Consider the following 226052-nt stretch of genomic DNA (forward strand, 5'->3'; position numbering starts at 1 on the left):
TTCCACAGCGCGCACTTGCTTTCGGCCTTGGTGGTGAAGACCTCATCGCCGGGCAGCTTGGCGACAACCTTGTAGTAGTCCCAGGGCTCCTTGGACTCGGACTGGGCCTTCACCTGCATCAGGTACATGTCGTGCACGAAGCGGCCGTCGGCGCGGATCTGGCCCTTGGCGTAGAAGTCGTTGATCGGCGTGGACTTGAGCTTGGCCATGACCTTGTCGGCGTCGGTGGTGCCGGCGGCCTGCACGGCCTTGAGGTAGTTCATGGTGGCGGAGTAGTCGGCCGCGTGGATGTCGGTGGGCATGCGCTTGGTCTTGGCGAAGAATTTCTTGCCGAACGCGCGCGTCTGGTCGTTCAGGTTCCAGTCCCAGCTCGTGGTGAGCAGCAGGCCTTCGGTGTTGCGCAGGCCCAGGCTGTGGATGTCGGTCAGGAACACCAGCAGGCCGGCCATCTTCATGCTCTTGTTGATGCCGAATTCCTTCGCCGCCTTGATGGCGTTGATGGTGTCGCCGCCCGCGTTGGCCAGGCCCAGGATCTGCGCCTTGGAGTTCTGCGCCTGCAGCAGGAACGAGGAGAAGTCGGAGGCATTCAGCGGGTGCTTGACGCTGCCCAGCACCTTGCCGCCCGCGGCGGTGACGACCTTGGTGGTGTCGTCCTGCAGCGCCTGGCCGAAGGCATAGTCGGCCGTGAGGAAGAACCAGTCCTTGCCGCCCTGCTTGACCACCGCGCCGCCGGTACCCTTGGCCAGCGCCACGGTGTCGTAGGCGTAGTGCACGGTATAGGGCGTGCACTGCTCGTTGGTCAGCGCGGAGGAGCCTGCGCCGCTGTTGAAGTACACACGCTTCTTCTCCTCGGCGATCTTGGCCATGGCCAGGGCCGTGCCGGAGTTGGTGCCGCCGAACAGCATGGTCAGGCCCTGCGTGTCGATCCACTCGCGCGCCTTGCTGGCGGCGATGTCGGCCTTGTTCTGGTGGTCGGCCGATAGCAGCTCGATGGGCTTGCCCAGCACCTTGCCGCCGAAGTCGTCGATGGCCATCTGGATGGCGACAGCGCCGTTCTTGCCTTCCACGTCGGCATACAGGCTCGACATGTCGGTGATCAGGCCGATCTTGACCTTGTCCTGCGCGTGGGCAGCCGACATGGCCAAGCCCGCTGCGCCCATCAAGGCGGCCAGGGTTTTGAGGGTGGGATGCATAGCTGTCTCCTTGTCGTTTGAAAAAAAGCTGTCTTTTCAGACACCCAGCAATTGGTTGAGCACCGGCATCTTGGCCTGCAGCTCGCTGGCACCGAAGTGCTCCACCATGCGGCCGTGCTCCATGACGTAGAAGCGGTCCGCCAGCGGCGCGGCGAAGCGGAAGTTCTGCTCCACCATGACCACGGTGTAGCCCTGCTGGCGCAGCGTGGTGATCATGCGCGCCAGCGCCTGCACGATCACCGGCGCCAGTCCTTCGGAAATTTCATCGAGCAGCAGCAGCTTGGCGCCGGTGCGCAGGATGCGCGCCACCGCCAGCATCTGCTGCTCGCCGCCCGACAGGCGCGTGCCCTGGCTGTTCTTGCGCTCGGCCAGGTTGGGGAACATGGCGTAGATCTGCTCCAGCGTCATGCCGGCGTGGCCGGTCTTGAGCTGCGGCGGCAGGAGCAGGTTTTCCTCGCACGACAGGCTGGAGAAAATGCCGCGCTCCTCGGGGCAATAGCCCACGCCCAGGTGGGCGATGCGGTGCGTGGGCAACCCGATGGTTTCGCGCCCGTTGATGCGGATCGAGCCCTTGCGCGCGCCGGTCAGGCCCATGATGGCCCGCATGGTGGACGTGCGGCCCGCGCCATTGCGGCCCAGCAGCGTCACCACCTCGCCCGGCTGGACTACCAGGTCGACGCCGTGCAGCACATGCGATTCGCCGTACCAGGCCTGCAGGCCCTTGATTTCGAGTGCGGGTGCCGCCATGTCAGTGCGCTCCCTGCAGTTGACCGTCCGTCGTGCCCATGTAGGCTTCCATCACTTGGGGGTTGTTCGAGACTTCCTCGTAGGCGCCCTCGGCCAGCACGGCGCCGCGCTGCAGCACCGTGATGCGGTCGGCGATGGTCGAGATCACCTTCATGTTGTGTTCCACCATCAGGATGGTGCGGCCGGCCGACACCTTCTTGATGAGCTGCGTGACGCGGTCCACGTCCTCGTGGCCCATGCCCTGCGTCGGCTCGTCCAGCAGCATGAGCTCGGGCTCCATCGCCAGCGTGGTGGCGATCTCCAGCGCGCGCTTGCGGCCGTAGGGCAGGTTCACGGTGACTTCGTCGGCCAGCGACTCCAACCCGACCTCGGCCAGCAGTTGCATGGCGCGGCCATTGAGCTGGTCGAGCGACTTCTCGCTGCGCCAGAAATGGAACGAGGTGCCGAGCCTGCGCTGCAGGCCCAGGCGCACGTTCTCCATCAGCGTCAGGTGCGGGAAGACGGCGGAGATCTGGAACGAGCGGATCACGCCACGGCGCGCGATCTGCGCGGGCTGCTCACGGGTGATGTCCTGTCCGTTGAAACGGATGGTGCCCGAGGTGGGCTCCAGGAACTTGGTGAGCAGGTTGAAACAGGTGGTCTTGCCTGCGCCATTGGGCCCGATCAGCGCATGGATGGAGCCCCGGCGCACGCTCAGGTTCACATCGCTGACGGCGGTAAAGCCCTTGAATTCCTTGGTCAGGCGGGAGGTTTCGAGAATGACGTCACTCATTGCGCTGAAGGCTTTTCCTTGAATGCTGCACGGCGCACCCGCGCGCCAGAATGGCGCAGCCTTGGTGCTGTACGGCATCGTATGCGGCCCCGGGGGCGCGACAAATGGGAGAAATGCCTATGTATAAACGCCTATCGCGACAACCCGCAGAGGCGCAGGAATTCAGCAGGAAAAATGGCTAAAACCCTTGTGCAGCAAGCACAAGCAGCTCTCGATTGAATAGCAAACGAAACCGCGAAAGGTGCGCTTACTGCAGGGTTTCCTTGGCTGCGGCAGGAAGGGGCAAGGGAAGGACGGCAATGCCTTCGTCGAGCAACCGGGCCGTTTCCTGCAGGCTGGCCTGGCCCCGGATGGCGCGCTGCGCCGCTTCGCCGTAGTGCATGCGGCGCGCCTCGTCGGCGAAGCGCGCGCCCACGTCCTCGGTCTCGGCCATGATCCTGCGCGCAGCGTGCAGCCAGGCCGCTTGCAGCGCCGCGCCAGGAGCGCCCGGCGGCGCGGGGGCGTCTTCTGCAGAAGGGGGTGCCGCCGGCGCCCTGGCGCCCAGGTTCAGGCGGGGCGCGCTGAGGGCCTTGCGCACCTCATGGGTGCCGCACACGGGGCATTCAAGCAAGCCTTGCTGCAGCTGGGCCTGGAAATCTTCCTCGCCGGCGAACCAGCCCTCGAAGACATGCCCCTCGCCACAATGCAGGTTCAGCACCTTCATGGCGCTCAGCGGCGGCGGCGTACCAGGTAGCGGAAGACAAAGCCCGGGAAGGCGAAGGTCGCGAACAAGGTCGCGGTGACGGCATAGAACTCCCAGCCCTGGGGCGCGATCTGCCCGGCGCGCCGCTCCAGCAGCAAGGCCAGCGCACCCACGATGAAGTACAGCAGCACCAGCTCACCCAGGCGCGCCACCAGGGGCTTGGCTGGCTGGGCCAGGGGGCCGACCAGCAGCCAGCGCCGGCTGACGAAGGGAAGGTTGGCCGCCACGAAGGCAACCAGAATCACGAGCCAGACAGAGGCCGACTGCGACATGCCGATGCGTCAGGAAGCCAGCGCGCGCACGACGGCGTCCGCGCACAGGGCCATCAGGCCGCCGGGCAGCAGGCCCAGCACCAGGACCAGGGCGCCGTTGGCAACCAAGGTCAGGCGCACGTCGGCGGGCGCCGACACGCGCGAGGCCGTCAGGGGCTTGTCGAAGTACATGACCTTCACCACGCGCAGGTAGTAGAACGCGCCGATCAGGGACATGATCACGGCGAACACGGCCAGTGCGATATGGAAGCCGCTGCCGGAAGCGACCAGCGCCTGCAGGACCGCCAGCTTGGCGTAGAAGCCCACCAGCGGCGGAATGCCCGCCAGGGAGAACAGGCACACGGCCATGACGCCCGCGTACAGCGGACTGCGCTGGTTCAAGCCGGCGAAATCGGCGATTTCCTCGCTCTCGAAGCCTTCGCGGGCCAGCAGCACGATCACGCCGAAGGCAGGCAGCGCGGTCAGCACGTAGGTGACGACGTAGAACATGGCGGAGCTGTAGGCGTTCTCGGCCGCCGTGGCGTCCACCGTGCCGTTGACCACGCCCGACATCAGGCCCAGCAGCATGAAGCCCATATGGGAGATGGTCGAGTAGGCCAGCATGCGCTTGAGGTTGGTCTGCATCACGCCGATGATGTTGCCCACGAACAGCGAGCCGATGGCGAGCACGGCCAGCATCTGCTGCCAGTCGATCGCCAGGGGCAGCAAGCCGTCCACCAAGAGCCGCATGGCAATGGCGAACGCCGCCAGCTTGGGCGCGCCGCCGATGATCAGCGTCACCGCGGTCGGAGCGCCGTGGTACACGTCGGGAATCCACATGTGGAAGGGCACGGCACCCATCTTGAACGCCAGGCCGGCGACGATGAAGACCAGGCCGAACACCAGCACCTGGTGGCGGATCTGGCCCGCGTTGATGGCCTTGAACACTTCGCCGATGTCCAGCGAGCCGGTGGCGCCATACAGCATCGACATGCCATACAGCAGGAAGCCGCTGGCCATCGCGCCGAGCACGAAGTACTTCATCGCGGCTTCGACCGAGCCTTCGTGGTCGCGGCGCAGCGCCACCAGGGCGTAGCTCGACAGCGTGAGCAGTTCCAGGCCGAGGTAGATCACCAGGAAGTTGTTTGCCGAGATCATGACGAACATGCCCAGCAGCGCGAAGATGGACAGCGTGAACAGTTCGCCGCCGCGCTCCAGCATGCTGCGGTCGGCGGCGTAGGGGCGGCCATAGACCAGGGTGACCATCATGGCGACGGCCGCGAAGCACTTGAGCCAGTTGCCCATGGCATCGGACACGACCATGTTGCCCCAGCCATAGAAGGTATTGCCGCTGGCGGCGTACATGCCCTCCAGCACGGCCACCACGCCCATGGTCAGCAAGGTGAGCACATAGGTCGCGGTGCGGCGGGTGCTCGAAACACCCAGGTCCACCAGGGCGATCACGCAGCCCATGACCAGAAGAACGATCTCGGGGTAGACCGCCAGCCAGCTGATGTTGTCAATCATCTCGAATCTCTCAGTTCAGTCTGGTCAGTGGAGCTTGGTCTGGGCCACATGCTTGAGCAGTTCGGCCACGGACGCATCCATCACGTCGGTGAAGGGGCGCGGGTACAAGCCCATGTAGAGCACGGCGATGGCCAGCAGGGCCAGCACCAGGAATTCACGGTTGCAGATGTCCTTCAGCGCCTTGACGTCGTCGTTGGCCACGGCGCCCAGGTAGACGCGCTTGAACATCCAGAGGCTGTAGGCAGCGCCGAAGATGAGCGCGGTCGCGGCACCCAGGCCGATCCAGAAGTTGAACTTCACGGCGGCCAGGATCACCATCCATTCGCCCACGAAGCCTGCCGTGCCGGGGAGGCCGCAATTGGCCATGAAGAACAGCAGGGCGAACGCGGCGAACTTGGGCATGGTGTTGACCACGCCACCGTAGGCGGCGATCTCGCGCGAGTGCACGCGGTCGTAGAGCACGCCGATGGACAGGAACATGGCGCCCGACACGAAGCCGTGGGCAATCATCTGCACGATGCCGCCCGACACGCCGAGGTCGTTGAAGACGAAGAAGCCCAGCGTGACGAAGCCCATGTGCGCCACGGACGAATACGCCACCAGCTTCTTCATGTCCTTCTGCACCATGGCCACCAGGCCCACGTAGATCACGGCGATCAGCGACAGGGCGATGATGAGCCAGGCCCATTCCCGCGCGGCATCGGGCGCGATGGGCATGGAAAAGCGCAGGAAGCCGTAGGCCCCCAGCTTCAGCATGATGGCAGCCAGCACGGCGGAACCGCCGGTGGGCGCCTCGACGTGCACGTCGGGCAGCCAGGTGTGGACGGGCCACATCGGCACCTTCACCGCAAAGGCCGCGAAGAAGGCGAAGAACACCAGGGTCTGCGCGGTGCGCGACAGCGGCAACTGGTGCCAGGTGAGGATGTCGAAACTGCCGCCTGCCTGGTTGTACAGGTAGATGATGGCGACCAGCGTCAGCAGCGAGCCCAGCAGCGTGTACAGGAAGAACTTGAACGCCGCGTAGATCTTGTTGGGGCCGCCCCAGATGCCGATGATCAGGTACATCGGGATCAGCGTGGCCTCGAAGAACACGTAGAACAGCAGGCCGTCGAGCGCGCTGAACACGCCGATCATCAGCCCGGACAGGATCAGGAAGGCCCCCATGTACTGGTTGACCCGCTCCGTGATCGACTGCCACGAGGCGATGACCACGATCACCGTGATGAAGGCCGTCAGCGGCACGAACCAGAAGGACAGGCCGTCCACGCCGAGGTGGTAGTTGACGTTGAAGCGGCCGATCCAGGGCGCCTTCTCGACGAACTGCATCGCGGCGGTGCCGAGCTGGAACCCTTCGTACAGCGGAACCGTCACCGCCAGGCCGGCCAGCGCTCCGATCAGCGCAAGCCAGCGCACGGCGCCTGCCTGCTGCTCGCGCCCGAGCAGCAGAAGCAAGGTGCCGAAGGCGATCGGCGTCCAAATGGCAAGACTCAACAAACCCATTTTTATAGTGCTCCTACTTGTTGAGCCACACGAAGTACGTCATGAGCCCGAACACACCCAGAATCATGACCAGCGCGTAATGGAAGATATAGCCGGACTGCACCCAGCGGACGATGCCCGCGAACCAGCCCACCAGCTTCCAGGAACCGTTCACCACGGCGCCGTCGATGATCGCCTGGTCGCCGCCCTTCCACAGCCCCACGCCCAATGCACGGGCGCCGCGGGCGATGATGTTCTCGTTGATCCAGTCGAGGTAGTACTTGTTTTCCAGCAGCGTGTAGATGGGCTGGGCCGCGCGCTTGATGGCGGCCGGCAGAGCCGGATTCACCATGTACATGTAGTACGCGGCCACCACGCCCGCCAAGGCCAGCCAGAAAGGCGCCGTCTGCAGGCCGTGCAGCGCCATGGCCACCGGGCCATGGAAGGCCTGCGCCAGCTCCGCCATTGCGTGGTGCTTGGCGGCATCGACAAAAATCACGTCCTTGAAGAAGTCGCCAAACAGCATCGGCTGGATGAACAGGAAGCCGACGACCACCGAGGGAATGGCCAGCAGCACCAAGGGAACCGTCACCACCCATGGCGACTCGTGCGGCTTGTCGTCGTGGCCGTGGCCATGGTGGTCGTCATGCCCATGGTGGTGGGCGTCGGGATTCTGGTCGTAGCGTTCCTTGCCATGGAAGACCAGGAAATACATGCGGAACGAATAGAACGCCGTGATGAACACGCCAGCGAGCACCGCGAAGTGCGCGAAGCCTGCGGCCGGGAGGTGGCTTTCATGCACGGCTTCGATGATGCTGTCCTTGGAATAGAAACCGGAGAACAGCGGCGTACCGATCAGCGCCAGCGAACCCAGCAGCGAGGTGATCCAGGTGATGGGCATGTACTTGCGTACGGCGCCCATCCAGCGGATGTCCTGGTTGTGGTGCATGCCCATGATGACTGAGCCCGCGCCGAGGAACAGCAGCGCCTTGAAGAAGGCGTGCGTCATCAGGTGGAACACGGCCACCGAGTAGGCCGAGGCGCCCAGCGCCACGGTCATGTAGCCGAGCTGCGACAGCGTGGAATAGGCCACCACACGCTTGATGTCGTTCTGGATGATGCCCAGGAAGCCCATGAACAGCGCCGTGATGGCACCGATCACGAGGATGAAGTTCAGCGCGGTGTCGGACAGCTCGAACAGCGGCGACATGCGCGAGACCATGAAGATGCCCGCCGTCACCATGGTGGCGGCGTGGATCAGCGCGGAGATCGGCGTGGGGCCTTCCATCGAATCGGGCAGCCACACGTGCAGCGGGAACTGCGCCGACTTGCCCATGGCGCCGATGAACAGGCAGATGCAGATCACGGTGATCAACATCCAGTCGGTACCGGGGAAGCCCAGACCGCCCAGCTCGGCCGACTTGGCGAAGATTTCGCCGTAGTTCAGCGTGCCCGCGTAGGCCGCGATCAGGCCGATGCCCAGGATGAAGCCGAAGTCGCCGACGCGGTTGACCAGGAAGGCCTTCATGTTGGCGAAGATGGCCGTCGGCTTGTTGAACCAGAAGCCGATCAGCAGGTACGACACCAGGCCCACCGCCTCCCAGCCGAAGAACAGCTGCAGCAGGTTGTTGCTCATGACCAGCATGAGCATGGAGAACGTGAACAGCGAGATGTAGGAGAAGAAGCGGTTGTAGCCGTCATCCTCTTCCATGTAGCCGATGGTGTAGATGTGCACCATCAGCGACACGAAGGTCACCACGACCATCATCATGGCCGTCAGGCTGTCCACAAGGAAGCCCACCTCCATCTTCAGGCCGCCAACCACCATCCAGGTGTAGATGGTCTCGTTGAAGCGCGCGCCATGCACCGCCACGCTGTACAAGGTCAGCGCCGACAGGACGAATGCCACGAACACACCGAGAATGGTGAGCGTGTGCGACAAGCGGCGGCCGATCCAGTTGCCGCCGAACGCGGTGCCGAAGAGACCGGCCAAGGCAGAGCCCGCCAGCGGCGCCAAGGGCACCGCCAGCAGTGTCGAAGCAGAAAGGGTTTGACTCATTTCTTCAGAACCTTGCGATGAACCGGGGCTCAACCCTTAAGGGTGTTGAGGTCTTCGGCATTGATGCTGGTCTTGTTGCGGAACAACAGCACCAGGATGGCCAGGCCGATGGCGGACTCGGCCGCCGCCACGGTGAGGATGAAGAACACGAACACCTGGCCGTGCATGTCTCCGAGGTAGCTGGAGAAGGCGACGAAGTTCATGTTCACGGCCAGCAGCATCAGCTCAATGGCCATGAGCAGGACGATCAGGTTCTTGCGGTTGAGAAAGATACCCACGACGGCGATGGCGAACAGCATCGCGCCCAGCGTGAGGTAGTGGCCCAGGGTCAACGTCATGCTTTCTTCTCCTCTGCTTCGGCAGCCGCCACGGGCTCCGCCTTGCGGGTGACTGCCATCTTGACCAGCTCGACGCGGTCCTGTGCGCGTGCACGCAGCTGCATGGCCGCCTCGACGGTCTTGGTGTCCTTGCGCTTGCGCAGCGTCAGCGCGATGGCCGCGACCATGGCCACGAGCAGGATCACGGCGGCGATCTCTACCGGGTACAGGTACTGCGTGTAGAGCAGCTTGCCCAGCACCTTGGTGTTCGAATACGGCACGGCCTGGCCTGCGGCATCGACCAGGGCGGTCATGGCCTTGGGCTCATCGATGCCGCGGAAGCCGCCCATCAGCACCAGCGCCATTTCAAAGGCGATGATGGCGCCGACCAGGGCCGCCAGCGGGAAATGCTTCCAGAAGCCCTGGCGCACGGTGTCGATGCGGATGTCCAGCATCATCACCACGAACAGGAACAGCACCATCACCGCGCCCAGATAAACCAGCACCAGGGTGATACCGAGGAACTCCGCCTTCAGCAGCAGCCAGATGCCTGCCGCCTGCGAAAAGGCCAGGATGAGGTTGAGCACGGCGTGCACCGGGTTGCGCGCCGTGATGACACGGAAGGCGGCGAACAGCAGCACGACCGAGAAGAGATAGAAAAAACCAGTTTTGGCGTCCATGAATTTCTCGCAGTGGTTCAGGCGCCGCCTCAGCGGTACTTGGCGTCCGCGGCCTTGGCCGCGGCGATCTGAGGCTCGTAGCGGTCGCCAACGGCCAAGAGCATGTCCTTGGTGAAGTACAGGTCGCCGCGCTTTTCGCCGTGGTACTCGAAGATTTGCGTTTCCACGATCGAATCCACCGGGCAGCTTTCCTCGCAGAAACCGCAGAAGATGCACTTGGTCAGGTCGATGTCGTAGCGCGTGGTGCGGCGCGAGCCATCGGCGCGCACGTCGGATTCGATGGTGATGGCCATCGCCGGGCACACGGCCTCGCACAGCTTGCAGGCGATGCAGCGCTCCTCGCCGTTGTCATAGCGGCGCAGCGCGTGCAGCCCGCGAAAACGCGGCGACAGCGGCGTCTTCTCCTCGGGGTAGTACACGGTGACCTTGCGCGCGAAGGTATAGCGTCCCGTCAGGGCCATGCCCTTGGCGAGCTCCCAGAGCATGAAGCTCTTGAAAAAGTCCTTGATCGAGAAGGACGTTGCGACAGCAGCAGACATTCTCTTCCCCGCTTATTTCCAGATGTTCCACGGCGAGTGCAGCCAGGCACCGACGATGAGCAGCCACACCAGCGTGACCGGGATGAAGATCTTCCAGCCCAGGCGCATGATCTGGTCATAGCGGTAGCGCGGGAAGGTCGCACGGATCCAGATGAACATGGAGACCACCAGGAACGTCTTGGCTGCGAGCCAGATCCAGCCCGGGATGAAGGACAGGGCCTCGAACGGCGGCAGCCAGCCACCCAGGAACATCAGCACGGCCAGGATGGAGACCAGCCACATCGCGGCGTATTCCGCCAGGAAGAAGATGGCGAAGCCCATGCCCGAATACTCGACCATGTGGCCGGCCACGATCTCCGCCTCGCCTTCGACCACGTCGAACGGGTGGCGGTTGGTTTCGGCCACGCTGGAAATCAGGTACACCACGAAGATGGGCAGCAGCGGCAGCCAGTTCCATGCCACGAACGTGCCAGCGAACATGCCGCTGAACGCCGAACCCTTGGCTTGCGCCAGGACGATCTCGGTCAGGTTCATGCTGCCCGACACCATGATGACCACCAGGAAGCAGAAGCCCATGGCGATTTCATAGCTCACCATCTGTGCCGAAGCACGCAGCGCACCCAGGAAGGCGTACTTGGAGTTGGACGCCCAGCCCGCGATGATGACGCCATAGACCTCGATGGAGGTGATGGCGATGATGAGCAGCAGCCCGGCATTCACGTTCGCCAGCGCGACGTCGGGGCCGAAGGGAATGGCCACCCAGGCGGCCAGGGCCGGCATGATGGCCATCACCGGCCCGAGGAAGAACAGCCCTTTGCTGGCCGCCGTCGGCTCGATGATTTCCTTGGTCAGGAGCTTCAGGCCATCGGCAATCGGTTGCAGCAGGCCCAGCGGGCCGACGCGGTTCGGGCCCACGCGCACCTGCATGAAACCGAGCAGCTTGCGTTCCCACAACGTGAGATAGGCCACGGCACCCATGAGCGGCGCCAGGATGCAGACGATCTTGATCAGAATCCACAGCACGGGCCACGCCACGCCCATCCACCAGGGCTGGGCAATGAGGTTCAGGCCTCCGTTGTACAGCGCGTCGATCATGCAGCGGCCCCTTCACGTGCCTCGCGGGCGTCAGCGGTCAGTTGCAGCGCGGGCGCGCGGCGCACCAGGCTGTCCAGTTGATAAATGCTCGCCGCCACGGGCGCCTCTGCAGGGCCATGGGCCACGGCGATGGGTGCCTGGGTGGCATTGCTCAGTTGCTCGGCCGGCAGGCTGGCCAAGCCGCCAGCAGCCTGTGCCAGGACTTCCTGCGAGGACTCGAACGCCACACCCGGAACGCCCATCAGATTGGCCAGCACGCGCAGCACCTTCCACGCGGGGCGTGTTTCGCCCAGGGGCCTCACCACAGCATGGAAGCTCTGGATGAGACCCTGCGCGTTGACGAAGCTGCCGGACGTTTCGGTGAAGGGCGCGATCGGCAGCAGCACGTCGCTGAACGCCATATTGGTCTTGAACGGACTGAGCGTGACCACCATGTCGACCTCGGCCAAACCCTGGGCCGTGCGCGCACCAGCCGCGGAGTCGAACTCCGGCTCGGTATTGAGCAGCAGTGCTGCCTTGAGGCCGCCCGCCAGCATCTGCTGCGCGTTCAGGCCACCGTGGCGCGGCTGCGCTCCGGCGAACTGCGCGCCCACGGTATTGGCGGCCTCCGTCAGATAGCCGAACGCCGCGCCGGTTTGCACGGCGATCCACTGCACCAGCGCCAGCAGGCTGGACGCCTGGGCATGGTGGGCGGCTGCGTTGCCCAGGAGAACCGCCTTGCGCTCCCCGGAGAGCAGCGCACGGGCGATCGTCAATGCCTCGCCATCGGCCTGGCCCTGGGCCGGTGCATCCACACCTTTTTCCTGCGCCACGGCGGCGGCAACGTCGGCCAGCGCCTGGGTCCAGTCGGCCGGCGCGACCACCGAATGCACGGCGGGCATGGCCCAGTCGTAGGCCTGGCCATTGATCGCGAACACCTTGGCGCCCTTGCGTGCCGCCTGGCGGATGCGCTGCGCGAACAAGGGGTGGTCCTTGCGCAGATTCGAGCCCAGCACCAGCACCGACTGCAGTTCGGACAAGGCAGCGATCGGCAAGCCCAGCCAGCGCACACCCTCGAACGCTGGGAACTCGGCGTTGCGCAGGCGATAGTCGATGTTGTCGCTGCCCACACCGCGCACCAGGGCGCCCGCAAGGTACAGTTCCTCCAGCGTGCTGTGCGGGCTCACGAGTGCGCCGATGGCACCGGCGCCATGCTTGTCGCGCACGCACTTCAGGCCATTGGCCACGTATTCGAGCGCGGTCTGCCAATCGACTTCCTGCCACTGGCCGCCCTGCTTCAGCATGGGGCGCGTCAGGCGTTCGTCGCCGTTCAGCGCCTCGTAGGAGAAGCGGTCACGGTCGGCAATCCAGCACTCGTTCACGGCGTCGTTCTCGAACGGAACGACGCGCATGACCTTGTGGTTCTTCACCTGGACGATGAGGTTGGCCCCGGTCGAGTCGTGTGGCGACACCGACTTGCGGCGCGAAAGTTCCCAGGTGCGGGCGCTGTAGCGGAAAGGCTTGCTCGTCAGCGCGCCCACGGGGCACACGTCGATCATGTTGCCCGAGAGTTCGGAGTCGACCGTATCGCCCTTGACCGGGGTGATCTCGGAGTGCTCACCCCGGTTGACCATACCCAGCTCCATGACGCCGCCGATCTCCTGGCCGAAACGCACGCAACGCGTGCAGTGGATGCAGCGGGTCATCTCCTCGGTGGAAATCAGCGGGCCAATGTCCTTGGCCGGCACCACGCGCTTTTCCTCGCCATAGCGGGAAGACGATGCACCATAGCCCACGGCCAGATCCTGCAGCTGGCACTCGCCGCCCTGGTCGCAGATCGGGCAGTCCAGCGGGTGGTTGATGAGCAGGAACTCCATCACCGACTGCTGCGCCTTGATGGCTTTGTCGGTCTTGGTGCGCACGATCATGCCTTGCGTCACCGGCGTGGCGCAGGCCGGCATGGGCTTGGGCGCCTTCTCGACGTCGACCAGGCACATGCGGCAGCTGGCCGCGATCGACAGCTTCTTGTGGTAGCAGAAATGGGGAATGTAGACGTTGGCCTTTTCCGCCGCATGGATCACCATGCTGCCCTCGCCAACCTCCACCTTCTGACCGTCCAGTTCAATTTCAACCATATGCTTTCTCGCGATCAGGCAGCGGAGGCCTTGGTAGCCGCCTGAATCTTGGCTTCAAACTCGTGGCGGAAATGCTTGATCATGGCGCGCACGGGCATGGCGGCGGCATCGCCCAACGCACAGATGGTGCGGCCCATGATGTTGAAGGCCACGGAATCAAGCAACTCGATGTCTTCCGGGCGGCCCTGGCCATGCTGGATACGATCCACCACGCGCCACAGCCAGCCCGTGCCCTCGCGGCACGGCGTGCACTGGCCGCAGGATTCATGCTGGTAGAAATACGACAGGCGCAGCAGCGATTCCACCATATCGCGCGAGTCGTCCATCACGATGAGCGCACCCGAACCCAGCATGGAACCCGCCTTGGAGATGGAGTCGTAATCCATCGTGCAGTCCATCATGATGTGGGCGGGCAGCACCGGCGAAGACGACCCGCCAGGAATGACGGCCTTGAGCTGGCGGCCCTTGCGCACGCCACCCGCGAGTTCGAGCAGCTTGGCGAACGGCGTGCCCAGCGGGATTTCGTAGTTGCCCGGACGTTCCACATCCCCCGACACCGAGAAGATCTTGGTGCCGCCGTTGTTCGGCTTACCGCACTCCAGGTACGCCTGCCCGCCGTTGCGGATGATCCACGGCACGGCGGCAAAGGTTTCCGTGTTGTTGATCGTCGTGGGCTTGCCGTACAGGCCGAAGCTGGCCGGGAACGGTGGCTTGAAGCGCGGCTGGCCCTTCTTGCCTTCGAGCGATTCGAGCAAGGCGGTTTCTTCGCCACAAATGTAGGCGCCGAAACCGTGGTGGGCGTGGAGCTGGAAGCTGAAGCTGCTGCCCAGGATCTTGTCGCCCAGGTAGCCCGCGGCGCGCGCCTCTTCCAGAGCGGCCTCGAAGCGTTCGTAGACCTGGAAAATCTCGCCGTGAATGTAGTTGTAGCCCAGCGAAATGCCCATGGCGTAGGCACCGATGATCATCCCCTCGATCACGATGTGGGGGTTGTACATCAGGATGTCACGGTCCTTGCAGGTGCCCGGCTCGCCTTCGTCGGAGTTGCAGACCAGATGCTTCTGCCCGGGGAACTGGCGCGGCATGAAGCTCCACTTCAGCCCCGTGGGAAAGCCCGCGCCGCCGCGTCCGCGCAGGCCCGACTCCTTCACGGTGGCGATCACCTGGTCCTGGGTCATGCCCTCGCCGCCGTCGGCGCCGAGGATCTTGCGCAGTGCGGCATAGCCGCCGCGCGCCTCGTAGTCCTTGATGCTCCAGTTGCGGCCGTTCAGATCGGCATAGATCTGCGCGTTGATGTGGCGGTCGTGGAAACAGGTCTGTACGCCCGTGGCCTGAAATTGCGACAGGATTTGTGCAGCCGTGGTCATGCCTTGCCCTCCGTAGCCTTGAGACCGTCGACAAGCTGGTCGAGCTTCTCGCCGTCCATGAAGCTGCACATGTTGCGGTCGTTCACCAGCATCACCGGCGCGTCGGCGCAGGCGCCCAGGCACTCGCATTGCTGCAGCGTGAACAGGCCGTCGGCCGTGGTCTCGCCCATCTGGATGCCCAGCTTGGCTTCGAGGTGGTGCAGTGCCTCGTAGCCGCCGCGCAACTGGCACGGCAGGTTGGTGCAGACGTTGAGCTTGAACTTGCCCACCGGCTGCTGGTTGTACATGTTGTAGAAGGTGGTGACCTCATGCACCGCGATCTGCGGCATGCCGAGAACCTCGGCGATCACCGCCTCGCTCTCCTGGCTCACCCAGCCCTGCTCCTGCTGCACGATGGACAGGCAGGCCATCACGGCCGATTGTTTCTGCTCCGGCGGGTACTTGGCCACTTCGCGGGCGAAACGCTGCTTGGTCGCTTCGGTAATCATCGATCAATCTCCCCGAACACGATATCCATGGTGCCGATGATGGCCACTGCGTCGGCGATCATGTGGCCGCGCGTCAGCTCGTTGTACGCCGACAGGTGGGCGAACCCCGGCGCCCGGATCTTCAGGCGGTAAGGCTTGTTGGCGCCATCGCTGACGATGTAGATGCCGAACTCGCCCTTGGGATGCTCCACCGCGGCGTAGGCCTCGCCCTCGGGCACGCGGAAGCCCTCGGAGAACAGCTTGAAATGGTGGATCAAATCCTCCATGCCGGCCTTCATGCGCTCACGCGGGGGGGGCGCCACCTTGTGGTTGTCGGTGATGACGGGGCCCGGATTGGCGCGCAGCCAATCGACGCATTGCTTGATGATGCGGTTGGACTGGCGCATCTCGGCCACGCGCACCAGATAGCGGTCGTAGCAGTCGCCGTTCTTGCCCACGGGAATGTCGAAGTCCACGCGGTCGTAGGCGTCGTAGGGCTGCTTCTTGCGCAGGTCCCAGGCAATGCCCGAGCCGCGCAGCATCACGCCGCTCATGCCCAGGTTCAGCGCCCGCTCGGGCGAAACCACGCCGATGCCCACTGTGCGCTGCTTCCAGATGCGGTTGTCGGTCAGCAGCGTCTCGTATTCATCGACGAAGCGCGGGAAGCGCGCGCAGAAGTCGTCGATGTAGTCCAGCAGCGAACCCTGGCGGTTGCGGTTCAGCTCCTCCATCGCCTTGGCGTTGCGGATTTTGCTGGCCTTGAACTGCGCCATGCTGTCGGGCAGGTCGCGGTACACGCCGCCCGGACGGAAATAGGCCGCGTGCATGCGCGCGCCAGAGGCGGCCTCGTACATGTCGAACAGCGACTCGCGCTCGCGGAAGGTGAACATCAGCACCGTCGAGGCGCCCAGGTCCATGCCGTTCGAGCCCAGCCACATCAGGTGGTTGAGCAGGCGCGTGATCTCGCCGAACATGGTGCGGATGTACTGCGCACGCAGCGGCACCTCGATGCCCAGCAGCTTCTCGATCGCCAGGCAGTAGGCCTGCTCGTTGCACATCATCGACACGTAGTCGAGACGGTCCATGTAGGGCAGCGACTGGATGAAGGTCTTGCTCTCGGCCAGCTTCTCGGTGGCGCGGTGCAGCAGGCCCACGTGGGGGTCGGCACGCTGCACGACCTCGCCGTCGAGCTCCAGCACCAGGCGCAGCACGCCGTGCGCGGCCGGGTGCTGCGGACCAAAGTTCAGGGTGTAGTTCTTGATTTCAGCCATGGTGGTTCACGAAGGCAGCCTTGCGGCGCCTCAGTGCAGGCCTCCGTAGTTGTCTTCGCGGATGATGCGCGGGGTGATTTCGCGCGGCTCGATGCTCACGGGCTCGTACACCACGCGGCGGCGCTCGGCGTCGTAGCGCATTTCCACATGGCCCGACACCGGGAAATCCTTGCGGAACGGATGGCCGATGAAGCCGTAGTCGGTCAGGATGCGGCGCAGGTCGTCGTGCCCTTCGAAGACGATGCCGAACAGGTCGAACGCCTCGCGCTCGAACCAGTTGGCGCCGCTCCACACGGCGGTCACCGAATCGATCACCGGCAGGTCGTCGTCGGCGCAGAACACCTTCACGCGCAGGCGCTGGTTCAGGCCGACCGAGAGCAGGTGCGAGACTACGGCGAAGCGCGGGCCATCGGTGCCGATATCGCGGTAGGCCGAGTAATCGACGCCGCACAGGTCCACCAGCTGCTCGAAACGGCAACCGGGCGCGTCGCGCAACTGGCGCATGGCCTCCAGGTAGTCAGTGGCGGACACGACCAGCGTGACCTCATCGAGGGCGATCGTCAGCGCACGCACCTTGCCGCCAAGGGCGGCGGCCACGGCGTCGCGGGTTTCTTCGGGGCGAATGGCAACAGCAGTCATGGGACCCTCAGACGCGCGCGATGGTGTTGGTACGGCGGATCTTCTGCTGCAACTGCAGAATGCCGTAGATCAGGGCCTCCGCCGTGGGCGGGCAGCCGGGCACGTAGACATCCACCGGCACCACGCGGTCGCAGCCACGCACCACCGAGTAGCTGTAGTGGTAGTAGCCACCACCATTGGCGCACGAGCCCATGGACAGGACCCAGCGCGGCTCGGACATCTGGTCGTACACCTTGCGCAGGGCCGGCGCCATCTTGTTGCACAGGGTGCCGGCCACGATCATCAGGTCGGACTGGCGCGGACTGGCGCGGAACACCTCGGCGCCGAAACGCGCCAGGTCATAACGCGCCGAGGCCGCATGCATCATCTCCACCGCGCAGCAGGCCAGACCAAAGGTCATGGGCCAGATGGAGCCGGTCTTGGCCCAGTTCACCACCGCGTCGTAGCTGGTGGTGACGAAGCCTTCCTTCATCACGCCTTCAATCATCGTGTCAGTCCTTGTTGGAGCCGTTTATTCCCAGTCCAGCGCGCCTTTTTTCCATTCATAGGCGAAGCCCACGACCAGAATGGCGAGAAAGATGGCAACGGCGGCGAAACCCGCCAAGCCCACATCCTGCAAGGCCACAGCCCAGGGGAAGAGGAAGGCGATTTCCAGGTCAAACAGGATGAAGAGGATGGCTACCAGGTAGTAGCGCACATCGAACTTCATGCGCGCGTCTTCGAAGGCCTCGAAGCCGCATTCGTAGGGGGAATTTTTCTGGGGATCGGGCCGGTTGGGGCCGAGCACATACCCCAGGACCAGCGGAACGACGCCAACCGCAGCGCCGACCAGGATGAACAAGAGAACGGGGAGGTACTGATCGAGGTTCATCTGGGGTTGTGCTCATCGCTTCCCCCGCCCCGCTGGCGACCACTGCCTGGCCGGCTGGGCAGAGGTTTTGTATTGGTGCCGTCGGCGAGACTCGAACTCGCACAGCTTTCGCCACTACCCCCTCAAGATAGCGTGTCTACCAATTTCACCACGACGGCTGATTTATGCATCTGGATGGCATGAGGAACCTTTGCAGGCTTTGGCTTTCCAGACAATCCAGGATTCTACCCGGTAAAAACCCTGGACAGCCTCTCATGCACCCAAATTGTGACATTTTTTATTTCGAGGGAATCTGCGCCGCGCCCGATGCCGCTTCGGCCGGCACGACGGGTGCGGAAGCCTCTACGGCAGGTGCCGTCACGGCGGGCACGGCGGCGCCCGGCCCTTCGAGCACGCTGCCCACACCGGCCGGGCGGCTGTTGCCCAGGTAGGCCAGCGCCAGGGTGGCGATGAAGAACACCGTGGCCAGCCCGGCCGTGCTGCGCGAGAGGAAGTTCGCGCTGCCGGAGGCGCCGAACAGGCTGCCGGCGCTGCCGCTGCCAAAGGCCGCCCCCATGTCGGCACCCTTGCCGTGCTGGATCAGGATCAGTCCGATCATGCCCAGTGCGGACAGCATCTGCACTGCCAGGATCACGTTCGTCAACATGTTCATTGCTTCTCTTCTTTCCTATGGTTTGACCGTTGGCGCCCAGCCTTCAGCGGGCTGCCGCGATGATTTGCAAAAAGTCCGCCGCCTTGAGCGACGCGCCGCCCACCAGGCCGCCGTCGATGTCGGGCTGCGCCAGCAGTTGCGCCGCATTCGCGGCATTCATGCTGCCGCCGTAGAGCAGCCGGATGCGGTCGGCCTGGGTGCTGGCGGCCGCCAGTTGCCCGCGCAGCACGGCATGCACCTGCTGCGCCTGCTCGGGCGTGGCCGTGCGGCCCGTGCCGATGGCCCAGACGGGCTCGTAGGCCACGACGATCTCGCTGATGCAGTGGCCGTTGAGGTGGATGACCGCCGCCAGCTGGCGCTTGACCACGGCCTCGGTTTCGCCCGCCTCGCGCTGCGCCAGCGTCTCGCCCACGCACACGATGGGCGTGATGCCCGCCGCCAGCGCGCGCTGGGCCTTCGCCGCCACGTCGGCGTCGGTCTCGCCGTGGTACTGGCGGCGCTCGGAATGCCCGACCAGCGCGTAGCGCGCGCCGAAATCGCGCAGCATGCCGGCCGAGACCTCGCCGGTATAGGCGCCCGCCTCGTGTTGCGACACGTCCTGCGCTCCGAAGCCGATAGCTGTTCCCGCAGTCAGCGCCTGGCTTTGCGCCAGATAAGGCGCAGGAACGGCAACCGCCACGTCGCAGGCTGGCGCCTGCTGCGCCAGCCCTTCGCGCAAGGCGCGCAGCAGCGCCTCGTTGGCGGCCAGGCCGCCATTCATCTTCCAATTGCCAGCGATGAGTTTCTTTTTCATGGTGTTCAGGAATTCCATGTCAAAACGATCTTGCCAATATGCTGGTTCGACTCCATCAGCGCGTGGGCCTGGGCCGCGTCGGCGGCCGCGAAGCAGCGGTGCACCACCGGCTTGATGGCGCCCGCGTCCAGCAGGGGCCACACGCGCGCGCGCAGCGCCTGGGCGATGGCGGCCTTGAACGCCACCGTCTGCGGGCGCAGCGTGGAGCCGGTGATCACCAGGCGCTTGCGTAGCACCAGGGCGACATTGAATTCCGCCTTGACGCCGCCCTGCACCGCGATGATGACCAGGCGCCCATCGTCCGCCAGGCTTTCCACCTCGCGCGCCACGTAGCTGCCGGCGACCATGTCCAGCACGACGTCCACGCCCCGCCCGCCGGTGATGCGCCGCACCTCCTCCACGAAGTCCTGCGACGGATAGTGGATGGCATGGTGCGCGCCGAGCTGCACGCAGGCCGCGCATTTCTCCGCGCTGCCCGCCGTGGCGATCACCGTGGCGCCCAGGGCGCGCGCAAGCTGGATGGCCGTGACGCCGATGCCGCTGCTGCCGCCCTGGACCAGCAAGGCCTCGCCGGGCTGCAGGCGCGCACGGTCGAAGACGTTGCTCCACACGGTGAAAAAGGTCTCGGGCAGCGAGGCCGCCTCGGTGTCGCTCAGGCCCTGCGGCACCGGCAGGCACTGGGCCACCGGGGCCACGCAGTACTCGGCGTAGCCGCCGCCCGCCACGAGCGCGCACACGCGGTCGCCAAGCCGCAGCCCGGCCTGCGCCAGGGCCTCGGCGTCGCCTTCGTCGATGACGCCAGCCACCTCCAGCCCGGGCACGTCAGAAGCTCCGGGCGGCGGCGCGTAATGCCCCTTGCGCTGCAGCACGTCGGGCCGGTTCACCCCCGAGGCGGCGACGCGGATGCGCAGCTCGCCCGCGCCTGGTACCGGCTGGGGCCGCTGCCCCAGGCGCAGCACCTCGGGCGCACCGAACGATGTGATTTCTACAACGCGCATGGTTGGGAAGGAAATGCCAAGTCGATCCAGCGAAAAAGCCGCCAACGCCCGTACAGCTAAGCGCCAGCAGCTCCTTTTTACATAGCAGCCCCGCCACGCGGGGCTGCCTGCCGCCAGGCCCTTATTCCTGGGCCGGCTGCTCCTGCTCGCCGCCGCGCTCGGCGCGATTTTCGCGCGGCTCGCGCGGCTCGCGCGGCTCGCGGTATTCGCGCGGCTGGCGCGGCGCACGCGGTTCGCGGTATTCGCGCGGCTCGCGCTCGGGCAGGCCGGCGGGGCGCTCGGTCAGCGCCTTCATCGACAGCTTGATGCGGCCCTTTTCGTCGGTCTCGAGCACCTTGACCTTGACGATCTGGCCCTCCTGCAGATAGTCGGTGACCTTTTCCACGCGCTCGTGGGCGATCTGGCTGATGTGCAGCAGGCCGTCCTTGCCGGGCAGCAGGTTCACCAGGGCGCCGAAGTCCAGGATCTTGGTGACCGGGCCTTCGTACACCTTGCCGATTTCAACCTCGGCGGTGATTTCCTCGATGCGGCGCTTGGCCTCGTCGGCCTTGGCGGCGTCGCTGGAGGCGATGGTGATCGTGCCGTCTTCCTCGATGTTGATCTGGCAGCCGGTTTCGTCGCACAGCGCGCGGATGGTGGCACCACCCTTGCCGATCACGTCGCGGATCTTCTCGGGGTTGATCTTCATGGTGAAGAGCTTGGGCGCGAAGGACGAAATCTCGGCCTTGGCCTCGCCCATGGCTTCCTGCATCTTGCCCAGGATGTGCATGCGCGCTTCCTTGGCCTGGGCCAGGGCGACCTGCATGATTTCCTTGGTGATGCCCTGGATCTTGATGTCCATCTGCAGCGCGGTGATGCCGTTGGTGGTGCCGGCCACCTTGAAGTCCATGTCGCCCAGATGATCTTCATCACCCAGGATGTCGGTCAGCACGGCGAAGCGGTTGTCTTCCTTGATCAGGCCCATGGCGATGCCGGCCACGTGCGCCTTCATGGGCACGCCGGCGTCCATCATCGACAGGCAGCCGCCGCAGACGGAGGCCATGGAAGAGGAGCCGTTGGACTCGGTGATCTCGGACACCACGCGGATGGTGTACGGGAACTCTTCCTTGCTCGGCAGGCAGGCCACCAGGGCGCGCTTGGCCAGGCGGCCGTGGCCGACTTCGCGGCGCTTGGTCGAGCCCATGCGGCCCACTTCGCCGGTGGCGAAGGGAGGCATGTTGTAGTGGAACAGGAAGCGGTCCTCAAACTCGCCGGCCAGCGCGTCGATGCGCTGCGCGTCGCGCTCGGTGCCCAGCGTGGAGACCACCAGCGCCTGCGTCTCGCCGCGCGTGAACAGCGCCGAGCCGTGGGTACGCGGCAGCACGCTGTTGCGGATCTCGATCGGGCGCACGGTGCGCGTGTCGCGGCCGTCGATGCGCGGCTCGCCGGCCAGGATCTGGCCGCGCACGATGCGCGCTTCGATGTCGAACAGCATGTTGTCCACCTTGACGGCGTCGAACGCCACGCCCTGCTCCGCCAGGCCGGCCTTCACGGCGGCGTAGGCCTCGCGGCAGGCCTGCGTGCGCAGTTGCTTGTTGCGGTTCTGGTAGGCGGCTCGCAGCGGGCCTTCGGCCAACTCGGCCACCTTGGCGATCAGGGCGTCGTCCTTGGCCTCGGGCTGCCAGTCCCACACCGGCTTGCCGGCGTCGCGCACCAGCTCATGGATGGCGTTGATGGCGACCTGGCCCTGTTCGTGGCCGAACACCACGGCGCCCAGCATCACGTCTTCGGGCAGTTGCAGCGCCTCGGATTCGACCATCAGCACGGCGGCCTCGGTGCCGGCGACGACCAGGTCCATCTGGCTGTTCTTGCGCGCCGTCTGACCCGGGTTGAGCACGTACTCACCGTTGATGTAGCCCACGCGCGCGGCGCCGATGGGGCCGTTGAACGGGATGCCGGAGACCGACAGCGCGGCGGACACGGCAATCATCGCGGCGATGTCGGCGTCCACCTCAGGGTTCAGCGAGACGGTGTGGATGACCACATGCACCTCGTTGTAGAAGCCTTCGGGGAACAGCGGGCGGATCGGGCGGTCGATCAGGCGGCTGGTCAGCGTCTCCAGCTCGGAGGGCTTGGCCTCGCGCTTGAAGAAGCTGCCGGGGATCTTGCCGGCGGCGTAGGTCTTCTCGATGTAGTCCACCGTCAGCGGGAAGAAGTCCTGGCCCGGCTTGGCCGTCTTGGACGCCACCACGGTGGCCAGCACCACGGTGTCGTCGATGTTGACCAGCACGGCGCCGCTGGCCTGGCGGGCGATTTCGCCCGTTTCCATGGTGACCGTGTGCTGGCCCCACTGGAAGGTCTTGGTGACTTTGTTGAACATCGTCATATGGTTTGCTCCTGAAAAATGAGCTGCTGGCGCGCCAGCAGCCTGGGTTTGGAGACCAAACAGACCGCGATGCCATTCCAGACAAGCGCTGGCAGCTATCGGTTCGGTAGTGAACGACAACCAACGCGGGTGTGGAATGACACAGCTTCGCTCTGCCTGGGGTTTCTCCGTGAAAGCAAAAAACGCCTGAGCTAGCGTGCTAACTCAGGCGTTGCGTGCATGCAGCCGGCTTACTTGCGCAGGCCCAGCTTGGCGATCAGCGCGGTGTAGCGGTCGGCGTCCTTGGCCTTCAGGTAGTCCAGCAGCTTGCGGCGGCGGCTCACCATGCGCAGCAGGCCGCGGCGGCCGTGATGGTCCTTGGCGTGTTGCTTGAAGTGGGGCGTCAGCTCGTTGATGCGGGCCGTCAGCAGGGCCACTTGCACTTCCGGGCTGCCGGTGTCGTTTTGCGAGCGGGCGTTGGCTTTGACGACTTCGGCCTTGATGGAGGCAGCGATCATGATGTTTTCCTTGGGTATTGGATGGCCCAGATGCCGCAGGGCGCGGCGGGCCATGGTTTTTACTTGCGCCCCGCGCTGGAACGGCGTGGAGCGTGCGTCTTGCACCATGCAAAACCCAAGGATTATAACCCGCGCCGTTTTCCGGGGCCCGGGCGCGCTCCGGGCGCGGCGCGCAATCCCATGGCACAGGTGCGGACTCAGCGGGCAAGGATGCGCTGGAATTAAAAGATTCATACCATATGAATATTAAAACCACACCCCACGGCCATGCCCCAGACCGCCCCTTCCGCGCCCCGCGCGCAACCGCCGCAGGATACCGCACTGGCGCAGGCGCTGCAGCGCCCGTACCAGCATGGCTTCGTCACCGACATCGAGACCGACAGCCTGCCGCCCGGGCTCGATGAGGACACCATCCGCGCCATCTCGCGCAAGAAGCGCGAGCCAGCCTTCCTGCTGCAGTGGCGCCTGGCGGCCTTCGCGCGCTGGCGCGGCATGGCGCCGCCGCACTGGGCGCACCTGCGCATCGCGCCCATCGACCTGCAGGCGCTGTCGTACTACGCCGCGCCGAAGTCGATGCAGAACGCGCCCAAGAGCCTGGACGAAGTCGATCCCAAGCTGCTGGAGACCTACGAGAAGCTCAACGTGCCGCTGCACGAGCGCGCGCGCCTGGCCGGCGTGGCGGTGGACGCGGTGTTCGACTCGGTCTCGGTCGGCACCACCTTCCGCGAGCAACTGGCCGAGGTGGGCGTGATCTTCTGCTCGTTCGCGCACGCCGTGCAGCACCACCCGGAGCTGGTCGAGCGCTACCTGGGCAGCGTGGTGCCGGTAGGCGACAACTACTACGCGGCGCTGAACTCGGCCGTGTTCTCCGACGGCTCCTTCGTCTACGTGCCGCGCGGGGTGAAGTGCCCCATGGAGCTGTCGTCGTACTTCCGCATCAACGCGCGCAACACCGGGCAGTTCGAGCGCACGCTGATCATTGCCGAGGAAGGCAGCTCCGTGAGCTACCTCGAAGGCTGCACCGCGCCGCAGCGCGATGAGAACCAGCTGCACGCCGCCGTGGTGGAGCTGGTGGCGCACGACGACGCCTTCATCAAGTACTCCACCGTGCAGAACTGGTACCCCGGCGACGAAAACGGCGTGGGCGGCATCTACAACTTCGTCACCAAGCGCGGCCTGGCGGCGGGCCGGCGCTCGCGCATCGCCTGGACGCAGATCGAGACCGGCTCGGCCATCACCTGGAAGTACCCCAGCGTGGTGCTGCGCGGCGACGGGTCGAGCGGCGAGTTCCACTCCATCGCCGTATCCAACCACCGCCAGCAGGCGGACACCGGCACCAAGATGATCCACCTGGGCCAGAACACCACCAGCCGCATCGTCTCCAAGGGCATCAGCGCGGGCCGCGCGCACAACAGCTACCGCGGCCTGGTGCGCGTGAACGCGGGTGCCGCGGGCGCGCGCAACCACACGCAGTGCGACTCGCTGCTCATCGGCCCGCACTGCGGCGCCCACACCTTCCCCTACGTGGACACGGCGCGCGCCGACGCCGTGGTGGAGCACGAGGCCACGACCACGCGCATCTCCGAGGAGCGGCTGTTCTATTGCCAGCAGCGCGGCATCGACCCGCAGGAGGCCACGGCGCTCATCGTCGGCGGCTTCTGCCAGGCGGTGCTGGAGGAACTGCCCATGGAATTCGCGCTGGAAGCCAAGGCGCTGCTCGCGGTATCGCTCGAGGGCGCCGTGGGCTGACGCCGGTATTTGCATGAAAACAGCCTCAAACCCTTTCCCAGCAAGCGCTGGCAGCTATCGAAACAGGAACAAAGGACACCCCATGACCACCCCCTCCCCCCTGCTGCAGGTGCGCGATCTGCACGTCGCCGTGGGCGAGCGCACCGTGCTGCGCGGCGTCTCGTGCGACGTGCAGCCCGGCAGCCTGGCCGTGCTGATGGGCGCCAACGGCAGCGGCAAGAGCACGCTGGGCATGGCCCTGGCCGGCCACCCGCGCTACCGCGTCACCAGCGGGCAAGCGCTGCTCGCGGGCCAGGACCTGCTGGCACTGCCGGCCCACGAGCGCGCCCGCGCCGGGCTGTTCGTCTCCTTCCAGGCCCCGCCAGACGTGCCGGGCGTGAAGAACAACCTGTTCATCCGCACCGCGCTCAATGCCGTGCACGAGGCGCGCGGCCAGCCGCCGCTCGACGCCTTCGACTTCCTCGCCAGCGCCAAGCAGGCCGCCGGCACCCTGGGCCTGCCCGAGACGCTGCTCGCCCGCCCGGTGAACGAAGGCTTCTCCGGCGGCGAGCGCAAGCGCAACGAGCTGCTGCAGCTGGCCCTGCTGCAGCCGCGCCTGGCGCTGCTCGACGAAATCGACTCCGGCCTGGACGTGGACGGCGTGCGCGCCGTGGTCGGCCTGGTGCAGCGCCTGCGCGCGCAGGGCACGGCGTTCGTCGTGGTCTCGCACTACCTCACGCTGATCGAGCAGTTGCAGCCCGACGCCGTGCTGCGCCTGGACCAGGGCCGCATCGCCGAAACCGGCGGCCTGGAGCTGGCACGCACCATTGCCCGCACCGGCTTCGCGCGCCCGGCCGCGGTGGCGGAGGCCCAGCCATGAACACCACCGTGGCCGCGCCTTCGGCGGACCGCCTCGCGGCACGCGCGCACCTGCAGCAACAGGGCTGGATCACGCGGCGCAGCGAAGCCTTCCAGCACCTGCCGCCGCCCGCGCTGGAGCACTGGCTGGGCAGCGCAGATGCCACGGCCGGCCTGCCGTCCAGCGGCTGGACGCTGCACCCGCTGGACGGCGACGCCGCCGCCCGCGTGCAGGCGCGCTGGCTCGACGCGCACGACCCGGCGCAGCGCGCCGAACTCCTGGCCGGGCTGCCCGCGCCCGGCGCCGACACCGGCGACGCCGCCCCCTTCGCCTGGGCGCACCGCGCGCTGTGCCGCCAGGGCCTGCGCCTGCATGTGGGCACGCCAGAGGGCGCTGTGCAGCGCACCGTCCACCTGGCGCTGCACCACCAGCCGCAAGACGCCGCCGAAGCGCCGCTGCTGGTGCTCGACGTGGCGCCCGGCACGCACTGCCTGCTGCTGGAAACGCACGAACGCACCGCCCCCGATGCGCCCGCCACCGCGCAGAACCTGCACATCCACATCCACCTGGGCGCAGGCGCACACCTGCAGCACCTGCGCGTGGTGGCGCCGCTGGCGCACGACCTGGTGGCGCACCACGTGCACGCCACGCTGGCGCCGCAGGCCCGCTACGCCCAGGCGCTCGCCGCCACGGGCAGCGCCTACCACCTGCAGCGCAGCCACTTCGCGCTGCAGGGCGCGGGCGCCCGCGCGCGGCAGGCGGCGCTGCTGCTGGCCGGCGCGCAGCAGCTCGACCACCAGGCGCGCACCGACCTGCAGGCCGCGCAGGCCGCGAGCCAGGTCGAATCCCTGGCGCTGGCGCAGGGCGGCGCGCGCGCCGTGAGCAACGCCTACACCCGCATCGCCCCGGGCGCCGACGGCGCCGACGTGCGCCAGCGCCTGACGGGCATTCCCCTGGCCGGCCACCCGCGCCTGGTGCTGCGCCCGCACCTGGAAATCCTGCACGACAACGTGCAGGCCGCCCACGGCGCCACCTGGGGCGCGCTGCCCGAGGAGGCGCTGTTCTACGCCGCCCAGCGCGGCCTGGACGACGCCCGTGCCCGCGCCCTCATCACCGAAGGCATGGCGCGCGCCGTGCTGAAACGCGCGCTGGACGACAGCCCGCTGCTGGCCGAGTGGCTGGAGGGCGGCTGGCTGGCCCGGCAGCTGGAGCGCCAGGCCCGGACGTCCCTGGGAGACGCCACATGAAAACTCTATTTTTGATAGCTGCCAGCGCTTGCCCAGCAAGGGCTGGAGGCCAATTTGGCTTGAAACTCCAACAGGAGGCGCAGCATGGCAGATAACCCCCCCGCGCCCCTGCCCGCCGAGGCCCTGCGCGCGCAGTTCCCGGTGCTGGCGCAGTCCATCCACGGCCAGCCCCTGGCCTACCTGGACAACGCCGCCACCACGCAGATGCCGCTGCCCGTGCTGGCGGCGCTGCAGCAGTTCGAGACCACGCAGCGCGCCAACATCCACCGTGGCGTGCACGCGCTGAGCCAGCGCGCCACCGACGCCTTCGAGCAGGCCCGCGCCACGCTCAAGCAGTTCATCGGCGCGCAGGCCGAGCACGAACTCGTCTTCACCTCGGGCACCACCGAGGCGCTCAACCTCGTGGCCCAGGGCCTGTGGGCCGCCGGGCAGGGCCGGGCCTGGCTGCGCCCGGGCGACCGCATCATCGTCAGCGGGCTGGAGCACCACGCCAACCTGCTGCCCTGGCAGCAGGCCGCGCGCCTGAGCGGCGCCGAGCTGGCCATCCTGCAACCCGACGGTGCGGGCCGCCTGCACGCCAGCGACCTGGCGGCCCTGCTCACGCCGCGCACGCGCGTGTTCGCGCTCACCGCCTGCGCCAACGCCAGCGGCGAGCGCCCGCCCTACGAGGCGCTGCTGGCCCAGGCCGCGCAGGCGGGCGCACTCACCGTGCTAGACGCGGCGCAGGCTGTGGCGCATGACACACCGGTGCTGGCAAGGCTTGACTGCGACTTTCTGGCCTTCTCGGGCCACAAGATGTACGGCCCCATGGGCACCGGCGTGCTGGCAGGGCGGCGCAGCGCGCTGGCACGCCTGCACCCGCTGCGCCTGGGTGGCGACATGGTGGAGTCGGTGCAGTGGCACACGGCGCGCTTTGCCGGCCTGCCCGCGCGCCTGGAAGGCGGCACCCCCAACGTGGCAGGCGCCGTGGGACTGGCTGCGGCGGCCCGGTTCATCGACGCCACCGGGCGCGCCGCCATCGACGCGCATGTCCGCGGGCTGCGCGCGCTGGCATTGCAGGGCCTGCAAGGTATTCCCGGCATCACCGTGCTGGCGCCGCACGCCACGCAAGCGGGGCTGGTGTCGTTCGTGGCCCGGGGCGTGCACCCGCACGACATTGGCACCCTGCTGGACGAGCGCGGCATCGCCGTGCGCACCGGCCACCATTGCGCCCAGCCGCTGCTGGCGCACCTGGGCCTGGGGCCCACCACGCGCGCCTCGTTCGCGCTCTACAACACGGAAGACGAAGTGCGGCGGCTGGTGCAGGCCGTCGCCCACGCCATGGAGGTGCTGCAATGAGCCAGGCGGAACAGGACCTGTACCAGGAAGTGGTGCTGGAACACAAGCGCGCGCCGCGCAACTACGGCCACCTGGCGCACCCCACGCACCAGGCCGAGGGCACCAACCCGTCGTGCGGCGACCGCATCGCCGTCGAGCTGGCGCTGGAGCACGGCACGGTGCGCGACATCGCCTTCACCGGCCAGGGCTGCGCCATCTGCATGGCGTCCACTTCAATGATGACCGAGGCCGTGAAAGGCCGCGAGGTGGCCGCCGCCCAGGCGCTGCAGCAGCACTTTCGCGCCGTGCTCACGGGCGAGGAAGCACCCGAGGTCGCGCCACTGGGCAAGCTCGTGAGTCTGGCGGGCGTGCGCCAGTACCCCAGCCGCATCAAGTGCGCGCTGCTGGGCTGGCATGCGCTGATGCACGCCATCGCCACCCCGCAAGGCGCCACGCCAGCGCCCACGCCCCCGGAGGAGCGGCCATGACGCACCGCCACACGCGCGAGGATGTGCTGGTGCGCCGCGGCGTGACGGTGGAGGCCATTCCGAGTGGCGAACCCCTCACGCTTCAGGCGGGCCAGCTGGCGCAGATCACCCAGGCACTCGGCGGCTCGTTCACCCTCGCGGTGGAAGGCCAGTTGGTGCGCCTGAAAGGCCAGGATGCCGATGCCATCGGCAAGCAGCCGCCCGCCGCCCTGGACATTCCGGCGGACCTGCACATCGACGCGCTGGAGCCGCTGGTGTGGGAACAGCTACGCACCTGCTACGACCCGGAGATCCCGGTCAACATCGTTGACCTGGGCTTGGTGTACCGCGTGGCCTTCGAGCCCATGGACGACGGCAGCGCGGACAAGGTGCGCGCCGTGATCGACATGACGCTTACCGCCCCCGGCTGCGGCATGGGCGAATCCATCGCCAACGAGGTATGCGACAAGGTGCTGGCGCTGCCGCGCGTGGGCGAAATCACCGTAAACCTGGTCTTCACGCCGCCCTGGGACCGCTCCAGGATGTCTGAGGCCGCGCTGCTGGCGCTGGGGCTGTAGCCACCCGGTCCAGGACGTGAAAAAGCCCCGACGTGCCACGGCACGCCGGGGCCCAAACTTTCAGCCGCCGCAGGAGCCGCAGCACGTGCCGGCGGCATGCGCCTTGTTACCCGCCGCGGCCTGCTTGCCAATTTCCACGCGCCACAGGTCTGGCCCCGCTTGCAGGTAGCTCCACTTGACCTGGCCGGGGGTGCGGCCCTCCAGCTGCATGTGCAGGGGCACCGGATTGTGGTCGTTGACGATGACGAAGGCCTCGCCCACGTTCAAGGCGTCGAAGCGCGCGAAGATCTGCGCGTGACGCTCGTAGGGGGCGATGGTGCGCACGTCGATTTCAGCCAGGGTAGCGTTCATGGAAACAACCTTTCAACAGAGGGAAACAACCAGGAGTAAGGGAAAAAAACTCAACCGTCCTTGCCGTCGAGCCGCGTGCGCGTCAGCCAGGGGGTGTAGATGAAGAGATAGATGGCAAAAGCCAGCGCCCACAGGCAGGCAGCTGCCTCCAGCGCATAGGCATACCAGCCAGGCTGCAGCGCCGGCACCAGCACGCGCAACACGGCCGCTGCGAGCACCAAGGCATACGCCGCCACCTCGCCCCGCCCCGCCTGCAGCGGTCGTCCGGTATGGCCGCGCGCCGTGCGCGTCACCATGCCGATGATCAGCCCGCCGATCACGCCAACGCCGAAGGCATGCACCGCCAGGGACAGCGGCACCCAGCCCCCCTGCGCCAGCGCCAGCAGCGCGAAGCCCAGCGGCAACCAGGCATAGGAGGCATGCAACACCCACAGGATGGGGCGGCCCAGCGTCACCTGCGGGCGCCACATCCACAAGCGCACTGCATGAAGCGCCGCGGCTACGGCGCTTGCCACGGCCACCAGCGCCGCCGGGGCAGCAAACACCCACAGCGCCAAGGCAACCGCCGTCACGCCCAGCACAGACAGTTCGAGCGAACGCGGCATCTGGATGACCAGCCCCGGCGTGACGTTCTTGGTGAACATGGGCACCACGCGCCCGGCCATCACGCACACCACCATCAGGATCAGCCCCAGTTCGGCATACAGCGCCGACACCGGCGGCACAGACACCCACTGCAACACCGAGAGATGGAACACCCCATTCGCCAGGGCCATCAGCAGCAGCAGCGAAATCAAGGGCATGTTGCGCTTGTTGCCAGCCTGCACGAGCACCCGCAGCAGCGCCATCGCAACGGCGGGAAGCAGCAGCACATCAATCGCCGCAAACACCGGATAGGGTGCAACGAACAGCGCCACCCGCGCCGCCAGCCAAAGCAGCGCCAGACCGGCAAGCAGCGGCCCCCGGGGCGTAGGCAGGCCGGTCCAGGCCTTGACCGCAGTCAACAAAAAACCGGCCACCACGCCAGCGGCAAAGCCAAACAGCATCTCATGCCCATGCCACAGCACGCCCGGCATAGGCAAGGCAAAACGTACATGGCCGAGGAACATGGCGACCCAAAGCGGCACCGACAGACATGCCAGCAACGCCGTGCCCAGATAGAAGGGACGAAACCCCAGACGGAACACGGGCCAGCCCTGCAGCGCGAAAGGGGACGGTGTTTTGTCGAGGATCTGCATGAAGCGGCCCGGGATAGGTGAGAAACCAGATGGCAAGCTGCAGGCACGAACCTGCAGTTTAATGTTCATTTTATATGAATGTTAAAAACCGCGATAGCTACGGGATTGCGCTGCCCCTGCAACGGCCGTGCGCGTGGCAGCATGGCGCACCACCACACGACATCGTTGCTGCCATGCCCACCTTGACCTACCGATACGCACTGTGCCTACTTCTGGTTTGCAGCTTGGCCACGCCGCACGCGGCGCTCGCCAAGAAGAAGCACCGCGGCGGCGGTAGCACGCAAACGCAGCGCAGCAGTTCGGAGGAAACCAAAGCCGAACGCGAGCGCCGACTCACCCGGGAATGCAAGGGCATGCCAAATGCGGGCGCTTGCCTGGGGTATGTCCACCGCTGATCGGGTCAGCCAAACCACTCATCCGGCACGAGGGGCACGGAGCGACACGCCGCCTAGCATGAAGGCATGTGTTCTCCTCGCCTCCATCCCCGTGAACGTTCAAGTGGTTTCACTACCATCGAATTGATGGTGACTATTGCCATCATCGCCATCCTGGCAGCCATCGCCGCACCCAGTTTCACACCGCTGATCGAACGCTGGCGTGTGCGTCAGGCAACGGAAGCGCTGCAATCGACCATTTACCTTGCCCGCTCCGAGGCCCTTAAACGCAGCGGCGGCATCACCATCGTCCCTGACACAAGCGCATGGGAGGGTTGGAAAGTCAAAGACAGCTCTGGCAACACCTTGCAAGTGGTGCCACCCACAGCAAAAGTCACCATTTCTCTAGACAAGGGGGCGGGTTCGATCACCGTCGATCGCTGGGGCATGCTTTTGTTTGGCAGCACTACCACAGCCACCACCTTGGATTTCACCATCGCCCCAGACAGCGGCAACACCGCCAACACCCAGCACCTGTGCGTAGGAGCAGGCGGGCGCGTCGCGCAGAAATCCACCTGCTGAACGTCACCGAAAGGTCATTGCCATGCGCACTCTCACAGTGATCCACGCCAGCCCCAGTCTGCTAACCGCAGGCGGATTCACCACTGTGGAACTGCTGGTATCGATCGCGGTGCTGGGCGTGCTCACTGCCATTGCGGTGCCCAATCTCATACCGCTGGTGGAGAGCTGGCGTGTGATGCAAACCACCAATCACCTTCAAGACACTCTGAGCTTCGCTCGCTCCGAGGCCATCAAACGTGGTGGACAGGTCGTTATTCAAAAGATCAGTGCGTCCAACTGCCCCACTGGTACGCGCGACTGGGACTGCGGTTGGATCGTCTGCCACGACGCCAACGGCAATGGCTCCTGCAACACGACGGATCCCGTATTGCAGCGAATCGATGCACCGGCGAAAGTGCAAGTCACACGTACCGGCGGGGGCGCCAGCATCAAGTTCAACCGCTGGGGTTTGGTTGACGGCACCTGGCTCGGTTTCAGTCTCATTCCCCTCGACAAAAGCACCAACCATCCCGGAGCGCGTGGCCTTTGCATGAGCTCGGGTGGTCGCATCCGCATTCTTCCTCCCCAGGACATTCCATGCACCGGCTAACCCCTATGCACACCCCAAACCCACAGAACCAGCGCGGTATCACGCTGATCGAATCGCTCATCGCAATCGTCATTGCGGGCCTAGGTATCCTGGGTATCGTCGGTGTACAAATGCGCACCTTGTCCGATACGCAAACTACCGTGCGGCGTGCACAGGCCATACGCCTGATTGAAGATTTGAGCGAACGCATGAAGGTCAACCCGAATGCACAGGCCGTCCTGAGCAGTTATGTCTCCGACTTCAGCGACGAACCCACACCAGGCAACTGTGCTAGCTCTGCTACAGGCTGCACGCAAGCCCAGCAAGCCGCCTACGACTTGGCTGTTTGGAAGAAAAACGTCAAAACCCTTCCCCTGGGCCAGGCCAAGATATTCGTTCCCCCGGCGGAAAGCGCGGTGGACGCCACGGGCCGCCGCCAGATCGGCGTGATGATTGCTTGGCGCGAAAACGAGCGCGACAGCGGCGCAAACTACAAAAACGATATCGACGCCACCAAAGTACGTAACACCAGCGGTGCCCTCCAAGATGGCGCCGGCAGCGCCAACGCCTGCCCCGCGGACCGCACCTGCCACCTGCAATACATCGCCGTTTCTGCCCGCTGCGCGCCCTACAAGCCGGGCACCGGTGCAGCCCAGTATTTCTGCCCAGGGGCTTGAAATGACTATAAAAGCCACAGCTTCTCCCGCCCGCACCTCCAGGGCGCATCGCACTGAAAAGCCAAATAGCCGAGAAATCGGTGTGCATCCACCGCAAGCGCAACGCGGATTCTCGCTACTGGAGCTCATGATAGGGCTCACCATCGGGCTGATCGTTATTGGCGTGGCCATGGGGGCGCTCCTCATCTCACGTGGCGTATCCGGCACCGTGAGCGACGCCAGCGGCATCCAGCAGCAGGCAAGCTATGCCATGCGCGTCATCGGTACGCAGCTGCGCCAGGCAGGCTCACTGCGCCTCAACCTGAGCCCCAACACCTCAGCCTCTGCCGCTGCAGCCGCTGCGTCCGGTGTGGGCGGCGATGCATACCTGACAGAGGTGGCCTTTGAAACCCTCGCCCCATCAACTGGTGGTACTGCATTCGACCCCGCATCCGACACCATTACCGGTACGAACACCTCTCTGACCACAGGCTACCGTCGGTACAAAGAGCCCGTCTATAGCGCGTCCGCCGAAGAATCGCTGGTGCGCAACTGCCTGGGGGGCCCTGCCGAAGCCAACAAGGATCAGAAAGTGGAGAGTGTTTTCACCTTCAACGCCAGCACCAACGAACTGCGCTGTAGCGGCAACGGTATGGCAGCGCAGCCGATTCTTCAGAACGTAGCCAACTTCCAGGTGCGTTACCTGGTGCAAAACAACACAACCATGACCTCCACCGGCAGCCTAATGCGAAACGTGGTTGCGGCCGATGTCAGCAACTGGAGCCAAGTGCAGGCTGTCGAAGTCTGCCTGGTGCTCTACGGCAACGAACCCATCAATATGACGGGCCTCGACGCGAGCGCCACCACTTACACAGACTGCGACGGAACCACCTCAGTGAACATGGCCACTCTCACTGGCGAACGTGCGCGGCGCATGCACCTTCTGTTCCGCAACGTCTTCCAGCTGCGCAGCCAGGGGCTCACTTGACAGATCACGCCATGACCCAAGCTCATCTCCCCCCCTCCCGGACATCACACCACCAGCACGGTGTCGCGTTGTTTGTCGTCATAGTGGTCGTGCTGCTCTCCTCCCTGCTGGTCATGTGGGGGGCGCGCACCTCGCTATTTAACGAACTCGTCGTAGGCAACGACGCAGACTACCAGCGTGCCTTCGCAGCCGCTCAATCCCTGATACAGGATGCCGAACTCGATATCCGTAGTGCCGAGCCCGACACGAACAATAAAACCGCCGACGGCGTGGATTGCAGCCCAGGCGGAGATATTTGCCGCATGGGGCTCAGCGATTACCAAATCCCGGCCTCGCGAGAAAACGAGAAGGTCGGCATTCTGCTGGCCAAACTTGCCACCAGTCACTCCAACACCGAAGGCTGTCAGAAAGGCCTGTGCATCAAACGCACGGGCAAACAGGACTTCTGGAACGACACCGCCACCCTGGCCAAAATGACCAACAGTGCCGTGGGCGCGCGCTACGGCCAATTCACCGGCGCTGCCAAAGGTAGCTCCAGCGCACCCGCCAACCCCATCCTGGCGGACACCAGTGCCGCAAACAAGGGAGGCTGGTACTGGATTGAGATCATGCCGTACATCAAGCCCGCCACGGGAGGTAACGGTCTCATCGTCAACGCTAGCGCCACCAGCAGTAACGAGCCAGAGCTGCTGCGCCCCAATTTAGACCCCAACGTTGCCTACCGCATCACCGCTTTGGCCTATGGACTCAAAGGTTCAATGGTAGTAGTGCAAGAAACCTACGCCCAGCAAAGGCGCAAGGATTGAACGCCCTCCCAGGCAAAAACAATAGCTGCTAACGCAAGCCCAGTGGCACTTGGAGCCCTTTTTTATGCAAAACCGACCACAGGAGCGCATCATGCCCCGCCCCACACCTGTACGCCGCCTCCCCCGCTTTCGCAAACACCTGCTGGCTTTGGCCGCTGGCGCCGCGCTGGCGCCAAACGGTGTCTGGGCGGTGGATCTGTTGCAAGCGCCGCCGGGCACGGTACAGCCCTATGTAACACCGAACGTCATCATTTCCGTCGACGATTCGGGGAGTATGGATTACTGCCTAACCAAGGAGGGCACCAGCAGCTGTCCCATCGCCTGGGATGCCAATGGCAATCCAACGCAGTCTGCCTCCGTCAGTAATACCCTGGTCCCCGACGCGAACGGCAGTTGGCCAGGCAATGCCAGACGGATCAACGTTTTGAAATATTCGCTCAAGCAGGCCTTCAATGACACGGCCTTGCTGCCGGATAAGAAGATCCGCATTGCTTGGCAAGCAATGTGGAATAACGGGGGATCGCCAGGCATTGGCCCCCAAAAAACCAGCGGGTCTACAACAAGCAAAGCAGGAGCGAACAGCGTATACAACGGCACAGATACGCCCACCGCAGGCACGAACTCGATGAAAGTGCTTGACAACACCCATCGCACGAACTTCATCAGTTTTATCGACAAGCTGGATGCTGGCAACGGTACGCCATCCCACTGGATGTTCAGCCAGGCCGATGCCTACATGCGCAGTAACGTGAACTCCAATGGCCCCTGGTCTGGCAACCCGGGGGGCAGCGATACCGCCAGCACGACTTACCTGGGTTGCCGCCGTAACTATCACATCATGATGACTGACGGGCGCTGGAATACCCTGTCTACAGATATCGGCGACACCAATCGCCGCGATAACGCCACAAACATTGCTCTGCCCAACGGCACTATTTATGGCGGTACCACGGCCGCCGAAAGAAGCAAGACCGCGCTCTATCGCGACACTTACAGCAAAACCCTGGCGGACTGGGCTTTCTACAGTTGGGCCACGCCACTGCGCACCAGCGGACTTACAGGCAACCCCCAGCCTACGGCCGACTACGATAAGGCCACTCAGACGGAAAACTTCGGCAAAGACTCTGCTGGTAACGATGCGATCCTGGAGCGCTTCTGGAACCCGCGCTACAACCCCGCGACCTGGCCGCACATGGTCACCTACGCCATCGGTTTCAGCAACATGGCCGTTACGTGGCCGGGCGCACCAACCATACAGGCGCCCACCAGCAAAGTGCCCTTTGGCTACGACGGTAGCTTTCCCGACCTAGTCACCGGGACAAAAAAGTGGCCTGATATGGGTACGGGCGAAAGCGTTAGATCTCTCGACCTGTGGCACGCAGCATTGAATGGACGGGGCCGCTTCTACGCGGTGGAAAAAGGGGAAGACCTGGAAAAGGCTTTTCGCGAGATCTTCGGGCAAATCAACACCCAGACTGACCCCGACATGACCTCCACGGCCACCAGTGGATCCAACACTTCGCGCAACGACGTGGGCAAATACACCGGAAACTACGAGCCCAAGAACGCCTGGAAAGGCTACGTGACAGCAGAAACGGTGAAAAAGGACGGTACAACCGAAGCCACCGCAGGCTGGGGCGGCCAGAACACGGCGCAAAAAATTGATGCCATGAACCCAGGCGACCGCCGGATTTTCACCTGGAACGACAAATGGGCTACCAGCAAATATACAGGCGGCACCCCCTTCAAATGGACGACCACTGAAAACAACCTGAGCACCTCTCAAAAGCTTTGGTTGCAAAAAAATCTCGATGGCACCGACGAGGGTGCCACCGCAGGCCAGAACAGGCTCGATTACATCCGTGGCGACCGCAGCAAGGAGGGATCCGACTCCTCAGGCTACCCCACGTCCAAGCCCTACCGCCAACGCCAGTCTGCCCAAGGCGACATCATCAATTCGGTGGTCTGGTACGTCGGCGCACCCGCCAGTAACTACGCGCTCAAGGGCTACAGCACCTTCACCAGCGACAACAAGACACGCACGCCCATGATTTATGTGGGAGGCAATGACGGCATGCTGCACGGTTTCTCTGCGGCTGACGGTAGCGAAAAGATTGCCTACGTGCCACAGGGCGTTATCCCCAGCCTCACGCGCCTGACCAACCCCACATACAACCAAAAGCACCGATTCTTCGTGGACGGGTCACCCATGACGGGCGATGTTGATATGGGCGCTGGTGTGCAAGACCCCGACGCTCCCAACTACGACCCCACCTACTCACCGACCTGGCGCACCCTGCTGGTCGGTACGCTGGGCGCCGGTGGCAAAGGCTATTTCGTGCTGGACGTCACTGACCCCAACGCCTTCCTAGAGGCCAATGCCTCCACCTTGGTCAAGCTCGACCGTACCCGTAGCACAGAAGCAGGTACAACGCCTAACTGTGCGCTAACCACCATGAGCAGTGCTGAAAAAGCAGCGTGCAATAAGGCAACGACCGAGGACAAGGACATTGGCAACATCACGGCCCGCCCGGTGCTGGATGACACCAACCCCATGCGCACCACACAGATCACGCGCATGAACAACAACCGCTGGGCTGTAGTGATGGGTAATGGCTACAACAGCGCCAACCAGCGGCCTGTGCTGCTCGTCCAGTATCTGGACAATGACCCGGGCGGCGATGCGACGAAGAACATGAAACTCTTGCGCCTGCCCGCCACCACCGAATTTCCGGGCCAGGGCAAGGCCGCCGACAACGGACTGGCTGCCCCACGCCTGGTGGACATTAACGGCGATGGCCGCCCCGACATAGCTTATGCGGGCGACAACCTTGGCAACATGTGGAAATTCGATCTGACCAGCGTCGATGACACCCAGTGGGGGGTTGCGCCTTTTGGCACCTCCATCACTCCCCCTATTGCGCCAGATACGGCTCCTAGCACAACGTCTGGCGGAGGTGTCGCTGGCACCCCCCTGTTCACCGCCAAGGGACCAGGATCGCTGGGCAGTGCTCGCACAATCATTCAGCCCATCACGGTAGCGCCCACAGCGCGGCCCAATGATCGCAAGAAAACAGTCGGCACCGGCCCCACTGCCAAGACGGTGGACGTTGGCGGCATGATGGTGGTGTTCGGCACGGGTCGCAACGTTACCAAAGCCGATGAAAGCGATCGCAACGTGCAAACGCTGTACTCGGTACTGGACAACACACGGTACAAGACGGTCAGCACCACCCTTGGCAGCCGCCTGCAGGTTCACCCTGGCGGTGGAACCTGCACCCCCGTGCCCGCAGCAGACTGTGCCCCCGTGCCCGCAGCGCTGGGCGAAGGCGTGGCCACGGCCAAACTGGTGCAACGCACCATCACCGATCTTTCTGGCGGAGATTTTGGCCAAGTGGAAGACGCCACCACCCTGGACTGGGCCGTTAACAACGGCTGGTACATGGACTTCCCAGCTGTTGGCGAACGCTTGCTCAAGCCGATCGATCTCTACGATGGCAGCAACATTCTGGCCGTGTATTCGCAAGTGCCAGCGAAAGGCTCGGATGTAGACCCGAACGTCGAAAGCTGCGAATCCAGCACAGTGGATGAAGAGCGCCAGTACCGCACCTTCATCAACATGATGGATGGCAAGAGCCCCTCCGTGCAATTGGTAGACGTCAACGGCGATGGCGCCTTTGATGCGGCAGATGGCGGTGGTTCCGGCAAGCGCCCGTCACGCCGAAAAGTCACCAAGGGCTCCCACAATCTCATCAACAGCGGCAACAAAGTCGAAGACATTGACGTGAAAAACAACCGCGAAAAGCTCGCCCGCATGCCCGAGCAATCGCTGCGCTCAATCTGGCGCCAACTGAAGTAAGGAGAACACGCCCATGCGCCTACGCACAAGCCTTTCACAACACGGCTTTACCTTGATCGAACTCATGATCGTGGTAGCCGTCATCGCCATCCTGGCCGCGATTGCCTTGCCGAGCTACAACGAGCATGTACGCAAAGCCCACCGTGCGGACGCGCGTGCGGGATTGCTTCAAGCACAGCAGTGGTTGGAGCGCGCATCCACTGCAACAGGGGTGTACCCCACAACGCTGCCCTCAATGCTCACGTGGTCTGGGGATAGCTCCAAGCGTTACGAGATTGCCTTCGCTGCGGGTAACACCAACGCGGCCTACACGCTGGAAGCGACGCTCAAATCGAGTTATACCGACCCAAAGTGCGGCAAGTTGACTTTAAGAAATACCGGGGAACGCGGCTCCAATGGCACGGATTCGGTCGCTAATTGCTGGAAGTAACGGGCCCATACACGCAAGGCATCTGAACCTTGGTCTCCTGGGCGCGCTACCATCCCAGCCGCCATGACAGACCCCACCCCCTTCATCCACCAAGCGCTTGGGCTCGCCGCCCAGGCGCTTTTTCTTTCCAACCCGAACCCGCGCGTGGGCTGCGTCATCACGGCGGCCGATGGGCAGCTGCTGGGGCAAGGCTTTACCCAGCAGGCGGGCGGGCCACACGCTGAAATCATGGCACTGCGCGATGCCGCGGCACGGGGCCACGACGTACGCGGTGCCACGGCCTATGTGACGCTGGAGCCCTGCGCCCACCAGGGCCGCACGGGCCCGTGCTGCGATGCGCTGATCGGCGCGGGCATCGGCAAGGTGGTGGCGTCGCTGGCCGACCCGAATCCGCTGGTGGCAGGCCAGGGGTTCGCGCGGCTGCGCGCGGCCGGGGTGGCGGTGGAAGTGGGACCGGGGGCAGAGGCGTCACGCGCCTTGAACGTGGGTTTTTTCAGCCGCATGGAGCGCGGCACGCCCTGGGTGCGCATGAAGGTGGCGGCCTCACTTGACGGCTTCACCGCGCTGCCTAACGGTACCAGCCAATGGATCACCTCGCCGGAAGCACGCGCCGACGGCCACGCTTGGCGCGCGCGCGCCTGTACGGTGCTGACCGGCATCGGCACCGTGCTCGCCGACAACCCGCGCCTGGACGTGCGTGAAGTCGCCACGCCGCGCCAGCCCCAGGTGGCCGTGGTGGACAGCCACTTGCGCACCCCCGTGAATGCTGCGCTTTTCATAACTGGCCGCGCTTGCACCATCTACTGCGGAGCCGAAATGGATGCGGCGATGCAGGCACGCCGCAGCGCGCTGCAGGCCCAAGGTGCCCGTGTGGTGCACTTGCCCGCCCCCGATGGCCGCGTGGACCTGCGAGCCATGCTGCACGACCTGGGCGCACAGGCCGTGAATGAACTGCACGTGGAGGCAGGCCAGCAGCTCAACGGCGCGCTGGCGCAGGCAGGGCTGGTGGATGAGTGGCTGCTCTACCTGGCACCGCAACTGCTTGGCAGCGGGCGTGGCATGGCGCTCCTGCCACCGTTCAGCACGCTGGCGCAGGCACTGCCGCTGGCGTTCGAATCCGTGCAGCAGGTGGGGCCGGATTTGCGCATCCTGGCGCGCAGCCGCACCGCGGCGGAGCTTCGCGCATGAGCGCCCGGCACCCGGTGCGGGTGGAGGACCGCCTGCGCTTCGACAGCATCATCGACGCCCGCTCGCCCGCCGAATACGCGCTCGACCACATCCCCGGCGCCATCAACTGCCCGGTGCTCAACGACGAGGAGCGTGCCATCGTCGGCACCCTGTACAAGCAGGTTGGCGCCTTCGAGGCCCGGCGCGTCGGCGGTGCCATGGTGGCGGCCAACCTGGCGCAGCACCTGCGCACGCATTTTGCCGACCGGCCGGAGCGCTGGCGGCCACTGGTGTACTGCTGGCGCGGAGGCATGCGCAGCGGCGCCATGGTGAACTGGATGCGCCTGGTGGGTTGGGACGCACAGCAGCTCGCCGGCGGCTACAAATCCTGGCGCCGCCACGTCATCGCCCGCCTGACCGAACATGCGCCGCAGCTACAGCTGCGCGTGCTGTGCGGCGCCACCGGCAGTGCCAAGACGCGCGTGCTGCAGGCCCTGGCGGCGCAAGGGCAACAGGTGCTGGACCTGGAGGGCTTCGCGCGCCACCGGGGCTCGGTGCTGGGCGCCTGGCCGGGCGTGGCCCAACCGTCGCAAACCGGCTTTGAGACGCAGATCGTCGATGCGCTGGACCGCCTGGACACGCAGCGCCCCATCTATATCGAGGCCGAGAGCGCGCGCATTGGCCGCCTGAACGTGCCACAGCCGCTGGTGCAGCGCCTGCGTGCCAGCCCCTGCATCGAAATTTGCGCCAGCACCGATACCCGACTGGCCTACCTGCTGCGCGACTACGCCAACCTGGCCGACGACCCGGCGCTCCTGGCACAGCAACTGGGCACGCTCAAGGAGCTGCACGGCCGCCAGGTGATCGCGCAATGGCAGGCCTGGGCGCAGGCGCGCGAGCTGGCGCCGCTGTTCGCCCAGCTGATGGCGCTGCACTACGACCCGCTGTACGAGCGTTCGCAAAGCCGCAACCTCTACCGCTGGGCGCAGCGCCAGAGCGTGCTGGCGCCGGATTTGTCGGACGCGGCTATTGCCGCCCTGGCGCGGGCGATTGCGGCGCTGCCTGCGCCTCCAGACGCCCCACCCAGTCCGTGACCGCCCGGCAGTCGTTGAGGGTGCGCAGTTGGTCGAAGGCCTGCTGCGCCTCGGGGTAGCGCCGGCGCAGCAGGTTCAGCCATTGCTTGAGCCGCCCGGCGCGGTGGCGCGGCGTGACGCGCTGGCCCACCATCTGCCAGAACTGCACCAGATGCGGCACGAGCGCCGGCCAGGGCAGCCCCTCGGCCTGCGCCGCAGCGCCATCCGCCGCGCGGATGGCCAGCGCCAGGCCCGGGTCGGCCACCGCGCCGCGCCCCAGCATGAGCGCGTCGCAGCCCGAGAGCGCGCGGCAGCGCTGCGCATCCTGCACCGTCCAGATCTCGCCGTTGGCCACCACGGGAATGGGCACCGCCGCGCGGATGGCCGGGATGCGCTCCCAGTACGCCGGCGGGCGGTAGCCGTCGGCCTTGGTGCGCGCGTGCACCACCAGTTCGCCCGCGCCGCCGGAGGCCATGGCCTGGGCGCATTCGCGCGCCAGCGCGTCGTCGTCGTAGCCCAGCCGCATCTTGGCCGACACGGGCACCCGTGCGGGCACGGCGCGGCGCACGGCGGCCACCACGGCCTCGATCTGCGCGGGGTCGCGCAGCAGTGCCGCGCCGCCGCCGTGGCGGTTCACGACCTTGGCCGGGCAGCCAAAGTTCAGATCCACCCCTTCGGCGCCCAGCGCGGCCAGGCGCGCGGCGTTCTCGGCCATGCTCACCGGATCGGAGCCGAGCAGCTGTGCGCGCACCGGCACACCCGCCAGGGTGCGGCTGCCATGGCGCAGCTCGGGCATGGTGCGCAGGAACACGCGCTCGGGCAGCAGCGTGCCGGTGACGCGGATGAACTCCGACACGCAGCGGTCCACCCCGCCCACGCGCGTGAGCAGGTCGCGCAGCACGCAGTCCAGCAGGCCCTCCATCGGGGCGAGCAAGAGTTTCATGGTCAAAACGGCTTCCAGCGCTTACCCATCAAGCGCTAGCAGCTATTGAATTCATAGTGCGCCAAGCCGCCACAGCGACGTAACCTCGGCTGCGCGTGCGGCGTGCAGCGGGTCGTCGGCATCCTGCGCCTTGCCGTGGCGCGGGCGGGTGTCGTGGCGCGCCAGCACGCGCAGGCCCGCGGCCTCGATCCAGCCCAGCAGCTCCGCGCGCGTGCGCAGGCCCAGGTGCTCGGCGAGGTCGGACAGGATGAGCCAGCCCTCGCCCCCCGGCGCCAGGTGCGCGCGCAGGCCGTCGAGGTAGCCGCGCAGCATGCGGCTGCCTTCGTCGTACACGGCGCGCTCCAGCGGGCTGCTGGCGCGCGCGGGCAGCCAGGGCGGGTTGCATACCACCAGGGCGGCCTGCCCGGGCGGGAACAGGTCGGCCTGCAGCAGTTCCACCCGCGGCAGCAAGCCCAGGCGCTGCAGGTTGTCCTGCGCGCAGGCCAGGGCGCGCGGGTCCTGGTCGGTGGCCACCACGCGCGCCACGCCCCGGCGCGCCAGCACGGCCGAGAGCACGCCGGTGCCGACGCCGATGTCGAACGCCAGCGCGCAGCCACCCGGCAACGGCGGCAGGGGCACCTGGGCCACCAGATCGACGTATTCGCCACGCACGGGCGAGAACACGCCGTAGTGCGGATGGATGCGGTTGCCCGGCGGCGCGCCCAGGGCGGGAATCTCCACGCCCTTCTTGCGCCACTCGTGCGCGCCCACGATGCCCAGCAGCTGGCGCAAGGGCGCCACCAGCGGCGCGCCGGGGGCGGGGCCCCAGGCTTCGGCGCAGGCGGCGCGCCAGTCGGGCGCGCGGCGCAGCGCAATGGCGTAGTCGCCCTCCAGCACGATCAGCAGCATGGCCAGCACGCGCGCGCGCTGGCCCTGGGCCTGGCGGTGCAGGTGGAATGCCTGGGCCGGAGTGGCGGGCGCCGCCGCCCTGGCCGCCTTGCGTGGCTTGCGCTCCATGCGCCGGGCCATGGCCTGCAGCAGCTGGCGCGCGTTGTGGAAGTCGCCGCGCCACAGCAGCGCCGTGCCTTCGCAGGCCAGGCGGTAGGCGGTGTCGGCGGGCATGGTGTCGTCGGCGCACACCACGCGGCGCGGCAACGGCTGGCCGCCCTCGGAGCGCCACAGCGCGCAGCGCGCCTGGCCCTGCTCGCTCCAGTGGAGGGCGCCGTCGCCGAGGCTCAACTCAGCGGCCTTTGCAGGCGCACTTCCTCGATCTTGACGCTGCCCAGGACCGAGGTCTTGGCCGTCGTCATCTCGCGCTTGAAGCCGGCCATTTCATGGAAGCGCAGCGCACGCTCGTTGCGCAGCGGCACCCAGGCGGTGACGGTGGTGCAGCCTTCTTCCTGCAGGCCGTCGCGCGCGGCGTCCCACAGGGCCAGGCCCACACCCTGGTTCCAGTGCGTGGGCGCGGCGTAGATGGCCCAGATCTCGCCGGTGGTGGGGCGGGTCTTGGGATCGCGCGAGCGGTCGAAGCCGACGAAGCCGACGATCTTGTCGCCATCGACGGCCACTTGCACCTGGGGTTCGCAAAACTCGATGGCTTCGCGCCAGTAGGCCTGGCGCTTCTCCAACGAGGACATGGATTTCAATTGATCGTCAGGCACCAGGCCACGATAGGCTTCGATCGCGGAAGTGGTATGGACCTGGGCAATGGCCTTGGCGTCACGCAGGGTGGCCGGACGAACCTGGATACTGGACATGGGAGAACGCAACGGGAGGAAAACGAAAAACCCGGTATTTTCGCCATTTGCCCCGGGAAGTGCCAGCCCCCCTGGTGAACCGCCCCGTGTGCAGCCCGGCTAACCGGCCCTTCTTGACAGTAGGGAAATCTGCCTTGCGCCCTTACGCAGCAAGCGCTGGCAGCTATCAAAAAAGATTTTTTCAGGCCCGCCGCATCATGCCGCCGCCAGGGCCTGCTGCGCGAGGCGCTGCGCCGCCAGCGCCCGCTTGTTGCGCGGGCGCGGCACCGCCGGCGCGGGCGGCTTGCCGTTGATGGCCGCGAGCCCCAGCACCAGGGTAACGCTGTGCGCGCCCTCGTCGCGGTCGTCCGGGGGGTAGAGGCAGTAGCTGCCGCTGCAGCCGTCCAGCGCCCGCTGGGCCGCATGCAGCACCACGCGCACGCCCTTGCGCCCGCCGTCGGCAAACGGCAGCACGCGCAGCCGGGCCGCGCCATCGAGCGCCAGGCCGAGGTGGCCGGGGCGGTTGACCAGGTCGGTGCGGATGCCGCGCCAGCTCGCCCCGCCATCGGGCGAGTACTGCCAGACGCCCGCCTGGGCGTCGAGGTGTTCCACGATCACGCCCAGCGGCGCATGCAGGCCCGGGCAGTGCGCGCCGACCAGGGCGGCCACGCTGCTGCCGCCCAGGCCCGGCGGGGCCACGGACGGGTGGTGAGGGACATGGATCGGCAAGACGGCGGCGGGCATGAACCACTCCTTTTTTCGCGAGGCCGGTGATCGGTGCGAAAAAGTCTAGGAAGCGCGCCCGGCGGCGTCCATCGCACAAATGGACTAGGCTGTGCGGGCCGCTGGTGCGCAATACTCGGCCCATGCCTGCCCACCTGCTGCTCGTGGACGACCACACCCTTTTTCGTACCGGCCTGCGCCTGATCGTGCAAGACCACCCCGGCGTGGGCGCGATTGCCGAGGCCGGCTCGGTGGCCGAGGCCTGCACCCTGGCCCCCTGCGCGGTGGACCTGGTGCTGCTCGACATCCAGATGCCCGGCATGAACGGACTCGACGGCCTGCGCCCGCTGCGCGAGGCGTTTCCCCAGGCGCGCGTGGTGCTGGTGTCCGCCAGCGTGGCGCCCGACGCGGTGCGCGAGGCGCGTGCCCGCGGCGCCGACGGGTTCCTGCCCAAATCGGCCAGCGGCGCGGACATCCTGGACGCCATCACGCTCGCGCTGTCGGGCCTGCCCTGCTTTCCGGCCGCCAGCACGCCCGTTCCGCCGCCAGCCGGGCACCCCGCCCCGGCCCTGACGACGCGCCAGTCCGACGTGCTGCAGCTGCTGTGCGCTGGCAAGCCCAACAAGGTGATCGCGCGCGAGCTGGGCCTGAGCGAAAACACCGTGCGCGTGCACGTCGCCGCCATCTTCGGCCAGTTGGGCGTGAACAGCCGCAGCGCCGCGCTGCTGGCGGCGCAGCGCCTGGGCCTGGTGCAGTGGAGCGAGGCCTAGTGCACCTGGCCCGCGCCGCCCGCAACTGGCGCAGCGCATGGCATGAGGCGCTGCGCTGGGAGCGCGACGCCGTGCTGGCCGAGCAGGTGCTGCTGCTGCGGCGCAATTTCCCGGTCACGCTCTGGGCCTCGCTCATCACCTCGGTGGGCACGGTGTGGGTCATGTCGCTGGGCATGCCCATGGCGCCCATGCTGTGGTGGCTGGCCTCGCACGTGGCGGTGGTCACGCTGGTGTACCTGACCCTGCGCCCGCTGCCGCGCCCGGGCCACGGCCCGCGCAGCGACGCGCGGCGGCTGCTGGCCTGCATGACGGGCATGGGCCTGACCTGGGGCTCGCTCGGCGGCGTGGCGCTGTGGCAGGGCCAGGGCAGCGACGCCGTGGTCTACGCCATCGGCATCCTCAGCACCGTCTCGGCCGGCGCGCTGGGCCTGGGCGCGCCGCTGCTGCGCGGCTACATGATCTACCTGACCTGCACCATCAGCAGCGTGCTCGTCGCCCTGGCCGTGGTGGGCGGGCCCATCGCCCTGCCCGGCTGCGTAATGGTGGCCGTGTACTACCTGCTCACGGCGCTGCACGCGCGCAACCTGGCGCGCGCGGCGCGCGACAGCATCGAGCTGCGCTTCGACAACGAGCGCCTGGTAACGCAGCTGCGCGCCCAGACCGACCGCGCCGTGCAGGCCCTGGCGGCGGCCGAGCAGGCCAACCAGGACAAGTCGCGCTTCCTCGCCGCGGCGAGCCACGACCTGCGCCAGCCGCTGCACGCCATGGGCCTGTTCCTCGACACCCTGGCGCGCAGCCCGCTGACGGCGCAGCAGGCCAGCGTGCTGGGCCACGCGCGCACGGCCTCGGGCGCGGCGTCGGAAATGCTCACCACGCTGCTGGACTATTCACGCCTGGAGGCGGGCGTGGTGCAGGCGCACGACGCGCCATTCGCCGTGCAGCCGCTGCTGGGCGCGCTGGAGCAGGAATTCGGCCCCCAGGCCGACGCTGCCGCGCTGGTCTACCGCACGCGCGAGACCACGGCGGCAGCGCTGGCCGACAAGGCGCTGGTCGATCTGGTGATGCGCAACTTCATCTCCAACGCGCTGCGCTACACGCGCACGGGCGGCCTGCTGATCGCCTGCCGCGCGCGCGGCGGCCGGCTGGCGCTGGAGGTGTGGGACACCGGCTGCGGCATCGCGCCCGCGCACCAGCAGGAGGTCTTCAAGGAATTCCACCAGCTCGGCAACCCCGAGCGCGACCGCCGCAAGGGCCTGGGGCTGGGCCTGGCCATCGTGCAGCGCCTGGCGCAGGCCATGCACACGCAGGTGGAGGTGCGCTCGCGCCTTGGGCGCGGCTCGGTCTTCCGGCTCTGGCTCACGCCCTGGCGCGGCGCGCTGGTCGATGAGGCCGTGGCCAGCACGCACGACGGCGCCAGCCTGGCAGGCCGCCGCGTGCTGGTGGTGGACGACGACGAGCCGGTGCGCCTGGGCATGCAGTCGCTGCTGGCAAGCTGGGGCTGCCACTGCCTGTGCGCGGAGTCGGCGGCCGATGCACTGGCCCGCCTGCACCAGATGCCGCAGCCCGACGTGGTGGTGACCGACTTCCGCCTGCGGCACGAGGAAACCGGCCGGCAGGTGCTAGACACCCTGCGCGCGCACCTGCAGCGCAGCGTGCCGGCCATCATCATGACGGGCGACACCTCGCCCCAGCGCCTGCGCGACGCGCAGTCCACCGGCGCGCTGCTGCTGCACAAGCCGGTCTCAGCCGCACAGTTGCGCGAGGCGCTGCTGGAACTGGTGCAATGACTCCGTTTTTGATAGCTGCCAGCGCTTTACTGGCAAGGGCTTGAGGCTGATTTTTCTTAAAAAACCAGAAAGCGCTGCGGCTACAGCCAGCGCCGCAGCGCCTGCATCACGCGGTCGAAGCGCGCGCCGTAGGGCGGGTAGAACAGCCAGCCCATGGCCCAGGGCGACTGCACCAGCACCGACTTCTGGTGCGAGAAGCGCAGGAAGCCCTGCTCGCCGTGGTACGCGCCCCAGCCGCTGTCGCCCACACCGCCAAAAGGCAGGTTGTCGTGCGCGATGTGCATGAGCGTGTCGTTCACCGTGACACCGCCGCTCACGGTGCGCGCCAGCACGTCGTCGCGCACGCGTGCATCGTTGCCGAACCAGTACAGCGCCAGCGGGCGCGGGTTGGCGTTGATGTGGGTGATGGCGTCGTCGAGCCGCTCATAGGTGATGACGGGCAGCACCGGGCCGAAGATTTCCTCCTGCATCAGCTGCATGGACGACGTAGCGCCAAACACCAGCACGGGCGCCATCTGGCGGCTGATGCCATCGCCCAGGCTGGCCTGGTGGTTAGGTGCGGGCGCCACGGGCGCGGGCTGCACGCTCACCACCTCGGCGCCCTGGGTCTGCGCCTGCTGCAGCATGGTGCGCAGACGCGCCAGGTGGCGCGCGGAAATGATGGAGGCATAGTCCGGGTTGCCCTCGATCTGCGGGAAAAGCCGCGCCACGGCGGCGCGGTAGGCCTCGGTAAACGCAGCCTCGCTGCCCTGGGGCAACAGCACGTAGTCGGGCGCAATACAGGTCTGGCCTGCGTTCAGCAGCTTGCCGTGGGCGATCTTCAGCGCGGCTTCTTGCAGGTTGCAGTTGGCATCGATGATGCACGGCGACTTGCCGCCCAGCTCAAGCGTGGTCGGCGTGAGGTTGGCGGCTGCGGCCTGCGCCACCTTGCGGCCCACGGCGGTAGAGCCGGTGAACACCAGGTGGTCGAACGGCAGCGAGGCCACCAGCGCCGCCACCGAGGCATCGCCCTGCACCACGCACAGCTCGTCGGGCGCAAAGAACTGGCCCACCACCTCGGCCAGCTTGGCCGAGAGGTGCGGCGTCAGTTCGCTGGGCTTGACCATGACCCGGTTGCCCGCCGCCAGCGCCGTGATGGCCGGCGCCAGCGCGAGCTGGATGGGGTAGTTCCACGGCGCGATCACGCCCACCACACCCAGCGGCTGGCGCTGGATCCAGGCACGCGCAGGCTGCAGGTGCAGCGGCGTGCGCACCTTCTGCGGACGGCTCCAGCGTGCCAGGTGCGAAAGCGTGTGCGACAGCAGCGCGCGCAGCACGAAGAAGTCCGCCACCTCGGTCAGCCGGTGCGAGCGCATGCCGAAGTCGGCCTGCACAGCGGCGGCCAGTTCGGGTCCGCGCTCGTCGATGAGCTTGCGCATGCGCAGCAGGCGCTCACGGCGCAAAAGCAGCGGCACGTCGGGCTGGGCACGGCTGGCCTGGTACTGGACCTCGAAAAGGGCGCGAATGTCGTCGGTGGTCATGCCGGGCATGATAGGGCCAGGCATGCCATTCCGATTAGGGGTTCGCACTTCGCGTGCTAGCGAAGCGGTAACAGAATCCACAGCGCGGCGTTGGACGCGGCGGCCTTTGCCAGGCCGACTCCTGCCGTTAACCTTGCACCGATGAATACCTTTACCACCATGCAGCTGCCTGCTGCGCCCACCACCGTGGCACCCGACGGCTCCGACGTTCGTGTGCTCCTCGGCCTGCCCAGAGGCAGCATGGCCCATTTCGAGCTCGGCGCGGGGAAAGTCTCGCAAGCGGTCGTACACCGCACCGTCGAAGAGGTCTGGTTTGTCGTGTCAGGCCTTGGCGAGATGTGGCGGCGGCAAGGAGACCATGAGGAAACCGTGGTGCTGCAGCCTGGCGTGTGCCTCACCATCCCGGTAGGTACGCACTTCCAGTTCCGCGCTTCCAGTTCAGCGGCCATCGCCGCGGTCGGTGTCACCATGCCGCCCTGGCCGGGTGAGGGCGAAGCCGTGCCCGTTGCGGGCCCCTGGCCAGCTTCATGCGGGCAGGCAGCTTCGCAAACGTAATTCGCAGTATTTTTTAGCTCCAACCCTTACACGGCAAGCGCTGGCAGCTATTCATTTAGAAGCAGAAGTGCCATCCCCAGGCTCAGCGGATTTCGCGCGCAACCACATCGGTCACGTCGGTGCTACCTTGCCCGGCGCGTGCGGCGGGGCGCGGGGCGGTCCAGCGCGCCGTGCTGCGGTGCACGGTGCTCCAGCCCTGGCGCGGGCTCATGCGCATGGCCCAGGGCATGACCGGGCGGCCGGTGAGGCGGGCCCACAGGGCGCGCACGCCCCAGACGAGCGCCAGCACGGCGGCGGCGGCCAGCAGGCTGAGGAAAAAGACCACGCCGGCGGCAACCACCACGAGGCGCAACGTCCACCGGATCGCGCCGGCCACTATGTCGTTCAAACCATGTCCCTTTCTGGCTGGTGAAGCGGCGCAAGCGGGCCACACGGCCCGCTTGCGGCTTCGATGGTAGGGCTCAGCCCGCTGGGCGGGCTTCGCCGAATTGGAATACCCCCGGGTTCTTCACCGGATCGACGCCCACGGGAACCACGCTCTTGGGCTGGTAGCGCCCTTCCAGGAGCAGCTTGGACAGCGGGTTCTCGATGCGTTGCTGGATCGCGCGCTTGAGCGGGCGTGCGCCGAACACCGGGTCGAATCCGACCTTGGCCAGCTCTTCCAGCGCGGCGTCGGAGACATCGAGCGTCAGCTCCATGCGGGCCAGGCGCGCTTGCAGCATTTGCAGCTGGATGCGCGCGATGGCGGCAATGTGCCGGGCATCGAGGCCATGGAACACCACGGTTTCATCGATACGGTTGAGGAATTCGGGTCGGAAATGCTGCTTGAGTTCCCCCCACACCGCTTCCTTGATGTCGTCGCTGTCCTGCCCCACCATGGCCTGGATGAGGTGCGAGCCGATATTGCTCGTCATCACGATCACGGTGTTCTTGAAGTCCACGGTGCGGCCCTGGCCATCGGTCAGGCGGCCGTCGTCCAGCACCTGCAGCAGCACGTTGAATACGTCGGGGTGGGCTTTTTCCACCTCGTCGAGCAGCAGCACGCTGTAGGGTTTGCGACGCACGGCCTCGGTCAGGTAGCCGCCCTCTTCATAGCCCACATAGCCGGGCGGCGCGCCGATCAGGCGGGCCACGGAGTGTTTCTCCATGAACTCGCTCATGTCGATGCGCACCAGGTGCTCTTCGCTGTCGAACAGGAAGCCCGCCAGTGCCTTGCACAGCTCGGTCTTGCCCACGCCCGTGGGGCCGAGGAACAGGAACGAGCCCGTGGGGCGGTTCGGGTCCGACAGGCCCGAACGCGAGCGCCGGATCGCGTTGGCAACGGCGTTAATGGCTTCGTCCTGGCCCACCACGCGCTCGTGCAGCTTGTCTTCCATGTGCAGCAGCTTGTCTTTTTCGCCCTGCATCATCTTGCTGACCGGAATGCCGGTGGCGCGCGAGACGACCTCGGCGATTTCCTCTGCGCCCACCTGGGTGCGCAGCAGCCGGTTGGCATGCACCGCGCCGCCCTGGCCTTCTTCCTGGGCCTGGGCTTCCTTGAGGCGCTTTTCCAGCTCGGGCAGCTTGCCGTATTGCAGCTCGGCGACCTTGTTGAAGTCGCCCTTGCGCTTGAGTTCCTCAATCTGCAGCTTGACCTTCTCGACTTGCTCGCGCACCTGCTGGCTGCCCTGGGCCTGGGCTTTTTCGCTCTTCCAGATGTCTTCCAGGTCGGCAATCTCGCGCTGCAGCTTGGTGATTTCTTCCTCGATCAGCTGCAGGCGCTTTTGCGAGGCTTCGTCTTTTTCCTTCTTCACGGCTTCGCGCTCGATCTGCAGCTGGATCAGGCGGCGGTCCAGCTTGTCGATGGCCTCGGGCTTGGAGTCGATCTCGATCTTGATCTTGGCCGCGGCCTCGTCGATCAGGTCGATGGCCTTGTCGGGCAGGAAGCGGTCGGTGATGTAGCGGTTCGACAGCTCGGCCGCGGCGACGATGGCCGGGTCGGTGATCTCCACGCCGTGGTGCACCTCGTACTTCTCCTGCAGGCCGCGCAGGATGGCGATGGTGGCCTCCACGCTGGGTTCGTCCACCAGGATCTTCTGGAAGCGCCGCTCCAGCGCCGCGTCCTTCTCGATGTACTTGCGGTATTCGTCCAGCGTGGTCGCGCCCACGCAGTGCAGCTCGCCGCGCGCCAGGGCGGGCTTGAGCATGTTGCCCGCGTCCATCGCGCCCTCGGCCTTGCCGGCGCCCACCATGGTGTGCAGCTCGTCAATGAAAACGATGGTTTGCCCCTCATCCTTGGCCAGCTCGTTGAGCACGGTCTTCAGCCGCTCCTCGAACTCGCCACGGTACTTGGCGCCCGCGAGCAGCGCCGCCATGTCGAGCGAGAGCACGCGCTTGTTCTTCAGCGACTCGGGCACCTCGCCGGCCACGATGCGCTGCGCCAGCCCCTCGACGATGGCGGTCTTGCCCACGCCGGGCTCGCCGATCAGCACCGGGTTGTTCTTGCTGCGCCGCTGCAGCACCTGGATGGCGCGGCGGATCTCGTCGTCGCGGCCAATCACCGGGTCGAGCTTGCCCACGCGGGCGCGCTCGGTCAGGTCCAGGCAGTATTTCTTCAGCGCCTCGCGCTGGCCTTCGGCCTCGGGGCTGTCCATCTTCTGGCCGCCGCGCACGGCGTCGATGGCGGATTCCAGGCTCTTGCGCGTGAGGCCGTTGTCCTTGGCGATGCGCGCGGCCTCGCCCTTGCCGTCGGCCAGCGCGAGCAGGAACAGCTCGCTGGCGATGAACGGGTCGCCGCGCTTGATGGCTTCCTTCTCGGTGGCCTGCAGCAGCCGCGCCAGGTCGGGGCCGACCTGCACCTGCTCCTGGCCTTCGACCTGGGGCAGGCGCTTGACGGCATTTTCCACCGCCGTCTGCATGGCCCCCACGTTGGCCCCGGCGCGCTGCAGCAGCGCGCGCGGGCCGTCCTCCTGGCGCAGCATGGCGGCCAGCAGGTGCAGCGGGTCGATGTAGGCGTGGTCGTTGCCCAGCGCCAGGGATTGGGCGTCGGCCAGGGCTTCCTGGAACTTGGTGGTGAGCTTGTCGATTCGCATGGTGTAAAAAACCTCCAACTGCTGAATAGATAGGCCACCCGCGCGGTTTTTCAACCCGCCATCGGCGGCAATTGCAGGCCCCAGCGCGCCAGGGCCGCGTCGTCGCTCACGCGCGCGTCGACCCAGCGCGCGCCCTGCGGCGTCTGTTCCTTCTTCCAGAACGGTGCCTGGGTCTTGAGGTAGTCCATGAGAAATTCGCAGGCCTGGAAGCTCTCGCCGCGGTGCGCGCTGGTGACGGCCACGAGCACAATCTGCTCCAGCGGCTGCAGCAGCCCCACGCGGTGGATGACACGCACGCCGTAGAGGGCAAAGCGCGCCAGCGCCGCGTCGATCATGGCCTCGATGGACTTCTCGGTCATGCCGGGGTAGTGCTCCAGCTCCATGCTGGCGACGGCGTCGCCCTCATTGCGGTCGCGCACGGTGCCGACGAAGCAGCACACGGCGCCCACGCGCGCGTCCTGCGCGCGCAGCGCGGCCAATTCGGCGGACACGTCGAAGTCCTGGGTCTGGATGGAAACGCGGGGCTGGGTCATGGCGGTTATTCTCGGCCATTCCACCGCTGCGCCACGCCATGCAAGACGACCACCAGATTTTCCTGCCGCCCTCGTTCACCGCGCTCTACAGCGACGCGCGCGGCCGCCTGCGGGCCACGGCGGCGCAACTGTGCGCGCGCTACGAGCTGTGCGAGGACCTGGCGAACCACCTGGTCGAGCAGGCGCAGCAGCTCTACCACGGCGCCGTGCCGTCGGAGGAAGAGGTCTTGCGCCGCATCCACGCGGGGCTGGCGGGCGCAGAGTCGGGCGTGACGCCGCCCGAGGCGCGCTGGATCACGCTGCGGCTGGCCGAGCTGCTGCAGTGGCGCAGCCCGGAACTGCCAGGCGGGGTGGACTGAGCCCGGGAGCCGTTCCTGCCGGCGGCATGGTTTTCAAGAAAACGCAGCAAACTGGTATGGTATTTTCCGCTCCCTCTGCTCCTTACGCGGCAGACGTGGTAGCGGCATAGTCACCGGCACCGTCCGTGAACCGCTGGCATCGCGCACCCGCAATCAGCCGCTCCCTCTCCCCGCACAGAACACATACCCCGATGACGACCTGCACGCTTTCACCGGATGGGCTGGCCGCGCCGCCCACGCCGCTCGCCCCGCCCGGGCAGGAGACCACCTACGCCCCCCTGCGCGACATGCAGCGCCCGGGCTACAAGGCGATGTGGATCGGCATCTGCCTCGAATGCCTGGAGTTCACGGTGTTCTTCGCCGTCTACTTCACCGCGCGCTGGCACTACCCGCAGGCGTTCCAGGAGGGGCCGACGCGCCTGTCCACGCTCAGCGGCCTGTGCATCACCCTGGCCATGGTCAGCAGCGGCTTCATGCTCACGCGCGTGGTGCACCACCTGGAAGCCGGGCGGCGCCAGCGCGCCACCGCCTGGATGGCTGCGGCCCTGGCCACGGGGCTGCTCTACCCGGTGCTGAAGATTTTCGAGTGGCAGTGGAACCTGGCGCAGGGGCTGGACGCGAGCGCCGGCATCTTCGTGGTGGTGTACTACTACCTGACCATCAACCACTTCATCCACGCCTGCTGGGGCCTGATGGGCATGGCCTGGGTCCTGGTCGGCCTGTGCGCTGGCGGCTACGGCGCCGACGACTGCCGGGGCCCGCAGGCGCTGGCCATCTACTGGCACGCCACCGACCTGGTGTGGCTCATGATTTTTGCCCTGTTCTACGCCTTCGTATGAAAACCCTGCTCACACGCCTGCCCATCGGCACGACCACGCTCGCCTGGCTGCTGCTGTGCGCCCTGTCGGTGCTGAGCGTGGCGCTGGCGGCGGGGCCGCACAGCGGACTGCCGCGCCTGGCGCTGGCGCTGCTCGTCGCCGCCGTCGCCTGGGTCAAGGCGCGCATTCTGCTGCGCCACTACCTGGAGGCGCAGCGCGCCGGTCCGGTCTTTGCACGCCTGCTGCAAGGCTTTGCCTGCCTGGCCCCGCTGGGGCTGGCGGTGTCGGCCTGGCACGAGTTCCTGCGGGCGGCCTAGCCCTAACCTCCGGTTACGGGCGGGAAAAACGCCACTTCGGCGCCTTCGGGCAGCGGCACCGCCTCCTCGCTCAGTTCCTGGTTCAGCGCCATGCGCACCGCGCGCCCGGGCGCCAGCACCTCGGCGTAGGCACCGCCGCGCGCCAGCAGCTCCTGGCGCAGCGCGCCCAGGGTGGCGGCCGGGGTGTCCAGGGTTTCGCCGCCCTGGCCCAGGGCCTCGCGGATGGAGGCGAAGTAGCGCACCGTGACGCGCTTGCACAGGTTCTGGTCGGTCATGCCAGCAGCCCTCCAAAGGGGATGAAGCGCACGCTGTCGCCGCGCGCGATGGCCTGGCCGGGCGGGTTGTCCACCACGCCATCGCCCCAGACGGTGGACGTGAGCACACCCGAACTCTGGTTGGCGAAGCGTTCCAGGCACCCGTCGGCATTCAGGCGCACGCGCAGGAATTCGCGGCGTTTATCGGCCCGGGGCCAATCGAAGTCTGCGCGGGCAGCTATGGTTTTTGGAGCAACGTCGTGCACGCCCTGCAGCCGCAGCAGGAAGGGCCGCACCAGCACGGCGAAGGTCATGAAGCACGACACGGGGTTGCCCGGCAGCCCCATGAAGTGCGCCGCGCCCGCGGCGCTTTCCACGCGGCCGTAGGCGAAGGGCTTGCCGGGCTTGATGGCGATCTGCCACAGGTCGAGCCGCCCCAGCGCCTGCACGGCGGGCTTGACGTGGTCTTCCTCGCCCACCGAGACGCCGCCGCTGGTCAGGATCAGGTCGTGCCCCTGCGCGGCGGCGCGCAGCGCGGCGACGGTGGCGTCGAGCCGGTCGGGCACGATGCCCAGGTCGGTCACCTCGCAGCCCAGGCGCTGCAGCAAGGCGCGCAGGAAGAAGCGGTTGCTGTTGTAGATGGCGCCGGGCGGCATGCGCTCGGGCGGCACCTCGCCGGGCATGGCCAGTTCGTCGCCGGTGGAGAACAGCGCCACGCGCGGGCGCCGCGCCACCTCCAGTTGCGCCAGGCCGATGCTGGCGGCCAGCCCGAGCGCGGCGGGCGTGAGGCGCGTGCCCGCGGCCAGCACCGTGGCGCCGCGCGCGATGTCCTCGCCCGCGCGGCGGATGTGCTGGCCGGGCCGGTGCGCGCCGTGCACACGCACGCGGCCGTCCTCCAGCACCTCGCAGTCTTCCTGCATCACCACGGCATCGGCCCCCGCGGGCACGGGTGCGCCAGTGAAGATGCGCGCCACCGTGCCCGGCTGCAGCGGCGCGCCCACGCTGCCCGCCGGAATGCGCTGGGACACCGGCAGCACGGCGCCGGGCGCCGCCACGTCGGCGCAGCGCAGCGCGTAGCCGTCCATGGCGCTGTTGTCCAGCGGCGGCACCTGCAGCGGCGAGACGGCATCGCGCAGCAGCACGCGGCCATCGGCGTCGAAGGTGGCGACGGTGTCGCCCTGCGCCAGCGGCGCGGCCTGCGCGAGCAGCTGGGCCAGGGCGTCGTCGAGGGACTGCAGCGGAGGGCGTGTCATGGCGATTCCTTGGGATAATCGAAGCACGCGCCATGGGCGATGAGCCAGTCGGCCAGCGGCGCGGGCGCGTTCAGGTCGAGCACGGGCTGGCGCGGCGGCTGCGGCAGGCGCGCGGGCGCGTCGGTGGCCACGGCGGCGACGAAGGGGTCGTGCGGGTACAGCACGGGCCACGGCGGCTGGCCGGGCGCGGGAGCGCGCCAGACCTCGATCTTGGGCAGGGGCGCGTCCTTGAAGCCTTCGACCAGCACCCAGTCGGCGCGCGCGTCGAGCCGGGCCAGCAGGGCGTGCACGTCGGGCTCGTGCGGCTGGTCGTATTCGCGCAGCAGGGCCAGGCGCATGTCGGAGGCCAGCAGCACCTCGTTGGCGCCGGCCTGGCGGTGGCGCCAACTGTCCTTGCCGGGGTGGTCGATGTCGAAGCGGTGGTGCGCATGCTTGATGACCGACACGCGCAGCCCGCGCCCGCGCAGGCAGGCGATGAGCTGCTCCACCAGCGTGGTCTTGCCGGAGCCGGAGAACCCGGCAAAGCCGGCGACCTTCATCCTGCGCTCCTCGAATGAGAGCTGCTTGCGCTTTCCCAGCAAGGGCTGGAGGCCGATTTGACCATTAATCCCATCATCCGCTGCAATGCGCGGCGATGTAGGCCTTGACCTGCTGCGCGTCGGCCGGCAGGACCTGCACGCGCTTGGGCAGCGCCTCGATGCCCTCGAACCTGGCCGGGCGCTCGGGCGCGCGGCCCAGCGCCTCCTCGATGGTGGCGGCGAACTTGATGGGCAGGGCCGTTTCGAGCACCACCATCGGCTCGGCCCCACGGTGTTCGCGCGCCACCTTCACGCCGTCGGCGGTGTGGGTGTCGATCATCTGGCCGAAGCGCTCCCAGGTGTCGCGGATGGTGGCCAGGCGGTCGGCATGCTGGCTCTTGCCGCTCTCGAAACCGTAGCGCGCGGCGGCCTGGGCGAAGCGCGGGTCGGCGCCGAGGTCGAAGCGCCCGTCGCGCGCCAGCGCATCGCCGAACAGCGCGCGCGTGGCCTCGGCGTCGCGGCCCAGCAGGTCGAACACGAAGCGCTCGAAGTTGCTGGCCTTGCTAATGTCCATCGACGGGCTTGACGTTTCGTGCGTGTCGCTGCTGGCGCGCACGCGGTACACGCCGGTGCGGAAGAATTCGTCGAGCACGTCGTTCTCGTTCGTCGCCACCACCAGCCTGGCGATCGGCAGGCCCATCATGCGCGCCACGTGGCCCGCGCAGATGTTGCCGAAGTTGCCGCTGGGCACGGTGAAGCTGACCTGCTGGGCATTCGACTGGGTTGCCTGGAAGTAACCGGCGAAGTAGTACACCACCTGCGCCAGCAGGCGCGCCCAGTTGATGGAGTTGACGGTGCCGATCTTGTAGCGGCGCTTGAACTCCAGGTCGTTGCTGACGGCCTTGACGATGTCCTGGCAGTCGTCGAACACGCCCTCGACGGCGATGTTGTGGATGTTCTCGTCCTGCAGGCTGAACATCTGCGCCTGCTGGAACGGGCTCATGCGGCCGTGCGGGCTGGTCATGAACACGCGCACGCCCTGCTTGCCGCGCATGGCGTACTCGGCCGCGCTGCCGGTGTCACCGCTGGTGGCGCCGAGGATGTTGAGCTGCGCGCCACGGCGGGCCAGCTCGTACTCGAACAGGTTGCCCAGCAGTTGCATGGCCATGTCCTTGAAGGCCAGCGTGGGGCCGTTGGACAGGGCTTCGAGCCACAGGCCGTCTTCGAGCGGGCGCAGCGGCACGATGGCCGCCGTGCCGAACACCTCGGCGGTGTAGGTCTTGGCACACAGGGCGCGCAGGTCCTCGGCCGGAATGTCGTCGATGTAGAGCGACAGGATCTGGAACGCCAGTTCCGCGTAGCCCTGGGTCTGGTAGACCGTGCGCAGCGCACCCAGGCGTTCACTGCTGATCTGCGGGTAGTGCTCCGGCAGGTACAGGCCGCCGTCGGGCGCCAGGCCTTCGAGCAGGATGTCGCAAAAGCGCTTGCGTTCGGGGTGGCCGCGCGTGGAAAGGTATTGCATCAGTTCAGCTCCTCCTTGCGGATGCGCGTGATCGGCGCCAGCACCGTGGGCAGCGCCTGCATCTGGGCGATCACGGCGTCCATGGTGCCCTCGCGCGTGTCGTGCGTGAGGATGATGAGGTCGGTCTGCGTCGAGCCCTCGCCGCCCACTTCGTCGGCCTCGCGCTGCAGCACGGCGTCGATGCTCACGCCGGCCTCGGCCAGCAGGCCCGTGACCTTGGCCAGCACGCCGGCCTGGTCGGCCACGCGCAGGCGCAGGTAGTAGCTGGTCACCACCTCGCTCATGGGCAGCACGGGCAGCTGGTCCATGGCCTGGTCCAGCGTGTGCGGCTGGAAGGCCAGGTGCGGCACGCGGTGCTCGGGGTCGGCAGTGTGCAGGCGCGTGATGTCCACCAGGTCGGCGATCACGGCGCTGGCCGTGGGCTCGCTGCCCGCGCCCTTGCCGTAGTACAGCGTGCTGCCCACGGCGTCGCCCTGCACCACCACGGCGTTCATGGCGCCTTCCACGTTGGCGATCAGGCGTTTGGCCGGCACCAGGCTGGGGTGCACGCGCAGCTCCACGCCCTTGTCGGTGCGCTTGGAGATGCCCAGCAGCTTGATGCGGTAGCCGAGTTGCTCGGCGTAGCGGATGTCGGCGGCGGCGAGCTTGGTGATGCCTTCCACGTAGGCCTTGTCGAACTGCACCGGAATGCCGAAGGCGATGGCGCTCATGATGGTGGCCTTGTGCGCGGCGTCCACGCCCTCGATGTCGAAGGTCGGGTCGGCCTCGGCGTAGCCCAGGCGCTGGGCTTCCTTGAGCACCACGTCGAAGTCCAGGCCCTTGTCGCGCATCTCGGACAGGATGAAGTTCGTCGTGCCGTTGATGATGCCGGCCAGCCACTGGATGCGGTTGGCCGTCAGGCCCTCGCGCAGCGCCTTGATGATCGGGATGCCCCCGGCCACGGCGGCCTCGAAGGCCACCATCACGCCCTTGGCCGAGGCGGCGGCGAAGATCTCGGTGCCATGCACCGCCAGCAGCGCCTTGTTGGCGGTGACCACGTGCTTGCCGGCGGCAATGGCTTCGAGCACCAGCGCCTTGGCCACGCCGTAGCCGCCGATGAGCTCGATGACGATGTCGATCTCGGGGTTGGCGATCACTTCGCGCGCATCGCCCACCACGCGGATCTTGTCGCCCACGATGGAGCGCGCGCGCCCGGTGTCCAGGTCGGCCACCATGGCGATCTCGATGCCGCGGCCCGCGCGGCGGCGGATCTCTTCCTGGTTGCGCTGCAGCACGTTGAACACGCCGCTGCCCACGGTGCCAATGCCCAGCAGGCCGACTTGGATGGGTTTCATATCAGTTTTACCAGTCAAAAATGGCTGAAACGCTTGCCAGTCAAGCGCTAGCAGCTATAAAAAAATGAGTTTTGGAGGCCGTTAACGCAGCCTGGGCGTGGCGCTGCCGGTAGGTGGCGAGGAAGCCCGCCAGGCGCCCGATGGCCTCGCGCAGGTCGTCCTCGTGCGGCAGGAAGACGATGCGGAAATGCTGGTTGTCCGGGTAGTTGAAGCCCGAGCCCTGCACCAGCATCACGCGCGTGGCGCGCAGCACTTCCATGAAGAACTGCCGGTCGTCGGCAATGGGGTACATGGCCGGGTCGAGGCGCGGGAACATGTACAGCGCCGCCTGCGGCTTGACGCAGGTGACGCCGGGAATCTGCGTGATGAGCTCGTAGGCCAGGTCGCGCTGGCGGCGCAAGCGCCCGCCGGGCTTGACCAGGTCGTGGATGCTCTGGTAGCCGCCCAGCGCGGTCTGGATGGCCCACTGGCCCGGCACGTTGGAGCCGAGCTTGAGGTTGGCCAGCATGTTCAGGCCCTCGATGTAGTCGCGCGCGTCCGCCTTGGGGCCGGAGAGCACCATCCAGCCCGCACGGTAGCCGCACGAGCGGTAGGCCTTGGAGAGCGAATTGAACGTGAGCGTGAGCACGTCGGTGGAGAGGCTGGCCATCGAGGTGAACTGCACGCCGTCGTACAGCACCTTGTCGTACACCTCGTCCACCAGCAGCACCAGGCCATGCTCGCGCGCGATCTGGAGGATGCCCTTGAGCAGCTCCACGGGGTAGAGCACGCCGGTCGGGTTGTTCGGATTGATGACGACGATGCCGCGCGTGCGCGGCGTGATCTTGGCGCGCATGTCGTCCAGGTCGGGCAGCCAGCCCGCGTCCTCGTCGCAGCGGTAGTGCACCGGCGAGCCGCCCGAGAGCGACACGGCCGCCGTCCACAGCGGGTAGTCGGGCATGGGCACGAGCAGTTCGTCGCCGTCGTCGAGCAGCGCATTGGTCGCCATCACGATCAGCTCGCTGGCGCCGTTGCCCAGGTAGATGTCGTCCAGCGTCACGCCCGCGATGCCGAGCTGCTGGGTGTAGTGCATCACCGCCTTGCGCGCGGCGAAGATGCCCTTGCTGTCGGAATAGCCCGCCGAGTTGGGCAGGTTGCGGATCATGTCCTGCTGCACTTCCTCGGGCGCATCGAAGCCGAACGGCGCCATGTTGCCGATGTTCAGCTTGATGATCTTCTGGCCTTCGTCCTCCATCTGCTTGGCCGCGTCCACGATGGGGCCGCGGACATCGTAGAGGACATTGTTGAGCTTGGCGGATTTGCGGACGGTCTTCATGCGCGTATCGATGAGAACAAGGGCACTGCCCAGCGGGCAGCATGCGGCGGTGAAACTTATAATTTGACCACATTTCACCCGCGCACCCGGGCGGCGCCCGCCCGCCGGGCCGCGCCACCGCCCGCCGCACCATGAAGCTCCAGCCCGACCCGTCCAGCGCCCACTCCATCAGCGGCTACGGCCCCGGCTGGGTGGCCGTGGGACCCGAGAAGATCCACCACAGCATCGTCCTCGGCCCGGACGGCCTGCGCCAGCCGTGGGATTGCGAACGCTTCGAGGATCTCACGCCCGCGCACTTCGCCCGGCTGGCCGAAATCGACGCGGAAATGGTGCTCTTCGGCAGCGGCCCGCGCATCCGCTTCGTGCCGCCCGCCTGGCTGGCGCCGCTGATGCAGCGGCGCATGGGCCTGGAAACCATGGACACGGCCGCCGCCTGCCGCACCTACAACTTCCTGCTGGGCGAAGGCCGCCGGGTGGCGGTGGCCCTGCTGCTGCCGTCGCCCTGAGCCCGAGGTGGGCACTACCACGCCTTTTCCCTGCGCACGGCGCCGGCACGATCTGCCCAATGCGAGCCTTCCGTGGGTTTCGGGGTAAAATCACGGATTGCGGCCGGGGCAACCTAAAACAATAACACACCCACTTCCCCGGTTTTTTCTACGACATTTCCAGCAGAGATTCGGACCCTATGGCGATCGTTGTCAACAAACCCCTCCCAGAATTTGAAGCCAACGCGACCGGCGGAATCAAGGTCTCCAACACCTCCCACCAGGGCCAGATTCTGGTGCTGTACTTCTACCCCAAGGACAACACCCCGGGTTGCACCACCGAGGCCATGCAGTTCCGCGACAAGTACAAGGACTTCGTGAAGGCCGGCGCGGCGGTGTTCGGCGTCTCGCGCGACAATATGAAGTCGCACGACGACTTCAAGGAAAAGCTCGAACTGCCCTTCGAGCTGATCGCCGACACCGAGGAAAAGATGTGCCACATGTTCGGCGTGGTCAAGAACAAGATCATGTACGGCAAGAAGGTCAAGGGCATCGAGCGCAGCACCTTCCTGGTCGGCCCCGACGGCCTGCTGGTGCAGGAATGGCGCGGCCTGAAGGTGCCCGGCCACGTGGACGAGGTGCTCAAGGCCGTGAAATCGCTCAAGGCGCTGAAGAAAGCTGCCTGACGGGCGTCACGGGGGCTGTGCATAATGGCACGCTGATGCAGCACCAGAACAAGCCGCTCCCCTCCCGCACACGACAAGCCGCCCGGTTCGCCCGGCGGCTTTTTGTTTTCTGAACCGCCTCTGGAAGCCTCCCCGACCATGCCCCTGCCCCCCGCCCCGACCCAGCGCGCCGCCCGCCTGCCCGAGCAAGCCTTCGCCGCCGCCCCGTCCACGGCCCGCAAGGCCACGGCGCGCACGGCACAAACGCCCCGCGCCAAGCCCGCGCCCGCCACGGCCCGCCCCGTGAGCGCCGCGCCCGTAGTTGCCAAGGCCACGCCCCAGCCCGCCACCCGGCCCGCAGCCAAGACCGCCGCAGCGCCCCAAGCCGCCGCCGCCCGCCCGCGCAAGGCCCGCGCCAGCGGCCCCGCCAAGCTCTTCGTGCTCGACACCAACGTGCTGCTGCACGACCCGACCAGCCTGTTCCGTTTCGAGGAGCACGACATCTTTCTGCCGATGATCGTGCTGGAGGAGCTCGACGCACACAAGAAAGGCATGACCGAGGTGGCGCGCAACGGCCGCCAGGTCAGCCGCTCGCTCGACGCGCTGGTGGCCACCCAGGGCGCCGACATGGGCAAGGGCATCGCGCTCGACGCCACGGGCCAGCGCGCCGCCACCGGCAAGCTGTACTTCCAGACCGCGCCGCTGGACTACCAGCTGCCCACCAGCCTGCCGCAAGGCAAGGCGGACAACCAGATCCTCGGCGTGGTCGAGGCGCTGCGCGCCCAGTACGCGCCGCGCGAAGTGGTGCTGGTGTCCAAGGACATCAACATGCGCGTCAAGGCGCGCGCCCTGGGCCTGCCCGCCGAGGACTACCAGAACGACAAGGCGCTGGAAGACGACGACCTGCTGTACGCGGGCGCGCTCGCCCTGCCGCCGGACTTCTGGAACAAGGCCGGCAAGAACGTGGAGAGCTGGCAAAGCGGCGCGCACACCTACTACCGCATCAGCGGCCCGCTGGTGGCCGGGCTGATGATCAACCAGTTCGTCTACTTCGAGGCGCCGGGCGAGCCCAGCCTGTACGCGCGCGTAACCGAGATCCGCGACAAGACCGCCGTGCTGCAGACCCTCAAGGACTACGGCCACGCCAAGAACGCCGTCTGGGGCGTGACCACGCGCAACCGCGAGCAGAACTTCGCCATGAACCTGCTCATGGACCCGGACGTGGACTTCGTCACCCTCACCGGCACCGCCGGCACGGGCAAGACGCTGCTGACCCTGGCCGCAGGCCTGACGCAGGTGCTGGACGAGCGCCGCTACAGCGAGATCATCATGACCCGCGCCACGGTGAGCGTGGGCGAGGACATCGGCTTCCTGCCCGGCACCGAGGAGGAGAAGATGGGCCCGTGGATGGGCGCGCTCGACGACAACCTCGAGTTCCTCGCCAAGGGAGACGGCGGCAACCCCGGCGAATGGGGGCGCGCCGCCACCAACGACCTGATCCGCAGCCGCATCAAGATCAAGAGCATGAACTTCATGCGCGGGCGCACCTTCATGGACAAGTTCGTCATCATCGACGAAGCGCAGAACCTGACCCCGAAGCAGATGAAGACCCTGATCACGCGCGCCGGCCCAGGCACGAAGATCGTCTGCATGGGCAACCTGGCGCAGATCGACACGCCCTACCTGACCGAAGGCTCGTCGGGCCTGACCTTCGCGGTGGACCGCTTCAAGGGCTGGCCGCACAGCGGCCACATCACGCTGGCGCGCGGCGAACGCTCGCGCCTGGCGGATTTCGCCAGCGAAGTGCTGTAACGGTGACGGACAAGGCAAAGGCAGGCAAGCCGCCCACGCTCGCCCTGCCTGCGGGCATCCGAGGCATTGCACTGTCCGAGGAGCAGCCTGCGCCGTTCTATGTGCAGTTGCAGCGCCAGCTCCAGGCCTTGATCGTCAGCGGTGCCCTCAGTGAAGGCAGCCACCTGCCCTCCGAGCGCGACCTGGCCGATGCGCTCAAGGTCAGCCGCACCACCGTCAAACGCGCCTACGACGCGCTGCGCGAAGCTGACGTGATTGCCAGCGGCCACGGGCGCGGCGGCACTGTGGTCAAGCGCACACCGCGCGTCAGCCCGGTCATGTCGCGCCTCAAGGGCTTCACCGAGGAAATGCAGGAGCTGGGCATGGAGCCATCGACCCGCCTGCTGGGACTGCAGGTGGTGCACGAGCGCACCATCGCCAGCATCTTCGCCCGCCCCTCGCACGCACCGCTGCTGCACGTGCGCCGCCTGCGCCTGGGCAACGGCGCGCCCATGTCGCGCGAACTGGCGTGGTACGACCTCACCCTGGCCCCCCAGCTCGAAGACTGGAACGGCGAAGGCTCCATCTACGCCTGGCTGCGCGAGCGTTGCGGCATCCACATGGCCGGCGCCGAGCAAAGCATCGAGGCCGTCATGAGCAGCACGGATGAGATGGAAGCCTTCGGCTTCGACGCCCCCATGCCCTGCCTGCTCATCAAGCGCAAAAGCCTGGATGCCGAGGGGCGTATGGTCGAGTACGTGGAAGGCAGCTTTCGCGGGGACGCCTATGCCTACCGGGTCAACCTGACGACATAGCGCCCCGAAACATTCATGATGAAAATAGCCTCTAGCGCTTATACAAAAAGCGCAAGAAGCTATTGTTTAAATAGCAAACCTCACTCCGCCACCAGCCGGTAGCGGTATTCAAACAAGCGCCCGTTCCATGGCACCTGCACATACCAGGGCTTGCCCGCGCCGCCTGCGGCGATCACGTCGTTGATATAGACCTTGTCGGCGGGCTGCGGGTTTTGCTTGCCATTGGTGCTGCCGCCCGCCTTGGTGCGGTACATGGCGATGTAGGCGGTATGGATGTTCACGTGGTCGCTCTCGCGCACCTGGCTGGCCTTGATGGGGAAGGCGCGCTCGGTGTCGGCTTTGTTGACGTCGACCTGGCCGTTGAACTCGCGCGCCGGGCCGCAGTCGGCATTGCCCTGGTCCCACCAGCAAATGCTGTGGTGCGGGCGGCCGCGCAGATCAAAAATCTCCCGCCCACCCACCACGGCGTTGACCGTCTGGCGAGTGCCAAACTTGACCACCTCGTTGCGGTTGCCGCCGCTGACGGATTTGCCTGCATCGGGCATGGACTGGTGCTCGCGCGCGTTGACGTTGCGGATTTGCTCCAGCGTCACCTTGAGCGTCATGTCGTCCTGCACGCAATTGTTCACGGGCACGTTGTCGGTAGCGCTTTCGGAGCGCACCAATTCATTGTTCATGTTGACGAACTGGTAGCGGATGGGCTGCGCGTTCTCCATGTTGGCGCTGGCAAAGTACGCCTTGAGCCAGCCATCCACCTGCTCGATGCTGGTAGGTGCTGCCTTGGATATGTTGCCCACGTCGTACATGCGGATGCTGCTGCTGCCGCTGAAGGTGCGGCTGCCCGCCTTGGCACTGGCCTCGGCCTTGGCCACGAAGTTGCTGTACGAGGCGGTAGCCGATGCAAACTCCGACTCGCTGCGCGTCTGGGTCTTGATTGCCAGCAGCACGCGGTGGCCGTAGGTCACGTTGCCCAGCATGATCTTGTCGCCCTTTCGGGCGTCTTCGGGGTTGACGAAGATGCCCTCGCTGGACGGCATGGCGCTAATGGTGAACATCTCCTGCGTCGCGTCGACCAGTATCTGGCGCTCCTCCCTGGCGCTGTTGCTCTCGTAGGCGGCGCTCACCTTCACGCCATAGGCGGCGGCACTGCCTGACAGCGCCAGCAGCGCCTCCGCACCGCTGTGCAGTTCCTGAATGTCCATGCTGGCGGACTGCTTGTTGCCGCTTTTCGGGGGCAGGCGGTTGCGCAACTGCAGCGCCGCCTCGTTTAGCGTGGACATGTCGGGCTGGTCCACGTCGATGTAGGACGCGGGGCCGCCACCGCCCGCACGCGCCAGCCCGCCGCCGGGCGCAGCCATGCCGGTCACGTTGGGCAGCGACAGCCGCACTGGATGGCGCGGCGCAGCGGATGGGGCCATGCGCCCGCTGAAAAAGCTGTCGAAGTCATACACCAGCCCCGGCAGCAAGCGTGTGGCCTGCCCGCTTTGCGAGACGGATTTGAACGAGTCGTCGTCCAGCGACACCCGCACCGTGGCGTTGCGGCACACCAAGCCGTCTTTGTAGGTAGGCGGCTCCTCCTTGCGCTGCACGCCGCCTTTGCTGCCAGCGCCCTGGCGCATGGCGTTGTGCAGCGGACTGAGCATCAGTGTCGTCTTGACCTTGTGGCCGTCCACCGTCTTCTCATACGACGGATTGCGCGGAATGGGCACCTTGGTGCGCAAAGGCGCAGAAGAAAACGTGCCGGCCCGCTGCAAGTTGGCCACCTGCCCGGACGAAAGCGTTTTCTTGTCCGGCTCGGCGGGCTTTATCTCCACCCGCTTTTGCAATTGAACCTGGGTTTGCCCCTGCGCCGCACAGCACAGGGCCAGCAGGGCTACTGCTGCCACCGCGCCAGACTGTGTCAGGCGGGCGATGCCGTATTGCCGAACTTTCATGGAAACCTCATTTGGTTGATTTTTCATTCGCTTGGTTTCGGCATCTCTGCACGCATCCGTCCCGCATATTCCTTGCCGGGATGGACCCACAGAATGCGCACAATCCGCACCCGCCGGTCAAACTCCCGCTGCGGCAGCGACAAGACCACCTTGCAATGCGCATCCAGCGCGGCCACATCGGGCATGCGCACAAAACGCAGCCGCGACAGATCCTTTTCCAGCCGGTACAGCCGTTGACCATCCAGTTCAAGCTCGTAAATTGCCACCGGCGGCGTATGTGCATCCATTTTTTCCGGTGCAATCGCGGCCTGGAGGCAGGGCGGAATGTCGCCAGTGGAGCTGTCGCTGGCATTGGCCATCGTCACGCACCCCATCAAAAGCGCGGACAAGGCCGCTGCAAAAACACAGGCAGAGCGCAAGCGCCGCATCGCCATCGCCTTGCCCTCAACGCCCCACGCCCGGGATGGCGCCGCACATCGGGCTACACAGCCAACGAATACACCCCATCACCGGGTGCACCGACAAACCCCGGATCGGGCATCCAGTCGGCCTGCGCCCGCGCCAGACCCGGCCCAGCGTGCGCATCCAGGGCCAGAACTTCAAGCCCAATTGGCCTCCAGCCTTTATGCAGAAAGCGCAAGAAGCTATCATTTTGATACTCTCTTGCCGGCACGCCGCCAGCCCGCCGCACCCAGCGCCGCCGCCAGCAGGCCCAGCGCCCAGGGCGCATCCACGGGCACGGGCTGCACGCTGCCCGCGACCGCAGGCGCCACCCAGGTCAGCGTCACGGAGCCGTTTCCACCTGCACTGCCACTCCCCGCCACCACACCGCCATTGGTATAGGGGGTACAGGCACCAGCAGGGAAAGAACTGCCGCCGCCGCCACCGCCATCCAACTGGGCGTAGCTGGAGCCTCCACCTCCACCGCCTGCGTACCCGCTGCCGCCGCCACCGCCACCGCCCGTATCGGCAGTGTTGAGGGCGCCGCGGCCGCCCATGCCATAGGCCGCGACGGCACTACTGCTGGCGAACGAGCCGCCGTTGTTGGCCCAGGCAATACCCCTGCCGCCGTCGCCCCCCGGCCCGCCGCTGAAGGCGGAGCCGCTGGCACCAGCCGTTCCGCTGGCGCCGCCCGTGCTGGCCGCGCCGCCCGCCCCGCCGCCGGGCCGGCCGCCTTGCCCGCCTTGGCCGGAGAACACCGGGTTGGCTCCGCCGGCGGAACCATCGCCGCCGCACCCGTGGCCGCCCGCACCGTCGGCACCAGTCGCCCCGCCGCCACCGCCACCGCCCGCCACCGCCAGCCAGTCAGTCGGCGTGTGCACGAACGATGCCGCGCCTCCGCCACCGCCCCTGCGGGGAATGCCGCCCCCGCTGCCGCCGCCACCGCCCACGGTGATGTGCAAGGTGCTGCCCGGCGTGACCGCCACGGCTGCGGCCTGCACGCGCCCGCCTGGCCCGCCAGCACCGCCAGCCGTGAAGGGGCCTGTGGCTGCTGCGCTGGCGCCACCGCCGCCGCCCATCAGTTCCAAGTCGATCTGGGTAACGCCCGCTGGCACCACCCAGGTGTAGCCGCCCGGCGTGTTCCAAGTCTGCGTAGCCGCCAAGCCCGTGCCCGCGGTGGCAGCAGCCGCCAGAACCAGGCTGGCGCGCACCGGTGCGTGGGCCAGAAGATGGAATGGAGTTTTGCGCATGTGTTTTCTTCCAATGTTTTTGGATACTTTTAAGGATACCAAAAAACCCATAAAGCATCAAAACCATGCACAAACTTTCGAGAAAAAATCCCCTATTGGATTTTTTGGATATCTCAAGACGCCAGCAAAGCATCCACGGCGCCCTGATGCGGCAATGCATCCAGGATGCCGTTGCAACTGGCAGCCAGCGCGCCGCAGGCATTGGCGGCGCGCAGCGCCTGGGCCATGGGCTTGCCGAGTGCCAGCGCGGCGCACAGCCCTGCGGCGAAGGCATCGCCCGCGCCGATAGGCTGGCTGGCATTCACGCGGCGGCCCGCCTCGCACAGCACGGCGCCGCTGCGCGCATGGGCGACGCAGCCCTGTGCGCCCAGGGTAATGACGAGCCACTGCCCTGGCCACTGGCTCCACAGCAAGCGCGGCAGCGGGTTCAATAAGTCATTGGGAGCGTGACCGGGCGCACCGTGCTGCGAGCAGCCCAGGTGGCGCAGCAAAGCCGCCGCCTCCTTGCGGTTGACCACGAGGATGCTGGCCGCCGCCAGCAGTTCGTCGCAGCAGCCCTGCGGCCAGGGCGAGGGATTGAGCACGGTGGCGGCGCCGCCCGCCTGGGCCATGCGCAGCGCATCGGCCACCAACGGCAGGGGCGCTTCGCACTGTGCATAGGCCACGGCAGCCTGCTGAATGCAATGCGCGGCAAGGCGCAGTTCGCGCGCGCCCAGCAGGGCATTGGCGCCGGGATGGACGGTGACGGTGGTCTCGCCCTGCGCACCGGTCAGCCCGCAGCCCTGACCGGAATGCGGCCCCAAGCGGTGGACATGGGCGGCATCCAGCCCTTCGCGTGCGAGCCGTTGCAGCAGGGCATCGCCCGCCGCGTCGTGGCCCACGGCCATGAGCAAGTCCACCGCGGCGCCCAGCCGATGCGCCCCCAGCGCCACGGCGAGGCCCTTGCCCGCGCATTCGCGCACGTAGCTGCTCGCCTGCTGGCTCTCGTCACGGCCTGGCAGCCGGGCCACGGTCCAGCAATGGGCTTCGACGAAACTGCCGATGACGAACAACCGGCGCCGGGGCGCGTCAGGAAGATATGGCATGACAAAAGCATACCAATTCAAAACCAAGCACCCTGGTGGACGCGCGCACGACACCAGACGCTCTCGAAAAAGGAGCATTCAGTGCTTTCTGCATAAGGGCTGCAGGCCAAAAACTCATGTAACCAGCACACCCACCTTGGGCAGCGCGGCCACTGCACTGGCACGGGTGCGCGCAGCCCAGTGCGCCGGGGCCAGCCCGCGCAGCGCCGCCACTTCTGCGCCGATGCGCGGCAGCTCGGCCGGGCTGTTGCGCCCCTGGGGCAGGCCCGCCGCGCGCTCGGCGGCGGTGCGGTAGAGCCAGTGCGGCGGAATGTCGGGCGCGTCGGTTTCCATGACGATGGCGTCTTCCGGCAGCGCCTGCGCCAGGCGGCGCAGTTGCAGGGCGCGCTCGTAGGTCACGGCGCCGCCGAACCCGAGCTTGAAGCCCAGGGCGATGAACGCCTGCGCCTGCTGCACGCTGCCGTTGAAGGCATGGGCGATGCCGCCGCGCACCGGCACTTCGCGCAGGCCCTTGAGCAAGCGGTCGGCCGAGCGGCGCACGTGCAGGATCACCGGCAGGCCAAAGCGCCGCGCCAGCTGCAGCTGCGCGCGATAGAAGCGCCACTGGCGCGCGGGGTCGAGGCCGGGCACGAAGCCGTCGAGCCCGATCTCGCCCACCGCGACCAGACGCGGGTCGGCCTGGTGCCGCGCCAGCGCGGCGGCCAGCGCCTCCAGGTCTTCGTCGGCGGCCTGCGGCGTGTAGAGCGGGTGGATGCCCAGGGCGTAGCTGTCGCCATGGCGGTGCGCAAGCTGGCGCACCGCGTCCCACTGGGCTCGCTCCACGGCCGGGATGACGCAGTGCGCCACGCCCGCCGCGCGCGCCTGGGCGCGCACGGCGTCCACGTCGGGGGCGAACTCGGGCGCGTCGAGGTGGCAGTGGGTGTCGATCCAGCCGGGCATGGGCTGCGGGCCTACCCCAGCCGCCCTTCCACCAGCCGCAGCACGCGGTCGCAGCGCGCGGCCAGGGTTTCGTCGTGCGTCACCAGCACGAAGGCCGTGCCCTGCTCGCGCGCCAGGCGCAGCATGAGCTGGAACACGTTGTCGGCCGTGCTGCGGTCAAGGTTGCCGGTGGGCTCGTCGGCCAGCACGCAGGCCGGGCGCGAGACCAGCGCGCGCGCGATGGCCACGCGCTGGCGCTCGCCGCCCGAGAGCTCGGCGGGGCGGTGCTGCACGCGCTCGGCCAGGCCCACGGCGGCCAGCATCTGCTGGGCTTCGCGCAGGCAGTCCTCGTACGGCTGGCGCCGGATGCGCAGCGGCATGGCCACGTTGTCGATGGCGCTGAACTCGGGCAGCAGGTGGTGGAACTGGTAGATGAAGCCCAGGTGCGCATTGCGCAGCCGCCCCTGCTCGGCGGGCGCCAGCGCGTGCAGGTTGTGGCCCAGCAGCTGCACGCTGCCGCTGCTGGGCGCATCGAGCCCGCCCAGCAGGTGCAGCAGCGTGCTCTTGCCCGAGCCCGAGGCGCCGACGATGGCCAGCGTCTCGCCCCGGCGCACCTGCAAGTCCACGCCCTGCAGCACGCGCACGTCGAGCCGCCCTTCGGTGAAGCGCTTGGCCAGGCCCTGGGCCTGCAGCACCACGCCGGAATTCATGCCATTTTGGCCCTGGGCGCTTACTGGGTTTGCGTTGGAAGCTACGTTATTCATAGCGAAGGGCCTCCGCCGGGTTGACGCGGCTGGCGCGCCAGCTCGGATACAGGGTGGCCACGAAGGCCAGCACCAGCGAGATGACGGCGATCGGCACGATGTCGCTGCTTTGCGGGTCGCTGGGCATCTTGCTGATGAGGTAGATGTCCTTGGGCAGGAAGCTGGCGTTCAGCGCGCGCTCGATGGCCGGCACGATGACGTCGATGTTGAACGCGATGCCCAGCCCCAGCAGCAGCCCGGCCAGGGTGCCGATGACGCCCACCATGGCCCCCTGCACCACGAACACGCCCATGATGCTGCGCGGGCTCGCGCCCAGGGTGCGCAGGATGGCGATGTCGGCGCGCTTGTCGGTCACGGTCATGACCAGGGTGGAGACGAGGTTGAACGCCGCCACCGCCACGATGAGCGTGAGGATGATGAACATCATGCGTTTTTCCAGCTGCACGGCGGCGTACCAGGTGCGGTTCTGCTGCGTCCAGTCGCGGATCAGGAGGTGGCCGGTCAGCGTGTCGGCCAGTTCGCGCGCCACCATGGGGGCGTCGTGCAGGTTCTGCAGCTTCAGGCGCACGCCCGTCGGCCCTTCGAGCCGGAACAGGCGCTCGGCATCCTCGTGGTGCAGCAGCACCAGGGCGGCGTCGTATTCGTAGTGGCCGGAGTTGAAGGTGCCGGCCACCGTCATCTGCTTGAGGCGCGGCACCACGCCCGCGGGCGTGACCTGGCCGCCCGGGGCGATGAGCGTGACCAGGTCGCCCGTGCGCACGCCCAGCTGGCGCGCCAGCTCGATGCCCAGCACCACGCGGAAGGCGCCGGGCTCCAGTTGGCGCAGCACGTCGGCGTTGGCGGCGGCCAGGTCGGTCACCTCGCCCTCGCGCGCCGGGTCGATGCCACGCACCAGCGCGCCCTTCATGTCCTCGCCGCGCGCCAGCAGCGCCTGGGCGGCCACGAAGGGCGCCGCGCCCACCACCGCCGGGTTGCGCCGCGCCTCGGCCAGGGTCTGCGCCAGGTCGGGCAGCGCCGCCCCGCCGGGGGCGAAGATCTCGATGTGCGAAACCACGCTGAGCATGCGGTCGCGCACTTCTTTCTGGAAGCCGTTCATCACCGACAGCACGATGATGAGCGCAGCCACCCCGAGCGCGATGCCCAGCATGGACACGCCCGAGATGAACGAGATGAAGCCGTTGCGCCGCGTGGCGCGGCCCGCACGGGTGTAGCGCCAGCCCAGGGCCAGCTCGTAGGGAATTTGCATGGTGTGGATCTGATTCGCCCCCGCGAACGTACTGGCGATCCGGGGCGCGCCGATTGTGGCATCCCGGACAATACCGCCCATGCCCGATTCCCCCCATTTGCTGATCCCCTGGGCCATCGCCCAGGCCGAGGGATGCCAGCAGGCCCTGCCGGCCCTGGCCCTGCCCCAGCTCGACAGCCTGCTGGCGCGCCTGGCTCCCACCGGCGGCGAAGCCGGCGACGAACACGATTACGGCCCCCCGCACGAACGCGCGCTGGCGCAGGCGCTGGGCCTGCCCGCCGGCGCCACGCCCTGGGCCGCCTGGGAAGCCGCCGACACCACGCAGCCCTGCGCCTGGATCACCCCCTGCCACTGGAAGGCCGGCGCCGACCAGATCCACATGCTGCCGCCCGAGGCGCTGGCGCTGGCCGAGGCCGAATCGCGCGCCCTGCTGGCGCTGCTGGCGCCCTGGTTCGCCGAGGACGGCATCACCCTGCACTACGCGCAGCCGCTGCGCTGGCTGGCGCGCGGCAGCGCCTTCGCGGGCCTGGAAACCGCCGCGCTCGACCGCGTGCAGGGCCGCGACGTGCGCCACTGGATGCCCCGGGGCCCGCACGAGCGCCTGCTGCAGCGCCTGCACAGCGAGGTGCAGATGCTGCTCTACACCCACGCCTTCAACGACGCGCGCACGGCGCGCGGGCAATTGCCCGTCAACGCCATCTGGGTGCACGGCGCGGGCGCGCTGGTGCTGCCCCCCATCGCCGCCGCGCCCCCGCAGGTGGACCAGACCCTGCGCGACGCCGCGCTGCGCATGGACTGGACGGCCTGGGCGGCGGCCTGGCGGGCGCTCGACAGCGGCCCCGTGGCGCGGCTTGCCGCGCAGGCGGCGCGCGGCGCACCCGTGCAGCTGACGCTGTGCGGCGAGCGCGCCTTCCTGCAGTGGCGCAGCGCACCACGCTCCCTGGGCCAGAAGATTCAAAGCATTTTCCGGCCCCAACGCTTTACCAGCTTGCGCGAGCAGCTATGAAAATAATAGTCAGAGACACCCCGCCCCGCAGCACCTGGGCGCTGGAACAGGCCGGCATCCACCCGCTGCTGGCGCGCCTGTACGCCGCACGCGGCGTGTGCACGCCCGGCGAGCTGGACGACGCCCTGGCGCGCCTGCTGCCGCCCGCCACGCTGCACGGCACGCCGGAGGCGGCGCGGCTGCTGGCCGACGCCATCGCCAGCGGCCAGCGCATCGTCATCGTGGCCGACTACGACTGCGACGGCGCCACCGCCTGCGCCGTGGCCGTGCGCGGCCTGCGCCTGCTCGGCGCGCGCCACGTGGACTACCTGGTGCCGGACCGCGTGGTGGACGGCTACGGCCTGACCCCGCCGATCGCGCGCCGCGTGCACGCGCGCGGCGCCGACCTGCTCGTGACCGTGGACAACGGCATCGCCAGCGTGGAAGGCGTGCGCGAGGCCAAGGCGCTGGGCCTCGCGGTGCTGGTGACCGACCACCACCTGCCCGGCCCCGAACTGCCCGCGGCCGATGCCATCGTCAACCCCAACCAGCCCGGCTGCACCTTCGAGAGCAAGGCCCTGGCCGGCGTGGGCGTGGTGTTCTACGTGCTGCTGGCGCTGCGCGCCGAGCTGCGCGCGCGCGGCGCCTTCGACACGGCCAGCCAACCCCGGCTGGAGCCGCTGCTGCCGCTGGTGGCGCTGGGCACCGTGGCCGACGTGGTGCGGCTGGACGCGAACAACCGCCGTCTGGTGGCCCAGGGCCTCAAGCGCGTGCGCGCCGGTGCCCTGCCCGCAGGCATGGCGGCGCTGTTCACCGCCGCCGGGCGCAAGGCCGGGCAGGCCACCACCTTCGACTTCGGCTTCGCGCTGGGGCCACGCATCAACGCTGCCGGGCGCCTGGCCGACATGACGCTGGGCATTGAATGCCTGCTCACCGACGACCCGGCGCGCGCGCTGGAGCTGGCGCGCCAGCTCGACGCCATCAACCGCGAGCGCCGCGAGATCGAGGGCGGCATGCGCGAGCAGGCCATGCTGATGGCCGAGAGCCTGTTCGATGAAAGCGAAGCCCCTCCGCCCGCCGTGAGCGTGTTCGACCCCGACTTCCACGAGGGCGTGGTGGGCATCGTGGCCAGCCGCATCAAGGACAAGCTGCACCGCCCGACCTTCGTCTTCGCGGCCAGCAGCGCGCCGGGCAAGAAACACGAGCTCAAGGGCTCGGGCCGCTCCATCGCCGGCTTTCACCTGCGCGATGCGCTCGACCTCGTGGCCAAGCGCCACCCGGGCGTGGTGCTGAAATTCGGCGGCCACGCCATGGCGGCGGGCTGCACCGTGGCCGAGGCGCATTTCGACACCTTCGAGCGCGCCTTCGCCCAGGTGGCGCAGGAGTGGCTGGACGCCGCCACGCTGACGCGCCGCCTGGAAACCGACGGCCCGCTGGCGCCCGAGTACCTGCGCGCCGACCTGGTGGACCTGCTGGCGCGCGAGGTCTGGGGCCAGGGCTTCGCCCCGCCGACGTTCAGCGAGGAGCTGGAGGTGCTGAACCAGCGCCTGGTGGGCGAGGGCAAGAACCACCTCTCGCTCAAGCTGCTGCACCGGGGCCAGCCGGTGGACGGCATCTGGTTCGGCCACACCGAGCCGCTGCCGCGCCAGGCGCTGCTGGCCTTCCGGCTCGACGTGAACGAGTGGCGCGGCGAGCGGCGCGTGCAGTTGGTAGTCGAGGGCGTGGAGGTAAACACCCCCTGAGTCGCCTTCGGCGCCTTCCCCCTCTCTCTACGCGCTACACGCTATGGGAGGGGGACGCAGCCAGTGCGGCGGGGCGGCCCTTGCACGGCTGCCCGCGCATGGGGCCGCGCCGGTTTCATGCGCTGTGGGCGGGACGCGCAGCGCAGATGGTGTGGCTCAGTGCTCTTGCGCGCCGTGCGCGGCGCTCAGGAGGCGGTCGGTCAGTGCGATGGCGAGCGCGCTCAGCAGGAAGGTGATGTGGATGATCGACTGCCACATCAGCACCTTGGTGTCGTAGTTGCCGGCGTTGATGAAGGTCTTGAGCAGGTGGATCGAGCTGATGCCGATGATTGCCGTGGCCAGCTTGACCTTGAGCACCGAGGCATTGACGTGGCTGAGCCACTCGGGCTGGTCGGGGTGGTCTTCCAGGTTCATGCGGCTGACGAAGGTCTCGTAGCCGCCGACGATGACCATGATGAGCAGGTTGGAGATCATGACCACGTCGATCAGCGCCAGCACGACGAGCATGATCACGGTTTCGTTCAGGCTGGTAATGGGGGCGTCGGCCTTGTAGCCGATGCTCGTCACCAGCGCCTGCAAGGCCTTCTCGCTGCCGAACACGGCCTCCAGCAGGTGGACCAGTTCCACCCAGAAATGGAACACGTACACCGCCTGGGCGGCGATCAGCCCCAGGTAGAGGGGCAGTTGCAGCCAGCGGCTGGCGAAGATCAGCGAAGGCAGGGTGCTCAGGGCCGAGCCACGACGGATGTTTTCTTTCATGGATGTGTGCGGGAAAAAGCCGGGCGCGAATTCTAGAAGAGCGCCCGCGAAGGCGCCCGGCCGTGTGCAGGCCCGGGCACCCAAAAAAACAGCCAAAATGCCCTCTAGCCCTTTTCCAGAAAGCGCTAGCAGCTATTGGAAGAAGAGCAAAAAGAACCGCTGCCGGTCACAGTGAAGGAACAGCGGCAGCGCACGAGGCGGTCAGAAGCTTTCCCATTCGTCCTCCGCCGCGGCATTGGGGCGCGGCGGCGGGGCCTTGGCGGGTGCGGCGGCCAGCCGCGGCGCGGCTGCCTTGGCCGGCGGCTTGCTTGCTGCCACCTGGCGCGGGGCGGCTGGTGCCTTGGGCGCGGCCACAGCGGGAGCCGGGGCACGCGGCACAGCGGGCGCCCGCGCAGGCGCGCGTGCAGGCGCACGCGCAGGTGTACGCACCGGTGCCGCGGCGCGCACGGCGGCGCCTGCCCCGACGTTGAAGACCGACACCACCTCCGCCAGGCGCCGGGCCTGGTCGTGCATGGCGGTGGCGGCGGCGCTGGACTCTTCCACCAGCGCGGCGTTCTGCTGCGTCATCTGGTCCAGGTTGGTCACCGCCTGGTTCACCTGGCCGATGCCGTCGCGCTGCTCGCTGGTCGATGCCGTGATCTCGGCGATCAGGTCGCTCACGCGGCGCACGCCCTGCACGATCTCCTCCATGCTCTGGCCGGCCTGGCCGACCTGCTGCGAGCCGGACTCGACGCTCTCCACGCTGGCCGTGATCAGGCCCTTGATCTCCTTGGCCGCCTCGGCGCTGCGCTGCGCCAGCGAACGCACCTCGCCCGCCACCACGGCGAAGCCCCGGCCCTGCTCGCCGGCGCGCGCCGCTTCCACGGCGGCGTTGAGCGCGAGGATGTTGGTCTGGAAGGCAATCGAGTCGATCACGCCGATGATGTCGGCGATCTTGCGGCTCGAATCGGTGATGTGCTGCATGCTGGAGACCACCTGGCCCACCACCTCGCCGCCGCGCTGCGCCGCCTGGGCGGCCTGGCCCGCCAGCAGGTTGGCCTGGCGCGCGGTTTCGGCCGACTGCGTCACCGTGGCCGTGAGTTCCTCCATGCTGGCGGCCGTTTCCTCCAGGTTGGCGGCGGTCTGCTCGGTGCGTGCCGACAGGTCGTGGTTGCCGGTGGCGATCTGGCTCGACGCGGCCGACACCGACTCCACGCCCGTGCGCACCTCGCCCACCACGGCGCGCAGGCGCGCGGCCATGGCCGAGAGCGAGCGCAGCAGGTGGCCCAGTTCGTCCTTGCGGTCGTCGTGGATGTCGGCGGTCAGGTCGCCCGCAGCGATCTGGTCGGCCAGCCCGACGGCGCGCTCCAGCGGCACGGTGACGCTGCGCACCGTGAGCCAGGCCAGCACCAGGCCCACCGCCAGGACCAGCATCGAAACGCCCATGCCGGTCCATTGCGCCACGGCGCGGGCCTGTGCGCCCTGCGCCTTGGCCTGGTCGCGCGCCTGCTGCTGGATCTCCACGAAGGCATCCTGCGCCGCGATGTACGTGGCAATGGCCGGGTTCAGGCGTTCCTGCACCAGGCGCTGCGCGCCCGCGAGGTCGCCATCGGCGCGCAGCTTCTGCCCCTCGGCGGTGAGCTTCAGCACCGCTGCGCGCTCGGCAGCGATGCGCTCCAGCCCTTGCTTGCCCGCATCCGAAACCGTGAGCTGCGTCACCTGCTTCTGGATCTCGGAAATGGCGGCGATGCCGGCCTTGACCTGGGCCTGCAGGCTTTCGGTCAGGCTGTCGTCGGTAGTGACGAGCCCGCTGACCAGCCGGTTGGCGGTCAATTCCGTCCCGCCCTTCCAGCGCAGCGCCAAGGTGATGCGGTCCTCGTTGAACTGCACGGTGCGGGCCGTCTCGTCATCGACGGAGACCACATACGACTGCATCCCGTACACCAGCCCCATCATCACGGCCATCAGGCCGATGACGATGGCCCACAGCTTGCGGCCCACGGAAATATGGTTGAAATTCATGTTGTTACCCAAGGGATTCTGAAGGGCCGCTGCACAGCGGACAGGCGGCATGGCGGCTGCGAAGTACAGCACGCCGGATGATTTTCCGGGCGAGGACTTTACTTTTCCTTACATGCCTTGGTAGAACACTCAACAACGCGGCGCAACCGCCCCGAAGGCAGGAGTCCGCCCCATACCATGCACGGCCGGGGCTGCGTGCCCCACGAAAAAGGCAGCCCGCGCTGCCTTTTCCGTCGTTATGCCCCATGGTGCGTCAGGCCGCACCGTGCGCCCCGGTGGCCGCCGCCAGCCGCGCCATCGGCCGGGCGCCAGCAAGCGCCGCCCGGGACACCGCCACGGGCGCCGAGGCCGCCGCCCCCACGTTGAACACGGCCACCGCTTCGGCCAGGCGCCCCGCCTGCTCGCGCATGGCCGCTGCCGCCGCGCTGGACTGCTCCACCAGCGCTGCGTTCTGCTGCGTCATCTGGTCGAGCTGCGTCACGGCCTGGCTGACCTGGGCGATGCCGTCGCGCTGTTCGCCACTGGAAGCGGTGATCTCGCCGATCAGGTCGCTCACGCGGCGCACGCTGGCCACGATGTCCTGCATGCTCTGCCCGGCCTGGGCCACCTGCGCCGATCCGTTCTCCACGCTCTGCACCGACTGGCCGATGAGCTGCTTGATCTCCTTGGCTGCCTCGGCGCTGCGTTGCGCCAGCGAACGCACCTCGCCCGCCACCACGGCGAAGCCCCGGCCCTGCTCGCCGGCGCGTGCCGCCTCCACGGCAGCGTTCAGCGCCAGGATGTTGGTCTGGAACGCGATGCCGTCGATCACGCCGATGATGTCGCCGATCCTGCGCGAGCTTTCGGTGATGTGCTGCATGCTGCTCACCACCTGCTCCACCACCACGCCGCCGTGCTCGGCCGCCTGTGCGGCATGGGACGCAAGCTGGTTGGCCTGGCGTGCGGTATCGGCGGACTGCGTCACCGTAGCGGTGAGCTGCTCCATGCTCGCGGCTGCCTGCTGCAGGTTCGCGGCCGTTTGCTCGGTGCGCGCCGACAGGTCCTGGTTGCCCGAGGCGATCTCCCCGGATGCCGCCGACACCGACTCCACGCCCGAGCGCACGTTGCCAACCACACCGCGCAGGCGCGCAGCCATGGCCGAAAGCGCGCGCAGCATGTGGCCGAACTCGTCCTTGCGCTCGCTGCGCAGGTCCTGCGTGAGATCGCCAGCGGCAATCGCGTCGATCAACCGGCCGGCCTGCTGCAAGGGTGTGGTGATGGAGCGCACCAGCCGCCAGGCCATGAAGAGGAACAGCGCCATCAGCAAGGCCGAGGCCACCAGCCCCTCGGCCATGTACCGCATGCGGCGCTCGGCGGCGACGGTGACGACCGTCTCGCGGCTTTTTTCCAGCGTGGCGACGAAGGCGTCCTGCGCCTGCAGGAAGCGCGCCACCTGCGGCGCCAGCTGCTCGTCGGCGAAGCGCTGGGTCTCCACCACATCCCCCTCGCCCTTGAGATCCCACGTCTTGGCCGTGGCCGCCTGCACGGCGCGGTGCTGGACCAGGACCTGGTCGAGCACGGCCTTTTCCCCGGGCGCGCTGGTGCGTGCCACGATGGCCTCCTGCATCTTGCCGATGGCCGTGTTCAGTTCCTTGACCTTGGCGTCGTACTGCTGCGCCAGCACCGCATCGGAAGTGACCGCGGCGCCCATCAGCATGCTGACCGTGGTTTCCGAATCGCCGCGCCAGCGCACGGACTGGGTAATGCGCGATTCGATGTCCATGACATCGTGCATGGCCTGCGCCATGGAACTGTTGGCGCGGTACTGCTGGAATCCAGCCACCACGAGCATCGCCAGCATGAGCAGCAGGAACATGCCCCATAGCTTGCGAAACACCGGAATATTGTCTAACTGCATGGCATCGAGTCTGAGTGAATCACTGGGTCTTTGGCCCTACGCGAAAGATACATTCAATTACCCACAATCCGGCGGGTGGAGGGCTGCGATTAAAGGAATTCACCTACGCTGCACCCTCTAGGACAAACCCGTAGAATGGATCGGTGACCTTTCCCCTGAACGCCGACCTCCATTGCCATTCCGTGGTTTCCGACGGGACGCTCACGCCCGAGGCCCTGGCCGCGCGGGCCCACGCCAACGGCGTGGATCTCTGGGCGCTGACCGACCACGACGAGATCGGTGGCCAGCACCGCGCAGCCCAGGCGGCACACAGCCTGGGCCTGGCCTATCTCACGGGGGTCGAGATTTCCGTGACCTTCATCGGCACCACCGTGCACATCGTCGGCCTGGGCTTCGACGCCGACGATGCGCAGCTGGCGCAGGGCCTGCGCGCCACGCGCGGCGGCCGGGGCGAACGCGCGCAGGAGATCGCCCAGCAGCTCGCCGCAGCAGGCATTGCCGGCGCCTACGAGGGCGCGCTGCGCTACGTGGGCAACCCCGAGCTGATCTCGCGCACGCATTTCGCCCGCTATCTCGTGGAAATCGGGGTGTGCCACGACACGCCGGAAGTCTTTCGCCGTTTCCTCACCGAAGGCCGGCCCGGGTACGTGCCGCACCGCTGGGCGGCGCTGGGCGACGCCGTGCGCTGGATCCGCGAAGCGGGCGGCCTGGCCGTGATCGCCCACCCGGCGCGCTACGGCTTCAGCCCCAATGAGGAATACGCGCTGTTCACCGAGTTCAAGCACCACGGCGGCCAGGGCGTGGAAGTGGTCACCGGCAGCCACACGAGCGCCGAGTACCTGACCTACGCGGCCGTGGCGCAGGAGTTCGGCCTGGCTGCGTCGCGTGGCAGCGACTTCCACAGCCCGGAGGAGTCGCGCACGGACCTCGGGGCCCTCCCGCCGCTGCCGTCCAGCCTGCAGCCCGTGTGGGAATTGCTGGCCGGCCGCATACTGCCCGCTCCGGCCCCCCGCTCCTAGTCCCATGGCCCAGTACTTCGAAGTCCACCCCGACAACCCGCAGCCGCGCCTGCTCAAGCAGGCAGCAGCGCTGCTGGGCCGGGGCGGCGTGCTGGCGGTGCCCACGGATTCCAGCTACGCCCTGGTGTGCCAGCTCGACGACAAGGCCGCCGTGGACCGGCTGCGGCGCATCCGCCAGGTGGACGAAAAGCACCACCTCACCGTGCTGTGCCGCGACCTGTCGGAGCTAGCCAGCTACGCCATCGTGGACAACCGCCAGTACCGCCTGCTCAAGCTGGCCACGCCCGGCGCCTACACCTTCATCCTCGACGCGACCAAGGAAGTGCCACGGCGCGTCAGCCATCCGCAGCGCAAGACCATCGGGCTGCGCGTGCCCACGCACAAAAGCCTGCAGACGCTGCTGGAACTGGTCGGCGCCCCCCTGCTGGCCACGACACTGATCCCCGCCGGGGAGACGGAGCCCCTGAACGACCCGCAGGACATCCGCGAACGCTACGAAAAGCAGCTCGACGGCATCGTGGATGCCGGCGCCTGCCCGCAAGCGCCGACCACGGTGCTGGATCTCGTTCCCATGGCCACGGGCGGCGAGCCCGTGGTGGTGCGCGAAGGCCGGGGCAGCCTGCAGGCCCTGGGCCTGTGACCCGCGTGGGCAGTGGGCCTGCCCGCTGCGTCTGACACAATCGCGCCGTGGACATCAACAATCTCATCCAGACCGTTCTCATCTACGCGCTGCCGGTGCTGTTCTCCATCACCGTGCACGAAGCGGCCCATGGCTACGCGGCGCGCCACTTCGGCGACAACACCGCCTACATGCTGGGGCGCTGCACGCTCAACCCGCTCAAGCACATCGACCCGGTCGGCACCATCCTGATGCCGCTGCTGCTGTACTTCGCCACCTCGGGCGCATTTCTGTTCGGCTACGCCAAGCCGGTTCCGGTGCAGTTCGGGCGGCTGCGCAACCCCAAGCGCGACATGGTGTGGGTGGCCCTGGCCGGCCCGGCATCGAACTTCGTGCAGGCCATCTTCTGGGCCCTCCTGTGGGTGCTCCTGCCAGGCCTGGGCGTGGAAGAGCCTTTCTTCGTCGAGATGGCGCAAGCCGGCGTGCTCGTCAACCTGGTGATGTGGGCTTTCAACCTGTTCCCGCTGCCGCCCCTCGATGGCGGACGCATCCTCGTCGGCCTGCTGCCCTGGAAACAGGCCCAGCTCGTGGCACGCATCGAGCCCTGGGGGTTCTTCATTGTCATGGGCCTGGTCATCGCCGGGGTCGTGGGCACGCTGTGGCTGCGCCCGCTGATGAGCCTGGGCTACGGTGTCATCCATCTCCTGATCACGCCCCTGGCTGCGCTGCTGCGCTAGGGTTTTTGCATTTCCCGCACATGAGCACCACCCGTTTTCTCACAGGCATCACGCCCTCCGGCGCCCCCCACCTGGGCAACTACGCGGGGATGATGCGCCCGGCCATCGAAGCCACGCGCACCCCGGCGGTCGAAAACTTCTACTTCCTGGCCGACTACCACGCGCTCATCAAATGCCAGGACCCGGGGCGCGTGCACCGCTCGACCCTGGAAATCGCGGCAAGCTGGCTGGCGGCGGGCCTGGACCCCGAGCGGGTCACGTTCTACCGGCAGTCCGATATTCCCGAAATTCCGGAACTGCACTGGCTGCTGTCCTGCGTCACCGGCAAGGGCCTTCTCAACCGCGCGCACGCCTACAAGGCCGCCCAGGACAAGAACCAGGAAGCCGGCCGCGAGCAGGACGAAGGCGTGACCGCGGGCCTGTTCATGTACCCCGTGCTCATGGGCGCTGACATCCTGCTGTTCAACGCCCACAAGGTGCCCGTGGGGCGCGACCAGATCCAGCACATCGAGATGGCGCGCGACATGGCCGCAAGCTTCAACCACCTCTATGGCGAGCACTTCGTGCTGCCCGAGGCCGCGGTGGACGACCAGGTGGCCACCCTGCCCGGGCTCGACGGCCGCAAGATGAGCAAGAGCTACGACAACACGATCGCCCTGTTCACGCCGCGCGAGCAGTTGCGCAAGCTGATCGGCGGCATCCTGACCGACTCGCGCGCGCCCGGCGAGCCCAAGGACACCGAGGGCTCCGCGCTGTTCCAGATCTACCAGGCGTTCGCCAGCGAGGAAGAAACCGCCGCGCTGCGCCGCGCCTATGCCAATGGCATCGCATGGGGCGACGCCAAGCAGATGCTGTTCGACCGTATCGACCGGGAGATCGCGCCGCTGCGCGAGCGCTACGACGATTTGCTGGCCCACCCCGAGCACGTCGAACACATCCTGCAGGCTGGCGCGGAGCGTGCGCGCAAGATCGCCACGCCCTTCATGCGCGCGCTGCGCGCCGCCGTGGGCTTGCGCAGCCTGGCCCAGAGCGCTGGCAGCGGCAAGCCTGCCGCCAAGGCGGCCAAGGCTACGCTTCCCGGCTTCAAGCAATACCGCGAGGCCGACGGCAAGTTCTATTTCAAGCTCGTGGCGGCCGATGGCCGCATGCTGCTGCAAAGCAAGGGGTTCGACGTGCCGAAGGACGCGGGCCAGGCCATTGCACGCCTGCAGCAGCAAGGGCTCGACGCAGCCATCAATCTGCTGGAGCCGCTGGAGCAGGAGGCCCGCGCCGAGGCTGCCGCTGCGCTGCAGGCCCTGGCAACGGCCTGACCAAAGATCAACATTTGTCAAACCACCTTGAGCTGCGAATGGGCCTGCGCATAGGATCACCCCCCAGAAAGGAGCGAATCTATGCGCATTGCTGCATTGGATGACGATGCGCTGCAACTGGAGCTGATCCAGCGTGCCACCGCAGCCATGGGCCACATGTGCCACACCTACCAAAGTGGGGCCACTTTGCTCAAGGCATTGCGCCGCGAGACCTTCGACCTGCTGGTCGTTGACTGGGAGCTTCCCGACATCCCGGGGCCGGAGATCGTCCGCTGGGTGCGCGAGAACCTGGGGACCGAGCTGCCGATCCTGTTCGTCACCCACCGCCGGGAGGAGCGCGACATCGTCGAGGGGCTGGGCAGCGGTGCCGACGACTTCATGGTCAAACCCGTGCGCGTTGGCGAGCTCACTGCACGCGTGACGGCACTGCTGCGCCGGGCCTACCCGGCTGCCACGCAGAGCGTGCTGGAGTTCGGGCGCTACCGGTTCGTTCCCGATGCGCATGCGCTGGAGGTTGACGGGCAGCGTGTGGAGCTGAAGAACCGGGAGTACGATCTGGCGCTGTTCCTGTTCCAGAACATGGGGCGCCTGCTGTCGCGCGACCACTTGCGCGAAATCATCTGGGGGCAGAATTCCGACGTGATGTCCCGCTCCCTGGACACGCACATTTCCCGTCTGCGTACACTGTTGGATCTGCGCCCTGCCAATGGCTTCATCGTTTCCGCCGTCTACGGCGTGGGTTATCGTTTTGAAGCCGTGGCACCCCTTCCGTCCAGCCCTGCACCGAACTGAACCGCTTCTCCATGTTTTGTCCCTCGCAGCCAGCCGCCGCCCCGTTCCACACCGCAATCCGTCTGGCACTGTGGGGAACGCTGGCCTGCGCCGCGACGGCGCACGCAGCCCCGCCCCTGGGCCTGCAAAGCATTGCCCATACCGTGGTGCTTGGCGACACACTCGAACGCCTGGCCTTGCACTATCTGGGTGATGCCCGGCGCTGGCATCTGCTGCAGACCAGCAACCGCGTTGCCGACCCCCGCCGCCTGCAGCCCGGCTCCGTGCTGCGCATCCCCACACGGCTGCTGCCGACAAGCAGCGCTACCGTGGAGTTCGTACACGGTTCCGTCACGCGCAAAACGCCAGATGGCACCGCCCTCGTGCAGCCGGGACAGGTATTGGAAGAAGGTGCGGCACTCGAGTCCGGCCAGGACTCTTTCGTCGCCGTGCGTTTGGCCGATGGCTCCGTCGTGCGCGTGCAAGCCCAGTCCGAGGTGCAATTGCAGCAACTGCGGCGCCGAGGCAGGGCCGGCAGCCTTCAGTCGGTGCTCGAGATGCACCGGGGCAGTGTCGAGACTTCGGTCCCCAACCAGGACAAGACGCCACGCTATCTTGAAATTCGCACGCCCTCGGCATCGACCAGCGTCCGCGGCACGCGCTTCGACGTGCGCCTGACGCCAGAAGGCAAGACCGCCACGGCCGTGGTCGAGGGGACCGTAGCCGTGCAAGCACGCGACGCCGGTCAAAGCTCTGCGGGTGCATTGCTCAAGCCGGGCCAGGGTGTCGCCGTGAGTGCGGAGGGCCAAGTCGGCACCCCGCGTGCGCTGTTGCCCATGCCCGATCTATCCGGCGTGCCTGAGGCCCTGCATGACGCCGCCTTGCTGAATCTGCCGCTGCCTGCCTTGGGCGAGGCCACCAAGTGGCAGGTGGAGATTGCGCAAGATCCACAGTTCACCCAGGTGCTGCGCCAAGGCAGTTTCAGTGCCCCCATGGCGACCTGGCCTGTATTGGCCGATGGTCTCTACCAGCTCCGTGTGCGCGGGGTGGATGCCGAAGGGATTCCAGGCTACGCCACCCAGCGCCCCTTGCGCATCAAGACACGGCCCATCCCGCCGCTGGCGCAGTCTCCCGCGCCAGGCGCCATCCTGGCACAAGACCAGGCCGAATTGCGTTGCACCGAGGTGCCTGGCGTGCGTTGGTACCACCTGCAAGTGGCCCGGGAAGAAGGATTCCAGGACGTGCAGGCGTCTGCAGAACGCCAGGACGAGTGCCGCCTGCCCTTGGCCGGGCTTGCCCTGGGCCGCTATTACTGGCGCGCGGCCAGCGTGCAGCAACTCGCCGACGGCTCGGCCGACCACGGCCCATTTTCGCCAGTTCAACCCTTCGCCATAGAAGCGCGCCCTGCCGCAGTGGATGCTCTGGCAGAGCAGGGAGGGGGCGCAAACCTGGCACTGCACTGGACTGCGCTGCCCGGACAAACATTCCGGCTGCTGCTCACACGGGATCCGGAAGGCACGCAAGGCGTTGCCGACGAAATCCTGGAGCACCCAGCCTGGTCTGCCCAGGGGCTGCCCCCTGGTACTTATTACGTGCGCATCCAGGTCAAGTCCGCTTCCGGTCTGCAAAGCGAATTCTCGCCACCACGAAAAATCAGCGTGAACCATTCGGTGCTTGACGGTTCCGGCCTGCCGTTGCGCACCCTGTCGGGTACGGCCATCCAAAGCCCCTGAGACAGCCCGCCACCATGCAGGCGCAACCCGCCAGCCGCCCTGTACGCCGTCTCGAATGGGGTGCACTCGCGGCGGTGCTGCTGGGTTTCGTATTGTGGTTCAGCGGCCCGGAGCACATGCCGCGTGTCAACCATTTGGTCCAGGACACGGTTTCCTGGCTCTATCCACGCCGCGCCAGCCCTGACATCGTCATCGTGTCCATCGACGCCCGCAGCATCCAGGCGATTGGACGCTGGCCATGGCGCCGCGCGCTGCATGCAGAACTGATCCATCGGATTTCGGCACAAGCGCCACGCGCTATCGGCATGGACATCCTGTTTGGCGAGGAAGACCTCGACTACCCCGGAGACGACCTGCTGCTGGCCCAGGCCATGCACAGCAGCGGGCGTGTCGTTCTCCCAGTCATCCGGCGTGAAGCCACTCCCGGTGGACGCCCGGGTACCGAACGCCCCTTCGCGCCATTCGTACAAGCGGCGGCGGAACTCGGCCACGTGCATGTACACATGGACAGCGACGGCGTCATGCGCAGCATTTACCGGCAAGAAGGCCCTGCGTCTGCTCCGTGGCCGCACCTGAGCCTGGCAATGGCCTGCGTTGCCGGTGCCGCCCAGCCAGCGTGCCAGCAAGATACCGCCGTGCCCCGTCGCGGCGCCTGGGTACGCAAGGACCCGCAAATCATCGCCTTCGCCAATGGCTCAGCCCCGTTCACCAGTTACTCCTACATCGACGTACTGCGTGGCCAAGTGCCTGCTGCCGCCTTTCGGGACAAATACGTACTCGTAGGGGCAACGGCACCTGGGCTGGGCGACCTGCTGCCAGCGCCCGTCGGCCTTCAGGTTCGCCACATGCCCAATGTGGAACTCGTGGCCCACATACTGAACAACGAGCTGACCCACGTGCGCATCCAGCCGGCCTCGGGCCTGGCCAACAGCGCCTTCAATCTGCTTCCCGTCGGGCTGGCCCTTTGGGCTCTCGCGGCGCTAGGGCCTTCCGCCGCGCTCATGGGCTGTATCGCCCTTGCCATTGCCATGCTGGCATTCGCCGGGCTCGCCCCCGGGATATGGGAGGTCATGCTGTCCCCAGCGGCAGGGCTTGCCGGTATCGCCATGGCATACCCTCTGTGGAGTTGGCGCCGCTTGAGTGCAGCGACCCGCTTCCTTGAGCTGGAAATGCAAACCCTGCGGCGCGAAGGCCTGCCCATTTCCCCTGCTGGCGACGGCCCGCATCGCGGCGACTTCCTGGAGCGCCGGATCAGAGCCGTGGAGCATGCCTCCGAACATCTGCGCAACCTGCACCATTTCGTGAGCACCAGCCTGCAGCAATTGCCGTCACCCACCTTTGTGTGCGATGCCCAGGGCTATGTACTGCTCGCCAACGCCGCCGCGGCCCATCATCTCGGGATCAAAATCCAGGACATCCACCGTGCCTTTCTGCCAACACTGCTGCGAACATTGGTCGCGGACGATAGCGGACAGCCTCTGCTGCAAGGGCCGCAAATCCAGGCAGGCACGCTTCCCCCGCAATCCGAAGGGCGCGACGCCGAGGGCCGCAGCATGCTGCTGCTGGCCAAACCATTCTCTGCCTCCCCTGCGCAAGGGTGGCTCATCACCCTGGTCGATTTGACGGACATGCGCCAGGCGCAAAAGCAGCGCGACCAAGCCATGCACTTCATCTCGCACGACATCCGGGCTCCCATCGGGTCCATCCTGACATTGCTGGAAATGCAGCGCGAATATCCTGGCCAGATGCCGGCATCCGAACTGATGGCACGCATAGAGCGCTACGCCCAGGCCTCCCTGGCCCTGGCCGAGAACTTCGTGCATTTGGCCAGCGCCAAGTACCATGCATACCAGTTCGCGCCGGTAGACCTCGCTGTGCTGCTTGAGGAAGCGGTGGACGATGCCTGGGCTGCCCTGCGCGAACACCAGCTCTCCATTGATATCGTGCTGAAGGAAGACCCGGCTTACTGCATGGGGGATCGGGCATTGCTGAGCCGTGCCATCACGAACATTCTGGGCAACGCCATCAAATTCAGCCCCAAAGGCAGCGAACTGCACTGCACGCTCTCCCTGCGTACGCAAAACTGGGTCCTCGCCGTGCGGGACCAAGGCCCTGGGATCAGTGCCAATGACCAGCAACGGCTGTTCCTTCCGTTTGAACGCATGCACAGCCACAGCCACCCTTCAGTCGCCGGAGCAGGCCTGGGCCTTGCCTTCGTGCATACGGTACTGCTGCGCCACGGAGGCAGCGTCGAGGTGGAAAGCCAAGAAGGACAGGGGGCGGAATTCAGGCTGGTGCTACCGCGCGCCGAGGTGGCGCACCCCGAAGACCCCACCGACACCGCAGGCTGACGGCCGTGCGTTTGGTCAGGCTGTCCCAAAAATCTGTTACAACCCCCGACAAGCCAAGCGCACACTCGTGCTCCTGCCCTTTCCCATCACCACAGCAAACCCATGAGCGAGTATCAACCGCAGGTGGCCTACGGCACCGAAGACCTCTTGATCAGCCTGTGCAATTCGGTCACCCACGTGCTGGGGGTAGCCACGCACAGCCAAATCCACTACTCCGCCATGGTTCAGCGCATCACCAAGACCTGCCTGCGGCCGGATATCGGCTGTTTCGTACTCTTTGACGGCGGCTTTTCCGGGTTGGTGATCATCAACTTCACCGCACACGCGGCGATGGAACTGTACGAACGCTACCTGCTTAACATGGGCATGTCACGTGAGGACTTGGCCACGTCCTATACCTCGGATGAGGTTGCCAACGTGATGGGCGAACTGATGAACCAGGTCGCGGGCGACTTCACCAGCAAGGTGCGCCGCGAACTCCAGACACACATTACGCAGAACCAGCCCAAGATGCTGGTCCTGAACCGGCAGGTCATGCTCAGCGTGGATGCCAACCTGGACAAGCCGGAAGCACGCCGCGTCACGTTCTACACCAGCAACAACAATATTTTCTACTTGGAACTGGCCATAGACCGCACGGAGTTCGTGAAGCTCTACGATTTCGAGCCCCAAGAACGTCCGGACCCTGATGCGCTGATGGCACAGAACCATGAAACGCCTCCCAGCGCACCAAGCGCCACGGGCAACAGTGAGACGGAAGAGCTTCTGCGTTCCCTTGGCATGTAGTGCTCACACGCATCGTAAAATGCCGGGTTGTTCAATGGCTGAACCAACGGCCTTGGAAACAGTTGCAGGAGGTGTGGCAGAGTGGTCGATTGCACCGGTCTTGAAAACCGGCAACGGGCAACCGTTCGTGAGTTCGAATCTCACCGCCTCCGCCAGACAAGAACCCCAAGTGATTGATTCGCTTGGGGTTTTTTGTTTTCTCCTGCATTCTGGATGCCATCGGGCATGCCATGCCGGGCTTGAAGTCCCCTCGAATTCCTGAACCAGTCAGAAGTAGAGATTGGTGGACAGTTTGACACGGCACTTGGCCGGGGAGCCGCCCCGACAGCTATGCGCTCCGCAAAAGCAGCACTGCGCCCCACCACGTGGGCTGGGGCGCATAGCCCGTTGTGCGCCGCTATTCCTCTCAGGCAATACCGTGGGCCTTCTTCCACTTGCGCAGCCGGCCACGTGCATTGGTGTACGGAGAGGAAGTGTTGAACTGGATCATCCGCCCCTGTGTGTACTTCCCGTACCAAGGTACGCCGTACAGTGCGGCATCGTCGCTGGCCTCCACCAGCGCCACGATACGGGCATGCACCTGCGCGAATTGCCGCAGCAGGGCTGGATAGTCCTGATCCGCATGGTCCGCGTAGAACTTCTGCGCCAGGCGCCCCAACTCGTTCCACTTGAAACCCGTCTCGGGGAAATCGACCGGCTGCCCCTTGGCCCTCGCATCGCACCACTTGAGCACGAGCAGGTTCCAGCCGATCAGATAGGCGACCAGGTCAGAGACACTCATCTGCGTGCCCTGGGCGTGGCCTTCCAGCGTGGCCTCATGGGCACGCCCCGGGGGCACACTGGCCAGATCGGCCAATAGCCTCTGGTAGCTGGAGCGTACCGCGTCCAGCAGTTCCGCCTTGCTTTGTGGCACCGCCATGTCCAAGCCTCCTGAAGCTGCTGCCAAATCGTGTTCGATTGAATGGGCGCGCCGGGCACCACATCAGCGAGCCATCAGCGCGAACACCCCCCAGCCCAGGTATTCGCGCGTGTAGGTGGCATAGCGCACGGGCTCCGATGCCAGCTGGGTGCGAACCTCCTGCGCGAAGCCGTCGTCCGGGTTCGCCGCCAGCCAGCGGCGCATGGTCAGCCATTTGGCCGCCTCGTACCTGTCCCAGCCGTCCTGATCGGCCAGCACCATCTCCACCACGTCGTAGCCCAGGCGGGCGAACGACGCGAGCAGTTCGGGCAGCACAAGAAAATCCGCGGTCGCCGTGGCAAGACAGCCCTTGGCAATGTCGTCCGTGGGTGGCAACTGCCGCCAATAGGGCTCGCCGACGAGGATGATTCCCCCAGGTCGCAGGCTGCGGGCCAGCAACTCGATGGTGCCGGCGACGCCGCCGCCGATCCACGTGGCGCCGACGCAGGCAGCCACATCCACCTTCTGGCCGGCCACATGGCCGGCGGCATCGCCGTGGATGAACTCGACCCGATCGGCGACGCCGAGTTCTTTTGCGCGGTGTTGCGCCTGTTCGGTGAACAACGGACTCATGTCGATGCCGGTGCCAGTGACGCCGTGGTCGCGCGCCCAGGTACACAGCATCTCGCCCGAACCACTGCCGAGATCAAGTATCCGGCCCCCCGGGGCCAGGCGCAGCGCGGCCCCGAGCGTGGCGAGCTTGTCCGGTGTGATCGGGTTGTGGATGCGGTGTGCGCTCTCGGTGATGCTGAATATTCGGGGGATGTCCATTCCGGTAAATCGCAATGTGGGTGATCAGCTTCAGTTGCTGGTCGATGTTGAACCCGTATTGTCGCCGGGCAGGTACAACCGAGCTGCGCTCATGCGCAACCAGCGCCAGGTTGGTCCCGCCCGCAGGCGTCAAGCCTGGGACACGGCCCTGCGCGCCTTGACGGCGTGTGGGCGCGGGCTACAGTCGCGGTGAAGGAGATGGAGTCAGGGAAGATGGCTGGACAAGGCAACGGCCCTCCCAACACACCAATCGCACGGCAAGCAAAGCGCTCAAGCCCGATGCTGGAAGCCGGGCCGCACGCGTCAGCCGAGCGGAGGGAGGGGACGATGGAGCCCGGCAGGGGCGAGACTCGCGCAGCGAGGCGCGACAGCGCGACCGGCCACCTCCCTGGTAGCCGAGGATGCCCACATGACGGCGATGAAGTCCCCGTCGGCTTCTACCCGTCCAGCCATCGGCACAATGGCCGTACATGGACATACGAGCTCTACAAGACGATGAACTGATGGCCCTGGCCCGTGAATGGCGACTGCGGGCACTGCGCGGTGAGAAAGACGCACGCGGCATGGCCCACGAACTGGAACGCGAAGTGCGCCGGCGCTTCCCTAAAACCGGCACCCCCATAGCGTTGCCGCCAGCGCACCCGCTCGGCACCCTGCCACAAGCCCCCCGGCACCGCTGGAAGCCCTGGTGAACATCCTGGCCGTAGACGTCCCAGACTCGGATCGGGTGATGATCCGCCCCGCCGGCTGGCAAACTGGTGCGGACACGCAAGTCCGTACTGGTGATCGATGCCGGCGAGCGGGGCAACCGCTTCGCCAGCCATTCGCATGGTTTTCTCGGCCAGGATGGCGTGCCCCCGGGCGAGATCGCGGCGAATGCGCGCCGCCAGCCCGCAGCCTATCCAGCGCTGACCTGGCGCGAAGACCGTGTCGAAGCTGTTGCAGAACAGGTGGACGCATTCACGGCCACGACGTCCGACGGTGGGGTGCATCGAGGCCGCCGCCTCCTGCTGGCCACCTGCGTGTACCGACAGGGTTGATCAACTGAACCATTTGCTCGCTATCAACGCACCGACGGAAACCGTATGGAGCGAATCGTGCTTGCCGTTGAGGGCGGCTTTAGGCTGACAGCCGACGTTCACAGGTCTGTGGACGAACGACTCCATCGATCAGGTAGCGGACATGGGGTGTCTCCCGAAACCTGACGCAGCTGTCCTTGTCACTCGTGGACATCGTTATCAAGAGGGAGCTTGTGACATCTGTCATGCGGCCGCGATGTCGAGGCACTTAAATGGTAGTTGACGAAATTTGGAAATTGCACCAAACTCGAGTTGACGAATTTATGGAATTGCACAAATGAAGTCCCGGCCACCATCCTCGTTTAAGCCTCAGCTCACCGTTGATCGCCTTCAAGCAGTGTCGAGCTGGTTGCTGGAGGAACTCTACGCTACCGAAGATGATTTGAGTCGTCCGACGGACAGTGGCTACACACGGGGGTGCACCACGTTTGGTCGCCAGCGCAGTCGTCTCATGTCCGAGGCCGCTTCTGGTAAATATCCTTGGCTTGGTCTTTGCAATGGGGGCAATGACCTTGTTTTTACCATCGGTGACGTTCCCTGCCGGTTCAGCAACGACGACCCGTCCAATCCCTCCAAGGATGCCGTGCTAACCCCTAACCGGTATCAGCTCGACTTCATGGAGTTTGCAGTCCCTGGCGCGCCAGTCCGCTTTTGTTTCATCATTGATCGGGGCTACAACGGCGCTGCCGAGCCTCGTGTGGAGTTCCTGGGCTTTACTGCTAGCAATGAGGTGGCTTGTCGCTGGGTCTCGGACACCGTTCGTGTGTTGCGCGTGGAAGGGGCGCAGCCGTTGGCTCCGTCTGTACCCGTGGCTAAACCTCAGGTTGGGCCGAAGCGTCGCGACAGCGATGAAGGCGATGGCGCCGCCGAAGCTGTGCAATGAGCGAATTTATTGGTACCAATCTCCGACTCATCCGCCTCTTTCACGATCTGTCTCTCACAGACCTGGGAGAGCGGGTCGGTGTTTCTAAGCAGTTCCTGAGCCGCATCGAGACAGGCTCGGAAGTCGCGTCTGCCCAACTGGAAACATTGTTAGCGGAAACGTTGGATGTACTGCCTGAGTTCTTCTACCGAATCGATCCGAATCCCATCGTCGATGAGCAGTGCCACTTTAGGCGCCAGCTGACGACAAAGGTCGCGCTGCGCCAAGTGGTTCGAGCGCGCGGAGAGATGTTGAAGCGGTTGGTCGGTGTTTTGGATGAACACGTTGAGCTGCCGCAGTATCAAGTAGGTGAAGCCGACCCGGAGTCTTCCGAGAGCATTGAGTGCGCGGCCGAGAGGTTTCGATCGATGTTTGGCTTGGGTCTTGGGCCATTGAGTAGCGTCACGCGGATTGCTGAGAATGCTGGCGCCGTCGTTGTTCGGGTGCGTGGCCTTGCGCAGGAGATTGACGCGGTGTCCTTTGCCACGAAGCGGCCAGTGATCGCATTAAATGGAGACGGACGCTCGGCGTGCCGTGAGCGTTTCGGCATTGCCCATGAGCTTGGACACTTCTCTCTCCACATTGGTGTCCTGACGGGAGACCGGCTAACGGAAGCGCAGGCCAACCGTTTTGCGAGCGCCCTGTTGTTGCCAAGGACCACCTTCGCGACCGAAAGTCGAATAGCTATGCGAGGCAGTCGTCTCAATTGGCAGGGCCTTTCTGAGCTCAAGCTCCGGTGGGGCGTCTCAAAGGCCGCCATTCTTTTTAGAGGGCGTCAGCTTGGACTCTTTTCAGAAGACCAAGCTCGGGCAGGGTATGTGGGACTCAACCGGCATGGTGAGGCACTGAAGGAGTCGGAAGACCATCTGATTCCGAACGAAGAGCCGGAGGTGCTTGCAGAGGGATTGAAGGTCATGAGGGAACATTTTGGCGTTCCTCAGTCTGCTGTTGCTAGAGAGATGCGGGTGCAGCCACGGCTTCTTCAGGCTCTCATTGAGCATCCCCAGGCTGAGCCCACAGCGAACGTTGTTAGCATGCTCAACCCGCCAACACGCAGAGTTGGCACACCCTAAGTCCTGTCGCCGAGCATCTGTAGTTGTCGGGCAGGCTCATCGTTGGCCGGTTTCTAACGATCTACTCCCACTTCCAGCCTCACCCAATAGTGCTGGGGTAAGTTCTAATCTCAGGCGGGGCTCGCGGTGAATCGCAAGGGCCGTGATTCTCTGCTTCTATGACGTACGATCCAACCATGGCGGAAATTTCTTCAGCCCCTATGCTGTCGCTACTGGACTTGGCTACGAATCGGGCGTTGCCGCTTGGGCAGCCAGAAGTCGTTGTCGAAATCCCCGACACCTACTTGACAGATGAACGACTGGAACGCCCTGGAGTGGAAGGCATTGCCATTCAGCGTCTTTTCACGTTGGCGCAGCAGATTTCTTCCATCCGATTTTCTTGGGGTCAGGCCGCTGCACGTCGGGTGCTTGCTTCACCAGCAGTCCATCCCTTAGCGAGCGTAAGCCTGTGCCTAAACAACGCGACTCACGTTTGTGAGGGGGGCGAAACCATTGGCAAGGATGCGTTTGAGCGTGCTCGTCAGAGTTTGGTTTCTCACCGCCTCGGCGCAGACATGTTCTCTGAATGCCAAATGCTTGTGAGCCTGGATTACCACCGCCCAAGCCTTCCTTTCGACCTGTATGAGCCCTCGTCACGGCGTCTTCGTCGTGAGGAGGAGTTTGAATCTCTTGTCGACGATCTTCTTTTTGCGCAGCGTGGAGCAGGCTTCCGCGCTGAAATGCTCCCGAAGTTCCGACTCCCGATTGCCATTATCTTGCGCGAATTGATCGAGAACACTGACGATCACGCGCGGACTGATTTCAACGGTGGCACCCTGAAGCCAAATGCTGTGCGCTGCTTGCTCGTCAAACGTATCGAGCAGGAGCAGCTGTTTCCTGCGAAAAAGGAAAACAAATATCCTCCGGTGCCTTGTTTAGAGTTCACGATCATCGATAGCGGCATTGGGTACTACAACTCCTATCGCCGCCAGCTGCTGCGAGGTCAAGCCCGGGGGGTACCTGTGAAAGTAGGAGAAACTCAGGCAGACACCATTCGGCAGTATGAGCTCGGGTCAGATGTGCCCCTAGACATCGAACATGCGATCTTGCTCAAGTGCTTGGAGCGCCATTCAGACAACGTCATCCCCGACCCAAGGCCTGGGCATCGCGGAATGGGGCTGTACGAAGTGCTCCGTGCGCTAAAGATGATGCGTGGCCTGTTCGAGGTGCGTACAGGTCGTATCCATGGATATCGCAGCTTCCTCGAAGGCGAAGCACGTCTTCAGTTGGAATCCGACGAATCAAAGACACGGCCAGGCATGCCCAAGGCCAGTCTGCTTGACATGTCCAGCAGGTTCTGGAAAAAGCCGACTCCCCACGAATTGGTTCGTGGCTCTGTCGTACGCGTAGTGGTGCCTCTGGTATGAAATTTGGCAACGAAACGCGTGCCTTGTGGCTGCGCACGCGCTATAGAGAGCAGCAATTCGAAGGAGAGGCGTGCCTTCTTGTATACGACGATGAATCTTTCAGCGATTTTATGGTCAGCGGGGATATCAAGGAGGTTTTCGAACGACGCGCGAATACAGCCAATATATTTATCGCTGCCCCATTTCTAAGCCGCGACAAATGCCGCTCCGCATTGAAGTCAGGAACTTCGGTTCGGCGCGCGGCCTCCTATCTCTCGGGCAAGAGCGGGAACATCTATCTCGTTGAACTGAGTGAAGTGACTGACTCCGGTGGTCTTGCCGTGGTGGCTAGCCAAGTGACCTGGGATCCAGAATCCAAAGAGGCCGTTTTCAGCCATACAAAGGCATTGAGCGCTGCACTGCAGGAGGGTTGGCTGTTTGACCTTTTCGACCGCAATGAAGGCCTAGTTGTGGCGCCGGCGGGCGTCCACTTTCGCAAAAGCTCGCGCAAACACACCAGCACTTTTCTTCGGGCGGCAAACGCGCTGACTTGCTCGGCCGCATGTGGTCTGCTCGCACTCTTCTCTCTCCAGCAGTTGGGGCGCGTCCCGGCTAAACGCATATTTGTCGATACCGCCCCCCTGCTGTCATTGGCATTTGCACTCACGCGCGCTGCGAGGGTACACGGCATATGGACAGATGATGTTCCCGCCCGGTCTTTCAGCTCATACGGCGGGTTAAAGCGAATTGGGCGGTTGTCTACCAATGACATCGTCTTGGTCTCCGCTTCAACCTCAGGTTCGCTGGCCATAGAAGTCACAGAGCAAGGAGGGCGCCGGGAAGGTATCGTAACGCTCTATTTTCTGTCTAGCGACAGTGCGAAACGGCCTGACGGAGTTCTTTGCGACCTGACCATCAAGGCGGACAAGAACGTTGGGTATCAACCCATTGCGAATTTTCCTGCTGATGACTGCAGGCTCTGCAAATCTCACCATCTGCTTGCAGAACTTGAGGGCGATCAGTTCTTGTTGCAGCAGCGCCAACATCGACTCTTGAGAGTTCTAAAGAGCACGCAGTCCCATGAAGCTCGTACCGCTCTAGCCGACCTTCACCAGAGCCAGGCACTTGAGGTTGTGCTTCGAGCAGAGACCGGCAAAACGGTGCCAGTAACTGTCAATGAGACGCTGTTGCTTTCGAGTACCGCCGTTAGACCTGAACTGATTCGGCTAGTGCAGCGCTACACGCCTCAGCCACTCGCTCTAGTGGTTCGGGTGAACATTTCCGAGGGAGACGTTATGGCTCTCTTCGCGGACGCCACGATGTCTACGCTTCTACCCAACACGAAACTGATTGATTGGACCGAGGTGTCTGGATATCCCGTTTTGGCCAGAGGTGCCGGGGTTCTTGGGAACCTCTCAAAACCCATCCGATCTCTTCCTGACCCGAGAAGCCTGACCCGCCCCTTGCCATGATCACACCCCGCAGCGCGCTGAAGTTTGACCTGTTCGCCGAGGCCTCGCGCCAGCACAAGAGGGACGAGGTGGGCGATCCGCTGCAGGTGATCGCGCGGCACATCGACTTCGGAGCCCTGGCCGGGCTGGTGGATGCCTTGATCGAGCGTGGCGATGGCCGCCGGGGTGGCCGGCCGGCCTATCCCACCGAGGTGATGGTGCGCATCCTGGTCTTGAAGCGGCTGTACAACCTGTCCGATGAGCAGATGGAGTACCAGTTGCTGGATCGGGCGAGCTACCAGCGCTTTTGCCTGCTGCAGGATGCGATGAACGTGCCGGACCGCAACACGATCTGGCGCTTCGGCGAGCGGCTGGGCGTGGATGGGGCCACGGTGCTGTTCCAGGAGTGGATGCGCAACTGCACCGCCATGGCTACATGGCCCGGGGCGGACAAGCCATCGATGCGACGCTGGTGCCCGCGCCGCGCCAGCGCCTGGACAGGCCGGAGCGCGAGGCCCTGGCCGAAGGCAGAACGCCCGATTGGAGCGAGGCCGAGCGCCGGCAAAGGGATGTGGATGCCACGCACACGAAGAAGCACGGCAAGAGCTACTTCGGCTACAAGCTCAGCGTGAGCGTGGACCTCAAGCACGGCTTCATCCGCCGCATCGCCACGGGCACGGCCAGCGAGCACGACGGACACCACTTCGACGAGGTGCTGGACATGCACAACACCGGGCGCAGCGTGCACACGGACAAGGCCTACGCGAGCCGGCAGCGCCGGCAGATGCTGCAAGTGCTGGGCTTCGTGGACGCGATGCAGCGCCGGGCCCAGCCGGGCCAGCCCCTGAGCGAGTGCCAGAAGCGGCGCAACCAGCGCATTGCCAGCAAGCGTGCCCGGGTCGAACATGCGTTTGCCGGCATCCGGCACCTGGGCGGCAAGTTCGTACGCACGATCGGGCAGGCGCGGGCCACGGTGGCGATGACGATGATGGCTGCCTGCTACAACATGAAGCGCCTGGCCTCGTTCCTTGAGCGAGGCGTGGATGCGTTCTTCAAACCGGCGACCACCAAGGCACAGGTGCGCCTGCAAACGGCGAAAGCCTGAGCCATCGGGGCTGCAAGGCCCCTCAATGCACGAGGTGCAGACCGCCGTAAGGCCTCATCGCGCATTCAAAACGGCTGGCGTCCAATCGTGCCTATTCGGATCCGTCAATCATGGGGTTGTGAGAGGTTCCCTCTTGTGATCTTCGGATGTCTTACAAGCCAGACACAAGCTCGATCTATCAACGCATCACTAAGATCTGTGGTCAACGAAGGGAACGTAGCTTATTTGTCAGCCCTCACCCTGGCCAATAGCCCCGAGCAGTACAGAGATTTGAAGACATTTTTAGGATATGGCGAGCGGGGACCGGAGACATTCACATACCGTGAAGTCAAGAGACTTGCATTGCCCGACACGGTGAGCTTGGAAAACCCATGGGAGGTCGAACTTCAGTTGCTGGACACGATTGCTGGGTACACAAGCTTCCCTGAGCTGGACCAGCGTCGGCACTGCCTGTCCGTCAACGCGAGTGCAAGCGACGATATTTTCTTGGGCGGGAAGGATTTGCCACTGGCGATTCAACGCGATTTCGTCTATCTAGATACGAGCGATGGCACTGCCAACGTTTCGCAAGCTACCGTGTTCACGGTTGTCTCAAATTTGCTTTGCGTAGCGCGCTCAAACAACAGAGAGTTGGGAGCGAGACCAGGGTCGCCGGGGGAAGTCTTGAGTTTGGCGCAATCTGTGTATGGCCATGTGTTGGTGGATCCCATCACATTTCTAAACTACAACGACGCTATCCTGAAAGCTAGCGTTTTGCGTGCAGCCAAACCGAGTGAGCTTATGTACGAAGTGGACGAGATTTACAGCTCGCAGGTTACTGAAATCGTTCTCGCGGAGCTGGGAGGTTGGCATGTGGGTAGTGGTGACGCGCTACCCGAAATGCTCTTAGCGATGGCCACTGGAAGATTGAGACTGCGCGAGATTGACCGGATACATGTTCGCGATATGGCACTCAGATCGGACCTGCCTCCGCTGCTTCAATCTCTCGCGAGATCCATTCCATCCTGATCGCGGCTACTGCATGAGAGCGGGATTTAGCTGTGATATGAGTGCGGAGGCGCCGCAAATCATTCGGCGCAAATAAAGTCGTGAGTATATTCGCCGAGGCTTGCCTCCGGGAACCTCTGCGAATGGTTTCGAAAATCCTCGGCGTGGAGGGCACGGAATTAGACGTCTCTATCGCTTTTGGCTTGCTCCATGGAACGAGTCCCCGTTTCAGCGATGCCGGCAGAGAGGAATACGCCGACAGACCTTTCTATGCCCGTGGCACGCTAGCACTTACGTCTGAGGCGGCTCGAAGCCGTGGGAAGCGGGGTGAATGGGAGCCAACTGAGGCGCTAGCGGCTTGCTTATCCACTCGCGACTCTTGTTGACACTGAACCGCTGGACCTGCACGTCGAACGACCGCTTTAGTCCAGCACTACGCGTTCGAGGGGGAATTTTGGATGACAGCAACCGCTGCACAGCCGACATTGAGCGACGAAGCTCAAGCGGCTGCAACGGGTCGACACAAGCCTGTCGGGGAACGCTGCATCACCTGATCGAACTCTATGAGCACCTGATTCCTGGCAACCCGGCTACCGTTTTTGAATCGATTTACCAAGTGCTGCTGGGCCGCGGCCGCGAAGAAGGCTATCACTTTGAGTCGCTCGGCAACACGGCAGTGGTTCGCATCGTTCAGCGTTATGTCGCCGATCACAGGGTTATCTTTGAAGACGAAGGCCGACGCGCTCGACTCGTGGAAATCCTCTGCCTGTTTTCAGAAGGCGGCTGGGCTGAAGCTCTGAAACTGCTCTACGAGCTACCGGAACTGCTTCGATAGCTGCTATTCCAAGATCGCGTGCCCAGCTGGGCTCAGGCTTGAGGACCTGGCGCATCCTGTTAGCCTTAGGTATTCGCCCGCAAATGCCGTGCGCCCTGTCTGGCGCTGTGGAGGCAGTACGGGCTCGTCTACGCACGGATGGTGCAGGCAGGCTGGGGAGCTAGATGGCAGAGGCGGGAGGACCGGCCACACAGGCGGGTATCAGGTATCAGGATCAAGTCGCGGCGCTCTATCTGGGGCGCATGCTCGACCCGCGCGAGCGGGCGCGCCATGACCAGCCGGTTGAGGTCAGGCTTGAAGCGCCAGTGAGCGTTGACGACTTCGTCGTCCAATTCGCGGACGGATCGCGTCGGTTCTTTCAGGTCAAGCTCTCGCTGGAGGCGAAAGGGAAGCAGTGGAAGGAACTGTGGGTTGCGATTCGAAGCCAAGTCGCCGACGATTTCACGCTGGACGATCGTATCGAACTAGTCCTAGGGGAACCGTCGCGCCTGGCAACAAATCTTCGCGCACTAGCGGAACGCTGCACGGGGTCTGACGCCTCCGAATGGCAAGGCCGGCTGAACGCGAGTCAGCTTCAGGTTCTGCAGTCGATCCAAAAGGCCTTAGCCTGCACGATCCAGGACCTCTGGCAGATCTTCTGTCGCCTTGACCTGACCGTGTGCGTGGCCGATGAGGTTGAGCGCGACCAGGTGCCTCTGTGGATGCCACCGTCATCTGTGCCTGCGGCACGGGTCTTTCGCACACTTTCGGAGATTGCGCTCGAAGGCGCGGCAGCGCGCGCCCGTTTCGATGGGCCGACCCTCTACGAGCGCTTACGTTCTAATGCCGGGATCATGATTGCGGACCCGTCGAGCTGGGGAAGCGCTAAATATCGTGAAGCCATCTCCTCGCTCGCAACCATCGAGGTTCCGGGTACGAACTTCAAGCAGAAACAAGGCGCGCAGTTCTTGTGGCCGAGATGTCTTGAATACCGGACGGACAAAGCGCCCGATTTTGACGATGACTTCTCGAGTTGGCGCCATCTAGGTGGCGTGGCTGAAGTCGATCTACAACAGTTTCCCAGCACTGAGCTCAACGCGCTAGTTGTTGTCGCCGGGCCAGGTTTCGGTAAGTCCACCTTGGTCAATGCGTTGGCGCGCAAGACGGCAGAGGCAGGTTTCCTGCCTGCAATCATTTCGATCCCACGTCTTGCCGAATCGGAACTTCCGATAGCCGAGTACCTCGCTGAGCGCATCAATGGCGATTTTGGAGTCCGCATCGACTGGCGTGCCGCAGCCAGCACTGGAACACTGGTGCTCTTCCTCGATGGGTTGGATGAGGTCTCAAGCGACCGACGAGCCCTCGTACTGGAACGGCTCAATGTGTATCGGGTAAGCCATTCAGCCATCCCGTGGCTGATGACGGTCCGCGATGCCAGTGCACTGGTCCCTCCCGGAGACTGCAAGGTGGTTGAGCTGGCGGCACTGCGCGACTCTGATCTATCGAGGTATGTCGACTTCTACAGGCCCGGCGAGCCAGCCGTCGCGGCTGAGTTGCTGTCGCGGATCTTCGAGCGGCCCGACCTTGCGCACATGGTCCGCATCCCCATTTTTCTGGCGTTGATGCTGGTCTTGCGCCTTGAGAAACAAAACCTTCGGCGTAGCGACTTGCTTGAGAGCTACCTGGGGACGTTGTTTCGGCCCTCGGAGTACAAGGCTGCGCAGCGTGACTCTCTCGACACAGAGACGTTGCGAATCATCGCCGAGCGTGCGGCCTTCGCGGCGTTGGAGACGGACACCATCGGCGTTAGCGTTCGTCAGCTCGAACGGCACGTCAGGGAAGTCTCGCCGGCGCTGCGCACGGACGATGTTCGAGATGCGCTTATCCGCCGCGGCGTGCTCCGCAGAGACGGATTGGCAAGATTGACGTTCCCTTTCCCGATCGTTCAGGAATATCTGGCCTCGGCAGAATTGCTCCGAAATCACGAAGACCAGTTGGGGCGACGCCTGTCCATGATCGTAAGGCGCCCCTGGGCACAGGCGATCCAGTTTGCGCTCGAGCAGCATCCTGCACCGCACGCTGTCGTCGACGAGATCCTTGCGAAGCAAGATGACGCGTTCCACACCGGCTTGAGGCTGCTCGGCCGATGTCTCTCAAACGGCATGGCTGCGTCCGATGAGCAGTGGCAGCGAATTGGGGAACGCTTCGCTGGGCTGTGGGGATCGCTTGCTTGGCGAACCAACTATCTTGTGGACGGCATCATTGTCGATGCGTTCTCTAAGCCGCTGCATCCCCTAGTGCGAGCGAGGCTGGGCGAACGGCGTCTCGTCTATCACGGCTCGGGCAGGATCCTTTCAATAGCGAATGACACCTCGCTTTCGACCGAAGTCTTGGAGAGATTTCTCGCAGGAGATATCGAGAATTTCCTCACCCTAGTCGACGTTCAAGCTGAGGCGGACCGCCTTGGCGCGACAGCTTTTAGGATGTATGTGCATCGTGCGAGGCGTGAGCCGCGAGCGGACGCGGACAGTGGTGCGATCTGCTGTTTGCTCGGCCACCTCAGAAGAGGAAGCGTGAGCACGGAGGAGGCATTGGCTGTAGCGAACGACGCGACGCTGGCCCCCGAGGTGCGGTTGGCAGCAAGATTTCATGCCGATTCACCGCTAGACAATGGCGCCAAGGAGCTCATTAGCGGCGCGCTCTCCCGCCCAGGGTACTTTCCGTACCATTCGGCGGCGCTTGCTATGTCCAGCACCGCCGTGGATATGTCATCCGTTTTGGGATTGCTTCAAGCCCCGTCGGCGGATCGCGATAACGCTTCCAGAGCGCTATCAGATCTTTGTGCTCAATGGCCGGCATCCGCTCGAGAGAGCCGACTACTGGAGGTTCTGGCTAGCAACGACATTCAGGACTGGATGCGCATACTTGCCCTGCAGCATCTGGTGACCATGGGCCGAGTTGCGGCTTTCGACGAGCTACTTTCGAGAATGCCTTCAATGTCGCATGAGACTGTTGGCGAGACCATCGTTCTGATTGGGCATGTGCTCGATCGCTCGCGCGTTCAGCAATCTGTGTCAATGCTTTCGGCTAGGGAGTGGGCTCCTGACGAGAGAAGTCGTCTCGGCCACTCGCTCATGACTGGTCTGAAGTGGCGCGTTCATAAGCCCGGCGGAACGAGCACCATGGATCCTCTTGCAAGACATCCTGGATTGACGGCGTCGTTTCCACTGTTGGAATCTTGGGTATTGCGTACCGATTACGAGCCGTGGAAGCATCTCAGCTTGGTCGTAGAAGCTGTCCAGATTGGAGTGCCTAGCGCGATCACCCTTTTGCGTTCAGCTTTCGAAAGAGCTATGGCGACGCCTACCTCCCAGAGGCTTAACGACGAGGCGTCTGCCGGTCATGCGCTAGAGGCGCTTCATGCGCGTGGGATGGGCGTTTCCATTGACGAACTCGAGCGAATCGCCGCAACAGCTACGTACAACCTCTGCAACAGTGCTCTTCGGCTCCTCGCCAAAATCGGCACTTTGTCCGCAGTTGAGTCGCTAATGCGGCTTTTCATTGGACTTCCGGCTGACCTTCGGAAGTCTTTGCTTGAGGCTCTAGAACCATTGGCTGGTAGGTTGGGCCTGCGGATAACCAGAGTCGGTGACATGCTGTTGGCATCGGCGGTGTAGTCAGGTTTGGTGCCCAACGGTTTTGGCCGGCAAGCTGGTGCGTCTTTGACGAAGGCACGACACCGGTCGTTAAATCCGTCAGGCGGACAGGCGCGCAGGCGTCTGCTTCATACCAGAGAGCGTGAACTCGGCGGCTGATCGCCGATAGCGGCAACCGCTGCATTGCCGCCACCGGCGCAAATCGATACAGCAAGCCGGCGACCAGGCGCGGCGCCAAGGCCGGGCGGCCACGGCCGAGGTGACGTGGTTGGCGAAGTGCCGCTCAATCTGCCCCCAGTCCATCAACCCCGCCAGGCGTACCAGCGGGGGGCGCATGTTGATCTGCTCGTCTTGCAAAGACTGCGCCCTTCAAGCAGCAGAACTACGCGTCAGATCAACGGTTTGCAGGTTTTCGGGTCAGACTGAAGAATTTTTTGAGTAGTTTCAGGCGCTGTACCGTCAAGTACAGGTGAGCACATCTGCATCTCTTGACTGGAACCCGCCATGCCTTCCTCCCGCTTCATCTCTCCTATCCGCCCCATTGCGGCGGCCATGCTTTCGCTGGTGGCCGCATGGGCCCAGGCAGCGCCCCTGGTCATCGATCTGCCAGCCCAGCCGCTGAGCACCTCGATCCAGCAGCTTTCGCGCCAATCGGGGCTGTCCATCGGCGGCAACGCCGCGCTGCTCGAAAGCAAGACCGCGCCAGCCGTGCACGGCACGCTGGAGCCCGCCGATGCCTTGCGCAAGCTGCTGCAGGGCAGCGGCCTGAGCGTGGATTTCGACGGCAACAAGGCCGTCATCCGGAAGGCTGCATCCGTGCTGCTGAAGGAGGTGGTGGTCTCCAGCGACGCCGTGGCGATACCGCAGGAAGGGAGCGCGGAGGCCGGGTACAAGCCGGAAACAACAAAAACCACCGGACCATGGGGAGATAAACCGGTATTGGATACCCCGTATTCCATCCACTCAACGTCTTCGGAGTTAATGGAGAACATGATCTCCGGCTCTACCGATAACGTCATTAAATACAACCCCGTCGTACAACAAGCCGCCCCACCGACAAATGGATACACAGGCCACTATATAAGGGGCTATAGCTCAGGCGGTGCGGCAGCAAGAGATGGTATCCCGGTCTACTCGTCGTTGATATCAACCATCGAAGATGTCGAGCGTATTGAAGTTCTCAGCGGACTTTCGGGATTTTTGTATGGCGCAGGCAATGTGGGCGGCCTGGTGAATTTTGTAAGTAAACGTCCGACCGCCACGCCGATTCTGAACATTACCGCTGGAAATCATGGTGGCGAGCAATATTTCGCCCACGTCGATGCGGGAGGGCCGATGGACAAAGAAGGAAAATTCGGCTATCGACTGAATGCAGCGTTCACCGAAGGAGATACAGCCATAAATGACCAAAGCACCCGAAGAAAGCTACTAAGCGCTGCTTTTGATTGGCATATCACTGATAATTTATTGGTGCAACTGGATTTTTCTCACCAGGAATACCATATATCGGGCGTTTCCGGAGCGGTTGGTATGTGGGGATTGAAGCAGCTTCCTTCAGCAGAAAGTATGAATAATAGAAAAGCACTCAATCCCAAATGGACTTTCTGGGAAACTGAAAACGACAAAGTTGGTGCCGCGTTGCAATGGGCTGTAGACGAGTCGCTGAGTATACGCAGTAGCTATAATTATTTATCCAATAGTGAAAGACAGAGGCAGGGCACACCGTGGATTCAGGCTGATGGAAGTGTATACCAAGCGTATTGGGATAGAGCCCGATCAGGCGCTGAAAACCATTCAGCCTATGTCTACGCAGATAAGAAATTCTCTACCGCGAATGTAGCACACAAATTAACGTTTGGCGCAAACTACAACAGTTACGACTTATCTTACCATGAGGACTGGAACTCTTACAATGAAACGCTTTTTCCGAATTTAGAGGCAGCATTGAATGCCCCTGCTATCGACTGGCCAGCCATTGGCATCAAGCCATATTATATTGAAAAGAAATACACCAATCAGAATTGGCTGATTGGCGACGAGATCACATTCAACGACCAATGGATGATTCTGGCGGGACTGAATCACTCTAATATCAATACCCGGATGTACAATCCAGCAGGCGTTCAAATTTCGCAATACAACAAGTCAGCGAACACCCCATCGGCATCGATCATCTATAAGCCAAAATCAAACATCACGACCTATGTCTCTTATCTTGAATCACTTGAGGCAGGCCCCAGTGTTCCGAGCGACCCAAGATATACCAATGCTGGCCAGGTTCTTTCTCCCACCATCAGCAAACAACTGGAAGTAGGCGCAAAAGCAGACTTGGGGAAATTACTGCTTACGGCGGCTCTTTTCAAAATCAATAGAGCCAATAGCTATACCCAATACCATGACAATGGCAGTATGACAATTGATCAAAACGGGAGGCAAGAGCATAAGGGAATTGAGCTGACTGCGACAGGAAAAATCAGCAACCGTCTTACCGTGTATGGCGGCGGAACATTTGTTGATGCCACAGTGAAAAAAACAAATACCCCGCATGACCAAGGAAGAAGACCTGCCGCAGTGGCGAACCGCAAGTTATCAATGTATGCTGAATACAGGGTCAGAAAATTAAATGGAATTTATTTGACGGGTGGATTTTCTCATGTGGGCTCCATCAACCTGAAAGATACGGAAACGATCAGCGGCCACCGGATCGATGTTCCTTCCTACACAGTGGTTGATGCGGGCTTGAGATATGAAACGCGCTTTGACGGCTCTCCTTTGATTGCCCGCCTCAGCGTTTCTAATGTTACAAACAAGCATTATTGGATTGTCGGAGCCATTGGAAACTCGTTCATGCTTGGCGCACCAAGAACCGTTAGCTTTTCACTGACAAGAAAATTTTAAAAATCGTCGCACCGGTTGAGAAATTATTTTTTAAAAAACACGTTGATTTTCTTCAAAACCTGGCTTCGTTAGGTATCATCTTGCCTATAGAAATATCAATACGACGTTGGGTCGTAACTACGCTTAACGGGGGAGGCTTATGTCGAAATTTCAGCGAGGGATCGGCGCCAAGTTTGTGGAACGGCTGAATGCCGAATACAGCAAGGGAGGGTGGTGGCAGACCATTGCCGATGACCGTGATCTGTTCATCGCGGTCCGCAAGGACTACATCAATGTCTATCTGAACGGCTCCAGCTTACTCAAGTTGTGGCTGGAAGGCGATGAGTTGGTCGGCGAAACGCATTACAAGTACCTGCTTGCCCCGGAAGCCCTGCGCCCCTACGTCAAGGTCGTGGGCGGACAGGCGCTTATCGAATCGCACGCAGACCTGTTCCAGTCGAACCTCTCAAACTTGCAGGCACTGAAACGCGCTGCCGATGCCTATTCGGGCGGCGAGAAATCTGGGGTACACCAGATCGTGATGAGCAACCCCAACGTTATCGATGTAGAAATCGCCTTTGGTGCTGGAAACGAGAGGACAGGTAGCATCAAGGCAAACCGTATTGATTTCGCGGCGCTACGTCAAAAGCCTGCAGGGTTGGAGGTTGTCTTTTACGAGGCCAAACAGTTTTCCAATAAAGAGCTGAGGGCCTGGGGGACAGATGTTCCTGTCCTTGACCAACTACGCCGCTACGAATCCTTCTTGCGAAGCGAGCAGCTGGCGCTTATCGAGTCGTACCGGACGGTCTGCGAAAACCTTATTACCCTGGATGGGGTCAGGGAACGCTACGCACCAATGCAGACCGCGATGCGCGAACTGCCCAATTTTGGTATTCAGAGCGAAGTAAGACTTGTTGTCTTTGGCTTCGACAATGACCAGAAGAATGGTGCTAATTGGCGTGGGCATCGGGACAAACTGAAGGCCGCACTGGGCGACAAGCTGCTCCTCAAAGGCGAGGCCAAAGATTTCACGAACGGCATTGCGTCCCCGCTGTGAAAGGCCGAAGCCCTGAGAGTGCGTATATGGACTCCCCCACAGCAGCAAGAGCCTGATTGATTGGGGACCAAAGGGTAAAAAACCTGCAGTCGTATATCCGGCATCTGTAGTGGGATCTGGTGCTGGGGCTGGGGCAGGCGCAGGTGTCAGGTGAGCGCTGGTGCAATGCGTAGGCTTGGCATTTTGGTACCGCCTTCTCGGGACGAGGAAACCGCGAATGCCTCCGCCCCTCGCGCCAGAGCCCGCAGGCGCTGGTGTGCATTCCCCTCCCACTGCGGTGGCAACTGGCGTTTCGCCTGCAGGTAGTGGTGGCTGAACACGTCCAGATAGGCATCCAGCGTCAGCGCGGCATGGGAGTCACCCGCCAATTCCAGGCACAGTGCGGCCACCTCAGCGGTGCAGAAATGGTCGCCACGCCTGGAGTGGCGCAGCACATAGCGTGACACCTGCTCGGGCGCCAGACTCAAAACAGGCAAGTGGTTCAGATAGGGGCTTTTGCGGAACATCTTGCGGGCCTCGGGCCATGTGGCGTCCAGCAGCACCAACAAAGGGCGTTTGGCAGTGGCTAGGCCGCCCGGTGCGCAGGCGCTCACCGTCGTCACCACCCGCTCAGCCTGTGCGAACTCGCCCGGGAACACCACCAGCGGCTCCCACTGCGGGTCGGCCAGCAGCGCCAACAACCCGGGGGCCACCTCGGTACGCGCCCAGCCAAAGGCAAAGGTGTCGGGTACCACGTCAGCAATCAGCCAGCCGGTATTGCTTGGCTTGAGGGGCTCAATATCGGCCATCAACAAGCACACCCCCGCGCGCGTAGGAACCACAGGTCGGACACCGCACAGGCAGTGGCTAGGCACCAGGCGGCAGCCAGGGCAGCGATCACCTTTGGGGCCGCCCCGCGCCAAAAACGGCTTGCTGCTACGCGCCAGGCGCTCGGCGCGCAGGCGGGAGACGGCATGGGGGACGGCAAGGAAAGAGGTCGAGAGACTGTCGTGTGGGTTCATCGCGTCCGAGCGTACCCTTCTTCGGTTGAAGAACGGCACCGCCGGGCGTTCTTGCGCTTTGACGTTGCCCCGCCATGTGGGGGCAGTGCATGCTTTCGATTCCGGTATCCTGGCCGCAAATGAAGCGCGCCAGGTCGTAGCCAGTCAATGTGCCATGGCACACTGGTTGTGCATACTAAAACACGCAGAAAATAAAAAACCCCAAGTGAATCAACCACTTGGGGCTATTTATTGGCGGAGAGGGAGGGATTCGAACCCTCGGTAGGGTCACCCCTACGCCTGATTTCGAGTCAGGTACATTCGACCACTCTGCCACCTCTCCTGTGAGCCGAAGCTAGCATTATATCTGCAATTCTTGCGATCTGGCGGCAAGACCTTTACGCCTCAAGGCTTGAGCACTTCAAGCCCGCCCATGTAAGGCCGCAGCACCTGGGGCACCGCAATGCTGCCGTCCGCATTCTGATGATTCTCCAGAATCGCCACCAGCGTCCGCCCGACCGCCAGGCCCGATCCATTGAGCGTGTGCACGAGCTCGTTCTTGCCTTGCGCGTTCTTGAAGCGGGCCTGCATGCGCCGTGCCTGGAAAGCCTCGCAATTGCTCACCGAGCTGATTTCCCGGTAAGTTGCCTGGGCCGGCAGCCATACTTCCAGGTCGTAGGTCTTCGCAGCGCCAAAGCCCATGTCACCCGTGCACAGGCTCACCACCCGGTAGGGAAGCTCCAGCTTTTGCAGAATGGCCTCCGCATGGCCGGTCATTTCCTCCAGCGCGTCATAGCTCTTGTCCGGATGGACGATTTGCACCATCTCGACCTTGTCGAACTGGTGCTGGCGGATCATGCCGCGCGTATCGCGGCCATAGCTGCCGGCCTCGGAGCGAAAGCACGGGGTGTGTGCCGTGAGCTTGATGGGCAGTTCGGCTTCCTGCAGCACCACGTCGCGCACGAAGTTGGTCAGCGGGACTTCACTGGTGGGAATGAGGTACAGGGCCGCGTTGTCGGGCACCGGCTCGCCGTCCTGCCCCCCCTTCTTGGCGGCGAACAAATCCGCCTCGAACTTGGGCAACTGGCCCGTTCCCTTGAGCGAATCGGCATTGACCGCATAGGGTACGTAGCACTCGGTATAGCCATGCGCACCCGTCTGCGTATCAAGCATGAACTGCGCCAGAGCACGGTGCAGGCGCGCGATGGCGCCCTTCATCACGGTGAAGCGCGAGCCGGAAAGCTTCACGCCCATATCGAAATCCAGCCCCAGCGGCTCGCCCAGATCCACATGGTCCCTGGCGGCAAAATCGAACGTCTTCGGCGTACCCCAGCGGCGCACCTCCACATTGCCGGCCTCATCCGCGCCTACCGGCACGCTCCCGTGCGGCAGGTTGGGTACAGCCGCCAGCATGGCCTGTAGTTCGGCTTGAATCTGCTCCAGGCGCTCCGCCGATCCATCCAGTGCATCCTTGATCGCGCCCACCTGGGCCTTGGCTGCCTCGGCGGCTTCCTTGTCCCCCTTGCCCATGAGCATGCCGATCTGCTTGGACAGCTGATTGCGCTGGGATTGCAGCTCTTCCGTACGCGTCTGAATGGTCTTGCGCTCTGACTCAAGCGACTGGAAGACTTCCACATTCAGGAAGGACTGCGGCTTCTTGCGGGTTTCCAGCCGGGCGACGGTGGACGCAAGGTCTTTGCGAAGGAGGAGGATGTCTAGCATAGGCCGCAATTCTAGGGGTGGCACACCGTAGCCGGTAACATAGCCACGGCCTGCCACGCTGGGAGGCGCATCAAGGAGGGGGCATGTTCTTTGTGTTCGGCCCAGGCGGCCAGATGTTCCGGGGCAGCGCTGACCAGCTCGCCCAAGTCGGGCCCGTGCGGCGCCTGCAGCGCACACGCGCGGTGCAGATGCAAAGCACCAACATCGAGGAAAACGGCCCCGTGCCATTCTTCCCGCCGCCGCAAGCCCCTGCCCCCCGGCCACTGGTGCAGGACGCGGTGGCCGCATACACCCAGACGGCGCAAGGGCCACAGGAGCCGCGGCAGCCCCTGACCCACGTGCGCGACGTGATGAGCCGGAGCATGCTCACCATCCCTCCCGACATGTCCATCGGCGAAGCATGGCAGCGCCTGGCCGAACGCAACCTGGGCCAAGCCCCCGTGACATCTCCCGAAGGGCAGGTCGTCGGCCTGCTCTTGCGCGCCGACATGGCACCGCTGGAGCTTCTCCCCGCGCCCGACACGCAGCACCAGGCCCTGGCGCAGCGCACCGCCGCCGAGGTGATGGTCAGCCCGGTCCCCACGGTGGACAGCGGCACGGAGCTGCGCCGCGTTGCTCGCGTGCTGATCGATGCGGATTTGCCCGGACTGCCCGTGACCGATGCCGCAGGCCAGCTCGAAGGCTTCATTTCGCGCACCGATATCCTGCGCGCCGTGGCCGCGGACCCGCCACTCGATCTATGGAGCGGACCACGCCCCGCGCAAAGGATCTAGAGAACGTCAGCCGAAGGCAAGGGCAGCGTGATGGTGAACGTCGATCCCTTGCCCACCTGCGACTCCAGCGTCAACTGCCCGCCCACCAGCTCGGCCAATGCACGCGAAAGCGACAGGCCCAGCCCGGTTCCTCCATGCTCGTAGCTGATGTGCGCATGGCCCTGGCTGAATTTCTCGAAGATCCGGGCCTGCTGCTCCGCAGGAATGCCGGAGCCTGTGTCGCGGACATGGATCCGCACATGGCGCGCATCCGGCGCAAGCTCGGCCTCCAGGCTGATGCTGCCCTCGGTTGTGAACTTGATCGCGTTGGACAGCAGGTTGTTGATCATCTGCTTGAGCTTGAGCCGGTCGGTCACCAGCGTGGCGGGCAATTGCGCCGACACGCTCATGTGCAGCGCCAGGTTCTTGGAAACGGCGCTGACACGGAACAGGTCGGCCACCTCGCGCAGCAGTGGCCGCAGTGCCACGGGCTCCATGTGGGTCGGCATCGCCCCTGCCTCAATCTTGGCCAGGTCGAGAATTTCAGTCAGCAAGGCATTCAGGTGCTCGGCCGCCTGGCGGATCAAGCCCGATTGCTCACGCACCCGCACCTCGCTGCTGCGCAGCTCCATGAGTTCGGCAAAGCCCCGTATGCTGGTCAGCGGCGTGCGCAACTCGTGCGACATGGCCGCCAGGAATTCGCTCTTGGCCTGATTCGCGCGCTGCGCTTGCGCCTCGCTGCGCTGCAGCGCGGCATGGCTCCGTGCCAGCCGCTGGACGCTGTTCAGGAATACCGAAACAAAAGCCACCACGGCCACCGTCAACAATGCCGAGAGCAACAGCACGATGTTGCGGGTGGCACGCCATGAGGCAAACGCCTCCTCCTGCGAAGTGCCGCTCAGCACGGCCAAGGGATAGGCACCGATCCGGCTATAGCCGATGACGCGCTCCAGCCTGTCGGAAGACGCCGACAGGCTGGCCCCATGGTCCTGCGCCCGCAGTATCCGTACCAGGGACTCCGGCAGCCACATGCCAGTCTCGGTACTCGCGCCGCCAATGACGCGAGCCCGCACCGCGCCATCCAGCCCCGCAAGCACGACGCCCCCCTGGCTGCCCAGTTGCACGCCACGGTACACGTCGGTGAAATGGCTCTGGTTCAGCGACGCCACCACCACGCCCAGCGTCCGGCCGTCGGCGGAAACGACCTTGCGCGACATCTGGATGGCCCAGACTCCGGACACCTTGCCACGCAGCGCCTGGCTGAAGAACAAGCCGTCGTGCAGCATGCCCGGCGGCGGCAGCGAGGGGACGCTGGGTGCCAAATGCACACGGATGTGGTCACGCTCCATGAGGCTCACATGCTGGCTGCGCGTGCCATCGGGGTCAAGGTTGCTGCCGACGAACCGCCCATCGCTCCCCACGAACGACAGCTGCGTCAGGATGTGCGGCACCATGCCCGTTTCGTTGGCGATGCGCACGACCTCCCGGCTGTCGAACCCGGCCGCCTCCACCCCGCGCCCCAGCCGCAGCATGGCCTGGTCCACGGTGTCGAGGATGCGCAGCGTGTGCTCCTTCAGCGCCATGGCCGTGTTGGTGTTCTGCCGCATCTCCGCCTGCAGCGTCTCCTGCCACTGCCAGCGCAGCAGCCCGGCGATGGCCGCCCACCCGCCCAGGAGCACCAGGGCGCTGAACGCACAGGCGACGACCCAGTAGACGCTGCCCGGCCCACCCCGCCAGCGGCGCCAATACGTGACCGATTTCATTGCAGCGCCGCCGGCATGGTGTCGGTATAGCCCGCGGTGGGCAGGCTGATATGGAAAATCGCGCCGCCGTCGGGCGCATTCGCCGCGTGGATGTGGCCACCGTGCGCGGTGACGATCTTCTGGCAGATGGCCAGCCCGAGGCCCGTGCCGCCGGACCCGTCGCGGGTCTTGCTCGACTGCACGAAGGCCTGGAACACCGCCTCCAGCTCCGCCGGCGGAATGCCCGGCCCCTGGTCGCGTACCGCGATATGGATGGTGAAATCATCCGGCAAACCGGCACTGATCTGGATGGCCCGCCCCTCGGGCGAGAACTTCACGGCGTTCGCCAGCACGTTGCGGACCACCTGGGCAAAGCGCACCGGGTCGATCTTGGCCTCCAGGGGGATGCGGCCCAACTGCAGTTGCAGCGCCAATCGCTTGGCCTGCAGCTGGGACGCCAGTTCGGCCGCCACCGCCTCGATGATGTCGCGCACATCATGGGGCTCGAAATGGAAGGCGCCCACCGTGCTCTCGATCTTGGACATGTCAAGCAGGTCGTTGACCAGCTCCAGCATGCGCTGCCCGGCGGCATGGATGTCGCCGAACATCGCGGCCAGCTTCTCGTGCTGGCGGCCGCGCAGCATGCCCAGTTCCGAAAAGCCCAGGATGGACTGCAGCGGCGTGCGCAGCTCATGGCTGATGTTGGCCACGAACTCGCTCTGGGCGCGCGAAGCCTGCTCGGCCAGGTCGCGTGCCGCGAGATAGTCGGTGATGTCCATCTTCACGATCAGCAGGCCGATCGGCTCGCCCTGGTGGGACAGCAGGCGCACCTTGGTCACCTGCACGTCGCGCACACTGCCATCGGGGCGGTGCAGGCGCTCCTCGTAGCGCATCTGGCCGCCAACGCGCAGCAGCTCGTCGTTGTGCGCGTCATAGGCCTGCGCCTCCTGCGGCGGCAGAAACTCCCGGTTGTGCCGCCCCAGCACCTGGTCGCGCGGCAGCCCCATGAAGTGCTCCCAGGCCTGGTTGACCATGAGGAAATGGCCCTGCAGGTCGATCAGGCAAACCGGCAGCGGGTTCGACTCCAGCAACTGGCTGCTGAACGCCAACTGCTCCTGCAGGTGCATCTGCGTGGCCAGCAGCGTGGTGACGTCGGCGGCGCTGCCGGCAAATCCGCGCAGCCGCCCATCGCGCGCCAGCAGGGGCACCACCGAGATATCGAGCACCCGGATCTCGCCGCTGGCCCCCATGAGCCGGGCCTGCACGGTGCGCACGCCCGGGGGCTGCCCGGGGGCGAACAATGACTCGATCCTCTCGCGGCACTCGGGCAGCACCATGTCGCGCAAGTGCCGGCCTCTTGCCGATTCGGGACTCTGCTGCGTCATCGCGTGCCAGCGCGCATTGACGAAACGCAGGGTGCCCTGCGGGTCGGTGCGGAAGATCAGGTCCTGCACGCTCTTGAACAGCACCGACAGTTCCTGCTCGCGCCGCGCGATCTCCTGCAGCGCCTCGTCGCGCTCGCGCCGGGCCGCTTCGCGCGCGCGGGCATTGCGCCAGGCGCTGAAGGTCATCAGGCCGATGAGCGCCAGCGCCAGCGCCATGAAGGCCAGCGGCCCGCGCAGGGTAAGCAGCCAGCGCCGCAGGGTCGAGGCATAGGGTTGCTCCACCAGGCTGACCAGCGGCTGGCTGGCCGCGCGGTGCCAGGCGCCCAGGCTGCGCCCGCCAAGGGACTGCACCGGCCCATAGACACCCTTGCGCGCCGCGTCCATGCCGTAGTAGACGTGTCCACCCAGGCTGGCGCCCTGCGCCAGGGCATCGCTGCCTACATGGCTGAGCAAACGGCCGTCATCCAGCGCCAGATAAACGCCCGTGCCCGGGGGGCTCATGTCCAGCAATTGCTGCTGGTACTGCGCCAGAGCGTCGGGACTGAACTGCGCCACCAGCAGCACATGCCGCCCGTTCGGCAGTGGCACGCGGCGCAGCAGCGGAATGAAGCCCAGGCGCGAAGGCGCGCCCTGCGGCACCTTCTCCGTCAAGGTCCGGCCAGGCGTCCACGGGCCGATGGCCATTCGTTCGCCCAGCACGGGCTGGGTCAGCAGGCGCTGCAGATCCACCTGGCCGCCCCGGTCCGCCTGCTGGGTCGAGACCAGCACCCGGCCCTGCGGACTCACCAGCGCCAGGCTGCGCAGGAACGGCAGGCTCTGCAGGTAGTACTGCTGCTGGGCTTCGAGCCGGTCGAGCGCATCGGGCGCCTGCAGCAGGCTGTTGGCCAGGTTGTCCAGCGCCTGGCCGCCGACCTCGAAGACCTGGCTGACATGGGCGTCGAGCACGCTCGCCATCAGTTCGAGCCGCTGCTGGTCGCGCTGCTTCATGTCGTCCAGCCCGCGCCACATCAGCACCATGGTGCCGGCGAGCACGCCCAGGATCAGGGCCCCGCCCACCGCCAGCACGCGGCGGCGCGGCAACTGCAACAGGCGCGCATAGCGCAGGAAAAACGAAGGCATGGGCAGCAGTCAGCCGTCAAGGCAAGGTGATGGATTCGAGGCCATGGCGCCGGGCCGCGGCGGCCAGGCGGCCGTCCTGGCGGATCCGCGCCACGAAGGCATTGAGCGTCGCCAGCCACTCGGCGTCGCCGGGCTTGCTGGCATAGGCGTAGGGCAGCGCATGGAAAGGCCGGGGCGGCGCGATCAGCGCCGCCCAGTCCACATTCCCGGCCAGCGCATGGCCGTAGGGGTAGTCTGTCATGAAGACATCGATGCGGCCCGCCAGGAGTTCGCGTTCGCGCGTGAGCGGCGGCGTTATGGCCACCAGGCTGGCGTGGCGCAGGCGCTCGCGCATCACCGGCTCCATGAACGTGCCCGCCTGCACGCCGACGAGCACGCCGGGCTGGTCGATGTCGGCCCACTGCCGCACCACGCGGCTGGTGCGCATGCTGATGGCGTGGATGTCGCTGTGCAGGTAGGGGGTGGAGAACGCCAGCTTCTCCATGCGCCCGGGCAGCATGGCGATGCCGAACATGGCCACGTCGCAGCGGTTGCCCAGAAGGTCGGGCACCAGCGCGGGAAAGGACGAGTCCACGAACACCACCGGCAGGTGCAGGTCGGCCCCCAGCGCCTCGGCCATCTCGATGTCCAGCCCGCCGAGGCGGCCCGAACGCGGCTCACGCCAGGTGATGCCCTGGTAGCCGGGCCAGATGCACACCTTGAGCTCGCCACTGGTGCGCACGCGCGCGAGCACCTCGCCCGCGCGCCCCTGCGAGCCGGCCAGGCTGGCCCAGAGCGCCATCAGGCAGAGCAGCGCCGCGCGCCCGGCCAAGGGGAAGCGCCCGTCCTTCATGATGCGGGCTGCTCCGCCTGGACCAGATCGGCGAAATTCATGCGGCACTCGGTGATGCTCAGGCGCAGGGCCAGCAGCTCGGTGCTGTGGCGCATGAAGCAGTCCACGATCACCGGATCGAACGCCTTGCCGCGCTGCTCCTGCAGCATCTCCAGCGCCTGCTCGTGCGTGAAGGCGGGGCGGTAGACGCGGTCCATGGTGAGCGCATCATAGAAATCGACGACGCTCACGATCCGCCCCGACAGCGGAATGGCAGTGCCCGCGAGCTGCCGCGGATAGCCCTGGCCGTCCCAGCGCTCATGGTGCGTGAGCGCCACCTCGGAGGCCATCTGGAACAGCGCGATGCGCGACTTGCCCAGGATGTCCGCGCCGATGGTCACGTGCCGGTTCATCACCTGGCGCTCCTCGGGCGTGAGGCTGCCGGGCTTCTTCAGCACGCTGTCGGGGATGCCGATCTTGCCCACGTCGTGCATCGGCGCGGCCTTGCGCAGCAGCAGGGCATAGGACCGGGACTGGCCCAGGTACAGCGCCAGCGCCTCGGCCAGGAAGCCGATGCGCACGATGTGCACGCCGGTGTCGTCGTCCTTGTATTCAGCCGCCATGGCCAGCAGGAACAGGGACTCGTGGTGGGCGCGCGCCACTTCCTGCAGCGCCTCGTTGCGCTCGTGGTACATGCGGCCCAGGTCGCAGATGATCTTCTCCATCTGTTCGGCCGCCGCGGGGTCGAACTGCGTGGCCGCGCCGCTGGGCAGGATCATGGCAGCTCCGTGGGTTGTGCGCCCAGCGTGTCGATGGTCTCGATCAGCTTGAGCGGGCTGAAGGGCTTGAGCAGGTAGGCGTCGGCGCCCGCGTTCATGCCGGCCTCCACGTCCTGGCTCTGCCCACGCGCCGTGAGCAACACCACCTGGGGGCGGCCGAGCGCCAGATCGGTCTTGGCCAGCCGGCACAGGTCGAGCCCATTCAGCTTGCCCGGCATCATGACGTCCAGCAGCAGCAGGTCGGGGCGCAGCCGCCGCACCGCCTCCAGCCCCTCGTCGGCGTTCGCGGCCTCGTGGATTTCGTAGTCCTCGAACTCCAGGGTCAGGCGAACCAGCTTGCGAATGTCCGCGTGGTCTTCGACGATCAGGATGCGCTTGCTCATGGTGGAAATTCAACAGTTTGTTACTTATCGAATCTATCATATTTGCTCTTTTTTATTGATAGAATTTGCCTTCGATGGAAAAAGATTTGCTCAATGCCCTTCCCGAAGAGTGCAGCACACGCGACGTGGCGCAGGCACTCGGTCTGGCCGTGCGCTCGGTGCAGCTCATGGTGGATCGTGGCGAGCTGCAGGCCTGGAAGACGCCTGGCGGCCACCGCCGCATCACGCGCGCCTCGGTACAGCAATGGCTGGAACATCACCAGGGCCGCCCTGCGAGCGCCGCGGCGGCGCCATCCCAGCCGCCGGCCCAACCGCTGTCCACGGCCAGCGCTCCCAAGCCATCCAGCGCCAGCGAAGGCGCCCCCCCCACCGGCACAGCGCCGCCCGCGCGTCCTGCTGATCGAGGATTCCGCCCATTTCCAGAACCTGGTGCGCCTGCTGATGGCCCACAACTTTCCGCACGTCGACCTGCACGTGGCAGAGGACGGCTTCGTCGGCCTGGCCATGGCCGGCGAGCTGCAGCCCGACGTGCTCCTGGTGGACATCCTGCTGCCCGGCATCGACGGCGCCACGCTGATCGCCCGGCTGCGCTCGCACCCCCAATTCCAGCGCAGCCGCCTGATCGTGGTCACCTCGCTGGACGAAGCCCAGCGCGGGGTCTATGCCTTTGCGCTGACCGGGCTGCCCGTGGTGCACAAGCCGCAGATGGTGCAAGAGCTGCCCCCACTGCTCAAGGCCTGCCTCGACGGTGCCGGCTGAAACCGCCATGGCCCTGCCCCGCGTACTCTTGCTTGAGGATGACCCGGCGGTGCGCCGCTTCGTGGCGCTGGCGCTCGAATCCCTGCCCTTGCAGCTGCTGCCGTGCGGCACGCTGGCCGAAGCGCGGGCGCTGCTCGGGCACACCTCCGTGCAACTGGTGCTGATGGACCTGGCACTGCCCGACGGTTCGGGCCAGGATCTGCTGCCGTCGCTGCCCACGCAAGACGGCACGGGCTGCCGCACCATCGTCTTCAGCGGCGCGGTGGACGCCGCCCTGCAGCGCCAACTCCAGAGCCAGGGCGCCTGGCGGGTCCTGGCCAAGCCCGTCGGCGTGGGGCTGCTGCTCGAAACCGTGCGCGAAGCATTGCAGGACGCCATGCAGGCCGGCCCGCTGCCCACCGGCCTGCCACCCGAGCCGGCCGCCGAAACCAGCGCCCAGGACCCGGTGGCGGCGTTCTTCGGCGGCGACCACGGCCTCTACCAGGCCTACCTGGCAAGCTGCCTCGCCCAGTTCGGCAACGACCTGGCGCAAGGCGACGCCGCCGCACGGGCCCACGACGCACCCGCCCTGCAGCGCGTGGCCCACAGCCTCAAGTCGGTGCTGACCATGCTGGGCCAGCAACATGCGGCCCAGGAAGCGCGCGAGATCGAAGCGCACGCGGCCGCAGGCGCGACCGCGGAAATGCGCGGCGGCTGGCAGCGGCTGCGCCAGCAGCTGCGCGCCTTCATGGCACAGCACACGCCCTCCCAGCCCGGCTGATCCGCAGCGGCCGGCGGCAACGCGCCGCCGCGTGCCTACGCTACCTCGACACGGTTACGCCCCAGTGCCTTGGCACGGTACAGCGCACGATCGGCCAGCCCCAGCAGACTATCGACCGTGGCATCGGCCGCCACGGGATGCAGGGTGTGCAGGCCGATGCTCACGGTCACGGGGAGCACGGTGCCATCGGGCATCACGAAGCGCCCGGCCTCCACCGCGCCGCGCAGCCGCTCCGCCAGGGCAGCGGCCCCGGCCGCGCCGGTGCCAGGAAGCACGATGATGAACTCCTCGCCGCCCCAGCGCCCCGCGATGTCGCAGGCGCGCAGATGGCCGCGCAGGCCCGCGGCCAGATCGCGCAGCACCTGGTCGCCGCTGAGGTGGCCCAGGGTGTCGTTGATGCGCTTGAAGAAATCCACGTCCAGCAACAGCAGCGACAGCGGCTGCCGCGCCCGGCAGGCCCAGGCGATCTGCTGCTCCAGCGCCTGCAGGACATGCCGCCGGTTGTGCAGCCCGGTCAGCTCATCCATGAAGGCGAGCGTGTGGTTGCGCGCATCGGCACGCTCCTTGATCATCACCACGATACCGAAGTTGGCGAGGATCATCGCCACCGCCGCCATGGCGAAGACCAGCGTCTGCAAGGAGCCCGAGTCGGTGATGGAGTCCATCTCCAGCCGCCCCGCCACCGCCGCCGCCGCGCGCACCACCAAGGCCAGCGCCGACAAGGCGAGGCCCGCCATCACGAAGAACTTGCCGCGCCCCGGCGTTTCGGCCCAGCGCTGGCCCATGGCCACGGCGAACTGCGCGAACTGCAGGCACAGCGCGCAGGCCAGCACCACGACGCGGGCATGGATGTGGCCCAGCAGCATGGCGAACAGCGCGCCCAGCGCCGGCACGGGCAGCCATATCCACCAGCGCGGCGCCTTGCGCCCCTGGAACTGGTACAGCCCTTCCTGCATGAGCGCGAAGGCGCCGGCCAGCAGCATATTGGCCAGCACCACGGAGAACCAGTCGCCGACCTGCCCGCGCAGCATGTACAGCACGTACGCGGCGCAGTGCGCCGCGAGCGCGAGTCCCCAGTAGAACAAGCCGTCGGCACGGTCGCGCCGCGCCACCAGGCCCAGGCACACCGCCAGGGTGGCGGTGAGCACGGTGTTGGCCAGCATCAAGGAAGGTGTGTGCAACGTCATTGCGGCGCGGCCCAGGCGCGCACGCGTCCCGCGCCGGCCTGCCCCAGATCGAAAACGGCCACGGTCTGCACCAGTTCCTGGGCCTGGTTGTTCAGGCTGGCGGCGGCAGCGGCCATTTCCTCGACCAGGGCGGCGTTCTGCTGCGTGGCCTGGTCCATCTGCGTCACCGCCTCGTTGACCTGGTCCACGCCCTGGCTCTGCTCGGTGCTGGCGGCACTGATCTCGCCCATGATGCCAGTCACCCGCCCGATGGCCTGCACCACCTCGGCCATCGTCTCGCCGGCACGGTCCACCAGCGCCGACCCCGTATCCACGCGGTCCACGCTGGTGCCGATCAGATCCTTGATCTCCCGGGCCGCCTCGGCGCTGCGCCCGGCCAGCGCGCGCACCTCGGTCGCCACCACAGCGAACCCCCGGCCCTGCTCGCCCGCCCGGGCCGCCTCCACGGCGGCATTGAGCGCCAGGATGTTGGTCTGGAAGGCGATGCTGTCGATCACCTGGATGATGTCGGCGATCCGGCGCGCGCTGTCGTTGATCTCCTTCATGGTGCGCACCACGTCGGCCACCACCTCGCCCCCCTGGGCCGCCACCGAGGAGGCGCTTTGCGCCAGCTGGTTGGCCTGGCGCGCGTTGTCCGCGTTCTGGCGCACCGTGGTGTTGAGCTGCTCCATCGAGGCCGCCGTCTCCTGCAGCGCGCTGGCTTGGCCCTCGGTGCGCGCGGACAGATCCTGGTTGCCCTGGGCGATCTGCGCACTGGCGGTGGCCACGCTCTCCGAGCCTTCGCGCACCTTGCACACCACCTGCACCAGGCTTTCCTGCATGTGCTGCAGCGCCTGCAGCAGCTGGCCCGCCTCGTCCCGGCTGTGCACTTCGATCTGGCTGCGCAGGTCGCCACCCGATACGGCCTGGGCCACGCGCACGGCCTGCCGCAGCGGGACTGTGATGGAGCGCATGATCCACACCGCCAGCAGCAGCCCGGCCACCAGGCCGCCGGCTCCCAGGCCGAGCAGCAGCATGCGCGCGAACTGCGCCTCGGCCTTGGCGCGGGCGCCGGCCTCGTTCACCAGCCGCTCCTGCAGCTTGGCCAGGCGGTCCACACGGTCCTGCACCGTCGCCAGCTCCACCAGCGTGTGCTCCTGCAGCTCGGCGAAGGCCTCTTCCTTGCGGCCTGCGTCCACCAGCTCGTTGAACTTGGCCTGCGAGGTGACGTAGCGGCCGCGCGCGGCCTCGGCCTCGCTCAGGAACTGCTTGCCCTCGTCCTTGTAGACCAGCTCCTGCAGCGTCTTGAAGGCCTGCACGAAGGTCTCGCGGCCCGCCAGGATCTCGGCGCGCTTTTGCGCGCGCTGGGCGCCGGTCTCGGCGAAATAGATTTCGATGGTGCGGCGCGCGTTCGCCTGGGCGATGGAGCTGAGCGTGTTCGACGCCTCGGCCTTCACCCACTCGCGCTCGATGATCTGGCGGTTGGTTTCGAGCAGGCTGCCGAGCTGCAGCAGGCCCACAGCCACCATGGTGAGCATCGTTGCGATGAGCAGGCCAAAGCCCAGGGCCAGACGGGTACTTATTTTTAGATTGCGAAGGGACATACAGGGATCTCGACTCGATAAAAACGATAAAAGATGTGCAACTCCGTGAAGTTTATCATTTTTATCGTATTTGTCAAAAACGAAACCAGATGCATGCCCCGAGGAACGGCCATGGCAGGCAGCGCGCAGCCGCCCCGGCAAGCCGGAGGGCCTAAAGAAAAAATGGAACGAATATGCCGCCAGCGCTTATCCAGCAAGCGCAAGCAGCTATCAAATCAAGAGTCGTTCAGTGCCTGGCTTCAGGCAGCGCCGGTCTTGAGCCCCTTGGGCAGGGGGAATTTCACCGTCTCTTCGATGCCGTCCATGCTGCGCACCGAGACGGCGCCCAGCGCCTTGATGCGCGCGATCACCGCCTGCACCAGAACCTCGGGGGCCGAAGCGCCCGCCGTCAGGCCCACGCGCGCGATGCCGGTGAACCACTCGGGGCGCAGCTCATCGGCCGCGTCCACCATGTACGCCGTGGTGCCCAGGCGCGCCGCCAGTTCGCGCAGGCGGTTGCTGTTAGAGCTGGTCGGGCTGCCCACGACGATGACCAGGTCCACCTGCGAGGACAGCAGCTTCACCGCGTCCTGGCGGTTCTGCGTGGCGTAGCAGATGTCCTGCTGCTTGGGCTCGCGGATGCGCGGAAAGCGCGCGCGCACCGCCGCCGTGATCTCGGCGGCATCGTCCACGCTGAGCGTGGTCTGGGTGACCACGGCGAGCTTCCCGGTCTGCGCGGGCTGCACCCGCGCCACGTCGGCCACGTCTTCCACCAGGTGGATGCCGTGGTCGAGCTGGCCCATGGTGCCCTCGACCTCGGGGTGCCCCTTGTGGCCGATCATGATGAATTCGTAGCCCTCCTTGGCGAGCTTGGCCACTTCGACGTGCACCTTGGTCACCAGCGGGCAGGTGGCGTCGAAGATGGTGAAGCCGCGCGCCCGCGCCTCGCGCTGCACTGCCTGGCTCACGCCATGGGCCGAAAACACCAGCGTGGCGCCGGGCGGCACATCGCCCAGCTCCTCGATGAAGATCGCACCCTTGGCCTTGAGGTCATTGACCACGTAGGTGTTGTGCACGATCTCGTGGCGCACGTAGATGGGCGCGCCGAACTTGGCCAGCGCGCGCTCGACGATCTCGATGGCCCGGTCCACGCCGGCGCAGAAGCCGCGCGGCTCGGCCAGAAGAATTTCCTGTGGGATTCGCATATCAGTTTTTCATGGTGCTACGCACCACCACCCACGCCGCACGAAACCGGCGCGGCCTCGGCGAGGGCAGCCGAGCAAGGGCCGCCCTGCAGCGAGGGCTGCGTCCCCCTTCCCGAAGCGCGCAGCGCGTAGAGAGAAGGGGGAAGCCGCGTAGCGGCTCAGGGGGATGCCTCACAGGACACCGATGATCTGCACCTCGAACGTCACCGGCTGGCCCGCCAGCGGGTGGTTGAAGTCGAACAGCACGGCGCCGTCCTCGCGCACCTGCACCACGGCGCCGGCATAGCTGCCCTGGCCGTCGGGCGTGGGGAACTGCACCACGTCGCCCACGTGGTACTGCTCATCCGGGTCACCGAAGTCGTTGAGCAGCTTGCGCGCCACCCACTGCTGCATCTCGGGGTTGCGCTCGCCGAACGCCTCGCCGGCCAGCAGGGCGAACGACACGCGCTCGCCCTCCGACAGCCCGACCAGGCGCTGTTCGACGGCGGGCGACAGCTCGCCCGCGCCCAGCGACAGCGTGGCCGGCTTGTCGTTGAAGGTGTTGATCACGTCGCCCTGCGGCCCGGCCAGGCGGTAGTGCAGGGTCAGGAACGAACCGTTCTGGACAACGGCGGGGGTGGAGCTGGAAGTCATGGGGATTCCTCTGGGGGCGGAGCGCGGCCCGGCAAGCCGTGCCGATAAACTGCCGCGCATTGTAAAAACCCCGGGGATACCCCCACTGCCCGAGCGCGGAGCGCCCATGCCCCTCAAAGACCTGCCCCCGGACGCCCAGCCGCGCGAGAAGCTGCTGGCGCGCGGCCCCACCGCCCTGGCCGACGCCGAGCTGCTGGCCATCGTGCTGCGCACCGGCACCGCCGGGCGCGGCGTGCTGCAGATGGCGCAGGAACTGCTCGCGCACTTCGGCGGCATCGCCGGGCTGCTGCACACCGACGTGCAGGCGCTGCGCCACTTCAAGGGCCTGGGCGGCAACGCCAAGCGCGCCGAACTGGCCGCCGTGCTGGAGCTGGCGCGCCGCGCGCTGGCCCAGCAGCTGCGCGAGCGCGAGGTGTTCGACACCCCCGGCGCCATGCGGCACTACCTGCAACTGCACCTGGCCGCCCGGGGGCACGAGGTGTTCGCGGTGCTGTTCCTCGACAGCCAGAACCGGCTGCTGGCCATGGAGGAGCTGTTTCGCGGCACGCTCACGCAAACCTCGGTCTACCCCCGCGAAGTGGTGCTGCGCGCGCTGCACCACCACGCCGCCGCCGTGGTGCTGGCGCACAACCACCCCAGCGGCAGCGTGCAGCCCAGCCGCGCCGACGAAGCGCTGACGCAAACCCTCAAGGCCGCGCTGGGGCTGATCGACGTGCGCGTGCTGGACCACGTCATCGTCGCGCCGGGGCAGGCGCTGTCGATGGCGGAACAGGGGCTGGTCTAGTGTGCTGCCCCGTAAATAGCTGCACAAAATGAAATCGATGGATTCGTGTTCAGGGCGAGGCGCAAACCGCAGTGATAGCCGTAGCTATCACGAGGATTTGCAACGACGCCCTGGGCGCGAAGACGCGATTTCATGTGCAGTTATTTACGGGACAGCACACGAGAAGATGACAGCAAGATAACGGAAACCGCGGCGCGCTCCACGGGTAATGCAAATACGAATGAATCTCTCTCGATAATCATCCGTCCGCCGCCATGCCCCTGGCTGGCATGTGTTCAGCGATTCTTCCTTGCAGGATGCCTTTCATGAAGCCCCTTGACCGCTCCGCCGTCCGCTCCTTCGCCCGCCTCGCCACCTGCGTTGCCGCCGCCACGCTGGCAAACGCCGCCCTGGCCGCTGGCGAGGTCAACCTCTACACCACGCGCGAGCCGGCGCTGATCCAGCCGCTGATCGACGCCTTCAGCAAGCAGCACGCCGGCATCAAGGTCAACACCGTGTTCGTCAAGGACGGCCTGCTGGAGCGCGTGAAGGCCGAGGGTGCCCGCTCGCCCGCCGACGTGCTGATGACGGTGGACATCGGCAACCTGGTCGATCTGGTGGATGGCGGCGTGACGCAGCCGGTGAAGTCGGCCACGCTCGAATCCGTGCTGCCCGCGAACCTGCGCGACGCGCAGGGCCAGTGGTTCGCGCTGTCGCTGCGCGACCGGGTGCTGTATGCCGAGAAGGACCTGCCCATCACCCGCTTCACCTACGAAGAGCTGGCCGACCCGAAGTGGAAGGGCAAGGTCTGCATCCGCGCCGGGCAGCACCCATACAACACCGCGCTGATCGCCGCGAAGATCGCCAACGACGGCGAGGCCGAGGCCGAGCGCTGGCTGCGCGGCGTGAAGGCCAACCTGGCGCGCAAGGCCGCTGGCGGCGACCGCGACGTGGCGCGCGACATCCTGGGCGGCATCTGCGACATCGGCCTGGCCAACTCCTACTACGTGGGCCAGATGAAGAACGCCGCCGCGGGCAGCGACAACCGCAAGTGGGGCGACGGCATCAAGGCCATCCGCCCGACGTTCGCCAAGACGGGCGGCACGCACGTCAACGTGTCGGGCGCTGCCGTGGCAAAACACGCGCCGAACAAGGACAACGCCGTCAAGCTGCTCGAATACCTGGTCTCCGAACCCGCGCAGGCGCTGTACGCGCAGGGCAACTACGAGTACCCGATCCGCGCCAACGTGGCGCAGAACCCGGTCATGTCGGCGCTGGGGCCGCTGAAGGTCGATCCCATCTCGGTGGCCGAAATCACCAAGTACCGCAAGCAGGCCAGCCAGCTCGTGGACAAGGTCGGTTTCGACCAATAAACCCGTGCCGGGAACCGACAGCCGGGTCGCCCTGCCCGGCGCGGTCATCGTCGCCCTGCTGGTGCTGCTGCCCGTCGCCGTGCTGGCCGGGCACGCACTGCTGGCCGATGCGTCGCACTGGTCGCACCTGCTGGACTACGTGCTGCCGCAGGCGCTGCGCAACACCGCGTGGCTGCTGCTGGGCACGGGCCTGCTGGTGGCGCTGCTGGGCACGGGCAGCGCATGGCTGGTCACGGCCTACGACTTTCCGGGCCGCGGCGTGCTCACCTGGGCCTTGCTGCTGCCGCTGGCGGTGCCCACCTACATCGTGGCTTTCGCCTACCTCGACCTGCTGCACCCCATCGGCCCAGTGCAGACCGCCCTGCGCGCGCTGCTGGGCTACGACAGCCCGCGCCAGTTCCGCCTGCCCGACCTGCGCTCGCTGCAAGGGGCCGTGTTCGTGCTTGGCTTCGTGCTCTACCCCTACGTCTATCTGACCACGCGCGTGATGTTCATGAGCCAGGCCGCCAGCCTGCTCGAAGCGGCGCGCACGCTGGGCGCGAGCCGCTTCGAGGTGTTCCGCGAAGTCGCCCTGCCGCTGGCCCGCCCCGCCATCGCCGTGGGCATGAGCCTGGCGCTGCTGGAGACGCTGAACGACATCGGCGCATCGGAATTCCTGGGCGTGCAGACGCTCACCGTGGCGGTCTATACGACGTGGACCACGCGCTCCGACCTCGGCGGCGCGGCGCAGATCGCGCTGGCCATGCTGTGCATCGTCGTCGGCCTGATCGTGCTGGAGCGCCACGCGCGCAGGCGCCAGCGCTTCGCCAGCACGCAGCGCATGCGGCCCATGCAGCCGCGCCGCCTGCGCGGCCCGGCGGCGTGGGGCGCGCTGCTGCTGGGCGCAGTGCCGGTGCTGCTGGGCTTCGCGGTGCCCACGGCCTACCTGGCGGCGCAAACATGGAAACGGCTGAACCAGGTGGGCGGCGTGTCCGACCAGTTGCTGCGCGCCCTGGGCAACACCCTGCTGGTCGCCAGCAGCGCCACGCTGCTGGCCGTGGCCTGCGGGCTGATGCTGGCCTGGGCGGCACGCACGCGGCGCGAAAGCGCCCGCCCCAGCCTGCCGCGCGCCTGCGCGCGCATCGCCAGCCTGGGCTACGCGGTGCCGGGCACGGTGCTGGCCATCGGCCTGCTCACGCCGCTGCTGCTGGCCGACCGGGCGCTGGGCGCGTTGTTCGGCCACTCCGGCCTGCTGCTCATGGGCACGATGGCGGCGCTGGTGATCGCCTACGTCATCCGTTTCGTGGCGATACCGGCGGGCAGCATCGAGGCGGGCCTCACGCGCATTCCGCCGTCGCTGGAACAAGCCTCGCGCCTGCTCGGCGAGGGGCCTGGCGGCACGCTGCGGCGCGTGCACCTGCCGCTGCTCAAGCCCGCGCTGGCGGCCAGCGCGCTGCTGGTGTTCGTGGACACGATGAAGGAGCTGCCCGCCACCCTGCTGCTGCGCCCGCTGAACTTCGACACCCTGGCCACCTGGCTCTACGCCGAGGCGGCGCGCGGCACCTACGAGGAAGGCGCCGTGGCGGCGCTGGCCATCGTGGTGGCCGGGCTGCTGCCGGTCATCCTGCTGGCGCGCACCGGCATGGGCCAGCCTGCAAAAAATACAAGCCAAATTGGCCTCTAGCGCTTACTGGTAAAGCGCAAGCAGCTATGAATTCAGGAGTCATTCGAGCGTGAACCCCCTGCTGGAACTGGACCACATCCACCTCGCCTACGACACCCCGCGCGGCCTGCGCACCGTCGCCGACGGCCTGTGCCTGCAGCTCACACGCGGCCACATCGGCTGCCTGCTGGGCGCGTCGGGCTGCGGCAAATCGACCGTGCTGCGCGCCATCGCGGGCTTCGAGCCGGTGCGCGCGGGGCGCATCCTGCTCGACGGGCAGGTGCTCTCATCCCCGCGCCAGCAGGTCGCGCCCGAGCTGCGCCGCGTGGGCATGATGTTCCAGGACTACGCGCTGTTCCCGCACATGAACGTGGCGGCCAACGTGGGCTTCGGCCTGCGCCGCCACAGCCGCGCCGGACGCGAGGCGCGCGTGGCCGAGCTGCTGGAGATGGTGGGCCTGGCGAAGGCCGGAGACAGCTACCCGCACGAACTCTCCGGCGGCCAGCAGCAGCGCGTGGCCCTGGCCCGCGCCCTCGCGCCCGCGCCGGAGCTGCTGCTGCTCGACGAACCGTTCTCCAACCTCGACACCGACACGCGCGAACACCTCGCGGCGGAGGTGCGCGACATCCTGCGCTCCACCGGCCACACCGCCATCCTGGTCACGCACAACCAGGCCGAGGCGTTCGCCATTGCCGACCGCATCGGCAGCCTGTCGGGCGGGCAGCTCCAGTATTGGGACACGCCTGACGCCCTGCGCCAGGCAGCCTGAAGACCATGCGCATCCTGGTGGTGGAAGACGATCCCAAGCAGGCCGACTACCTGCGCCGCGGCCTGGTGGAATCGGGCGGCCACGCCGTGGACGTGGCGCACCGCGGCGACGACGGCCTGCACCTGGCCACCGTGGAGCGCTACGACCTGTTCGTGCTCGACGTGATGCTGCCGGGCCTGGACGGCTTCGGCGTGCTGGCCGGGCTGCGGCGCGCCACGGATGCGCCCGTGCTCATGCTCACCGCCCGCGACCGCGTGGAAGACCGCGTGCGCGGCCTGCAAAGCGGCGCGGACGACTACCTGGTCAAGCCCTTCGCGTTCTCCGAATTCCTGGCGCGCGTGCAGGCCCTGCTGCGCCGCAGCGGCCCGCGCCGCGCCGACGACGGGCTGGGGCAGGTGCAACTGGCCGACCTGGAGCTGGACCCGCGCCGCCGCCGCGCCTACCGCGCGGGCCGCCAGATCACGCTCACCGCGCAGGAATATTCGCTGCTCGCGCTGCTGCTGCAGCGCCAGGGCGAGGTGCTGTCGCGCAACGAGCTGGCCGAGCAGCTCTGGGGCGTGAGCTTCGACAGCGACACGAATGTGGTGGAAGTCGCCGTCCGCCGCCTGCGCCTGAAGCTGGAACACCCCGACGAAGAAAAGCTGCTGCACACGGTACGGGGCATGGGCTATGTCCTTGAAAGGCGGTAGGCGCCGGCCCTCGCTGCTGTGGCGGCTGGTGGTCTTGCAGACCCTGGCCGTGGCCGCCGTGCTGCTGGCGGCGGACATCGTTCTCTTCAACATGCTGCAGGCGCACCTGAACGACCGCGTGGCTCGCATTCTCTTGATTGCCGTCTGCGCGGGCACGGTGCTGGCGGCGGTGCTGTCGATGCTGGCCATGCGCTGGAGCACGCGCCGCCTGCGCCAGCTCTCGCGCGAGGCGCATGCGGCGGGCGAAGGCGGGCGGCTGCCCACCGCTGGCGTGGACGCCGAACTGCTGGAGCTGGTGCAGGCCTTCAACAGCGCGCTCGACCAGCGCGAGGCCGCGCAGCGCCAGTCCGAAGCCTTCAGCGCCGACGTGGCGCATGAATTGCGCTCGCCGCTCGCCACGCTCATCGGCGGCACGCAACTGGCCCTGAGCCGCGAGCGCACGGCGCAGGAGCTGCGCGAAGCGCTCGAATCCAACCTGGAGGAGCTGGAGCGGCTGAAAAAACTCGTCAACGACATGCTGTTCCTCGCGCGCGCCGACCGGGGCGAGCGCGCGCAGAGCCTGGAGCGCGCCGACCTGGGCGCGCTGGCCGACGCCATGCTCGACTACTGCGGCGCGCTGCTCGACGAAGCGGGGCTGACGGCGGTGCGCACCGGCAGCGCATCCGCCGTGTGCAACGAGGCGCTGGTCCGCCGCGCCATGGCCAACCTGCTCTCCAACGCCATCCGCCATGCGCAAGGCGGCCGCCCGGTGGAACTGCACCTGGCCGCGCTGCCCGGCAAGGTGCGCGTGTGGGTGTTCAACGCGGGCGAACCGATCCCGCCCGACGTGGCGGCGCGCATGTTCGACCGCTTCTTCCGCGCCAACGCGGCACGCTCCGAACACACCACGCGCCACGGCCTGGGCCTCGCCATCGTGCACGCCATCGCGCGCATGCACGGCGGCAGCGTGTTCGTGCAGACGCGGGCCGATGGCAACGAAGTCGGCTTCGAGATCCCGAGCGCGCTGGCCTCCGGCCAGGTGCGTGTGCGCCCGGCTGTGCACGAGGCTCCGCGCTGATGCGCGGCCCTGGCATGCAGCTTGGCGGTCAGCCCGCCACAGGCTCGGGCGCTCCAATCAGCGATTCGGCAGGGATGCCCGGCGACATGAGGCGGCGAATCATGGGCATGGTCAGCGGCCTGGTGCCTTTGAGCACCTGGTAGACGCGGTTCCTCGGGCCGATGTACGGCTCCATGTCCGCCACCGTCAGGTTCTTCTGGTCCATGTAGAACTTGACAGCCTCGATGGGCGAAGGCGGCGCCATGGGGTAGTGCCGGGCTTCCCATGCCTCGACCAGCGTGCCGAGCACTTCCAGGCGTTCGCCTTCGGGTGACTCGGGTTCGGGGTCCAGGTCGATCAAGGCGCTGACTGCCGCCAGCATGGCTTGGTAGTCTTCTGGCGTGCGGATGGGGCGGACTTCCATGGCGCCTCCTTTCATGGGGTTTGATCGACGGTGGCGGCATCGACGGCGTCGTATTGCCGGTGCGTGCCGATGAACTTGATGTAGGCCCACTGCATCTTGTACGTAAAGGCGACGATGAGCCGGTAGTCATTGCCTTTGATGTTGAACACCACGCGGTTGTGGCCAACGATGCTGGCGTTGCCAAACTGCGCCTTCACATTCGCCGGGCTGCGCCACTGACTGCCTGCCACCACCTGCTGCCGGGCGCGGGCGTCAGATGACCCAATTGTCATTTTCAGATCATCCTGGCGTTAAGGAAGATTAATACGATTCATTCGTATTCATTAACCTGAGAAACCGCCATCAATGACCGTTCATTCTTCCCCCTCTCCGTTCCGCCGCCGCGCCATCGCCCACGCCGCCTCAGCGTGCTGCCTGCTCGCCCTGCCGCTGGCCGCAGCAGCCCAACAAGCCGCCACGACAACCGAGCCCAAGTCGCTCGGCGCCGTCACGGTCATCGCCAAGCCGCAGGACCCGCAAAGCACCATGGGTTCAGCCTACGTGCTGACCCACCAGGAACTGGAGAAGTTCGAGGCCACCAACGTCAACAACATCCTGCGCACCGTGCCCGGCGTCTACGTGCGCGAGGAGGACGGCATGGGCACCTTCCCGAACATCGGCATCCGCGCCGGTTCGTCGGGCCGCAGCGGGCGCGTGTCGATCATGGAGGACGGCATTCCCGCCGCCATGTCGCCGTATGCCAACACCTCGGCCTACTACTTCCCCACCGTGGGCCGCATGGCGGGCATCGAGGTGCTGAAGGGGCCGGAGGTGCTGCTGTATGGCCCGCAGACCACCTCGGGCGCGATCAACCTGCTGTCCACGCCGATTCCCGACAAGGCCTCGGGCACGCTCAAGACCGAGCTGGGCCAGTTCGGCACGCGCAAGGTCCACGCGAACTACGGCGCCACCATCGGCCCGTGGGGCTTTCTGGCCGAAACCTACCAGCGCAAGACCGATGGCTTCCACCAAATCGACCGCTCCACGCACACGGGCGGCAGCGACGTGGCGGAATACCTGCTCAAGGCGCGCTGGCGCGGCACGGGCCAGCAGGTGGACGTGAAGCTGTTCAGCGGCCAGGAAGACGCCGACGTGAGCTACCTCGGCCTGACGGACGCGGACTTCCGCGCCAACCCGAACCGCCGCTACCACCTGGGCGAGCTGCAGCGCATGGACCGCGGCCGCAAGTCGGCCAGCGTACGCCACCAGTTCGAACTGAACGCCGGCACCCTGCTGACCACCACGGCCTACTGGGCCGACACCTCGCGCCACTACAACCGGCTGAACCAGATCAACGGCGTGGGCATCGGCTCGGTCATCAACACCATCCAGGCGGGCGGCGCCAACGCCGCGCTGCTGCAAGGCATCCTCGACGGCACGGCCAACACCACGCACGCCAACGGCGTGCGCTACGGCCACAACCACCAGGACTTCATCGCCAAGGGCCTGCAATTCGACGTGCTGACGAACTTCGCCACCGGCGCCGTCAAGCACGAGGTGACGGCGGGCGTGCGCTGGCACCACGACACCACCAAGAATGGCACCACCGGCATCACCGACAGCATCTACCAGCAGGTCAACGGCAGCCTGGTCTACCAGTCCACCAGCCCGGCCAAGCCCTCGCGCGGCGAGGCCAAGGCGCTGGCGTTCTGGGCCGCCGACCGCGTCAGCCTGGGCGCACTCACGCTGATGCCGGTGCTGCGCTACGAGCGCATCCGCAGCCACGCCAACACCGCCCAGCCCAAGACCGACCTCAACAGCAACCAGATCAACAAGACCACCGTGGGCCTGGGCGCCAACTACGCGCTGAACCCGCAGTGGACGCTGCTGGGCGGCGTGCACCAGGGCTTCGCGCCGCCCGGCTCGGGCGTGGCCAACGGCACCAAGGGCGAGGAAAGCACCAACTACGAAGGCGGCGTGCGCTACCGCCAGGGCACGCTGGGCGTGGACGCCATCGGCTTCTACTCCGACTACACCAACGCCATGCGCAACTGCCTGGTGGCCAACCCCTGCCCCGGCGGCGCGGTGGAAGGCACGCAGCAGACCGGCAGCAAGAAGGTCTATGGCCTGGAGCTGGGCCTGTTCGCCGACCTGTACCACCAGGGCGGCCACCGCGTGCCCGCGCGGCTGGCCTACACCTTCACCGACGGCGAGTACACCAAGGACTCCGACGTGGCCTCCGGCGTGAAGAAGGGCGACGTGCTCGAATACGCGCCGCGCCACATGGCCTCGGCACAACTGGGCTGGGAGACGGCGGGCTGGAAGAGCTACGTGGCGCTGAACTACGCGGGCAGCTCGTGCAGCACCAACACCTGCGGCCGCGCCGGGGTGGACACGCGCTACCTGCACACCGACGCACTGTTCACCGTCGATCTGTCCACCGCCTACCAGGTCAGCCGCGCCGTGGAGGTCTACGCCAAGCTCGACAACGTGTTCGACAAGCAGAAGATCACCAGCCGGGGGCCGGACGGCGCGCGCGGCAACATGGGCCGCTACTTCGCGGCGGGCATGCGTGTCAGCTTCTGACGGCCAGCGCCAGGCCAGCGGCCCGCAGCCCATGAACGCCCCGGATTCCATCCTGGACATGCTGCTGGCCGCGCAACTGCACCCGACGCTGGCGCGCATCGCCATCCTGCGGGTGCTGGCGGACACGGGCCCGCACGCCATCGGCATGGACGACATCTACCGCGCCCTGGTGGCGCGGGGCGCACAGGCCGCCATGAGCACGGTCTACCGCATCATCCAGGACATGGAGGCCCGCAGGCTCATCCTGCGCGAATGGGGAGACGGGCACCGCAAGGCGATATACCGCCTCCGGCCCAAGGCGCTGGACGACCCGGCATGCATCCACCTGGTGTGCCGGGAAAGCGGCCGCGTCGTCACGCTCGGCGATGCGGCCCTGCATGCCCACCTGCTGCAGGCGGCCAGAACCGCCGAGGTCGACCTCGCGGGCCAGGTGCTGCGCATCGAGGTCAGCCACCTGAAGGCGCCTGGCGCCAGCGCTGCGGGCAGGGCCAGGCCGGTGCGCGGCCCGCGCCTGGTCTCCCAGCGTTAAGGGCCGCGGCGGCGAAAGTTGCCGCCCCCAGCAGGCATCGGCATGGCATCTGGCGGATGCCTGATCGGCCCATCAAAGAATGCGATGCAATCTCATTTACGATGCCGCCATGTCCGCCACTTCCCCCGCCGACCCCGTCCACACGCTCTACGCCGACCACCATGACTGGCTGCGGGGCTGGCTGCGCCGCCGGCTGGGCGACGCGCACCAGGCCGCCGACCTGGCGCACGACACCTTCGTGCGCGTCATCGCCGGGCGGCAGGCCGGCGCCATCCAGGAGCCGCGCGCCTACCTCACCACGCTGGCGCAGCGCGTGCTCTGCCACTTCTGGCGCCGGCGCGAGCTGGAGCAGGCATGGCTCGACGCCCTGGCCACGCTGCCCGAAGAACTCGCCCCCTCGCCCGAGGACTACGCCCTGGTGCGCGAGGCCGTCGAAGCGCTCGACCAATGCCTGGGCGCCCTGCCGCCCAAGGTGCGCCAGGTCTTCCTGCTGCGCCGGCTCGACGGCCTGAAGCACGCCGAGATCGCGCGCGCCACGGGCCTGTCCGTCGCCACGGTGGAGCGCTACATGAAGCAGGCCCTGGTGCACCTGTGCACCCAGCCCGACGCGCCGTGAGCACCCTGGACACCGCCACCGAACAGGCCATCGACTGGCTGGTGCGGCTCGATTCCGGCCACGCCGATGAAGATGACCACCACGCCTTCCGCCACTGGCTGGCGCAGGCCGAAGCGCACCGCCACGCCTGGGCGGCCGTGCAGGCACGCCTGGGCGGCGGCGTGGACAGCGCCATCGCCCAGTTGCGCCACGCCGGCCCCGCCGCCACCGCCGCGCGGCAGGCCCTGCAGGCCCCCGTGCCCAGCGCCGCGCGCCGCCGCCGCATGCTGCGCGGCGGGCTGGCCGCCCTGCTCGCCACCACCGCCGCCGGCTGGGCCGCACACCGGCAAACCCCGCTCACCACCCTGGCCGCCGACCTGCGCACCGGCACCGGCCAGCGCCTGCGCCACCACCTGCCCGACGGCAGCGAAATCACGCTGGACGCCCGCTCCGCCGCCGACATCGCCTACGGCGCCAGCCAGCGCCTGGTGCGGCTGCGCGCGGGCGCGCTCACCATCAGCGTCGCACCCGCAGGCAATGGGCCCCCCTTCGCCGTGCAAAGCGCGCAAGGCAGCGTGCAGGCCCTGGGCACGCGCTTCATGGTGCGGCAGCAGGACGACGGCCACACCCTGGTGCACGTCATGGAACACAGCGTGCGCATCACCACCCTGGGCGGCGCCACGCACACCCTGGCCGAAGGCGAAAGCGCCCGCTTCTCGGCCCATGCCATCACGCCGCTGGGCACGCCCCGCGCCCCCGCCGCCGCCTGGGCCGACGGCCTGATCGACGTGCGCGACCAGCCCCTGGCCGACGTGATCGACGCCCTGCGCCCGTACCTGCCCGGCCCCATCCGCGTCAGCCCCGAGGCCGCGCGCCTGCGCGTGTTCGGCGTCTTCCCGCTCGACCGGCCGCAGCAGGTGCTGCAGGACCTGGTGGACACCCATCCCATTGCCGTGCGGCGCTGGGGGGCGTGGCTCACGCTGGTGGACGTGCGCGGGGCGGATTCATAGCCAAATCAGCCTCCAGCGCTTGATGGACAAGCGCGAGCAGCTATTTTTTCAATAGCTTCAAGACACTTTTTCGTGTCCCCGTGAGGGATTTCCGCCCCCTCGTTGCACATACGGAAAGAAGCCCCTTTTCTTTCCTCCCATCCACCGCAACGACAAGGACCCCAACCGCCATGGCCGCAACACGCCGCGCCCTCCCGCGCCCCAACAGCGCCGCGCTCCCCCCCATCGCCGCCGCCCTGGCCCTGCTGCTGGCGGGCGCGGGCGCCTGCCAGCCCGCCAGGGCGCAGGCCCCCGCCGCCACGCCGCAGGCCGCCGTGCGCGGCTGGAACCTGCCCGCCGCGCCCCTGGCCGACACGCTGGCGCGCATCGCGCGCGAGGGCGCGCGCAGCATCAGCGCCGACCCGGCCCTGCTCGCGGGCAGGCAAGGCCACGCCGTCCAGGGCCGGTTCAGCGTGGAGGAAGCGGCGCAGCGCGCGCTGGCCGGCAGCGGGCTGGCGCTCGCGCGCACGCCCAGCGGCACGCTGACGGTGGTGGCAAGCGAAGCGGCCACGCTGGCACCAGCGCCCGCCGCGCCGGCCTCCGGCGCCACGCTCAAGGAAGTGACGGTCACCGGACAGGCTGTCCAGACGGCCGCCACCGAGGGCTCGGGCAGCTACGCCGCCCGGCGCGCCAGCATCCTCAAGGGCGCGCAGTCGCTGCGGGAGATTCCGCAATCCGTCTCGGTCATCACGCGGCAGCGGCTGGACGACCAGAACCTGACCACGGTGGAACAGGTGATGGAGCAGGCCATGGGCGTGAGCAAGAGCTTTGCGAACATGGGCATGCATGGCTACAACGCGCGCGGCTTCAGCCTGATCTCGCAGTTGGACGGCAACGGGGCAAAGGGCACCATGGGGACCGTCGGCTCGGCGGATCTGGCGATGTTCGACCGGGTTGAAATCCTGCGCGGTGCGGCGGGCCTGCTGGCGGGCAGCGGCACGCCCGGAGGCGTGGTGAACTACGTGCGCAAGCGCCCCCTGGCCGAAAAGCAGGCCAGCGTCGGCTTGCAGGCCGGTTCGTGGAACAACTACCGGGCCGAGGTCGATACCAGCAGCCCGCTCAACGCCGATGGCAGCCTGCGTGGCCGCGTCGTCGCCAGCTATGTGGACCGGGATTTGTTCTACCGCAAGACGCACGAGCAGCAGCCGTTCCTGTATGGCGTGCTCGAATACGACCACTCCCCCGCCACGCGGCTGACGGCGGGCCTGCACTACAAGGACTGGCGCAGGGACGGGGCGGATTGGAAAGGCGGCCTGCCTATCTCCACCGACGGCTCCGACCTGCGGCTGCCGCGTTCCACCTCGCTCGGCCCTGCCTGGGCGTATTCGGAAACGGCGACAAAGGGTGCATTCCTGGAGGCCACGCATGACTTCAACGACCGCTGGAGCGGCCGCTTCAGCGCCGACTGGGGCGACAGGGCTTGGGAGGTGTATTCGGTGTACCGCTCGGGCTTGGTGGATCCGGCCACCCTGCAAGGCGCCGTGCTGTCCCCCGCCTACCAGTACGCCATTGGCGAAAACAGATCCGTGGACGCCAGCATCACCGGACACTTCGATCTGCTGGGCCGGGAACACAAGGTTGTCCTGGGTGCCAGCCGCTCCGAGGAGATAGGCGGCAGCAAATCCTCTTGGCCCAGCGGCCAGGACTGGCCCATCGACCTCAACGATCCGAACCAGTCCGCCTGGACCAAGCCGAGCATGAGCGCGGAAGCGCTGGGAAAGACCAAGGAACTCAACCAGGGTATCTACGGCAACGTGCATTGGCAGTTGAGCGATCCGCTCAAGCTGGTGCTGGGCGGGCGCCTGGGCTGGTACGAATACAAGACGGCCACCAGCGGCTACAAACAGACGCGGGAGTTCACGCCCTATGCGGGCCTGCTGTACGACCTGGACAAGGAATGGACGGCCTACGCCAGCTATGCCGACATCTTCCAGCCGCAAAGCAGCAACTACACCTCGGCGGGCAAGCCGCTCGACCCGGCCATCGGCAGCAACTACGAAGTCGGCGTGAAGGGCGCGCTGATGGGCGGCAGGCTCAACACCTCGCTCGCGCTGTTCTACACCCAGCAGAACAACCGGGCGCAGATCGACCCCGACTTTCCGTCCGGCTGCCCCGGCGCACCCAACCCGGCCAGCGCCTGCTACATCAATGCGGGCGAGGTGGAAAGCAAGGGACTGGACTTCGAGATCAACGGCGAACTGGCACGGGGCCTGCAAGCCTGGGTGGGCTACACCTACAACCGCCAGATCTACGTCAGGGACCGCGATCGCGACGGCAACCCCACGGCCAACGAGGGGCAGCAGTTCAGTTCTTCCACGCCCAAGCACATCCTGCGCGCGGGGGCAAGCTACCGGCTGCCGGGCGATTGGAGCCAATGGACGCTGGGCGGCTCGGTCAATAGCCAGAGCATGACCGGCACGGCCTGGAACGGCCCCTGGCGCGAACAGCGCGGCTACGCCGTGTGGAATGCGTTCGCCCGCTACCAAATCGACAGCCGGTGGGCGCTGGGCCTGAACCTCAGCAATGTCTTCGACCGGGTGTACTACCAAGGCCCCGAGCAGGTGGTCTACGGCGAACCTCGCAGCTTCCTGCTGACGCTGCGCGGCACTTTCTGACGCATGGAGCAGCAGAACGCGCCGGCTTTCATCTCGCGCCGGGGTGCACCGGTGCGCGACACACGGGGACGCGGGGACGCGTTCAGCGTCGCCCTAAACAATCGCCCAGTTCTCCAGCGCCAGGCCGTCGATGCGGCGGAACTCGCGCTCGTTGTTGCTGACCAGTACGCAGCCCTCGGCCAGCGCGTGGCAGGCGATCCACAGGTCATTGGCGCCAATCGGCGTGCCAGCCCCCTGCAAGCGGGCGGCATGCCGCGCGTAGTGCGCGCACAGGGCCGGGCCGGCATGGTAGTGCACTGGCACGATGCGCGCCAACGCCGCCAGCTGGCGCAGCACGCCGTCCTTGCGGTCGCTGCGCTCGGCACCCTTGAGCAGTTCGGCGTAGGTGACGAAGGACATGCACAAGCTGTCCTCGGGCGCCAGGCGATTCACGCGCTCGGCCACGGCGGCGGGGCGGTTCTTGATCAGGTAGATCAGGATATTGGTATCGAGCATGTAGCGCATCACAGCGCCTCCCGCTCCTGCATGGGCAACTGGGCGCGGCGGTCCTCCTCCAGCGCCTGAACGAAAGCGGGATCGAACCCGGCCAGCGCTTGCAGCAGCGCGTCGCCGCGCCGCTCGCAGGCCGGCTGGGGATGCAGCACCAGATCGCCAGCGGCATTGCGGCTGATGGTGACCTGCTGGCAGTCGAGCCGGAACTCCTGCGGAATGCGCACGGCCTGGCTGTTGCCGTTCATGAAAACGCGGGTGCGCACGGCTTGCGGGGGGAAGGGGCTGGGCATGGCGGCCTCCGTTTGTGTGTACGTCAACGTGTGTATTTTAAGAACCAACCCGCCGGCAAACAAGCGAGCGCCGCGCAGGACTACACCACGCTGGCCAGGACGCCTATCGGTCGGCCTACGGTGAACCGCACAGCTTCATGTGCAGGCGTGAATTCCGAGCAGCGCAACCTCTGGCGGTCCAGACCGCCAGGGCCAGGTGGGCATGATTTTGTACAATTGGTTTGTACATTCCCCAAGGAGGCCGCCATGCAAGCCACCATCCCCCTTTCCGAAGCCCGCGCCAACCTGGCCGATACCCTGCGCCGCGTGGAGCAGCAGAACGAACCGGCTTTCATCTCGCGCCGGGGTGAGCCGGTGGCGGTGTTGCTGTCGCTGGCGCAGTACGAGCGGCTGTGCAACGCCAGTGGTGGCTTTGCCGGGCGGCTGGCGGCCTGGCGCACGGCCCATGCCGGCGAATTGCAGGCGCAAGAGGACGGCGATTTCCTCGCCGGTCTCCGCGATGCCTCGCCGGGCCGCGACTTTGCCTGGTAAGGCGGCGGCCGGCACGCTGGCCTGGCTGCTCGACAGCAACGTCTGGTCCGAAGCGCTGCGGCCCGAACCCAGCCCCCACGTGATGCGCCAGTTGCAGCGGCACGAAGGCGCGCTGGCACTGGCCGCGCCCGTATGGCACGAGCTGCGCTTTGGCTGGCTGCGCATGCCGCAGGGACGCAGGCGCGACCTCATCGGCAGCTATCTGAACGATGTGCTGGCGCCATTGCCCATGCTGCCGTATGACGCGGCTGCGGCACGCATCCATGCCGACATTCGCGCCGCGCGCGAGCGCATCGGCAGGCCCTTGCCCCATGCCGACGGGCAGATCGCCGCCATTGCGCTGGCCCACGGCCTGACGGTGGTGACGCGCAACACGGCGGACTTCGCCCAGATCGACCGCCTGCCCGTGGCCGACTGGCACACCGCCGCCCCGTAGGCGGAGGGCCGCGCCTACACTCGCCCTCCATGCGCCCGCCCCCGTTCTCCGCCCTGCCCCGCCTGGCCGCGCTATGCGTGCTGGCCCTGCTCACCGCCTGCGCGCCCCTGCCCACGGCCGCGCCACCCCAGCCGCCCGCGGCCACCGCGCCGGACGGCGCGCCCTGGCTGCGCCTGATCGGCAGCGCCGCGCTGGACTACGGCGCGCAGTACGCAGGCACCCAGGTGGGCGGGCTCTCGGGCATCGACTACGACCCCGTGCACGACCGCTACCTGCTGGTGAGCGACGACCGCGCCACGCACGACCCGGCGCGCGTCTATACCGCGCGCCTGCGCTACGGCGCCACGCGGCTGGAGCCGCCCGAGTTCACGGGCGTCACCTTCCTGCTGCACGCCAGCGGCCAGCGCTTCGGCCCGGCGCACCGCCCGCTGGACGGCGTGGACGTGCCCGACGCCGAGGCCGTGCGCTGGCTGCCCGGCGGCACCGCCTTCCTGTGGACCAGCGAGGGCGACTTCGCGCGCGGCTTCGGCCCGCAGTTGCGCGCCAGCCGCTGGGGCGACGGCGCCGCGCTGCGCGACTACGCATTGCCCGAATCCTTCACCCCCGCGCCGCGCGAGCGCCAGGGCCCGCGCGCCAACGGCACGCTCGAAGGCCTGGCCCTCGCCCCCGGCGGGCAGACCGCCTGGCTGGCCATGGAACTGCCCTGGTGGCAGGACGGCCCGCTGCCCACGCCCGCCGCACCGGGCGGCCCGGTGCGCTTCACCGCGCTCGACGTGGCCAGCGGCGCCGCCCTGCGCCAGATCGCCTACCAGCCCGACGCCGTGCCGCACGCGCGCCGCCTGCCCGTGGGGCCGCAGATGGTGGGCGTGAGCGAGATCCTGGCCGACGGCCCGCACCACCTGCTGGTGCTGGAGCGCGCCTACAGCGCGGGGGCGGGCTTTCACGTGCGGCTGTACCGCATCGACACGCGCGACGGCAGCGACACCCTGGCGCTGCCCGCGCTGGCCCCCGGCGCCTACCGCCCGGCCGCCAAGACGCTGGTGGCCGACTTCGCCCAGCTCGGCCTGGGGCGGGTGGACAACATCGAGGGCATGACCTGGGGCCCGCCGCTGCCCGATGGCGGCTGCGTGCTGGTCTTCGTGAGCGACAACAACTTCAACCCGGCACAGGTCACGCAGTTCATCGCCGCGCAATACCAGGCGCCGGGCGACGGGCATGGGCGATGCGGTACAAACCGCACGCCATGAGAGCCACCGCCCGCTCCTTCGCCGAACTCCAGCCCCTGCGCCGCGCCCTGGCCGAAGCCGCCGCGCAGGAAGCCGCCCGTGCCCAGGCGGCGCGCGAGGCCGCGCAGCGCGCCGCGCGCGAGCGCCACCTGTTCGCCCACAGCGTGGGGCCGGTGCAGCCGCTCAAGGGCGGCGCCAACCGCCACAGCGCCCCGCCCGCGCCGCCCGACCCGAAGCCGCTGCAGCGCGAGCAGGACGAACAGAACGTGCTGCGCGAGGCCATGAGCGACGAGTTCGACGTGAGCACCCTGCTCGACGTGGACGACCAGCTCAGCTTCCGCCGCCCCGGCATCGGCGTGGAGGTGACGCGCAAGCTGCGCGGCGGGCACTGGAGCATCCAGCGCCAGCTCGACCTGCACGGCCTGCGCCGCGACGACGCGCGCGAGGCGCTGGGCGAATTCATCCGCCTGGCGCACCGCACCGGCCTGCGCTGCGTGCGCATCATCCACGGCAAGGGCCTGGGCTCGCCCGGCAAGACGCCCGTGCTCAAGGGCCGCGTGCAGGCCTGGCTGGTGCAGAAGAAGGAAGTGCTGGCCTTCGTGCAGGCCCGGCCCATGGACGGCGGCGCCGGCGCGCTGGTGGTGCTGCTGCAGCCGGGCAAGCGGCGCGTAGCGGCACCGTAGCGGCACACGGCAAGAGTCTGGCCAAATCGGCCTCCAACCCTTTCGCAGCAAGCGCTGTCAGCTCCACTTTCAGGAGCAAACCAAACACAAAGAAGCAACCATATAATTAGCCAACAAACTATTAGCCACAAAACCATGCAGCTCGCACAGAAATACCAGGCCTTGCTGGACGAAGCCCAGCGGCGGCAGCTCCCGGACGTGGAAGGCATCCGCCTGTGCTTCCAGGCGCTGTCCCTGGCGTCGGCCATCGACCGCGACTGCGCGGCGCTGCTGGCGCCCCACGGGCTGTCCGAGGGGCGCTTCGTGCTGCTGTTCCTGCTCGACGCGGCGCCCGGCGGGCTGGCCCCCGCCGTGCTGGCGCAGCAGGCTGGCGTGAGCCGGGCCACCGTCACCGGCCTGCTTGACGGCCTGGAGCGCGAGGGCCTGGTGGCGCGCCAGGCCGACGCCAGCGACCGCCGCGCGCTGCGCATCAGCCTGACGCCCCGGGGCCAGCAGGTGGCGCAGGCGGTCTTCGCGCAGCACGGGCGCTGGATCGCCAGCCTGTTCGGCCCGCTGGACGCGGCCGAGCGCACGCAGCTCGCCCGGCTGCTCGACAAGGTGGCGACGCGGCTGAGATGAAACACCCCCTGAGTCGCCTTCGGCGCCTTCCCCCTTGTATCTTCGAGACCCTGAAGTTCAGAGACATTTTTTGGGAAGTTGTCCACAGCCTGTCATCCCCTTGGGAGCCTTGGCATCCCGTGAGAGAGCATTTGGCGTGGACAGCCAACCGTTTGCAGCAAGCCCGAACAGTTGCTTGTTGGCAATACATGTTCTTTGGATCTGTATTGACCGCGTATTTTGCAAGGATGGGCAATGACTAACGAATCCCAGGAATCTGTGTTTGTTGGTGTCGACGTCTCCAAGGCTGTGCTGGAAGTGGCCTTGAGTGACAAGGGTGCGAGTGAGCGCTTTGACAACGATGAGCGCGGCATTGCGGCACTGATTGAGAGCCTCAAGCAAGTGCATGCGGGGCTTGTGCTCATGGAGGCTACAGGGGGTCTGGAGCGCAAGCTGGCACAGGCGCTGTACCTGCAGAACTTTGATGTCATGGTCGTCAACCCGCGTCAGGCCCATGACTTTGGCAAAGCCATGGGCTACCTGGCCAAGACCGATCACGTGGATGCACGGGTGCTGTCGCACTTTGCGCGCACACTGCACCAAAGCGAGCGGCGCGACAAGCTGCTGTTGAAGCTGCCCTCACAGCAACAACAGCACGTTGCTGCACTGGTGATGCGCCGGGGGCAACTGGTGCAAATGCGTGTAGCTGAGAGCAATCGGCTGGAGCAGGCCCACCCGCTGTTGGCCAAAAGCATCGCTGCCATGATCAAGGCGCTGGACAAGCAAATTGACGTGCTGGACGACGACATCGGAGGGCGTCTGAAGATGCACTTCAAGCGTCAGACAGAGCTGCTCAAGGGCTTGAAGGGCATAGGCCCGAATACGCAGGCGGTGCTCATGGGCATGTTGCCGGAGCTGGGGCAATTGAGCCGGCGCGAGATCAGCAAGCTCGTGGGCGTTGCCCCGCTGGCGCGCGATAGCGGCAAGTCACGTGGCAAGCGCAGCATCTGGGGAGGTCGTGCGGATGTGCGCTCGGCGCTGTATATGAGCACGCTCAGCGCCATGCGCCACGAGCCGGTGATCATGCAGTTCAGAGACCGCCTGCGCGCGGCAGGTAAAGCGCCCAAGGTCGTCATTGTGGCCTGCATGCGAAAGCTGCTGACCATAGTCAATGCGGTGATCAAGTCTGGTCAGCCTTGGTCTGCTACTTATTCACAGGCGGGTAATGCGCTGCAAACCGCTTGACTTTGAACACAGTTGCTCTCTCTACGCGCTTCGCGCTCCGGGAGGGGGACGCAGCCTTCGCTGCGGGGCGGCCCTTGCTCGGCTGCCCACGCTTGGGCCGCGCCGGTTTCATGCGCCGTGGACAACTGGAATGAAACAACACCCCCTGAGCGGCTGCGCCGCTTCGCGCCGGTTTCATGCGCTGTGGACGGCGCGTGGCGCCATGGATAACTGACATGCACAACACCCTACCCCGCAAAGGCGCCACGCGCGCCAGCGACATTCCCCCCGAGGTGCTGGAGGCGCTGTCGCGCGGCACGCTGCCCACCGCCACCCTGGCCGAAGGGCTGGCGCTGGACCAGGGCCTGCTGCTGCGCACGGTGTTCCCCGAACTGCCGCCAGCGGCCCTGCACGCGGCCGACGCCGCGTGCCAGAAAGGCATCGCGCAGCGCATGGCCGGCATGGGCGCGCTGCTGTGGCAGGAACTCGGCCCGGCGGGCCTGGCGCGCTGCCAGGCCCACGGCGCCGACACGGTGCGCGGCTGGGCCTGCTTCATGGTCGGCGCCCAGGCTGGACTGGCGGCGGCAGCGCGGCTGGCCGCCATCGCCCCGCTGGCCGATGACCCGCACTTCGGCGTGCGCGAGTGGGCGTGGATGGCCGTGCGCCCGCACCTGGCGCGGGAACTGGACGCGGCCATCGCCGCCCTCGTGCCCTGGACGGCCTCGCCCTCGGAACGCATGCGCCGCTTTGCCAGCGAATCACTGCGCCCGCGCGGCGTGTGGTGCGCGCACATCGCGGCGCTGCGGCACGACCCGGCACGGGGCCTGCCGCTGCTGGCGCCACTGCGCGCCGACGCCTCGGCCTACGTGCAGGACTCGGTGGCCAACTGGCTCAACGACGCCGCCAAGGACCAGCCCGACTGGGTGCGCCACCTGTGCGCCCAGTGGCTGGCGCAAGCACCCCACCCCGCCACCCGCCGCATCTGCCAGCGCGCGCAGCGCAGCCTCGCACACCCCGCGGCGTGATGCCCGCGCTGCGGCAGCCCCTGTTTCACTCTGGAGCACCCATGGCCCACTACCTCGTCGAACTCTATACCCCCAACGCCCGCTGGCAGGCGCTGCCCGCGGCGCAGCGCCAGGCCTTCCTGGAGGGCATCCAGCAGGCCCTGGGCGGGTTGTCCGCCCAGGGCATCGAAGTGCTGGCCCTGGCAGAGGCCGAGCCAGACATCGACCAGGCCAGCGCGCACCGCTTCGTGGGCATCTGGCGCTTTCCCAGCCCGGCGGCACGCGCGGCGCTGCTGGCGGGCATCCAGGCCAGCGGCTGGTACGGCTACTTCGACCACGTGAACGCCGCGTGCGCGGCGGGCGGGTTCGCCGGCCATCTGGCCGCGCTCGCGGCGGCCTGAGACAGGCCAACCCGCTGGCGCCCTTTCTTACTTGGACAGATCCAGCTTGTACTTGGACGTGCCCTTGCCGGTGCCATCGTCGGCCGCAAGCAGCGAGACGTTGGACAGGCCCGCAGCCTGGGCCACGCTCAGGGCATTGGCGCCCGAACTGAACACCACATCACCCGCGGTCTTGGCCTGGGTGAAGCGCCAGCTCTTGGCCGCGCCGTTGGCGGCGCGCGTCACGCTCGCGTTCTTGCGCACGTAGTCGATGACCACGTCGCGGTTCGCGTCGGGCGAGGCCCAGACCGTGCCCGAGCCGTCGAGCTTGTCGATGAAGCTCTTGCCGCTCGTGGCGCGGTAGTTGTTGGTGGCGATCACGAACTCCTTGGCCGTGTCGATGGGCTTGCCCAGGTAGGTCAGGTTCTTGATGCGGCTGCCCACCGGCTGGGTGACATCGATTTCATACTGCACGTCGGCCGTGGTGAACATGTCGAAGTTGTAGCCAGGGAAGGTGCTGATGAGCTGCTGCTCGCCGGTCTGGGCCGGATCGATCTGGTTGAAGCGCTTGGCCGCGGCCTCCAGCCAGCCCTTGATGTCGGCACCGTTGACCTTCACGGCGTACACCGTGTTCGGGTACAGGTACAGGTCGGCCGCGTTGTAGATCGCGAGCGGGCCAGCGGCCACGTCGGTGTAGTCCGCCCCACCCTGGAAGCCCGACTTGAACGGCGCGCTCACCGACAGCACGGGCAGGTCCTTGTACTGCGGCAGGTTGGCCTGGATATAGGCGGCGACGTAGTCGCGCTGGGCCTGGTTCACGATCTGGATCGCGCCAGGGTCGCCCACGTCGGCGAACAGCGTGCTCATGCGGAAATCCGTATTGCCGATGGGCGTCTTCACATACTGGATCGCGGCCTGGTGCTGCGACGCGACCAGCGGTGCCACGGCCTGGTCGGCATCCACATACACCGTGGCACCGGCTGCGTTCTTGCTCTGGATGCTGCGCAGCTCGCTCTTGCTTGCCGCCTTGTTCACGGCCCAGGCCTTGCCGTCCCACTGCAGCGACAGCTGGATCACGCCCAGCGCCTTGCCCCAGGAACTGGCCATGACGGCAGGCACGCCGTTGACGGTGCCGGCCTTGTTGTCCACGCCAGGCTGCGAGAACGCAGGCTTGGCAGCCGTGTCGGGAAACACGCTGTGCTGGTGGCCCATGACCATGGCGTCGATCCCCGACACCTTGGAGAGGTACAAGCCCGGGTTTTCCATGGTGCTGGAATAGGTGCTGCCGTCCAGGCCGCCATGCAGCAGCGCGACCACGATGTCTGCCCCTTTCGCGCGCAGCTCGGGCACGTACCTGGTGGCAGACTCCACGGCGCCTTCGGTATAGACCTTGCCTTCGAGATAGCGCTTGTCCCAATTCATGATGCCGGGCGTGGTGAAGCCGATCACGCCCACCTTGATCGGCAGGGTCACGCTCTTGCCGTCCTTGCCGGTGGCGGCGATCCTGCGTTCAAGGATGGTGTAGGGCTGCACCAGCGGCTTCCGGGTCTTGCTGCTGTACACGTTGGCCAGCACGGCCGGGTAGCCAGCGCCCGCGCACTTCTTGGCGGCATCCACGCCGTCCACGTCCAGGCCGCCGCCCAGCACCTGGTTCAGGAACGGCAGCCCGTAGTTGAACTCGTGATTGCCCAGCGTGCCGGCATCAAAGCCCAGCGCGCCCATCGCCTTGTACATGGACAACTGCTGGGTGCAGGCAATGGGATTGACCGTGGCCTCGTAGTCGGCCAGCGCCGTGCCCTGGATGGTGTCGCCGTTGTCCACGAGCAGCGTGTTGGCGAATTCCTTGCGCGCGGCGCGCACCAGCGTGGCCGTGCGCTCGAAGCCGTAGCTCTTGTCCTCGGCCAGCTTGAAGTAGTCGTAGCTGCGCACGTTGAAGTGCAAGTCCGTCGTTTCCAGCACGGCCAGCGTGGCCGTAGCGCTCTGGCTGGTGGCGTCATCGCTGCCGCTGCCCCCGCAGGCAGTCAGCGCGGCGGCGCCGGCAATGGCGGCCAGCCCCAGGCGGCGGGAAACCGGGAAATCGTAGCGAAACGTTCGGTCGAACATGCGAATAGGCCTGTCGTGGTGTAAAGGCCCCAGTGTCCGGAGCCCGCTTGACAGCACCGTGACGCACATCGCCCGGCAGGCCGGCTACCGGCTACCGGCTACCGGCTACCGCTTGGCCGCCAGCACCAGCACCCCCGCGGCCACCAGGCCGATGCCCAGCCACTCGCGCGGCGCCGGGCGCTCGCCCAGGAACAGCACGGCGAACAGGGCCACGAGCACCAGGCTGAACTTGTCCACCGGCGCCACCTGCGACGCCTGGCCCAGCTGCAGCGCGCGGAAGTAGCACACCCACGACGCCCCGGTGGCCAGCGCCGAGAGCACCAGGAACAGCCAGGTGCGCCCCGGCAGCCGCAGCGGGTTGCTCCACTGCCCCGTGGCCGCCACGAAGGCGGCCAGCACGAACACGATGACCACCGTGCGCACCAGCGTCGCCAGGTCGGAATTCACGCCCTGGATGCCCACCTTGGCGAAGACGGCCGTGAGGGCGGCGAAGACGGCCGACAGCGCGGCCCAGACAAACCAGCCGGCGGGGGCTGCTGTGCTCATGGGGAGATCTCCTCAGAACGTGTTCATGGTCTCAAGCGTAGGGATCGAACTGCGCGGCCAGCGGCACGGCGCCAGGGGCCTGCACCGCCCGGTGCGCGGGCTCGGGCACGTCCTGCAGCGGCGCCACGGGCAGGGGCGGCATGCTGCGGCCATAGATGTGGCGCACGCGCTCTTGCAGGCTGGGGTGGCTGTCGAGGTGGCGCGATAAGCGGTCTTCATCGGGCGCCTCCACCAGCAGCATGTGCTGCACCGCCGGGTGCGCCAGCCCGCCGTGGGCCGCAGCCGGCAGGCGCAGGCGCGCGGCCTCGCGGCGCTGCGTCATCACCTTGCGCAGCACGCCGCCCAGGCCGTCGCGGCTGCGCGTCCATTGCACGGCGCGGGCGTCGGCCAAGTGCTCGCGCTGGCGCGACACCGCCGCCTTGAGCAGGCGCCCGGCCAGCCAGCCGGCGCTGCCCGCGAGCATGATGGCGCTGCCGAACCACCAGGCCAGGCCGGGGCGCTCGCGCACCGTGTCGCCAAAGTGGTAGACCAGCTCCAGCCCGTAGACCATGCCGGCCAGGCGCATCTTCAGGCGCGTGTCGCCCTCGTGCAGATGGCTCAGCTCATGCGCCACCATGCCTTGCAGCTCCTCGCGCGTGAGGTACTGCAGCGCGCCCTGGGTGACGGCGAGCACCGCATCCCCGGCGTCCCAGCCGGCGGCGAAGGCGTTGATGGCGTCGGCGCGCGGCAGCACCATGACCTGGGGGCGCGGCATGTGCGCGGCGATGCACAGCTCATCGACCACGTTGCACAGGCGCTGCTCGGCGTGCGACACGGCCGGGCGCGCCTCGCGCGCGCCCACGCGCCGCGCCAGCTTCACGCCGCCCGCGCGCAGGTTCGAGGTCTCCACCCACCAGCCGCCCAGCACCAGCAGCAGCGACACGCCCACGTTGGCCGCGAGGAACCCGGCCGGGTACGGCAGCTGCCACGGCAGCAGCGCCGCCATCAGCAGCCAGGCCAGCGCCAGCGCGCCGTGCACCCCGGCCACCAGCAGCAGCACGGCCAGGGCGAAAGCCAGCAGCAGGCGCCGCGTCTCGGCGCGCGCGGCGTTCTGCCGGTCCCAGAAGCGCATGCTTGCGCTCAGAAGCGCACCGCGGGCGCCTCGCGCTCCTGCGCGCTGCGCGTGGCTTCGAGCATGGGCGCGGCGGCGAAGCCCAGCAGCCGCGCCACGATGAGCGCCGGGAACTGGGTGGCTTCGTCGTTGAATTCAAGCACCTGGTCGTTGTAGGCCTGGCGCGCGAAGCCCAGGCGGTTCTCGGTGCTTGCCAGTTCCTCGGAGAGCTGGCGCATGGCGGCGTCGGCCTTGAGTTCGGGGTAGCTCTCGGCCACGGCCAGCAGGCGGCCCAGGCCGGCGCCCAGCACGCCCTCGGCGGCGGCCAGCGCGCCCAGGTGCGCGGCGCTGGGGGCGGCGCGCGCGGCGTCGGCTGCGCCCTGCGCCTGGCCGCGCGCCTGGATCACGGCCTGCAGCGTGGCGGCTTCGTGCTGCAGGTAGCCGCGCGCCACCTCCACCAGGTTGGGCACCAGGTCGTGGCGGCGCTTGAGCTGCACGTCGATCTGCCCGTAGGCGTTGGCGATGCGGTTGCGCAGGGTGACGAGGCGGTTGTACACCGCCACGGCCCAGGCCACCGCCACGGCCAAGCCTCCCAATACCAGCCATGCGGTCATCGACATCGTTGCCTCCTCTGTAGGGTTCAGCCGCCGCGGTTGCGCATCCAGTCGGCGGTGTTCATGAAACTCTGGTTCAGGCGCGCGCGCAGGTCGGGCGGCACCTGGGTCTCGGCCATGGCCTGGTCCATGCAGGCCACCCACTGGTCGCGCTCCTTGATGCCGATGGAAAACGGCAGGTGGCGCGCGCGCAGGCGCGGGTGGCCGAAGCGCTCCTGGTAAAGGTCAGGCCCGCCGAGCCAGCCGCAGAGGAACCAGAACAGCTTGTCGCGCGCATCGTCGAGCGTGCTGCCGTGGGCGGCGCGCAATTCGGCGTAGGCGGGCTCCAGTTCCATCAGGTCGTAGAAGCGGTCCACCAGCTGGCGCACGGCGGACTCGCCGCCGAGCCACTCGTAGGGCGTGGCAGGCGGCGCGGAGGTGTCGGAGGGTTGCATGGCCGCGATTGTAGGAAGCGCGGCCGCTTACATCAGCGATCCCCACCCACGGCCCATGAAACCGGCACGGCCCAGACCAGCAGACGCCGCGCAAGGGCCGCCCCGCCGCGCTGGCGGCGTCCCCCTGCCCGCAGTGCGCAGCACTGCGAGAGCGGGGGGAAGCGGCGCAGCCGCTCAGGGGGGTTTCACTTCAAGCGGGTTTCGGCCTTGGACTGGCAGCCCACGCAGCGCACGGCCTGGGGCTGGGCCTGCAGCCGCGCCAGGCCCACGCCCTGGCCGCAGTCGATGCACTCGCCGTAGCTGCCGTCGGCGACGCGCTCCAGCGCGGCGCGCACGGCCACCAGTTCGTCGTGGTCGCGGCTGGCCTCGGCGTCGCGCACGGTGTTGAAGAACATGTCCTCGGAATGCTCCTTGCGGTCGTCCGGGTGGGCTGCGTCGCCCCGGCTGGGCAGCAGCGCCAGGGTGTCGCGCTGGGCCGCGTTCAGCTCTTGCAGCAGCAGTTCCTTGCGCGCTTCGAGCTGGGCGCGCAGTTGTTCGCGTTGGGCGTCGGTCAGGAGGGTGTTGTCGTGTGTCATGGCCGCAGAATGCCAGTTGCGCCACCGTGTTCATTGACACACATCAAGCCCACGGGGTTTCTAATGAAAATGGGCTCCAGCGCTTGCACAGCAAGCGCTGGAAGCTCATTTTTCAATAGCAAACTATTCCGCCGTCCGCCGCAGCGTTTCCACCACGGGCCGCAGCAGCACCTCGCGCAGCCCCCACCAGCCGGCCAGCAGCGCCAGCAGTGCGCCGGCCAGCGCCCCGGCCAGCGGCACCAGGGGCGAGGCGGTCCAATGGAAGTCGAACACGAAGTGCGCCAGCGCCCAGCCCACGGCCACGGCCACGCTGCTGGCGAGCACGCCCGCGAGCAGCCCCACGCCCGCCAGCTCGGCGCGCTGCACCTGGCGCAGCAGGCTGGCGCGCGCGCCCACGGCGCGCATGATGGCGAACTCGCGCGCGCGCTCCTCGCGCGTGGCGGTGACGGCGGCGAACAGCACCACCAGCCCGGCCGCGAGGGTGAAGCCGAACAGCAGCTCCACGGCGCGCACCACCTGGTCGAGCACGCGCTGCACCTGCGAGAGCGTCTGGCTCAGGTCGACGTTGGTGACGTTGGGAAACTGGCGCACCAGCGCATTGTCGAAGCCCGCCCCAGCGCCCTCGGCGCCGGGCGCGCGGTAGGCCGCCAGGTAGGTCACGGGCAGGCCGGGCAGCACGGCGTCAGGCGCCTGCACCGGGTACATGACGAAGAAGTTGGCGCGCATCGAGCCCCAGTCCACCTTGCGCAGGCTGGTGATGCGCGCCTCGCTGGGCATGCCTGCGATGTCGAAGCGCAGGCGGTCGCCCAGCTTCAGGCCCAGGGTCTGGGCGATGCCTTCCTCCACGCTCACCGTGCCCTGCTCCCCGGGCGTCCAGCGCCCGGCCACGATCTGGTTGTGGCCCGGCGCCTCGGCGGCGTTGGAGAGGTTGAACTCGCGGTCCACGAGGCGCTTGGCGCGGTCCTCGGCGTAGTCCTGCGGGCCCACGGGGCGCTCGTTCACGGCCACCAGGCGGCCGCGGAACATGGGGTACCAGTCGTAGCGCGCCACGCCCGCCGCGCGCAGCGCCTGCTGGAAGTCCTGCGCCTGGTCGGGCAGGATGTTGATGACGAAGCGGTTCGGCGCATCGGCCGGCGTGGCCTGGCGCCAACTGGCAATCAGGTCGGTGCGCAGCAGCACCAGCAGCACCAGCGCCAGCAGCCCCACGGCCAGGCTGCTGACCTGCACCACGGCGTAGGCCGGGCGTGCCGCGAGCTGGCGCGTGGCCAGCACCAGCCAGCGCGGCGCCGTGGCCTCGTTGACGCCGCGGCGCAGCAGGCGCACCGCCAGCCAGGCCAGCAGCGCGAACAGCAGCACCGCTGCCGCGAAGCCGCCCACAGCGATCAGGCCGAACTTGAGGTCGCTGCTCACCGCCAGCAGCAGCGCGGCGAAGCCCGCCACGCCCAGCGCCAGCACGGCGACGGAGGCGGGCTTGAGCGCCCCCAGGTCGCGCCGGATCACGCGCAGCGGCGGCACGCGCGCCAGCTGCAGCACCGGCGGCAGGCCAAAGGCCAGCAGCAGCGTGAGCCCCAGGCCCAGGCCCAGGACAGCGGGCCACGGGCCGGGCGCGGGCAGCGCGGCCTCGATCAGCCCAGCCAGCAGTTGCACGAACAGGTGGTGCACGCCAAAGCCCATGAGCACGCCGGTGGCGCTGGCCGCCAGGCCCACCAGCGTGAACTCCACCGTGTAGGCCCAGGCGATGCGGCGCTGGCTCAGGCCGAGCACGCGCAGCAGCGCGGCGGCGTCGAGGTGCTCGGCGGCGAAGGCGCGCGCCGCCAGGGCCACGGCCACGGCCGAGAGCAGCGCCGCCAGCAGCGCCACGAGGTTGAGGAATTTCTGCGCGCGCTCCAGCGTCTGGCGCATCTCGGGGCTGCCGCTGTCGAGCGACTCGACGCGCAGGCCGTGCACCTCGGGCTGCTGCGCCTGGTCCAGGGCCCAGGCGCGGTAGGGCTGCACGGCGGCGTCGGGGCCGGCCACGGCGAAGCGGTAGGTGAGGCGGCTGGCGGGCTGCACCAGCCCGGTGGCGGGCAGGTCGGCCGCGTGGAGCATGGCGCGCGGCGCGAAGCTCAGGAAGCCGGCGCCCCGGTCGGGCTCCAGCGTGAGGATGCGGGCGATGCGCAACTGCGCGTCGCCCAGCAGCAGCGTGTCGCCCATGGCCAGGCCCAGGGCTTCGAGCAGCGGGGCGTCGAGCCAGACCTCGCCGCGCGCGGGCGTGGCGCGCGTCGCGGCGTCGGGCGCGCCGGGGGCCTCGGCCACGCGCAGGCTGCCGCGCAGCGGGTAGCCCGGCGCCACGGCCTTGAGCGCCACCAGGCGGCTGGCGCCGCCCTGCGCGTCGGGCGCGCGCGCCATGGTGGGAAAGCTCACCGTGGTGGTGCCTTGCAGGCCCAGCGCCTGGGCCTGCCGCGCGAAGGCGGCGGGCGTGGGCTGGTCGCTGGCCACCACCACGTCGCCGCCGAGCAGTTGCGCCGCATCGCGCACCAAGCCGCCCTGCAGCCGGTCGGCGAAGAAGCCCACCGAGGTCAAGGCGGCCACGGCCAGGGCCACGGCCCAGAACATCAGGCGCAGGCCGCCCGCGCGCAGGTCGCGCAGCAGGGTGCGCCAGCCCAGGGCGAGAATCGATGGATTCATGGTGTTTTTGGCCTCCAGCCCTTATCCAGCAAGCGCTGGAAGCTATTGAATCAGGAGTAAACAACGTGGCTATTCACGCATAGCGCAGCGCCGTGGGCGGCCGGCACATGGCCCACAGGTGGATGCCGGCCTCCTGCGCCAGTTGCAGCGCCAGCGCGGTGGGCGCCGAGATGGTGGCGAACGCCGGCACGCCCAGGCGCGCGCACTTGCGCACCAGTTCGTAGCTGGTGCGGCTGGTCATGATGACGAAGCCGGGCTCGCCCAGGCGGCCCGCCAGGGCCAGGCGGCCAAAGAGCTTGTCCAGCGCGTTGTGGCGGCCCACGTCTTCGAGCACGTCGGTCAGCTCGCCCTCGGGCGTGGCCCAGCCCGCGGCGTGCAGCGAGCCGGCGCGGACGTTGAGCGCCTGGCGCGCGGCCAGCGCGCCGAAGGGGCGCAGGATACGCGCGGCATCGAGCTGCTCGCGCCAGGCGGGCGCGGCCAGCGGCGCGGGGTGCAGGTCCAGCGCCTGCAGGCTGTCGATGCCGCACACGCCGCAGCCGGTGCGCCCGGCCAGGGTGCGGCGGCGGTCCTTGAGGCGGGCGAACTGGCGCGGCGAGATCTCCATGTGCACGGCGCAGCTGGCGTCGGGCGTGCCCTGCCCGTGCAGGGTCACTTCCAGGTCGCGGCATTCCTGCGGCTGCTCGACGATGCCTTCGCTGAGCGCAAAGCCCACGGCGAACGCCTCCAGGTCCTGCGGCGTGGCCATCATCACGGCGTGCGAGATGCCGTTGAACACCAGCGCCACCGGCACCTCGGCGGCGACATAGCTGGCGTAGAACTGCGGCGCGCCGCCGCCGCTGTGCCAGCGCTGCACGGCCACGTCGGCCAGCGGCTCCAGCGCGCCAGCGCCTGGTGCGCCCGGCGCCAGCGGGCAGGCCGGCTCAATGGGATCGCTCATGAACATCCTCGCACCTTAACAGCCACCCGAAGGCTTGCGCCCGGCGGGGGCAACCGCCCCGCACGGGGGTCAGGAATCGGCCCCACATCGGGCCGGGATGCCTATGATCCGCCCCTCACGGCCCCACCGCGACGGGCAGGCGCAGCGCCTTGGTGCAATCCCTGTAGGACTTTCCCGGACAAGCCTTGAATATCACACTACAACGATCCACTCCCCCACGACAGGAGGTTCCCTCATGGACATGAACCGCCGGCACTTCTTCCGCATCAGCGGGGCAGGCCTGGTGGGCTCCAGCCTGGTGGCGATGGGCTTCTCGCCCGCCACTGCCTTGGCCGAAGTGCGCCAGTACAAACTGGCCGCCACCACCGTCACGCGCCAGACCTGCACCTATTGCTCGGTCGGCTGCGGCCTGCTGATGTATTCCCTGGGCGACGGCGTGAAGAACGCCAAGCCCTCCGTCATCCACGTCGAAGGCGACCCGGACCACCCGGTGAACCGCGGCACGCTGTGCCCCAAGGGCGCGGGCCTGCTCGACTTCATCAACAGCCCCAACCGCCTGCTGTACCCCGAGTACCGCGCGCCCGGCTCCAGCGAGTGGAAGCGCATGTCCTGGGACGACGCACTGACCCGCATCGCCAAGCTGCTCAAGGACGACCGCGACGCGAACTTCCAGGCCCAGACGGCTGACGGCCTGACCGTGAACCGCTGGCTCACCACCGGCATGCTGGCCGCCTCGGCGTCGAGCAACGAAGCCGGCTACATCACCCACAAAGTGGCCCGTTCCTGGGGCCTGCTGGCGTTCGACAACCAAGCCCGTGTTTGACACGGCCCGACGGTGGCAGGTCTTGCCCCGACGTTTGGCCGTGGAGCGATGACGAACCATTGGGTCGACATCAAGAACGCGGACGTTATTTTGATCATGGGCGGCAATGCCGCCGAAGCGCACCCCTGCGGATTCAAGTGGGTGACCGAAGCGAAGGCGCACAACAAGGCGCACTTCATGGTGGTCGATCCGCGCTTCAACCGCTCTGCCTCCGTGGCCGATTTCTACGCCCCCATCCGGTCGGGCAGCGACATCGTGTTCCTGGGCGGGATCATCAATTACCTCTTGTCCAACGACAAGATCCACCACGAGTACGTGCACAACTACACGGACTTCAGCTTCATCGTGCGCGATGACTTCGCTTTCGTGGACGGCATCTTCTCGGGCTACAACGAGGAAAAACGCACCTACGACAAGAAGAGCTGGGACTACGAGCTCGGTGAAGACGGCTACGTCCTGACCGACCCGACGCTGCAGCACCCGCGCTGCGTGTACCAGCTCATGAAGCAGCACTACGCCAGCTACACGCCCGAGAAGGTCGAGAGCGTCTGCGGCACGCCGAAGGAGAAATTCCTGCACGTGGCCGAGAAGTTCGCCTCCACGGCCGTGGCCGGGCGCGCCGCCACCATCCTCTACGCGCTGGGCTGGACGCAGCACTCCATCGGCGCGCAGATCCTGCGCTGCGCCGCCATGGTGCAACTGCTGTGCGGCAACATCGGCGTGGCTGGCGGCGGCATGAACGCGCTGCGCGGGCACTCCAACATCCAGGGCCTGACGGACCTGGGCCTGCTGTCGGCCAGCCTGCCGGGCTACCTCACGCTGCCGGGTGAGAAGGAGCAGGACTACCAGGGCTACATCGCGGCGCGCACGCAGAAACCGCTGCGCGCCGGCCAGATGAGCTACTGGCAGAACTACCCCAAGTTCCACGTCAGCCTGATGAAGTCCTGGTTCGGTGCGGCGGCCACGGCCGAGAACAACTGGGCCTACGACTACCTGCCCAAGCTGGACAAGCAGTACGACATGCTGCAGTACTTCCAGCTCATGAACGAGGGCCAGGTCAACGGCTACATCGCGCAGGGCTTCAACCCGATCGCCTCGCTGTCCAACAGCGGGCGCGTGCGCGACGGCCTGGCCAAGCTCAAGTTCCTGGTCGTCATGGACCCGCTGGCCACCGAGACCTCGGAGTTCTGGAAGAACCACGGCGAGTTCAACGACATCGACGCGGCTTCCGTGCAGACCGAGGTGTTCCGCCTGCCCACGACCTGCTTCGCAGAGGAAGAAGGCGCTGTGGTGAGCTCCTCGCGCGTGCTGCAGTGGCACTGGAAGGCGGCCGAGCCCCCGGGCGAGGCGCGCACCGACGTGGCCATCATGGCCGCGCTGCACCACCGCCTGAAGGCGCTCTACGCCAAGGAAGGCGGCGCGTTCGCCGACCCGATCCTGAACCTGGACTGGAAGTACGCCCAGCCCGACCACCCGAGCTCCGAGGAAATCGCCAAGGAGTACAACGGCAAGGCCCTGGTCGACCTGCTCGACCCCAAGGACCCAGCCAAGGTGCTGCGCCCTGCGGGCCAGCAGGTGTCGGGCTTCGGCGAGCTGCGCGACGACGGCTCCACGGCCAGCGGCTGCTGGATCTACGCAGGCGCCTGGACGCAGGTCGGCAACCAGATGGGCCGGCGCGACAACGCCGACCCGACCGGCATCGGCAACACGCTGAACTGGGCCTGGGCCTGGCCGGCCAACCGCCGCGTGCTCTACAACCGCGCGTCCTGCGACGTCAAGGGCAAGGCCTTCAATCCGCGCCGCAAGCTCATCGAGTGGAACGGCAAGGCCTGGGGCGGCGCCGACATCCCGGACATGGGCGCCACGCTGGCGCCCGAGACCGGCGCCGGTCCGTTCATCATGACGCCCGAGGGCGTGGCGCGCTTCTTCGCGCGCAAGGGGCTCAACGAGGGGCCGTTCCCCACGCACTACGAACCGTTCGACACGCCGCTGGGCTTCAACCCGATGCACCCGGACAACCCCAAGGCCACGTCCTCGCCGGCCGCGCGGGTGTTCAAGAACATCTGGGACACCTTCGGCAAGGCCAGCGAGTTCCCGCACGTGGGCACGACCTACCGCCTGACCGAGCACTTCCACTACTGGACCAAGCACGCCCTGGTCAACGCCATCACCCAGCCCGAGCAGTTCGTCGAGATCGGCGAGGCGCTGGCGAAGGAGCTGGGCATCGTGGCGGGCGACAAGGTCAGGGTCAGCTCCAAGCGCGGCTTCATCAAGGCGGTGGCCGTGGTCACCAAGCGCATCAAGCCGATGAAGATCGAGGGCCGCACGGTGCACCACGTGGGCATTCCGATCCACTGGGGCTTCAAGGGCGTGACCAAGCCAGGCTTCCTGGCCAACACGCTGACGCCCTTCGTGGGCGACGGCAATACCAACACGCCGGAATTCAAGACCTTCCTCGTGAAGGTCGAGAAGGTGTAAGGAGGCACGGATGTCATTGCAATCCCTCGATATCAAGCGCCTGTCGGCCACCACCACCCCGGCGCCCCAGGCTCGCACCCCGCAGTCGGGCGACGTGGCCAAGCTGATCGATGTCTCCAAGTGCATCGGCTGCAAGGCCTGCCAGACCGCCTGCATGGAATGGAACGACCTGCGCCAGGAACCCGGCGTGAACCACGGCGTGTACGACAACCCGAACGACCTGACCGAGAACGCGTGGACGGTGATGCGCTACACCGAATACGACAACGAGGCCACGGGCAATCTGGAGTGGCTGATCCGCAAGGACGGCTGCATGCACTGCGAGGATCCGGGCTGCCTCAAGGCCTGCCCGTCCCCCGGCGCCATCGTGCAGTACACCAACGGCATCGTCGATTTCCACCAGGAAAAGTGCGTAGGCTGCGGCTACTGCGTCACGGGCTGCCCGTTCAACGTGCCGCGCATCTCCAAGAAGGACAGCAAGGCCTACAAGTGCACACTGTGCTCGGACCGCGTGGCCGTGGGCCAGGAGCCGGCCTGCGTCAAGACCTGCCCGACGGGCGCCATCATGTTCGGCACCAAGAAGTCCATGAAGGACCACGCCGACGAGCGCATCGCCGACCTGAAGGAGCGCGGCTTCGCGCAGGCGGGCCTGTACGACCCGGCCGGCGTGGGCGGCACGCACGTCATGTACGTGCTGCACCATGCCGACCAGCCGTCGCTGTACCAGGGCCTGCCCACCGATCCCAAGGTCAGCGCCGCCGTGCGGCTGTGGAAGGGGGTGTCCAAGCCCCTGGCCATGGCCGCGCTGGGCGCCGCCGCGCTGGGCGGGCTGTTCCACTACATCACCAAGGGCCCCAACGACGTCTCCAAGGAACTGGAAGACGAGATGGAGCGCCAGGATCGTGAAGCGGAAAAGGAGACGCAGCCATGAGACGCAACCCCCGCGACCTGCAGCGCTACAGCGCCGGCGAGCGCGCCAACCACTGGGTGGTGGGCATCTGCTTCATCCTGCTCGCGCTCTCGGGCCTGGCCTTCTTCCACCCTGCGTTCTTCCCGCTCACGCAGCTGTTCGGCGGCGGGCCGTGGACGCGCATCCTGCACCCCTACATCGGGGTGGTGATGATGCTGTTCTTCATCATGATGTTCTTCCGCTTCTGGCGCCTGAACGTGATGGAGCAGCGCGACGTGGAATGGCTCAAGAACGTCAACAAGATGATCGACGGCAACGACCACGACATGCCCGAGCAGGGCAAGTACAACGGCGGCCAGAAGGTGCTGTTCTGGGGCCTGGTGCTCGGCATGCTGGCGCTCACCGCGTCCGGCATCGCCATGTGGCGCGCCTGGCTGAACCTGCCCGTGGACATGGTGCGCATCGCCTCGGTGGTGCATGCCGTGGCGGCGGTGTGGATGATCGGCCTGATCATCATGCACGTGTACGCCGCCATCTGGACGCGCGGCACCATCCGCGCCATGCTCTACGGCACCGTTACGCGCGCCTGGGCCAAGCAGCACCACCGCGGCTGGTACCGCAAGATGACGGGAGATAACAGCTAGCCTCCCTGAGCCGCCTTCGGCGCCTTCCCCCCCAGGGGGACGACGCCAGCGGCCTGGCAAAGCCAGCTCCGCGGCGTCTGCTGGCCTGGGCCGTGCCGATGCCCAGGCCATGCCCCAAGCCGAGCAGCGCCGAAAGCTGATACGCTGCCTTCGTTCCTGCCGCCGGTGGCGCCCCTGCCCCGGCGGCGGTTCCATTTCTGGAGACCTGATCCGTGCAACGCATTCTTCAACCCGGCGACATCGAAGCCCTGGATCGCACCCAGTTGCCGCGCATCCGCCTGCCCCAGCCCGCCAGCCTGTTCGCCGACCGCGCCGCGCGCCTGGCGCAGAAGGCCGAGGGCAACCCGATCGGCGACTACCTGCGCTTCCTCGCGCGCCTGGTGCGCGCCCAGCAGCAGGCCGCAGGCACGATGCAAACCGCCGCGCCCAACCCCGCGCTGATCGCCCAGGCGCAGGAACATTCCATGCCGCTGCTGCCCGCGGCCCAGCACATCGACCCGGCCTGGCATGGCGTGCTCGACCAGTTGCTGGCCGCGCTCGACGGCGCCCCCGAGCTGCCCGAGGCCCTGCGCCCCACGCTGGCCCAACTGCGTGCCCTGCCCGGCGAGGAACGCGACACGCTGGCACGCCGCGTGCTCCTCGGCCTGCTGGGTGAAAGCGCCGACCTGGCCGCCGCGCCCATCGTCATGGCGGCGCTCCAAGTGGTCTTCGCCGACCGTGCCAGCCGCCTGCAGGAAGCCGACATTCCCTACACCGACCCCGCCACCATCTGCCCCGTGTGCGGCACCGCGCCCGTGGCAAGCGTGCTGCGCATCGGCGGGCGCGAAGCCGGACTGCGCTACCTGCACTGCGGCTGCTGCGGCACCGAATGGCACATGGTGCGCGTGAAATGCAGCCACTGCGAATCGACCAAGGGCGTGCACTATCAGGGCATGCAGAGCGAGGGCAGCGACCAGAAGGACGAAGTGGTACTGGCCGAAACCTGCGACCAATGCCACACCTACCGCAAGATCGCCAACCAGGAAAAAGACCCGCTCGCCGAGCCGCTGGCCGATGACCTCGCCACGCTGCTGCTCGACCTGCTCATGGGTGAGACGCCTTTCGCGCGCGCCAGCATGAACCCGCTGCTGCCCATGCAGGACGCCGAAGGCGCCGCGCCATGAACACGGCGGCCCGCCTGCCCGGCGTGGACCGGGTGCTCTCCACGCCGCTCGCGCGCACGCTGTCGGCCGAATACGGCGCATCGTCCACCACGGCCGCTGTGCGCGCCGCACTCGACGCGCTGCGCCCCGCCGCGCTCGCGGGCGAGGCCACGTCCGAGCAACTCGCACCCGACGCCGTGGCCGCGCAGGCGCAGCAGCATCTGGCCGCCCAGTTCGCCCCGCGCCTGAAAGCCGTCTTCAACCTCACCGGCACGGTCTTGCACACCAACCTGGGCCGCGCCCTGCTGCCCGACGCTGCCGTGCAGGCCGTGGTGCAGGCGCTCACCACGCCCGCCAACCTCGAATTCGACCTGGCCACCGGCGGGCGCGGCGACCGCGACGACCTCATCACCGGCCTGCTGCGCGACCTCACCGGCGCCGAGGCCGCCACCGTGGTCAACAACAACGCGGCGGCCGTGCTACTCACACTCAACGCCCTGGCGCCGCGCAAGGAAGTCATCGTCTCGCGCGGCGAACTGGTCGAGATCGGCGGCGCCTTCCGCATCCCCGACATCATGGGCCGCGCGGGCGCCCGGCTGGTCGAGGTGGGCACCACCAACCGCACCCACGCCAAGGACTACGAAGAAGCCATCACCGAGCGCACCGCGCTGCTCATGAAGGTGCACTGCAGCAACTACGCCGTCACCGGCTTCACCAAGAGCGTGCCCGAGGCCGAGGTGGCGGCCATCGCCCACGCGCGCGGCCTGCCGCTGGCCGTCGATCTGGGCAGCGGCACGCTGGTGGACCTGGCGCAATGGGGCCTGCCCCACGAACCCACCGTGCGCGACGTGGTGAGCGCGGGCGCCGACATCGTCACCTTCAGCGGCGACAAGCTGCTCGGCGGCCCCCAGGCCGGCCTGATCGTGGGCCGCAAGGACCTGATCGCCAGGATCAAGAAAAACCCGCTCAAGCGCGCGCTGCGCGTGGGCAAGCTCACGCTGGCGGCGCTGGAGCCCGTGCTGCGCCTGTACCTCGCGCCCGAACGCCTGCCCGAGCGCCTGACCACGCTGCGCCTGTTCACCCGCCCGCAGGCCGACATCCGCGCGCAGGCCGAGCAACTGCTGGCGCCACTGCAAGCCGCAGTGGGCCAGGAGTACACCGTGCGCGCCGCGCCCCTGTTCAGCCAGATCGGCAGCGGCGCTCTGCCTGTGGACACGCTGCCGAGCCACGGCCTGGCCATCGCGCCCGCAACCCCGAAGCGCGCGGGCCGCGCCCTCGCCCGGCTCGAAGCCGCGCTGCGCACCCTGCCCCGCCCGGTGATCGGCCACATCGCCAGCGACGCGCTCTGGCTCGACCTGCGCTGCCTGGAGGCGCCCGACATGCCCGCCTTCACGGCGCAGTTGCCCGCGCTCGCCGATGCGCTCGCACAGGCGTGATTCCAAGCCAAATCAGCCTCCAGCGCTTATGGGGCAAGCGCTGGAAGCTCTTGATTCAATAGCACCCAGGCGATAGCGGCAACGCCTTACCCCACCCGCCCGCGTCCACCACCCAGCCGGGCCGCCACCACCAGCGCCGCCAGCGCCACGGCCAGGCCTGCCGCGAAGCTGCCCGCATAGCCCGCGTGCGCGGCCAGCCCGGTGAGCGAGGACGACGTGGCGATCTCGCCCACGTCGCGCGCGCTCTGCACCGCCGTCATGTCGGTGCCTGCCTGCGCGCCCCGGGCGGCGAAGGCCATGGCCAGCGTCATCACCGCCACCGAGGCCGATCCCGCGCCGAAGCAGCCCAGCGCCGTGGCCGTCCACACGCCCGCCACGGGTAGCGCGGGCGTCTGCCCCGCCAGCCAGAGCCACAGCGCCGCCGCCAGCGCCGAGGCGCCAATGCCCAGCGCGAACAACGCCCGCGCGCCGATGCGCCCCGCCAGCCACGCGCCGCCGCCGCAGCCCAGCAGCACCGTGATGCCGCCCCCTACCATGCCCACGCGGCCCACGTCCTCCAGCGCCCAGCCCGCATCCACCAGCAGCAGCTTGGACAGGCCGTAGCCCGTGACCGCGGCCATGGCCGACAGCGCCGCCGCCAGCAGCAGCGACCACGCCCCCGGCCGGGCGATGAAGTGCCGCAGCCGCGCCGTCGGCAGGTGCCCGGCCGCCCGGGGCCGGTCCGCGCCTTCGCGCCAGGCCAGCGCCAGCAGCAGGCTCGCGGCCACGGGCAGCGCCAGCACGGCCAGCGCGCCGCGCACGCCCAGCAGGCCGGTCAGCAGCAGGCAGCCCGAGCCGCCGAAGAAGAAGCCGGCCATGGTGCCACCCACCTGCAGCGCGTTGGCGCGCGCCAGCGCCGGGCCGCTGAAGTGCTCGGCCGTGAAGCCGTCGGTGGCGATGTCCTGCGTGGCACTGGCCAGCGAGCCGATGGCCGCCAGCGCCACGATGGCCGGCGCGCTCGCGCCCGACACGCCCAGGCCCGCCGCCGCCAGCAGGCACAGCAGCACCAGCGCCTGCATGGGCACGATCCAGCTGCGCCGCCGCCCCAGCGCGGGCCTCCAGTGGTTGTCCACGGGCGCGGCCCAGAGGAACTTGAGCACCCAGGGCAGCCCGACCAGCGGCAGGAAGGCCAGGCTGGTGAGCGGCGCGCCCTGGCGGCGCAGCAGCGCGGGTAGCGCCTCCATCGCCAGCCCCAGCGGAATGCCCTGGGCGAAGTACAGCGCGGCCACCAACAGCCATCGGTGCGCGGCGGCGCGGGCGGATTCAGCGGCATGTCGTGCAGCGGTGTTCATGCGGCCTCCACGCGGCGGTGCTCGCTGCCCTGGCTGGGCGTGACGAACAGCAGGCGGCCCGGCTCCTCCACGCGCAGCCGGTGCCAGGTGCCGCGCGGCACCACCAGCATCTGGCCCGCCGTCAGCGGCACTTCGCGCGCGGGGCGGGCAGCGTCGCCGTCCAGCGTCACGCAGACGCGGCCGTCGAGCAGCGCCAGCACCTCGTCGCCGCGCGGATGCCGCTCCCAGTGGCCGGCGTGTACCGAGGCGCTATCGCTCACGGCCTTGATGCCGATGATCCAGTCGGCATCGGTGCGGCCACGCTCGGCAAACGCCAGGGCGCGGACATGTGCGCCAGGGTGCAGCGCGATCAGGCGGCCATCGAGCACCTGGGGCGCGGGCGGCCAAGGCAAGGGGGCGGGTGTGTCGGTAGAGCATGTCATGGGGAATCCTCGAATCGGAAATGAAACCGCAGGCCAAGTGCCAGCAGCACTGCACCCGCGCAGAAAAGAAAGGCATCGACGCGCAGGGCGGGCGCGGCCACGGCCAGTGGCTGCGCCAGGCTGCGCGCCAGGTCGATGCCCGCAGCGCCCAGCAGCAGCCCGCCCGCCAGGGCCGATGCCAGCGCGGCCGCACGGCCCTGGCGGCGGGCCAGCGCCAGCCCTGCGGCGGCAAGCCCCCAGCCGCCCCAGAACACCACGCCCAGGCCGCCCAAACCGCCGGCCGCCGCCAGCAGCAGCGCCGCGCACGCCACGGCCAGGCCGCCGCCGATGCCGGCCACCAGCCGCTCCGCCAACCATGAGCCGCCCTGTGCCGCGCGCCGGCCCAGCCACAGCAAGGTGCCGGTGGCTGCGAGCGCGGCCGCGCCCAGGCCACCCACCAGATGCAGGGCCAGCCCCCAGCAGCCGCCATACTGCGCGTAGTGCAGGGGCTGCACCGCGGCGAAAACGCGCAGCCAGCCGCCGCGCCCGCGCACGCTGTCCTCGCGCAGCAGCAGGCCATCGCGCGCACGGTAGTGCGCGCGTTCGAACACTGCCGTGCTCAGCAGGCCCGCGCGCGTGCCCGCCAGCGTGAGGGTGGCCTCGGTGTCGCCCGCATTGGCCAGGGTGATGGATTCGACGCGCAGGCCGGGATCGCGCAGGCGGTGCGCATCCAGCAGCGCCTGCAGCGGCGGCAGCGTTGCGGGCACGCCGCTGGCGCGCGCGGGCGGGCGGCCGGTGAGTTCCGCCAGGGCCTCGGGCATGCCGCCCGCATAGGCCAGGCGCGACAGCGCCATGGTGCCCAACGCCCCCAGGCCGCTGAAAATGCCGGTAACGGCGATCAGCAGCAGCACCGGCAGCAGCCACAGGCCCAGCAGCTTGTGCAGGTCGAACGCCGCCGCGCGCCAGCCCCTGGCCCACCGCAGCGCCGTCCAGTCGCGCCAGCGGCGCGGGTGCAGGGCGATGCCGCCCAGCAGCAGCACCGTCAGCGCCACGCCCATCAGGCTGACCGCGATGCGGCCGGGAAAGCCCGCGTACAGGCTCTTGTGCAGCGTGGTGACGATGGGCGCCATGGCGGCGCTGCCCGTGGCGTCGGGCACCGGGCCGGCCGTGGCGGGGTCGAGGCTGATGCGGCGCGGCGGGCCACCCGGGCCAGAGGGGCCGCTGCTCACCGTCACCACGGGGTGCAGGGCCGTGGGCAGCGCGATGCTGATCTGGCGCGCATCCGGCGGCATCTGAGCGCGCGCCGCCGCCAGCATCCGGTCGATGTCCACCACCGCAGGCGGCGGCGGGCGCCGCGCACCCGCCTCCCAGTAGCGCAGATGGGCATCCGCCACGGCCCAGACGCCGCTCAGGCAGACGATGAAAAGCGCCAGCCCGAACACGGCCCCGGCCCAGGCGTGGCTGGCATGCAGCAGGCGCCGCGCGGCGGATTTCATGCGGGCAGCCCTCCCGACAGTGGCGCCAGCGCCGCCACCACGGCGGCGGCCACGGCCAGCGCCAGCACGCGGCCCCAGGCGCGCGCGCCGCTGGCGGCCAGCAGCGCAGCGAAGATGGCACCCAGCCACGCCGCGGTGCCGATGAACACGCCCGCGTAGAGCCGCTCCAGGCCGCGCGCATCCGGCCAGGCCAGCACCGTGGCCATCGCCACCAGCACCGCCGCCACGCCGCCGCCCAGCACCCCGGCGCTCGCGCGCCCCAGTCCCACCGCCGCCATCTCAGAACACCGTGCGCAGCGTCAACATGGCGCTGCGCGGCTCGCCGTAGCGGTTGCTCCAGGCCGTGCCCGACAGGCTCTGGTAGTAGCCGCGGTCGAACAGGTTGCCCACGTTGAGCGCCACGGTGGTCGTGCGGCCCAGGCGGTAGCCCACGCGCAGGTTCACCAGCCCGTAGCCGTCCTGGCGCTGGGTGACGCTGCCAGACACCGCCGAAAACTCGCTCTGCGCCTGAATGCCCGCGCCCAGCGTCCAGCGCCGCTCGTCGATGGGCAGCGTGTAATTGGCCCACAGCCGCAGGATGTGGCGCGGCGTGAAGCGCGCCAGCGGCTGGCCCGCGAGCGTGGCGTCGCGCACGTATTCGGTGGTGTTGTAGGTGTAGCCGGCCTGCACGCTCAGGTCACGCGTGATACGGCCCGTGGCCTCGGCCTCGAAGCCCCGGCTCACGGCCTCGCCGCTGTTGACGTAGTAGCACGCGGCGCCCGCGCACGGGTGGTCGGGGTCCTGCTGCGCGCGGTTGGTCTGGCGGATGCGGAACACGGCCAGCGACACGTTCAGGCGCCCGTCGGCCAGTTCGCCCTTCACGCCCGCCTCGTAGTTCGTGCCCTCGATCGGGTCGATGACGCTGCCCTCCCAGGTGCGCTGGGTCTGCGGCTGGAAGATCTGCGCGTAGCTGGCATAGGCGGACCATTGCGGCGTCAGCGCATAGACCAACCCGCCATAGGGCGTGAACTGGCCGCTGATGCGCGACGTGCCCGACGCCGTCTCCTGCTCCCACCGGCTGACGCGCACGCCCACGATCAGTTTGAGCGGGTCGGCCAGGCTGAAGCGGCCCATGGCGTACAGGCCCGACTGCGTGGTGCGCGTGGGGCCGCGCGAGCCGTAGGCGCCGGTGGCGGGCTCGGGCACGCCGTGCGGATTCCAGCCGAAGACGTCCACCGGCGCGTTGGGCGCGGGGGTCAGGCTGGCCTGGAACTGCTCGAAGCGGGTCTTCTGGTAGTTGCCGCCCACCATCAGCTCGTGCTGGCGGCCCAGCAGCGTGAACGGGCCGCTGGCGTAGCCGTCGATGCTGCTTTGCGCACTGTCGAAGGCATAGGCCGCACCCGTGAGCCTGGGCCCGGCCAGCGTCGCCGGATCGACCGCGCCGTTGGCCCCGGCGTACTTCAGCGTCGAATCGCCCGAGAGGTGGTTGGCGTTGAGCTTGAACGCCCAGCCGTTGCCAAAGCGGTGGTCCAGCCCGGCGAACACGCGCGTGTTGTCCCAGTCGAAGCGGTCCCAGGCCACGTCCAGGTAAGTTGAGCGCGGCAGGCCCAGGGGCTGGCCGTTGGCATAGAAAGGCACGCCCGACATGTTGGTGATCGAGCGGATGCGCTGCTGGTGCGCGCCCAGGCTCAGCGTGGTCGCGGGGGCCACGTCCAGCTCGGCGATGGCGTAGACGTTGCTGGACTGCTGCGTGGCCACGTCGTAGAAGAAATCGCGGTCCTCGTGGCTCGCCACCACCATGCCGCGCAGCGTGCCCGCCGCGTTCAGCGGGCCGCCCACGTCCGCCTCGGCGCGGTAGCGGTTCCAGCTTCCCGCACCCAGCGAGGCGCTGCCGCCGAATTGGCGCGGCGGCCGCCGGGGCACCAGGTTCACCGTGGCCGACGGGTTGCCCGCGCCCGCCAGCAGGCCCGCCGCGCCGCGCAGGATTTCCACGCGCTCGTACATGGCCATGTCCTGCGGCGCGCTGGCGGTGCCGCCCAGCAGCACGGGCACGCCGTCCTGCTGGAACGAATCGATCTTGAAGCCGCGCGCGTAGTAACCCGTGGTCAGCTGCTGGTAGGGCTGCACCGTGACGCCGGGCGACTGCTGCATCACGTCGTCGAGCGTGCGCAGGTTCTGCTCGTGCATGCGCCCGGCGTCGATCACCGTGATGGACTGCGGCGTTTCGCGCAGCGTGGGGGTGATGCGGTTGAGCGAAGTGCCCACCTCGGGCGCCGCCGTCACCTCCACGCCGGGCAGCGTGGCGGCGGGCTCCTGCTCCTGCGCTTGCACGCCCAGGGCCGCCAACGCGGCGGCTAACGCCACGGGCCGCCAGCGGCCCTGTCTGAATCCTTGCGCCATGAATCGCGCCTCCTTTTTTTATGAGAATCAATCTCAACAAAGTCTAGGAAGCCACGGCCCTCCGGATTGGCGATGGCGGAAGTTTGGCTGGCGATCGCGGAAGTACCGGCGTCAGTGCAGCGCGCTCGGCGCCACGCCGAAGCGCTGGCGGAACACCTTGGTGAAGTGCGAATCGGTGTAGCCGCAGGCCTGCGCCGCCTGCGCCACGCTGCCGTGCCCGGCGGCGATGAGCCGGTAGGCCAGATCCAGCCGCTGCGCGCGCACGAACTCGTACACGCTGCAGCCGAACAGCTGGCGAAAGCCCGTGGTGAGCTTGTTGACGTTGGTGCCCGCCAGCCGCGCCAGTTCGGGCAGCGAGGGCGGATCGTTCAGGCGCTGGCGCAGGATGTCCTGGGCCGCCCGCAGGCGGCGCACGTCGTGCGCGCGCAGCGGGCTGGCACCGGCCGGGCCGCCGCGCTGCTCCAGCCCGGCCATCACGGTGGCCGCCAGTTCCAGGGCCTTGCCCGCCAGGTAGATCCGGCGCGCCGCGCCCTGCAAGGGGCACATCAGCATCTGCCGGCCCAGCCCCTGCAGCACGCGGTCGGCGCGCTGGTCCAGCACCATGCCGCGCTGGCCCGAGGCGCGCCGCGCCAGCCAGTCGGCGTCGATGCCGAAGTCCTGCGCCAGCGACGCCGCCGGCATGCGCACGGCCACGTATTCGAGCACGGCGGCGGGGTCGAACTCGTGCCGCACGGTGAAGGGTTCCCTGTTCAGGCTCAGGTGAAAAGCCGGCCCCTGCACGCGCACCGCCTGGCGCTCGCGCAGCTGGTAGCGCAGTTGCCCGCCCAGCACCAGCACGAGCTTGAAGCCCGGCTCCACCACCTCGGTGGTGCATGCGGGCGCATCGAAGCGCAGCACGCCGCCGGCCAGCGACACCTGGGGCGCGACGGCGGGCAACTGCCAGCCGTAGCCAGAATCCGGGTCGGTGCGCGAAGGGGTCATGCGGGAATCAATCGCTCTCATGAGAATGATTCTTGATTATTCCCGATCTGGCATGCTCCTGCCCGAGACCGTGTGAGGTTGGGTATTTCGCCTCTGGCCGATGCAATACTTGGCAGCACCGCCGCGCTGCTGGAGATCATGAAGGAAATCGGCCTCCAGCCCTTTATGGACAAGCGCAACCAGCTACGAAAGAAATAGCAATCCATGATCATCGGCACCGCAGGCCACATCGACCACGGCAAGACCTCGCTGGTGCGCACGCTCACCGGCGTGGAGACCGACCGCCTGCCCGAGGAAAAGCGCCGTGGCATCTCCATCGAACTCGGCTACGCCTACCTGCACGCGCCCGGCGGGCCGTCGCTCGGCTTCGTGGACGTGCCGGGCCACGAGCGCCTGCTGCACACCATGCTGGCGGGCGCGACGGGCATCGCCCATGCGCTGCTCGTCGTGGCCGCCGACGACGGCGTGATGCCGCAGACGCGCGAGCACCTGGCCGTGGTGGCGCTGCTGGGCGTCACCCAGGGCACGGTCGCCATCACCAAGATCGACCAGCTCGACCCCGCCACGCGCGCCGCGCGGCTGGACGCCGTGCACGCCGAGGTGCGCGCACTGCTTGCGCCCACGGCACTGGCCGCGGCACCGCTGTTCGACGTCAGCGCGCACACGGGCGAGGGCATCGCCGCGCTGCGCGCGCACCTGTGCGACGCCGCGCGGCAGCACGGCGCGGCGGGCGCGCAGGACACGGCGCGCGCCTTCCGCTTGGCCGTGGACCGCAGCTTCACCCTGGCCGGCGTGGGCACCGTGGTCACCGGCACCGTGGCCAGCGGCCGCGTGCAGGTGGGCGACGAGCTGTGCATCACGCCGCAGCGGCGCACCGTGCGCGTGCGCGGCATCCATGCGCAGAACCTGCGCGCCGAATCCGCCCACGCCGGCCAGCGCTGCGCCCTGGCCCTGGCCGGCGTGGCCAAGGACGAGGTGCAGCGCGGCCAGGTGGTGTGCGCGCCCGCCATCGCCCTGTGCACCACGCGGCTGGACGTGCAATGCCAGCTCTGGGAAGGCGAGGCGCGCGCCCTGCGCTCGGGCACGCCCGTGCACGCGCACCTGGGCGCCTGCGACGTGGTGGGCGCCATCGTGCTGCTCGACCGCGACGCGCTCGCCCCCGGCGACACGGGGCTGGCCCAACTGGTGCTGCACGGCAGCGTGGCGGCCTGGCACGGCGACCGCGGCGTGCTGCGCGACGCCTCGGCCACGCGTACGCTGGCCGGGGTGCGCGTGCTCGACCCCTTCGCGCCGCAGCGCTACCGCCGCACGCCCGAGCGCCTGGCGCAGCTCGCCGCCCAGGCCCTGCCCGGGCGCGCCGCGCGCATCGCCGCGCTGCTGGCGCATGCACCGCTGGGCCTGGATCTGGCGCAGACCGCCCGCGCCGAGGCGCTGCCCGGCCCCGAGGCGCTGCCGCTGCCGCCCGGAGCCATCCCCCTCGCGGGCAGCGGCCTGGCCCTGACGCCCAGCACCCTCGGCGCGCTGCAGGCGCACACCCTGGAGCGCCTGCGCGCCTTCCACGCCGCCAGCCCCGAGGAAATCGGCCCCGACGCGCGGCGCCTGCGCCGCCTGGCCGCGCCACGCGCCAGCGACGCGCTGTGGCAGCACGTGGTGGACAGCCTGATGGAACGCCAGGCCCTGGCGCGCAGCGGCCACTGGCTGCACCTGCCCGAACACGCCGCGCGCATGAACGCCACCGAGGAGGCGCTGGCCCAGCGCATCCGCCCGCTGCTGCTGGCGGGCGCGTTCGACCCGCCCTGGGTGCGCACCCTGGCGCAGGACCTGGGCGCCGCCGAAGCCCTGGTGCGCCAGACCCTGGCCAGCATGGCGCGGCGCGGCGAAGCCTTTCAGGTGGTCAAAGACCTGTACTATCCACTGCCTACGCTTGAACGCTTGGCCGCCATGGCGCGCGATGGCATGGCGGACGGCGCGGCACTGCAGGCCGCCGCGTTCCGCGACGCGACGGGCCTGGGCCGCAAGCGCGCGATCCAGTTGCTGGAGTTCTTCGACCGCGTGGGCTTCACGCGGCGCGTGAAGGATGCGCACCTGCTGCGCCCCGGCACGCCGCTGTTCACGGCGCAAGAGTGATTTTTTGCCGCCGGGCCGCCCCAAGGCAAAAAGCGGCCCCCTCGGGGGGCAGCGACCCGCGCAACGGTGGAGCGTGGGGGTCAGTTTCGGAAGGGAAGCGTCCCTGGTGGGGCGCCCGGGCTTCAAACCCGGTGGGTTGCGCCACGCGCGGCCGGAGGGTTCGACTCCCTCTCCCTTCCGCCCCCCATCCCCCCTCACACAACACCAACGCGCTTTTTGGCGGCTTTTCCGCGCACGTTGACCTAAATAAATCAATGTGATACGCCGCGTTAACTGGCTACAAGGGCTTCCCCACATTCGCAAGCAATACCTCTCCCTGGGTTTATCGCGCAGCGATAGACCCAGGCATGGTCTTCAACGGTTTCAGCTCAGTTCCCAGCCTTGTGCGTGCAGCGCGTCGATGCTTCTTGGCAAACGGTGCGGACGGCGTGACTACAAACGGTCATTAGCGCTACCTTCTGTGTCGGCAGCAAACCCTGATGAAAGACGCGCGCCGGGGGCTCCATTCGTTAGTCGGGTCTTGGGATCTCTCCCATGGCTCCCCTCCAGTTAACCGAGCATTCCCCGGCGCAGGTCCAACCTTTTGCACATCAACGACTGCCTTCACGCGGCGGATTCCTGATCTGTTGGGCTTGTCTTGCTTGCGTTGTTTGTCTTGCCTGGCCTGATCGGCTCAGGCGGGCATCTTGAAGTTCTCCCCCCCTTTGCAGCACGGCCCAGCACATGCGTGCGTTCTTGGCCGCTATCGCCACCACCGCGCGCCAGTAGCCCCGGCGCTCGGCCAGGCTGCGTGCCCAGCGGCTGAGGCTGTCTTGCTTGGGCGCTCGGGGGTTCATGGCGGCAGCCAGCACGGCCCGCGCTCCCATCACGAGCAGGCTGCGCAGGTAGGCGTCTCCTGCCTTGGTGATGCGCCCCAGGCGCTGTTTGCCGCCCGAGCTGTATTGCCCGGGCACCAGGCCCAGCCAGGCGCTGAAGCTGCGCCCGCAGGCGAAGTCGTGGCCGTTGCCCACGGTGCTGATGAGGGCCATGGCGGTGGTCTGGCCTATGCCGCTCAGTTGCATCAACTGCCGTGCCTGCGTGTTGTGGCGGGCCATGAAGGCAATGTGGCGGTCGTATTCGGCGATGCGTTCATCCAGCCCGGTGACTTCACTGAGCAGGTCGCCGATGACGGTGTTGGCCCAGCCGGGCAGGTCTTCGAGGTGGGCCAATGCTTCGCGCCGCACGGTGGCGGCCTTCAGGGGCAGCACGATGCCCAGTTCCGACAGCAGGCCCCGGATGCGGTTGAGGGTGGCGGTGCGCTGCTCCACGAAGCCCTGGCGGGCGCGGTGCACCATCAACTGGCCTTGTTGTTCAATGGTCTTGAGGGGCACGAAGCGCATTTGGGGCCGGGTGACAGCTTCGCAGATCGCCGCAGCGTCGGCGGCATCGTTCTTGCCTCGTTTGCCCGAGAGGCGGTAGGGGGCGACGAACTTGGGGGCCATCAGGCGCACGGTGTGGCCGAGCTTGTCGAATTCCCTGGCCCAGTGGTGTGCGCCGGAGCACGCTTCCATGCCGATGAGGCACGGGGGCAAGGCGGCGATGAGTTCCAGCAGTTTGTCTCGGGCCACGCTGGGGCGCACCAGCGCGGGCTTACCTGCTGCATCCACACCGTGAACGGCGAAGACGTTCTTTGCCAGGTCGATTCCTACGGTTACGATGGTCATGGACTTCCCCTTCCATAAAACAAGCGTGTTGATGAGAGATTGCACTTCCCATCGTGGCACTTGGTTGCCGTTCTGCGCAAATGCGCGCTGCGCTTGGGACGGGGAAGTCCCTTTCATTCGTTATATACAGTATTTCGTCAAACGCCATGCAATGGGTTTTCATGGCCAATTCATCGTTTTTTGGCCGGTAGGATGAAGCCCATGCCCAGCAGGGTGAAACCGTCGCGGGTGAGGCGGTACAGCTTGTGCTGCTGCGCGCCGGTTTCGGGCAAGGTGTAGTACCCCTGCGCAAAATTGCGCAGGGCTTCCTCGGGAAGCTGCTCAACCAGGGTTTCAATGGCCCGCAGCACGTCACGGTGCGGCTTGCCGAAGTGGCGTGCAACGTCGGTGCTCAGGGTGGTGGGGGTGCCGTCAACGGCGGCGACGATGGGCGCGGATGCGCGGGGGAGAGACAGGGCCATGATGGGCCTCCAAGGCTCCGGTTGCAAAAACCGTCGCCCAGACGCCAATCAGGGCAGCGGCTCGAACAGGTTGGCGTACCGGGGAACCTCGCGGAAACCGGCGGGCCTTGCGGCCCCCTGCCCGAGCCGCCAAAAAAGGGGCACGAACGAAAAAGCCGCAAAACTGCGGTGGTTTGCGGCTTTGCCGCGACATTCCTTCAGGACGCCAATCCCGGCTGCGCCTTTTTCGCGCAGCGCTGGCGGTGTATCACCCCATATCACTGTGTTGTGTTTTATACGTCTCTGACGTACAATAAGGCATGCACACCATCATCGAAACGCCCATCTTCAGCTCCGATGCCAAAGGCATCTGGGCCGAAGGCGAGCGTGGCGAATTCTGCGCATGGCTGGCGGCCAACCCCGAAGCCGGGGACGTGATCCCCGGCTCGGGCGGTTGCCGCAAGGTGCGCTGGGCGCGCACTGGCATGGGCAAGCGCGGCGGGGTACGGGTGATTTATTTCAACCGGCTGGACAACGGCGTGATTCACCTGCTGGTGATCTACGCCAAGGCGGTGCGTGGCAACATCCCGGCGCACCTTCTGAAAGCCATCAAGCAGGAGATCGAGGATGCCTACTATCAAGCGTGAAACCATGACAGGCGAAGAACTGGGCCTCAAGCTGCTGGCCTCGGTCAAGCAGATGCGCGCAGGCCAGGGCACGGTGGTGCATTCGCCGGTTGCGCAAGTGCGCGCCGCCTCTGAGTTGTCGCAAGCGCAGTTCGCCCAGCTCATGGGCGTGAGCGTTCGCACCTTGCAGGAATGGGAACAGGGGCGCCGCCAGCCCAGCGGGGCAGCGCAAACCCTGCTGGCCGTGGCCCAGCGCCACCCCGAAGTGCTGCGCGAACTGGCCGCGTAACTCACTGCGAACCATCCCCACCACCCCAGGCCCTGGGGCACTGACCTTGCCCCCGAAAGACGTATCCCTTGCTGAGTGTTTCAATGCAAGCGAGGAAGACGTAAATGACGAAGACGGCAAGAGCGCGCTACACGCTCGAATTCAAGCAAGAGGCAGTGCGGCTGGTTGAGGGCGGGCAGAGCATCGCGGCGGCAGCGCGCACCTTGGGCGTGGTCGAGCAGACCTTGTTCAACTGGGTCAAGGCGCAGCGCGAAGGCAAGCTCACCCGCACAAGCAGGCCGGGTTGATCTTCCACAGCGACCGGGGCAGCCAGTACGCCAGCCACGACTTCCAGGACGTGCTCAAGGCGTACGGCATCACCAGTTCGATGAGCCGCAAAGCCAGCTGCTGGGACAACGCCTGCAGCGAGACGCTGTTCGGGTCATTGAAGGTGGAGCGGCTGCACGGCCAGCGCTTCAAGACCAGGCGCGAGGCGAAGGACGAAACCATAGCCCGGCTGCTCTGGTACAACCGTGCTCGATTGCACTCGACGCTGGCCTGCGTCAGCCCAATGCAGTTCGAGCAGGACTGGCTTGCCAATCAACCACGGCAAGCCAACTCATGAGATCAGCTATGGGATACGGATTCCAGGGGCAAGGTCATTTCTCACTTTTCATCCGCAGAACGTGTGGGGTGCACGCCCCTTCGCACAGGCGATGAATCGGCGGGCGACGACAGCAAGTCCAGCGCCTTGCGCACCACGTCGATCCACACCTGCTCCTGCTGGATGCCGGCCTCCAGCACCAGGCTGCGCAACTGGCCGGCGCGGCCCAGGCGCTTTTGCCTGCCGAAGTCGGTCACGGCGATCTGCTGGTAGAGCGCGAGCTTGGCCTCGTGCCACTGCAGGCGCCTGCGCATTTCCTCTTCCAGCCCGCAGGGGCCCACGGCCGCGTCCGCGCGCAGGCGCACCATCAGGGCGTCGCGCAAGGGCTTGGGGTCTTCCTGTTCGAGCGTCCACCGCTGGAGCTCGCTGCGGCCTTGCGGCAGCACTTCATAGGAGCGCTTGCGGCCCCGGCTTCCCAGCATGGGCGTGGATTTGACGAGGCCCTGCGCCTCCAGCCGGTTCAATTCACGGTAGATCTGCTGGTGCGTGGCATGCCAGAAGTGGCCGATCGAGCGGTCGAAGCGTTCGGCAAGCTCGGCGCCGGAGCAGGGGTGCTCGATCAAGGCGGTCAGGAGCGCATGGGGCAGGGACATACGGAGGCGATACGAAGCGGGGCAATGCGTTGATCTTGCCCGATGCCGGGCCATGTTTTCGCAACCAGTTGCATTTTAGGGATTGGGCTGCTTAAAATTTCGCAACCAGTTGCATAAAGATGCCGCTGCATGCCGGAAGGTTCGATCACCCCCCCAGGAGACAAGCCATGAGACTTCCCCCCATCCTGTCCCATCTGCCGCTGCCCATCATCGGCTCGCCGCTGTTCATCATCAGCACGCCACGACTGGTCATCGCGCAGTGCAAGGCGGGCGTGGTCGGCTCCATGCCGGCACTCAACGCCCGGCCCGCATCGCTGCTGGACGAATGGCTGGCCGAGATCACCGAGGAGCTGGCCGCCCACAACCGCGCCAACCCCAACCGGCCGGCCGCGCCCTTCGCTATCAACCAGATCGTGCACCGCAGCAACGAGCGCCTGGAGCACGACATGGCGATGTGCGAGAAGTACAAGGTGCCGATCATCATCACCTCGCTGGGCGCGCGCGAGGACGTGAACCAGGCTGTGCACCGCTGGGGCGGCGTGGTGATGCACGACGTGATCAGCAACCACTTCGCCCGCAAGGCGATCGACAAGGGCGCGGACGGCATCATCGCCGTGGCGGCGGGTGCCGGAGGCCATGCGGGCACCACCAGCCCCATGGCGCTGGTGCAGGACATCCGCGCCTGGTTCGACGGCCCCCTGGCGCTGTCCGGCGCCATCGGCAGCGGCCGCGCCGTACTGGCCGCGCAGGCCATGGGGGCGGACTTCGCCTACATCGGCTCGGGCTTCATCGCCACCGAGGAGGCACGCGCCGAGGAGGGCTACAAGCAGATGATCACGCAGTCCGACAGCGCGGACATCCTCTACTCCAACCTGTTCACGGGCGTGCATGGCAACTACCTGCGCCCCTCGGTCGTCGCTGCAGGCCTGGATCCGGACAACCTGCCAGTCAGCGACGCTTCCAAGATGAACTTCAGCGAGAGCACGGGCGTCAAGGCGTGGAAGCACATCTGGGGCTGCGGCCAGGGCATTGGCCCCGTCAAGGAGGTGCTGCCCGCCGGGATCTGGATCGATCGCCTCGTGGAGGAGTACCACGACGCATTGGCCCAATTGCAACGCAGCGCGCCGGCCCGCCAGCCCGTGGCCGCATGACCAGGAGCACGCCCATGGCTTTCCAGGCACCTTCTCCCCCGCTGTCTTCGCTCGCCGACATCGAGCGCTTTGAGCAGGCGCAGCCTTTCGAGGCGCGCTGTACGGCCACCAGCATCCATGCGGTGCTGGCGCAATCGGCGGCGCAGCATGCATCGCGCACGGCGCTGACGCTGCTGCGCGACGACGATCCGCTGCAAGTCCAGGGCACGCTGACCTATGGCCAGCTGTTCGCCGGGGTCACGCAGACCGCCAACCTGTTCACCGCGCTGGGCGGGCCGCGCGTGGGCGTGGCACTCATGCTGCCCAACCTGGTCGAGACGCAACTGGCGCTGTGGGGCGCGGAATGCACGGGCTATGCGGTGCCCCTGAACGTGCTGCTGTCGGTGGACTACCTCGTGCACCTGGTGCAAGCCGCCGATGCGCGCATCCTGGTGGCCGCCGGCTCGCAGATCAGCCCCGACCTCTGGGCCAAGGCGCAGGCCGTCGCCGCCCGGGTGCCCGGTCTGAAGCTGCTGGCCGTCAACCGGGGCGACGCGCCGCCGCTGCCCGCCGGGGCGCTGGATTTCAACCTGGCGCGGGCAGCGCACTCCGCGAGCCAGCTGGATGCGCCAAGCGGGTCGGGCAACGACCGCGCGGCCTTCTACCACACGGGCGGCACCACGGGTGCCCCCAAGCTCGTGGCGCACACGCACCGCAACCAGATCACGGCCGCGTTCGGCGCGGCCACCGTGCTGGGCCTGCAGCCGGACGACGTGCTCGCGCACGGCCTGCCGCTGTTCCACGTCGCGGGCACCATCTTCGGGTCGCTGGCGCAGTTCATGGCGGGCACCCACGTGCTCATGCTGTCGTCTGCGGGCCTGCGCAACCCGCAGGTGATCCGGCAGTTCTGGAAGATCATCGAGCGCCACCGCGTGACCATCGGCGGCGGCGTGCCCACGTCCATCGCCGCGCTGCTGGGCGTGCCGGTGGATGCGGACATCTCCAGCCTGCGCATGAACGTCAGCGGCGCGGCCAGCATTCCGCGCGCCGTGGCGCAGCAGTACGAGGCGCACACCGGCCGGTTGATCCACCAGGTGCTGGGCATGACCGAGTGCGGCGGCATCATCGCCATTGCCCCGGCGGGTGGGCAGCCCGTGGCGGATTCGGTGGGTTTTCGCATTCCCTACACCAAGGCGGAAATCCGCCGCCTGGCGGCCGATGGCAGCGTGTCGGGCATCTGCGCGCCCAATGAGGTCGGCGTGCTCGTGATCCAGGGGAACCATGTCAGCCCCGGCTACCACAACATCGGCGAAGACCAGACCTTCATGGGCCAGCAGACCGTGAACTCCGGCGACCTCGCCTATGCAGACGAAGCGGGTCGGATCTACATCGTGGGCCGCAGCAAGGATCTGATCATCCGCAGCGGCCACAACATCGACCCTGGCCCGCTGGAGGATGCGCTGCTCGAACACCCGGCGGTCGCGGGCGCGGCGGCCGTGGGCCAGCCGGACCGCCACGCGGGCGAGCTGCCCGTGTGCTACGTGGTATTCAAGCCCGGAAAAAGCGCCAGCGAGGAAGAGCTGCGTGCCTTCATGGAGCCGCGCCTGCCCGAGCGGCCCTCCTGGCCCAAGCACTACTACACGGTCGAGAGCCTGCCCATGACCGGCGTCGGCAAGCCCTTCAAGCCCGCCCTGCGGATGGATGCGGCCCAGAGGCTGGCCGCCCGCCTCATCGGCGAGGGCATCGGCGCCGGCGGGGTGGCGGTGCGCTGCGAGCAGGACGGCAAGGCCGGCATGCGCGTCGTCGTGGAACTGGCCGGGCCCCAATGGGCGCACCGCGAGCGCATCGGCGCCTTGCTCGAAGGCCACCTGTTCAGCGTTTCCATCGTCGCGGTGACGGGGTAGGAGGGGGCAGCACATGCAGTTCACACCCGAGCATCTGAGCCTGCGCGAGAGCGCGGCGCGCTTCATCGAAGCGGAAATCAATCCCCACGTGGACGCCTGGGAGGCCGAAGGCGTGGTGCCCGCGCGCGCGCTGTACCGCAAGCTCGGCCGCATGGGCTTCCTGGGCATCCACAAGCCGCTGGAAGACGGCGGCCAGGGCCTGGACTACAGCTATGCCTTGGTCTTCGCGGAGGAACTGGGCAACGTGCGCGCTGCCGGGGTCACCATGGGCATCGGCGTGCAAACGGACATGGCGACGCCCGCGCTGGCGCGCCATGGCAGCGACGAGCTGCGGGCGCAGTTCCTGCGCCCCTCCATCGCGGGCGACCTGGTGGCGGCCATCGGCGTGTCCGAGGTGTCGGCAGGCTCGGACGTCAGCGCGGTGCGCACCGTGGCCCGCAGGGATGGCGACGAGTACGTGATCGACGGCGGCAAGATGTGGATCACCAACGGCACGCAGGCCGACTGGATCTGCCTGCTGGCGGTGACCGGCGAAGGCCCCGCGCACGCCAACAAGTCCCTGCTTGCCGTGCCCATGGACCTGCCCGGCGTCTCCATGTCGCGCAAGCTGGACAAGCTGGGCATGCGCAGCGCCGACACGGCGCAGATCCATTTCGACGGCGTGCGCGTGCCCCGCCGCTTCCTGATCGGCCGCGAGAACGAAGGCTTTCGCATGCAGATGCAGCAGTTCCAGGAAGAGCGCATCTGGATCGCGGCCACGGTCATCAAGGCCCTGGAGCGCGTCATCCGCGACACCATCGACTACACCGCCGAACGCTGCGCCTTCGGCCGCAGGGTGCTGGACAACCAGGTGGTGCGGTTCCGGCTGGCCGAACTGCAGGCGGAAGTCGAACTGCTGCGCTCGCTGGTGTACCGCGCCGTCGGGGAGCTGGTGGCCGGGCGCGACGTGACGCTGCTGGCATCCGCCGCCAAGCTCAAGGCAGGGCGGCTGGCGCGCGAAGTGACGGACGCCTGCCTGCAGTTCTTTGGCGGCATGGGCTTCATGAACGAGACGCCCGTGTCGCGCGCGTTCCGGGACTTGCGCTCCATCTCGATCGTGGGCGGCGCCGATGAGGTGATGCTGGAGATTCTGTCCAAGGGGCAGTTACGGCACGGCTTGTGATGTCTGGCTCAGGGACCGAGGGCCGCCACCGCAGGCCATCGCCTTGTCCGCCGGCAGGAACGCCATCCAGCGAGAGCTGCTGGAGGGCCTTAGCGTCCTGCAGCACGGAGAGATCCTGCGCGATGACCTTCTCCATGAACAGCACCCCCAGCCTTGGCAGCGCGCACAGTTCATGCAGCGGGTCCTGGTCCACGCCGTGCACCCATATCCGGCGCAGGCGGGTGCGCGCGGCCAGGCCCTTGAGCGGCTTGCCCTTGCGCAGCAAGCGGGCGCCCTCGGCAAGCGCCGCGATGCTGGCCGCGGACGGCGCGGCGCGGGGGAAGGCATCCCACTCCAGCGACAGCCCCGCTGCGAAACGATCGAGATGATCTTGGTGGTGAATCATCATGGGGGGGTGAGATGGCTTCATTCGACGGGCACCTTACTCCCGGCCTCAAGCAACCCGCAAAAAATCAAAAAAGATAGCTGTTCGCGCTTTCCCAGCAAGCGATAGAGCCCTTTCTGACTTGAAACTTCAATCCGCCACCCGCAGCAGGATTTTGCCGATGTGGCTGCCGCTTCCCATCAACCGGCGCGCATCGGCTGCCGCCATGCACCAGCGGCGTGCTACCGGGCGCGATGTGGCCACGCTGGAAGACATTGGCCCAGACGGTGAAGAAGGCCTCGGGGATGGCGGCGGCGATGAGCGTAAACGGAATTGTTCAGGGTGGACTCATTATTTTGGCCACTATCCCTTGTACAACAAGCGCTGGCAGCTCTCATTTCAAGAGCAGAAGGCGCAAAAATCAAATCTGAACCAACTCACCCATGCTGCCGTTCCAACCGTCGTGCCGCAGGCGAAGAACCAACCCTCTGCGCCACGGCCACGCAGACCGCCCATGCTTGAGGTGTATTGCGGTGCAACTCGGCAAAAGGCGCCATGCGAACTCCGACAGGCCCCAAACACCAGCCCAGCAATCCATGGTCGTCCACCTCCAGCAACTGCTGTGCAAGTTGCCGAGGATCAACACCACCATCGGCCAAGAAATCCTGCACGCAAGCCACGTTCAGAGCCAATTTACTGATGTACATAAGATGCCTTTTCGGTACCGCATCGCGAAAAGATCGTAAACACGCTCTTAAGCTCCCCATGCGCTGGGCTTGCGCCCCTGGGCCATTGTCCAACAGCCTGTTGGGCAATGGCGCAATCCCAATGCTCACGTCTTTCCCAGCTTCTTGATGGCGCTCTCGAACTGCTCGATTTCCTTCAGATCATCGGCATCCACCTCCTTGACTTCGACAGATTCTTCAATCTGTGCGAACAGCCGCTCATCGCCCAAATCCAGCGTCTTGAATTCTTCCCTCGGCCAGTTCACTGCTTCTCCTGTGGTCTATGACCCACTATTGGAAATCAGGCAGATGTGTGTAAGGGGATGGGTTGAGGTACGCGTGCCGTAATCAGCTGCCTTCGTAAACCAGCCCGCCGCATAGTCCAGCGACCTCCGGTTTTTCACCCGTATACCAAGGTCAATCTGCGCGCTACCGTGCCAGCAGCGATTCGGGCGGATTCCGTCGATGCCATGGCAGGGGAGATTACAAGCAAAATCGGGCTCAAATGCTTGCTGGGCGCGCGCTGGAAGCTACCAATTGATGAGCAAATGAATGCGCGTCAGGCGCTCACCTCCAGCCGCGCCGGCCCCTGCTGCACGTGGCCGACCACGGCCGCCTGCGCGAAACCTTCGCGCTGGAACACGGCCAGCACCTCCTCCACGCTGTCCGGCGCGCAGGCCACCAGCAGCCCACCGGAGGTCTGCGGGTCGGTGACCAGGCTCTGGGCCATGGCGGGCAGGCCCGGCGCCAGCACCACGCCCGCACCGTAGCCGGCCCAGTTGCGGCCGCTGGCGCCGGTGACGAAGCCCTGGGCAGCCAGTTGCTCCACGCCGGGCAGCAGGGGCACGCGCGCCCAGTCGATGTGCACCGTCACGCCCGCGCCGCGCGCCATCTCCAGCCCATGCCCGGCCAGGCCGAAGCCGGTCACGTCGGTAATGGCGTGCACGCCGGGCAGCGCGGCCAGCAGCGGGCCCGGGGTGTTGAGGCGTGTGGTGCTGTCGATCATCTGGCGGTAGCCCGCCTCGTCCAGTTGCTCCTTCTTCAGCGCGGCGGAGTACACGCCCACACCGAGCGGCTTGCCCAGCACCAGCACGTCGCCGGGCCGCGCGTCGGCGTTGCGGCGCACGCGATCGGGGTGCACCAGCCCCATAGCGACGAGGCCGTAGATCGGTTCGACCGAGTCGATGGTGTGGCCGCCCGCGATGGGGATGCCGGCGGCGCGGCACACGTCCTGCCCGCCGCGCACGATGGCGCCTATCACGTCGAGCGGCAGCACGTTCACTGGCATGGCCACCAGCGCCAGCGCCATGATGGGCTTGCCGCCCATGGCGTACACGTCCGACAGGGCGTTGGTGGCGGCGATGCGGCCGAACTCGTACGGATCGTCCACGATGGGCATGAAGAAGTCGGTAGTCGCCACCAGCGCCTGTTCATCGTTCAGGCGGTAGACGGCGGCGTCGTCCGAGGTCTCGATGCCCACCAGCAGCTCGGGCGGCACGAAGCCGGCCGCGCCGCTGGAGCGCAGGATGTCGGACAGCACGCCCGGGGCGATCTTGCAGCCGCAGCCGCCGCCGTGGGACAGGGAGGTCAGGCGCGGGGAGGGGGTGGTAGCCATGTTCAGGAAGACTTGCTGATGGTGATGGTGGGGAACTTGCTGGAGAAGTCCTTGCCCTGCTGCGCGATCTTCACTGCCACCGTGCGGGCGATGGTCTTGTAGATACGCGCCACGTCGCCATCGGGCTCGGCGGCCACGGTGGGGCGGCCGCTGTCGGCCTGCTCGCGGATCGACAGGCGCAGCGGCAGCGCACCCAGGTAGTCCATGCCCTGGCTCTGCGCCATCTTCTTGCCGCCGTCCTGGCCGAAGATGTGCTCCACGTGGCCGCAGTGGCTGCACACGTGCACGGCCATGTTCTCGACGATGCCGAGGATGGGCACGCTCACCTTCTGGAACATGGTGATGCCCTTCCTGGCGTCGAGCAGCGCGATGTCCTGCGGCGTGGTGACGATGACCGCGCCCGTGAGCGGCACCTTCTGCGCCATGGTGAGCTGGATGTCGCCAGTGCCGGGGGGCATGTCCACCACGAGGTAGTCCAGGTCGTCCCAGCGCGTCTGCATGATGAGCTGCTCCAGCGCCTGGCTGGCCATGGGGCCGCGCCAGATCATGGCCTGCTCGTCCTTGACGAGGAAGCCGATGGAGTTGATCTGCAGCCCCATGGCGCGCTTGGGCTCCATCAGCTTGCCGTCCAGGCTCTCCACGTCGCCCGAGGTGCCGGTCATCATGGGCTGGCTGGGGCCGTAGATGTCAGCGTCCAGCAGGCCCACGCGCGCACCCTCGGCCGCCAGCGCCAGGGCCAGGTTCACGGCCGTGGTGCTCTTGCCCACGCCGCCCTTGCCCGAGGCGACGGCGATGATGTTCTTCACCCCCGGCAGCAACGGCATGCCACGCTGCACCGCATGGGCCACGACCTTGGTGGCGATGTTGACCGAGACGTTGTCCACGCCCGCCACGCCCTTGGCGGCGCCGATGAACTGGCGGCGCAGCTCGGGCACCAGGCTTTGCGCGGGGTAGCCCAGCTCGACGTCGAAGGCGACGTCGCCGCCGGAGATTTGCACGTTGCGCACCGCGCGCGTGGAGACGAAGTCCTTGCCCGTGTGCGGGTCGCACACGCTGGCGAGCGCCGCCAGCAGGCCTTGTTCAGTGACTGCCATGGTTTCTGGGATCATTCCTGTGGGGAGGGGAGCGCGCTAGTCTAGGCCAAGCCACCCGCCCTTTGCCGCCGCCGGGCCATCGGCCTGCCTGCGGGTTTCTCCACGGCCCGGGCGCGGGCGCACGGCGGCACACTCGGGAGGCCCTGCACCCGCGCGGCCATGCCACTGCCCCACCCACCATGCCCACACCCCCTTCTCCCTCCCGGCCCATGACCGGCCTGCTGCTCGCCGGCGGCGGCGCGCGCGCCGCCTACCAGGTCGGCGTGCTCGAAGCCATCGCGGCGCTGCGGCGCCACTGCGGCGAGGGGCGCGGGCCGAACCCGTTTCCCATCATCACGGGCACCTCGGCGGGCGCCATCAACGGCGCCGCGCTGGCCTGCGGCGCCGACCACTTCGAGCGCGCCGTGCGCCGCATCGCGCGCATGTGGGGCCACATCCGCGCAGGGCAGGTCTACCACGCCGATTCGCTGCACGTGATGCAAAGCGGCGCGCGCTGGCTCACGCTGCTGTCGCTGGGCTGGGCGCTTGCGCGCTGGAAGCGCACGCGCCCGCACTCGCTGCTGAACAACGCGCCGCTGGAGCGGCTGCTGGCGCAGGTGGTGCCGCTGGTGCGCCTGCCACTGCTGATCCGCCAGGGCCACCTGCAGGCGCTGGCCATCACCGCGTCGAGCTACAGCTCGGGCGAGCACGTGACCTACTTCGAGGCCGGGCCGCAGGTGACGAGCTGGACGCGCTCGCAGCGCAAGGCGGCGCGCGAACGCATCACGGCCGAGCACCTGCTGGCCTCGTCGGCCATTCCCTTCATCTTTCCGGCGCAGGCGCTGGCGGTGGACGGGCACACCGAGTACTTTGGCGACGGCTCCATGCGCCAGTCGGCCCCGCTGGCGCCCGCCATCCACCTGGGGGCCGAGCGCCTGCTGGTGGTGGGCACGGGGCGCCTGCACGAGCCGCCGCGCCACGGCCAGCCCGAGCCCAGCTATCCCACGCTGGCGCAGATCGCGGGGCATGCGCTGTCGAACATCTTCCTGGACGCGCTGGGCGTGGACGTGGAGCGCGCCCTGCGCATCAACCACACGCTGTCGCTGATCCCGCCCGAGGCGCGCGCGCACAGCACCCTGCGGCCCGTGGACGTGCTGATGATCGTGCCCTCGCAGCGCATCGACGACATCGCCGCGCGCCACGTCACCGATCTGCCCGTGACCATGCGCACCATGCTGGGCGCGCTGGGCGTGACCTCGCAGGCGGGCGACGTGCGCGGCGCGGCACTGGTGAGCTACCTGCTGTTCGAGCGCGCCTACACCCGCGAACTCATGGACCTGGGCCGCGCCGACACGCTGGCGCGGCGTGCCGAGGTCTGCCGCTTCTTCGGCTGGAACGACCCGGGCACGGCCCTGCCGGCACGCGCCAGCGACGACGACGGCAACAGCGAGGCCGACTGATACGCACGGGCACACACGTTTGTTTGCAATATCTGCTTACACCTGTCGCAAAATACCGCACTGCCATCCGCCAGCCCCCCTGTTCCCCGCAAGCCCCGGCCCCGCGCCGGCGGCGCATCCCTGCATAACGCCGCACAGTGAAACCCCTCGTCCTGGCCCCCGCCGCCCCGAAGAACCGCCTGCGCCCCGCCCTGGCGCTGGCCTGCCTGCTGCACACCCCGGCCTGGGCCGCGGATTCGCTGGAACGCGACGCCGAGATGCTCATGGACCTGTCGCTGCAGGACCTGATCGCCACGCCGCTGATCACCGCCTCGCGCCAGTCCGAGACGCGCGACCAGACGCCCGCGCAGGTCATGGTCGTCACGCGCGCGCAGATCCGCGAGCGGCGCTACAAGAACCTGGCCGACCTGCTCGCGGACCTGCCCGGCGTGGACATCCAGCGCGGCACCAAGTCGTCGCAGTACAACCAGTTCGCGGTGCAGGGCAACGTGGGCCCGAACAAGCTGCTGGTGATGCTCGACGGCGTGCGCATCGGCGCGCCCGCAGGCGGCAACTTCACGGTGGCCGAGAACCTGGGCCTGTACATGGCCAAGCAGGTCGAGGTGCTCTACGGCCCTGCCGCCGCGCTCTACGGCGCCGACGCCGTGGCCGGGGTGGTGAACATCATCACCGAGGCGGGTACCGGCCCGCAGGGCAGCTGGGCCTCGGTGGGCGCGGGGCGCTTCGGCAGCCAGGAAGCCTCGTTCATGGCCGGCATGCGCAATGCCGAGGGCCTGAGCCTGGCCGTGGGCGGGCACTGGCAGCAGTCCGACCGCGCGCCGCTCGACCAGTACTACCCGCGCGAGTTCGCCAAGGTGCCCGCCATGGTCAACGGCACCACGGTGGTGCCCGCCAACGCGCGCGAGGACTACACCGGCGGCGTCGCCAGCCGCAGCCTGTACGCGCGCGCCGACTGGGCCGATCAGCTCACCGTGGGCTTCTACCGCCACCAGTTCACCAGCCTGACCAGCACCGGCGACCCGCCCGCCATGGCGCGCTACCAGGACAGCTCGCAATGGCAGCCCACCACCGACACGGTGTATGCGCGCCTGCGCTTCGCGCCCGCGCCCGACGTGAGCGCACAGCTGCTGATCGACCATGCGCGCCTGGAGGTCGATCCCAAGGCGCGCTACAACAACACCAACAACGCCTACCGCGACGGCTTTTCCTACGAACTGGGCACGCGCACCGGCATCGAGCAGAGCCTGCACTGGCGCCTGAGCGGCACCCAGCAGGTGCAGGCAGGCCTGGGCTACCAGACGTATTCCGCCATCGAGACGGCCTCGCTGCCCGCGCCCTACGACACCGCCAAGCCCGCCGGCGCCCAGGGCCTGTACTACCCCAACACCGGCCTGCCGGTGGTGATCCACAGCGCCGACTTCCACAACGTCTCGGCCTACGTGCAGATGCAGTCGCAGTGGAGCGAGGGCTTTTCCACCACGGCGGGCCTGCGCATCGACCGCCACAGCGCCTACGGCACCACCACCAACCCGCGCCTGGGCGCGGTGTGGAAGCCGCTGGAGCGGCATGTCTTCAAGCTGCTCTACGGCGAGGCCTTCCGCGCGCCCTCGCCCGAGGAAAGCCTGAGCGCTTTCGGCACCTTCAGCGGAGCGCGTGACGGCGAGGGCCGCTACATCGGCACCAATTTCCGCGTGCCCAACTTCGGCCTGCAGCCCGAGAAGGTGCGCTCCCTCAGCGCCGCGTGGGACTGGCGTCCGGCGCCCAGCCTGAACCTGGGCGCGCACCTGTACCACAGCCGCATCACCAGCCTGGTCGTCACCCAGGCGTCGCGCAACGTGAACGCCATTCCCGGTGCCGTCCTGGTCAATCCCGAGACCAAGGGCAACGCCGGGCGCCAGGTGCAGACCGGGCTGGACCTGACGGCGCAGTGGCGCTTCCACGCGGGCGGTGCCTGGGCGGGCGAGCTCTGGGGCAGCGCGAGCTGGATACGCGGGCGCATCGACGAAGGCGACGGCGTGGACTGGGCCATTCCCTACGTGGCCAGCCACAAGTTCAAGCTCGGCGCCACGCTGCGCTGGCAGGACCGCGTGAGCATCACGCCCAAGGTGTACTGGACCGGCGCCGTCACCAATGGCCGCAAGAAGGCCCCCGGCGACCCGCTGCTGCCCGTGGGCGCCTGCACCCAGGCCATGGCGGCGCCAGACCGCTGCACCACGCCCGGCTACACCCTGGTGGACCTGCACCTGGGCTGGCACAAGCTGCTGAACGGCAAGGCCACGCTGTGGCTCGACATCTACAACCTGTTCGACAAACGCTACTACGCCGCTGGCGGCTCGGGCAGCCGCACCTTCTGGGACATGCCGCAGCAGCCGCGCACCTGGATGCTGACGCTGGACTATCCGTTTTGACATGAAGCACCCCCTGAGTCGCCTTCGGCGCCTTCCCCCTCTCTCACGCTTCGCGTGGGAGGGGGACGCAGCCAGCGGCCTGGCAAAGCCAGCTCCGCGGCTGCCTGGCCTGGGCCGCGCCGGTTCCATGGGCCGTGGGTGGCGCGCCAGCGCCATGGGAAACTGACATGGCCAGTCCCGTGCCGATGGCTCTGTCAGCCCTGCTGGCCCTGCTGCTCGTGCTGGCGCCGCTGGCCGCGCGCGCGCAGGCCGCGGCGGGGGCGGTGTCGGAGTACGCCGTCAAGTCCGCGCTGCTGTTCAAGCTGCCGCGCTTCGTCTACCTGCCGCGCTTCGAGGGCGGCACCAGCGTGACCCTGTGCGTGCTCGGGCAGAACCCCTTCGGCGGCGCGCTGGAAAAGCTGGCGCAAACGCCCATCGACGGGCGCGCCGTGCAGGTGCGCAAGCTGGCCTCGGCCGGCGAGGCGGGGGAGTGCGACTTCGTCTTCGTCGCCGCCAGCGAGGCCGCGCGCCTCAAGGCCACGCTGGACAAGCTGGGCGAGCAGCCCGTGGTCACGGTGTCCGACATCGAGGGCTTCGCCAGCGCCGGAGGCATGGTGGAGTTCGCCGTCAACAAGGACGGCGGCGGCTCGCTGGCCGTGCTCATCAACCGCAAGGCGGCGCAGGCGCAGTCCGTCAAGTTCAACGCGCAGTTGCTGCGCCTGGCGAGGATCGTCGAGTGAAGCCGCTGCAACGCCTGCACCCGCGCACCATCCGGGGCAAGCTGGCCTGGTTCTTCACCATCGCCATCGTCGGCGCGGTGGGCGTGCTGTACGTGGCCATGGTGCTGCTGCAGCAGCGGCTGATCCGCAGCGAATGGAGCGAATCGCTAGGCGCGCAGGCACGGCTCATCGCCACCAACAGCCAGGCGGCGTTCGACTTCCAGGACCGCGAGGAAGCCACGCGCCTGCTGGGTGCGGTGGCCGACAACAACCCGGCCATCCTGCGCGCGCGCCTGGTGCAGCGCGGCAAGCGCCAGCCCTTTGCCGAATTCGCCCGCGACGGCGCCGCGCAGCTGGTCATGCCCGAGCCCCCGGCCCAGGGCGCGGGCGTGCATTTCAGCCACGGCCAGCATCTGCTGCCGTGGCCCAGCGGCCACGACAGCCTCGACGGCGCGGACCTGAGCCACGGCCACTACCTGGCCGTGTGGGCCCCCATCCCGGGCAGCGACGGCGGCGCCGCCATCGAACTCGTGGCCTCGCTCGACGCCATGCACGACGCCATCGACCACATGGCGCTGGAAACCGGCGCCAGCCTCCTGGCGCTGCTGGTGGCGCTGCTGTGGCTCTCGGCCCGCGCGGCGCGGCGCATGGCCACGCCGCTGCAGGACCTGAACCAGCTCATGGCGCACATCAGCGACAACCCGGCGCTGGCCGAACGCGCCGACGCGCGCGGCGAGGACGAGCTGGCGCAGCTGGGCCGCAGCCTGAACCAGATGATCGACCGGCTGCAGGCGCGCGACCGCGAGCTGGCGCAGTACCGCCAAGGGCTGGAGCACCTGGTGGAGCAGCGCACGCACGCCCTGCTGGCCGCCACCGAGCAGGCGCACCAGGCCAGCCGCGCCAAGTCGGACTTCCTGGCGCGCATGAGCCACGAGATCCGCACGCCCATGAACGCCATCGTCGGCCTGGGCAAGCTGCTGCTCAAGACCAGCCTGACGGCGCAGCAGCGCGACTACCAGGAGAAGGTGCTGGCGGCGTCGGACATGCTGCTGGGCCTGATCAACGACATCCTCGACTACTCGCGCATCGAGGCCGGCAAGCTGCAGATCGAGGCCATCGCCTTCGACCTGGAGCAGGTGCTGCGCAGCGTCTCCGGCCAGGTGGCGCTGCGCGCACAGGAGCGCGGGCTGGAGCTGCTGTTCCGCATCGCGCCGGACGTGCCGCACCACGTCACCGGCGACCCGCTGCGGCTCGGCCAGGTGCTGGTCAACCTGGCCAACAACGCCGTCAAGTTCACCGAATACGGCGAGATCGTGGTACAGGCGGCGCTGCGCGAGCGCCACGCAGACAAGGCGGTGCTGGAGTTTTCCGTGCGCGACACCGGCATGGGCATACCGCCCGAGCGCCTGGCCGAGCTGTTCTCGCCGTTCACGCAGGTGGACGGCAGCATCACCCGGCGCTTCGGCGGCAGCGGCCTGGGCCTGGCCATCTGCCGCCAGCTCGTGGAGCTGATGGGCGGGCGCATCGAGGTGCAAAGCCAGGTCGGCACGGGCAGCACGTTCTCGTTCACCGTGCCGCTGGGCCTGTCCACGCAGGACGCGGCGGACGGCGCGCCGCGCGATGCGGCGGCGCGCGGCTACTCCAGCCTGCTGCGCGGGCGGCGCGTGCTGGTGATCGACGACAACGCCAGCGCGCGCGAGCTCCTCTGCGCCATGCTGGAGCAGTTCGGCATGCGCGCCGAGGCCGCCGAGGGCGGCGAGCCCGGCATGGAGCGCCTGCTGCACGCGGCGGCGGCAGGCGACCCGTACCAGCTCGTGCTGCTCGACTGGCTCATGCCGGGCATGGACGGCATCGAGACGGCGCGCAGCATCAACGCCGCGCACCTGCCCGATGGCGTGCCCGCCGTGCTCATGGTCACCGCGGGCAGCTACGAAAAGCTCTCGGGCCAGGTGGCCAGCGTGGGGCTGGAGCACATCCTGACCAAGCCGGTGAGCGAGTCGGCGCTGCACGACGCCATGCTCGAAGCCCTGCTGGGCAACGGCGCCGTCGATCTGCCCGCGCACCAGGCGCCGCCGGGCCAGGGCACCGCCACGCACGACTTCGGCGCCATCGCCGGCGCGCGCGTGCTGCTGGTCGATGACGTGGAGCTCAACCGCACCGTGGCCCTGGCCTTCCTCGCCGACACCGGCGTGCAGGTGGACGTGGCCACGCACGGCCGCGAGGCGCTGGAGATGGCGCGCGCCCAGCCCTACGACCTGGTGCTGATGGACATCCAGATGCCCGAGATGGACGGCCTCACGGCCACGCGCGAGATCCGCAAGGAGGCGCGCCTGCGCACGCTGCCCATCGTCGCCATGACCGCCCACGCCATGACCGGCGACCGCGAGCGCAGCCTGGAGGCGGGCATGAACGACCACCTGACCAAACCGATCGACCCCGAGGCGCTCTACGCCGCGCTGCTGCGCTGGATCGCGCCGCGCCGCCAGGGCGGCGCCGCACCCCGCCCCGCGCCGGCGCCCGGCGCGCCCGCGGACGACGCGCCCATCCCGCCGCTGGACGGCATCGACACCGCGCGCGGCCTGGCGCAGAGCCTGGGGCGGCCCGCGCTGTACCGGCGCATCCTGGGCAACTTCACCAAGGAATTCGGTGCCAGCGGCCAGGCCATCGCCGCCGCCCAGGCCGCACAGGACTGGCCGCTGGCGCGCCGCCTGGCGCACTCGCTCAAGTCGGGCGCAGCCACCATCGGCGCCGGGCTGCTGGCGCAGCAGGCCAAGGCGCTGGAGCACGGCTACGCCGAGTCGCAGCCCGCCAGCGCGGCCGACCTGGCCGCCGCCAGCGCCGAACTCCAGCGCGTGTGCGCCCTGCTGGCGCCGCTGCTGCCCGCCGGGGAAACCGCCGCCCCGGCCCCCGGCAGTGCCCCGGCGCAGGACGGTGCCGCGCTGTTCGACCGCCTGCAGGCCCTGCTGGAAAACGACGACGCCGCCGCGCTGCGCGTGATCGAGGCGCTGGCGCAGGCCAGCGTGCCGCACCCCGGCTGGCGCGCGCAACTGACGGCGCTGCGCGAGCTGGTGGAAGACGTGGAATACGAAGACGCGCTGGCCGCCCTGCCCGCGCTGCGCGCCCTCATGGAACGGCCATGAACCCCCAGCTCAACGAATCCACCCTGCTCGTCGTCGACGACGAAAAGCAAAACCGCCTGCTGCTCACCGAGCTGTTCGAGGGCGAGTACAAGATCATCCAGGCCAAGAACGGCCTGCAGGCGCTGGAGCGCGCGCGCAGCCACGCGCCCGACCTGATCCTGCTCGACGTGCTCATGCCCGAGATGGACGGCATGGCCACGATCCGCGCCCTCAAGCGCGAGGACGCCACGCGCAACATCCCGGTAATCTTCATCACCGCGCTCGACTCGCCCACCGACGAAGAGCAGGGCCTGAACCTGGGCGCGGTGGACTACATCGCCAAGCCCTTCCATCCCTCGATCGTGCGCGTGCGCGTGCGCAACCACCTGCAGATCGTGCACCAGCGCCGCCTGCTGGAGCAGCTCGCCGCGCTCGACGGCCTGACCGGCATCCCCAACCGGCGCCGCTTCGACGAGTCCTACGCGCTGGAGTGGCGCCGCTGCCAGCGCACGGGCCAGCCGCTGTCGCTGGTCGTGGCCGACGTGGACCACTTCAAGGCCTACAACGACACCCTGGGCCACGCCGCCGGCGACCGCGTGCTGCAGGAGGTGGCCGCCGTGCTGCGCCAGTGCGCGCGCCGCCCCGGCGACCTGGCCGCGCGCTACGGCGGCGAGGAATTCGTGCTGCTGCTGCCCGAGACCGGCGCGCAGGAGGCGCAGATGCTGGCCGAGGAACTGCGCGCCAGGCTCGAAGCGCGCGCGCTGGCGCACCCGGCCTCGCCCGTGGGCGCCAGCGTGACCCTGAGCATCGGCGGCGCCAGCACCATCCCCACGCAGGCCGAGGCCGACCCTGCCTTCTTCCCCCTGGCCGATGCGGCCCTGTACCAGGCCAAGGCCAGCGGCCGCAACGGCGTGCGCTGGGCGGCGGCCTAAGGCGTCACCCTAAAATCAAAGGTTCGCCGTCTCCTTCCCAGGCTACCTCCCATGTCCCAACGCAAGCTCTTCGTCACCACCGCGCTGCCCTACGCCAACGGCAACTTCCACATCGGCCACATCATGGAATACATCCAGGCCGACACCTGGGTGCGCTACCAGCGGATGCAGGGCCATGCGGTGAACTTCGTCGGCGCCGACGACGCGCACGGCGCGCCGATCATGATCGCCGCCGAGAAGGCCGGCAAGACGCCCCAGCAGTTCGTGGCCGACATCGCCGCCGGGCGGAAGCAGTACCTGGACGGCTTCCACATCGCCTTCGACAACTGGAGCAACACCGACAGCCCGGAGAACCACGAGCTGTCGCAGCAGATCTACCTCGATTTGAAAAAGGCCAGGTTCATCGAAACCCGCACCATCGAGCAGTTCTTCGACCCCGAGAAGAACATGTTCCTGCCCGACCGCTTCATCAAGGGCGAATGCCCGCGCTGCCACGCCAAGGACCAGTACGGCGACAACTGCGAGGTGTGCAGCTCGGTCTACGCCCCCACCGACCTCATCAACCCCTACTCCGCGCTGTCGGGCGCCAAGCCGGTGCTCAAGACCTCGGAGCACTTCTTCTTCAAGCTCTCCGACCCGCGCGCCGTGGAATTCCTCACCGAATGGACGCAGAACGGCGTGCATGTGCAGCCCGAGGTGGCCGGCAAGATCAAGGAATGGTTCGGCACGCGCACCAATCCCGACGGCAGCACCAGCACCGGCCTGGACGACTGGGACATCAGCCGCGACGCGCCGTACTTCGGCATCGAGATCCCCGATGCGCCGGGCAAGTACTTCTACGTCTGGCTCGACGCGCCCGTCGGCTACCTGGCCTCGCTCAAGAACCTGTTGAACCAGCGCGGCGAGGACTACGACACCTACATGGCCGATCCGGCGTTGGAGCAGTACCACTTCATCGGCAAGGACATCATCACCTTCCACACGCTGTTCTGGCCTGCCATGCTCAAGTTCAGCGGCCGCAAGACGCCCACCAGGATCTGCGTGCACGGCTTTCTCACGGTGAACAACGGCGAGAAGATGAGCAAGAGCCGCGGCACGGGCCTGGATCCGCTCAAGTACCTGGCGCTCCAGATGAACCCCGAGTGGCTGCGCTACTACCTGGGCGCCAAGCTCAACGGCAGGAACGAGGACATCGACTTCACGGCCGAGGACTTCATGCTGCGCGTGAACTCGGACCTGATCGGCAAGTACGTCAACATCGCCTCGCGCGCGGCCGGCTTCCTCGCCAAGCGCTTCGGCGGCCAGCTCGGCGCCCCGGGCGCCGACGGCCAGGCGCTGCTGCAGCAGCTGCGCGCGCAGGCCGACGCCATCGCCCAGGCCTACGAGGCGCGCGACACCGCACGCGCCGCACGCGAAGCCATGCTGCTGTGCGACCGCGTGAACGCCTATGTCGATGCCAACAAGCCCTGGGAACTCGCCAAGCAGGAGGGCGAGGATGCGCGCCTGCAGGACGTGTGCAGCACCTGTATCGAGGCCTTCCGCCTGCTCACCATCTACCTCAAGCCCATGCTGCCCGCCGTGGCCGCCCAGGTGGAAGCCTTCCTGCAGGTGCCGCCGCTCGCCTTCGCCGATGCGCAGACCCTGCTCGGCGCGGGCCACGCCATCGGCGCCTACCAGCACCTGATGCAGCGCGTGGACGTGAAGCAGCTCGACGCGCTGTTCGAGCCGCCCGCCGCCCCGGCGGCCGAGGCCGTGCAGCCGGGTGGCGAAGACATCGCCCCCACCATCTCCATCGACGACTTCGCCAAGATCGACCTGCGCATCGCAAAGATCGTGGAATGCAAGCCCGTCGAAGGCTCCACCAAGCTGCTGCAACTGACGCTGGACGTGGGCGAAGGCAAGACGCGCAACGTCTTTTCCGGCATCGCCAGCATGTACCAGCCCGAGCAGTTGCAGGGCAAGCTGACCGTGATGGTCGCCAACCTCGCGCCGCGCAAGATGAAGTTCGGCCTCAGCGAAGGCATGGTGCTGGCCGCCAGCCATGCCGACGAAAAGGCGCACCCCGGTATCTACGTGCTGGAGCCGTTCCCGGGCGCGCAGCCGGGCATGCGCATCCACTGAGCGCGGCAGACGCGGGCCGGGGCCGCGCCCTCTGCGGGGCTCGCTTGAAAATTCAAGCCAAAACTGTCTCCAGCGCTTGCCCATCAAGCGCTGGCAGCTCTCCTTTCAGGAGCATTTACCGCCCCGTCAGCGCCTGCGCATAGCGCCCCGGCGTCAGCGCATGGTGCGCCTTGAAGGCGCGCTGCAGGTGCGCCTGGTCGGCAAAGCCCATGGCGTGCGCCGCTTCGGCCAGTGCCGTGCCCTGGGCCAGCAGGCGGCGTGCGCCGTTCAGGCGCAGGTTCAGCCGGTACACCCCGGGCGTCACGCCCGTCGCTGCCTTGAAGCAGCGGATGAAGCGCGGCGCGCTCATGCCGCAGGCCTGGGCCAGCGCCTGCACGCTGGGCGCGGCTTCGGGCTGCGCATGCAGGCAGCGCAGAGCCGCCGCCACCGCTCCGGCATGGGGCGCATCGACGGCAGGCAGCGCGGGCTCGGCGAAGCGCTGCACGCAGTGCAGCAGCGCCTGGGTGAACATCTCGATACCGGCATCGCCCAGCGGCTGGCACAGCCGGTGCACAGCCTGCGCCGATGCCGCGTCGTGCCGCGCGCGGACGGGAAAGCGCAGCCCCTGCACCCCCAGCTGCGCGCACAGCCAGCCGGCCTGCACGAACAGCATGCGGTACGCCCAAGGCGCGCCATCCTCCGGGTTGCAGGCGTGCCAGACGCCGGGCTCGATCAGCACCACGCTGCCGGCCTCCACCCGCTCGGGGCCGCCGGCATGGTGGAACACCGCCGCCCCCGCATCGACGATGCCGATGGAGTACTCCGCATGCATGTGCAGGCGGTAACAGTGCGGCGCGGCGCGGCTCTCGCGCAGCTCCACCCACGGGGCGGCGGGGTGGCGGTGGAAGGTGGTGGCGGTCATGGCGCTGTCGATCATCCTAGAAACGGTAGTTGAACGCGCTCGCCAGTGCCGCACTCGGCGAGCCAGGCAAGGCGCGACGACGCGGCGGGCTCCTGCCCCCAAGGAGGAGCAACACCGCATGGCGCGGCGAGTGCGTAGCGCAGCTCACCCTGCAGGCGAACGGTGACGGAGCTGCGAAAGCCAGTATCCATACGGCACTCGTGAAGTTTGCAAGCGGTCAACTGCCGTTTCCAGGATCATGCCAGCATGCCCAGCACGCTCGCCACCAGCAGCAGCGCCAGCGCCCGCTGGAACAGCCGCTGCCGCGCGCCCGTGCGCAGCCAGCGCGCCAGCGCCCGGCCCGCCACGGCCCAGCACCCCACGCCCAGCAGGCAGGCTGCCAGCGACACCGCGCAGTACCACGCCAGCGCCGCGCCGCTGCCCTCGCCCTGCGGCAGCACGAACAGGCCCACGCCCGACAGCGCGACCAGCCAGGCCTTGGGGTTCAGCGCCTGCACGGCGGCCCCTTGGGCGAAGGCGCGCCAGGGCCGCACCGCCTGCCCCGCCTGGACCGCGATGGCGCCCGCCGGAGCGCGCGCCAGCTGCCACGCCAGCCACAGCAGATAGGCCGCGCACAGCCACTGCGCCACCGGGGCCACCCCAGGCAGGCCGTCCACCAGCCATTGCGCCCCCTGCCCCATGCACCAGACCACGGCCGCGTAGCTGGCGCTGGCCCCCAGTACGTACAGCAGGGCCACGCGCCGCCGCGCCTGGCTGCCGTGGCGCAGCGCCAGCACGTTGACAGGCCCGGGGGTGATGGCACCCACCAGGGAGAAGCCGGCCATCGCCAGCAGCAGGGAGAACAAGGACGTCATGGCCCGCGCAGTCTGGCGTGCCCTGGCCGTGGTGTATTGAACGCAATTGCACAGCCCCCCTGCGTCCCGCGTTCCCGGAGCACGCCCGGGCGGGCCACGGCTCCACGGAAACAGCTCCTGATTCGATAGCTGTCAGCGCTTGCTGGATAAGCGCTATCCGCGTTTTTCATTCTCATTCCCGTGCAACCGTACCGCTCTGCGACAAGTACCAAAACATTATTTTGGAAAGTTATCAAGAATCATTCGTATTTCTTGCTATGATTCACCCCAGGCTGCAACGCGCACCGTTGCGGCAAGGTTCTCATCGTGGGGTAGTCAATGGGGTGCTCACTCCAGCCCATTGACCACTTTTTTGCCAGCCACTGGTCCGCCACCAGCCACGCACTTTTTCACGATGCCGCCGGCCACGCCTGCCGGTGCATGGGAGCCCCCTTTCGCAAGCCCGCCTGGCAGGGAGCCGCTGCGTCATGCCATACCTTGAAGAAGACATCCATCAGCTGGCGCCGGAACATGGCGTGCTGTTGCGCCGCTACGGCGAATTGCAGCGCCGCTGCACCGAGCACGCCAACGCCCAGGCGCAGGAGATCGTTCGGCTGCAGCAGCAGGTCATGCGCCTGCGGGCCCAGCTCATCCAGCGCGACAGCGCCCTGGCCTGGGAGCGCGAGGACCGCCAGCGGCTGCTGGCCGCCATTGCCGACTGGCCCGAACTGGCGCTGGCCCAGCACCCCGATGCCGGCGCCCACGCCGATGCCGAATGGCTTGAACACAGCCTGCGCTGCGCCGACCTGGTGATCTGCCAGACCGGCTGCGCGAGCCACGGCGCGTTCTGGCGCGTGGAGGACCACTGCAAGCGCACGGGCAAGACCTGCGTGCTGGTGGAGCAGCCCGGCGCGCTGCGCATCGTGCGCGTCCATCCCGCCGGCCAGGCCGAGCCAGAGGCCTGCGCGCCCCTGGACCACAAGGACATGCCATGAACCACGCCCTCCAGACCGGCGCTGCCGCGCACGCCCCCCAGGACGCCGACGACACCCGCGGCACGCCCGAGCACCCCCTGCTGCGCGAATGGAAGCAGCTCACGCGCCAGGGCCTGGCGGCCAGCCGCGCGCACTGCGTGGCGCATGCGCTCACCTGGCACACGCGGGCGCTGGGCGTGGCGCGCCAGTTGCTGGCCCATGCGGAAGACGGCATCGCGGCCGACGACCGGCTCGCCGCCTACGTCGTCGCACACCTGAACCTGGCCGATTGCTACGCCGGCATGGACCAGCCCGCCAGCGCCGCCGAATGCCTGTGCCGCGCGCACCACAAGCTCATGGCGCTGCTGCACAGCGACACCGCGCCGCCATCCCTGCGCATGGCGGCCGCCCGGCAACTGCACCACACCCACGCGGCACTGCACCTGCACCACGGCCCGCAGGGCGGCCCCGCGCCCGCCAGCCCGCTGCTGCACTGATTCCATTCCTCGCAACTCCCGGAGCCCCGCCCATGCCCTACACGCTGCCCCCGATCGCCTACGCCTACGACGCGCTGGAACCCCACATCGACGCGCGGACGATGGAGATCCACCACACCAGGCACCACCAGGCCTACGTGAACAACCTCAACGCGGCGCTCGAAGGCACACCCTACGCCGAGCTGCCGCTCGACGAGCTGGTCGCGCAGGTCGACACCCTGCCCGAGAAGCTGCGCGCGCCCGCGCGCAACAACGGCGGCGGGCACGCCAACCACAGCCTGTTCTGGCGCGTCATGTCGCCCCAGGGCGGCGGCGCGCCGGGCGGCGACCTGGCCCGCGCCATCGAGGCCGACCTGGGCGGCTTCGACGCCTTCAAGGCCGCATTCACCCAGGCGGCGCTCTCGCGCTTCGGCAGCGGCTGGGCCTGGCTCACAGTGAACCCGCAGGGCAAGCTGGCCGTGGAAAGCAGCGCCAACCAGGACAGCCCGCTGATGCGCGGCATCGCCTCGGGCCACACGCCCATCCTGGGGCTGGACGTGTGGGAACACGCCTACTACCTGCAGTACCAGAACCGCCGCCCCGAATACATCGCGGCGTTCTATAACGTCATCGACTGGGCCGAGGTGGCCCGGCGCTACGCAGCCGCACAATCCCGCTAATACTGCAACCCATGCGCCCGCTCCGCCCGCAGACCCTGGCCGGCTTGGCCCTGTGCGCCGCCGGCCTGCCCGCCCTGTGCGCCCTGGCCTGGCAGAGGCTGGACCAGCCCGCGCTGCAAGGCGCGCTGCTCGGCGGCCTCGTCGCCGCGCTGGCCACCGCGCTGGGCACGCTGCCCGTGCTGCTCGCGCAGCGGCCCTCGGAGCGCGTGCAGGACACGCTGTTCGGCTTCGGCGCAGGCGTGATGCTGGCCGCCAGCGCGTTCTCGCTCATCCTGCCGGGACTCGATGCAGCGCGCAGCGCCGCTCTGTTCGGCGGCAGCAACTGGGCCGCGGGCGGCGTGGTGGGCTGCGCCATCCTCATGGGCGCGCTGGTGCTGCTGGCCATGGACCACCTGCTGCCGCACGAGCATTTCATCAAAGGACGCGAGGGCGCCGAGGCCAAGCAGCTGCGCCGCACCTGGCTGTTCGTCTTCGCCATCACGCTGCACAACCTGCCCGAGGGGCTGGCCATCGGCGTCGGCTACGCGGGCAACGAAGGCATGCGCGCGCATGCGCTGGCGATCGGCATCGCCATCCAGGACGTGCCCGAGGGCTTCGTCGTCGCCGCGGCGCTGGTCGCGGCGGGCTACACGCGCGGCCTGGCCATCGCGCTCGGCATCGCCTCGGGCCTGGTCGAGCCGCTGGGCGCGGTGGCCGGCGCCGCCGCCGTCGGCCATTCGGCGCTGCTGCTGCCCTGGGGGCTGGGCTTCGCCGCCGGGGCCATGCTGTTCGTCATCAGCCACGAGATCATTCCCGAATCGCATCGCAAGGGCCACGAATCGTTCGCCACGGCGGGGCTGATGGTGGGGTTCGTGCTCATGATGGTGCTGGACACGGCCCTGGCATGAGGCGCCATGCGCCTTATTTGACAAGGCATATGTAGCCAACTACATTTCAGCCATGTTTGAACTACAAGACCTGCCCAGCTACGACACCCTGGCCGCCTTCGGCGCCGCCTATGGCAACCCCGACGTGGGCGGCCTGCACGCCTGGCTGGCCTGGGCATCGGCCACGGGCGAGATGCTGTCGGCCTTCGACGCCAACCTGGCGAAGAACGGCGGCCTGTCGCAGTCGCAGTTCTTCGTGCTGCTGCTGCTCAAGCGCAACCCCGCCGGCCTGAGCGTGGGCGCGCTGGCGCAGGGCGTGGCCGTTACCTCGCAGACCATGACGCGCACCCTCGACCGCATGGAAGGCGCGGGCCTGTGCCAGCGCGAGGCCGACCCGCAGGACCGCCGCGCGTGGCTGATCCACCTGACGCCCGCGGGCGACGCGCTGCTGGCCCAGGCGCTGCCCGCGCACTACGCCTGGGTGGCGAACCTGATGCAGCACTTCAGCGCCGAGGAACGCGCGCTGCTGCAGCGCCTCACGGGCAAGCTGCGCGAAGCCGGCCTGTCCCGCTAACTCCATCACCGCGACGCATGAATCTCCATTCCCTGCCCCGCCGCCGCCTGTTGGCCCTGCTGCCCGGCACCGCCCTGCTCGCCGCCTGCGGCAAGCGCGCGCCCAAGGCACGGCCCATCGCCACGGGCAGCACCGTGCTGGCCCTCGGCGATTCGCTGACCTCGGGCGTCGGCGCCGATGCCGCCACCGCCTATCCCGCCGAGCTGCAGGCGCTGACGGGCTGGCAGGTGGTGAACGGCGGCGTCTCCGGCGACACCACGGCCCAGGCGCTGGCGCGGCTGCCCGCGCTGCTGGAGGAGCACCGGCCCCAACTCGTCATCGTGGGCATCGGCGGCAACGACTTCCTGCGCCAGATGAGCGCCGCCGCCGCCAAAGACAACATCCGCGCGATCTGCCGCGCCGCCACCGCTGCAGGCGCGCAGGTGATGCTGGTGGCCGTGCCGCAGTTCTCTTTGCTGGCGGCCAGCACCGGGCGGCTCACCGACCACCCGCTCTATGCGGAGTTGGCCGGCGAACTCCAACTGCCGCTGTACGAGGACGGCTGGGCCGAGGTGCTGGGCAACGCCAGCCTGCGCTCCGACCAGGTGCATGCCAACGCCCAGGGCTACCGCCAGTTCGCCGAAGGGCTGGCCAAGCGGCTGCGCCAGGCGGGATTGCTGGCGTAACTCCTGAAACCATAGCTGCCAGCGCTTGATGGGTAAGCGCTACAGGCCATTTTCATCTATTTTTTATCCATTTATGTAGTTAACTACATGAAAGCAATGAACACATCTACGGACTCCCACATTCCTTCCACACCGCTGCGCGCCCTGCTGGCCCTGTGCGCGCTGGCCGTGGTGTCGCAGTTGTATTGGCCGCTGCCCGTGCTGCCGCAGGTGGCGCGCGCCCACGGCCTCGCGCCCGGCGCGGCCGGGATGGTGGTGAGCGTCTTCGGCATGGCCTATGCCGCGGGCTTTCTGCTGTTCGGCCCGCTGTCCGACCGGCTCGGCCGCCGCGCCGTCATGGCCTGGGGGCTGGCCGCGCTGGCGCCCCTGACCGCCGCGCTGGCCTGGGCGCCGTCCAGCGCGCTGCTGCTGGCCGGGCGGGCGCTGCAGGGGCTGGCCGCCGCCGCGTTCGCGCCCGCCGCCATCGCCTACCTGTCCGAACGCGGCACGCCGCGCCAGCGCACCTGGGGCGTGGCGTGGATCAGCACGGCCTTCCTGTCCGCCGGGCTGCTGGGACAGATGTACGGCGGCGCCGTGGCGGGCCGCTGGGGCCTGGGCGCGGCCATGCTGCCACTGGCCGCCGTATACGTCATCACCGCCTGCGCGCTGCTGCGCTCGCCCGCCGATGCGCGCGCCGCCGCCAGCGCACTGCCGTCCCTGCGCGCGTCCATGCAAGCCATGGGCACGCTGCTGGCCGACGCGCGCCTGCGCCGCGCCTATGGCCCGGCGCTGCTGCTCCTGCTCTGCTTCGTGGCCTTCTACCTGCTGCTGGACATGCACGCCGGCGCCGCCCTGCGCGCGCAGGGCATCACGCCGCTGGCGGCACGCGCCGTGGCCCTGCCCGCCTTCCTGGCGCCGCTGGCCGTGGCTGCCGCCATGGCGCGCATCGGTGCGGCGCGTTGGGTCACGCTGGGCCTGGGCACGGCCGCCGCCGGGCTGCTGCTGGCCGCCTGGGCGGGCACCGCCCATCTGCCGGGGCTGCTGGCCGCCAGCGTGGTGTTTGTGCTGGGCGTGGGCACCAGCGTGCCCAGCCTCATCGCCCGCGTGGCGGGCCTGGCTGCCGCGCCGGTGCGCGGCCTGGCCGTGGCGCTCTACACCTTCGTGCTGTTCGTGGGCGCCAGCCTCGGCCCCTGGCTGGCGCAGGCCACGGCGCACTGGCCGCAGGCAGCGGCGCTGGGCCTGCTGGCCGCGCTGCTGGGCGCGGCGGCGCTGTACGCGGCCACACCTGTTTCATCAACCCCTGGAGACCATCCATGAAAGCCCTTCACTCCATCGCCGCCGCACTGGCCTTCGCCACGGCATCGTTCTCATCCACCGCCCAGGAGTCCCTTCCCATGCCCCGTTCCCTCATCCCCGCCAGCCACCACGCCGTCTCCCACCGCGTCGTGCAGGTGGACGGCACGCCCGCCATCCTCACCCGCCACGAGCGCCGCGACGGCCGCAATGCCGGGCTGGAGGGCGAGCACTTCAGCACCGTGACGGCGGCGGACGGCGTGCTCAAGGGCTTCGCCCACATCTCGCTCGACCTGGCAGGAAAGCCCCTGCCCTCGCGCGAGCGCACCGAGGCCATCGCGCGTGCCTTCCTGCAAACCCACGCGAGCGATCTGCTGCTGCGCATGGAGATTCATTGGATCGAGCCGCATGATGAACCCATCCGCGTGCAGCGCGAGGGCCGCACCGAGACCGTGACGCTGACCGGCATGAAGATGAAGGCGCGCAACCTGGCCGACGGGCGCTGGTTCTGGGTCATCGTCTGCAGCGACGAACAACCCATGGTGTTCGAGCGCGACATCGTCTGGATCACCTTCCCCGGCCACCGCAAGACGGAGAAGTGGCTGCACGATGGCTGGCTCAGGGCCCAGGAGCGCCGCGCGGCCTGAGCCCGGCTATCGCATCACCGCCAGCTCAGCCGCGCCGTGCCGCCTCGATGGCCGCGATGTCGATCTTGCCCATCTCCATCATGGCCGCGAAAGCGCGCTGCGCCGCCGCCGGGTCGGGATCGGCGATCGCGTCGGTCAGCGCGCGCGGCGTGATCTGCCAAGACACGCCCCATCGATCCTTGCTACCTGCCGCACGCGCTTTCCTGCCCACCGTTGCCGACGATCGCGTTCCACAGGCGGTCCGTCTCGGCCTGGTCGTCTGTCGCCACCTGGAACGAGAACGCTTCGCTGTGCCGGAACGCCGCGCCGCCGTTCAGGCCGAGGCACGGGATGCCCATGACCGTGAACTCCACGGTCAGCACCTCGCCCTGCTTTCCCGCCGGGTAGTCGCCCGGCGCCTTGTGCACGGCCTGCACCGCGCTGTCGGGAAAGGTCTGCGCATAGAACCGCGCGGCGTCCAGGGCGGTGCCGTCGTACCAGAGGCAGATGGTGTTCTTGGGGGCCATGGCCACGCTCCTGTCCGGGGTCGAAAGTTGGAAGACTGCACGACTTCCCTGGCCACGCTCCCCACGGGGTCTTATCCCGCCTGCCGCTGCACCTCCACCGTGACGTGCGACAGCTCGTGGATGTGCACCAGCAGCGCCTTGTAGTAGGCAGGCTCCTGCGGCTCCCGCGCCATCAGCGCGACGATGGCCGCGAAATGGCCGGGGCCCACCTGCCAGACGTGCAGGTCCGTGATGCGGCTGCTCGTGGGCGCCATCGCCTCGTGGATCTCCTGGCGCACCGCCTGGCCCTCGGCCGCGGCGTCCAGCAGCACGCTGCCGCTGTCCCGCAGCAGCCCCCAGGACCAGCGCACGATCACCAGCGCGCCGACCACGCCCATGGCCGGGTCGGCCCAGAGCCAGCCGCGGCTGCGGCCCAGCAGCAGCGCGGCGATGGCCAGCACGGAGGTCAAGGCGTCGGCCAGCACGTGCAGGTAGGCGGCGCGCAGGTTGTTGTCGCGGGCTTCGCCGTGCGCGTGGTGGTGGACGTGATCGTGGTCATGGTGGTGGTGCCCATGGCCGTGGTGCGCGTGGTCGTCCTTCAGCAGCCACGCACAGGCCAGGTTGACGGCCAGCCCCACTACGGCCACCGCGATCGCCTGGTCGAAGTCGATGCGGATCGGCCGCGCCAGGCGCGCCAGGCTTTCCCAGCCGATCAGCAGCGCGACCAGGGCCAGCACCACTGCGCTGGCAAAGCCCGCCAGATCGCCCAGCTTGCCCGTGCCGAAGGTGAAGCGCGGATCGTCGGCATGCCGCCGCGCGAAGCGGTAGGCCAGCGCCGCGATCAGCATCGCGCCCGCGTGGGTGGACATGTGCCAGCCGTCGGCGACCAGCGCCATCGAGCCATAGATGGTGCCGGCGGCGATCTCGGCCAGCATCATGCCGGCCGTGAGCGCGATGACCAGCCACACCCTGCGCTCGTTGCGCCGGTGGTCGCGGCCCAGGAAGCAATGGCCGTGCTCGGGAGCAAAGGGGCTGTGCGTGTCCATGGGCCGGCTCATTTCATGTAGGTGCGGATGACCTCGATCATTTCCTCGCCGCCCTGGCGCCGCGCCTCGTCGGTCGATGCCGCCAGGACGTGCTCGCGCAGGTGGTCTTCCATCACCTCCGCCGTCAGCCCACCGACCGCGCCGCGCACGGAGGCGATCTGGCGCAGCACCTCGGCACAGGCCGCGTCCGTCTCCAGGGCACGCTCTATGCCTTCGATCTGGCCCTTGATGCGGCGCACGCGGGCGATCAGCTTGGTCTTTTCACGGGAGGTGTGGGACATGGCAAGGCACTGAAAATATAGTCTAGGGGGCTATATTACATGACCCATGCCCCATGGAAAAAGCGCGCCATGCGGACCAAGGCCGGGCAGCGGGTGCATTACCCTTGCATCCCTCGCATCGCCTGACACCCTCATGGACTACCTTCCCCAGCTCCTGACCCTCTCCGGCATCGTCCTGCTCGCCTGCGCCAGCCCGGGGCCGGACTTCGTGGCCGTCACCTCGCAGGCCCTGGGCGGGCGCCGCTCGGGCGTCTTCACCGGCCTGGGCATCACCTGCGCCGTGGCCGTGTGGGCCAGCCTGGCGGTGTTTGGCTTCGGGCTGCTGGTGCAGCAGTTCTTCTGGCTCTACGAGGGCATCCGCCTGGCCGGGGCCGCCTACCTGGTCTACCTGGGCGCGCGCATGCTGATGGCCGCGCTGCGTGGCGGCGCGGGCGCGCAGGACGTCGCGCAGGCGCCCCGCCTCGGCGATGCGCAGGCGTGGCGGCGGGGCTTCCTGGTGGGCATCACCAACCCCAAGACCGCCACGTTCTTCGCCACCCTGTTCGTCACCCTGCTGCCGGTGGGCGCGCCCGCGTGGGTGTACGCGGCGGTGGTCGCGGTGGTGGTGTGCGTCACCGGCACGTGGCTGTGCCTGCTGGCGGCGTTCTTCTCGGTGGGCGCGGTGCGCCGCGCCTATGCGCGCATCCGCCGCCCTGCCGATGCGCTGATGGGCGCGGCACTCGTGGGGCTGGGGGCGCGCCTGGCGGCAAGCCGATAAGGCTGCTTCTTTTTTAATAGCTGCCAGCGCTTGCCCCATAAGCGCCGCGGCCCGAAAACATTTCAGATCCTCAGGGACTTTGATGTACGCATCGACCTTCACCTTCGCCAAGAAGCAGTACGACGACGACTTCCACCGCCTGGACCAGGCCATCGCCGAGGCCGCCAAAGAGATTCCCGGCTACCTGGGCGAGGAGGCGTGGGAGAACGACCGCCTGCTCTCCAACGTCTACTACTGGGACAGCCTGGAGGCGCTGCAGGCCCTGATGCAGCACCCCACGCACCTGCAGGCCAAGGCCCGGCAGGCCGAATGGCTCGATGGCTACCAGGTGGTGATCTCGCAGGTGTTGCGGACCTATGGCGACGGCAGGCTGGGCGGGCTGCCGCTGCCGCTGCCGCTGGCGGCGACGGCCACGCCCTGATCCGCCAACGCTATCTTATTCATAGCTTCTCGCGCTTGTTAAATAAGCGCTACAGGCACTTTTCATTCAAATCCTCATACCCCGCAGCACCCCGGCCAGCGTCTTCACGCCCGCCTCCAGCTCCTGCGGCGCATAGGCCGCGAAGCCCATGAGGAACCCGGCCTCGGCCGGCGCGGCGGCGTACAGAGCCGACAGCCCCTGCAGGTCGATGCCCGCGCGGCGCGCGGCATCGACGGCGGCGCGCTCGGGCACGTCGCACGTGAAGACGCAGGGCATCTGCATGCCGCCCGCGGGCACGCGCGGCTGCACCCAGGCGGCCAGGTGTGCTTGCACCAGCCGCGCCAGCGCGTCGCGCCGCGCGGCGTACAGGCCGCGCATGGCGCGCACGTGGGCGCCGAAGTGCCCGCCTTCGATGAAGCGCGCCAGCGTGAGCTGGGCGATGGGCGCGCTGTGCCCGTCCAGCAGCGTGCGCGCCACCGCCATGGGCGCAACGAGGTGCGGCGGCAACACCAGGTAGCCGATGCGCAGGCCCGGGAACAGCGACTTGCTGAAGGTGCCGATGTAGAGCGTGCGCTCGTGCGCGTCCAGCCCCTGCACGCAGGCCGTGGGCTTGCCGGCGTAGTGGAATTCGCTGTCGTAGTCGTCCTCGATGATCCAGGCCTGGTGCCGGTGCGCCCAGTCCACCACGGCCAGGCGCCGCTCCAGCGCCAGCGTGGCGCCGGTGGGGTACTGGTGCGACGGGGTGAGGTACACGGCGCGCGCCGCCCGCTCCTCCTCCAGGCGCTGCACCAGCATGCCGCCCCCGTCCACCGGCACGGGCACGCAGGCCAGGCCCGCCGCCTCGAACGCCCGGCGCGCGCCGTGGTAGAGCGGGTCTTCCACGCAGATGCGCTCGCCCGCGTCGAGCAGCACCGTGGCGCACAGGGCCAGCGCCTGCTGCGAGCTGGTGAGCACCAGCACGCGCTCGGGCGTGGCGCGCGCGCCGCGCTCCAGGTTCACGTAGTCGGCGATGGCGCGGCGCAGCGGCTCCATGCCCTGCGGCGGGCTGTGCAGCAGGGCGCGCGCGCCGTGCTCCTTGAGCACCTGGCGCTGCAGGCGCTCCCAGGTGGCGAGGGGGAAAGCGCGCGTGTCGGGCAGGCCGGGCGCGAAAGGGCGCGGCGCGAGGAAGTCGCGCACGCCACCGCCCTGGTACAGCGCCTCGCCGCGCTGGCTCAGGCGAGGCGCGCCCGCTGGCGTGGCGGGCCGCCGGGCCTGCGCGCCCAGGCGTTGCGCGCGCGGCGAGACGAAGCTGCCGCTGCCCACGCGCCGCTCGATGAAGCCCTCGGCATGCAGTTGGCCGTAGGCCGCCTCCACCGTGTCGCGCGACACGCCCAGCGACTGCGCCAGCGCGCGCGAGGCGGGCAGGGGTTGGCCGCCGCCCAGCGCGCCTTCCAGGATCAACTGCCGCAACGCGCGCTGCACGCGCACATGCAGCGGCAGCGCGCCATGGGCGGGGTCGCCCAGCCAGGCTTTCACGGATTCGAGTTGGGCATGCTTGAACAATTGGCTGGGTCTTCCTCAAAAAAGTGGATGGTTGCTTCAGGCCATTTTAGGAATACAAAAGCGCTTTCCACTGGCTTTCCCCCTACGGCCCATGCAGCAAGAACACCCCTCCCCACACCCCGCCCCTCTGCGCCCCCGCGATCTGGTCCACCCTATCGTGGCGGGCCTGGTCTCGGTCATCGTCAACTACGGCGGCACGTTCATCCTGGTGTTCCAGGCCGCCAAGGTGGCGGGGCTGAGTCCGGCGCTGACGGCCTCGTGGGTGTGGTCGATCTCCATCGGCGTGGGAGTCACGGGGGTGCTGCTGAGCTGGATGACGCGCGCGCCGGTCATCACCGCCTGGTCCACGCCGGCGGCGGCGTTCCTCGTGACCGCGCTAGCCACCACGCCCTATGCTGAGGCCGTGGGCGCCTACCTGATCTCGGCCGCGGCCTTCGTGGCGCTGGGCCTGTCGGGCTGGTTCGACCGCGTGATCCGCTGGATTCCGCCCGGCGTGGCGGCCGGGCTGCTGGCGGGCATCCTGCTGCAGTTCGGCATCCGGGCGTTCGGCGGCATGGGCATCGACCCGCTGCTGGCCGGGCTGCTGGTGCTGGCCTACGTGCTGCTGCGGCGCGTGGCGGCGCGCTGGGCGGTGGTGGGCATCCTGCTGCTGGGCCTGGGCTTTCTGCTGGCGCAGGGACGAGTGGATCTGTCAGGCCTGCGCCTGCAGCTCGCGGCACCGGTGTTCACGGTGCCCGCGTTCTCGCTCAACGCGCTGCTCAGCGTGGCGCTGCCGCTGTTCCTCATCACGCTCAGCGGCCAGTACATGCCCGGCATGCTGGTGCTGCGCGGCGACGGCTACGCCACCAGCGCCAGCCCCATCGTCGCCGTGACCGGGCTGGGCTCGCTGCTGATGGCGCCGTTCGGCGCGCACGCCTTCAACCTCGCGGCCATCACCGCCGCCATCTGCACCGGGCGCGAGGCGCACGAGGACCCGTCCAAGCGCTGGATCGCCGGCATCGCGGCGGGCGTGTGCTACATCCTCGTGGGCGTGTTCGGCGTCACGCTGGCGGCGGTGTTCATGGCGCTGCCGGCCACCTTCATCACCACGCTGGCGGGGCTGGCGCTGCTGGGCACCATCGGCACCAGCCTGGCCACGGCCCTGGCCGACGCGAAGGCGCGCGAGTCGGCGCTGATCACCTTCCTGGCCGCCGCCGCCAACATCACGCTGCTGGGCATCGGCGGCGCCTTCTGGGGCCTGGTGGTCGGGCTGGCAGCCCACGCGGTGCTGCATGGCCGCCTGCCACGGCCCGCCCTTGCGAGAAAAGGAGCCGTGTCATGACAGCCACCCGCCACGACCAGCACGGCCGCTATCCCCAGGCCGCCACGCTGCAGGACTTTGAGCGCCACCTGGCCTTTGTACAGGCACGCATCGACGCCGCCTGCGCGCGCGTGGGGCGCGACCCGGCCGGCGTGCGCCTGCTGCCCGTGAGCAAGACCCACGAGGCCAGCGTGCGCCTGGCCCACGCGGCGGGCTGCCGCCTGCTGGGCGAGAACAAGCCGCAGGAGGCGTACGGCAAATGGCTCGCCACGCAGGACTTGGCCGATCTGCGCTGGTCGATCATCGGCCACCTGCAGACTAACAAAGCCAAGCTGGTGGCGCGCTTCGCCAGCGAGTTCCAGGCGCTCGACAGCCTGCGCGTGGCCGAGGCGCTGGAGCGCCGCCTGCAGGCCGAGGGCCGCGCGCTCGATGTGTTCGTGCAGGTCAACACCTCGGGCGAGGCCAGCAAGTACGGCCTGCCGCCCGGGGACGTGGCGGCCTTCCTGCGCGCCCTGCCCGCCTTCCCGGCGCTGCGCGTGCGCGGGCTGATGACGCTGGCACTGTTCTCCAGCGAGGCCGGGCGCGTGCGCGAATGCTTCGTGCTGCTGCGCACGCTGCGCGACCGGCTGCGCCAGGAGGCGCCCGCGGGTATCGCTTTGGAGGAGCTGTCGATGGGCATGTCCGGCGACTTCGAGATCGCCATCGAGGAAGGCGCCACCACCGTGCGCGTGGGCCAGGCGATCTTCGGCGCGCGGGCGCTGCCCGACAGCCACTACTGGCCCAATTCCTGCAAGGAAACCACACCATGACCCACACCGCCATCGCCATCCGCCACCTGCATTTCGAAGACCTGGGCACGCTGGAGCCGCTGCTCCAGTCCCGGGGCTACGCCGTGCGCTACGTGGACGCCCCCACCGAAGACCTGCGCGCACCGCACATTGCCGACGCCGATCTGCTGGTCGTGCTGGGCGGCCCCATCGGCGCGTTCGACGAAGCGGCCTACCCCTTCCTCGCCGACGAACTGGCGCTGGTGCGGCAGCGGCTGGGCAGCCAACGGCCACTGCTGGGCATCTGCCTGGGCGCCCAGCTCATCGCCCGCGCGCTTGGCGCCCCGGTGGCGCCCATGGGGGTGAAGGAGATCGGCTTCGCGCCACTGGCGCTGACGGCGGCGGGGCACGATTCCCCGCTGGCCGCGCTGGGCGACGTGCCCGTGCTGCACTGGCATGGCGACCAGTTCGGCATTCCGCCCGGCGCCCAGTGCCTCGCGGGCACCGCCACCTGCCCGCACCAGGGCTTTGCCTTGGGCCCCCAGGTGCTCGGCCTGCAATGCCACCTGGAAGCCGACCCGCGCACCATCGAGCGCTGGCTGGTCGGCCATGCCTGCGAGCTGGCCCAGGCGGGCGTCGACCCGCGCGCCCTGCGCGCCGAGGCCCGGGCGCTGCAGGCGCACCTGCCCGCGGCGGCGGGCGCGGTGTTCACGCGCTGGCTCGACGGCCTGGCCCCCCGGCCATGACGACGCTGCAGCCGCTGCGGCTGGACGTGGTGTCGGTGCAGTCCCAGGTGGTCTATGGCCGCGTGGGCAACAACGCCGCCGTGCCTACGCTGGAGGCGCTGGGCCTCGCGGTGGCCGCCGTGCCCACGGTGCTGCTCAGCAACACGCCGCACTACCCCACACTGCACGGCGGCACGGTGCCGCTCGACTGGTTCGGCGGCTACCTGCGCGACCTGTCGGCGCGCGGCGCGCTGCATGCGCTGCGCGCGCTGGTGGTGGGCTACCTGGGCGATCCGGCACAGGCCGCCGTGCTGGCCGGCTGGGCCCGCGCCCTGCTGGCCGAGCGCGCCGGGCTGCGCATCGTGCTCGACCCGGTGCTGGGCGACCACGACACCGGCCTCTACGCAGCCCCCGGCATGGCCGAGGCCTGCCGCACGCACCTGCTGCCGCTGGCGAGCGGGCTCACGCCCAACGGCTTCGAGCTGGCGCAGCTCACCGGCATGCCCGTGGACAACATGGACGGCGTGGTGGCCGCCGCGCGCACGCTGCTCACCGGCCGCACGCAATGGGTGGCCGTGACCAGCGCCGCACCGGCCACCTGGCCGCCGGACGCCATGCACGTGGTGCTGGTCACCGCCACGCAGGCACAGGCCATCACGCACCCGCGCATCGACGCCGCGCCCAAGGGCACCGGCGACCTGTTCTGCGCCGCGCTCACCGGCCACTGGCTGCAGGGCCTGGCGCTGCCCGAGGCGGCGACGCGCGCCTGCGACCACGTGGTGCGCGCGCTGCAGCGCACGCGGCAGGCGCGCAGCGCCGAACTGCTGCTGCATACATCTCGCATCGATTGGCAGGAGCAGCTGGGCGAGCGCCTGTAAGCGCGGCCGCGGCTCAGCGCGTCGCATTGAAGGCCGCGTGGAAGCTGACGCTGCCCTGCGGCATGGCGGCGGCGGAGAACGCGAGGGCCTGGAAATATTCTGGCGGCACCCCCTCTAGCACCAGTCCCGGCACGGGCCGAAAGCCGAAACGGGCGTAGTAGGCCGGATCGCCCAGCAACACGCAGCCAGCGGCGCCGCCGTCCTTCAACTGGCGCAGCGCCTCCATCACCAGCAAGGCGCCCATGCCCTGGCGCTGCCGATCGGGCGCGACGGACAGGGGCGCCAAGCCGTACCAGCGCGGCGCGCCGCCGGATACCGCCACCGGAGACACGCCCACGTGGCCGACCACCGCGCCCGCGTCCTGCGCTACCAGCGACAGGTGCAGGGCACCGGCCTGGCGCAGGGCGTTCACGATGAACTGCTCGGTGTGCGACGTGTGCGGGGCGGTGCGGAACGCGGCCTCGGTCAGGGCGTGGATGGCGGAGATGTCGGCAGGAAGCTCGGGGCGGATAGTCACGGGCATGGGCTGTGTCTACATGAAGTACGGCTTGTCGCCATCAGTGTGGGGCTTGTTCACGCCCAGGTTGGCGCCCACATGCAGCGCGGGGTTGTCGATGACCTTGGCGATCAGGTCGCCCACGCTCTTGCGCGATACCACGGTGCCCTTGAAGGGTTCACCCTTGGCGGTGGTTTCGTAGTCCACCTCGTCCTCGTCCATCAGCCAGGCCGGGCGCACGATGGTGTAGTCGAGCCCCGAGGCTTCGACGGCATCGGCGGCGCGGCGGTAGGGCTTGAGGTCTTCGCCGATGATGGCCTGGTTCCACTCGCCGAACTTGCCGGGAATCTCGTCGTAGATGCCCAGCGACAGCACGAAGACCAGACGCTTGACGCCCGCGGCCTGCATGGCGGCGATGACGGCCTGGGCCTGCTTGTCCAGGTCTTCGCCGATCAGGTTGGCGTAGACGATGTCCTGGCCGGTCACGGCGGCTTTCAGCAGCTTCTTGTCCAGCACGTTGCCGATGACGACCTGGGCATTCGCGGGCTCGTGGCCCGTGAGCTTCTTGGGGTCGCGCAGCAGCAGGGTCTGGCGCACGTCCGGGGCGTCGGCCAGCGCCTTGACGACCCATTGCGCGATCTGGCCGCTGGCGCCCAGGATGAGGACGTTGCGCATCACAGATGCTCCTTGAAGAACGGCACCACCTGGGCCATGGCGATGGCCACCGGCTCGGGCTGGTCGTACAGGTCGTAGTGCGACCAGCCTTCGGCCACGACGATGTGCTTGTGCTCCGAAGCGGCGCGGCTGTAGATCTCCCAGCCGTCGCGGTAGGAGCCAAAGCCGCCGGGCTTGTCGCCGATCACCACCATCAGCGGCTGCGTGAGCAGCACTTCCGCGTTGGTGAAGGCGTCCCAGCCCATCGCCGCGCCGCTGAAGGACATGAGCTGGCTGGTCGCGCCATGGGGCTTCTGGCCGCGCGCGGTCTTGTAGTACTCGGTGGCTTCGAGCACGTCGATGTCGGTGATGCCGGCTTGCTGGGCCGCATCAACGGACTCGGGCAGCAGGTTGGCTGCATCGCTCTTTGCCCCTTGCGCCTGGGCGGTGCGCATGCTGGCGATGTTCTTCGCCAGCTCGCGCGGCTTGAACTGGGCGAAGCCCTCGCGGATCAGGCGGCCGTAGTTCACGCCGGTGATGGACACCAGCGCCTTCAGCCGGTGGTCGGTGATGCCCGCATGCACGGTGTACGCACCGCCGCCGCACACGCCGATGGCGCCGATGCGCTCGGCGTCCACGTAGGGCAGCGACTGCAGATAGTCCACGGCGAAGCGGATGTCGGACACGCGGATGGCCGGATCCTCGATGAAGCGCGGGGTGCCGCCGCTGGCGCCCTGGAAGCTCGCGTCATGCACCAGCACCACGAAGCCCTGCTCGGCCAGGCCCTGGGCATAGATGTTGCCCGCGGTCTGCTCCTTGCAGCTGCCGATGGGGTGGGTGCTGACGATGGCGGGGTACTTCTGGCCTGCGTCGAAGCCGGGCGGCAGGTAGATGTCGGCGGCGGTTTGCCAGCCCAGGTTGGGGTAGCTGGCAGTCTGGAGGGTGATGTTGCTCATGATGGAATATTTCAGTGTCTTTGGCCTCCAGCGCTTATGTGGCAATCGCTGGCAGCTATTGATTTGATAGTTTTACAGCTTGGCGTTGAAGAACGGCGCAAGCTGGGACACGGCTTCATCGACGTACTGGGGAACGTCGTACAGCGACATGTGGTTGGCGCCCTCGACCACGTGCAGCGTCTTGTCCTGGCTCGCGGCGCGCGCCAGCAGGTCGTCGCTCATCCACTTGCTGCCCGCCACGCTGCCCGCCACGGCCAGGATGGGCTGGGTCAGGAAGGCTTCTGCCTTGTGGTAGGCGTCGTAGGTGATGATCTGCGTGAGGCTGCGCGCCGTCATGAAGCCAGGGGCGTTAGGGTGCTCGCACCGCGGCGTGTGGTAGTACTCCCAGGCTTCGCGCAGCTCGGCGTTGGGGGCGTCTTCTTCCTTCATCGGGGCCAGCGGCAGCGTGGCCAGTTCGCTCTTGCCGGCGTCGGCGGTGCGGGCGTTGGAGCCGAAGTCGATGTAGCCCACGGCGTCAGCGTCCTTGACGTTGTTGTCCCAGCCGTTGCGGAACATCTGGCCGATGTTCACCGCGCTCACCATGCCCAGCGCCTTGATGCGGCGGTCGTTGATGGCCGCGTTGGCGCTGTAGCCCGCACCCGCGCAGATGCCCATGGCACCGATCCGGTCCGGGTCCACGCAGGGCAGCGTGGTCAGGTAGTCGATCACGGCGCTGACGTCCTCGGTACGGATGTGGGGGTTTTCCAGCTGGCGCGGCAGGCCGGTGCTTTCGCCCTGGTACGAGGCGTCGTAGGCGATGGTGACGAGGCCGTGCTCGGCCAGCTTGCGGGCGTACAGGCCAGCGGTCTGCTCCTTCACGCCGCCGCCGGGATGCGAGACGACGACTGCTGCGTACTTCTTGCGCTCATCGAAGCCGGCGGGGAAGTGGATGACGGCGGCCAGGGTGACGCCTTGGCCGTTGAGGTTCTTGAACGTGACGTTGGGCATGGGTTTCTCCAGCGGTGGTTGGGGTAGGCACACGCGGCGATGTGGCGTGGACAGGACTCCATGCTAGGGATGGGATTGGATTTGATAAACATCCTTTGAAAGACATGAGTGGTTAGATAAACTAAACAAATGCCACTCGAACCCTCTCTCGTTTCCTCCTTGACGTGGTTCGCCCACATTGCCCGCCACCGCAGCTTCACCAGGGCAGCGGCGGAGATGGAGGTCACCCGGGCGGCGCTGTCGCAGCACCTGAAGGGCCTGGAGCAGCAGCTGAACGTGCGGCTGCTCCACCGCACGACGCGGGACATGTCGCTGACCGAGGAAGGGCAGCGCCTGCTGGACGTGCTGCAGCCCGCGCTGACGGCCATCGAGCGGGCGGTGATGGAGCTGGGGGAGGCCCATGAGGAGCCGTCGGGCCTGATCCGCATGAACGCCTCGCGCATCGCCGCCCGGCTGCTGATCGAGCCGCACATGGGCGCGTTCCTGGCGCGCTACCCGAAGCTGCGGCTGGAGCTGGTGATGAACGACGGCTTCTCGAACATCGTGGCCGATGGCATGGACGCCGGCATCCGGCTGGGCGAAAGCCTTCATGATCACATGGTGGCCGTGCCAGTCACGCCTCTCATCGAGATGGCCATCGTCGGATCGCCGGAATACTTCGCGCGGCACGGCGTGCCCGAGGAGCCGGCCGACCTGATGCGGCACAACTGCCTGGCCTACCGCTTCACCTCCAGCGGCACCATCGACCGCTGGTCGTTCACATCGCCTGATGTCGACGGACGAACGGTGCTGTTCGAGCCCAGGGGCAACGCCGTGTTCAACGACGACGAGAACCTGCTGAACGCGGCGGTGCAGGGCGTGGGGCTGATCAAGTACCTGGACATCTGCGTTCGCCAACACCTGGCGGACGGGCGATTGGTACGCGTGCTGGCACCCTGGTGCCGGCCCTTTCCGGGCTTCTACCTCTACGTTCCGTCGCGGGCACAGATGCCGGCCAAGATCCGGGCGCTGATGGATTTCCTGGTCGAACAGCGGGAGCAGCTTGCGCACGCATCCCGCGAAGCCGTCCCGGCAGGACATCGGACCGCCGCTGCGAAACAGAAGCGGCGGTGAGTCCGCCGGCCCCGCCCCCGTAGAATCGCCCCTACGAACAACTCCGCTTGTGCCGCGTGACGGCTGAGAGGGACGCGCCCCGCACCGGGGCGCGCAGCAGCCCGCCCCGAGGCCGCTCCAACGCCCAAGCCGTGTTTGCGTGTTTCGCGTTGCCCGTCCCGGAGCCTCCATGTCCTCTGCCTTCCCCCTCAACCGCTTCGCCCTGGCGCTGCTGCTCGCGCCGCTGGCGGCCGGTGCCCAACTGCGCGTGCAGGACGCCTCCGTGCTCGCCGGCACCTGCGTGAACTGCCACGGCCCCGAGGGCCGCTCCACCGGCGCCATCCCCAGCCTGCGCGGCCACACCGCCGGCTACCTGCTGCAGCGCCTGCGCGCCTTCCGCGCCGGGCAGGCGCCGGACGCCACGGTGATGACGCGCCTCATGAAGGGCTACGACGATGCGCAAGTCGAGGCGCTGGCCCAATGGTTCGCCGACCAGGAGGGCCGCTGATGTCCTGCACCCGACGCACCGTGCTCGCCAGCGCCCTGGCGCTGCCCGCCTTCGTCCATGCCCGCGCCGAGGCCGCCCACGTGGTGGTGGTCGGCGGCGGCTTCGGCGGCGCCACGGCCGCGCGCTACCTGCGCCTGCGCGCGCCGGGCGTGCGCGTGACGCTCGTCGAGCCCGCAGAGCGCTTCCACACCTGCCCGTTCTCCAACCTCTACCTGGCGGGGCTGCGCACCTGGGACAGCATCGGCCACGGCTATGCCGGGCTGCGCGCGGCGGGCGTGGAGGTGGTTCATGCGCGCGCCGAGGACGTGGACGCCGCCGCGCGCACGCTGCGCCTGTCGAACGGCCAGACGCTGCGCTGGGACCGCCTGGTGCTCTCGCCCGGCGTGGACATGCGCTGGAACGCGCTCGAAGGCTACGACGAGGCCGCCGCCGAACGCGCGCCGCACGCCTGGAAGGCCGGCCCGCAGACGCTGCTGCTGCGCCGCCAGCTCGAAGCCATGCCCGACGGCGGGCGCTTCGTGATGGCGATTCCCGACAACCCCTTCCGCTGCCCGCCCGGCCCCTACGAGCGCGCGGCGATGGTGGCGCACTACCTCAAGCGCCACAAGCCGCGCAGCAAGGTGCTGCTGCTCGACGCCAAGGACAGCTTCTCCAAGCAGGCGCTGTTCCAGCAGGGCTGGAAGGCGCTGTACGGCGACATGATCGAGTGGGTCAAGCAGTCCGACGACGGGCAGGTGCTGCGCGTGGACGCGGCCAGGCTGGAGGTGGAAACCGCCTTCGGCACGCGCCACAAGGCCGACGTGCTCAACGTGATCCCGCCGCAGAAGGCCGGCTTTATCGCCGAACGCGCGGGCGTGACCGACGCCAGCGGCTGGGTGCCCGTGAAGGCCGAGAGCTTCGAATCGCGCCGGGTGGCGGGCATCTACGCGCTGGGCGACGCGACCATCGCCGCGCCTATCCCGAAGTCGGGCTTCGCGGCCAACACGCAGGGCAAGGTGGCCGCCGCCGCCATCGCGGCCGACCTGCTGGGGCAGACCGCACCCACGGCCGCCTATGCCAACACCTGCTACAGCCTGATCGGGCCGGGCTACGGCATCTCGGTGGCGGGCGTGTACCGCGCCGAGGGCGGCAAGCTGGTCGAGCCTGCGGGCTCGGGCGGGGTGAGCCCGCTGGATGGCAACGCCGACTACCGCGCGGCGGAAGCGCGCTATGGAGAAGCCTGGTACGCGGCCATCTCCGCCGACATCTGGGATAGATAGATGCACAACCCCCTGTGGCGCTACGCGCCTTCCCCCTTCTCTCGCATCGCTGCGCGCTGCGGGAAGGGGGGCGCCGCCAGCGCGGCGGGGCGGCCCTTGCGCGGCGGCCACTGGCTTGGCCCGCGCCAGTTTCAAAGGCCGCGCGCAACTCGCAGCGCGGTGGAGCACTGACGTGTTGCTCTGGGCCGGATTCCTGCTGGGCTGCGCCTTCGGCGTGGCCGCGCGGCTCGGGCGCTTCTGCCTGCTGCGCGGGCTGCGCGAAGCGCCTGCCCTGCGCGCCTTCGCGCTGGCGCTGGCCGTGGCGCTGCTGGGCTCGCAGGCACTGGCCTGGGCGGGGCTGGCCGACCTGGGCACGGCGCAGGTCGTGCGCGCGCGCTTCTCGCTGCCGGGCGTGTTTGTCGGCGGGCTGCTGTTCGGCGCGGGCATGGCGCTGGCGCGCCAGTGCGGCGCGCGCGCCCTGGTGCTGCTCGCGGGCGGCAACCTGCGCGCGCTGGTCGCCCTGCTGTGCCTGGGCCTGGCCGCGCAGGCCACGCTGACGGGCGTGCTCGCGCCCGTGCGCCAGTGGCTGCAGGGCTGGGGCATGGTGCAGCTCGAACACGCGGCGCTGCCGCAGTGGCTGGCGGCGCAGGGCCTGCCCCCGGGCGCGGCCACGCTGGGCGCTGCCGGCCTGCCCGCGCTGGCGCTGCTGGCCTATGCGCTGCGGCAGGTGCGCGGCAACGGCGTGGCGCTGCTGTGCGCGGCCGCCATCGGCGCGCTGGTGGCGGCAGGCTGGTGGATCACGGCCCAGGTCGGCGTCGATCCATTCGAGCCCGTGCCGCTCACCTCCTTGAGCTTCATCGGCCCGGTGGCCGAGGGGCTGCTCTACCTGCAACTGGCCGTGGGCCGCGAAGCCAGCCTGGGCCCGGCCATCGTGGCAGGCACGCTGGCGGGCGCATGCGCCGCCGCGCTGCTCACGCGCACGGCCCGCTGGGAAGGTTTCGACAGCCCCGCGCGCCTGGCCGCATCGGCAGGCGGCGGGCTGCTGATGGGTCTGGGCGGCGTGCTGGCCGTGGGCTGCTCCATCGGCCAGGGCCTTTCCGGACTTTCCACGCTGGCTTTCGCCAGCCTGCCCGCTTGCGCGGGCATCGTGGCGGGCGCACTGCTCGCCCTCCCCTTTTCCAATCCGTCAACCCAAGGAGACCGCCATGCAACGACGTAGCTTCCTCATCACCCCGCCCGCGCTTGCGCTGGGTGCCGTGGCCGGCCCGGCCCTGGCCGCGCCGGCCGTCATCAGCCCGCAGTCGCGCATCCTGCCGCGCAAGGGCAGCGCGCCACGCATCGTGATCTGCGGCGGCGGCTGGGGCGGCCTGACGGCCGCGCGCTACCTGCGCGAGCTGATCCCGAATTCCGACGTGGTGGTACTGGAGCGCAACCCGACGTTCTGGTCAGGCCCCATGAGCAACAAGTGGCTGGTGGACATCGTGAACACCGATTTCGTGCAGCACGACCTGCTGCGCCCGGCCAACAAATACGGCTACACGCTGCTGCAGACCGAGGTGACGGGCTTCGAGCGCGACAAGAAGCTGGTGCGCACCTCGCACGGCCTGGTCGAGTACGACTACCTGATCCTCTCGGGCGGCATCCGCGATGCGTGGGACGCCTGGTACGGCGACGACCAGCGCGCCATCGAGCACACGCGCCGGCACTTCGCCAGCGCCTACATCCCCAACCAGCAGATGTTCGGGCTCAAGCAGCGCGTGAAGGACTTCAAGGGCGGCACGCTGGTGATGACGCTGCCGCCGCCGCCGCACCGCTGCCCGCCCTCGCCCTATGAGCGTGCCTGCCTGATCGCCTCGCACATCAAGAAGAACAAGATCCCCGGCAAGATCGTCATCCTCGACCCCAAGCCCAAGATCGCGCCCATCGGCGTGGGCTACAAGCAGGCATTCGAGGAGCTGTACCCGGACATCATCACCCACGTGCCCAACGCGCGCGTGCAGGAGGTGGACCCGTTCGCCAAGCGCATCAAGACCACGGCCGGGGAGCTGAAGTTTGACGAGGCCATCCTGATGCCACCGCACCAGGCCGCCGACATGGTGTGGCACGCGGGCCTGATCGGCAAGGACGCAACCACTGGCAAGCCCACCGGCTGGGCCGACATGCACCAGCGCCTGTTCCACGCCAACGGCGACGACAGCGTGTACTTCGTGGGCGACCTGATGGGCGCCATCTCGCCCCAGTTCGGCCACTATCCCAAGAGCGCGCATGTGGCCAACTTCATCGGCCAGATCGTTGCCAAGTACATCGCCCAGCGCGTGGCGGGCCAGGAGATCAAGCCTCTGCTGCCCGACAACCTCTGCTACATGATGGTCAACACCGAGCCGCAGGAGGAAATCTCGGTCAAGTTCGAGTATGAGGTCGATGCCAAGGGCCAGGTCAATCAGACGCAGATCGACATGGACGTACGCTCGGCCGACCTGGTGAAGGAAGACTTCGCCTGGGCGCGCTCCAAGTTCAGCGACTTCCTCGCCATCTGAGCCCATGCAGCGCAGAACCCTGATGGCCGCCAGCGCCGCCGCGCTGGCCTTCCCCGCTCTGGCCCAGCCGCAGAGCAAGACGCCGCTGAGCAATGCGGCCCTGGCGCCGAACCCGGCCGAGTTTCGCAAGGCCATGGCCGATTTCACCCAAGGGCGCAAGCCCCTGGTGGAAGGCCTGCACCTGGACGTGCCCACGCTGGCCGACAACCCGGCCGCCGTGCCGGTGAAGGTCAAGGTGACGCTGCCGATCACCGCGCAGGACTGGTGCGAGGAAATCATCGTGCTGGCCGACCTCAACCCCGCGCCCCTGGCCTGCCGCCTGCAGTTCACGGCGGCGGCCGGTACGGCCGAGGCCGCCGTGCGCGTGCGTCTGTCGCAGTCGCAGACGGTGCACGCGCTGGCGCGCATGAAAAGCGGCAAGCTGCTCGCAGCCAGCCATGCAGTGACAGTGGCCGCCAGCGGCTGCGGCATGTGAGGACGACCCAATGAACCAGAAACCACCCCGCGTCTGGATCAGCAACGCCAGCCCCAAGAAGGGCGAGGTGCTGCGCGTGCGCGCGCAGATCGAACACGTGATGGAAAGCGGTCTGCGCCAAGACGAGGCCGGCAAGATCCGCCCGCGCAACATCGTCACGCGCTTCGAGGCGCACCTGGGCACGGCCCTGCTGTTCGCCTGGGAGCCGGGCATTTCCATCTCGCAGAACCCCTACATCGAGTTCACCTTTCTCGCACGCGAGAGCGGCGAGCTGCGCCTGCACTGGAAGGACGACGCAGGCCAGACGGCGAGCGCCAGCAAAGCTATAGCCGTAGTTTGAACAGGCCACACGTTTTTTGAACCCAAACAGCCTCTAGCCCGAAAAGCTATTGCACTGCCTCTTTTCATAAGCAGATAAAAACAAAACCATGGTCATTCTTTGAGCACAACGCACAGGTGCTTGATTTACTTTTTTAACAATGCGCAACGAGGCCATTCTGAGATAGCCACAATGGCATCCCAAAACATTACTACAGCGCATTTTTGCCATGGCACATTTTTAAAAAAGAAAGCACTCAATGAGATTTAATCCCAAAAAGGCGACCGCCAGCCTATTTTTTACAATATTTATCACAGGATGTGCAATAGCCAACAACACAACTCAAGCCCAAACACGGGAATCACACCAACCTTCACAAACGACTTCTTCGCAGGAAAAGGAAAATTCTTACGAAGGTCCGTTCGGGTTAAAAATGGGGCTTTCCCCCGAAGAGATGAAGTCCATGATTCCCAACATGCGAACAATAAAGGAAGGTAGACTTTTTTACGGCTCCGATAGGGTGCCAACGCCCCACCCAGATTTTCACCTTTACTTCTTTACCTTCTCTAAAAATAGCGGCCTATGCCGAATCGCCGCAGTCAGCAAGCCCATTAAGTCCGGAGATAGCGGATCTGAAGTTAAAATTGAATTTAGAGCAATAGAAAAGCTCCTTGACGAAAAATACAAAAAGGGGGAGAAATTCGATTACACAACATCCAGAAATAAATCACCCGATTTTTGGATGTTTCAGCTATTTAAAAAGAATCGCACCCTTGTAAAATACTGGAGCAAAGAGAGCAAATCAACACTTTTGAATGATCTCTCATCAATCACCCTAACGGCGGAGGCATCAGATTTATCAACAGCCCAATTAATCCTGGAATACATGTTTAAAAATATTTCAGACTGCATAGCCGAGGAAAAAGCCGAGAGCAAAAAAGGCTTATAGAAAGGACTAACGTTGTATCCCGGACGACCATATGACTGCTTGTGGAACAGATCAGGGAGCTTCCGGTAGCACTCCTTCATGACCTGTATCGGTGTCTTGCTGCCCAGTGCTGACTGTGGCAACTGGTGGTTGTACAGAGCCACATACCGCATCAGCGCCTGAACTTGCCGTTGGCAGCGACAATGGACAGGTCGGCGTACTCCAGTCCCGAATGCCGGGCCGGGGTGTACTCCAGCGCCAGCCCACCCAGGTCGTAACGCCCCAGGGTGTCCAGCGCCTGGTGCAGGCTGGCCCGTGTGATGCGGGGCGCCGCGCGGCGCAGGCCCTCGACCAGTACCTTGGCTGCGGCAAAGCCTTCCAGCATGGCCGGGCTCACATCGTCCAGCCCACGCGCCTTGGCCCGTTGCATGGCTTCGCGCACCAGGCCGAAGTTCAGGCTCGACGGCATGACCTGGCTTACCACCACGCCCTTGGCGTCGGCGCCCAGCAGTTTGACGAAGCCTTCCGAGGCATTGTTGGAAAGCGTCAGGTGCTGCCCGCCAATGCCGGCGGCCTTCAGGCTGCGAATGCCCTCGACCACCGCCGTGCCCGAGCCGATGACCAGCACCGCCTGCGGCGCTGCCGCCTTGAGCGTGGGCAGCAGCGGTGCGAAGTCAGGCTTGGCACGGTCGAACTTGGCCACGGCCACGGGTTCCAGGCGGCCCTGCTGTAGCCCCTGGCGCGCGCCCTCCAGGCCGTCGGCGCCAAAGCTGTCGTCCACGTGCACCACTGCCACACGCGTGATGCCCACGGACAGCAGGTGCGCCATGGCATGCCGGGCCTCGCGCTGGTAGGTGGCGCGCACGTGGAAGATGTAGGGCTTAACCGGCTGGTGCAGCACGATGGCGCCCGTGGAGGGGCCCACCATGGGCACGTGGTGCTGCTCTAGCACCGTGTTGATGGCCTCGGTATGCGGTGTGCCCCGGCTCATGAACAGGGCCACCACGCCGCGCTCCTCGATCAGCACGCGGGCATTGGCCTCGGCCTTGCGTACGTCGAAGGCATCGTCCAGCGTGATGACATCGATCTTCTCTCCGGCCACGCCGCCCTTGGCGTTGACGGCATCGAGGTACAGCTGCGCGCCGAGCATCGATTCCTTGACGGTGGCGGCGACCGCGCCGGTCACGCCCACCGTCTGCCCGATGCGAATCTGGGCCGTGGCAGCCTGGGCCACCAGGCCCAGGGCCACCGCCAGCGCCAACCGCCGTGCGTGGCGCCACATGGCTAGAGCATCCCCAGCCAGCGCGGGAACCACAGGCTCAGGCCCGGCCAGTAGGTGACCACGACCAGGAAGCCCAGCATCGCCAGCAGCCAGGGCCATACGGCCACCGTCAGCTCGGTGATGCCCATCTTGGTGATGCCCGAGGCCACGTACAGGTTCAGGCCCACGGGCGGGTGGCACATGCCAACCTCCATGTTCACCACCATGATGATGCCGAAGTGCACCGGGTCGATCCCCAACTTCATCGCCACCGGGAACAGGATGGGCGCGAAGATCAGCATGATCGACGACGGCTCCATGAAGTTGCCCGCCAACAGCAGGATCACGTTCACGGCCAGCAAGAAGGTGATCACCCCCATGCCGTTGCTGAGCATCCAGTCGGCCAGGGCCTGCGGGATGTTCTCGTTGGTCATGATGAAGCTGAACAGCACCGCGTTGGTGATGATGTACAGCAGCATGGCGCTCATGTTGGCCGAGTTCAGCAGCACCTTGGGCACGTCCTTGAGGCTCATGTCCTTGTAGATGAACACGGCCACCACGAAGGCGTACACCGCGCTCATGGCCGCTGCCTCGGTGGGCGTGAACATGCCGGTATAGATACCGCCCATCACCACCACGATCAGGAACAGGCCCCAGGCCGACTTGCGGAATGCCGTCCAGCGCTCGCCCCAGGTGGCCTTGGGCAGGCGCGGGTAGTTGTACTTGCGCGCACGCCACCAGGTCACGCCACCCAGCACCGCCGCCAGCACCAGGCCCGGCACCACGCCGGCCATGAACAGCGCGCCCACCGAGGTGTTGGTGGCCACGGAGTACATCACCATCACGATGGACGGCGGGATCAGGATGCCCAGGGCGCCCGAGGTGGTGATCACCCCCGCGCCGAAGCGGTTGGGAAAGCCTGCCTTGACCATGGCGGGCAGCAGGATCGAGCCGATGGCCACCACCGTGGCAGGGCTGGAGCCCGACACGGCCGCAAACAGCGCGCACGCCAGCACCCCGCCCAGGCCCAGGCCGCCGTGCCAGTGGCCCACCATGGCGGTGGCGAAGTTGATCATGCGCTTGGCCACGCCGCCGTGGGTGAGGAAGTTGCCCGCGAGGATGAAGAACGGGATCGCCATGATCTCGAACTTCTCGATGCCGGTGAACAGCTTCAGCGCCACCGACTCCAGCGGCACATCGGTGAAGCCGAACAGGAAGGTGAGCACCGTCAAGCCGAGCGAGATGGACACCGGCATGCCGGTGAGCATCAGCACGGTGAGGATGAGGAAGATGATGGCGGCATTCATTTCTTGGCCCCTGCGCTGTGGTCGGTTTCGTCGGGATGCAGGTTGTCGCGCATGGCGTAGGGGTTGTAGTCCTGCGCGGGCGCTTCGTCGTCATCGAGGCCATCGACGTGGCCGTGGTCGTGGTGCGGCAGCTCGCCGGTGCGGACGTAGCCCACCAGCACCTGCAGGAAACGGAAGCACATCAGGCTGCTGCCCAGCGGAATGGCGCTGTACACCACCCAGGTCGGCCACTCCAGGTCGGGCGTGGTCGGCCCTTCGATGAGATCCGCCACGTTCAGGCCCAGGGCGTTGAAGATGGCGTAGTGTGCGCCGTTCTCCCACACGAACGTGGCGCCCATGGTGCCGACGATGCCGGTGAACAGCGCGCCCGCGGCCAGGCCGAAGATGATGAACTTGCCGCGCGTGCCAGCGCCCAGGCGGTTGATGAGCACGTCCACGCCGACGTGGATGCCGGTGCGCACGCCATAGGCGGCGCCGAACTTGGCCATCCACACGAACATGATGATGGTCAGCTCCTGCGCCCAGGTCATGTTGATGGACAGCAGCCAGTCCTGCAGGCCCGGGATGTTGTAGCCCGCCATGTAGCGGTGCAGCACCGCGACGAAAACGATGAGCGTGGCAGCGCCCATCAGGAAGGTGATGAGCCACTCTTCCAGGTGATTGAGGAATTTCATGGGAGGTTCTCCGTAGAGATCGGTGCGCCGTGCGGGCGCCCGCCGGGCCGCCCGCGCCAAGCCGGAGCGCTGCGCCGCGCCCCGGCCGGTGTTTCAGTGAATCAGAGCTTGGACGGATCGAAGCCCGTGGCCTTGTACACGTCCTGGATGGTTTCCTTGCCGATGCGGCTGGACATCTTGTCGTGCACCGGCACCAGCGCCTTCTTCAGCGCCAGGCGCTCCTCGGCGGTGGGCGTGTAGATGGCGGTCTTGCCGCTCTTCTTCACGGCTTCCATCGACTGGTCGTTCTCGTCCTGCGCGATCTGGTTGGCATAGGCCGTGGCCTGGCGCATGGCGTCGCTGAGCTGCTCGCGCACGTCGGCGGGCAGGCCATCCCAGAACTTCTTGTTCACGATGACGGCGTAGCCCAGGTAGCCGTGGTTGGTCATGCTGACGTGCTTCTGCACCTCGTGCATCTTCTGCGTGTAGAAATTGGAGGGCGGGTTCTCGGTGCCGTCCACCACGCCGGTCTGCAGCGCCTGGTAGGTTTCGCCGAAGGCGATCACCTGCGGCATGCCGCCCAGGGCGCGGATTTCCTCCTCCAGCACCTTGGAGGACTGGATGCGGTACTTCAGGCCCTTGTAGTCGGCCACGGTCTTGAGCGGCTTGTTGGCCGAGAAGACCTTGAAGCCGTTGTCCCAGTAGGCCAGGCCGGTGATGCCGCGCGGCTCCAGCTTCTTCAGCAGCTTGGCGCCCACGGGGCCAGTCGTCACCTTGTGCAGGTCGTCGCGGTTGTCGAAGATGAAGGGCAGGTCGAACACCTCGAAGTCCTTCACGCCCAGCGGGCCGAACTTGGCCAGCGACGGTGCCAGCATCTGCACCGAGCCGAGCTGCAGGGCCTCCATCTCCTCCTTGTCCTTGTACAGCGCGCTGTTGGCGTACACCTCGACCTTGACCTTGCCCTTGGTCAGCTCATTGGCCTTCTTGGCGAAGAACTCGGCAGCCTTGCCCTTGGGCGTGTCCTGCGCCACGACGTGGCTGAACTTGATCACGGTCTGCGCATGGGCCAGCGTGGCACCGACGGCCAGCAGCGCGCAGGCCAGGACTTTCTTGACGGGAAATTGCATGGAGGTCTCCTCAAGGGTTATGGATCACAACGGCGCGGACTGTAGGCCCGGCCCGCCTCCCGCGTAACTGTGGCGTTCCACAGCTAGGGTTAACCCTTCATCCTGTGATCCACTCTTGTTGCACCTGTTCGAGCCACTGGCGGCCGATGCGCCGCTCCAGCCCCTGGTACACCTCCGCAGTCGCCGCGCGCAGCTGCTGGCGCTGCGCCGCGCTGGGGTCGTGGATGTGGATGCCGCCGCTTTCGCGCAGGGTGGCCAGGGCCTGCTCGTTCTCGCTGCGGGCGATGGCATTGCCCCAGGCCAGCGCTTCCTCCAGCGCTGCGGCGACGAGCTGCCTGTCCGGCCCGGCCAGGTGCGCCCAGAAGCGCTGGTGCACCACCACCGCGTACCCCAGGTAGCCGTGGTGCGTCAGGCTCAGGTGCGTCTGCACCTCGTGCATGCGCTGGGTCCAGAAGTTGGAAATGGGGTTTTCCGTGCCGTCCACCACCCCCATGGCCAGGGCGCGGCGCGTCTCGCCGAAGTCCAGCACCACGGGCCGCGCGCCCAGCGCGCGCATCTGGTGCGCGATCACGCGCGAGCCCTGCACGCGCATGCGCAGCCCGGCGAAGTCGTCCGGTGCCACCAGCGGGCGGTTGGCGCTCATGTGCTTGAAGCCGTTGTCCAGGTAGCCCAGCCCCACCATGCGCTGGCGCGCCAGCCCCGCCAGCAGCGCCTGCCCCAGCCGTCCCTGCATGGCGCGGTACACCTGCGTGCGCGTCTCGAACAGGAACGGCAGGTCGAACAGCTCGAATTCGGGAAAGCCGAGGCGCCCGAACTTGGACAGCGAAGGCGCCAGCATGTCCACCGCCCCGAGCTGCAGCGCCTGCATCTCGTCGGCATCGCCGAACAGCAGCGAGTTGGGGTACACCACCACGTCGATGCGCCCCTGGCTGCGCGCGCGCACCAGCTCGCCGAAGCGCTCCAGCGCCAGCCCCTTGGGCGTTTGCCGCGCCACCACGTGCGACAGGCGGATGGTGATCCTGCCCTGCGCCCCGGCCCGCCGCGCCAGGCCGCCCAGGGCCAGGGCCTGGATGCAGCGGCGGCGGGAGAGCGGGGCGCGGAACATGGCCGTTATTATCAAACCGCCTCCGCCCTGCCCGCTCCGCCGCCCGACCTTGACGCCCCAAGCCCCCGACGACTTCGCGCTGCTGCACGCCAGCACCCGCCCCATGACCGACCGCAGCCGCTGGACCGTGCTGTGGATGATGGGCTTCGCGGTCATCATCGTCAGCGCCGTGGTGGCCCTGGTGTGGTACCTCAACAGCTTCGAGACCGAGGAAGAGGAACGCCGCCGCGGCGCCGACGCGCAGTGGCTGGAGCAGAGCGTGCAGTTCCACTTCCGCCGGCTGGAGGACGACATGGCGCTGCTCGCGCGCCGCGCCGCGCTCGACGGCCCGCAGACCCTGCCCAGCCCGGGCCAGGGCGCCGAGGGCAGCGCGCCCACCGGCCTGCTGTGGCGCGCCCCCGGCGTGGTGCTGGCGCATGGCTGGCGCGCCAGCGCGCCCGGCGCCGCCACGCCCCAGGCCTGGGAGGACGACATGGCCCTGCACGACAGCAACCGCCAGGCGCTGCTGACCCTGCAGGACATCGTGGGCAGCCTGCGCCGCGCCAGCTACGCCGGCCCCATGCGCGACGGCGGCGGCCACCCCACCGACCGCGTCTGGCTGGCGGTGCCGTACTTCGACGGCACGCGCCTGCAGGGCATGCACGTGGCCGCGCTGTCCATGCAGCAGGCGGTGGACGTGCTGCTGCCCGCCTGGTTCCTCGAAAGCCAGACCGTGCGCCTGGTGGTGGACGACGCGGCCCCGCCGCCCGGCGCCAGTGCCCAGGCCCTGGGCCCGTACCGCACGGTGATGAACCTGCCTGGCACCGACCTGATGCTGGAGGTGGTGCCGCAGGGCCCGCAGACCTCGCCCGTGCCGCGCATCTTCTTCGTCGTGGCGCTCCTGTTCCTGCTCGGCATGCTGGCCAGCCTGGCCGCGCTGCGGCGCGACATCGTCAAGCGCCAGCAGGTGCAGCAGCGCCTGCAGGCCGAGGTGGCGCTGCGCTCGGCCATGGAACGCTCGGTGACGATCGGCATGCGCGCCTGGGACATGAAGGGCCGCATCCTGTACGTGAACGACGCCTTCTGCGCCATGGTGGGCTACGCCGCGCACGAGCTGCGCGGCGCCAGCGCCCCGCTGCCCTACTGGCCCGCCGACCAGGCCGACGAGATCGACGTGCTGCACCGCGCCGTGATCCGCCAGGGCACGCGTGCCGAGGGCATCGAGGCGCAGTTCCAGCACCGCGACGGCCACCGCGTGGACGTGCTCATCCACGAGTCGCCCCTGACCGCCGCCGACGGCGCGCAACTGGGCTGGATGAGCTCGGTGCTGGACATCAGCGAACGCAAGCGCGCCCAGCAGCTCGCCGCGCTGCAGCAGGACAGGCTCGAAGCCTCGGGCCGCCTGGTAGCCGTGGGCGAGGTGGCCTCGACCCTGGCGCACGAGCTGAACCAGCCCCTGGGCGCGCTCGCCAGCTTCGCCAACGGACTGCTCAACCGCCTGCGCGCCGGCACCATCGGCCTGGACGAAATGGGGCCCGTGGTGCAGCGCATGGCCCAGCTGGCCGAGCGCGCGGGCGGGGTGATCCAGCGCGTCAACGCCTTCGCGCGCAAGCGCGAGCTCAACCTCACGCGCGTCAACCTCTCGGCCCTGGTGCGCCGCGTCTGCGCCAGCGTGCAGGAGGCCCACGCCACCCCGCTGACGCTGCTGCTGCCCGCGCAGGACCTGTGGGTGCAGGGCGACGCGCTGCTGCTCGAACACCTGGCGCACAACCTGTGCAGCAACGCCCTGGCCTGGGCGCCCCAGGGACGCGAGCCGCCCCAGGTGCAGGTGCGCCTGGCCGCCGCGCCCTGCGCCAACGAGCCCTGCGACGGCCACCACTGCGTGGCCCTGGCCGTGGCCGACAACGGCCCCGGCGTGCCCGAGGAGGCGCGCGCGCGCATCTTCGACGCCTTCTTCAGCACCCAGGCGGGCGGCATGGGCATGGGCCTGGCCATCTGCCGCTCCATCGCCGAAGCCCACCATGGCCGCATCCTGGTGGGACAGGACGCGCAGCTCGGCGGCGCGCTGTTCACCGTGCAACTCCCCCTGACCACCAACCCATGAACGACACCTCCCACCGCATGGACATCCACATCGTGGACGACGACGCCGACGTGCGCGATGGCCTGGCCTGGCTGTTCGACTCGCGCGGCTGGCAAACGCGCGCCTGGGCCAGCGGCACGGCGCTGATCGACGCCGTGCGCGCGCTGCAAGGCCAGCCCTG

209 protein-coding genes, 4 tRNA genes and 8 pseudogenes (2 of these 221 running past the window's edge) are annotated in these 226052 nt (G+C 67.5%); 114 read left to right on the plus strand and 107 right to left on the minus strand.

The features are described 5' to 3' along the window. The 25 genes from YS110_08195 to rpsO form a co-directional block, all read right to left on the minus strand. Positions 1-1193, minus strand: partial view of an ABC transporter substrate-binding protein gene (locus YS110_08195; GenBank protein UJB64722.1) — the 5' portion only. Its footprint begins 4 nt before the window's first position; 1193 of the gene's 1197 nt are visible here — the first part of the coding sequence; it begins with the start codon at positions 1191-1193; its stop codon lies beyond the left edge, outside the window. 36 nt (positions 1194-1229) lie between these two features. Then, positions 1230-1940, minus strand: coding sequence for an ABC transporter ATP-binding protein (locus YS110_08200; GenBank protein UJB64723.1), 711 nt, complete (start codon positions 1938-1940; stop codon positions 1230-1232). A 1-nt stretch (position 1941) separates the two neighbouring features. Beyond that, complete coding sequence (locus YS110_08205; protein UJB64724.1) at positions 1942-2712, minus strand: ABC transporter ATP-binding protein; 771 nt, start codon at positions 2710-2712, stop codon at positions 1942-1944. A 247-nt stretch (positions 2713-2959) separates the two neighbouring features. Beyond that, a complete protein-coding gene (locus tag YS110_08210; GenBank protein UJB64725.1) occupies positions 2960-3415 on the minus strand; it encodes a DUF1178 family protein in 456 nt (151 codons plus the stop codon). A 5-nt stretch (positions 3416-3420) separates the two neighbouring features. Next, positions 3421-3726, minus strand: a complete 306-nt coding sequence (locus tag YS110_08215) for a DUF2818 family protein (protein UJB64726.1) — start codon at positions 3724-3726, stop codon at positions 3421-3423. A gap of 9 nt (positions 3727-3735) precedes the next feature. Next, on the minus strand, positions 3736-5232 hold the full coding sequence (gene nuoN, locus YS110_08220; GenBank protein UJB64727.1) for an NADH-quinone oxidoreductase subunit NuoN: 1497 nt from the start codon (positions 5230-5232) through the stop codon (positions 3736-3738). Positions 5233-5256: 24 nt separating this feature from the next. Further along, complete coding sequence (locus YS110_08225; protein UJB64728.1) at positions 5257-6732, minus strand: NADH-quinone oxidoreductase subunit M; 1476 nt, start codon at positions 6730-6732, stop codon at positions 5257-5259. 13 nt (positions 6733-6745) lie between these two features. Beyond that, positions 6746-8770, minus strand: coding sequence for an NADH-quinone oxidoreductase subunit L (gene nuoL, locus YS110_08230; GenBank protein UJB64729.1), 2025 nt, complete (start codon positions 8768-8770; stop codon positions 6746-6748). 29 nt (positions 8771-8799) lie between these two features. Continuing rightward, positions 8800-9108 carry an NADH-quinone oxidoreductase subunit NuoK gene (nuoK, locus tag YS110_08235; GenBank protein UJB64730.1) on the minus strand — a complete coding sequence of 103 codons (309 nt, stop codon included), beginning with the start codon at positions 9106-9108 and terminating at the stop codon, positions 8800-8802. Then, positions 9105-9767: an NADH-quinone oxidoreductase subunit J gene (locus YS110_08240; protein UJB64731.1), complete on the minus strand. Its 663-nt coding sequence runs from the start codon at positions 9765-9767 to the stop codon at positions 9105-9107. The genes nuoK and YS110_08240 overlap by 4 nt, the downstream gene beginning before the upstream one ends. Positions 9768-9796: 29 nt before the next feature. Further along, complete coding sequence (gene nuoI, locus YS110_08245) at positions 9797-10306, minus strand: NADH-quinone oxidoreductase subunit NuoI (protein ID UJB64732.1); 510 nt, start codon at positions 10304-10306, stop codon at positions 9797-9799. 12 nt (positions 10307-10318) lie between these two features. Then, complete coding sequence (nuoH, locus tag YS110_08250; protein UJB64733.1) at positions 10319-11401, minus strand: NADH-quinone oxidoreductase subunit NuoH; 1083 nt, start codon at positions 11399-11401, stop codon at positions 10319-10321. Next, positions 11398-13515 carry an NADH-quinone oxidoreductase subunit G gene (locus YS110_08255; GenBank protein ID UJB64734.1) on the minus strand — a complete coding sequence of 706 codons (2118 nt, stop codon included), beginning with the start codon at positions 13513-13515 and terminating at the stop codon, positions 11398-11400. Before YS110_08255 ends, nuoH begins: the two co-directional genes overlap by 4 nt. A 14-nt stretch (positions 13516-13529) precedes the next feature. Further along, complete coding sequence (gene nuoF / locus YS110_08260) at positions 13530-14879, minus strand: NADH-quinone oxidoreductase subunit NuoF (GenBank protein UJB64735.1); 1350 nt, start codon at positions 14877-14879, stop codon at positions 13530-13532. Continuing rightward, a complete protein-coding gene (gene nuoE, locus YS110_08265) occupies positions 14876-15367 on the minus strand; it encodes an NADH-quinone oxidoreductase subunit NuoE (GenBank protein UJB64736.1) in 492 nt (163 codons plus the stop codon). Before nuoE ends, nuoF begins: the two co-directional genes overlap by 4 nt. Continuing rightward, entirely contained in the window at positions 15364-16617 is a 1254-nt protein-coding gene (locus tag YS110_08270; protein ID UJB64737.1) for an NADH-quinone oxidoreductase subunit D, read from the minus strand. Before YS110_08270 ends, nuoE begins: the two co-directional genes overlap by 4 nt. 30 nt (positions 16618-16647) lie before the next feature. After that, complete coding sequence (locus YS110_08275; protein UJB64738.1) at positions 16648-17256, minus strand: NADH-quinone oxidoreductase subunit C; 609 nt, start codon at positions 17254-17256, stop codon at positions 16648-16650. Between the two features lie 7 nt (positions 17257-17263). Then, positions 17264-17743, minus strand: a complete 480-nt coding sequence (locus tag YS110_08280) for an NADH-quinone oxidoreductase subunit B (protein UJB64739.1) — start codon at positions 17741-17743, stop codon at positions 17264-17266. A 24-nt stretch (positions 17744-17767) separates the two neighbouring features. Continuing rightward, on the minus strand, positions 17768-18127 hold the full coding sequence (locus YS110_08285; protein UJB64740.1) for an NADH-quinone oxidoreductase subunit A: 360 nt from the start codon (positions 18125-18127) through the stop codon (positions 17768-17770). Between the two features lie 73 nt (positions 18128-18200). Then, positions 18201-18285: transfer RNA gene (locus tag YS110_08290), tRNA-Leu, on the minus strand. A 119-nt stretch (positions 18286-18404) separates the two neighbouring features. Continuing rightward, positions 18405-18779, minus strand: a complete 375-nt coding sequence (secG, locus tag YS110_08295) for a preprotein translocase subunit SecG (GenBank protein ID UJB64741.1) — start codon at positions 18777-18779, stop codon at positions 18405-18407. 43 nt (positions 18780-18822) lie between these two features. After that, a complete protein-coding gene (locus YS110_08300; GenBank protein ID UJB64742.1) occupies positions 18823-19590 on the minus strand; it encodes a triose-phosphate isomerase in 768 nt (255 codons plus the stop codon). After that, positions 19578-20570, minus strand: coding sequence for an NAD(P)H-quinone oxidoreductase (locus tag YS110_08305; protein ID UJB64743.1), 993 nt, complete (start codon positions 20568-20570; stop codon positions 19578-19580). Before YS110_08305 ends, YS110_08300 begins: the two co-directional genes overlap by 13 nt. 121 nt (positions 20571-20691) lie before the next feature. Then, positions 20692-22935 carry a polyribonucleotide nucleotidyltransferase gene (gene pnp, locus YS110_08310; GenBank protein UJB64744.1) on the minus strand — a complete coding sequence of 748 codons (2244 nt, stop codon included), beginning with the start codon at positions 22933-22935 and terminating at the stop codon, positions 20692-20694. A gap of 230 nt (positions 22936-23165) precedes the next feature. Continuing rightward, entirely contained in the window at positions 23166-23432 is a 267-nt protein-coding gene (gene rpsO / locus YS110_08315) for a 30S ribosomal protein S15 (GenBank protein UJB64745.1), read from the minus strand. Positions 23433-23699: 267 nt separating this feature from the next. On the opposite strand from rpsO, the gene sufB reads away from it, so the two are divergent. The 6 genes from sufB (at position 23700) to sufT (ending at position 29628) form a co-directional block, all read left to right on the plus strand. Beyond that, entirely contained in the window at positions 23700-25181 is a 1482-nt protein-coding gene (gene sufB, locus YS110_08320) for a Fe-S cluster assembly protein SufB (protein ID UJB64746.1), read from the plus strand. A gap of 82 nt (positions 25182-25263) precedes the next feature. Beyond that, positions 25264-26040 carry a Fe-S cluster assembly ATPase SufC gene (sufC, locus tag YS110_08325; GenBank protein UJB64747.1) on the plus strand — a complete coding sequence of 259 codons (777 nt, stop codon included), beginning with the start codon at positions 25264-25266 and terminating at the stop codon, positions 26038-26040. Further along, a complete protein-coding gene (locus YS110_08330; GenBank protein ID UJB64748.1) occupies positions 26037-27266 on the plus strand; it encodes a SufD family Fe-S cluster assembly protein in 1230 nt (409 codons plus the stop codon). The genes sufC and YS110_08330 overlap by 4 nt, the downstream gene beginning before the upstream one ends. Before the next feature lie 84 nt (positions 27267-27350). After that, positions 27351-28604 (plus strand): SufS family cysteine desulfurase, encoded by a 1254-nt coding sequence (sufS, locus tag YS110_08335; protein ID UJB64749.1) that lies wholly within the window; start codon positions 27351-27353, stop codon positions 28602-28604. Next, a complete protein-coding gene (locus YS110_08340; protein UJB64750.1) occupies positions 28601-29071 on the plus strand; it encodes an SUF system NifU family Fe-S cluster assembly protein in 471 nt (156 codons plus the stop codon). The genes sufS and YS110_08340 overlap by 4 nt, the downstream gene beginning before the upstream one ends. Continuing rightward, positions 29068-29628: a putative Fe-S cluster assembly protein SufT gene (gene sufT, locus YS110_08345; protein UJB64751.1), complete on the plus strand. Its 561-nt coding sequence runs from the start codon at positions 29068-29070 to the stop codon at positions 29626-29628. Before YS110_08340 ends, sufT begins: the two co-directional genes overlap by 4 nt. A 60-nt stretch (positions 29629-29688) precedes the next feature. Here the strand turns inward: sufT and YS110_08350 are convergent, their stop codons facing one another. Beyond that, on the minus strand, positions 29689-29979 hold the full coding sequence (locus tag YS110_08350) for a DUF2249 domain-containing protein (protein ID UJB64752.1): 291 nt from the start codon (positions 29977-29979) through the stop codon (positions 29689-29691). Positions 29980-30029: 50 nt separating this feature from the next. Beyond that, entirely contained in the window at positions 30030-31217 is a 1188-nt protein-coding gene (locus YS110_08355; GenBank protein UJB64753.1) for an NnrS family protein, read from the minus strand. A 173-nt stretch (positions 31218-31390) separates the two neighbouring features. Between YS110_08355 and YS110_08360 the strand changes: the two genes are divergently transcribed. The 10 genes from YS110_08360 to mnmH all read left to right on the plus strand — a co-directional run bounded on the left by YS110_08360 (position 31391) and on the right by mnmH (position 41741). After that, positions 31391-31612, plus strand: a complete 222-nt coding sequence (locus tag YS110_08360) for a hypothetical protein (protein UJB64754.1) — start codon at positions 31391-31393, stop codon at positions 31610-31612. Between the two features lie 66 nt (positions 31613-31678). Then, positions 31679-32173 carry a type II transport protein GspH gene (locus YS110_08365; protein UJB64755.1) on the plus strand — a complete coding sequence of 165 codons (495 nt, stop codon included), beginning with the start codon at positions 31679-31681 and terminating at the stop codon, positions 32171-32173. Positions 32174-32195: 22 nt separating this feature from the next. After that, positions 32196-32762, plus strand: a complete 567-nt coding sequence (locus YS110_08370; GenBank protein UJB64756.1) for a type II transport protein GspH — start codon at positions 32196-32198, stop codon at positions 32760-32762. After that, positions 32750-33418 carry a type IV pilus modification protein PilV gene (gene pilV / locus YS110_08375; GenBank protein ID UJB64757.1) on the plus strand — a complete coding sequence of 223 codons (669 nt, stop codon included), beginning with the start codon at positions 32750-32752 and terminating at the stop codon, positions 33416-33418. Before YS110_08370 ends, pilV begins: the two co-directional genes overlap by 13 nt. A 1-nt stretch (position 33419) precedes the next feature. Then, positions 33420-34385, plus strand: coding sequence for a PilW family protein (locus YS110_08380; protein UJB64758.1), 966 nt, complete (start codon positions 33420-33422; stop codon positions 34383-34385). A gap of 11 nt (positions 34386-34396) precedes the next feature. After that, positions 34397-35191 (plus strand): pilus assembly protein, encoded by a 795-nt coding sequence (locus YS110_08385; protein UJB64759.1) that lies wholly within the window; start codon positions 34397-34399, stop codon positions 35189-35191. 91 nt (positions 35192-35282) lie between these two features. Next, complete coding sequence (locus YS110_08390) at positions 35283-39050, plus strand: pilus assembly protein PilC (GenBank protein UJB64760.1); 3768 nt, start codon at positions 35283-35285, stop codon at positions 39048-39050. A 13-nt stretch (positions 39051-39063) separates the two neighbouring features. Further along, entirely contained in the window at positions 39064-39480 is a 417-nt protein-coding gene (locus YS110_08395) for a prepilin-type N-terminal cleavage/methylation domain-containing protein (protein ID UJB64761.1), read from the plus strand. Between the two features lie 63 nt (positions 39481-39543). Next, positions 39544-40668: a bifunctional diaminohydroxyphosphoribosylaminopyrimidine deaminase/5-amino-6-(5-phosphoribosylamino)uracil reductase RibD gene (ribD, locus tag YS110_08400; GenBank protein ID UJB64762.1), complete on the plus strand. Its 1125-nt coding sequence runs from the start codon at positions 39544-39546 to the stop codon at positions 40666-40668. Continuing rightward, a complete protein-coding gene (mnmH, locus tag YS110_08405; GenBank protein UJB64763.1) occupies positions 40665-41741 on the plus strand; it encodes a tRNA 2-selenouridine(34) synthase MnmH in 1077 nt (358 codons plus the stop codon). The genes ribD and mnmH overlap by 4 nt, the downstream gene beginning before the upstream one ends. Here the strand turns inward: mnmH and YS110_08410 are convergent. The 4 genes from YS110_08410 to YS110_08425 all read right to left on the minus strand — a co-directional run bounded on the left by YS110_08410 (position 41674) and on the right by YS110_08425 (position 45122). Next, positions 41674-42663, minus strand: coding sequence for a tRNA-dihydrouridine synthase (locus YS110_08410; protein UJB64764.1), 990 nt, complete (start codon positions 42661-42663; stop codon positions 41674-41676). The two genes, mnmH and YS110_08410, sit on opposite strands and share 68 nt — an antisense overlap. 51 nt (positions 42664-42714) lie before the next feature. Beyond that, positions 42715-43881, minus strand: a complete 1167-nt coding sequence (locus YS110_08415) for a class I SAM-dependent methyltransferase (protein ID UJB64765.1) — start codon at positions 43879-43881, stop codon at positions 42715-42717. Beyond that, the gene (locus YS110_08420) at positions 43878-44399 is read right to left on the minus strand and encodes a GNAT family N-acetyltransferase (protein ID UJB64766.1); all 522 of its coding nucleotides are present in this window, start codon (positions 44397-44399) and stop codon (positions 43878-43880) included. The genes YS110_08415 and YS110_08420 overlap by 4 nt, the downstream gene beginning before the upstream one ends. 195 nt (positions 44400-44594) lie before the next feature. After that, a complete protein-coding gene (locus YS110_08425; GenBank protein ID UJB64767.1) occupies positions 44595-45122 on the minus strand; it encodes a hypothetical protein in 528 nt (175 codons plus the stop codon). A 122-nt stretch (positions 45123-45244) separates the two neighbouring features. Here YS110_08425 and YS110_08430 point away from each other — a divergent pair, with 122 nt between their 5' ends. Continuing rightward, positions 45245-45871: a response regulator transcription factor gene (locus tag YS110_08430; protein UJB64768.1), complete on the plus strand. Its 627-nt coding sequence runs from the start codon at positions 45245-45247 to the stop codon at positions 45869-45871. Further along, entirely contained in the window at positions 45871-47658 is a 1788-nt protein-coding gene (locus tag YS110_08435; protein UJB64769.1) for a response regulator, read from the plus strand. The genes YS110_08430 and YS110_08435 overlap by 1 nt, the downstream gene beginning before the upstream one ends. A gap of 80 nt (positions 47659-47738) precedes the next feature. Here the strand turns inward: YS110_08435 and YS110_08440 are convergent, their stop codons facing one another. Beyond that, entirely contained in the window at positions 47739-49178 is a 1440-nt protein-coding gene (locus YS110_08440) for a coniferyl aldehyde dehydrogenase (GenBank protein ID UJB64770.1), read from the minus strand. Between the two features lie 159 nt (positions 49179-49337). Between YS110_08440 and YS110_08445 the strand changes: the two genes are divergently transcribed. Then, on the plus strand, positions 49338-49733 hold the full coding sequence (locus YS110_08445) for a cupin domain-containing protein (GenBank protein ID UJB67402.1): 396 nt from the start codon (positions 49338-49340) through the stop codon (positions 49731-49733). An 82-nt stretch (positions 49734-49815) separates the two neighbouring features. Here YS110_08445 and YS110_08450 read toward each other — a convergent pair whose 3' ends face one another. From YS110_08450 to moaE, 3 genes are all read right to left on the minus strand, one after another. Further along, positions 49816-50121, minus strand: a complete 306-nt coding sequence (locus YS110_08450) for a hypothetical protein (protein UJB64771.1) — start codon at positions 50119-50121, stop codon at positions 49816-49818. 73 nt (positions 50122-50194) lie between these two features. Next, positions 50195-52804: an ATP-dependent chaperone ClpB gene (clpB, locus tag YS110_08455; protein ID UJB64772.1), complete on the minus strand. Its 2610-nt coding sequence runs from the start codon at positions 52802-52804 to the stop codon at positions 50195-50197. Positions 52805-52854: 50 nt separating this feature from the next. Continuing rightward, positions 52855-53337 (minus strand): molybdopterin synthase catalytic subunit MoaE, encoded by a 483-nt coding sequence (gene moaE / locus YS110_08460; protein ID UJB64773.1) that lies wholly within the window; start codon positions 53335-53337, stop codon positions 52855-52857. Between the two features lie 38 nt (positions 53338-53375). Here moaE and YS110_08465 point away from each other — a divergent pair, with 38 nt between their 5' ends. From YS110_08465 to YS110_08475, 3 genes are all read left to right on the plus strand, one after another. Continuing rightward, positions 53376-53696, plus strand: a complete 321-nt coding sequence (locus YS110_08465) for a hypothetical protein (GenBank protein ID UJB64774.1) — start codon at positions 53376-53378, stop codon at positions 53694-53696. A gap of 311 nt (positions 53697-54007) precedes the next feature. After that, positions 54008-54535, plus strand: coding sequence for a cytochrome c oxidase subunit 3 (locus YS110_08470; GenBank protein UJB67403.1), 528 nt, complete (start codon positions 54008-54010; stop codon positions 54533-54535). Next, positions 54532-54831, plus strand: coding sequence for a hypothetical protein (locus YS110_08475; GenBank protein ID UJB64775.1), 300 nt, complete (start codon positions 54532-54534; stop codon positions 54829-54831). Before YS110_08470 ends, YS110_08475 begins: the two co-directional genes overlap by 4 nt. A 2-nt stretch (positions 54832-54833) precedes the next feature. Here the strand turns inward: YS110_08475 and moaD are convergent, their stop codons facing one another. From moaD to YS110_08505, 6 genes are all read right to left on the minus strand, one after another. Beyond that, a complete protein-coding gene (gene moaD, locus YS110_08480; GenBank protein ID UJB64776.1) occupies positions 54834-55106 on the minus strand; it encodes a molybdopterin converting factor subunit 1 in 273 nt (90 codons plus the stop codon). After that, positions 55103-56338, minus strand: coding sequence for a molybdopterin molybdotransferase MoeA (locus YS110_08485; GenBank protein UJB64777.1), 1236 nt, complete (start codon positions 56336-56338; stop codon positions 55103-55105). The genes moaD and YS110_08485 overlap by 4 nt, the downstream gene beginning before the upstream one ends. Further along, the gene (gene mobB / locus YS110_08490; GenBank protein ID UJB64778.1) at positions 56335-56877 is read right to left on the minus strand and encodes a molybdopterin-guanine dinucleotide biosynthesis protein B; all 543 of its coding nucleotides are present in this window, start codon (positions 56875-56877) and stop codon (positions 56335-56337) included. The genes YS110_08485 and mobB overlap by 4 nt, the downstream gene beginning before the upstream one ends. Positions 56878-56950: 73 nt before the next feature. Next, on the minus strand, positions 56951-58378 hold the full coding sequence (locus YS110_08495) for a threonine synthase (protein ID UJB64779.1): 1428 nt from the start codon (positions 58376-58378) through the stop codon (positions 56951-56953). Continuing rightward, positions 58378-59712, minus strand: coding sequence for a homoserine dehydrogenase (locus YS110_08500; protein ID UJB64780.1), 1335 nt, complete (start codon positions 59710-59712; stop codon positions 58378-58380). Before YS110_08500 ends, YS110_08495 begins: the two co-directional genes overlap by 1 nt. Before the next feature lie 40 nt (positions 59713-59752). Further along, positions 59753-61027: a pyridoxal phosphate-dependent aminotransferase gene (locus YS110_08505; protein ID UJB64781.1), complete on the minus strand. Its 1275-nt coding sequence runs from the start codon at positions 61025-61027 to the stop codon at positions 59753-59755. A gap of 131 nt (positions 61028-61158) precedes the next feature. On the opposite strand from YS110_08505, the gene YS110_08510 reads away from it, so the two are divergent. The 4 genes from YS110_08510 (at position 61159) to YS110_08525 (ending at position 64783) form a co-directional block, all read left to right on the plus strand. After that, positions 61159-61533, plus strand: coding sequence for an Xcc1710-like domain-containing protein (locus tag YS110_08510; protein ID UJB64782.1), 375 nt, complete (start codon positions 61159-61161; stop codon positions 61531-61533). Positions 61534-61712: 179 nt separating this feature from the next. Beyond that, complete coding sequence (locus YS110_08515; GenBank protein ID UJB64783.1) at positions 61713-62198, plus strand: peroxiredoxin; 486 nt, start codon at positions 61713-61715, stop codon at positions 62196-62198. 138 nt (positions 62199-62336) lie between these two features. Then, positions 62337-63989: a PhoH family protein gene (locus YS110_08520; GenBank protein ID UJB64784.1), complete on the plus strand. Its 1653-nt coding sequence runs from the start codon at positions 62337-62339 to the stop codon at positions 63987-63989. Between the two features lie 44 nt (positions 63990-64033). Continuing rightward, positions 64034-64783, plus strand: coding sequence for a GntR family transcriptional regulator (locus tag YS110_08525; protein ID UJB67404.1), 750 nt, complete (start codon positions 64034-64036; stop codon positions 64781-64783). Positions 64784-64863: 80 nt separating this feature from the next. On the opposite strand, the gene YS110_08530 is transcribed toward YS110_08525, so the two are convergent. The 7 genes from YS110_08530 to YS110_08560 all read right to left on the minus strand — a co-directional run bounded on the left by YS110_08530 (position 64864) and on the right by YS110_08560 (position 72421). Further along, entirely contained in the window at positions 64864-66717 is a 1854-nt protein-coding gene (locus YS110_08530; protein ID UJB64785.1) for a hypothetical protein, read from the minus strand. Between the two features lie 23 nt (positions 66718-66740). Then, positions 66741-67106, minus strand: coding sequence for a hypothetical protein (locus YS110_08535; protein UJB64786.1), 366 nt, complete (start codon positions 67104-67106; stop codon positions 66741-66743). A gap of 258 nt (positions 67107-67364) precedes the next feature. Then, positions 67365-68408, minus strand: a complete 1044-nt coding sequence (locus tag YS110_08540) for an IPTL-CTERM sorting domain-containing protein (GenBank protein UJB64787.1) — start codon at positions 68406-68408, stop codon at positions 67365-67367. Between the two features lie 113 nt (positions 68409-68521). Next, positions 68522-69493, minus strand: coding sequence for a hypothetical protein (locus tag YS110_08545; GenBank protein UJB64788.1), 972 nt, complete (start codon positions 69491-69493; stop codon positions 68522-68524). A gap of 114 nt (positions 69494-69607) precedes the next feature. Continuing rightward, positions 69608-70432, minus strand: a complete 825-nt coding sequence (locus YS110_08550; protein UJB64789.1) for a TatD family hydrolase — start codon at positions 70430-70432, stop codon at positions 69608-69610. A gap of 11 nt (positions 70433-70443) precedes the next feature. Then, positions 70444-71121 carry a lipoprotein-releasing ABC transporter ATP-binding protein LolD gene (lolD, locus tag YS110_08555; GenBank protein UJB64790.1) on the minus strand — a complete coding sequence of 226 codons (678 nt, stop codon included), beginning with the start codon at positions 71119-71121 and terminating at the stop codon, positions 70444-70446. Positions 71122-71167: 46 nt separating this feature from the next. Further along, positions 71168-72421 (minus strand): lipoprotein-releasing ABC transporter permease subunit, encoded by a 1254-nt coding sequence (locus YS110_08560; GenBank protein ID UJB64791.1) that lies wholly within the window; start codon positions 72419-72421, stop codon positions 71168-71170. A gap of 79 nt (positions 72422-72500) precedes the next feature. Here YS110_08560 and YS110_08565 point away from each other — a divergent pair, with 79 nt between their 5' ends. Both YS110_08565 and recJ read left to right on the plus strand, forming a co-directional pair. Then, positions 72501-73427: a phosphoglycerate mutase gene (locus tag YS110_08565; protein ID UJB64792.1), complete on the plus strand. Its 927-nt coding sequence runs from the start codon at positions 72501-72503 to the stop codon at positions 73425-73427. Continuing rightward, positions 73424-75148: a single-stranded-DNA-specific exonuclease RecJ gene (gene recJ, locus YS110_08570; GenBank protein ID UJB64793.1), complete on the plus strand. Its 1725-nt coding sequence runs from the start codon at positions 73424-73426 to the stop codon at positions 75146-75148. Before YS110_08565 ends, recJ begins: the two co-directional genes overlap by 4 nt. A gap of 156 nt (positions 75149-75304) precedes the next feature. On the opposite strand, the gene YS110_08575 is transcribed toward recJ, so the two are convergent. The 3 genes from YS110_08575 to YS110_08585 form a co-directional block, all read right to left on the minus strand. Then, complete coding sequence (locus YS110_08575) at positions 75305-75907, minus strand: TIGR00645 family protein (protein ID UJB64794.1); 603 nt, start codon at positions 75905-75907, stop codon at positions 75305-75307. 201 nt (positions 75908-76108) lie between these two features. After that, complete coding sequence (locus YS110_08580; GenBank protein UJB64795.1) at positions 76109-77908, minus strand: HAMP domain-containing protein; 1800 nt, start codon at positions 77906-77908, stop codon at positions 76109-76111. A gap of 253 nt (positions 77909-78161) precedes the next feature. Then, complete coding sequence (locus tag YS110_08585) at positions 78162-79805, minus strand: HAMP domain-containing protein (GenBank protein UJB64796.1); 1644 nt, start codon at positions 79803-79805, stop codon at positions 78162-78164. A 143-nt stretch (positions 79806-79948) separates the two neighbouring features. Between YS110_08585 and YS110_08590 the strand changes: the two genes are divergently transcribed. From YS110_08590 to YS110_08630, 9 genes are all read left to right on the plus strand, one after another. Next, complete coding sequence (locus YS110_08590) at positions 79949-80824, plus strand: PHP domain-containing protein (protein ID UJB64797.1); 876 nt, start codon at positions 79949-79951, stop codon at positions 80822-80824. Positions 80825-80828: 4 nt separating this feature from the next. Further along, on the plus strand, positions 80829-81464 hold the full coding sequence (locus tag YS110_08595) for a threonylcarbamoyl-AMP synthase (GenBank protein UJB64798.1): 636 nt from the start codon (positions 80829-80831) through the stop codon (positions 81462-81464). A gap of 47 nt (positions 81465-81511) precedes the next feature. Further along, complete coding sequence (locus tag YS110_08600) at positions 81512-82180, plus strand: site-2 protease family protein (GenBank protein ID UJB64799.1); 669 nt, start codon at positions 81512-81514, stop codon at positions 82178-82180. Positions 82181-82200: 20 nt separating this feature from the next. Beyond that, complete coding sequence (locus YS110_08605) at positions 82201-83490, plus strand: tryptophan--tRNA ligase (GenBank protein UJB64800.1); 1290 nt, start codon at positions 82201-82203, stop codon at positions 83488-83490. A gap of 81 nt (positions 83491-83571) precedes the next feature. Then, complete coding sequence (locus YS110_08610) at positions 83572-84282, plus strand: response regulator transcription factor (protein ID UJB64801.1); 711 nt, start codon at positions 83572-83574, stop codon at positions 84280-84282. An 11-nt stretch (positions 84283-84293) separates the two neighbouring features. After that, positions 84294-85994 (plus strand): FecR domain-containing protein, encoded by a 1701-nt coding sequence (locus YS110_08615; protein ID UJB64802.1) that lies wholly within the window; start codon positions 84294-84296, stop codon positions 85992-85994. A gap of 14 nt (positions 85995-86008) precedes the next feature. Further along, positions 86009-88345 carry a CHASE2 domain-containing protein gene (locus YS110_08620; protein ID UJB64803.1) on the plus strand — a complete coding sequence of 779 codons (2337 nt, stop codon included), beginning with the start codon at positions 86009-86011 and terminating at the stop codon, positions 88343-88345. A 102-nt stretch (positions 88346-88447) separates the two neighbouring features. Continuing rightward, positions 88448-89131 carry a DUF3334 family protein gene (locus YS110_08625; GenBank protein ID UJB64804.1) on the plus strand — a complete coding sequence of 228 codons (684 nt, stop codon included), beginning with the start codon at positions 88448-88450 and terminating at the stop codon, positions 89129-89131. A gap of 67 nt (positions 89132-89198) precedes the next feature. Continuing rightward, a tRNA-Ser gene (locus tag YS110_08630) sits at positions 89199-89286 on the plus strand. A 251-nt stretch (positions 89287-89537) separates the two neighbouring features. Here YS110_08630 and YS110_08635 read toward each other — a convergent pair. Further along, the gene (locus YS110_08635) at positions 89538-90050 is read right to left on the minus strand and encodes a ClbS/DfsB family four-helix bundle protein (GenBank protein ID UJB64805.1); all 513 of its coding nucleotides are present in this window, start codon (positions 90048-90050) and stop codon (positions 89538-89540) included. Positions 90051-90113: 63 nt separating this feature from the next. Further along, on the minus strand, positions 90114-90860 hold the full coding sequence (locus YS110_08640; GenBank protein UJB64806.1) for a class I SAM-dependent methyltransferase: 747 nt from the start codon (positions 90858-90860) through the stop codon (positions 90114-90116). A gap of 755 nt (positions 90861-91615) precedes the next feature. Between YS110_08640 and YS110_08645 the strand changes: the two are divergent. The 9 genes and pseudogenes from YS110_08645 to YS110_08685 all read left to right on the plus strand — a co-directional run bounded on the left by YS110_08645 (position 91616) and on the right by YS110_08685 (position 103353). Next, a pseudogene (locus YS110_08645) lies at positions 91616-91885 on the plus strand (NAD(P)/FAD-dependent oxidoreductase). A gap of 331 nt (positions 91886-92216) precedes the next feature. Further along, entirely contained in the window at positions 92217-92822 is a 606-nt protein-coding gene (locus YS110_08650; GenBank protein ID UJB64807.1) for a hypothetical protein, read from the plus strand. Then, positions 92819-93934, plus strand: coding sequence for an ImmA/IrrE family metallo-endopeptidase (locus YS110_08655; GenBank protein ID UJB64808.1), 1116 nt, complete (start codon positions 92819-92821; stop codon positions 93932-93934). Before YS110_08650 ends, YS110_08655 begins: the two co-directional genes overlap by 4 nt. Before the next feature lie 176 nt (positions 93935-94110). After that, positions 94111-95340, plus strand: a complete 1230-nt coding sequence (locus YS110_08660) for a hypothetical protein (GenBank protein UJB64809.1) — start codon at positions 94111-94113, stop codon at positions 95338-95340. Further along, positions 95337-96791 (plus strand): hypothetical protein, encoded by a 1455-nt coding sequence (locus YS110_08665; protein UJB64810.1) that lies wholly within the window; start codon positions 95337-95339, stop codon positions 96789-96791. Before YS110_08660 ends, YS110_08665 begins: the two co-directional genes overlap by 4 nt. Continuing rightward, positions 96791-97875: pseudogene (locus YS110_08670) on the plus strand (IS5 family transposase). The gene YS110_08665 and the pseudogene YS110_08670 overlap by 1 nt, the downstream one beginning before the upstream one ends. Positions 97876-98217: 342 nt before the next feature. Then, complete coding sequence (locus YS110_08675; protein ID UJB64811.1) at positions 98218-98883, plus strand: hypothetical protein; 666 nt, start codon at positions 98218-98220, stop codon at positions 98881-98883. 361 nt (positions 98884-99244) lie between these two features. Beyond that, positions 99245-99697 carry a hypothetical protein gene (locus YS110_08680; protein ID UJB64812.1) on the plus strand — a complete coding sequence of 151 codons (453 nt, stop codon included), beginning with the start codon at positions 99245-99247 and terminating at the stop codon, positions 99695-99697. A 242-nt stretch (positions 99698-99939) separates the two neighbouring features. Beyond that, entirely contained in the window at positions 99940-103353 is a 3414-nt protein-coding gene (locus YS110_08685; GenBank protein UJB64813.1) for a hypothetical protein, read from the plus strand. A 184-nt stretch (positions 103354-103537) separates the two neighbouring features. Here YS110_08685 and YS110_08690 read toward each other — a convergent pair. Next, positions 103538-103689 (minus strand): annotated as a pseudogene (locus YS110_08690) (IS5/IS1182 family transposase). A 147-nt stretch (positions 103690-103836) separates the two neighbouring features. On the opposite strand from YS110_08690, the gene YS110_08695 reads away from it, so the two are divergent. Together YS110_08695 and YS110_08700 are read left to right on the plus strand one after the other, a co-directional pair. After that, on the plus strand, positions 103837-106230 hold the full coding sequence (locus YS110_08695; GenBank protein ID UJB64814.1) for a TonB-dependent receptor: 2394 nt from the start codon (positions 103837-103839) through the stop codon (positions 106228-106230). Positions 106231-106369: 139 nt separating this feature from the next. After that, complete coding sequence (locus YS110_08700; protein UJB64815.1) at positions 106370-107266, plus strand: hypothetical protein; 897 nt, start codon at positions 106370-106372, stop codon at positions 107264-107266. A 146-nt stretch (positions 107267-107412) separates the two neighbouring features. On the opposite strand, the gene YS110_08705 is transcribed toward YS110_08700, so the two are convergent. The 3 genes from YS110_08705 to serS all read right to left on the minus strand — a co-directional run bounded on the left by YS110_08705 (position 107413) and on the right by serS (position 109968). Continuing rightward, positions 107413-108267, minus strand: coding sequence for a DTW domain-containing protein (locus tag YS110_08705; protein ID UJB64816.1), 855 nt, complete (start codon positions 108265-108267; stop codon positions 107413-107415). A gap of 232 nt (positions 108268-108499) precedes the next feature. Next, positions 108500-108589 (minus strand) — tRNA-Ser (locus YS110_08710). 62 nt (positions 108590-108651) lie between these two features. Beyond that, positions 108652-109968 carry a serine--tRNA ligase gene (serS, locus tag YS110_08715; GenBank protein ID UJB64817.1) on the minus strand — a complete coding sequence of 439 codons (1317 nt, stop codon included), beginning with the start codon at positions 109966-109968 and terminating at the stop codon, positions 108652-108654. A gap of 83 nt (positions 109969-110051) precedes the next feature. On the opposite strand from serS, the gene YS110_08720 reads away from it, so the two are divergent. After that, a complete protein-coding gene (locus tag YS110_08720) occupies positions 110052-110741 on the plus strand; it encodes a CBS domain-containing protein (protein UJB64818.1) in 690 nt (229 codons plus the stop codon). Here the strand turns inward: YS110_08720 and YS110_08725 are convergent. Genes YS110_08725 through YS110_08745 form a run of 5 tightly spaced genes read right to left on the minus strand, consistent with a single transcriptional unit; the run spans position 110738 to position 116939 of the window. Beyond that, a complete protein-coding gene (locus YS110_08725) occupies positions 110738-112483 on the minus strand; it encodes a two-component sensor histidine kinase (protein ID UJB64819.1) in 1746 nt (581 codons plus the stop codon). The genes YS110_08720 and YS110_08725 overlap by 4 nt on opposite strands. Next, positions 112480-114966, minus strand: a complete 2487-nt coding sequence (locus YS110_08730) for a PAS domain-containing protein (GenBank protein UJB64820.1) — start codon at positions 114964-114966, stop codon at positions 112480-112482. Before YS110_08730 ends, YS110_08725 begins: the two co-directional genes overlap by 4 nt. A gap of 16 nt (positions 114967-114982) precedes the next feature. Next, positions 114983-115798: an amino acid ABC transporter substrate-binding protein gene (locus YS110_08735; protein UJB64821.1), complete on the minus strand. Its 816-nt coding sequence runs from the start codon at positions 115796-115798 to the stop codon at positions 114983-114985. Then, the gene (locus YS110_08740) at positions 115795-116556 is read right to left on the minus strand and encodes an HD domain-containing protein (GenBank protein ID UJB64822.1); all 762 of its coding nucleotides are present in this window, start codon (positions 116554-116556) and stop codon (positions 115795-115797) included. Before YS110_08740 ends, YS110_08735 begins: the two co-directional genes overlap by 4 nt. Then, a complete protein-coding gene (locus YS110_08745) occupies positions 116553-116939 on the minus strand; it encodes a response regulator (protein UJB64823.1) in 387 nt (128 codons plus the stop codon). The genes YS110_08740 and YS110_08745 overlap by 4 nt, the downstream gene beginning before the upstream one ends. A 74-nt stretch (positions 116940-117013) precedes the next feature. Here YS110_08745 and YS110_08750 point away from each other — a divergent pair. Continuing rightward, positions 117014-117698, plus strand: a pseudogene (locus tag YS110_08750) (response regulator). Between the two features lie 7 nt (positions 117699-117705). Continuing rightward, a complete protein-coding gene (locus YS110_08755; protein UJB64824.1) occupies positions 117706-118458 on the plus strand; it encodes a response regulator in 753 nt (250 codons plus the stop codon). Between the two features lie 35 nt (positions 118459-118493). Here YS110_08755 and YS110_08760 read toward each other — a convergent pair whose 3' ends face one another. From YS110_08760 to YS110_08775, 4 genes are all read right to left on the minus strand, one after another. Next, a complete protein-coding gene (locus tag YS110_08760; protein UJB64825.1) occupies positions 118494-119645 on the minus strand; it encodes a GGDEF domain-containing protein in 1152 nt (383 codons plus the stop codon). Further along, on the minus strand, positions 119642-121228 hold the full coding sequence (locus YS110_08765; protein ID UJB64826.1) for a HAMP domain-containing protein: 1587 nt from the start codon (positions 121226-121228) through the stop codon (positions 119642-119644). Before YS110_08765 ends, YS110_08760 begins: the two co-directional genes overlap by 4 nt. 239 nt (positions 121229-121467) lie before the next feature. Further along, the gene (gene ispH / locus YS110_08770) at positions 121468-122412 is read right to left on the minus strand and encodes a 4-hydroxy-3-methylbut-2-enyl diphosphate reductase (GenBank protein ID UJB64827.1); all 945 of its coding nucleotides are present in this window, start codon (positions 122410-122412) and stop codon (positions 121468-121470) included. A 171-nt stretch (positions 122413-122583) separates the two neighbouring features. Beyond that, complete coding sequence (locus YS110_08775; protein ID UJB64828.1) at positions 122584-123045, minus strand: FKBP-type peptidyl-prolyl cis-trans isomerase; 462 nt, start codon at positions 123043-123045, stop codon at positions 122584-122586. Positions 123046-123151: 106 nt separating this feature from the next. On the opposite strand from YS110_08775, the gene radC reads away from it, so the two are divergent. From radC to YS110_08805, 6 genes are all read left to right on the plus strand, one after another. Continuing rightward, a complete protein-coding gene (radC, locus tag YS110_08780) occupies positions 123152-123829 on the plus strand; it encodes a DNA repair protein RadC (GenBank protein ID UJB64829.1) in 678 nt (225 codons plus the stop codon). A gap of 296 nt (positions 123830-124125) precedes the next feature. Beyond that, on the plus strand, positions 124126-125181 hold the full coding sequence (locus YS110_08785; protein UJB64830.1) for a Fe(3+) ABC transporter substrate-binding protein: 1056 nt from the start codon (positions 124126-124128) through the stop codon (positions 125179-125181). A gap of 4 nt (positions 125182-125185) precedes the next feature. Next, the gene (locus tag YS110_08790; GenBank protein UJB64831.1) at positions 125186-126844 is read left to right on the plus strand and encodes an iron ABC transporter permease; all 1659 of its coding nucleotides are present in this window, start codon (positions 125186-125188) and stop codon (positions 126842-126844) included. 49 nt (positions 126845-126893) lie between these two features. Beyond that, positions 126894-127592, plus strand: a complete 699-nt coding sequence (locus YS110_08795; GenBank protein ID UJB64832.1) for an ABC transporter ATP-binding protein — start codon at positions 126894-126896, stop codon at positions 127590-127592. 5 nt (positions 127593-127597) lie between these two features. Further along, entirely contained in the window at positions 127598-128281 is a 684-nt protein-coding gene (locus YS110_08800; protein ID UJB64833.1) for a heavy metal response regulator transcription factor, read from the plus strand. Beyond that, on the plus strand, positions 128262-129338 hold the full coding sequence (locus YS110_08805) for a HAMP domain-containing protein (protein UJB64834.1): 1077 nt from the start codon (positions 128262-128264) through the stop codon (positions 129336-129338). Before YS110_08800 ends, YS110_08805 begins: the two co-directional genes overlap by 20 nt. A 28-nt stretch (positions 129339-129366) precedes the next feature. Here YS110_08805 and YS110_08810 read toward each other — a convergent pair whose 3' ends face one another. Then, positions 129367-129741, minus strand: coding sequence for a transcriptional regulator (locus YS110_08810; protein ID UJB64835.1), 375 nt, complete (start codon positions 129739-129741; stop codon positions 129367-129369). Between the two features lie 11 nt (positions 129742-129752). Beyond that, positions 129753-130013 (minus strand): type II toxin-antitoxin system HigB family toxin, encoded by a 261-nt coding sequence (locus tag YS110_08815; GenBank protein ID UJB64836.1) that lies wholly within the window; start codon positions 130011-130013, stop codon positions 129753-129755. Positions 130014-130086: 73 nt separating this feature from the next. Between YS110_08815 and YS110_08820 the strand changes: the two genes are divergently transcribed. The 5 genes from YS110_08820 to YS110_08840 all read left to right on the plus strand — a co-directional run bounded on the left by YS110_08820 (position 130087) and on the right by YS110_08840 (position 137094). Next, positions 130087-132306, plus strand: a complete 2220-nt coding sequence (locus YS110_08820; protein UJB64837.1) for a TonB-dependent receptor — start codon at positions 130087-130089, stop codon at positions 132304-132306. Then, entirely contained in the window at positions 132293-132835 is a 543-nt protein-coding gene (locus YS110_08825) for a transcriptional repressor (protein UJB64838.1), read from the plus strand. The genes YS110_08820 and YS110_08825 overlap by 14 nt, the downstream gene beginning before the upstream one ends. Before the next feature lie 109 nt (positions 132836-132944). Then, entirely contained in the window at positions 132945-133451 is a 507-nt protein-coding gene (locus YS110_08830; protein UJB64839.1) for a sigma-70 family RNA polymerase sigma factor, read from the plus strand. Further along, positions 133448-134440, plus strand: coding sequence for a FecR domain-containing protein (locus YS110_08835; protein ID UJB64840.1), 993 nt, complete (start codon positions 133448-133450; stop codon positions 134438-134440). The genes YS110_08830 and YS110_08835 overlap by 4 nt, the downstream gene beginning before the upstream one ends. A 170-nt stretch (positions 134441-134610) precedes the next feature. Beyond that, the gene (locus YS110_08840) at positions 134611-137094 is read left to right on the plus strand and encodes a TonB-dependent siderophore receptor (protein UJB64841.1); all 2484 of its coding nucleotides are present in this window, start codon (positions 134611-134613) and stop codon (positions 137092-137094) included. 93 nt (positions 137095-137187) lie between these two features. Here YS110_08840 and YS110_08845 read toward each other — a convergent pair whose 3' ends face one another. Next, a complete protein-coding gene (locus YS110_08845) occupies positions 137188-137598 on the minus strand; it encodes a type II toxin-antitoxin system VapC family toxin (GenBank protein ID UJB64842.1) in 411 nt (136 codons plus the stop codon). Further along, a complete protein-coding gene (locus tag YS110_08850; protein ID UJB64843.1) occupies positions 137598-137876 on the minus strand; it encodes an AbrB/MazE/SpoVT family DNA-binding domain-containing protein in 279 nt (92 codons plus the stop codon). The genes YS110_08845 and YS110_08850 overlap by 1 nt, the downstream gene beginning before the upstream one ends. A gap of 246 nt (positions 137877-138122) precedes the next feature. Here YS110_08850 and YS110_08855 point away from each other — a divergent pair, with 246 nt between their 5' ends. The 8 genes from YS110_08855 (at position 138123) to YS110_08890 (ending at position 143978) form a co-directional block, all read left to right on the plus strand. Next, a complete protein-coding gene (locus YS110_08855; GenBank protein UJB64844.1) occupies positions 138123-138407 on the plus strand; it encodes a type II toxin-antitoxin system Phd/YefM family antitoxin in 285 nt (94 codons plus the stop codon). Then, positions 138376-138843, plus strand: a complete 468-nt coding sequence (locus YS110_08860; GenBank protein ID UJB64845.1) for a type II toxin-antitoxin system VapC family toxin — start codon at positions 138376-138378, stop codon at positions 138841-138843. Before YS110_08855 ends, YS110_08860 begins: the two co-directional genes overlap by 32 nt. A gap of 29 nt (positions 138844-138872) precedes the next feature. After that, positions 138873-140090 (plus strand): esterase-like activity of phytase family protein, encoded by a 1218-nt coding sequence (locus YS110_08865; protein UJB64846.1) that lies wholly within the window; start codon positions 138873-138875, stop codon positions 140088-140090. Further along, complete coding sequence (locus YS110_08870; protein UJB64847.1) at positions 140066-140752, plus strand: Smr/MutS family protein; 687 nt, start codon at positions 140066-140068, stop codon at positions 140750-140752. The genes YS110_08865 and YS110_08870 overlap by 25 nt, the downstream gene beginning before the upstream one ends. A gap of 135 nt (positions 140753-140887) precedes the next feature. Next, positions 140888-141370, plus strand: coding sequence for a MarR family transcriptional regulator (locus YS110_08875; protein ID UJB64848.1), 483 nt, complete (start codon positions 140888-140890; stop codon positions 141368-141370). Between the two features lie 234 nt (positions 141371-141604). After that, on the plus strand, positions 141605-142594 hold the full coding sequence (locus YS110_08880; protein ID UJB64849.1) for a transposase: 990 nt from the start codon (positions 141605-141607) through the stop codon (positions 142592-142594). A gap of 215 nt (positions 142595-142809) precedes the next feature. Beyond that, positions 142810-143598 carry a DNA alkylation repair protein gene (locus YS110_08885; GenBank protein ID UJB64850.1) on the plus strand — a complete coding sequence of 263 codons (789 nt, stop codon included), beginning with the start codon at positions 142810-142812 and terminating at the stop codon, positions 143596-143598. Positions 143599-143639: 41 nt separating this feature from the next. After that, positions 143640-143978 (plus strand): hypothetical protein, encoded by a 339-nt coding sequence (locus tag YS110_08890; GenBank protein ID UJB64851.1) that lies wholly within the window; start codon positions 143640-143642, stop codon positions 143976-143978. 27 nt (positions 143979-144005) lie between these two features. On the opposite strand, the gene YS110_08895 is transcribed toward YS110_08890, so the two are convergent. From YS110_08895 to fdhD, 8 genes are all read right to left on the minus strand, one after another. Further along, positions 144006-146060: a bifunctional 2',3'-cyclic-nucleotide 2'-phosphodiesterase/3'-nucleotidase gene (locus YS110_08895; protein ID UJB64852.1), complete on the minus strand. Its 2055-nt coding sequence runs from the start codon at positions 146058-146060 to the stop codon at positions 144006-144008. Between the two features lie 105 nt (positions 146061-146165). Further along, positions 146166-146606 carry an EamA family transporter gene (locus YS110_08900; GenBank protein UJB64853.1) on the minus strand — a complete coding sequence of 147 codons (441 nt, stop codon included), beginning with the start codon at positions 146604-146606 and terminating at the stop codon, positions 146166-146168. Positions 146607-146637: 31 nt separating this feature from the next. Then, entirely contained in the window at positions 146638-147717 is a 1080-nt protein-coding gene (locus YS110_08905) for a M48 family metalloprotease (protein ID UJB64854.1), read from the minus strand. 8 nt (positions 147718-147725) lie between these two features. Next, complete coding sequence (locus tag YS110_08910; GenBank protein ID UJB64855.1) at positions 147726-148316, minus strand: LemA family protein; 591 nt, start codon at positions 148314-148316, stop codon at positions 147726-147728. A 20-nt stretch (positions 148317-148336) separates the two neighbouring features. Then, a complete protein-coding gene (locus tag YS110_08915; GenBank protein UJB64856.1) occupies positions 148337-148744 on the minus strand; it encodes a group II truncated hemoglobin in 408 nt (135 codons plus the stop codon). A 185-nt stretch (positions 148745-148929) separates the two neighbouring features. Further along, entirely contained in the window at positions 148930-149319 is a 390-nt protein-coding gene (locus YS110_08920; protein ID UJB64857.1) for a TraR/DksA family transcriptional regulator, read from the minus strand. 123 nt (positions 149320-149442) lie between these two features. Further along, complete coding sequence (locus tag YS110_08925; GenBank protein UJB64858.1) at positions 149443-151986, minus strand: ABC transporter permease; 2544 nt, start codon at positions 151984-151986, stop codon at positions 149443-149445. Positions 151987-152059: 73 nt separating this feature from the next. Beyond that, positions 152060-152923, minus strand: coding sequence for a formate dehydrogenase accessory sulfurtransferase FdhD (gene fdhD, locus YS110_08930; protein UJB64859.1), 864 nt, complete (start codon positions 152921-152923; stop codon positions 152060-152062). 235 nt (positions 152924-153158) lie between these two features. Between fdhD and fdnG the strand changes: the two genes are divergently transcribed. The 5 genes from fdnG (at position 153159) to YS110_08955 (ending at position 160356) form a co-directional block, all read left to right on the plus strand. Then, positions 153159-156224, plus strand: a complete 3066-nt coding sequence (gene fdnG / locus YS110_08935; GenBank protein ID UJB64860.1) for a formate dehydrogenase-N subunit alpha — start codon at positions 153159-153161, stop codon at positions 156222-156224. A 10-nt stretch (positions 156225-156234) separates the two neighbouring features. Next, entirely contained in the window at positions 156235-157155 is a 921-nt protein-coding gene (fdxH, locus tag YS110_08940; protein UJB64861.1) for a formate dehydrogenase subunit beta, read from the plus strand. After that, positions 157152-157778: a formate dehydrogenase subunit gamma gene (locus YS110_08945; GenBank protein UJB64862.1), complete on the plus strand. Its 627-nt coding sequence runs from the start codon at positions 157152-157154 to the stop codon at positions 157776-157778. Before fdxH ends, YS110_08945 begins: the two co-directional genes overlap by 4 nt. A 212-nt stretch (positions 157779-157990) precedes the next feature. Next, complete coding sequence (gene fdhE, locus YS110_08950) at positions 157991-158941, plus strand: formate dehydrogenase accessory protein FdhE (GenBank protein ID UJB64863.1); 951 nt, start codon at positions 157991-157993, stop codon at positions 158939-158941. Then, positions 158938-160356 carry an L-seryl-tRNA(Sec) selenium transferase gene (locus tag YS110_08955; protein UJB64864.1) on the plus strand — a complete coding sequence of 473 codons (1419 nt, stop codon included), beginning with the start codon at positions 158938-158940 and terminating at the stop codon, positions 160354-160356. The genes fdhE and YS110_08955 overlap by 4 nt, the downstream gene beginning before the upstream one ends. Positions 160357-160442: 86 nt before the next feature. Here YS110_08955 and YS110_08960 read toward each other — a convergent pair whose 3' ends face one another. The 6 genes from YS110_08960 to YS110_08985 all read right to left on the minus strand — a co-directional run bounded on the left by YS110_08960 (position 160443) and on the right by YS110_08985 (position 166944). Beyond that, complete coding sequence (locus YS110_08960) at positions 160443-161687, minus strand: RhtX/FptX family siderophore transporter (GenBank protein ID UJB64865.1); 1245 nt, start codon at positions 161685-161687, stop codon at positions 160443-160445. After that, complete coding sequence (locus YS110_08965) at positions 161684-162109, minus strand: cupin domain-containing protein (protein UJB64866.1); 426 nt, start codon at positions 162107-162109, stop codon at positions 161684-161686. The genes YS110_08960 and YS110_08965 overlap by 4 nt, the downstream gene beginning before the upstream one ends. Next, entirely contained in the window at positions 162106-163584 is a 1479-nt protein-coding gene (locus tag YS110_08970; GenBank protein UJB64867.1) for a PepSY domain-containing protein, read from the minus strand. Before YS110_08970 ends, YS110_08965 begins: the two co-directional genes overlap by 4 nt. After that, on the minus strand, positions 163581-163862 hold the full coding sequence (locus YS110_08975) for a hypothetical protein (GenBank protein UJB64868.1): 282 nt from the start codon (positions 163860-163862) through the stop codon (positions 163581-163583). The genes YS110_08970 and YS110_08975 overlap by 4 nt, the downstream gene beginning before the upstream one ends. A 1-nt stretch (position 163863) precedes the next feature. Beyond that, on the minus strand, positions 163864-165963 hold the full coding sequence (locus YS110_08980; GenBank protein UJB64869.1) for a TonB-dependent siderophore receptor: 2100 nt from the start codon (positions 165961-165963) through the stop codon (positions 163864-163866). A gap of 111 nt (positions 165964-166074) precedes the next feature. Continuing rightward, entirely contained in the window at positions 166075-166944 is an 870-nt protein-coding gene (locus YS110_08985) for a helix-turn-helix transcriptional regulator (GenBank protein ID UJB64870.1), read from the minus strand. A gap of 204 nt (positions 166945-167148) precedes the next feature. Here YS110_08985 and selB point away from each other — a divergent pair, with 204 nt between their 5' ends. Next, a complete protein-coding gene (selB, locus tag YS110_08990; GenBank protein UJB64871.1) occupies positions 167149-169071 on the plus strand; it encodes a selenocysteine-specific translation elongation factor in 1923 nt (640 codons plus the stop codon). 88 nt (positions 169072-169159) lie between these two features. Next, positions 169160-169251 (plus strand) — tRNA-Sec (locus tag YS110_08995). Positions 169252-169769: 518 nt separating this feature from the next. Here YS110_08995 and YS110_09000 read toward each other — a convergent pair. Then, positions 169770-170774: pseudogene (locus YS110_09000) on the minus strand (IS110 family transposase). A gap of 170 nt (positions 170775-170944) precedes the next feature. Then, positions 170945-171235, minus strand: coding sequence for a Rha family transcriptional regulator (locus YS110_09005; protein UJB64872.1), 291 nt, complete (start codon positions 171233-171235; stop codon positions 170945-170947). Positions 171236-171534: 299 nt separating this feature from the next. On the opposite strand from YS110_09005, the gene YS110_09010 reads away from it, so the two are divergent. The 4 genes and pseudogenes from YS110_09010 to YS110_09025 all read left to right on the plus strand — a co-directional run bounded on the left by YS110_09010 (position 171535) and on the right by YS110_09025 (position 172733). Then, positions 171535-171861 carry a transcriptional regulator gene (locus YS110_09010; protein UJB64873.1) on the plus strand — a complete coding sequence of 109 codons (327 nt, stop codon included), beginning with the start codon at positions 171535-171537 and terminating at the stop codon, positions 171859-171861. Continuing rightward, positions 171842-172129: a type II toxin-antitoxin system MqsA family antitoxin gene (locus tag YS110_09015; GenBank protein UJB64874.1), complete on the plus strand. Its 288-nt coding sequence runs from the start codon at positions 171842-171844 to the stop codon at positions 172127-172129. Before YS110_09010 ends, YS110_09015 begins: the two co-directional genes overlap by 20 nt. Positions 172130-172233: 104 nt before the next feature. Beyond that, on the plus strand, positions 172234-172416 hold the full coding sequence (locus tag YS110_09020; GenBank protein UJB64875.1) for a transposase: 183 nt from the start codon (positions 172234-172236) through the stop codon (positions 172414-172416). After that, positions 172386-172733 (plus strand): annotated as a pseudogene (locus YS110_09025) (DDE-type integrase/transposase/recombinase). Before YS110_09020 ends, YS110_09025 begins: the two are co-directional and overlap by 31 nt. Positions 172734-172774: 41 nt before the next feature. Here YS110_09025 and YS110_09030 read toward each other — a convergent pair. Next, the gene (locus tag YS110_09030) at positions 172775-173365 is read right to left on the minus strand and encodes a PadR family transcriptional regulator (GenBank protein UJB64876.1); all 591 of its coding nucleotides are present in this window, start codon (positions 173363-173365) and stop codon (positions 172775-172777) included. 167 nt (positions 173366-173532) lie between these two features. Here YS110_09030 and YS110_09035 point away from each other — a divergent pair, with 167 nt between their 5' ends. The 3 genes from YS110_09035 to YS110_09045 are packed head-to-tail and all read left to right on the plus strand — an operon-like array spanning position 173533 to position 177561. Next, on the plus strand, positions 173533-174516 hold the full coding sequence (locus YS110_09035) for a nitronate monooxygenase (GenBank protein UJB64877.1): 984 nt from the start codon (positions 173533-173535) through the stop codon (positions 174514-174516). Positions 174517-174530: 14 nt separating this feature from the next. Further along, the gene (locus YS110_09040) at positions 174531-176399 is read left to right on the plus strand and encodes an AMP-binding protein (GenBank protein ID UJB64878.1); all 1869 of its coding nucleotides are present in this window, start codon (positions 174531-174533) and stop codon (positions 176397-176399) included. 13 nt (positions 176400-176412) lie between these two features. Beyond that, positions 176413-177561 carry an acyl-CoA dehydrogenase family protein gene (locus YS110_09045; protein UJB64879.1) on the plus strand — a complete coding sequence of 383 codons (1149 nt, stop codon included), beginning with the start codon at positions 176413-176415 and terminating at the stop codon, positions 177559-177561. A gap of 801 nt (positions 177562-178362) precedes the next feature. On the opposite strand, the gene YS110_09050 is transcribed toward YS110_09045, so the two are convergent. The 4 genes from YS110_09050 to apbC all read right to left on the minus strand — a co-directional run bounded on the left by YS110_09050 (position 178363) and on the right by apbC (position 181359). Beyond that, positions 178363-178632, minus strand: coding sequence for a hypothetical protein (locus YS110_09050; GenBank protein UJB64880.1), 270 nt, complete (start codon positions 178630-178632; stop codon positions 178363-178365). Between the two features lie 125 nt (positions 178633-178757). Continuing rightward, positions 178758-178916, minus strand: coding sequence for a hypothetical protein (locus YS110_09055; protein UJB64881.1), 159 nt, complete (start codon positions 178914-178916; stop codon positions 178758-178760). A 293-nt stretch (positions 178917-179209) separates the two neighbouring features. Then, complete coding sequence (gene selD, locus YS110_09060) at positions 179210-180265, minus strand: selenide, water dikinase SelD (GenBank protein ID UJB64882.1); 1056 nt, start codon at positions 180263-180265, stop codon at positions 179210-179212. A 2-nt stretch (positions 180266-180267) separates the two neighbouring features. Continuing rightward, entirely contained in the window at positions 180268-181359 is a 1092-nt protein-coding gene (gene apbC / locus YS110_09065) for an iron-sulfur cluster carrier protein ApbC (protein UJB64883.1), read from the minus strand. Between the two features lie 179 nt (positions 181360-181538). On the opposite strand from apbC, the gene YS110_09070 reads away from it, so the two are divergent. From YS110_09070 to metG, 6 genes are all read left to right on the plus strand, one after another. After that, entirely contained in the window at positions 181539-182798 is a 1260-nt protein-coding gene (locus tag YS110_09070) for a patatin-like phospholipase family protein (GenBank protein ID UJB64884.1), read from the plus strand. Positions 182799-183055: 257 nt separating this feature from the next. Beyond that, positions 183056-185206, plus strand: coding sequence for a TonB-dependent receptor (locus tag YS110_09075; GenBank protein ID UJB67405.1), 2151 nt, complete (start codon positions 183056-183058; stop codon positions 185204-185206). Between the two features lie 167 nt (positions 185207-185373). Then, on the plus strand, positions 185374-185925 hold the full coding sequence (locus tag YS110_09080; protein ID UJB64885.1) for a YfiR family protein: 552 nt from the start codon (positions 185374-185376) through the stop codon (positions 185923-185925). After that, positions 185922-189044 carry a response regulator gene (locus YS110_09085; protein ID UJB64886.1) on the plus strand — a complete coding sequence of 1041 codons (3123 nt, stop codon included), beginning with the start codon at positions 185922-185924 and terminating at the stop codon, positions 189042-189044. The genes YS110_09080 and YS110_09085 overlap by 4 nt, the downstream gene beginning before the upstream one ends. Continuing rightward, positions 189041-189955, plus strand: coding sequence for a diguanylate cyclase (locus tag YS110_09090; GenBank protein ID UJB64887.1), 915 nt, complete (start codon positions 189041-189043; stop codon positions 189953-189955). The genes YS110_09085 and YS110_09090 overlap by 4 nt, the downstream gene beginning before the upstream one ends. 51 nt (positions 189956-190006) lie before the next feature. Then, a complete protein-coding gene (metG, locus tag YS110_09095) occupies positions 190007-192076 on the plus strand; it encodes a methionine--tRNA ligase (protein ID UJB64888.1) in 2070 nt (689 codons plus the stop codon). Between the two features lie 115 nt (positions 192077-192191). Here metG and YS110_09100 read toward each other — a convergent pair whose 3' ends face one another. Continuing rightward, the gene (locus YS110_09100) at positions 192192-192977 is read right to left on the minus strand and encodes an AraC family transcriptional regulator (protein ID UJB64889.1); all 786 of its coding nucleotides are present in this window, start codon (positions 192975-192977) and stop codon (positions 192192-192194) included. A gap of 236 nt (positions 192978-193213) precedes the next feature. After that, on the minus strand, positions 193214-193822 hold the full coding sequence (locus tag YS110_09105; GenBank protein ID UJB67406.1) for a LysE family translocator: 609 nt from the start codon (positions 193820-193822) through the stop codon (positions 193214-193216). 476 nt (positions 193823-194298) lie between these two features. Here YS110_09105 and YS110_09110 point away from each other — a divergent pair, with 476 nt between their 5' ends. The 8 genes from YS110_09110 to YS110_09145 all read left to right on the plus strand — a co-directional run bounded on the left by YS110_09110 (position 194299) and on the right by YS110_09145 (position 199964). Further along, complete coding sequence (locus YS110_09110; GenBank protein ID UJB64890.1) at positions 194299-194805, plus strand: DUF2325 domain-containing protein; 507 nt, start codon at positions 194299-194301, stop codon at positions 194803-194805. Next, entirely contained in the window at positions 194802-195281 is a 480-nt protein-coding gene (locus YS110_09115; protein ID UJB64891.1) for a hypothetical protein, read from the plus strand. Before YS110_09110 ends, YS110_09115 begins: the two co-directional genes overlap by 4 nt. Before the next feature lie 32 nt (positions 195282-195313). After that, positions 195314-195940: a superoxide dismutase gene (locus YS110_09120; GenBank protein UJB64892.1), complete on the plus strand. Its 627-nt coding sequence runs from the start codon at positions 195314-195316 to the stop codon at positions 195938-195940. A gap of 11 nt (positions 195941-195951) precedes the next feature. Continuing rightward, positions 195952-196827: a ZIP family metal transporter gene (locus tag YS110_09125; GenBank protein UJB64893.1), complete on the plus strand. Its 876-nt coding sequence runs from the start codon at positions 195952-195954 to the stop codon at positions 196825-196827. Positions 196828-196879: 52 nt separating this feature from the next. Then, positions 196880-197380: a MarR family transcriptional regulator gene (locus YS110_09130; protein UJB64894.1), complete on the plus strand. Its 501-nt coding sequence runs from the start codon at positions 196880-196882 to the stop codon at positions 197378-197380. 17 nt (positions 197381-197397) lie between these two features. Continuing rightward, the gene (locus tag YS110_09135) at positions 197398-198045 is read left to right on the plus strand and encodes an arylesterase (GenBank protein ID UJB64895.1); all 648 of its coding nucleotides are present in this window, start codon (positions 197398-197400) and stop codon (positions 198043-198045) included. A gap of 96 nt (positions 198046-198141) precedes the next feature. After that, positions 198142-199341 (plus strand): MFS transporter, encoded by a 1200-nt coding sequence (locus YS110_09140; GenBank protein UJB64896.1) that lies wholly within the window; start codon positions 198142-198144, stop codon positions 199339-199341. Continuing rightward, on the plus strand, positions 199338-199964 hold the full coding sequence (locus YS110_09145; GenBank protein ID UJB64897.1) for a hypothetical protein: 627 nt from the start codon (positions 199338-199340) through the stop codon (positions 199962-199964). Before YS110_09140 ends, YS110_09145 begins: the two co-directional genes overlap by 4 nt. Before the next feature lie 25 nt (positions 199965-199989). On the opposite strand, the pseudogene YS110_09150 reads toward YS110_09145, so the two are convergent. The 3 genes and pseudogenes from YS110_09150 to YS110_09160 all read right to left on the minus strand — a co-directional run bounded on the left by YS110_09150 (position 199990) and on the right by YS110_09160 (position 201776). Next, positions 199990-200470: pseudogene (locus tag YS110_09150) on the minus strand (VOC family protein). A gap of 71 nt (positions 200471-200541) precedes the next feature. Next, a complete protein-coding gene (gene dmeF / locus YS110_09155) occupies positions 200542-201495 on the minus strand; it encodes a CDF family Co(II)/Ni(II) efflux transporter DmeF (protein UJB64898.1) in 954 nt (317 codons plus the stop codon). 8 nt (positions 201496-201503) lie between these two features. Next, positions 201504-201776, minus strand: coding sequence for a metal/formaldehyde-sensitive transcriptional repressor (locus YS110_09160; GenBank protein UJB64899.1), 273 nt, complete (start codon positions 201774-201776; stop codon positions 201504-201506). A 133-nt stretch (positions 201777-201909) separates the two neighbouring features. Between YS110_09160 and YS110_09165 the strand changes: the two genes are divergently transcribed. Next, positions 201910-202533 carry a LysE family transporter gene (locus YS110_09165; protein ID UJB64900.1) on the plus strand — a complete coding sequence of 208 codons (624 nt, stop codon included), beginning with the start codon at positions 201910-201912 and terminating at the stop codon, positions 202531-202533. 82 nt (positions 202534-202615) lie between these two features. Beyond that, positions 202616-202954, plus strand: a complete 339-nt coding sequence (locus YS110_09170) for an antibiotic biosynthesis monooxygenase (protein UJB64901.1) — start codon at positions 202616-202618, stop codon at positions 202952-202954. A gap of 66 nt (positions 202955-203020) precedes the next feature. Here the strand turns inward: YS110_09170 and YS110_09175 are convergent, their stop codons facing one another. After that, positions 203021-204496 (minus strand): PLP-dependent aminotransferase family protein, encoded by a 1476-nt coding sequence (locus tag YS110_09175; GenBank protein UJB64902.1) that lies wholly within the window; start codon positions 204494-204496, stop codon positions 203021-203023. Between the two features lie 91 nt (positions 204497-204587). On the opposite strand from YS110_09175, the gene benE reads away from it, so the two are divergent. The 4 genes from benE to pdxK are packed head-to-tail and all read left to right on the plus strand — an operon-like array spanning position 204588 to position 208166. Then, positions 204588-205817: a benzoate/H(+) symporter BenE family transporter gene (gene benE / locus YS110_09180; GenBank protein ID UJB64903.1), complete on the plus strand. Its 1230-nt coding sequence runs from the start codon at positions 204588-204590 to the stop codon at positions 205815-205817. After that, positions 205814-206605, plus strand: coding sequence for a YggS family pyridoxal phosphate-dependent enzyme (locus YS110_09185; GenBank protein UJB64904.1), 792 nt, complete (start codon positions 205814-205816; stop codon positions 206603-206605). Before benE ends, YS110_09185 begins: the two co-directional genes overlap by 4 nt. Further along, positions 206602-207309 carry a glutamine amidotransferase gene (locus YS110_09190; GenBank protein ID UJB64905.1) on the plus strand — a complete coding sequence of 236 codons (708 nt, stop codon included), beginning with the start codon at positions 206602-206604 and terminating at the stop codon, positions 207307-207309. The genes YS110_09185 and YS110_09190 overlap by 4 nt, the downstream gene beginning before the upstream one ends. After that, positions 207306-208166, plus strand: a complete 861-nt coding sequence (gene pdxK, locus YS110_09195; protein UJB64906.1) for a pyridoxine/pyridoxal/pyridoxamine kinase — start codon at positions 207306-207308, stop codon at positions 208164-208166. Before YS110_09190 ends, pdxK begins: the two co-directional genes overlap by 4 nt. A 13-nt stretch (positions 208167-208179) precedes the next feature. Here pdxK and YS110_09200 read toward each other — a convergent pair whose 3' ends face one another. From YS110_09200 to YS110_09215, 4 genes are all read right to left on the minus strand, one after another. Then, positions 208180-208689, minus strand: a complete 510-nt coding sequence (locus YS110_09200) for an N-acetyltransferase (GenBank protein ID UJB64907.1) — start codon at positions 208687-208689, stop codon at positions 208180-208182. Positions 208690-208698: 9 nt separating this feature from the next. Next, positions 208699-209337: an SDR family oxidoreductase gene (locus tag YS110_09205; protein ID UJB64908.1), complete on the minus strand. Its 639-nt coding sequence runs from the start codon at positions 209335-209337 to the stop codon at positions 208699-208701. Then, positions 209337-210272, minus strand: coding sequence for an alpha/beta hydrolase (locus YS110_09210; GenBank protein UJB64909.1), 936 nt, complete (start codon positions 210270-210272; stop codon positions 209337-209339). The genes YS110_09205 and YS110_09210 overlap by 1 nt, the downstream gene beginning before the upstream one ends. 72 nt (positions 210273-210344) lie before the next feature. After that, the gene (locus YS110_09215; protein UJB64910.1) at positions 210345-211259 is read right to left on the minus strand and encodes an alpha/beta hydrolase; all 915 of its coding nucleotides are present in this window, start codon (positions 211257-211259) and stop codon (positions 210345-210347) included. Between the two features lie 129 nt (positions 211260-211388). Here YS110_09215 and YS110_09220 point away from each other — a divergent pair, with 129 nt between their 5' ends. The 8 genes from YS110_09220 (at position 211389) to YS110_09255 (ending at position 218377) form a co-directional block, all read left to right on the plus strand. Next, positions 211389-212372, plus strand: a complete 984-nt coding sequence (locus YS110_09220; GenBank protein UJB64911.1) for a LysR family transcriptional regulator — start codon at positions 211389-211391, stop codon at positions 212370-212372. Positions 212373-212541: 169 nt separating this feature from the next. After that, positions 212542-212859 carry a c-type cytochrome gene (locus tag YS110_09225; GenBank protein ID UJB64912.1) on the plus strand — a complete coding sequence of 106 codons (318 nt, stop codon included), beginning with the start codon at positions 212542-212544 and terminating at the stop codon, positions 212857-212859. After that, positions 212859-214118, plus strand: coding sequence for an FAD-dependent oxidoreductase (locus tag YS110_09230; GenBank protein UJB64913.1), 1260 nt, complete (start codon positions 212859-212861; stop codon positions 214116-214118). The genes YS110_09225 and YS110_09230 overlap by 1 nt, the downstream gene beginning before the upstream one ends. Positions 214119-214290: 172 nt before the next feature. After that, positions 214291-215316: a YeeE/YedE family protein gene (locus YS110_09235; GenBank protein ID UJB64914.1), complete on the plus strand. Its 1026-nt coding sequence runs from the start codon at positions 214291-214293 to the stop codon at positions 215314-215316. Then, the gene (locus YS110_09240; protein ID UJB64915.1) at positions 215303-216634 is read left to right on the plus strand and encodes an NAD(P)/FAD-dependent oxidoreductase; all 1332 of its coding nucleotides are present in this window, start codon (positions 215303-215305) and stop codon (positions 216632-216634) included. Before YS110_09235 ends, YS110_09240 begins: the two co-directional genes overlap by 14 nt. Positions 216635-216656: 22 nt before the next feature. Then, positions 216657-217109: a sulfur oxidation protein SoxY gene (locus YS110_09245; GenBank protein ID UJB67407.1), complete on the plus strand. Its 453-nt coding sequence runs from the start codon at positions 216657-216659 to the stop codon at positions 217107-217109. Between the two features lie 10 nt (positions 217110-217119). After that, entirely contained in the window at positions 217120-217449 is a 330-nt protein-coding gene (gene soxZ, locus YS110_09250; protein ID UJB64916.1) for a thiosulfate oxidation carrier complex protein SoxZ, read from the plus strand. Between the two features lie 238 nt (positions 217450-217687). Continuing rightward, positions 217688-218377, plus strand: a complete 690-nt coding sequence (locus tag YS110_09255) for a hypothetical protein (protein ID UJB64917.1) — start codon at positions 217688-217690, stop codon at positions 218375-218377. A 17-nt stretch (positions 218378-218394) separates the two neighbouring features. On the opposite strand, the pseudogene YS110_09260 reads toward YS110_09255, so the two are convergent. The 6 genes and pseudogenes from YS110_09260 to YS110_09285 form a co-directional block, all read right to left on the minus strand. Further along, a pseudogene (locus YS110_09260) lies at positions 218395-218538 on the minus strand (IS481 family transposase). Next, positions 218529-219638: an ABC transporter substrate-binding protein gene (locus tag YS110_09265; GenBank protein UJB64918.1), complete on the minus strand. Its 1110-nt coding sequence runs from the start codon at positions 219636-219638 to the stop codon at positions 218529-218531. Before YS110_09265 ends, YS110_09260 begins: the two are co-directional and overlap by 10 nt. A 2-nt stretch (positions 219639-219640) precedes the next feature. Then, the gene (locus tag YS110_09270; protein UJB64919.1) at positions 219641-220924 is read right to left on the minus strand and encodes a TRAP transporter large permease subunit; all 1284 of its coding nucleotides are present in this window, start codon (positions 220922-220924) and stop codon (positions 219641-219643) included. Beyond that, complete coding sequence (locus YS110_09275) at positions 220921-221598, minus strand: TRAP transporter small permease (protein ID UJB64920.1); 678 nt, start codon at positions 221596-221598, stop codon at positions 220921-220923. Before YS110_09275 ends, YS110_09270 begins: the two co-directional genes overlap by 4 nt. A gap of 101 nt (positions 221599-221699) precedes the next feature. Further along, a complete protein-coding gene (locus tag YS110_09280; GenBank protein ID UJB64921.1) occupies positions 221700-222704 on the minus strand; it encodes a TRAP transporter substrate-binding protein in 1005 nt (334 codons plus the stop codon). Positions 222705-222801: 97 nt separating this feature from the next. Then, on the minus strand, positions 222802-223809 hold the full coding sequence (locus YS110_09285; GenBank protein ID UJB64922.1) for a DctP family TRAP transporter solute-binding subunit: 1008 nt from the start codon (positions 223807-223809) through the stop codon (positions 222802-222804). A 49-nt stretch (positions 223810-223858) separates the two neighbouring features. Here YS110_09285 and YS110_09290 point away from each other — a divergent pair, with 49 nt between their 5' ends. Together YS110_09290 and YS110_09295 are read left to right on the plus strand one after the other, a co-directional pair. Then, positions 223859-225892, plus strand: a complete 2034-nt coding sequence (locus YS110_09290) for a PAS domain S-box protein (GenBank protein ID UJB64923.1) — start codon at positions 223859-223861, stop codon at positions 225890-225892. Next, positions 225889-226052 carry the start of a response regulator transcription factor gene (locus YS110_09295; protein ID UJB64924.1) on the plus strand. It continues 484 nt past the right edge of the window, so the window shows 164 of its 648 coding nt (coding positions 1-164); it begins with the start codon at positions 225889-225891; its stop codon lies off the right edge, out of view. The genes YS110_09290 and YS110_09295 overlap by 4 nt, the downstream gene beginning before the upstream one ends.

The organism is Acidovorax sp. YS12 (assembly GCA_021496925.1).
In the GTDB taxonomy this organism is placed as follows: Bacteria; Pseudomonadota; Gammaproteobacteria; order Burkholderiales; family Burkholderiaceae_C; genus Paenacidovorax.

What these genes read in the sequence shown, in the direction of transcription:
- YS110_08200 (UJB64723.1), bottom strand. Translation starts at nt 1,940, where the DNA reads ATGGCGGCACCCGCACTCGAAATCAAGGGCCTGCAGGCCTGGTACGGC.
- YS110_08205 (UJB64724.1), bottom strand. Translation starts at nt 2,712, where the DNA reads ATGAGTGACGTCATTCTCGAAACCTCCCGCCTGACCAAGGAATTCAAG.
- YS110_08210 (UJB64725.1), bottom strand. Translation starts at nt 3,415, where the DNA reads ATGAAGGTGCTGAACCTGCATTGTGGCGAGGGGCATGTCTTCGAGGGC.
- YS110_08215 (UJB64726.1), bottom strand. Translation starts at nt 3,726, where the DNA reads ATGTCGCAGTCGGCCTCTGTCTGGCTCGTGATTCTGGTTGCCTTCGTG.
- nuoN (UJB64727.1), bottom strand. Translation starts at nt 5,232, where the DNA reads ATGATTGACAACATCAGCTGGCTGGCGGTCTACCCCGAGATCGTTCTT.
- YS110_08225 (UJB64728.1), bottom strand. Translation starts at nt 6,732, where the DNA reads ATGGGTTTGTTGAGTCTTGCCATTTGGACGCCGATCGCCTTCGGCACC.
- nuoL (UJB64729.1), bottom strand. Translation starts at nt 8,770, where the DNA reads ATGAGTCAAACCCTTTCTGCTTCGACACTGCTGGCGGTGCCCTTGGCG.
- nuoK (UJB64730.1), bottom strand. Translation starts at nt 9,108, where the DNA reads ATGACGTTGACCCTGGGCCACTACCTCACGCTGGGCGCGATGCTGTTC.
- YS110_08240 (UJB64731.1), bottom strand. Translation starts at nt 9,767, where the DNA reads ATGGACGCCAAAACTGGTTTTTTCTATCTCTTCTCGGTCGTGCTGCTG.
- nuoI (UJB64732.1), bottom strand. Translation starts at nt 10,306, where the DNA reads ATGTCTGCTGCTGTCGCAACGTCCTTCTCGATCAAGGACTTTTTCAAG.
- nuoH (UJB64733.1), bottom strand. Translation starts at nt 11,401, where the DNA reads ATGATCGACGCGCTGTACAACGGAGGCCTGAACCTCATTGCCCAGCCC.
- YS110_08255 (UJB64734.1), bottom strand. Translation starts at nt 13,515, where the DNA reads ATGGTTGAAATTGAACTGGACGGTCAGAAGGTGGAGGTTGGCGAGGGC.
- nuoF (UJB64735.1), bottom strand. Translation starts at nt 14,879, where the DNA reads ATGACCACGGCTGCACAAATCCTGTCGCAATTTCAGGCCACGGGCGTA.
- nuoE (UJB64736.1), bottom strand. Translation starts at nt 15,367, where the DNA reads ATGATTACCGAAGCGACCAAGCAGCGTTTCGCCCGCGAAGTGGCCAAG.
- YS110_08270 (UJB64737.1), bottom strand. Translation starts at nt 16,617, where the DNA reads ATGGCTGAAATCAAGAACTACACCCTGAACTTTGGTCCGCAGCACCCG.
- YS110_08275 (UJB64738.1), bottom strand. Translation starts at nt 17,256, where the DNA reads ATGACTGCTGTTGCCATTCGCCCCGAAGAAACCCGCGACGCCGTGGCC.
- YS110_08280 (UJB64739.1), bottom strand. Translation starts at nt 17,743, where the DNA reads ATGATTGAAGGCGTGATGAAGGAAGGCTTCGTCACCACCAGCTACGAC.
- YS110_08285 (UJB64740.1), bottom strand. Translation starts at nt 18,127, where the DNA reads ATGAACCTCGATCAGTACCTCCCCGTTCTCTTGTTCATCCTGGTCGGC.
- secG (UJB64741.1), bottom strand. Translation starts at nt 18,779, where the DNA reads ATGAACATGTTGACGAACGTGATCCTGGCAGTGCAGATGCTGTCCGCA.
- YS110_08300 (UJB64742.1), bottom strand. Translation starts at nt 19,590, where the DNA reads ATGGAATTCCTGAACACCATGAAAAAGAAACTCATCGCTGGCAATTGG.
- YS110_08305 (UJB64743.1), bottom strand. Translation starts at nt 20,570, where the DNA reads ATGCGCGTTGTAGAAATCACATCGTTCGGTGCGCCCGAGGTGCTGCGC.
- pnp (UJB64744.1), bottom strand. Translation starts at nt 22,935, where the DNA reads ATGACGATGTTCAACAAAGTCACCAAGACCTTCCAGTGGGGCCAGCAC.
- rpsO (UJB64745.1), bottom strand. Translation starts at nt 23,432, where the DNA reads ATGATCGCTGCCTCCATCAAGGCCGAAGTCGTCAAAGCCAACGCCCGC.
- sufB (UJB64746.1), top strand. Translation starts at nt 23,700, where the DNA reads ATGCCCCAGACCGCCCCTTCCGCGCCCCGCGCGCAACCGCCGCAGGAT.
- sufC (UJB64747.1), top strand. Translation starts at nt 25,264, where the DNA reads ATGACCACCCCCTCCCCCCTGCTGCAGGTGCGCGATCTGCACGTCGCC.
- YS110_08330 (UJB64748.1), top strand. Translation starts at nt 26,037, where the DNA reads ATGAACACCACCGTGGCCGCGCCTTCGGCGGACCGCCTCGCGGCACGC.
- sufS (UJB64749.1), top strand. Translation starts at nt 27,351, where the DNA reads ATGGCAGATAACCCCCCCGCGCCCCTGCCCGCCGAGGCCCTGCGCGCG.
- YS110_08340 (UJB64750.1), top strand. Translation starts at nt 28,601, where the DNA reads ATGAGCCAGGCGGAACAGGACCTGTACCAGGAAGTGGTGCTGGAACAC.
- sufT (UJB64751.1), top strand. Translation starts at nt 29,068, where the DNA reads ATGACGCACCGCCACACGCGCGAGGATGTGCTGGTGCGCCGCGGCGTG.
- YS110_08350 (UJB64752.1), bottom strand. Translation starts at nt 29,979, where the DNA reads ATGAACGCTACCCTGGCTGAAATCGACGTGCGCACCATCGCCCCCTAC.
- YS110_08355 (UJB64753.1), bottom strand. Translation starts at nt 31,217, where the DNA reads ATGCAGATCCTCGACAAAACACCGTCCCCTTTCGCGCTGCAGGGCTGG.
- YS110_08360 (UJB64754.1), top strand. Translation starts at nt 31,391, where the DNA reads ATGCCCACCTTGACCTACCGATACGCACTGTGCCTACTTCTGGTTTGC.
- YS110_08365 (UJB64755.1), top strand. Translation starts at nt 31,679, where the DNA reads ATGTGTTCTCCTCGCCTCCATCCCCGTGAACGTTCAAGTGGTTTCACT.
- YS110_08370 (UJB64756.1), top strand. Translation starts at nt 32,196, where the DNA reads ATGCGCACTCTCACAGTGATCCACGCCAGCCCCAGTCTGCTAACCGCA.
- pilV (UJB64757.1), top strand. Translation starts at nt 32,750, where the DNA reads ATGCACCGGCTAACCCCTATGCACACCCCAAACCCACAGAACCAGCGC.
- YS110_08380 (UJB64758.1), top strand. Translation starts at nt 33,420, where the DNA reads ATGACTATAAAAGCCACAGCTTCTCCCGCCCGCACCTCCAGGGCGCAT.
- YS110_08385 (UJB64759.1), top strand. Translation starts at nt 34,397, where the DNA reads ATGACCCAAGCTCATCTCCCCCCCTCCCGGACATCACACCACCAGCAC.
- YS110_08390 (UJB64760.1), top strand. Translation starts at nt 35,283, where the DNA reads ATGCCCCGCCCCACACCTGTACGCCGCCTCCCCCGCTTTCGCAAACAC.
- YS110_08395 (UJB64761.1), top strand. Translation starts at nt 39,064, where the DNA reads ATGCGCCTACGCACAAGCCTTTCACAACACGGCTTTACCTTGATCGAA.
- ribD (UJB64762.1), top strand. Translation starts at nt 39,544, where the DNA reads ATGACAGACCCCACCCCCTTCATCCACCAAGCGCTTGGGCTCGCCGCC.
- mnmH (UJB64763.1), top strand. Translation starts at nt 40,665, where the DNA reads ATGAGCGCCCGGCACCCGGTGCGGGTGGAGGACCGCCTGCGCTTCGAC.
- YS110_08410 (UJB64764.1), bottom strand. Translation starts at nt 42,663, where the DNA reads ATGAAACTCTTGCTCGCCCCGATGGAGGGCCTGCTGGACTGCGTGCTG.
- YS110_08420 (UJB64766.1), bottom strand. Translation starts at nt 44,399, where the DNA reads ATGTCCAGTATCCAGGTTCGTCCGGCCACCCTGCGTGACGCCAAGGCC.
- YS110_08425 (UJB64767.1), bottom strand. Translation starts at nt 45,122, where the DNA reads ATGCCCGCCGCCGTCTTGCCGATCCATGTCCCTCACCACCCGTCCGTG.
- YS110_08430 (UJB64768.1), top strand. Translation starts at nt 45,245, where the DNA reads ATGCCTGCCCACCTGCTGCTCGTGGACGACCACACCCTTTTTCGTACC.
- YS110_08440 (UJB64770.1), bottom strand. Translation starts at nt 49,178, where the DNA reads ATGACCACCGACGACATTCGCGCCCTTTTCGAGGTCCAGTACCAGGCC.
- YS110_08445 (UJB67402.1), top strand. Translation starts at nt 49,338, where the DNA reads ATGCAGCTGCCTGCTGCGCCCACCACCGTGGCACCCGACGGCTCCGAC.
- clpB (UJB64772.1), bottom strand. Translation starts at nt 52,804, where the DNA reads ATGCGAATCGACAAGCTCACCACCAAGTTCCAGGAAGCCCTGGCCGAC.
- moaE (UJB64773.1), bottom strand. Translation starts at nt 53,337, where the DNA reads ATGACCCAGCCCCGCGTTTCCATCCAGACCCAGGACTTCGACGTGTCC.
- YS110_08465 (UJB64774.1), top strand. Translation starts at nt 53,376, where the DNA reads ATGCAAGACGACCACCAGATTTTCCTGCCGCCCTCGTTCACCGCGCTC.
- YS110_08470 (UJB67403.1), top strand. Translation starts at nt 54,008, where the DNA reads ATGTGGATCGGCATCTGCCTCGAATGCCTGGAGTTCACGGTGTTCTTC.
- YS110_08475 (UJB64775.1), top strand. Translation starts at nt 54,532, where the DNA reads ATGAAAACCCTGCTCACACGCCTGCCCATCGGCACGACCACGCTCGCC.
- moaD (UJB64776.1), bottom strand. Translation starts at nt 55,106, where the DNA reads ATGACCGACCAGAACCTGTGCAAGCGCGTCACGGTGCGCTACTTCGCC.
- YS110_08485 (UJB64777.1), bottom strand. Translation starts at nt 56,338, where the DNA reads ATGACACGCCCTCCGCTGCAGTCCCTCGACGACGCCCTGGCCCAGCTG.
- mobB (UJB64778.1), bottom strand. Translation starts at nt 56,877, where the DNA reads ATGAAGGTCGCCGGCTTTGCCGGGTTCTCCGGCTCCGGCAAGACCACG.
- YS110_08495 (UJB64779.1), bottom strand. Translation starts at nt 58,378, where the DNA reads ATGCAATACCTTTCCACGCGCGGCCACCCCGAACGCAAGCGCTTTTGC.
- YS110_08500 (UJB64780.1), bottom strand. Translation starts at nt 59,712, where the DNA reads ATGAAACCCATCCAAGTCGGCCTGCTGGGCATTGGCACCGTGGGCAGC.
- YS110_08505 (UJB64781.1), bottom strand. Translation starts at nt 61,027, where the DNA reads ATGAAGACCGTCCGCAAATCCGCCAAGCTCAACAATGTCCTCTACGAT.
- YS110_08510 (UJB64782.1), top strand. Translation starts at nt 61,159, where the DNA reads ATGAAGCTCCAGCCCGACCCGTCCAGCGCCCACTCCATCAGCGGCTAC.
- YS110_08515 (UJB64783.1), top strand. Translation starts at nt 61,713, where the DNA reads ATGGCGATCGTTGTCAACAAACCCCTCCCAGAATTTGAAGCCAACGCG.
- YS110_08520 (UJB64784.1), top strand. Translation starts at nt 62,337, where the DNA reads ATGCCCCTGCCCCCCGCCCCGACCCAGCGCGCCGCCCGCCTGCCCGAG.
- YS110_08530 (UJB64785.1), bottom strand. Translation starts at nt 66,717, where the DNA reads ATGAAAGTTCGGCAATACGGCATCGCCCGCCTGACACAGTCTGGCGCG.
- YS110_08540 (UJB64787.1), bottom strand. Translation starts at nt 68,408, where the DNA reads ATGCGCAAAACTCCATTCCATCTTCTGGCCCACGCACCGGTGCGCGCC.
- YS110_08545 (UJB64788.1), bottom strand. Translation starts at nt 69,493, where the DNA reads ATGCCATATCTTCCTGACGCGCCCCGGCGCCGGTTGTTCGTCATCGGC.
- YS110_08550 (UJB64789.1), bottom strand. Translation starts at nt 70,432, where the DNA reads ATGCCCGGCTGGATCGACACCCACTGCCACCTCGACGCGCCCGAGTTC.
- lolD (UJB64790.1), bottom strand. Translation starts at nt 71,121, where the DNA reads ATGAATTCCGGCGTGGTGCTGCAGGCCCAGGGCCTGGCCAAGCGCTTC.
- YS110_08560 (UJB64791.1), bottom strand. Translation starts at nt 72,421, where the DNA reads ATGCAAATTCCCTACGAGCTGGCCCTGGGCTGGCGCTACACCCGTGCG.
- YS110_08565 (UJB64792.1), top strand. Translation starts at nt 72,501, where the DNA reads ATGCCCGATTCCCCCCATTTGCTGATCCCCTGGGCCATCGCCCAGGCC.
- recJ (UJB64793.1), top strand. Translation starts at nt 73,424, where the DNA reads ATGAAAATAATAGTCAGAGACACCCCGCCCCGCAGCACCTGGGCGCTG.
- YS110_08575 (UJB64794.1), bottom strand. Translation starts at nt 75,907, where the DNA reads ATGAAAGAAAACATCCGTCGTGGCTCGGCCCTGAGCACCCTGCCTTCG.
- YS110_08580 (UJB64795.1), bottom strand. Translation starts at nt 77,908, where the DNA reads ATGAATTTCAACCATATTTCCGTGGGCCGCAAGCTGTGGGCCATCGTC.
- YS110_08585 (UJB64796.1), bottom strand. Translation starts at nt 79,805, where the DNA reads ATGCAGTTAGACAATATTCCGGTGTTTCGCAAGCTATGGGGCATGTTC.
- YS110_08595 (UJB64798.1), top strand. Translation starts at nt 80,829, where the DNA reads ATGGCCCAGTACTTCGAAGTCCACCCCGACAACCCGCAGCCGCGCCTG.
- YS110_08605 (UJB64800.1), top strand. Translation starts at nt 82,201, where the DNA reads ATGAGCACCACCCGTTTTCTCACAGGCATCACGCCCTCCGGCGCCCCC.
- YS110_08610 (UJB64801.1), top strand. Translation starts at nt 83,572, where the DNA reads ATGCGCATTGCTGCATTGGATGACGATGCGCTGCAACTGGAGCTGATC.
- YS110_08615 (UJB64802.1), top strand. Translation starts at nt 84,294, where the DNA reads ATGTTTTGTCCCTCGCAGCCAGCCGCCGCCCCGTTCCACACCGCAATC.
- YS110_08620 (UJB64803.1), top strand. Translation starts at nt 86,009, where the DNA reads ATGCAGGCGCAACCCGCCAGCCGCCCTGTACGCCGTCTCGAATGGGGT.
- YS110_08625 (UJB64804.1), top strand. Translation starts at nt 88,448, where the DNA reads ATGAGCGAGTATCAACCGCAGGTGGCCTACGGCACCGAAGACCTCTTG.
- YS110_08635 (UJB64805.1), bottom strand. Translation starts at nt 90,050, where the DNA reads ATGGCGGTGCCACAAAGCAAGGCGGAACTGCTGGACGCGGTACGCTCC.
- YS110_08640 (UJB64806.1), bottom strand. Translation starts at nt 90,860, where the DNA reads ATGGACATCCCCCGAATATTCAGCATCACCGAGAGCGCACACCGCATC.
- YS110_08650 (UJB64807.1), top strand. Translation starts at nt 92,217, where the DNA reads ATGAAGTCCCGGCCACCATCCTCGTTTAAGCCTCAGCTCACCGTTGAT.
- YS110_08655 (UJB64808.1), top strand. Translation starts at nt 92,819, where the DNA reads ATGAGCGAATTTATTGGTACCAATCTCCGACTCATCCGCCTCTTTCAC.
- YS110_08660 (UJB64809.1), top strand. Translation starts at nt 94,111, where the DNA reads ATGGCGGAAATTTCTTCAGCCCCTATGCTGTCGCTACTGGACTTGGCT.
- YS110_08665 (UJB64810.1), top strand. Translation starts at nt 95,337, where the DNA reads ATGAAATTTGGCAACGAAACGCGTGCCTTGTGGCTGCGCACGCGCTAT.
- YS110_08685 (UJB64813.1), top strand. Translation starts at nt 99,940, where the DNA reads ATGCTCGACCCGCGCGAGCGGGCGCGCCATGACCAGCCGGTTGAGGTC.
- YS110_08695 (UJB64814.1), top strand. Translation starts at nt 103,837, where the DNA reads ATGCCTTCCTCCCGCTTCATCTCTCCTATCCGCCCCATTGCGGCGGCC.
- YS110_08700 (UJB64815.1), top strand. Translation starts at nt 106,370, where the DNA reads ATGTCGAAATTTCAGCGAGGGATCGGCGCCAAGTTTGTGGAACGGCTG.
- YS110_08705 (UJB64816.1), bottom strand. Translation starts at nt 108,267, where the DNA reads ATGAACCCACACGACAGTCTCTCGACCTCTTTCCTTGCCGTCCCCCAT.
- serS (UJB64817.1), bottom strand. Translation starts at nt 109,968, where the DNA reads ATGCTAGACATCCTCCTCCTTCGCAAAGACCTTGCGTCCACCGTCGCC.
- YS110_08720 (UJB64818.1), top strand. Translation starts at nt 110,052, where the DNA reads ATGTTCTTTGTGTTCGGCCCAGGCGGCCAGATGTTCCGGGGCAGCGCT.
- YS110_08725 (UJB64819.1), bottom strand. Translation starts at nt 112,483, where the DNA reads ATGAAATCGGTCACGTATTGGCGCCGCTGGCGGGGTGGGCCGGGCAGC.
- YS110_08730 (UJB64820.1), bottom strand. Translation starts at nt 114,966, where the DNA reads ATGCCTTCGTTTTTCCTGCGCTATGCGCGCCTGTTGCAGTTGCCGCGC.
- YS110_08735 (UJB64821.1), bottom strand. Translation starts at nt 115,798, where the DNA reads ATGAAGGACGGGCGCTTCCCCTTGGCCGGGCGCGCGGCGCTGCTCTGC.
- YS110_08740 (UJB64822.1), bottom strand. Translation starts at nt 116,556, where the DNA reads ATGATCCTGCCCAGCGGCGCGGCCACGCAGTTCGACCCCGCGGCGGCC.
- YS110_08745 (UJB64823.1), bottom strand. Translation starts at nt 116,939, where the DNA reads ATGAGCAAGCGCATCCTGATCGTCGAAGACCACGCGGACATTCGCAAG.
- YS110_08755 (UJB64824.1), top strand. Translation starts at nt 117,706, where the DNA reads ATGGCCCTGCCCCGCGTACTCTTGCTTGAGGATGACCCGGCGGTGCGC.
- YS110_08760 (UJB64825.1), bottom strand. Translation starts at nt 119,645, where the DNA reads ATGACGTTGCACACACCTTCCTTGATGCTGGCCAACACCGTGCTCACC.
- YS110_08765 (UJB64826.1), bottom strand. Translation starts at nt 121,228, where the DNA reads ATGTCCCTTCGCAATCTAAAAATAAGTACCCGTCTGGCCCTGGGCTTT.
- ispH (UJB64827.1), bottom strand. Translation starts at nt 122,412, where the DNA reads ATGCGAATCCCACAGGAAATTCTTCTGGCCGAGCCGCGCGGCTTCTGC.
- YS110_08775 (UJB64828.1), bottom strand. Translation starts at nt 123,045, where the DNA reads ATGACTTCCAGCTCCACCCCCGCCGTTGTCCAGAACGGTTCGTTCCTG.
- radC (UJB64829.1), top strand. Translation starts at nt 123,152, where the DNA reads ATGCCCCTCAAAGACCTGCCCCCGGACGCCCAGCCGCGCGAGAAGCTG.
- YS110_08785 (UJB64830.1), top strand. Translation starts at nt 124,126, where the DNA reads ATGCCTTTCATGAAGCCCCTTGACCGCTCCGCCGTCCGCTCCTTCGCC.
- YS110_08800 (UJB64833.1), top strand. Translation starts at nt 127,598, where the DNA reads ATGCGCATCCTGGTGGTGGAAGACGATCCCAAGCAGGCCGACTACCTG.
- YS110_08805 (UJB64834.1), top strand. Translation starts at nt 128,262, where the DNA reads ATGTCCTTGAAAGGCGGTAGGCGCCGGCCCTCGCTGCTGTGGCGGCTG.
- YS110_08810 (UJB64835.1), bottom strand. Translation starts at nt 129,741, where the DNA reads ATGGAAGTCCGCCCCATCCGCACGCCAGAAGACTACCAAGCCATGCTG.
- YS110_08815 (UJB64836.1), bottom strand. Translation starts at nt 130,013, where the DNA reads ATGACAATTGGGTCATCTGACGCCCGCGCCCGGCAGCAGGTGGTGGCA.
- YS110_08820 (UJB64837.1), top strand. Translation starts at nt 130,087, where the DNA reads ATGACCGTTCATTCTTCCCCCTCTCCGTTCCGCCGCCGCGCCATCGCC.
- YS110_08830 (UJB64839.1), top strand. Translation starts at nt 132,945, where the DNA reads ATGTCCGCCACTTCCCCCGCCGACCCCGTCCACACGCTCTACGCCGAC.
- YS110_08840 (UJB64841.1), top strand. Translation starts at nt 134,611, where the DNA reads ATGGCCGCAACACGCCGCGCCCTCCCGCGCCCCAACAGCGCCGCGCTC.
- YS110_08845 (UJB64842.1), bottom strand. Translation starts at nt 137,598, where the DNA reads ATGCGCTACATGCTCGATACCAATATCCTGATCTACCTGATCAAGAAC.
- YS110_08850 (UJB64843.1), bottom strand. Translation starts at nt 137,876, where the DNA reads ATGCCCAGCCCCTTCCCCCCGCAAGCCGTGCGCACCCGCGTTTTCATG.
- YS110_08855 (UJB64844.1), top strand. Translation starts at nt 138,123, where the DNA reads ATGCAAGCCACCATCCCCCTTTCCGAAGCCCGCGCCAACCTGGCCGAT.
- YS110_08860 (UJB64845.1), top strand. Translation starts at nt 138,376, where the DNA reads ATGCCTCGCCGGGCCGCGACTTTGCCTGGTAAGGCGGCGGCCGGCACG.
- YS110_08865 (UJB64846.1), top strand. Translation starts at nt 138,873, where the DNA reads ATGCGCCCGCCCCCGTTCTCCGCCCTGCCCCGCCTGGCCGCGCTATGC.
- YS110_08870 (UJB64847.1), top strand. Translation starts at nt 140,066, where the DNA reads ATGCGGTACAAACCGCACGCCATGAGAGCCACCGCCCGCTCCTTCGCC.
- YS110_08875 (UJB64848.1), top strand. Translation starts at nt 140,888, where the DNA reads ATGCAGCTCGCACAGAAATACCAGGCCTTGCTGGACGAAGCCCAGCGG.
- YS110_08880 (UJB64849.1), top strand. Translation starts at nt 141,605, where the DNA reads ATGACTAACGAATCCCAGGAATCTGTGTTTGTTGGTGTCGACGTCTCC.
- YS110_08885 (UJB64850.1), top strand. Translation starts at nt 142,810, where the DNA reads ATGCACAACACCCTACCCCGCAAAGGCGCCACGCGCGCCAGCGACATT.
- YS110_08890 (UJB64851.1), top strand. Translation starts at nt 143,640, where the DNA reads ATGGCCCACTACCTCGTCGAACTCTATACCCCCAACGCCCGCTGGCAG.
- YS110_08895 (UJB64852.1), bottom strand. Translation starts at nt 146,060, where the DNA reads ATGTTCGACCGAACGTTTCGCTACGATTTCCCGGTTTCCCGCCGCCTG.
- YS110_08900 (UJB64853.1), bottom strand. Translation starts at nt 146,606, where the DNA reads ATGAGCACAGCAGCCCCCGCCGGCTGGTTTGTCTGGGCCGCGCTGTCG.
- YS110_08905 (UJB64854.1), bottom strand. Translation starts at nt 147,717, where the DNA reads ATGCGCTTCTGGGACCGGCAGAACGCCGCGCGCGCCGAGACGCGGCGC.
- YS110_08910 (UJB64855.1), bottom strand. Translation starts at nt 148,316, where the DNA reads ATGTCGATGACCGCATGGCTGGTATTGGGAGGCTTGGCCGTGGCGGTG.
- YS110_08915 (UJB64856.1), bottom strand. Translation starts at nt 148,744, where the DNA reads ATGCAACCCTCCGACACCTCCGCGCCGCCTGCCACGCCCTACGAGTGG.
- YS110_08920 (UJB64857.1), bottom strand. Translation starts at nt 149,319, where the DNA reads ATGACACACGACAACACCCTCCTGACCGACGCCCAACGCGAACAACTG.
- YS110_08925 (UJB64858.1), bottom strand. Translation starts at nt 151,986, where the DNA reads ATGAATCCATCGATTCTCGCCCTGGGCTGGCGCACCCTGCTGCGCGAC.
- fdhD (UJB64859.1), bottom strand. Translation starts at nt 152,923, where the DNA reads ATGAGCGATCCCATTGAGCCGGCCTGCCCGCTGGCGCCGGGCGCACCA.
- fdxH (UJB64861.1), top strand. Translation starts at nt 156,235, where the DNA reads ATGTCATTGCAATCCCTCGATATCAAGCGCCTGTCGGCCACCACCACC.
- YS110_08945 (UJB64862.1), top strand. Translation starts at nt 157,152, where the DNA reads ATGAGACGCAACCCCCGCGACCTGCAGCGCTACAGCGCCGGCGAGCGC.
- YS110_08955 (UJB64864.1), top strand. Translation starts at nt 158,938, where the DNA reads ATGAACACGGCGGCCCGCCTGCCCGGCGTGGACCGGGTGCTCTCCACG.
- YS110_08960 (UJB64865.1), bottom strand. Translation starts at nt 161,687, where the DNA reads ATGAACACCGCTGCACGACATGCCGCTGAATCCGCCCGCGCCGCCGCG.
- YS110_08965 (UJB64866.1), bottom strand. Translation starts at nt 162,109, where the DNA reads ATGACATGCTCTACCGACACACCCGCCCCCTTGCCTTGGCCGCCCGCG.
- YS110_08970 (UJB64867.1), bottom strand. Translation starts at nt 163,584, where the DNA reads ATGAAATCCGCCGCGCGGCGCCTGCTGCATGCCAGCCACGCCTGGGCC.
- YS110_08975 (UJB64868.1), bottom strand. Translation starts at nt 163,862, where the DNA reads ATGGCGGCGGTGGGACTGGGGCGCGCGAGCGCCGGGGTGCTGGGCGGC.
- YS110_08980 (UJB64869.1), bottom strand. Translation starts at nt 165,963, where the DNA reads ATGGCGCAAGGATTCAGACAGGGCCGCTGGCGGCCCGTGGCGTTAGCC.
- YS110_08985 (UJB64870.1), bottom strand. Translation starts at nt 166,944, where the DNA reads ATGACCCCTTCGCGCACCGACCCGGATTCTGGCTACGGCTGGCAGTTG.
- selB (UJB64871.1), top strand. Translation starts at nt 167,149, where the DNA reads ATGATCATCGGCACCGCAGGCCACATCGACCACGGCAAGACCTCGCTG.
- YS110_09005 (UJB64872.1), bottom strand. Translation starts at nt 171,235, where the DNA reads ATGGCCCTGTCTCTCCCCCGCGCATCCGCGCCCATCGTCGCCGCCGTT.
- YS110_09010 (UJB64873.1), top strand. Translation starts at nt 171,535, where the DNA reads ATGCACACCATCATCGAAACGCCCATCTTCAGCTCCGATGCCAAAGGC.
- YS110_09015 (UJB64874.1), top strand. Translation starts at nt 171,842, where the DNA reads ATGCCTACTATCAAGCGTGAAACCATGACAGGCGAAGAACTGGGCCTC.
- YS110_09020 (UJB64875.1), top strand. Translation starts at nt 172,234, where the DNA reads ATGACGAAGACGGCAAGAGCGCGCTACACGCTCGAATTCAAGCAAGAG.
- YS110_09030 (UJB64876.1), bottom strand. Translation starts at nt 173,365, where the DNA reads ATGTCCCTGCCCCATGCGCTCCTGACCGCCTTGATCGAGCACCCCTGC.
- YS110_09035 (UJB64877.1), top strand. Translation starts at nt 173,533, where the DNA reads ATGAGACTTCCCCCCATCCTGTCCCATCTGCCGCTGCCCATCATCGGC.
- YS110_09040 (UJB64878.1), top strand. Translation starts at nt 174,531, where the DNA reads ATGGCTTTCCAGGCACCTTCTCCCCCGCTGTCTTCGCTCGCCGACATC.
- YS110_09045 (UJB64879.1), top strand. Translation starts at nt 176,413, where the DNA reads ATGCAGTTCACACCCGAGCATCTGAGCCTGCGCGAGAGCGCGGCGCGC.
- YS110_09050 (UJB64880.1), bottom strand. Translation starts at nt 178,632, where the DNA reads ATGTACATCAGTAAATTGGCTCTGAACGTGGCTTGCGTGCAGGATTTC.
- selD (UJB64882.1), bottom strand. Translation starts at nt 180,265, where the DNA reads ATGGCTACCACCCCCTCCCCGCGCCTGACCTCCCTGTCCCACGGCGGC.
- apbC (UJB64883.1), bottom strand. Translation starts at nt 181,359, where the DNA reads ATGGCAGTCACTGAACAAGGCCTGCTGGCGGCGCTCGCCAGCGTGTGC.
- YS110_09070 (UJB64884.1), top strand. Translation starts at nt 181,539, where the DNA reads ATGCCCACACCCCCTTCTCCCTCCCGGCCCATGACCGGCCTGCTGCTC.
- YS110_09075 (UJB67405.1), top strand. Translation starts at nt 183,056, where the DNA reads ATGCTCATGGACCTGTCGCTGCAGGACCTGATCGCCACGCCGCTGATC.
- YS110_09080 (UJB64885.1), top strand. Translation starts at nt 185,374, where the DNA reads ATGGCCAGTCCCGTGCCGATGGCTCTGTCAGCCCTGCTGGCCCTGCTG.
- YS110_09090 (UJB64887.1), top strand. Translation starts at nt 189,041, where the DNA reads ATGAACCCCCAGCTCAACGAATCCACCCTGCTCGTCGTCGACGACGAA.
- metG (UJB64888.1), top strand. Translation starts at nt 190,007, where the DNA reads ATGTCCCAACGCAAGCTCTTCGTCACCACCGCGCTGCCCTACGCCAAC.
- YS110_09100 (UJB64889.1), bottom strand. Translation starts at nt 192,977, where the DNA reads ATGACCGCCACCACCTTCCACCGCCACCCCGCCGCCCCGTGGGTGGAG.
- YS110_09110 (UJB64890.1), top strand. Translation starts at nt 194,299, where the DNA reads ATGCCATACCTTGAAGAAGACATCCATCAGCTGGCGCCGGAACATGGC.
- YS110_09115 (UJB64891.1), top strand. Translation starts at nt 194,802, where the DNA reads ATGAACCACGCCCTCCAGACCGGCGCTGCCGCGCACGCCCCCCAGGAC.
- YS110_09120 (UJB64892.1), top strand. Translation starts at nt 195,314, where the DNA reads ATGCCCTACACGCTGCCCCCGATCGCCTACGCCTACGACGCGCTGGAA.
- YS110_09125 (UJB64893.1), top strand. Translation starts at nt 195,952, where the DNA reads ATGCGCCCGCTCCGCCCGCAGACCCTGGCCGGCTTGGCCCTGTGCGCC.
- YS110_09130 (UJB64894.1), top strand. Translation starts at nt 196,880, where the DNA reads ATGTTTGAACTACAAGACCTGCCCAGCTACGACACCCTGGCCGCCTTC.
- YS110_09135 (UJB64895.1), top strand. Translation starts at nt 197,398, where the DNA reads ATGAATCTCCATTCCCTGCCCCGCCGCCGCCTGTTGGCCCTGCTGCCC.
- YS110_09140 (UJB64896.1), top strand. Translation starts at nt 198,142, where the DNA reads ATGAACACATCTACGGACTCCCACATTCCTTCCACACCGCTGCGCGCC.
- YS110_09145 (UJB64897.1), top strand. Translation starts at nt 199,338, where the DNA reads ATGAAAGCCCTTCACTCCATCGCCGCCGCACTGGCCTTCGCCACGGCA.
- dmeF (UJB64898.1), bottom strand. Translation starts at nt 201,495, where the DNA reads ATGGACACGCACAGCCCCTTTGCTCCCGAGCACGGCCATTGCTTCCTG.
- YS110_09160 (UJB64899.1), bottom strand. Translation starts at nt 201,776, where the DNA reads ATGTCCCACACCTCCCGTGAAAAGACCAAGCTGATCGCCCGCGTGCGC.
- YS110_09165 (UJB64900.1), top strand. Translation starts at nt 201,910, where the DNA reads ATGGACTACCTTCCCCAGCTCCTGACCCTCTCCGGCATCGTCCTGCTC.
- YS110_09170 (UJB64901.1), top strand. Translation starts at nt 202,616, where the DNA reads ATGTACGCATCGACCTTCACCTTCGCCAAGAAGCAGTACGACGACGAC.
- benE (UJB64903.1), top strand. Translation starts at nt 204,588, where the DNA reads ATGCAGCAAGAACACCCCTCCCCACACCCCGCCCCTCTGCGCCCCCGC.
- YS110_09185 (UJB64904.1), top strand. Translation starts at nt 205,814, where the DNA reads ATGACAGCCACCCGCCACGACCAGCACGGCCGCTATCCCCAGGCCGCC.
- YS110_09190 (UJB64905.1), top strand. Translation starts at nt 206,602, where the DNA reads ATGACCCACACCGCCATCGCCATCCGCCACCTGCATTTCGAAGACCTG.
- pdxK (UJB64906.1), top strand. Translation starts at nt 207,306, where the DNA reads ATGACGACGCTGCAGCCGCTGCGGCTGGACGTGGTGTCGGTGCAGTCC.
- YS110_09200 (UJB64907.1), bottom strand. Translation starts at nt 208,689, where the DNA reads ATGCCCGTGACTATCCGCCCCGAGCTTCCTGCCGACATCTCCGCCATC.
- YS110_09205 (UJB64908.1), bottom strand. Translation starts at nt 209,337, where the DNA reads ATGCGCAACGTCCTCATCCTGGGCGCCAGCGGCCAGATCGCGCAATGG.
- YS110_09210 (UJB64909.1), bottom strand. Translation starts at nt 210,272, where the DNA reads ATGAGCAACATCACCCTCCAGACTGCCAGCTACCCCAACCTGGGCTGG.
- YS110_09215 (UJB64910.1), bottom strand. Translation starts at nt 211,259, where the DNA reads ATGCCCAACGTCACGTTCAAGAACCTCAACGGCCAAGGCGTCACCCTG.
- YS110_09220 (UJB64911.1), top strand. Translation starts at nt 211,389, where the DNA reads ATGCCACTCGAACCCTCTCTCGTTTCCTCCTTGACGTGGTTCGCCCAC.
- YS110_09225 (UJB64912.1), top strand. Translation starts at nt 212,542, where the DNA reads ATGTCCTCTGCCTTCCCCCTCAACCGCTTCGCCCTGGCGCTGCTGCTC.
- YS110_09230 (UJB64913.1), top strand. Translation starts at nt 212,859, where the DNA reads ATGTCCTGCACCCGACGCACCGTGCTCGCCAGCGCCCTGGCGCTGCCC.
- YS110_09240 (UJB64915.1), top strand. Translation starts at nt 215,303, where the DNA reads ATGCAACGACGTAGCTTCCTCATCACCCCGCCCGCGCTTGCGCTGGGT.
- YS110_09245 (UJB67407.1), top strand. Translation starts at nt 216,657, where the DNA reads ATGGCCGCCAGCGCCGCCGCGCTGGCCTTCCCCGCTCTGGCCCAGCCG.
- soxZ (UJB64916.1), top strand. Translation starts at nt 217,120, where the DNA reads ATGAACCAGAAACCACCCCGCGTCTGGATCAGCAACGCCAGCCCCAAG.
- YS110_09255 (UJB64917.1), top strand. Translation starts at nt 217,688, where the DNA reads ATGAGATTTAATCCCAAAAAGGCGACCGCCAGCCTATTTTTTACAATA.
- YS110_09265 (UJB64918.1), bottom strand. Translation starts at nt 219,638, where the DNA reads ATGTGGCGCCACGCACGGCGGTTGGCGCTGGCGGTGGCCCTGGGCCTG.
- YS110_09270 (UJB64919.1), bottom strand. Translation starts at nt 220,924, where the DNA reads ATGAATGCCGCCATCATCTTCCTCATCCTCACCGTGCTGATGCTCACC.
- YS110_09275 (UJB64920.1), bottom strand. Translation starts at nt 221,598, where the DNA reads ATGAAATTCCTCAATCACCTGGAAGAGTGGCTCATCACCTTCCTGATG.
- YS110_09280 (UJB64921.1), bottom strand. Translation starts at nt 222,704, where the DNA reads ATGCAATTTCCCGTCAAGAAAGTCCTGGCCTGCGCGCTGCTGGCCGTC.
- YS110_09285 (UJB64922.1), bottom strand. Translation starts at nt 223,809, where the DNA reads ATGTTCCGCGCCCCGCTCTCCCGCCGCCGCTGCATCCAGGCCCTGGCC.